Source organism: Cryobacterium zhongshanensis (genome assembly GCF_022760445.1).
Lineage (GTDB): Bacteria > Actinomycetota > Actinomycetes > Actinomycetales > Microbacteriaceae > Cryobacterium > Cryobacterium algoricola.
The window spans coordinates 114488-344469 of sequence record NZ_JALGAR010000004.1; the positions used below are offsets into that span (position 1 = coordinate 114488).

Annotated in this window: 206 protein-coding genes, 3 tRNA genes and 2 pseudogenes (2 of these 211 running past the window's edge); 99 read left to right on the forward strand and 112 right to left on the reverse strand. The window is 68.7% G+C overall.

The features are described 5' to 3' along the window. Together MQH31_RS14705 and MQH31_RS14710 are read right to left on the reverse strand one after the other, a co-directional pair. Positions 1–98, reverse strand: partial view of an LLM class F420-dependent oxidoreductase gene (locus MQH31_RS14705; RefSeq protein WP_243012680.1) — the 5' end (the start) only. Its footprint begins 823 nt before the window's first position; 98 of the gene's 921 nt are visible here — the first part of the coding sequence; the start codon lies at positions 96–98; its stop codon lies off the left edge, out of view. A gap of 36 nt (positions 99–134) precedes the next feature. Further along, complete coding sequence (locus MQH31_RS14710) at positions 135–1091, reverse strand: DNA-methyltransferase (protein WP_243012681.1); 957 nt, start codon at positions 1089–1091, stop codon at positions 135–137. A gap of 34 nt (positions 1092–1125) precedes the next feature. On the opposite strand from MQH31_RS14710, the gene MQH31_RS14715 reads away from it, so the two are divergent. Continuing rightward, positions 1126–1482, forward strand: a complete 357-nt coding sequence (locus MQH31_RS14715; RefSeq protein ID WP_243012682.1) for a GNAT family N-acetyltransferase — start codon at positions 1126–1128, stop codon at positions 1480–1482. Between the two features lie 90 nt (positions 1483–1572). Here the strand turns inward: MQH31_RS14715 and lplAB are convergent, their stop codons facing one another. Together lplAB and MQH31_RS14725 are read right to left on the reverse strand one after the other, a co-directional pair. Next, a complete protein-coding gene (lplAB, locus tag MQH31_RS14720; protein WP_134534593.1) occupies positions 1573–2622 on the reverse strand; it encodes a lipoate-protein ligase LplAB in 1050 nt (349 codons plus the stop codon). 9 nt (positions 2623–2631) lie between these two features. Beyond that, positions 2632–3495: an alpha/beta fold hydrolase gene (locus tag MQH31_RS14725; RefSeq protein WP_243012683.1), complete on the reverse strand. Its 864-nt coding sequence runs from the start codon at positions 3493–3495 to the stop codon at positions 2632–2634. Between the two features lie 71 nt (positions 3496–3566). Here MQH31_RS14725 and MQH31_RS14730 point away from each other — a divergent pair, with 71 nt between their 5' ends. Continuing rightward, complete coding sequence (locus tag MQH31_RS14730) at positions 3567–4043, forward strand: MarR family winged helix-turn-helix transcriptional regulator (RefSeq protein WP_134534595.1); 477 nt, start codon at positions 3567–3569, stop codon at positions 4041–4043. Continuing rightward, positions 4040–5371 (forward strand): MFS transporter, encoded by a 1332-nt coding sequence (locus tag MQH31_RS14735; RefSeq protein ID WP_243012684.1) that lies wholly within the window; start codon positions 4040–4042, stop codon positions 5369–5371. Before MQH31_RS14730 ends, MQH31_RS14735 begins: the two co-directional genes overlap by 4 nt. 346 nt (positions 5372–5717) lie before the next feature. Here the strand turns inward: MQH31_RS14735 and MQH31_RS14740 are convergent, their stop codons facing one another. Continuing rightward, complete coding sequence (locus MQH31_RS14740; protein WP_243012685.1) at positions 5718–7184, reverse strand: peptide MFS transporter; 1467 nt, start codon at positions 7182–7184, stop codon at positions 5718–5720. 127 nt (positions 7185–7311) lie between these two features. Here MQH31_RS14740 and MQH31_RS14745 point away from each other — a divergent pair, with 127 nt between their 5' ends. Beyond that, positions 7312–7707 carry a sortase gene (locus MQH31_RS14745; RefSeq protein WP_243012686.1) on the forward strand — a complete coding sequence of 132 codons (396 nt, stop codon included), beginning with the start codon at positions 7312–7314 and terminating at the stop codon, positions 7705–7707. A gap of 138 nt (positions 7708–7845) precedes the next feature. After that, on the forward strand, positions 7846–8436 hold the full coding sequence (locus MQH31_RS14750; protein ID WP_243012687.1) for a DJ-1/PfpI family protein: 591 nt from the start codon (positions 7846–7848) through the stop codon (positions 8434–8436). Between the two features lie 121 nt (positions 8437–8557). Here MQH31_RS14750 and MQH31_RS14755 read toward each other — a convergent pair whose 3' ends face one another. After that, positions 8558–9331: a dienelactone hydrolase family protein gene (locus tag MQH31_RS14755; protein ID WP_243012688.1), complete on the reverse strand. Its 774-nt coding sequence runs from the start codon at positions 9329–9331 to the stop codon at positions 8558–8560. A gap of 261 nt (positions 9332–9592) precedes the next feature. On the opposite strand from MQH31_RS14755, the gene MQH31_RS14760 reads away from it, so the two are divergent. Together MQH31_RS14760 and MQH31_RS14765 are read left to right on the forward strand one after the other, a co-directional pair. Continuing rightward, the gene (locus MQH31_RS14760; RefSeq protein WP_308196463.1) at positions 9593–10570 is read left to right on the forward strand and encodes a FadR/GntR family transcriptional regulator; all 978 of its coding nucleotides are present in this window, start codon (positions 9593–9595) and stop codon (positions 10568–10570) included. Between the two features lie 130 nt (positions 10571–10700). Beyond that, positions 10701–11963: an alpha-hydroxy acid oxidase gene (locus MQH31_RS14765; RefSeq protein WP_243012689.1), complete on the forward strand. Its 1263-nt coding sequence runs from the start codon at positions 10701–10703 to the stop codon at positions 11961–11963. 128 nt (positions 11964–12091) lie between these two features. Here the strand turns inward: MQH31_RS14765 and MQH31_RS14770 are convergent, their stop codons facing one another. The 4 genes from MQH31_RS14770 to ddaH form a co-directional block, all read right to left on the reverse strand. Next, positions 12092–12484 (reverse strand): type II toxin-antitoxin system death-on-curing family toxin, encoded by a 393-nt coding sequence (locus MQH31_RS14770; protein WP_243012690.1) that lies wholly within the window; start codon positions 12482–12484, stop codon positions 12092–12094. 13 nt (positions 12485–12497) lie between these two features. Further along, the gene (locus MQH31_RS14775; protein WP_243012691.1) at positions 12498–12749 is read right to left on the reverse strand and encodes a CopG family ribbon-helix-helix protein; all 252 of its coding nucleotides are present in this window, start codon (positions 12747–12749) and stop codon (positions 12498–12500) included. Between the two features lie 70 nt (positions 12750–12819). Next, positions 12820–14118 (reverse strand): ornithine--oxo-acid transaminase, encoded by a 1299-nt coding sequence (rocD, locus tag MQH31_RS14780; RefSeq protein WP_243012692.1) that lies wholly within the window; start codon positions 14116–14118, stop codon positions 12820–12822. Beyond that, positions 14115–14972 carry a dimethylargininase gene (ddaH, locus tag MQH31_RS14785; protein WP_243012693.1) on the reverse strand — a complete coding sequence of 286 codons (858 nt, stop codon included), beginning with the start codon at positions 14970–14972 and terminating at the stop codon, positions 14115–14117. The genes rocD and ddaH overlap by 4 nt, the downstream gene beginning before the upstream one ends. Positions 14973–15234: 262 nt before the next feature. Between ddaH and MQH31_RS14790 the strand changes: the two genes are divergently transcribed. Continuing rightward, positions 15235–15672, forward strand: a complete 438-nt coding sequence (locus MQH31_RS14790; RefSeq protein WP_134534606.1) for an Lrp/AsnC family transcriptional regulator — start codon at positions 15235–15237, stop codon at positions 15670–15672. Between the two features lie 141 nt (positions 15673–15813). Here the strand turns inward: MQH31_RS14790 and MQH31_RS14795 are convergent, their stop codons facing one another. Both MQH31_RS14795 and MQH31_RS14800 read right to left on the reverse strand, forming a co-directional pair. After that, positions 15814–16587 (reverse strand): ABC transporter permease, encoded by a 774-nt coding sequence (locus MQH31_RS14795; RefSeq protein ID WP_243012694.1) that lies wholly within the window; start codon positions 16585–16587, stop codon positions 15814–15816. A gap of 152 nt (positions 16588–16739) precedes the next feature. Next, positions 16740–17192: a YdeI/OmpD-associated family protein gene (locus tag MQH31_RS14800; RefSeq protein WP_243012695.1), complete on the reverse strand. Its 453-nt coding sequence runs from the start codon at positions 17190–17192 to the stop codon at positions 16740–16742. Between the two features lie 94 nt (positions 17193–17286). On the opposite strand from MQH31_RS14800, the gene MQH31_RS14805 reads away from it, so the two are divergent. Continuing rightward, positions 17287–17649 carry a GntR family transcriptional regulator gene (locus tag MQH31_RS14805; protein WP_243012696.1) on the forward strand — a complete coding sequence of 121 codons (363 nt, stop codon included), beginning with the start codon at positions 17287–17289 and terminating at the stop codon, positions 17647–17649. Between the two features lie 71 nt (positions 17650–17720). On the opposite strand, the gene MQH31_RS14810 is transcribed toward MQH31_RS14805, so the two are convergent. The 4 genes from MQH31_RS14810 to MQH31_RS14825 all read right to left on the reverse strand — a co-directional run bounded on the left by MQH31_RS14810 (position 17721) and on the right by MQH31_RS14825 (position 26571). Continuing rightward, the gene (locus MQH31_RS14810) at positions 17721–18728 is read right to left on the reverse strand and encodes an NAD-dependent epimerase/dehydratase family protein (protein WP_243012697.1); all 1008 of its coding nucleotides are present in this window, start codon (positions 18726–18728) and stop codon (positions 17721–17723) included. Beyond that, positions 18725–21682, reverse strand: coding sequence for an alpha/beta fold hydrolase (locus tag MQH31_RS14815; protein ID WP_243012854.1), 2958 nt, complete (start codon positions 21680–21682; stop codon positions 18725–18727). The genes MQH31_RS14810 and MQH31_RS14815 overlap by 4 nt, the downstream gene beginning before the upstream one ends. An 11-nt stretch (positions 21683–21693) precedes the next feature. Then, entirely contained in the window at positions 21694–22716 is a 1023-nt protein-coding gene (locus MQH31_RS14820; RefSeq protein ID WP_243012698.1) for a 3-oxoacyl-ACP synthase III, read from the reverse strand. A 219-nt stretch (positions 22717–22935) separates the two neighbouring features. After that, a complete protein-coding gene (locus MQH31_RS14825; RefSeq protein ID WP_243012699.1) occupies positions 22936–26571 on the reverse strand; it encodes a proline dehydrogenase family protein in 3636 nt (1211 codons plus the stop codon). 162 nt (positions 26572–26733) lie between these two features. Here MQH31_RS14825 and MQH31_RS14830 point away from each other — a divergent pair, with 162 nt between their 5' ends. The 5 genes from MQH31_RS14830 (at position 26734) to MQH31_RS14850 (ending at position 31555) form a co-directional block, all read left to right on the forward strand. After that, the gene (locus tag MQH31_RS14830) at positions 26734–27645 is read left to right on the forward strand and encodes a LysR family transcriptional regulator (protein WP_243012700.1); all 912 of its coding nucleotides are present in this window, start codon (positions 26734–26736) and stop codon (positions 27643–27645) included. A gap of 67 nt (positions 27646–27712) precedes the next feature. Then, positions 27713–28105 carry an META domain-containing protein gene (locus MQH31_RS14835; RefSeq protein WP_243012701.1) on the forward strand — a complete coding sequence of 131 codons (393 nt, stop codon included), beginning with the start codon at positions 27713–27715 and terminating at the stop codon, positions 28103–28105. A 140-nt stretch (positions 28106–28245) separates the two neighbouring features. Then, complete coding sequence (locus MQH31_RS14840) at positions 28246–29181, forward strand: aldo/keto reductase (RefSeq protein WP_243012702.1); 936 nt, start codon at positions 28246–28248, stop codon at positions 29179–29181. An 80-nt stretch (positions 29182–29261) separates the two neighbouring features. After that, complete coding sequence (locus tag MQH31_RS14845; protein WP_243012703.1) at positions 29262–30878, forward strand: phytoene desaturase family protein; 1617 nt, start codon at positions 29262–29264, stop codon at positions 30876–30878. A gap of 143 nt (positions 30879–31021) precedes the next feature. Further along, a complete protein-coding gene (locus MQH31_RS14850; protein ID WP_134534616.1) occupies positions 31022–31555 on the forward strand; it encodes an SRPBCC domain-containing protein in 534 nt (177 codons plus the stop codon). A 150-nt stretch (positions 31556–31705) separates the two neighbouring features. On the opposite strand, the gene MQH31_RS14855 is transcribed toward MQH31_RS14850, so the two are convergent. Beyond that, complete coding sequence (locus MQH31_RS14855; RefSeq protein ID WP_243012704.1) at positions 31706–32269, reverse strand: acyl-CoA thioesterase; 564 nt, start codon at positions 32267–32269, stop codon at positions 31706–31708. A gap of 42 nt (positions 32270–32311) precedes the next feature. Here MQH31_RS14855 and MQH31_RS14860 point away from each other — a divergent pair, with 42 nt between their 5' ends. Continuing rightward, positions 32312–32950 carry a LysE family translocator gene (locus MQH31_RS14860; protein ID WP_134534618.1) on the forward strand — a complete coding sequence of 213 codons (639 nt, stop codon included), beginning with the start codon at positions 32312–32314 and terminating at the stop codon, positions 32948–32950. 8 nt (positions 32951–32958) lie between these two features. Here MQH31_RS14860 and MQH31_RS14865 read toward each other — a convergent pair whose 3' ends face one another. Continuing rightward, positions 32959–33939 (reverse strand): alpha/beta hydrolase, encoded by a 981-nt coding sequence (locus MQH31_RS14865; RefSeq protein WP_241976229.1) that lies wholly within the window; start codon positions 33937–33939, stop codon positions 32959–32961. Positions 33940–34033: 94 nt separating this feature from the next. Continuing rightward, complete coding sequence (locus tag MQH31_RS14870; RefSeq protein WP_243012705.1) at positions 34034–34579, reverse strand: YbhB/YbcL family Raf kinase inhibitor-like protein; 546 nt, start codon at positions 34577–34579, stop codon at positions 34034–34036. Between the two features lie 111 nt (positions 34580–34690). Between MQH31_RS14870 and trhO the strand changes: the two are divergent. Continuing rightward, positions 34691–35583 (forward strand): annotated as a pseudogene (trhO, locus tag MQH31_RS14875) (oxygen-dependent tRNA uridine(34) hydroxylase TrhO). On the opposite strand, the gene MQH31_RS14880 reads toward trhO, so the two are convergent. Continuing rightward, positions 35552–37024 (reverse strand): LssY C-terminal domain-containing protein, encoded by a 1473-nt coding sequence (locus tag MQH31_RS14880; RefSeq protein ID WP_372488166.1) that lies wholly within the window; start codon positions 37022–37024, stop codon positions 35552–35554. The pseudogene trhO and the gene MQH31_RS14880 sit on opposite strands and share 32 nt — an antisense overlap. 137 nt (positions 37025–37161) lie before the next feature. On the opposite strand from MQH31_RS14880, the gene MQH31_RS14885 reads away from it, so the two are divergent. Together MQH31_RS14885 and MQH31_RS14890 are read left to right on the forward strand one after the other, a co-directional pair. Further along, a complete protein-coding gene (locus MQH31_RS14885) occupies positions 37162–38175 on the forward strand; it encodes an MDR family oxidoreductase (RefSeq protein ID WP_243012706.1) in 1014 nt (337 codons plus the stop codon). Between the two features lie 370 nt (positions 38176–38545). Further along, positions 38546–41239 carry a helix-turn-helix domain-containing protein gene (locus tag MQH31_RS14890; RefSeq protein ID WP_243012707.1) on the forward strand — a complete coding sequence of 898 codons (2694 nt, stop codon included), beginning with the start codon at positions 38546–38548 and terminating at the stop codon, positions 41237–41239. 57 nt (positions 41240–41296) lie between these two features. On the opposite strand, the gene MQH31_RS14895 is transcribed toward MQH31_RS14890, so the two are convergent. Next, positions 41297–42634 (reverse strand): glycosyltransferase family 2 protein, encoded by a 1338-nt coding sequence (locus tag MQH31_RS14895; protein WP_243012708.1) that lies wholly within the window; start codon positions 42632–42634, stop codon positions 41297–41299. Positions 42635–42912: 278 nt separating this feature from the next. On the opposite strand from MQH31_RS14895, the gene MQH31_RS14900 reads away from it, so the two are divergent. The 4 genes from MQH31_RS14900 to MQH31_RS14915 all read left to right on the forward strand — a co-directional run bounded on the left by MQH31_RS14900 (position 42913) and on the right by MQH31_RS14915 (position 48242). Next, entirely contained in the window at positions 42913–44274 is a 1362-nt protein-coding gene (locus MQH31_RS14900; RefSeq protein WP_243012709.1) for a nucleotide sugar dehydrogenase, read from the forward strand. Positions 44275–44359: 85 nt separating this feature from the next. Beyond that, positions 44360–45418, forward strand: coding sequence for an NAD-dependent epimerase/dehydratase family protein (locus MQH31_RS14905; protein ID WP_243012710.1), 1059 nt, complete (start codon positions 44360–44362; stop codon positions 45416–45418). Continuing rightward, positions 45418–47202 carry a glutamine--fructose-6-phosphate transaminase (isomerizing) gene (gene glmS / locus MQH31_RS14910; RefSeq protein WP_243012711.1) on the forward strand — a complete coding sequence of 595 codons (1785 nt, stop codon included), beginning with the start codon at positions 45418–45420 and terminating at the stop codon, positions 47200–47202. The genes MQH31_RS14905 and glmS overlap by 1 nt, the downstream gene beginning before the upstream one ends. Before the next feature lie 182 nt (positions 47203–47384). Next, the gene (locus MQH31_RS14915) at positions 47385–48242 is read left to right on the forward strand and encodes a hypothetical protein (RefSeq protein WP_243012712.1); all 858 of its coding nucleotides are present in this window, start codon (positions 47385–47387) and stop codon (positions 48240–48242) included. A gap of 45 nt (positions 48243–48287) precedes the next feature. Here the strand turns inward: MQH31_RS14915 and MQH31_RS14920 are convergent, their stop codons facing one another. From MQH31_RS14920 to hemE, 12 genes are all read right to left on the reverse strand, one after another. After that, positions 48288–48632, reverse strand: a complete 345-nt coding sequence (locus tag MQH31_RS14920; RefSeq protein ID WP_134534628.1) for a hypothetical protein — start codon at positions 48630–48632, stop codon at positions 48288–48290. A 78-nt stretch (positions 48633–48710) separates the two neighbouring features. Then, positions 48711–50042, reverse strand: a complete 1332-nt coding sequence (gene hemL, locus MQH31_RS14925; RefSeq protein WP_243012713.1) for a glutamate-1-semialdehyde 2,1-aminomutase — start codon at positions 50040–50042, stop codon at positions 48711–48713. Beyond that, positions 50042–51025 carry a porphobilinogen synthase gene (gene hemB, locus MQH31_RS14930; protein WP_372488173.1) on the reverse strand — a complete coding sequence of 328 codons (984 nt, stop codon included), beginning with the start codon at positions 51023–51025 and terminating at the stop codon, positions 50042–50044. Before hemB ends, hemL begins: the two co-directional genes overlap by 1 nt. A gap of 196 nt (positions 51026–51221) precedes the next feature. Continuing rightward, a complete protein-coding gene (locus MQH31_RS14935; protein WP_134534630.1) occupies positions 51222–52013 on the reverse strand; it encodes a uroporphyrinogen-III synthase in 792 nt (263 codons plus the stop codon). Between the two features lie 3 nt (positions 52014–52016). Further along, positions 52017–52970 (reverse strand): hydroxymethylbilane synthase, encoded by a 954-nt coding sequence (hemC, locus tag MQH31_RS14940; protein WP_243012714.1) that lies wholly within the window; start codon positions 52968–52970, stop codon positions 52017–52019. Continuing rightward, entirely contained in the window at positions 52967–54085 is a 1119-nt protein-coding gene (locus MQH31_RS14945; RefSeq protein WP_243012715.1) for a ferrochelatase, read from the reverse strand. Before MQH31_RS14945 ends, hemC begins: the two co-directional genes overlap by 4 nt. Beyond that, positions 54085–54849, reverse strand: a complete 765-nt coding sequence (hemQ, locus tag MQH31_RS14950; RefSeq protein WP_134534633.1) for a hydrogen peroxide-dependent heme synthase — start codon at positions 54847–54849, stop codon at positions 54085–54087. Before hemQ ends, MQH31_RS14945 begins: the two co-directional genes overlap by 1 nt. A gap of 79 nt (positions 54850–54928) precedes the next feature. Then, entirely contained in the window at positions 54929–55222 is a 294-nt protein-coding gene (locus tag MQH31_RS14955) for a DUF3618 domain-containing protein (RefSeq protein WP_134534634.1), read from the reverse strand. Further along, positions 55212–55670: a phage holin family protein gene (locus MQH31_RS14960; protein ID WP_243012716.1), complete on the reverse strand. Its 459-nt coding sequence runs from the start codon at positions 55668–55670 to the stop codon at positions 55212–55214. The genes MQH31_RS14955 and MQH31_RS14960 overlap by 11 nt, the downstream gene beginning before the upstream one ends. After that, positions 55667–56071 carry a YtxH domain-containing protein gene (locus MQH31_RS14965; protein WP_243012717.1) on the reverse strand — a complete coding sequence of 135 codons (405 nt, stop codon included), beginning with the start codon at positions 56069–56071 and terminating at the stop codon, positions 55667–55669. Before MQH31_RS14965 ends, MQH31_RS14960 begins: the two co-directional genes overlap by 4 nt. Positions 56072–56166: 95 nt before the next feature. Beyond that, a complete protein-coding gene (locus MQH31_RS14970) occupies positions 56167–57786 on the reverse strand; it encodes a protoporphyrinogen/coproporphyrinogen oxidase (RefSeq protein WP_243012718.1) in 1620 nt (539 codons plus the stop codon). An 11-nt stretch (positions 57787–57797) separates the two neighbouring features. Beyond that, positions 57798–58994, reverse strand: coding sequence for a uroporphyrinogen decarboxylase (gene hemE, locus MQH31_RS14975; RefSeq protein WP_243012719.1), 1197 nt, complete (start codon positions 58992–58994; stop codon positions 57798–57800). 83 nt (positions 58995–59077) lie between these two features. Between hemE and MQH31_RS14980 the strand changes: the two genes are divergently transcribed. After that, positions 59078–60451 (forward strand): glutamyl-tRNA reductase, encoded by a 1374-nt coding sequence (locus tag MQH31_RS14980; RefSeq protein ID WP_243012720.1) that lies wholly within the window; start codon positions 59078–59080, stop codon positions 60449–60451. A 207-nt stretch (positions 60452–60658) separates the two neighbouring features. Here the strand turns inward: MQH31_RS14980 and MQH31_RS14985 are convergent, their stop codons facing one another. Further along, on the reverse strand, positions 60659–62044 hold the full coding sequence (locus MQH31_RS14985; protein WP_134534639.1) for a glycine--tRNA ligase: 1386 nt from the start codon (positions 62042–62044) through the stop codon (positions 60659–60661). Between the two features lie 209 nt (positions 62045–62253). Between MQH31_RS14985 and MQH31_RS14990 the strand changes: the two genes are divergently transcribed. The 5 genes from MQH31_RS14990 (at position 62254) to MQH31_RS15010 (ending at position 68024) form a co-directional block, all read left to right on the forward strand. After that, positions 62254–64563: a carbon starvation CstA family protein gene (locus tag MQH31_RS14990; RefSeq protein ID WP_134534640.1), complete on the forward strand. Its 2310-nt coding sequence runs from the start codon at positions 62254–62256 to the stop codon at positions 64561–64563. Between the two features lie 7 nt (positions 64564–64570). After that, the gene (locus MQH31_RS14995) at positions 64571–64852 is read left to right on the forward strand and encodes a CstA-like transporter-associated (seleno)protein (protein ID WP_372488167.1); all 282 of its coding nucleotides are present in this window, start codon (positions 64571–64573) and stop codon (positions 64850–64852) included. Between the two features lie 189 nt (positions 64853–65041). Next, a complete protein-coding gene (locus tag MQH31_RS15000) occupies positions 65042–66052 on the forward strand; it encodes an alpha/beta hydrolase (protein WP_243012721.1) in 1011 nt (336 codons plus the stop codon). Positions 66053–66055: 3 nt separating this feature from the next. Beyond that, on the forward strand, positions 66056–67381 hold the full coding sequence (locus MQH31_RS15005) for an alpha/beta hydrolase (RefSeq protein WP_243012722.1): 1326 nt from the start codon (positions 66056–66058) through the stop codon (positions 67379–67381). 22 nt (positions 67382–67403) lie between these two features. Continuing rightward, positions 67404–68024 carry a YdeI/OmpD-associated family protein gene (locus MQH31_RS15010; RefSeq protein ID WP_243012723.1) on the forward strand — a complete coding sequence of 207 codons (621 nt, stop codon included), beginning with the start codon at positions 67404–67406 and terminating at the stop codon, positions 68022–68024. 13 nt (positions 68025–68037) lie between these two features. On the opposite strand, the gene MQH31_RS15015 is transcribed toward MQH31_RS15010, so the two are convergent. The 3 genes from MQH31_RS15015 to MQH31_RS15025 form a co-directional block, all read right to left on the reverse strand. After that, the gene (locus MQH31_RS15015) at positions 68038–69543 is read right to left on the reverse strand and encodes a purine-cytosine permease family protein (RefSeq protein WP_243012724.1); all 1506 of its coding nucleotides are present in this window, start codon (positions 69541–69543) and stop codon (positions 68038–68040) included. Between the two features lie 105 nt (positions 69544–69648). Beyond that, positions 69649–70476 carry a serine hydrolase gene (locus MQH31_RS15020; protein WP_241976234.1) on the reverse strand — a complete coding sequence of 276 codons (828 nt, stop codon included), beginning with the start codon at positions 70474–70476 and terminating at the stop codon, positions 69649–69651. Between the two features lie 193 nt (positions 70477–70669). Beyond that, complete coding sequence (locus MQH31_RS15025; RefSeq protein ID WP_243012725.1) at positions 70670–72634, reverse strand: M13 family metallopeptidase; 1965 nt, start codon at positions 72632–72634, stop codon at positions 70670–70672. Positions 72635–72652: 18 nt separating this feature from the next. Here MQH31_RS15025 and MQH31_RS15030 point away from each other — a divergent pair, with 18 nt between their 5' ends. Continuing rightward, positions 72653–74041 carry an MATE family efflux transporter gene (locus MQH31_RS15030; protein WP_243012726.1) on the forward strand — a complete coding sequence of 463 codons (1389 nt, stop codon included), beginning with the start codon at positions 72653–72655 and terminating at the stop codon, positions 74039–74041. Here the strand turns inward: MQH31_RS15030 and MQH31_RS15035 are convergent. The 9 genes from MQH31_RS15035 to MQH31_RS15075 form a co-directional block, all read right to left on the reverse strand. After that, on the reverse strand, positions 74038–75579 hold the full coding sequence (locus MQH31_RS15035; protein WP_243012727.1) for an aldehyde dehydrogenase family protein: 1542 nt from the start codon (positions 75577–75579) through the stop codon (positions 74038–74040). The two genes, MQH31_RS15030 and MQH31_RS15035, sit on opposite strands and share 4 nt — an antisense overlap. An 11-nt stretch (positions 75580–75590) precedes the next feature. Further along, positions 75591–76235: an HD domain-containing protein gene (locus MQH31_RS15040; RefSeq protein WP_243012728.1), complete on the reverse strand. Its 645-nt coding sequence runs from the start codon at positions 76233–76235 to the stop codon at positions 75591–75593. Positions 76236–76281: 46 nt separating this feature from the next. After that, positions 76282–77658 (reverse strand): NAD(P)/FAD-dependent oxidoreductase, encoded by a 1377-nt coding sequence (locus MQH31_RS15045; protein WP_243012729.1) that lies wholly within the window; start codon positions 77656–77658, stop codon positions 76282–76284. Positions 77659–77663: 5 nt separating this feature from the next. Next, positions 77664–77984: a 2Fe-2S iron-sulfur cluster-binding protein gene (locus tag MQH31_RS15050; protein ID WP_134534651.1), complete on the reverse strand. Its 321-nt coding sequence runs from the start codon at positions 77982–77984 to the stop codon at positions 77664–77666. 40 nt (positions 77985–78024) lie between these two features. Continuing rightward, positions 78025–78843 (reverse strand): SDR family NAD(P)-dependent oxidoreductase, encoded by an 819-nt coding sequence (locus MQH31_RS15055; RefSeq protein ID WP_243012730.1) that lies wholly within the window; start codon positions 78841–78843, stop codon positions 78025–78027. Beyond that, positions 78836–80758: a PEP-utilizing enzyme gene (locus MQH31_RS15060; protein WP_243012731.1), complete on the reverse strand. Its 1923-nt coding sequence runs from the start codon at positions 80756–80758 to the stop codon at positions 78836–78838. Before MQH31_RS15060 ends, MQH31_RS15055 begins: the two co-directional genes overlap by 8 nt. Before the next feature lie 78 nt (positions 80759–80836). Continuing rightward, a complete protein-coding gene (locus MQH31_RS15065; RefSeq protein WP_243012732.1) occupies positions 80837–81952 on the reverse strand; it encodes a PEP/pyruvate-binding domain-containing protein in 1116 nt (371 codons plus the stop codon). Next, the gene (locus MQH31_RS15070; RefSeq protein WP_243012733.1) at positions 81952–83298 is read right to left on the reverse strand and encodes a cytochrome P450; all 1347 of its coding nucleotides are present in this window, start codon (positions 83296–83298) and stop codon (positions 81952–81954) included. The genes MQH31_RS15065 and MQH31_RS15070 overlap by 1 nt, the downstream gene beginning before the upstream one ends. A 139-nt stretch (positions 83299–83437) precedes the next feature. Continuing rightward, the gene (locus tag MQH31_RS15075; RefSeq protein WP_243012734.1) at positions 83438–84244 is read right to left on the reverse strand and encodes an IclR family transcriptional regulator; all 807 of its coding nucleotides are present in this window, start codon (positions 84242–84244) and stop codon (positions 83438–83440) included. A gap of 109 nt (positions 84245–84353) precedes the next feature. Here MQH31_RS15075 and MQH31_RS15080 point away from each other — a divergent pair, with 109 nt between their 5' ends. From MQH31_RS15080 to MQH31_RS15095, 4 genes are all read left to right on the forward strand, one after another. Then, positions 84354–85622 (forward strand): MFS transporter, encoded by a 1269-nt coding sequence (locus MQH31_RS15080; RefSeq protein ID WP_243012735.1) that lies wholly within the window; start codon positions 84354–84356, stop codon positions 85620–85622. 40 nt (positions 85623–85662) lie between these two features. Beyond that, positions 85663–86358, forward strand: a complete 696-nt coding sequence (nucS, locus tag MQH31_RS15085) for an endonuclease NucS (RefSeq protein ID WP_243012736.1) — start codon at positions 85663–85665, stop codon at positions 86356–86358. A gap of 144 nt (positions 86359–86502) precedes the next feature. Then, the gene (locus tag MQH31_RS15090; RefSeq protein WP_241976240.1) at positions 86503–87171 is read left to right on the forward strand and encodes an HAD hydrolase-like protein; all 669 of its coding nucleotides are present in this window, start codon (positions 86503–86505) and stop codon (positions 87169–87171) included. 130 nt (positions 87172–87301) lie between these two features. Further along, positions 87302–87790, forward strand: a complete 489-nt coding sequence (locus MQH31_RS15095; protein ID WP_243012737.1) for a hypothetical protein — start codon at positions 87302–87304, stop codon at positions 87788–87790. A gap of 66 nt (positions 87791–87856) precedes the next feature. On the opposite strand, the gene MQH31_RS20725 is transcribed toward MQH31_RS15095, so the two are convergent. Both MQH31_RS20725 and MQH31_RS15105 read right to left on the reverse strand, forming a co-directional pair. Continuing rightward, positions 87857–90076, reverse strand: a complete 2220-nt coding sequence (locus MQH31_RS20725; RefSeq protein ID WP_279238932.1) for a glycosyltransferase family 39 protein — start codon at positions 90074–90076, stop codon at positions 87857–87859. Beyond that, positions 90073–91362, reverse strand: coding sequence for a bifunctional glycosyltransferase family 2/GtrA family protein (locus MQH31_RS15105; RefSeq protein ID WP_243012738.1), 1290 nt, complete (start codon positions 91360–91362; stop codon positions 90073–90075). The genes MQH31_RS20725 and MQH31_RS15105 overlap by 4 nt, the downstream gene beginning before the upstream one ends. 159 nt (positions 91363–91521) lie before the next feature. On the opposite strand from MQH31_RS15105, the gene MQH31_RS15110 reads away from it, so the two are divergent. Further along, positions 91522–92358, forward strand: a complete 837-nt coding sequence (locus MQH31_RS15110) for a CPBP family intramembrane glutamic endopeptidase (protein WP_243012739.1) — start codon at positions 91522–91524, stop codon at positions 92356–92358. Further along, positions 92355–92882: a universal stress protein gene (locus tag MQH31_RS15115; protein ID WP_166792610.1), complete on the forward strand. Its 528-nt coding sequence runs from the start codon at positions 92355–92357 to the stop codon at positions 92880–92882. Before MQH31_RS15110 ends, MQH31_RS15115 begins: the two co-directional genes overlap by 4 nt. A 43-nt stretch (positions 92883–92925) precedes the next feature. Here MQH31_RS15115 and MQH31_RS15120 read toward each other — a convergent pair whose 3' ends face one another. From MQH31_RS15120 to MQH31_RS15130, 3 genes are read right to left on the reverse strand one after another with little or no spacing between them, the layout of a single operon-like run. Further along, positions 92926–93528: a hypothetical protein gene (locus MQH31_RS15120; RefSeq protein WP_243012740.1), complete on the reverse strand. Its 603-nt coding sequence runs from the start codon at positions 93526–93528 to the stop codon at positions 92926–92928. Between the two features lie 18 nt (positions 93529–93546). Then, complete coding sequence (locus MQH31_RS15125) at positions 93547–95601, reverse strand: primary-amine oxidase (RefSeq protein ID WP_243012741.1); 2055 nt, start codon at positions 95599–95601, stop codon at positions 93547–93549. Positions 95602–95659: 58 nt separating this feature from the next. Then, complete coding sequence (locus tag MQH31_RS15130; RefSeq protein ID WP_243012742.1) at positions 95660–97144, reverse strand: APC family permease; 1485 nt, start codon at positions 97142–97144, stop codon at positions 95660–95662. A 318-nt stretch (positions 97145–97462) separates the two neighbouring features. Between MQH31_RS15130 and MQH31_RS15135 the strand changes: the two genes are divergently transcribed. Both MQH31_RS15135 and MQH31_RS15140 read left to right on the forward strand, forming a co-directional pair. Continuing rightward, on the forward strand, positions 97463–98986 hold the full coding sequence (locus tag MQH31_RS15135) for an APC family permease (RefSeq protein ID WP_243012743.1): 1524 nt from the start codon (positions 97463–97465) through the stop codon (positions 98984–98986). Beyond that, a complete protein-coding gene (locus MQH31_RS15140) occupies positions 98983–99696 on the forward strand; it encodes an IclR family transcriptional regulator (protein ID WP_134534669.1) in 714 nt (237 codons plus the stop codon). Before MQH31_RS15135 ends, MQH31_RS15140 begins: the two co-directional genes overlap by 4 nt. Before the next feature lie 6 nt (positions 99697–99702). On the opposite strand, the gene MQH31_RS15145 is transcribed toward MQH31_RS15140, so the two are convergent. Further along, positions 99703–99921 (reverse strand): three-helix bundle dimerization domain-containing protein, encoded by a 219-nt coding sequence (locus MQH31_RS15145; RefSeq protein WP_134534670.1) that lies wholly within the window; start codon positions 99919–99921, stop codon positions 99703–99705. Positions 99922–100032: 111 nt separating this feature from the next. On the opposite strand from MQH31_RS15145, the gene MQH31_RS15150 reads away from it, so the two are divergent. Then, positions 100033–100560 carry a heme-degrading domain-containing protein gene (locus MQH31_RS15150; protein WP_243012744.1) on the forward strand — a complete coding sequence of 176 codons (528 nt, stop codon included), beginning with the start codon at positions 100033–100035 and terminating at the stop codon, positions 100558–100560. On the opposite strand, the gene MQH31_RS15155 is transcribed toward MQH31_RS15150, so the two are convergent. From MQH31_RS15155 to MQH31_RS20730, 3 genes are all read right to left on the reverse strand, one after another. Further along, on the reverse strand, positions 100547–103399 hold the full coding sequence (locus MQH31_RS15155) for a putative bifunctional diguanylate cyclase/phosphodiesterase (RefSeq protein ID WP_243012745.1): 2853 nt from the start codon (positions 103397–103399) through the stop codon (positions 100547–100549). The two genes, MQH31_RS15150 and MQH31_RS15155, sit on opposite strands and share 14 nt — an antisense overlap. 120 nt (positions 103400–103519) lie before the next feature. After that, positions 103520–103693: a hypothetical protein gene (locus MQH31_RS15160; RefSeq protein ID WP_243012746.1), complete on the reverse strand. Its 174-nt coding sequence runs from the start codon at positions 103691–103693 to the stop codon at positions 103520–103522. Positions 103694–103698: 5 nt separating this feature from the next. Next, the gene (locus MQH31_RS20730; RefSeq protein WP_255454363.1) at positions 103699–103824 is read right to left on the reverse strand and encodes a hypothetical protein; all 126 of its coding nucleotides are present in this window, start codon (positions 103822–103824) and stop codon (positions 103699–103701) included. Positions 103825–104126: 302 nt separating this feature from the next. On the opposite strand from MQH31_RS20730, the gene MQH31_RS15165 reads away from it, so the two are divergent. Further along, positions 104127–104501, forward strand: coding sequence for a hypothetical protein (locus MQH31_RS15165; protein WP_134534672.1), 375 nt, complete (start codon positions 104127–104129; stop codon positions 104499–104501). A 58-nt stretch (positions 104502–104559) separates the two neighbouring features. Here the strand turns inward: MQH31_RS15165 and MQH31_RS15170 are convergent, their stop codons facing one another. Further along, on the reverse strand, positions 104560–105054 hold the full coding sequence (locus MQH31_RS15170; protein ID WP_243012747.1) for a four-helix bundle copper-binding protein: 495 nt from the start codon (positions 105052–105054) through the stop codon (positions 104560–104562). 90 nt (positions 105055–105144) lie between these two features. On the opposite strand from MQH31_RS15170, the gene MQH31_RS15175 reads away from it, so the two are divergent. After that, positions 105145–106437: an ATP-binding protein gene (locus MQH31_RS15175; protein WP_134534673.1), complete on the forward strand. Its 1293-nt coding sequence runs from the start codon at positions 105145–105147 to the stop codon at positions 106435–106437. A 38-nt stretch (positions 106438–106475) separates the two neighbouring features. Here the strand turns inward: MQH31_RS15175 and MQH31_RS15180 are convergent, their stop codons facing one another. Next, positions 106476–108074 (reverse strand): HNH endonuclease signature motif containing protein, encoded by a 1599-nt coding sequence (locus tag MQH31_RS15180; protein ID WP_243012748.1) that lies wholly within the window; start codon positions 108072–108074, stop codon positions 106476–106478. Between the two features lie 95 nt (positions 108075–108169). Beyond that, positions 108170–108904: a FadR/GntR family transcriptional regulator gene (locus MQH31_RS15185; RefSeq protein WP_134534675.1), complete on the reverse strand. Its 735-nt coding sequence runs from the start codon at positions 108902–108904 to the stop codon at positions 108170–108172. 202 nt (positions 108905–109106) lie between these two features. Between MQH31_RS15185 and MQH31_RS15190 the strand changes: the two genes are divergently transcribed. The 5 genes from MQH31_RS15190 to MQH31_RS15210 all read left to right on the forward strand — a co-directional run bounded on the left by MQH31_RS15190 (position 109107) and on the right by MQH31_RS15210 (position 114393). Beyond that, positions 109107–110537 (forward strand): GntP family permease, encoded by a 1431-nt coding sequence (locus MQH31_RS15190; protein ID WP_134534676.1) that lies wholly within the window; start codon positions 109107–109109, stop codon positions 110535–110537. Between the two features lies 1 nt (position 110538). Next, entirely contained in the window at positions 110539–111156 is a 618-nt protein-coding gene (locus MQH31_RS15195; protein ID WP_134534677.1) for a gluconokinase, read from the forward strand. A gap of 186 nt (positions 111157–111342) precedes the next feature. Continuing rightward, complete coding sequence (locus MQH31_RS15200) at positions 111343–111924, forward strand: hypothetical protein (RefSeq protein ID WP_243012749.1); 582 nt, start codon at positions 111343–111345, stop codon at positions 111922–111924. A gap of 114 nt (positions 111925–112038) precedes the next feature. Then, on the forward strand, positions 112039–113331 hold the full coding sequence (locus tag MQH31_RS15205) for an aminotransferase class V-fold PLP-dependent enzyme (RefSeq protein ID WP_243012750.1): 1293 nt from the start codon (positions 112039–112041) through the stop codon (positions 113329–113331). Next, positions 113332–114393, forward strand: a complete 1062-nt coding sequence (locus tag MQH31_RS15210; protein ID WP_243012751.1) for a DsbA family protein — start codon at positions 113332–113334, stop codon at positions 114391–114393. A gap of 104 nt (positions 114394–114497) precedes the next feature. Here MQH31_RS15210 and MQH31_RS15215 read toward each other — a convergent pair whose 3' ends face one another. From MQH31_RS15215 to MQH31_RS15255, 9 genes are all read right to left on the reverse strand, one after another. Beyond that, a complete protein-coding gene (locus MQH31_RS15215) occupies positions 114498–114938 on the reverse strand; it encodes a DUF2269 family protein (RefSeq protein ID WP_134534681.1) in 441 nt (146 codons plus the stop codon). A 24-nt stretch (positions 114939–114962) separates the two neighbouring features. Continuing rightward, the gene (locus MQH31_RS15220; RefSeq protein WP_243012752.1) at positions 114963–115601 is read right to left on the reverse strand and encodes a hypothetical protein; all 639 of its coding nucleotides are present in this window, start codon (positions 115599–115601) and stop codon (positions 114963–114965) included. After that, on the reverse strand, positions 115598–116524 hold the full coding sequence (locus tag MQH31_RS15225) for an ABC transporter permease (RefSeq protein WP_308196465.1): 927 nt from the start codon (positions 116522–116524) through the stop codon (positions 115598–115600). Before MQH31_RS15225 ends, MQH31_RS15220 begins: the two co-directional genes overlap by 4 nt. 16 nt (positions 116525–116540) lie before the next feature. Further along, a complete protein-coding gene (locus tag MQH31_RS15230; RefSeq protein ID WP_243012753.1) occupies positions 116541–117524 on the reverse strand; it encodes an ABC transporter ATP-binding protein in 984 nt (327 codons plus the stop codon). Beyond that, on the reverse strand, positions 117521–118624 hold the full coding sequence (locus MQH31_RS15235) for a LolA family protein (protein WP_243012754.1): 1104 nt from the start codon (positions 118622–118624) through the stop codon (positions 117521–117523). The genes MQH31_RS15230 and MQH31_RS15235 overlap by 4 nt, the downstream gene beginning before the upstream one ends. Before the next feature lie 120 nt (positions 118625–118744). Further along, on the reverse strand, positions 118745–120331 hold the full coding sequence (locus MQH31_RS15240; protein ID WP_372488174.1) for an AMP-binding protein: 1587 nt from the start codon (positions 120329–120331) through the stop codon (positions 118745–118747). Positions 120332–120443: 112 nt separating this feature from the next. Beyond that, positions 120444–122195 (reverse strand): aldehyde dehydrogenase family protein, encoded by a 1752-nt coding sequence (locus tag MQH31_RS15245; RefSeq protein WP_243012756.1) that lies wholly within the window; start codon positions 122193–122195, stop codon positions 120444–120446. A gap of 765 nt (positions 122196–122960) precedes the next feature. Further along, a complete protein-coding gene (locus MQH31_RS15250) occupies positions 122961–124436 on the reverse strand; it encodes a sensor histidine kinase (protein ID WP_243012757.1) in 1476 nt (491 codons plus the stop codon). Further along, complete coding sequence (locus MQH31_RS15255; protein ID WP_243012758.1) at positions 124433–125158, reverse strand: response regulator transcription factor; 726 nt, start codon at positions 125156–125158, stop codon at positions 124433–124435. Before MQH31_RS15255 ends, MQH31_RS15250 begins: the two co-directional genes overlap by 4 nt. Before the next feature lie 175 nt (positions 125159–125333). On the opposite strand from MQH31_RS15255, the gene MQH31_RS15260 reads away from it, so the two are divergent. Then, complete coding sequence (locus tag MQH31_RS15260) at positions 125334–126170, forward strand: undecaprenyl-diphosphate phosphatase (protein WP_243012759.1); 837 nt, start codon at positions 125334–125336, stop codon at positions 126168–126170. Between the two features lie 135 nt (positions 126171–126305). Here the strand turns inward: MQH31_RS15260 and MQH31_RS15265 are convergent, their stop codons facing one another. From MQH31_RS15265 to MQH31_RS15305, 9 genes are all read right to left on the reverse strand, one after another. Continuing rightward, positions 126306–127775, reverse strand: a complete 1470-nt coding sequence (locus tag MQH31_RS15265; protein WP_243012760.1) for a rhamnulokinase — start codon at positions 127773–127775, stop codon at positions 126306–126308. Positions 127776–127869: 94 nt separating this feature from the next. Then, positions 127870–129909, reverse strand: coding sequence for a bifunctional aldolase/short-chain dehydrogenase (locus tag MQH31_RS15270; protein WP_243012761.1), 2040 nt, complete (start codon positions 129907–129909; stop codon positions 127870–127872). Positions 129910–130117: 208 nt separating this feature from the next. Beyond that, entirely contained in the window at positions 130118–131284 is a 1167-nt protein-coding gene (rhaI, locus tag MQH31_RS15275; RefSeq protein WP_372488169.1) for an L-rhamnose isomerase, read from the reverse strand. After that, positions 131281–131673 (reverse strand): L-rhamnose mutarotase, encoded by a 393-nt coding sequence (locus MQH31_RS15280; protein ID WP_134534693.1) that lies wholly within the window; start codon positions 131671–131673, stop codon positions 131281–131283. Before MQH31_RS15280 ends, rhaI (MQH31_RS15275) begins: the two co-directional genes overlap by 4 nt. Positions 131674–131750: 77 nt before the next feature. Continuing rightward, entirely contained in the window at positions 131751–133205 is a 1455-nt protein-coding gene (locus MQH31_RS15285) for an L-fucose/L-arabinose isomerase family protein (RefSeq protein ID WP_243012762.1), read from the reverse strand. A 124-nt stretch (positions 133206–133329) separates the two neighbouring features. Next, positions 133330–134403, reverse strand: coding sequence for a rhamnose ABC transporter substrate-binding protein (gene rhaS, locus MQH31_RS15290; protein WP_134534695.1), 1074 nt, complete (start codon positions 134401–134403; stop codon positions 133330–133332). A gap of 2 nt (positions 134404–134405) precedes the next feature. Then, positions 134406–135560, reverse strand: a complete 1155-nt coding sequence (locus MQH31_RS15295) for an ABC transporter permease (protein WP_243012763.1) — start codon at positions 135558–135560, stop codon at positions 134406–134408. After that, positions 135553–136599 carry an ABC transporter permease gene (locus MQH31_RS15300; RefSeq protein WP_243012764.1) on the reverse strand — a complete coding sequence of 349 codons (1047 nt, stop codon included), beginning with the start codon at positions 136597–136599 and terminating at the stop codon, positions 135553–135555. The genes MQH31_RS15295 and MQH31_RS15300 overlap by 8 nt, the downstream gene beginning before the upstream one ends. Then, complete coding sequence (locus MQH31_RS15305) at positions 136596–138137, reverse strand: sugar ABC transporter ATP-binding protein (protein ID WP_372488175.1); 1542 nt, start codon at positions 138135–138137, stop codon at positions 136596–136598. The genes MQH31_RS15300 and MQH31_RS15305 overlap by 4 nt, the downstream gene beginning before the upstream one ends. A gap of 227 nt (positions 138138–138364) precedes the next feature. Between MQH31_RS15305 and MQH31_RS15310 the strand changes: the two genes are divergently transcribed. Then, positions 138365–139375 carry a LacI family DNA-binding transcriptional regulator gene (locus tag MQH31_RS15310; RefSeq protein WP_243012765.1) on the forward strand — a complete coding sequence of 337 codons (1011 nt, stop codon included), beginning with the start codon at positions 138365–138367 and terminating at the stop codon, positions 139373–139375. Positions 139376–139441: 66 nt separating this feature from the next. On the opposite strand, the gene MQH31_RS15315 is transcribed toward MQH31_RS15310, so the two are convergent. After that, positions 139442–140776 carry an MFS transporter gene (locus MQH31_RS15315; RefSeq protein ID WP_243012766.1) on the reverse strand — a complete coding sequence of 445 codons (1335 nt, stop codon included), beginning with the start codon at positions 140774–140776 and terminating at the stop codon, positions 139442–139444. Between the two features lie 316 nt (positions 140777–141092). Between MQH31_RS15315 and MQH31_RS15320 the strand changes: the two genes are divergently transcribed. From MQH31_RS15320 to MQH31_RS15330, 3 genes are all read left to right on the forward strand, one after another. Further along, positions 141093–141734: a class II aldolase/adducin family protein gene (locus MQH31_RS15320; RefSeq protein ID WP_243012767.1), complete on the forward strand. Its 642-nt coding sequence runs from the start codon at positions 141093–141095 to the stop codon at positions 141732–141734. Between the two features lie 108 nt (positions 141735–141842). Beyond that, positions 141843–143009: an L-rhamnose isomerase gene (rhaI, locus tag MQH31_RS15325; RefSeq protein WP_243012768.1), complete on the forward strand. Its 1167-nt coding sequence runs from the start codon at positions 141843–141845 to the stop codon at positions 143007–143009. Between the two features lie 136 nt (positions 143010–143145). Then, positions 143146–144606: a rhamnulokinase gene (locus tag MQH31_RS15330; protein ID WP_243012769.1), complete on the forward strand. Its 1461-nt coding sequence runs from the start codon at positions 143146–143148 to the stop codon at positions 144604–144606. A gap of 113 nt (positions 144607–144719) precedes the next feature. On the opposite strand, the gene fucO is transcribed toward MQH31_RS15330, so the two are convergent. Then, positions 144720–145859: a lactaldehyde reductase gene (gene fucO / locus MQH31_RS15335; RefSeq protein WP_243012770.1), complete on the reverse strand. Its 1140-nt coding sequence runs from the start codon at positions 145857–145859 to the stop codon at positions 144720–144722. 250 nt (positions 145860–146109) lie between these two features. On the opposite strand from fucO, the gene MQH31_RS15340 reads away from it, so the two are divergent. Both MQH31_RS15340 and MQH31_RS15345 read left to right on the forward strand, forming a co-directional pair. Beyond that, positions 146110–146919, forward strand: a complete 810-nt coding sequence (locus MQH31_RS15340) for an HAD family hydrolase (protein ID WP_243012771.1) — start codon at positions 146110–146112, stop codon at positions 146917–146919. After that, positions 146916–149435 carry a glycoside hydrolase family 65 protein gene (locus tag MQH31_RS15345; protein ID WP_243012772.1) on the forward strand — a complete coding sequence of 840 codons (2520 nt, stop codon included), beginning with the start codon at positions 146916–146918 and terminating at the stop codon, positions 149433–149435. The genes MQH31_RS15340 and MQH31_RS15345 overlap by 4 nt, the downstream gene beginning before the upstream one ends. Positions 149436–149453: 18 nt before the next feature. On the opposite strand, the gene MQH31_RS15350 is transcribed toward MQH31_RS15345, so the two are convergent. The 3 genes from MQH31_RS15350 to MQH31_RS15360 form a co-directional block, all read right to left on the reverse strand. Then, positions 149454–151013, reverse strand: a complete 1560-nt coding sequence (locus MQH31_RS15350; protein ID WP_243012773.1) for an SLC13 family permease — start codon at positions 151011–151013, stop codon at positions 149454–149456. Positions 151014–151025: 12 nt separating this feature from the next. Then, complete coding sequence (locus MQH31_RS15355) at positions 151026–152681, reverse strand: MFS transporter (protein ID WP_243012774.1); 1656 nt, start codon at positions 152679–152681, stop codon at positions 151026–151028. 98 nt (positions 152682–152779) lie between these two features. Next, positions 152780–153805, reverse strand: coding sequence for an SDR family oxidoreductase (locus tag MQH31_RS15360; RefSeq protein WP_243012775.1), 1026 nt, complete (start codon positions 153803–153805; stop codon positions 152780–152782). 60 nt (positions 153806–153865) lie between these two features. Here MQH31_RS15360 and MQH31_RS15365 point away from each other — a divergent pair, with 60 nt between their 5' ends. After that, positions 153866–154276 carry a nitroreductase/quinone reductase family protein gene (locus MQH31_RS15365; protein WP_243012776.1) on the forward strand — a complete coding sequence of 137 codons (411 nt, stop codon included), beginning with the start codon at positions 153866–153868 and terminating at the stop codon, positions 154274–154276. Positions 154277–154283: 7 nt separating this feature from the next. On the opposite strand, the gene MQH31_RS15370 is transcribed toward MQH31_RS15365, so the two are convergent. The 6 genes from MQH31_RS15370 to MQH31_RS15395 form a co-directional block, all read right to left on the reverse strand. Further along, positions 154284–156695, reverse strand: coding sequence for an ATP-binding cassette domain-containing protein (locus MQH31_RS15370; RefSeq protein WP_243012777.1), 2412 nt, complete (start codon positions 156693–156695; stop codon positions 154284–154286). Between the two features lie 96 nt (positions 156696–156791). Then, positions 156792–157853, reverse strand: a complete 1062-nt coding sequence (locus MQH31_RS15375) for a D-2-hydroxyacid dehydrogenase (protein WP_243012778.1) — start codon at positions 157851–157853, stop codon at positions 156792–156794. Positions 157854–157870: 17 nt separating this feature from the next. After that, complete coding sequence (locus MQH31_RS15380; protein WP_243012779.1) at positions 157871–158848, reverse strand: sugar kinase; 978 nt, start codon at positions 158846–158848, stop codon at positions 157871–157873. Between the two features lie 10 nt (positions 158849–158858). Further along, entirely contained in the window at positions 158859–159635 is a 777-nt protein-coding gene (locus MQH31_RS15385) for a sugar phosphate isomerase/epimerase family protein (protein WP_243012780.1), read from the reverse strand. Further along, positions 159632–160936 carry an MFS transporter gene (locus tag MQH31_RS15390; RefSeq protein WP_243012781.1) on the reverse strand — a complete coding sequence of 435 codons (1305 nt, stop codon included), beginning with the start codon at positions 160934–160936 and terminating at the stop codon, positions 159632–159634. The genes MQH31_RS15385 and MQH31_RS15390 overlap by 4 nt, the downstream gene beginning before the upstream one ends. Positions 160937–161022: 86 nt before the next feature. Beyond that, entirely contained in the window at positions 161023–161976 is a 954-nt protein-coding gene (locus MQH31_RS15395) for a LysR family transcriptional regulator (RefSeq protein WP_243012782.1), read from the reverse strand. A gap of 114 nt (positions 161977–162090) precedes the next feature. On the opposite strand from MQH31_RS15395, the gene MQH31_RS15400 reads away from it, so the two are divergent. The 10 genes from MQH31_RS15400 to MQH31_RS15445 are packed head-to-tail and all read left to right on the forward strand — an operon-like array spanning position 162091 to position 171606. Then, positions 162091–163044, forward strand: coding sequence for an AEC family transporter (locus tag MQH31_RS15400; protein WP_134534717.1), 954 nt, complete (start codon positions 162091–162093; stop codon positions 163042–163044). Between the two features lie 23 nt (positions 163045–163067). Then, positions 163068–164729, forward strand: coding sequence for a malonate decarboxylase subunit alpha (mdcA, locus tag MQH31_RS15405; RefSeq protein WP_243012783.1), 1662 nt, complete (start codon positions 163068–163070; stop codon positions 164727–164729). Next, complete coding sequence (locus MQH31_RS15410; RefSeq protein WP_243012784.1) at positions 164729–165649, forward strand: triphosphoribosyl-dephospho-CoA synthase; 921 nt, start codon at positions 164729–164731, stop codon at positions 165647–165649. The genes mdcA and MQH31_RS15410 overlap by 1 nt, the downstream gene beginning before the upstream one ends. Beyond that, on the forward strand, positions 165649–165987 hold the full coding sequence (mdcC, locus tag MQH31_RS15415) for a malonate decarboxylase acyl carrier protein (protein ID WP_134534719.1): 339 nt from the start codon (positions 165649–165651) through the stop codon (positions 165985–165987). The genes MQH31_RS15410 and mdcC overlap by 1 nt, the downstream gene beginning before the upstream one ends. Then, positions 165984–166829 carry a biotin-independent malonate decarboxylase subunit beta gene (locus MQH31_RS15420; RefSeq protein WP_243012785.1) on the forward strand — a complete coding sequence of 282 codons (846 nt, stop codon included), beginning with the start codon at positions 165984–165986 and terminating at the stop codon, positions 166827–166829. Before mdcC ends, MQH31_RS15420 begins: the two co-directional genes overlap by 4 nt. Continuing rightward, complete coding sequence (mdcE, locus tag MQH31_RS15425) at positions 166826–167656, forward strand: biotin-independent malonate decarboxylase subunit gamma (protein WP_243012786.1); 831 nt, start codon at positions 166826–166828, stop codon at positions 167654–167656. Before MQH31_RS15420 ends, mdcE begins: the two co-directional genes overlap by 4 nt. A gap of 3 nt (positions 167657–167659) precedes the next feature. Next, positions 167660–168328 carry a malonate decarboxylase holo-ACP synthase gene (locus tag MQH31_RS15430; RefSeq protein WP_308196468.1) on the forward strand — a complete coding sequence of 223 codons (669 nt, stop codon included), beginning with the start codon at positions 167660–167662 and terminating at the stop codon, positions 168326–168328. Further along, complete coding sequence (locus tag MQH31_RS15435; RefSeq protein WP_243012788.1) at positions 168325–169230, forward strand: ACP S-malonyltransferase; 906 nt, start codon at positions 168325–168327, stop codon at positions 169228–169230. Before MQH31_RS15430 ends, MQH31_RS15435 begins: the two co-directional genes overlap by 4 nt. 53 nt (positions 169231–169283) lie before the next feature. Continuing rightward, the gene (locus MQH31_RS15440) at positions 169284–169853 is read left to right on the forward strand and encodes a PadR family transcriptional regulator (RefSeq protein WP_243012789.1); all 570 of its coding nucleotides are present in this window, start codon (positions 169284–169286) and stop codon (positions 169851–169853) included. Positions 169854–169908: 55 nt separating this feature from the next. Next, positions 169909–171606 carry an ABC1 kinase family protein gene (locus MQH31_RS15445; RefSeq protein ID WP_243012790.1) on the forward strand — a complete coding sequence of 566 codons (1698 nt, stop codon included), beginning with the start codon at positions 169909–169911 and terminating at the stop codon, positions 171604–171606. Positions 171607–171631: 25 nt separating this feature from the next. Here MQH31_RS15445 and MQH31_RS15450 read toward each other — a convergent pair whose 3' ends face one another. Beyond that, positions 171632–172180 (reverse strand): DUF6611 family protein, encoded by a 549-nt coding sequence (locus tag MQH31_RS15450; RefSeq protein ID WP_243012791.1) that lies wholly within the window; start codon positions 172178–172180, stop codon positions 171632–171634. A 319-nt stretch (positions 172181–172499) separates the two neighbouring features. Here MQH31_RS15450 and MQH31_RS15455 point away from each other — a divergent pair, with 319 nt between their 5' ends. From MQH31_RS15455 to MQH31_RS15465, 3 genes are all read left to right on the forward strand, one after another. Beyond that, positions 172500–172913 (forward strand): hypothetical protein, encoded by a 414-nt coding sequence (locus MQH31_RS15455; RefSeq protein ID WP_243012792.1) that lies wholly within the window; start codon positions 172500–172502, stop codon positions 172911–172913. 193 nt (positions 172914–173106) lie between these two features. Continuing rightward, positions 173107–173325 (forward strand): hypothetical protein, encoded by a 219-nt coding sequence (locus MQH31_RS15460; protein ID WP_243012793.1) that lies wholly within the window; start codon positions 173107–173109, stop codon positions 173323–173325. Continuing rightward, positions 173322–174647, forward strand: a complete 1326-nt coding sequence (locus MQH31_RS15465) for a ferredoxin reductase family protein (protein ID WP_243012794.1) — start codon at positions 173322–173324, stop codon at positions 174645–174647. Before MQH31_RS15460 ends, MQH31_RS15465 begins: the two co-directional genes overlap by 4 nt. A 76-nt stretch (positions 174648–174723) precedes the next feature. On the opposite strand, the gene MQH31_RS15470 is transcribed toward MQH31_RS15465, so the two are convergent. Next, positions 174724–174807: transfer RNA gene (locus tag MQH31_RS15470), tRNA-Leu, on the reverse strand. A 281-nt stretch (positions 174808–175088) separates the two neighbouring features. Between MQH31_RS15470 and MQH31_RS15475 the strand changes: the two genes are divergently transcribed. From MQH31_RS15475 to MQH31_RS15510, 8 genes are all read left to right on the forward strand, one after another. Continuing rightward, positions 175089–175847, forward strand: a complete 759-nt coding sequence (locus MQH31_RS15475) for an FHA domain-containing protein (protein WP_243012795.1) — start codon at positions 175089–175091, stop codon at positions 175845–175847. Continuing rightward, on the forward strand, positions 175844–176461 hold the full coding sequence (locus MQH31_RS15480; RefSeq protein WP_243012796.1) for an FHA domain-containing protein FhaB/FipA: 618 nt from the start codon (positions 175844–175846) through the stop codon (positions 176459–176461). The genes MQH31_RS15475 and MQH31_RS15480 overlap by 4 nt, the downstream gene beginning before the upstream one ends. Positions 176462–176465: 4 nt before the next feature. Then, positions 176466–177695: a PP2C family protein-serine/threonine phosphatase gene (locus tag MQH31_RS15485; RefSeq protein WP_243012797.1), complete on the forward strand. Its 1230-nt coding sequence runs from the start codon at positions 176466–176468 to the stop codon at positions 177693–177695. Next, positions 177688–179088, forward strand: coding sequence for an FtsW/RodA/SpoVE family cell cycle protein (locus MQH31_RS15490; protein WP_243012798.1), 1401 nt, complete (start codon positions 177688–177690; stop codon positions 179086–179088). Before MQH31_RS15485 ends, MQH31_RS15490 begins: the two co-directional genes overlap by 8 nt. Next, positions 179088–180539, forward strand: coding sequence for a peptidoglycan D,D-transpeptidase FtsI family protein (locus MQH31_RS15495; RefSeq protein ID WP_243012799.1), 1452 nt, complete (start codon positions 179088–179090; stop codon positions 180537–180539). The genes MQH31_RS15490 and MQH31_RS15495 overlap by 1 nt, the downstream gene beginning before the upstream one ends. Continuing rightward, positions 180536–182266 (forward strand): serine/threonine-protein kinase, encoded by a 1731-nt coding sequence (locus MQH31_RS15500; RefSeq protein ID WP_243012800.1) that lies wholly within the window; start codon positions 180536–180538, stop codon positions 182264–182266. Before MQH31_RS15495 ends, MQH31_RS15500 begins: the two co-directional genes overlap by 4 nt. Positions 182267–182319: 53 nt before the next feature. Further along, positions 182320–184044 (forward strand): Stk1 family PASTA domain-containing Ser/Thr kinase, encoded by a 1725-nt coding sequence (gene pknB / locus MQH31_RS15505; protein ID WP_134534751.1) that lies wholly within the window; start codon positions 182320–182322, stop codon positions 184042–184044. Positions 184045–184600: 556 nt separating this feature from the next. Next, positions 184601–186319, forward strand: a complete 1719-nt coding sequence (locus MQH31_RS15510) for an HNH endonuclease signature motif containing protein (protein WP_243012801.1) — start codon at positions 184601–184603, stop codon at positions 186317–186319. Between the two features lie 122 nt (positions 186320–186441). Here MQH31_RS15510 and MQH31_RS15515 read toward each other — a convergent pair whose 3' ends face one another. The 3 genes from MQH31_RS15515 to MQH31_RS15525 are packed head-to-tail and all read right to left on the reverse strand — an operon-like array spanning position 186442 to position 188082. Then, the gene (locus MQH31_RS15515; RefSeq protein ID WP_243012802.1) at positions 186442–187080 is read right to left on the reverse strand and encodes an anthranilate synthase component II; all 639 of its coding nucleotides are present in this window, start codon (positions 187078–187080) and stop codon (positions 186442–186444) included. Continuing rightward, complete coding sequence (locus MQH31_RS15520; RefSeq protein ID WP_243012803.1) at positions 187077–187238, reverse strand: hypothetical protein; 162 nt, start codon at positions 187236–187238, stop codon at positions 187077–187079. The genes MQH31_RS15515 and MQH31_RS15520 overlap by 4 nt, the downstream gene beginning before the upstream one ends. Before the next feature lie 10 nt (positions 187239–187248). Continuing rightward, positions 187249–188082 carry a class E sortase gene (locus MQH31_RS15525; protein ID WP_241976250.1) on the reverse strand — a complete coding sequence of 278 codons (834 nt, stop codon included), beginning with the start codon at positions 188080–188082 and terminating at the stop codon, positions 187249–187251. Positions 188083–188162: 80 nt separating this feature from the next. Between MQH31_RS15525 and MQH31_RS15530 the strand changes: the two genes are divergently transcribed. Continuing rightward, the gene (locus tag MQH31_RS15530) at positions 188163–188408 is read left to right on the forward strand and encodes a cell division protein CrgA (RefSeq protein WP_134534754.1); all 246 of its coding nucleotides are present in this window, start codon (positions 188163–188165) and stop codon (positions 188406–188408) included. Between the two features lie 79 nt (positions 188409–188487). On the opposite strand, the gene MQH31_RS15535 is transcribed toward MQH31_RS15530, so the two are convergent. Then, complete coding sequence (locus tag MQH31_RS15535) at positions 188488–189327, reverse strand: rhomboid family intramembrane serine protease (RefSeq protein WP_134534755.1); 840 nt, start codon at positions 189325–189327, stop codon at positions 188488–188490. A gap of 11 nt (positions 189328–189338) precedes the next feature. Continuing rightward, positions 189339–189878 carry a peptidylprolyl isomerase gene (locus MQH31_RS15540; protein WP_134448572.1) on the reverse strand — a complete coding sequence of 180 codons (540 nt, stop codon included), beginning with the start codon at positions 189876–189878 and terminating at the stop codon, positions 189339–189341. Between the two features lie 122 nt (positions 189879–190000). On the opposite strand from MQH31_RS15540, the gene MQH31_RS15545 reads away from it, so the two are divergent. Continuing rightward, positions 190001–190528 carry a hypothetical protein gene (locus tag MQH31_RS15545; protein ID WP_134534756.1) on the forward strand — a complete coding sequence of 176 codons (528 nt, stop codon included), beginning with the start codon at positions 190001–190003 and terminating at the stop codon, positions 190526–190528. 98 nt (positions 190529–190626) lie between these two features. On the opposite strand, the gene MQH31_RS15550 is transcribed toward MQH31_RS15545, so the two are convergent. From MQH31_RS15550 to dnaA, 9 genes are all read right to left on the reverse strand, one after another. Continuing rightward, positions 190627–190699 (reverse strand) — tRNA-Ala (locus tag MQH31_RS15550). A gap of 57 nt (positions 190700–190756) precedes the next feature. After that, a tRNA-Ile gene (locus MQH31_RS15555) sits at positions 190757–190830 on the reverse strand. Positions 190831–190963: 133 nt separating this feature from the next. Then, the gene (locus MQH31_RS15560; protein WP_134534757.1) at positions 190964–191374 is read right to left on the reverse strand and encodes a DUF3566 domain-containing protein; all 411 of its coding nucleotides are present in this window, start codon (positions 191372–191374) and stop codon (positions 190964–190966) included. Continuing rightward, positions 191367–193859: a DNA gyrase subunit A gene (gyrA, locus tag MQH31_RS15565; RefSeq protein WP_255454374.1), complete on the reverse strand. Its 2493-nt coding sequence runs from the start codon at positions 193857–193859 to the stop codon at positions 191367–191369. Before gyrA ends, MQH31_RS15560 begins: the two co-directional genes overlap by 8 nt. A gap of 91 nt (positions 193860–193950) precedes the next feature. Next, the gene (gyrB, locus tag MQH31_RS15570) at positions 193951–195927 is read right to left on the reverse strand and encodes a DNA topoisomerase (ATP-hydrolyzing) subunit B (RefSeq protein ID WP_134534758.1); all 1977 of its coding nucleotides are present in this window, start codon (positions 195925–195927) and stop codon (positions 193951–193953) included. A 122-nt stretch (positions 195928–196049) separates the two neighbouring features. Next, positions 196050–196538, reverse strand: a complete 489-nt coding sequence (locus MQH31_RS15575; protein WP_134534759.1) for a DciA family protein — start codon at positions 196536–196538, stop codon at positions 196050–196052. Next, the gene (gene recF, locus MQH31_RS15580; RefSeq protein WP_243012804.1) at positions 196531–197721 is read right to left on the reverse strand and encodes a DNA replication/repair protein RecF; all 1191 of its coding nucleotides are present in this window, start codon (positions 197719–197721) and stop codon (positions 196531–196533) included. Before recF ends, MQH31_RS15575 begins: the two co-directional genes overlap by 8 nt. Positions 197722–197729: 8 nt before the next feature. Next, positions 197730–198878 (reverse strand): DNA polymerase III subunit beta, encoded by a 1149-nt coding sequence (dnaN, locus tag MQH31_RS15585; protein ID WP_243012805.1) that lies wholly within the window; start codon positions 198876–198878, stop codon positions 197730–197732. A 371-nt stretch (positions 198879–199249) separates the two neighbouring features. Beyond that, complete coding sequence (dnaA, locus tag MQH31_RS15590) at positions 199250–200671, reverse strand: chromosomal replication initiator protein DnaA (RefSeq protein WP_134534762.1); 1422 nt, start codon at positions 200669–200671, stop codon at positions 199250–199252. A 442-nt stretch (positions 200672–201113) separates the two neighbouring features. Between dnaA and rpmH the strand changes: the two genes are divergently transcribed. From rpmH to MQH31_RS15630, 8 genes are all read left to right on the forward strand, one after another. Further along, positions 201114–201251 carry a 50S ribosomal protein L34 gene (gene rpmH, locus MQH31_RS15595; RefSeq protein ID WP_010204566.1) on the forward strand — a complete coding sequence of 46 codons (138 nt, stop codon included), beginning with the start codon at positions 201114–201116 and terminating at the stop codon, positions 201249–201251. An 8-nt stretch (positions 201252–201259) separates the two neighbouring features. Continuing rightward, positions 201260–201652 (forward strand): ribonuclease P protein component, encoded by a 393-nt coding sequence (gene rnpA, locus MQH31_RS15600; protein ID WP_308196470.1) that lies wholly within the window; start codon positions 201260–201262, stop codon positions 201650–201652. Positions 201653–201679: 27 nt separating this feature from the next. Further along, positions 201680–201991: a membrane protein insertion efficiency factor YidD gene (gene yidD / locus MQH31_RS15605; protein WP_243012806.1), complete on the forward strand. Its 312-nt coding sequence runs from the start codon at positions 201680–201682 to the stop codon at positions 201989–201991. Positions 201992–201999: 8 nt separating this feature from the next. Further along, a complete protein-coding gene (yidC, locus tag MQH31_RS15610) occupies positions 202000–202977 on the forward strand; it encodes a membrane protein insertase YidC (RefSeq protein WP_134448555.1) in 978 nt (325 codons plus the stop codon). A 66-nt stretch (positions 202978–203043) separates the two neighbouring features. Further along, positions 203044–203562 (forward strand): Jag family protein, encoded by a 519-nt coding sequence (locus tag MQH31_RS15615; protein WP_134534764.1) that lies wholly within the window; start codon positions 203044–203046, stop codon positions 203560–203562. A gap of 15 nt (positions 203563–203577) precedes the next feature. After that, positions 203578–204207, forward strand: coding sequence for a 16S rRNA (guanine(527)-N(7))-methyltransferase RsmG (gene rsmG / locus MQH31_RS15620; protein WP_243012807.1), 630 nt, complete (start codon positions 203578–203580; stop codon positions 204205–204207). Positions 204208–204258: 51 nt separating this feature from the next. Next, the gene (locus MQH31_RS15625) at positions 204259–205230 is read left to right on the forward strand and encodes a ParA family protein (protein ID WP_372488171.1); all 972 of its coding nucleotides are present in this window, start codon (positions 204259–204261) and stop codon (positions 205228–205230) included. Beyond that, positions 205230–206297: a ParB/RepB/Spo0J family partition protein gene (locus MQH31_RS15630; protein WP_243012808.1), complete on the forward strand. Its 1068-nt coding sequence runs from the start codon at positions 205230–205232 to the stop codon at positions 206295–206297. The genes MQH31_RS15625 and MQH31_RS15630 overlap by 1 nt, the downstream gene beginning before the upstream one ends. Before the next feature lie 487 nt (positions 206298–206784). Here MQH31_RS15630 and MQH31_RS15635 read toward each other — a convergent pair whose 3' ends face one another. From MQH31_RS15635 to MQH31_RS15660, 6 genes are all read right to left on the reverse strand, one after another. After that, a complete protein-coding gene (locus MQH31_RS15635; protein WP_134534768.1) occupies positions 206785–207744 on the reverse strand; it encodes a D-alanine--D-alanine ligase family protein in 960 nt (319 codons plus the stop codon). 42 nt (positions 207745–207786) lie between these two features. Then, entirely contained in the window at positions 207787–209106 is a 1320-nt protein-coding gene (locus MQH31_RS15640; protein WP_243012809.1) for an aminotransferase-like domain-containing protein, read from the reverse strand. 136 nt (positions 209107–209242) lie between these two features. After that, entirely contained in the window at positions 209243–209566 is a 324-nt protein-coding gene (trxA, locus tag MQH31_RS15645; protein ID WP_134534770.1) for a thioredoxin, read from the reverse strand. A gap of 70 nt (positions 209567–209636) precedes the next feature. Continuing rightward, entirely contained in the window at positions 209637–210611 is a 975-nt protein-coding gene (trxB, locus tag MQH31_RS15650; protein WP_243012810.1) for a thioredoxin-disulfide reductase, read from the reverse strand. Between the two features lie 134 nt (positions 210612–210745). Continuing rightward, on the reverse strand, positions 210746–212365 hold the full coding sequence (murJ, locus tag MQH31_RS15655; RefSeq protein WP_243012811.1) for a murein biosynthesis integral membrane protein MurJ: 1620 nt from the start codon (positions 212363–212365) through the stop codon (positions 210746–210748). Further along, the gene (locus MQH31_RS15660) at positions 212358–214763 is read right to left on the reverse strand and encodes a DUF6049 family protein (RefSeq protein ID WP_243012812.1); all 2406 of its coding nucleotides are present in this window, start codon (positions 214761–214763) and stop codon (positions 212358–212360) included. Before MQH31_RS15660 ends, murJ begins: the two co-directional genes overlap by 8 nt. 80 nt (positions 214764–214843) lie before the next feature. Between MQH31_RS15660 and MQH31_RS15665 the strand changes: the two genes are divergently transcribed. The 11 genes and pseudogenes from MQH31_RS15665 to MQH31_RS15715 all read left to right on the forward strand — a co-directional run bounded on the left by MQH31_RS15665 (position 214844) and on the right by MQH31_RS15715 (position 224323). Next, on the forward strand, positions 214844–216277 hold the full coding sequence (locus MQH31_RS15665; RefSeq protein WP_243012813.1) for a CCA tRNA nucleotidyltransferase: 1434 nt from the start codon (positions 214844–214846) through the stop codon (positions 216275–216277). 267 nt (positions 216278–216544) lie between these two features. Then, a pseudogene (gene rpsF, locus MQH31_RS20910) lies at positions 216545–216913 on the forward strand (30S ribosomal protein S6); the annotation flags it as partial. Between the two features lie 219 nt (positions 216914–217132). Continuing rightward, on the forward strand, positions 217133–217636 hold the full coding sequence (locus MQH31_RS15675; RefSeq protein WP_134534775.1) for a single-stranded DNA-binding protein: 504 nt from the start codon (positions 217133–217135) through the stop codon (positions 217634–217636). A 61-nt stretch (positions 217637–217697) separates the two neighbouring features. Next, entirely contained in the window at positions 217698–217961 is a 264-nt protein-coding gene (rpsR, locus tag MQH31_RS15680) for a 30S ribosomal protein S18 (protein WP_035835236.1), read from the forward strand. Positions 217962–217969: 8 nt separating this feature from the next. Further along, a complete protein-coding gene (gene rplI / locus MQH31_RS15685) occupies positions 217970–218419 on the forward strand; it encodes a 50S ribosomal protein L9 (protein WP_134448533.1) in 450 nt (149 codons plus the stop codon). A gap of 436 nt (positions 218420–218855) precedes the next feature. Beyond that, entirely contained in the window at positions 218856–220247 is a 1392-nt protein-coding gene (dnaB, locus tag MQH31_RS15690; protein WP_134534776.1) for a replicative DNA helicase, read from the forward strand. A 119-nt stretch (positions 220248–220366) separates the two neighbouring features. Beyond that, a complete protein-coding gene (locus tag MQH31_RS15695) occupies positions 220367–221530 on the forward strand; it encodes a Re/Si-specific NAD(P)(+) transhydrogenase subunit alpha (RefSeq protein WP_243012814.1) in 1164 nt (387 codons plus the stop codon). Next, complete coding sequence (locus MQH31_RS15700) at positions 221530–221841, forward strand: NAD(P) transhydrogenase subunit alpha part 2 (protein WP_243012815.1); 312 nt, start codon at positions 221530–221532, stop codon at positions 221839–221841. The genes MQH31_RS15695 and MQH31_RS15700 overlap by 1 nt, the downstream gene beginning before the upstream one ends. After that, positions 221838–223211, forward strand: coding sequence for an NAD(P)(+) transhydrogenase (Re/Si-specific) subunit beta (locus MQH31_RS15705; protein WP_243012816.1), 1374 nt, complete (start codon positions 221838–221840; stop codon positions 223209–223211). The genes MQH31_RS15700 and MQH31_RS15705 overlap by 4 nt, the downstream gene beginning before the upstream one ends. A 228-nt stretch (positions 223212–223439) precedes the next feature. Then, positions 223440–224066: an HdeD family acid-resistance protein gene (locus tag MQH31_RS15710; RefSeq protein ID WP_243012817.1), complete on the forward strand. Its 627-nt coding sequence runs from the start codon at positions 223440–223442 to the stop codon at positions 224064–224066. Continuing rightward, a complete protein-coding gene (locus tag MQH31_RS15715; RefSeq protein WP_198415894.1) occupies positions 224063–224323 on the forward strand; it encodes a hypothetical protein in 261 nt (86 codons plus the stop codon). Before MQH31_RS15710 ends, MQH31_RS15715 begins: the two co-directional genes overlap by 4 nt. Positions 224324–224353: 30 nt before the next feature. Here the strand turns inward: MQH31_RS15715 and purB are convergent, their stop codons facing one another. Continuing rightward, positions 224354–225736 (reverse strand): adenylosuccinate lyase, encoded by a 1383-nt coding sequence (gene purB, locus MQH31_RS15720; RefSeq protein WP_243012818.1) that lies wholly within the window; start codon positions 225734–225736, stop codon positions 224354–224356. Then, a complete protein-coding gene (locus MQH31_RS15725; protein WP_134534906.1) occupies positions 225733–226260 on the reverse strand; it encodes a low molecular weight protein-tyrosine-phosphatase in 528 nt (175 codons plus the stop codon). The genes purB and MQH31_RS15725 overlap by 4 nt, the downstream gene beginning before the upstream one ends. A 151-nt stretch (positions 226261–226411) precedes the next feature. On the opposite strand from MQH31_RS15725, the gene MQH31_RS15730 reads away from it, so the two are divergent. Both MQH31_RS15730 and MQH31_RS15735 read left to right on the forward strand, forming a co-directional pair. Further along, positions 226412–226786, forward strand: coding sequence for a hypothetical protein (locus tag MQH31_RS15730; protein ID WP_243012819.1), 375 nt, complete (start codon positions 226412–226414; stop codon positions 226784–226786). Next, complete coding sequence (locus tag MQH31_RS15735; RefSeq protein WP_243012820.1) at positions 226783–228255, forward strand: alpha/beta hydrolase family protein; 1473 nt, start codon at positions 226783–226785, stop codon at positions 228253–228255. The genes MQH31_RS15730 and MQH31_RS15735 overlap by 4 nt, the downstream gene beginning before the upstream one ends. Positions 228256–228324: 69 nt before the next feature. Here MQH31_RS15735 and MQH31_RS15740 read toward each other — a convergent pair whose 3' ends face one another. After that, the gene (locus MQH31_RS15740; RefSeq protein WP_134534783.1) at positions 228325–228717 is read right to left on the reverse strand and encodes a phage holin family protein; all 393 of its coding nucleotides are present in this window, start codon (positions 228715–228717) and stop codon (positions 228325–228327) included. 149 nt (positions 228718–228866) lie between these two features. On the opposite strand from MQH31_RS15740, the gene MQH31_RS15745 reads away from it, so the two are divergent. Both MQH31_RS15745 and pdhA read left to right on the forward strand, forming a co-directional pair. Continuing rightward, on the forward strand, positions 228867–229970 hold the full coding sequence (locus MQH31_RS15745; protein ID WP_243012821.1) for a histidinol-phosphate transaminase: 1104 nt from the start codon (positions 228867–228869) through the stop codon (positions 229968–229970). 4 nt (positions 229971–229974) lie between these two features. Continuing rightward, positions 229975–229982 carry the start of a pyruvate dehydrogenase (acetyl-transferring) E1 component subunit alpha gene (gene pdhA / locus MQH31_RS15750; RefSeq protein ID WP_134534784.1) on the forward strand. 1120 nt of this gene lie beyond the right edge of the window, so the window shows 8 of its 1128 coding nt (coding positions 1–8); the start codon lies at positions 229975–229977; its stop codon lies off the right edge, out of view.

The window sequence follows — 229982 nt, forward strand, 5'->3', positions numbered from 1 at the left end:
AACGCGTCGAACCCGAGCGTCTCCGTTGCCTGCGCGACCGCGAGGATATCGTCGTAGCTGGCGCCCTGCTGGGGTTCGGTGAAGATGCGGAGTGTCATCCCTCCAGTCTTCCAGATCGCCCGGAAGCGCCTTCCCTAGGAAAGGTCGAGGAACTCGACCTCCGGCAGGGCCGCGAACCGGGTGCGCATCACCTGGATGGACTCCGGGTTCTGGTCGACGAGCAGGAAACGGCGGCCCAGGGACTCTGCGACGGCACCGGTCGTGCCGCTGCCGGCGAAGAAGTCGAGCACCCAGTCGCCCTCGCGGCTCGAAGCCTGGATCATCCGCCGCAGGATGCCGACCGGTTTCTGGGTGGGGTATCCGGTCTTCTCCTTGCCCGTCGGCGACACGATCGTGTGCCACCAGACATCCGTGGGCAGCTTGCCCTTGGCGACCTTCTCCGGCGTGACGAGGCCGGGGGCCATGTAGGGCTCGCGGTCGACCGTCGTCGAGTCGAAGTAGTACTGCTGCGGGTTCTTCACGTAGACGAGGATCGTGTCGTGCTTGGTCGGCCAGCGATTCTTGGACTTCGCGCCGTAGTCGTACGCCCAGATCAGCTCGTTGAGGAAGCAGTCGCGGCCGAAGAGCGCGTCGAGGAGCACCTTCGCGTAGTGCGCCTCACGGTAGTCGAGGTGCAGGTAGAGCGTGCCGTCTTCGGCGAGGAGACGCCAGGCCTCGATCAGTCGCGGCTCGAGGAACGCCCAGTAGTCCTCGAACTGGTCGTCGTAGCCGAGCAGGTCGCCCTTGATCCGCTCGTAGAGCTGCCCCTTGAACCCCGTGATGGTGCCGGTCGCCGCCAAACCGCCCGCGCGCGGCGAAGTCCCAGTGACCTCAATCGGGGGGATGGGGACCGCGCCCGTTTCAGAGCTGGATTCGCCCGCCTGGACGACCCTCACGGACGTCGTCGTGCGCCGATTCTGCTTCCGACCGGTGTTAAAGGGCGGGTCGAGGTAGATCAGCGTGAACGCACCGTCGGGAAGGGCCGGCAGGATTTCGAGGTTGTCTGCACGGATGACACGGTTGGGGGATGACGGTGACCACGCGGTTGGCATTCCCTCATTGTGTCAGTCGGCTTACTCTATGGGGATGACTACAGACTCCCCGACGACCGAATCGACGACGACTCCGGCGGATGCGACGACGCAGGATGCCGCGCGGCCCGTCGTCCTGCATGAGCCGGCCCTGTCCCGGTACACCCTGCTGATCGGGGATGCGACGGCGGGTTTCGCCGACTATGAGGTCGACGGCTCGCGCGTGCTGTTCACGCACGTCGAGGTGGACCCGCGGCACCGCGGCGAAGGACTCGCCAGCATCCTCGTCGAGCAGGCGCTTGACGACATGCGCGAGCGCACCGACCTCACGGTCGTCGCGGTCTGCCCCTACGTCGTCGCGTGGATCGACAAGCACGCCGAATACCAGGATCTCCTGACCCGCGGCCAGTAGCCCGCGCGCCGGCCCCGCCCGCGAGCCCCGCTCGTTCCGGCAACCCCCCTCCGCGAGAGTGCACTTTCGCGGGGAGAAGAGGGCGGCAGGCTAGGGGACGCGGGCGATCCACTCGTCGGTGCCGAACTTGCTCTCGACGAGAGCGGCGGCCGCGGCGTATTCCGCTTCGGTGATGTCGCCCTCCACCGCGCCGTACAGGGACGTGAAGGTCTGCTTCATCCGGTCGATGATCTCGGCCCGGCTGAGGCCGGTCTGGCTGCGGAGCGGGTCGACCCGCTTGACGGCGCTCGTGATGCCCTTGTCGCTGAGCTTTTCGCGACCGATGCGCAGCACCTGCACCATCTTCTCGCCGTCCATGTCGTAGCTCATGGTGACGTGGTGCAGCACGGCACCGCTGCCGAGCCGCTTCTGCGCGGCCCCGCCGATCTTGCCGGTCGGGCTCGTGATGTCGTTGAGCGGCTGGTAGTGCGCGTCGATGCCGAGGGAGCGCAGCGCCGTGAGCACCCATTCGTCGAGGAAGGCGTAGGAGTCCGCGAAGGTCATTCCCTGCACGAGCGCCGTGGGCGCGTAGATCGAGTACGTGATCACAGAGCCGGCCTCCATGAACATGGCGCCGCCACCGCTGATCCGGCGGACGACGGTGAACCCGTGGGCCTCCGCCTGCTCTGCGTCGACCTCGTTCCGGAGCGACTGGAAGCTGCCGATGACGACGGCGGGCTCCGTCCACTCCCAGATCCGCAGCGTCGGCTTGCGCCTGCCCTCGCCGACCTCGATCGCGAGCACCTCGTCGAGCGCCATCTGCATCACCGGTGGCACGGCCTTGGAGTGCACGAGCTGCCAGTCGTAGTCACGCCACCCGCTCGCCTGGGCGAGGGACCTGCGGATCGCAACCGCGACGGCCTCGGGGGAGAATCCGAGCAGCGTGGCCTGGGCAGGCAGCGCCGCGCGCACGGCGGCGGCGAGGCCGGCAGCATCCGTGCCAGCGGGAAGGCCGGTCACGGCCGCGTTGATCGCCCCGAGGGCATCGTCGGGTTCGAGGAAGAAGTCCCCCGCGAGCCGGAAATTAACGATCGTGTCATCGACGACGTCCAGGTCGACGACCACGAGCTTGCCACCAGGGACCTTGTATTCACCATGCATGAGGCCAGCCTAACCGTCGATTCCACCGAGCCCCGGGGGTAACTGCCCGTCGAGCCAGCCGATCAGTTCGGCGAAGACCTCGGCACGGTTGGTTTCGTTGAAGACTTCATGCCGGGCACCGGGATATACCACCAGGCGAATGTCTCGCAGGCCTGAGCGACGTGCGTATGCATTCTTGAGCATGGTTGCGCTGCGCTCCCCGCCGACGGTGTCGTCCCCACCGACGAGGATCAGGAGCGGGAGGTCCGGTGGCAGCCCGCGCGCCGGGCGACCGAAGAGCCGTGCGGCCTCGCGCACGCCGAAGAGCTTCGCGAGCGGGGTCACGGTCGTGAGCGGATCGGCGATGAAGGCCTCGGCGACCGCGGGATCGCGGCTGAGCCATTCGACGCCCGTCGTACCCAGATGCTTGTGCCGCGCGTTCAGGTCCCCGCCGTTGAGGTATCCCGGCCAGCGATAGGCCGTGCCGGTCAGGACCACGGCCGCATAGTCATCCGCGTGCTCGTTGACGATCATCTGCGCCATGAACGAGCCCCAGCTGTGCCCGAGCAGGACGAGCGGGAGGTGCGGGTGCTCCGAGCGGATGATGCCGCTCAGCTGATGCACGCCGGCGACCGCGGCCCGCAAACCGCCGGGACCGAGCCGCCCGATCTTGGTCGTGTCACCCGCGTACTGCCGCATCCCGGTTCGTCCGTGGCCGCGATGGTCGTCCGCGTAGACGGTGTAGCCGGCCGCGTTCAACCGGCCCACGAGCTCGGTGTAGCGGTTGGCGTGTTCGCCGACGCCGTGCACTACCTGGACGACCGCCCGCGGGCGCGGAACCGGCCAGACGTAGTACTCGAAGGTGACGCCGTAGTCATCCGTGAAGGTAGGCACGGGGCCAGTCTGTCAGAATGCACGATTTCCGGGGAATACTTAGCCTCGCTAAACGGTTACAGTTATCAGTTATGGAATCCACGATCGCTCCGGCCTCGACCCCGCCGGACGCCCCCGCCGGTCATCGGCCGACGATTGCCGAGCTCAGCCACGACTTCCGCGTGGCCAACGGCCGCCTCGCGCGCCGCCTGCGCCAGGAAAAAGCGGACAACGAACTGAGTGCGAGCCAGTTCTCCGCCCTCGGCTCGCTCTTCTTCAACGGCCCCTTCACCCTGCGCGAACTCAGCGAGCACGAGCGGGTCACCCCGCCCTCGATGAGCCGCACCGTCGGGGTGCTCGTGTCCGCCGGACTCGTCCACCGGGCGGGATCCACGGACGACGGCCGCAAGATCATCCTGACCGTGACCGACTCCGGTCGCACCCTGATGCACGAGACTCGCAACCGGCGGGATGCCTGGCTCGCCCTGCGCATCGCCAAGCTCAGCCCCGCGCAGCGCACCGTGCTCACCGAAGCCATCACCGTCATGAAGGAGCTCACCGACAGTTGAGTGCCATGTTCCGCTCCCTGAGCGTCGCGAACTACCGGATCTGGTTCGCCGGCGCCCTGGTGTCGAACATCGGAACCTGGATGCAGCGCACCGCCCAGGACTGGATCGTCCTGACGATGCTGACCGACCACAACGCAACGGCCGTCGGGATCGTGATGGCCCTGCAGTTCGGGCCGCAACTCGTGCTGATGCCGTGGTCCGGCCTCATCGCCGACCGGTTCAACCGGCGCAAGCTCCTCATCGCGACCCAGAGCCTGATGGGCGTGCTTGCCCTCGGCCTCGGCCTGATCGTGGTGACCGGCGTCGCCCAGCTCTGGCACGTCTACCTCTTCGCACTCGGGCTCGGCATCGTCGCCGCGATCGACTCGCCCGCACGACAGACCTTCGTCTCCGAGCTCGTCCCCGACAGCAACCTGTCCAACGCTGTCGCACTGAATTCGGCCTCGTTCAACGGCGCCCGCCTGATCGGCCCGGCCGTGGCCGGCCTGCTGACGGTCGCCGTCGGCGCCGGCTGGGTCTTCCTGATCAACGCCGTCACCTTCGCCGCCACCGTCTTCGCGATGACCCTGCTGCACACGAACGAGCTGCGCGTCCAGCCGCGGGCACCCCGGAAGCGCGGCCAGCTGCTGGCCGGCTTCCGCTACGTCTCGCATCGGCCGGACATCATCGTCGTCCTGATCGCGGTCTTCCTGATCGGCACCTTCGGGCTCAACTTCGCGATTTTCACCGCGACCATGGCGACAGTCGAGTTCCACATGGGCGCCGGGGAATTCGGGCTGCTGAGCTCCATCATGGCGATCGGCTCGGTCGCGGGAGCGCTGCTCTCGGCCCGCCGCAGCCGCCCCCGGCTGCGCCTCGTCGTCGCCGGCGCCGCGCTCTTCGGCGTATCGTGCGGAATCGCCGCGGTGATGCCGAGCTATCTCAGCTTCGCGGTCTCGCTCATCTTCGTCGGACTGTTCTCGCTCACGCTGATGACGACCGCGAACGCCTATGTGCAGACCACCACTAAGCCCGCGATGCGCGGCCGGGTGATGGCGCTCTACATGGCCATCTTCGCCGGCGGTACCCCGCTCGGCGCCCCGTTCGTGGGCTGGGTGGCCGACCGGTTCGGCCCGCGCTGGGCACTGGGCGTCGCGGCGCTCTCTGGGATCCTCGCGGCAGGGGCCATGCTGTTCTGGCTGATCAGGTACCGCAGCCTGCGCGTGCGGTACCGCCGCGGGGTCGTGCCCCACGTGCAGGTGCACCACGACGGCGACGGACGCGACCGCGACCCGCTCGACAGGGAAACCGCCACCCGCGAGATCGCGATCATCGAGGCGACCCGCTAGGTCGGATCGCGCCGGCGCCGGTTTCGGCAGGCCGCGCCCGTGCCGAGCCGCGCCCGCGCCGGTTTCGGCAGGCCGCGCCCGTGCCGAGCCGCGCCCGCGCCGGTTTAGGCAGGCCGCGCCCGCCGTTGCGGTAGCGGGCCGCCGAAACCGGCGCGACGGTGACCGCGGCGGGGCACCGAGAGCGCAACCGGGGCGAGCGGATGCCGGGGGCCCGGCTACCGGCATCCACTCGCCGGATCGCGCCCGCGCCGGTTTCCGCAGGCCGCGCCCGCCGTTTCGGTAGCGGGCCGCGGGAACAGGTGCGGTGTCGCCGCGACCGGGGGTGCAGTGCGGGGCAGGGACCTCGCTAGCGCACCCCGCCCATGAGGCGGAGCACCGGCCGGGCGAAGACCGCGAGGCCGATGCCGAACAGGATCGCGACGCCGCCGATCACGCTGAAGTAGAGCGTCTCGGGGACCTCGGTGTACCACTGGGCGAGCCAGCCGGACACGGCGGTGCCGAGCGCGATCGACAGGAAGAACAGCGCGACCATCTGGGTGCGGAACGGCGCCGGCGCGAGCTTGGTGGTGAGCGCGAGGCCGACGGGGCCGATCAGGAGCTCGGCGACCGTGAGCACGAAGAGGATGCCGATCATCGCGAGCATCGGCGTGGAGTTGGCCCCGCCGCCCACGAACGGCAGGAAGCCGAGGAACGCGACACCCATGACCGCGGTGCCGAGCGCGAACTTGACCGGTGTCGACGGCTGGCGGCTGCCCCAGCGGGTCCAGAGCGCGGCGAAGACGCCGGAGAGCAGGATGATGAACACCGGGTTGAAGGACTGGATCCAGGACACCGGGATCTCCCAGCCGAACAGGTGCCGGTCGAGGCGCTCGTCCGTGTAGATCGTGACGACCGTGAACTGCTGCTGGGAGAGCGACCAGAAGACGGCACTCGCGAGAAAGAGCGGGATGAAGGCGTAGACCTGCTTGCGCTCGACGATGCTGATCTGGCGGTTGCGCAGGATGACGACGAAGTAGCTGATCGTCGCGACGACCGTCAGGGCGATGACGAGGGTGACGAGGCCGTCCGCCGTGATCACGCCGGCGAGCACGAGCACCACGACGAGCACGACGACGGCGACCGCGCCGACGAGGTACCGGGTCCACCGGGAGCGCGGCAGCGGGCTCGGGACCTGGTGCACGACCTCGGGGAGGCTCTTCCGTCCGAACGAGTACTGGGTGAGCCCGATCGCCATGCCGACGGCCGCGAGGCCGAAGCCGAAGTGGAATCCGGCCGTCGTCTGCAGGAGCCCGGTCAGGATCGGGCCGAAGAACGCGCCAAGGTTGATCCCGAGGTAGAAGAGGGAGAAGCCGGCGTCGAGGCGGGGGTCGTCCCGCGTGTAGAGGGAACCGACGACGCTCGTCGCGTTGGCTTTGAGGCCGCCGCTGCCGACCGCGATCAGGAGGAGGCCTGCGGTCACGCCGGCGACACCGGGAACAAGGGCGAGGGCGATATGCCCGAGCATGATCACGATGGCGCTGTAGAACAGCACCCGCTCGCTGCCGAGCACCCGGTCGGCGATCCACGCCCCCAGGATCGTCGAGAGATAGACCCCTCCGCCGTACGCGCCGACGATGCCGGCGGCCGTCGCCTGCTCGATCCCCAGGCCGCCGTCGGCCGCCGAGTAGTACAGGTATAGGAGCAGGATGCCCTGCATCCCATAGAAGGAGAACCGCTCCCACATCTCGACGCCGAAGATATTGGCGAGAGCCCGCGGTTGCCCGAAGAAGCTGCGGTCTTTGTGGGCGGGGACGGGTTTTTCGACCGTGGTCATCTCTCGACTGTATCGGGTGCCCCCTGGATCGGGGGCATCGGCGCATCTCACGGCGCTGCCGCCGCGGCACGATACGATCGTGGTCGAGCGAAGAACGAGCACCAGGCACTCGGCGCGAGAGGGGCGAATGGACACGCACGACCTCATCGGGCTGATCAGCGAGGTCCTGACCCTCGTCGGGTTCGTCGTCGGCGCCGTCTTGTATGCCCTCGGCCTTGCCATTCGCGGCGTCAAGGGCGGCTGGGTGGCCACGGATGGCGTGATCGCGTGCTCGGGATCGCACACGGTCATCCGCTGGTTCGACCGCTCGGGGGATGTGCACGAGCGGGCCGCGAACACGCACGAGAGTCACCGCCTCGCCCCCGGCGACGACGTGCCGGTCTGGTACCACTCCCGTGACGCCTCCCGCGGGGTGACGCACGCCCCGGAGTCGGAGGGCAAGGCCCTGCGCCTCACCGGGCTGATCCTGCTCGGCACCGGGCTCGTGTCTGCGGTCCTCGGCATCGTGCTGATGTTCGTCTGAGCCGGGCTGCAGCGGTTCTCGGCGGTTCTGCGCCGGACTGCGCCCGCGGCACTTGCCCGGCGCGCCGGTCGGGGGAACACTGAAGGCGTCCGCGCACGACCCGTGCACTGAATTCAGCATCGTTCAGAGAGGAACGTCATGACCAAGATCCTCATTCTCACCGGCGACGCCGCCGAGACCCTCGAGGTGTTCTATCCCTACCAGCGGCTGCTCGAGGAGGGCTTCGAGGTGCATATCGGCGCCCCGGAGAAGAGGAAGCTCCAGTTCGTCGTGCACGACTTCGTGGACGGCTTCGACACGTACACCGAGAAGCTCGGCCACACCTGGGAGGCCGACGTGGCCTTCAAGGACGTCGACCCGGCCGACTACGCCGCGATCGTCGTCCCGGGCGGGCGAGCCCCGGAGTACATCCGCAACGACGAGGACGCGAAGCGGATCGTCCGGCACTTCTTCGAGCGGAACGCCCCCGTCGCCGCGCTCTGCCACGGCCCGATGCTCCTCGCCGCCGCCGGGGTGCTCCACGGCCGCACGAGCTCGGCATACCCCGCACTGCAGATCGACGTCGAGCTCGGCGGTGGCGTGTTCGAGAACGGCGCCGGCGTCGTCGACGGCAACCTCGTCTCCGGCAGGGCCTGGCCGGACCACCCCTCCTGGATGCGCGAATTCATGAAGCTGCTCGCGGCATCCGGTGTCACCCCCACCGAGCCCGCCCTCGCGTCTGCCCACTGAGACCGGCACTCACCGCCGTCGCCGGCGCCCCGAACCACTTCAACGGAGATTCTGTCCGGAAAGCGCTTGAACCGCGCTCTCACGTACTCACAACCCGAAAACTCCGTTGAAGTGGTTCGGGTCAGTCGGCAGGGGCGGGCTCTGCGCGCGGGCCAGGGGCGAGGTGCTCGCCGAAGAAGGCCTCGATGCGGGTCCAGGCGTCGGCGGCGGCCTCCGGGTCGGGGCCGGCACCGAGGATACGCTGCGTGAGGAAACGCACGGCGGCCGGGCCCGTTTCGGCATCGTTGAGGAAGGAGTGTCCGGCGCTTGGGTATTCCTTGACGTCGTGCGGCACGCCGGAACGCACGAGTCCGTCCTCGAGCCGGGCCGCGGCGCCGACGAGCGAGCGGTCACGCCCGCCGTAGCTGCCCACGATCGGGCAGGCGCCCTCGAGCGCGGCGTCGAGATCCTTCGGCAGCCGGCCGTAATTGACGGATGCCGCGGCGAACCCCCGCGTGGCGGCCGCGAGCGCGAAGCCGCCGCCCATGCAGAAGCCGAGCACCCCCACCTCTCCCGTGCAGTCCGGCCGGGCGACGAGCGCCTGGCGCGCATTCTCGATGTCGACGAAGGCACGCCCCTCGCCCGCGGACAGGGCGCGGAAGGTCGCAATGAGGCACTTCCGGGCACCGCCCTCCGTGAAGAGGTCGGGCATCAGGGCGAGGTAGCCCGCCGAAGCCAGCCGCTCGACCTGGCGGCGCATCACGTCGCTAATCCCGAAGGCCTCGTGCACAAGGACAACCCCTGGCCAGGGGCCGGGGCCGGCCGGAACGCCCAGCACCGCCCGGAGTCCCGTGCTTCCGCCGCTCGCGGCCGGGAGTTCGAGGTCGATCAGCTGCGGGGCGGGGTGCGCGGTCATGGGGCCTCCTGGCCTGGGCGTGCTCGGGTTGGAGGAACCATATCGCAATGGCACCCGCCAACGAATCCGCGAGAGTACGAAATCGGCCCCTCCGGACGACGCGAAGGGGCCTTTTTCGTACTCTCGCGGCGGGAGGGGCGGGTTGGGGACGGGGGTGGACCCGGGCGGGCGTCGCCGTGTAGTGTGTGGTCAGACCACAGCGGCGCCGTCTCATGGCTGCCGCCCAACGACCGACACCACCCCACTGCCGAGGAGGAGCCCGTGACCGTTGACGCCGTGCCCGTACCGGGCGCACTCCCGGACGAGCCCCGGGCCTGGGAGCTCGTGCTCGAGTCGATCGAGCGCGATCTGCTCTCGGGTCGGCTGCGGCCCGGGGATCGCCTCGCCCCCGAACGCGCCCTCGCCGCCTCCCTCGGTGTCGGCCGGTCGAGCGTGCGCGAGGCGATCCGGGTGCTCGAGGTGCTCGGGCTCGTGCGCACCGCGACGGGCTCAGGGCCGACCTCGGGGGCGATCATCGTCGCGCTGCCCGGCGGCGGGATGTCGGCGCTGATGCGGCTGCAGGTCGCGGCCCGGGGCTTCCCGGTCGCGGACGTCGTGAAGACCCGGCTCGTGCTCGAGGCGGCCGTCGTGACCGAGCTCGCCGAGGCGCACGGCAGCCCGGCTCGCGCGTCGACGTCGGTGCCCGTGCCGACCTCCGTGCCGACATCGGTGCCCGTGCCGATGTCCGTGCCGGTGCCGGCGGCCGCGGCCGCCGCGGCGGCCACGGATGCCGGGACGACCGTACCAACGCCGGCCGGCGGCCAGACCGGAGTCGGCACCGGGTCCCTGGCCCGCGCGGAACAGCTCCTCGACGCGATGGACGCGCCGGGCCGGACGGAGGCCGAGTTCCTGGCGCTCGATGCGCAGTTCCACCTCGCCCTCGCCGAGGCGTCCGGAAACCAGGTCATCACGGCGACCATGGCCGGACTCCGCAGCGCGATCGAAGCGTACGCCCGCGCGGGCGTGGCCCGACTCGGGTCGTGGGCGGAGACATCCGCTCGCCTCAGGCTCGAACACCGGGAGATCGTCGCGTGCATTCGCGCGGCCGACCCCGCAGCGGCCCGACGGGCGGTGCAGTCGCATATCGCGGGGTACTACGCCGAGACCCGGCTGACGGAGACACCGGGAGATGCGGGCAGTGCCGAAATTCCGCCCGCCGTCCCGACGCGACCCGTGCCGAGCCGACCCGAACCGACATGACCTGAACCGACGCGACCCGACGCGACCCGGACCGACGCGACCCGCCCAGCCGACCGACTCGCCGGAAACACCGACCGTAGCCCCCGACCCCGCCCTGCCAGCCCCCAGCCCCAGAACGGAATTCCAGACCATGGTTCAACGACGCATCCCCAAAATCAAGGACCTCGCCCCGCTCATGCAGTTCAAGGCGCCGGAGCTCAACGCGAAGAAGCGCCGCCTCGAGAGCGCCCTCACCATCTACGACCTGCGCGCGATCGCCAAGCGGCGCACGCCGAAGGCCGCGTTCGACTACACCGAGGGAGCCGCAGAGGCGGAGATCTCACTCGCCCGCGCCCGCCAGGCCTTCGAGGACATCGAGTTCCACCCGGCGATCCTGCGCGACGTCTCGACGGTCTCGACCGGCTGGGACGTGCTCGGGGCGCCCGTCGCCCTCCCGTTCGGGATCGCGCCGACCGGATTCACCCGGATGATGCAGACCGAGGGCGAGATCGCCGGCGCGCACGCGGCCGCGAAGGCCGGCATCCCGTTCTCGCTCTCGACGATGGGCACGACCGCGATCGAGGACGTCAAGGCCGCCAACCCGCACGGGCGCAACTGGTTCCAGCTCTACATGTGGAAGGACCGCGACCGCTCGATGGCCCTCGTCGACCGGGCCGCGAAGGCCGGCTTCGACACCCTGCTCGTGACGGTCGACGTGCCCGTCGCCGGCGCGCGCCTGCGCGACAAGCGCAACGGGTTCTCGATCCCGCCACAGCTCACCCTCGGCACCGTGGTCAACGCACTCCCGCGCCCGGAATGGTGGATCAACTTCCTCACGACGGAACCGCTCGCCTTCGCGTCCCTCGACCGCTGGAGCGGCACCGTCGGGGAACTGCTCGACACCATGTTCGACCCGACCGTCACCTTCGAGGACCTCGCCTGGATCAAGACGCAGTGGCCGGGCAAGGTCGTCGTCAAGGGCGTGCAGAACGTGGCGGATGCCGCCAGGCTCGCCGAAATGGGCGTCGACGCGATCATCCTCTCCAACCACGGGGGCCGCCAGCTCGACCGCGCCCCGATCCCGTTCCACCTGCTGCCCGAGGTCGCTCGCGAAGTGGGCAACGACCTCGAGGTGCACCTCGACACGGGCATCATGAGCGGTGCCGACATCGTCGCCGCCGTCGCCCTCGGCGCTCGGTTCACCCTCGTCGGCCGGGCCTACCTCTATGGGCTGATGGCCGGCGGCGAGGCCGGCGTCGACCGGGCTGTGCAGATCCTCGCGGAGCAGATCACCCGCACCATGCGGCTGCTCGGCGTGACGTCGCTCGAGGAACTCGAGCCGGGGCACGTCACCCAGCTCTCCCGCCTGAGCCGCATCGCCCGTCCGGAGGGCGTGCCCGCGACACGGCCCTAGCGCCGAGATGGCCCGTTTCCGCCGAACCGACCCGCTGCAACGGGTCGACTCGGCGAAAACGGGTCGACTCGACGCCGGACGCCAGTGTGCCGCGCTCCGGCACTCAGGGCGCTGGGACGCTGGGACGCTCAAGGTGCCGGGACGACATGGCGGGCGAGCATCGTTGCGATCCCGTCGAGGTCGAGCTCACTCTGCGCGACCGAGATCACGAAGTGGAACGCGTCATCCGTCGACATGACCACGCGAAAGCCGTTGAGCCGCAGGAACGCGAGGGTGAGGATCCAGGACAGCCGCTTGTTCCCGTCGAACAGTGGGTGGTTCTGGGCCAGTGACGACATGAGCGCGGCGGCCTTCAGCTCGAGCGTCGCATAGGCATCCTCACCGAACATGCCCGCCGATGGCCGGGCGAGCGCGGAGAAGAGCAGTCCCTGGTCGCGAATGTGAAGTCCGAGGTGTGCCACGACAGCCAAGGCCTGCTCCGGCTCGATGTACTCGATGTACTCGATGTACTCGATCACCATCGCACCCGCGGACTCAGGCGTCTTCGAGCCGGGTCAGCAGATCAGCGTATTCCGCAGAGATCTCGTCCACGCTCGTCAGCACGCGCGCTGTCTTTGATTCCTGTCGTGCGAAGCGATCGGCCGCCTCGATGAGCAACGCGTGCTTGGAGGTATGGCGCAGGCGGGCGAGCGACTCCAGCGCGGAGTCGAGCTCTGGGGGGAGTCTGACGGTCATAGCCATGCCGAAATGGTACCACTGTGGTACCACCACGTCGAGAATGCCCATGTCCGCCGAACCGACCCGCTGGGACGGGTCGACTCGGCGAAAACGGCACAGGTCAGCGGCCGGCGGCGAGCTACTCGGTGGCGAACCCGTCGAGCACGGCGGCGAGCTGGGCGACGGCCCAGTCGAGGTCGGCTTCGGAGACGCAGAGCGGCGGGGCGAGCCGGATCGTGGAGCCGTGGGTGTCCTTGGCCAGGACCCCGCGGACCATGAGCGCCTCGCAGACCGCGCGACCGCTTGCGAGATTCGGGTCGATGTCGATTCCGGCCCACAGCCCGGCGCCGCGGACCGCGACGACCCCGTGCCCGATGAGGCCGTTCAGCGCTTCGTGGAGGTGGGCGCCGAGCACGCGGGCGCGCTCCTGGTAGTCGCCCTCGGCCAGTATCCGCACGACGGCGAGGCCGACGGCGGCGGCGAGCGGGTTGCCGCCGAACGTCGAGCCGTGCTCGCCCGGGTGCAGCACGCCGAGCACGTCGCGGTTGCCGACGACCGCGGACACCGGAACGATGCCGCCGCCGAGGGCCTTGCCCAGGAGGTAGAGGTCGGGCACGACGCCGACGAGGTCGCACGCGAACGTGGCGCCGGTGCGGCCGAGGCCGGACTGGATCTCATCCGCGATGAAGAGCACGTTGTGGCGCGTGGTGATCTCGCGCACCGCGGGGAGGTAGTCGGCGGGCGGCACGACGATGCCGGCCTCGCCCTGGATCGGTTCGAGCAGCACGGCGACGGTGTTCTCGTCGATCGCGGCCTCGAGGGCAGCGGCGTCGCCGAACGGCACGGTGCGGAATCCGGGCGTGAACGGGCCGAAGCCCGCGCGGGCGGACTCATCGTCGGAGAAGCTGATGATCGTGGTGGTGCGGCCGTGGAAGTTGCCGCCGGCGACGATGATGTTCGCCCGGTCGGCCGCGACGCCCTTCACGCGGTAGCCCCAGGCGCGGGCGACCTTGATGCCGGACTCGACGGCCTCGGCGCCCGTGTTCATCGGAAGCACCATGTCCTTGTGGGCGAGCTCGGCGAGGGCCGTGACGAACGGGCCGAGCTGGTCGTTGTGGAAGGCGCGGCTCGTGAGGGTGATCCGGCCGAGCTGGGCGCGGGCGGCGTCGAGCAGCACGGGGTTCGAGTGGCCGAAGTTGACCGCGGAGTACGCGGCGAGACAGTCCAGGTAGCGCTTGCCGTCGACATCCGTCACCCAGGCACCGTCACCGGTCGCGACCACGACGGGCAGCGGGTGGTAGTTGTGGGCGGCGTGCTCCTCTTCGAGGGCGATGAAGGCGGCGGGCGTTGCGGATGCCTGCGTCGGGGCGCCGGGGGCGGCATCCGTCGTCTGCTCGGCGCGGTGCGCGCCCGGCCGGGTGTTCGTGGGGGCGCTCATCGGCGCAGCTCCAGGGTGCAGCACTTGACGCCGCCGCCGCCGAGGAGGAGCTCGGAGAGGTCGACGCCGATCGGGTTGTAGCCGCGTTCGCGGAGTTGGCCCTCGAAGTCCTTCGCGCGGGCGGCGATGACGACGTTGTAGCCGTCGGAGTAGGAGTTGAGGCCGAGGATCGCGGCGTCCTCCTCGGTGACGATGATCGCGTCGGGGTAGCGTTCACGCAACACGGCGAGGCTCGGTTCGTCGAAGGCGCTCGGCAGGTACGCGATGTTGGTGTCGTCGAGCACGGCGATCGCGGTGTCGAGGTGGTAGAAGCTCGGGTTGACGAGGTTGAGCGTGATGACCGGACGGCCGTAGATCGCGGAGACCTCCTCGTGGCTGTTCGAGGCGCTGCGGAAGCCGGTGCCGGCGAGGATGACGTCTCCGACGAGCAGGAAATCGCCCTCGCCCTCGTTGATCTCGACGGGCACGCGCACGTCGAAGCCGTTGGCGCGGAACCAGTCCATGTACGCGGGGCCCTCCGGCTGGCGCTCCGGGTACGTGAACGCGGCGCCGTAGGCGATGTTGTCGATGACGAATCCGCCGTTAGCGGCGTAGACCATGTCGGGCAGGCCGTCGATCGGGTCGATCAGGTGCACGTCGAAGCCGAGGCCGACGTAGGTGTCGTAGAGGGTCTGCCACTGGGCGACGGCGAGGCTCGTGTCGGTGGGGATGGCCGGGTCCATCCACGGGTTGATCCGGTACACGACGGTGAAGTAGTCGGGCTTGCACATCAGCACCGTGCGCTTGACGGCCGTGCGCACCGGGGCGAGCGCCGCGGTCGCTGGCGTCGTCGTGGGGTCGAGATCGATGGTCATGAGGTCTCCTTCGTCTGCGCTCCGTCGGCTTCTGCCGGAATCGGAACGCGGGGTGGATGGCGGACCAGGTCACTCATGAGAGCTCTGCGCGGCTGGACGACAGCCCACTGACTGCCGATCGGCACCGCACAGAGACGCCGTGCCCATTCTCACACAGCGTGAATCAACGTTGCACGCCAATATGCGCGCATAATCGGCGTGATTGTCGCCTTGTGCGCAGGATTTCCACGTCGCTGCGCCGAATTCCCCCTAGACTCTCGGAATGGACAACCTCGACCGCGGCATACTCGACCTTCTGCGACAGAATGCACGGGCCGGCTACGGAGACATCGGCTCTGTCGTCGGGCTGTCCGCCTCCGCGGTCAAGCGCCGGGTCGACCGGCTCGTCCTCGACGGGATCATCCGCGGCTTCACGATCCAGGTCGACCCCGCGATCGACGGCATGAGCACCGAGGCATATGTCGAGCTCTTCTGCCGTGGGACCGTCGCTCCCGACGAACTCCTCCGCATCCTCTCCGGGGTGCCGGAGGTCGTCGACGCCGGCACCGTCACGGGAAGCGCGGACGCGATCGTGCACATCCGGGCGCGCGACATCCCCGGGCTCGAGGCGGCACTCGAGAAGGTGCGCCTCGCACCCAACGTCGACCACACCCGCAGCGCGATCGTGCTCTCCCGGCTCATCCACCGCGCGGCCGAGTAGCCGCGCCGCGGCATCCGTCGCCCGTCGCCCGTCCAACCCTCACCGCCGCCCGCGAGAGTACGTTTTTGGCCCTTAAACGAGCAGTTTAAGGGCCAAAAGTGCGCTCTCGCGGGAAGAGCGAGCGGTCTTTGTCGGTCGTGACTAGGTGGGGATCGGGATGGGCTTCATCCGGATCGGCGCGAGGAACTGGATCAGGGTGACGGCCGTGATCGCACCGGCGCAGAGGATGCCGGCGAGCACGACGATCTGGAAACGCCCGGCCTCGAGCGGCGAGGCTCCGCCGAAGATCGCGCCGACGAATGCCCCGGGCAGGGTGACGAGACCCGTGGTCTTGGTCTGGTCGGTCGTCGGGATGATGGCGAAGTAGACCGCGCGGCGCGCCAGGTCGAGCGTCGACTGCCGCGGGGTCGCCCCGAGGGCCATCCAGCCCTCGACCTCGTCCCAGTGCTCGGTGACCGCCTCGCCGAAGCGCCGGCCGGTCAGGGTGGCGATCGACATCGCATTCCCGATGATGATGCCGCCGTAGGAGAGCACATACCGCGGGGAGAATTCGATGGCGCCGACCGAGAAGACCACGGTGAGCGTCGCGAGGATGCCGAGACCCATCGCTGCGGCGATCCAGCCGAAGTGCTGCCGAGTGGCGCCGAGCCGACGGTTGACCGTGCTCACGGCGGCGACGAACATCACGCTGAGGCCGACTCCGACCCAGAGCGGGTCAGAGATGATGCCGCTCAGGATGAGGCTGATCGCCGCGAGCTGGAGCGTGCCCCGGAGGATGGCGAGGGCAGGTGCGTACGGGCGGGGTACGTGGAAGCCGCGGAGCAGGGCGGTGACAACCGCGATCAGCAGCAGAACCCCGACGAGGCTGGGCAGCAGTCCGCCCAGTTCAGCGGGGAGGTCGGCGGGCCAGGTCACCTTCTGAGCCTAGCGAGCGTAGCGAGCTGCCCTGTTCGGGGTCGTTCCGAAACGAAGTCGGTCCCGCTCAGTGAAAAGTCAGTGAGCGACAGGGCCAGTGAACGGGAACGAATCTCGCTGCCGCCGGGATGGACCAGACGGAGATTGAGAGGTCACGGACTCGGCGCGGCCGGCGCAAGTGCGGCACGGGCCGCGTCGATCCGGCGCCGACGGGTCTCCGGCGTTTTCGCACCCTCGATCGCGAGGACGTGGGCGCGCTGGTTGCTGTAGGACAGCGCCCCGAAGGCCGCCCGGGCACCCGGTTGGTCGTCGAGCGCGGCGGCGAAGTCCGCGGGCACCTCGACCACCCGGGGTTCGGTGTCGAGCTCGACGTCGACCTCGATCTCGTCACCCGCCGCGACGCCGGCCTGCTCGCGGTTCTCCGCACTGAGCGCGATCATGTACGCGCCACGGTAGGGCGCGACCGAGCTGCGGTAGGTGTGGCCGGCGATCGTGACCCTGATGGCGTGGCGTTTGCCGGGGCCGAGGCCCGCGACGACCTCCTCCGGAACGCGGATGCCCGTTGCCGACTTTCCGGACAGTTCGAGGACGGTGGTGAATTTCATGGATCCGAGTATGGCGCGGCCGGCGGTTTCGCGCGAGTGCCCCCGCGGACTAGCTTGGTACATAACCGACACAAAGAGAGGCGGTGCGGGCATCATGAAGCTGATCATCGACGAGCACTCCCCGACGCCGCCCTTCGAGCAGCTGCGCCAGCAGGTCGTCGACGCCGTGCGAACCGGGACCGCCGCACCCGGCGACAAGCTGCCGACCGTGCGCAGGCTCGCCGACGAACTCGGGCTCGCGCCGAACACCGTGGCCAGGGCCTACCGCGAGCTCGAGCAGGGCGAGGTGATCGAGACCCGCGGCCGGCTGGGCTCCTTCATCGCGGCGACGGGCGACCCGACCAGGCGACAGGCGCAACGCGCTGCGGCCGAATTCGCCGAGCGGATGCGCGGGCTCGGCCTGGACGCGCAGGACGCGCTCGCGCTTGCGGCAGCCGCGCTCGGCATCCGCCCCTGAGCACACCGAATGCGCCCCGCCCTGCCGCGAAAGCGGGCGAATCGTCGGTGTGAACCCGTCATGCCGACGACTCAGCCGCTTTCGCGGCCGCCGGGTGCGGGGGGCTGGGCGTAGGCGGCGGCGAGGCGGCGGAAGCCCTCGTCGAGGGTCACCCGTGGGGTCCAGTGCAGGTCCGCGCGCGTCCGACGCTGGTCGAACCAGTGGGCGGTGGAGAGCTGTTCGGCGAGGAAGCGGGTCATCGGGGGTTCGTCGACTCCGGGGCGCACCCGCCAGGCGGCCTCGATCGCGGAGCCGCCCGCGCGCGCAAGGGCAGCGGGAACCGACCAGGCCGGTGGCCGCACGCCGGCGGCCCGGCACATGCCGTCGAGCAGCTCGGCGACCGGTCGGGGCTCGCCGTTGGTGATGACGTAGGCGTTGCCGTGCACGTCGGGCACCCGGTCGAGGGCGGCGCTGATCGCCGTCGCCGCGTTGTCCACGTAGGTCGTGTCGATGAGCGCCGCGCCGTGTCCGAGCAACGGGAGGCGGCCCGCCCGGGCCCGGTCGACGATGCGGGCGACGAGCTGGGTGTCCCCCGGGCCCCAGACCAGGTGCGGGCGCACGGCGACGACGCGCATGAGCGGAGAGTCGGCGTCGAGCGCGAGCAGTTCGGCCCTGGCCTTGGTGCGGGCGTAGTCACCGCGGGCGCGGGCCGGATCGGCCGGGCCGGCATCGCTGCCGACGATGGATGCGCCGGCGTGGGCGACCGAGGGAGAGGAGACGAACACGAAGCGCGAGACCCCGGCATCCACTGCCGCACCAAGGAGCGAGCGGGTGCCTTCGACGTTGACCGCCTCGAAGTCGCGCGGGTCACCGGCGAGGGACACCTTCGCGGCGAGGTGCACGACAGCATCCATGCCGATGACGGCATGTTTCAGGTCGACCTCGGCCGTCACGGAACCGAGCAGGTCGCGCGCCCCGGCCACGCCGGACGGCCGCCGCTGGAAGCAGCTCACCTCGTGCCCGGCCGCGACGAGCTCTGCCGCGACCGCACGACCGAGGAAGCCGCTTGCCCCGGTGACGAGCACCCGGAGGGCGGTCACGGCCGCGTCATCCGCCCACCGGAGAGGATGCCGCCCGCCCAGCGGGCGAGCCTGCTGCGGTCGATCTTGGAATTGTGCCGGATGTCTGTCGGCAGGTGCGGGACGACGAGCACGGCCGCGATCGGCGCTGTCGACGCGAGCCGGACCGCGGCGGCGAGCTCGCTGGACGCGAGTCGCACCCGGCGCGCAGCTGGCGTGGTCTCGACGACGGCGACGAGCTGCTGGGTGCCGACCGGCCCGATTCCGACGACGGCGGCCCGCGCCACGCCGGCGTGGCCCTGCGCGGGCCGGCCGCGGGTGTCACCGGTGACCGCAGCCCGGGGTATGGCCCGGATGCGCTCGATGGCTTGTTCGGGGCCGACGGGGGTGACCACTCCGGCGCTCGTCACGATGACGTGCGGCAGCCGGCCCTCGACCCAGAGCCTGCCGTCGACGTCGAGGTGGCCGACGTCGCCGGTGCGGTGCCAGCGTTCGCCCGTGATCGCGCCGCGCCTGGCCGCCCGGTCGGTGAGCCAGAGCCGGTCGTAGTGGTCTTCGACGTGGGGGGCGGAGACGACGATCTCACCGGTCACGCCGGTCTGCTCTGAGAGCTCGCCGGTGGCAGCACCCCGGTCGTCGAGTGCGCTGATCCGGATCCGGGTGGTCCCGGTGGGACAGCCGACGCAGACGCCGCCGGGGGCAGCCGTCGTCTCGACGTCACGGATGGCAGGGCGACCGGGATTGCGGATGCCGTTCGCGGCATCCGTTGTGGCCGGCGACGGGGCGCGCAGGCGGTCGCCCGTCGCGGCCCGGATGCCCTCGAGGGTGATGTCCGTCATCAGGAGTCCCTCGGTCATGCCGTACGGGGTATGGGCTGTCGCGCCCGGCATCAGCCGGGCGGCCGCGGCGAGGAGCGGCTCGGCGACCGGCGCACCGGCGGACAGGAAGCTGCGCACCCCGGCGAGGGATGCCCAGTCGGCGGGGCTGAGGCTCCCTGCGGTCGCGACGACGTTCGTGAGCGCTGCCGGCGACAGGAACACGACGGATGCGTCGATCGCGGCGACGGCGGCGGCCACGGCGGTCGCGGTGAGCGTCTTGGGCGAGGTGACGTCCATGTCGGGGGTGACCGATCGGGCACCGAGGGCGGGGCCGAGGAGGGCGAACGGTGCGAAACCGGCGACGAGGCCCGTGCCGGGGCCGACGCCGTACTGGGCGCGGAGGGCCCGGCTGACCGCGGCGAGCTGGCCGTTCGTATAGACGACGCCCTTGGCGGGCCCCGTCGAACCGGAGGTGAAGAGCACCGCCGCCGTATCGGCCGCGGTGGGCTCCTGCGGCAGTTCCTCCTCCGCGCCGAGCGACTCCAGCTCTGCGAGGGTGAAGGAGACGTCGAGGAGCCGGGCAAGGGGCTTGGCGAGGGTGACCGCGGCGATCTTCTGCCCCGGCCAGCCGAGCGCCCTGGCGGCGAGCAACCCGGGGGTCGCTCCGATGACGTGGTCTGGACGCGCGCCGCGGACGGCCCTGGTCAGGCCACGGAGGCCGAGGCCGGCATCCGCGACCACGACGACGGCGCCGATGCGTACGCAGGCATACAGCACCGCCGTGAGGTCGGCGCCCGGAGGAACGAGGAGCGAAACCCGGTCGCCCTTGCGGACGCCGATCTGATAGAGCCCGGTGGCCAGCTGGCGCACACGGGTGGACAGCTCGCGCCAGGTGACGCTGAGCTGAGCGGCGCCGTGGCCTGGCGCCATGTCGACGAGGGCGATGTCGTCGCTCTCCCGGAATTCATCGAGGTAGTGCCAGAGCGGCTGGTACCCGTCCCCGCCGGACCCGGACCCGGACCCGGGTGCGGTTTCCGCGTCCGAGATGTCCTTTTCCGGTCGAGAGTGACCGATAGAGCGGTCACTCTCGACCGGAACGGGCACGGCGGCGGGGACTGGGGCGCGCTCGGCGGCGGACACCGGGGAGGGCAGGGCGGCGAGCGGGGCGCGGTCGGCGAGCCAGGTCAGCGCGGCCGCGGCGTAGTCGACGTCCTCGGCCACCAGGTGACCGGCGCCTTCGAAGCGGTGCACGTCGGCATCGGTGAGCCGGTCGAGGAGGTCGTCGAGATACCGGTCGCTGAAGATCGGGTCGGTGGGGCCCCAGAGCAGCAGCGCCGGCACGCCGAGTCGGCGGATTCCGGAGGCGATGCGGTCGAGTTCCGGCGTGCTGACGGATCCGGGACCGACCGGGATGTCGGCGACGAACGCTCCGATCCCGCCGCGACGGGCGGCACCGCGGTACGGCGCCCGGTAGGCGCGTTTGACGGCGGCGGACAGGGGCGGATGCGCGAGCGCGAGCGTCGTGTCGAGGAACGCGGGCGTCGTGACGGTCGCGGTGCCGAGCACGCCGCCCTGCAGGGCCAGCCGCAGGGGCGCCGGAATCGCGGCGTCTTCCGGCTGGTGCACGGCGGTGTTGAGCAGCAGAACGCCTGCGAGCAGGTCCGGGTGGTCGACGGCCCAGCCGAGCGAGACGACTCCGCCCCAGTCGTGGCCGAAGGTGACGACCGGGCCGGCCAGGCCGAGTGCATCCGTGAGGTCGCCGAGGTCTGCGACCCGGCGCGCAAGGGGACGGACGGTCCCGGTGCGCTCGGAGAAGCCCATCTCGAGCTGGTCGACGGCGATCACGCGCCAGGCCTCTGCGCCGCGCGTTGCGGCATCCGTCGCCTGCGTCACGAGCGACCGCCACAGGTACGACCAGGTCGGGTTGCCGTGCACGCACAGGATCGTGCCGACCGGGGTGATGCCGCGGGACGCGAGCAGGGGCCCGTTGTCGAGCAGGTGCCAGGTGCGGATGCCGGCGCCCGGTTCCTCGGCCTCGACCAGTCTCGAGAACGCGGGGTCGAGCCCCGGCAGTCCCTCGGGCGGCAGGGCCGCCGGCGCGGGTGTCGCCGCGGCGCGCGGCAGGCGGTACTGGTGCTGTTGCCGGGGGTGGGTCATGGTGCGGCCGGTCACCAGGCCAGTTCCATCATGGCGGTGTTGAGGCCGGAGCCGACCCCCATGAGCAGCACCCGGTCACCGCGGCGCAGGGACTTCGCCTCTTCGGCGAGGGTGATCGGGATCGACGCCGGCCCGACGTTGCCGAACAACGGGTAGGTAAGGGGCACCCGCGCCCGGTCGAGCCCGGTGGCCTTTACGATCGCGTCGGTGTGCACGTCAGAGACCTGGTGCAGGATGTAGCGGTCCATGCTCGACCAGTTCCAGTCGCGCTTGGCTTCCGTCCAGGCCGAGACGACGAGTTCCATGCCGCCCTTGAGCAGCGCCTTGGCGTCGGTGAACATGCCGTCGACGCTTCCGACGCAGAGCCCGTTGAACTGGGTCGCGGCGCGTGTGACGCCGCCGAGTATGCGATGGCCCTCGGGATGCCGGTCGGCACGACCGAGGACGGCCGCCGCCGCCCCTGACCCGAGGGTCAGGCTGGCGAATTCGCTCATGAAGTCCTTGCGGCCGATGTCGGGCCGTCCGAGCCGGTCGATCGTGTTGGCCTGGATCTCGTCGGCGTCTTCGCCGTCGATCACCACGGCGTAGTCGACCTGGCCGGAGTCGATCAGCTGTGCGGCGAGGGTCATCCCGTTCACGAAACCGAGGCATGCGTTGGCGATGTCGAAGTTGGTCGCGGACGAGGGCAGACCGAGGCCGTGGTGGATCCGAACGGCGACGGAGGGCTCGAGGTGCTTGCGGGTGACCGAGGTGTTGATCAGGAGACCGACCTGGCCAGGCTCGACGCCCGCCTCGCTCAGGGCGCGCTTGCCCGCGGACACCGCCGCGTCGTCGAAGGCGAGGTCGCCACCCCAGTTGCGGCGTTCGTGGACACCGGCGACGCGCTGGAGCAGGCCGCTCGGGAGACGCAGGCGTTTCAGGGCCGGCTGCAGGCGACGGTCGATCTCGATCGAGGTCGTGACGATCGGCGCGAGGGTGCTCGCTACCGCCAAGAGCGCGACGTTTTTGTGCGACGTCTTTGCGTTTCCGTCCAAGTGCTGATCCCCTGTCGAGTTATGGCGCCGCTGTCACGCCACGGTCCCCGGTATTATCCCCCACTCAACTGGTCGTTCCTCGTGCACGCGCTGTGTGCTGCGCTCCCCTGACCGCCCGCCCCATCCGCGAGAGCGGAGGTTTGGCCCTTAACGCCGTGGTTTAAGGGCCAAATCTCCGCTCTCGCGGGCGCGGGTGAGCGCGCGGGGCGGGAGGGGCGGTCAGATGATGCCGGCGGAGAGGGTGCTCGGGTTGCCGAAGCGGTGCGCCGTGATCGAGATCGCCTGTTCCCGCAGGAACGGAAGCAACTCGACCCGGCCGGCCTGGGTGACCGGGTGGGCGTAGACGGCGACGTCGGGACTGCCGCGGAGGGCGTGCGCGAGCTGCGCCGCGGCATCCATCGCCCCGGTCAGCGGGTCGCCGCCGATGAGCCGCACGCGGCTCGTCGTGGTGCCGCCCGCCGCGGCGCGGGCGAGCCATTCGGCGTCGCTCTCGACCGTGACCGGGATCTCACGCTCGGCGAGGGCGCCCCGCACGATCGGCGGGATCGGGAGCGCGCTCGAGACGACGAACCGCGACTTCGAGAGGGTCGCTGCGATGAGCACCCGCAGCAGGTTGGACAGAGTGCCGTCCTCGGCGAGGCGCACTGTGACCGGCAGGGCCCGATAGCGGAACAGGTTGCGTTCGACGCCGAGCGCCGAGACGTCCTTGACCGCTCCGAACTCCTCGCGCCAGGCCAGGGCGTCGCTGAGGGCCGAGCGGCGCAGCACGTCGAAGTCGGCATAGTCGAGCACGGGCTGCGAGCCCTCGATGAGTTGCGTGACCCTCGGTTCGAGGCCGCGCAGGTGCAGTGTCGAGCTGTTCCTGCCCGGGTTGGTCACCCAGCTGCCGAGGCCGTAGAGATAGTTCGGTCCGCCGGCCTTCGTGCCGGCTCCCACCGACGAGCGCTTCCAGCCGCCGAACGGCTGGCGCTGCACGATCGCACCCGTGATCCCCCGGTTGACGTACAGGTTGCCGGCCTCGATCGTCTCGAGCCAGGTCGCGAGTTCCTCGGGGTCGAGCGAATGCAGGCCGGAGGTGAGTCCGAAGTCGACCGCGTTCTGAAAGCGGATGGCTTCCTCGAGCGTGCGCGCATGCATGACTCCCAGCACGGGACCGAAGAACTCGGTGAGGTGGAAGTAGGAACCGGGGGCGACGCCGGTGCGGATGCCCGGCGACCACAGCGCGCCGTCCTCGTCCAGCTGTTTCGGTTCGACGAGCCAGCTCTCGCCGACGCCGAGCTCGGTGAGGGCGTGCAGGAGCTTGCCGTTCGCGGGTTCGATGAGCGGGCCCATCTGGGTGACCGGGTCGGAGGGGCGACCGACCCGCAGGCTCGTCGCGGCGTCGACGAGCTGGCCGAGGAACCGCTCGGAGCGCGCGACGGACCCGACGAGGATGACGAGGCTCGCCGCGGAGCACTTCTGACCCGCGTGACCGAAGGCGCTCTTGACGACGTCGGCCGCCGCGAGGTCGAGGTCTGCGGACGGGGTGACGATGATCGCGTTCTTGCCGCTCGTCTCCGCGAGCAGCGGCAGGTCCTCGCGGAAGCTCCGGAACAGCTCCGCCGTCTCGTATGCCCCGGTCAGGATGACCCGGTCGACGGCGGGGTGGCCGATCAGGCGGGTGCCGAGTTCCCGGTCGGCGAGGTCGACGAGCGCGAGCAGCTCGCGGGGCACGCCGGCCTCCCAGAGCGCCTCGACCATGACCGCTCCGGAGCGCTGGGCGAGTTTCGCCGGCTTGACGATGACGCCGGAGCCTGCGGCGAGCGCCGCGAGCACCCCGCCTGCGGAGATCGCGACGGGGAAGTTCCACGGCGGCGTGACGACGGTGAGGCGCGGCGGCACGAAGATGGCGCCCTGGACGGCGTCGAGGTCACGGGCGCGTTCGGCGTAGTAGTGGGCGAAGTCGATGGCCTCGCTCACCTCGGGGTCGCCCTCCGCGATGGTCTTTCCGGTCTCCGCGGCCATCACCTCGATCAGGCGGTCGCGGTTCGCGGCGAGCGCGAGGCCGGCCCGGTGCAGGATCGCGGCCCGCTCCCCGCCGGGGCGCTGGCCCCACTCGTTGCCGCTTGCGGCGACGGTGTCGATGATGGCGTCGAGCTGCTCATCGGTGTCGACTCGGGCGGCGAGGATCGTGTCGATCCCGAGCCGTGAGCCCTCGACCTGGCTGAGGATCCGGCGCCCCCACGCCCGGTTGGCGGGCAGGGAGGGGTCGGTGTCCGGCTCGTTGTGGAACCGGCGGCCGGCGGCCCCGTTCCCCGCGCCGGCTCCGGCCCCCGCGTGCGTCAGAAGCGCGGCGGTGTCGCTGAGCGAGCCGCGGGTGAAGCCGAGCACGGCGTTGGTGAGGCCGAGGTCGTCGTCGGTGTGCTGCGCCGCTTCGGCCGCAGACTCCGTCGCTTCGAGCTGGGCGACCGCCGACCGGTCCTGGCTGCGGTTCGGTGCCGGCACGAAGGCCTCCGGCCCGACCGACGATTCGAGGGCCCCGAGCGAGGCGAGGAAGCGTTCCTTCTCGCGTTCGAAGAGCGGCGGCGAGGTGGTGAGCTCGAACACGGCCGACATGAAGTTGTCCTGGCTCGCGTTCTCCTCGAGGCGGCGGATCAGGTAGCTGATCGCCACGTCGAACTCGGCAGGGTTGACGACGGGCGTGTAGAGCAGCAGCTTGCCGACGTCCCGGCTCACGGCTTCCGCCTGGCTCGTCGCCATGCCCAGCAGCATCTCGAACTCGACCCGGTCGTCGACGCCGCGCCGCTTGGCGAGGAGGTGGGCCCACGCCACGTCGAAGAGGTTGTGCCCGGCGACGCCGATGCGGACGGCATCCGTGTTCTGCGGGGTCAGCGCCCAGTTGAGCACCCGCTTGTAGTTCGTGTCCGCGTCCTGCTTGGTGCCGTAGGTCGCGAGCGGCCAGTCGTGCACGATCGCGTCGACGTGCTCCATGGCGAGGTTGGCGCCCTTGACGACGCGCACCTTGATCGGGGCTCCCCCGGCCGCGCGCCGGCTCTGCGCCCAGTGGGTCAGGCCCTGCAGGGCGCCCAGGGCGTCGGGCAGGTAGGCCTGGAGCACGATCCCGGCCTCGAGGCCGAGCAGTCGGGGCTGGTCCAGGATGCGTTCGAAGACCGCGATCGTGAGGTCGAGGTCGCGGTATTCCTCCATGTCGAGGTTGATGAATTTCGGCACGGCGGATGCCGCAGCGAGCTCGTACAGCGGCGTCAGCCTCTCGACGACCCGCGTCACGGCCTCGTCGAATGACCACATCGAGAGCTGGCTCGCGATCGACGACACCTTGATCGAGACGTAGTCGACGTCGGGGCGGGCGAGCAGCGCCCTGGTGCCCTCGAGCCGGCGCAGGGCTTCCTTCTCGCCGAGCACGGCCTCACCGAGCAGGTTGATGTTGAGCCGGTTGCCGGATTCGCGCAGGCTCGCGATCGCGGGCCCGAGCTTGTCCGGCGTCGCATCGACGACGAGGTGCCCGACCATCTGCCGCAGCACCTTGCGTGCGGCGGGGATGACGACCCACGGCAGCACCGGGCCGAGCACGCCGCCGAGGCCGATGGCGCCGCGCAGGTACCCGGGCAGGAAGCCGGGGGCCTTCTTCGCGACGGCCTGCAGGTTGTAGCCGGCGACCATGAGGTCCTGGGGGCGCATGACGCCGTCGACGAAGCCGACCGTGAAGTCGAGGCCGTTCGGGTCCTTGAGCACGCCCGCGAGGCGTTCGGCCGAGACGTCGGCCGGAATGGCGGTGCTTTCCGCGAGCCACTTCCTGACGAGCGTGACGACCTCCGCGCTCTGGGCCTGGTGCACGACGGACGGTGAGCTGCTCATGGTCACGAGGGTAGTCTTTCGCTCGCGCAACGGCCGGGAGCCGTTCCGGGGGGACGGAATCTGAGTCCAGTGTCGCGGGAACTTCCGATAAGCAAAAGCGAACGTTAGTGCAGGGTATTGGTTAGTATTTGTGTGCATTGGAGCCGAGCGGGAGGTGACGGGATGTTGGACATCCGACGCCTGCGCCTGCTGCGCGAACTGAAGATCCGCGGCACCCTCGCCGGGGTCGCCGAGGCGCTCTCCTACAGCCCGTCCGCGGTGTCCCAGCAACTCGCCCTGCTCGAGAAGGAAACGGGCGTCGAGCTCCTGCACAAGGTCGGCCGCCGCGTACAGCTCACCGCCCAGGCCGAGATCCTCGTCGAGCACACCACCCACCTGCTCGAACGGCTCGAAATCGCGGAGGCCGAGATGATGGCCTCGCTCACGACCGTCTCCGGAACCGTGCGGGTGGCCGTCTTCCAGTCCGCGTCGCACGCCGTGATCCCCCGCGCGCTGACCCTCCTCGCCGCCGAGTTCCCCGAACTGCGCATCGAGGTGACCGAGCGCGAGCCGGAGCGCGGCCTCTTCGAAGTGAGCGCCCGTGACTTCGACCTCGTCCTCGCCGAGCAGTACCCGGGGCACGGGCGGGCGCACCGGGCCGACCTCGACCGGGTGAACCTGACGACGGATGCGCTCAGGCTCGCGCTGCCGCCCGCGAGCGGGGGCGCGAGCGCGGGCGGCGCCGTGGATGCCTCCGCGACTCTCGCCGAGATGGCGCGGCTTTCGTGGGTCATGGAACCGCTCGGGACCGTCTCCCGCTCGTGGGCGACCCAGCTCTGCCGCGACGCCGGGTTCGAACCCGACGTCCGGTTCGAGACCGCCGACCTGATCGCGCACATCCGCCTGATCGAATCGGGGAATGCCGTCGGTATCCTGCCCGACCTGGTCTGGGCGGGCGCCGCCCCCACGGTGCACCTCGTCGACCTGCCCGGCAACCCGCGCCGCACCCTCTTCTCGGCCGCGCGCCGCTCGAGCACGAGGCGGCCGGGCGTCGTCGCCGTGCGCGATGCGCTCGCCCGCTCCGTCGAGCCTTGACGGGGAGCACGGGCGGGCTTTCACTGGGTGAAGCACGCCAGGAGCCGCGTGCGGAATGGGAGCCCCCGTGAGCACTCACCTCGCCCGCCGCATCCTCGTCGCCGTCGCGGCGGCCAGCGTCGCCGTCGCGCTGTCCGGGTGCGGGGCATCCGCCGGAAGCGCCGCGACCGGAGTCTGGGGCGACCCCGGTGCCGCCCGGACGCCGAGCCTCGAGCTCCACGAAGACCGTTCGCTCTCCGGAACCGACGGCTGCAACCGGCTCGTGGGCACCTGGAAGATGAGCGGTGACCGGATCGAGTTCGGTCCCCTCGCCTCGACCCTGATGGCCTGCGAGGGTGTCGACACCTGGCTGGGATCCGCGACGGCCGCGACCATCGACGGGTCGACGATGACTCTCACGGACCAGGGTGGGAAGAAGATCGGCACCCTCGAGCGCCAGCCGACGAGCAGCCCGAGCTGACCGGCACCGCGGCCGACACACCGTGCAGGCGGTGGAGACGGACAAGTGGCCCCACTCGAGCCATTGAGCGCTTGCCCTTCTCAATCGCATCGCTGTCAGTTGTTTTACTTCTGCACGCGCCTCGCCTAGCGTGAACCGACATGAAGACTTTCACCCTGCCCGGCACCGATATCGTCGCCCCGAACGTCATCCTCGGCCTGATGCGCATCCAGGAGAAGAGCGACGACGAGGTCCGCGAACTCGTGCGCACCGCCCGCGACGCCGGGATCGATTTCCTCGACCACGCCGACATCTACGGCTCGGAACTGCACGGTTGCGAGCGCCGCTTCGGCGAGGCGCTGCAGCTCACCCCCGCACAGCGTGACGCCATCACGATCCAGACGAAGACGGGAATCGTCGGGGACGGACCGTACTTCGATTTCTCCTACGAGCACATCGTCGAGTCCGTCGAGGGCTCTCTCGCCGCCCTGCGGACGGACCACATCGACATCCTGCTGCTGCACCGCCCCGACGCCCTCGTCGAACCGGAGGAGGTCGCCCGCGCGTTCGACGAACTCGAGGCGGCAGGCAAGGTGCGGGCGTTCGGCGTCTCGAACCACACCCCGCGCCAGATCGACCTGCTGCAGAAGTACGTGCGCCAGCCGATCGTCGTCAACCAGCTGCAGCTCTCGCTGACCCACGCACCGATCATCGCCCAGGGGGTTGCCGCGAACATGAGCGCCCAGGAGCAGTCCGTCACCCGCGACGGGGGCGGCATCGTCGACTACTGCCGCCTGAACGACATCACCATCCAGGCCTGGTCGCCGTTCCAGGCCGGCTTCTTCACGGGGGTGTTCCTCGGCTCGCCCGAGTACCCCGAACTCAACGCCGTCATCGACCGGCTCTCCGCGCACTACGGCGTCCCGCCGATCGCGATCGCGACCGCCTGGATCCTCCGGCACCCCGCGAGGATGCAGGTCGTGCTCGGCACCACCACCCCCGAGCGCGTCGCCGGCGCGGCCCAGGGCTCCGACGTGTCGCTCACCCGGGCAGAGTGGTACGAACTGTTCCGCGCCGCCGGACACATCGTTCCCTGAACCGCGGCCCCGCTTGCGCGACCGGTCGTGCGACCGGTCGCGCCTGGGCAGGGCCCTGGCGCGGTTGCTAGTCTCGAGGCGTGACGGAACCCACTCATGACGTTGTCATCGTCGGCGGCGGACACAACGGACTGACCGCCGCCGCGTACCTCGCCCTCGCCGGCCGCAGTGTGATCGTGCTCGAGCGTGCGGAGCATGTCGGCGGCGCCGCGGTCTCGGCCGAGGCCTTCGCCGGCGTCGACGCCCGCCTCTCGCGCTATTCCTACCTCGTCAGCCTGCTGCCGCAGCGGATCGTCGAGGAACTCGGTCTCGAGATCGGTCTCGCCCGGCGCCGCTTCTCCTCGTACACGCCGAACCCGGCCGACCCGACCGGCGGCCTCCTCGTCGACAACGGCGATGCCGCGGCCACCCTGGCGAGCTTCGACCGCATCGGCGCCGGCGCAGACGCCCCCGCCTGGGCCGCCTTCTACGCCGACACCGCACGGCTCGCCCGGGCGGTCTTCCCCACGGTCTGCGAACCCCTGCCGACCCGCTCGGAGGCCAGGCTCCTGCTCGGCGACGACGCCCTGTGGGATCGCTTCGTCGAGCATCCGCTCGGCCGCACCATCACCGAGACCTTCACGAACGACCTCGTGCGCGGCGTCGTCGCGACCGACGGCCTGATCGGCACGTTCACGGCGACGGATGCCGCGGACCTCGCCGCGAATCGCTGCTTCCTCTATCACGTGATCGGCAACGGAACCGGGGACTGGGACGTGCCGATCGGCGGGATGGGCGCCGTGACGGGCGAACTCGAGAAGGCCGCCCGGCAGGCAGGCGCCCGGATCGTGACCGACGCCGAGGTGACGAGCGTCGGCCCGGACGGAACCGTGCGCTACCGGCGCGGCGGCAGCATCCGCGAGGTCGCCGGAACGGTCGTGCTCTCCGGTGTCGCGCCCTGGGTGCTCGAGCATCTCCTCGCAGCGGATGCCGGCGGCAGGGACGATCCCGACGGCTCCCACCCGACCCCCGCAGAGCCTGCGCCCAAGCCGGAGGGCGCCCAGGTGAAGGTCAACCTGCTGCTGCGCCGGCTGCCGAGGCTCCGCGACCGGGCGGTCTCCCCCGAGGCCGCGTTCGGCGGAACCTTCCACATCAACGAGGCGTACACCCAGCTCGAGGGCGCGTACGACGAGGCCGTCCGCGGGATCATCCCGGACCGGTTGCCGTGCGAGATCTACTGCCACTCCCTCAGCGACCCGAGCATCCTCTCGCCGGAACTCGCGGCATCCGGCGCCCACACCCTCACCGTCTTCGGGCTGCACGCGCCGAACCGCTGGCTGAGCGATGAGAACAACGACGCGACGCGGGAGCGGCTGCAGGAGGCCGTGCTCGCCTCGCTCAACTCGGTGCTCGCCGAGCCGATCGAGGACCTGCTGCTGACGGATGCCGCCGGCCGGCCCTGCATCGAGACCAAGACGACCCTCGACCTCGAGCACGCCCTCAACATGCCGGGCGGCAACATCTTCCACGGTCCGCTCGAGTGGCCGTTCCTCGAGGACGACGCCCCGAGAGGCACCCCTGCCGAGCGCTGGGGCGTCGCGACCCGGCATCCCCGCATCCTGGTCTGCGGCGCCGGAGCCCGGCGCGGCGGCGGGGTCAGCGGCATCGGCGGGCACAACGCCGCGATGGCGGTGCTCGAGGCGGAGCTCGACGCCTGAGTCCGCCGCGCTGAACCCGGCGACCGAATGCGGCGCGCCGGGGCACGCGGACCGGGCCGGCACACACGGCACTGTGGCACGGGGATGCCCAACGGGTTTAGCCTGAAGACACGGCTCGTGTTTCACTCACCGCGGAGGTTCCCATGTCAGCCAAGCCCACCGGTCGCCTCGCCCATCGCGAGGACGGGCTGTACCTTATGCTCGATCGTCTCTTCACCGCACCCATCGACGACGTCTGGGCGAGCGTCAGCCGTCCCGGCGGCCTCGCCGGGTGGATCGGCACCTACACCGGTGCGCCGGAGACCGGCGCCGTGCGCTTCAAGCTCTCCGAAGCGGATGCCGAGTGGACGTACGTGACGATCCTCAAGTGCATCCCGCCGAAGCGGTTCACCCTCAACATCGGGGAGGGCGAGGCGGCCAGGCACGTGATCCTGCACCTCGTCGAGGGCGCGGGCATGACGACCCTCACCCTGGGACAGCGCCTGCACTCCGCCGCGGACGCCGCACGGGTCGGGCCGTTCTGGGACTACTACCTCGACCGCCTCGTCGCAGCGCGGACCGGCCAGCCGCTGCCTGCGCACGAGCACTATGCCGGTGCGCACGAGCTCTACTACTCCGAGCTCATCGTCCCGGCCAAGCCCCCGGTCACCCCCGTCCCGGCGCCGCCGCGCGCCTAGTCCTCGCGGGGGCCACCCCGAACGCCAGCGCTTCCGCGCGCGTGCGCGCGTGCGCGTCTTCGCGTCTTCGCGTCTGCGCGTCTGCGCGTCTGCGCGTCTGCGCGTCTGCGCGTCCACTCGGGCCGCCGCGCGCCTGGTCCTGCCGGGCGACTACTCCCAGTGGCTCGGTGCGGCCGCGCGGGTCGCGGGCAGGGCGACGTCCGCGCTCCACTCGAGCAGCCAGGCCGGAACGGTGATCCCGGCGGGCACCGGTCCGACGGCGGAGAGCAGTTCCTCGATGCCGACGACGCCCCCGCTGCGTTTGAGGAAGCGACCCCGGATGAAGCCGAGCGCGAGGATCTCGGGGTTCCCGTCGACATCCGGTCGCACGAAGCGCTGCTCGACGTAGACGGCCTTCTCGTCGAAGCCGAGGATGCGCGACTCGACGGTGAACCGCTGGCCGACGGTGAGCGACTTGCGGAAGCTGATGGTCTCGCTCACGACGACGGGGTACCAGCCCCGTGCGGTGAAGATCGGCCAGATGCCGGTGCGGTGCAGGAGGTCGAGCCTGGCGATGTCCATGATCGACAGGTAGACCCCGTTGTTCATGTGCCGCAGGATGTCCTGGTCGGTCGGCAGCGTCACGAACCGGGTCCTGACGACGTCGTACGGCCCGACCCGCGGGCCGCGCTTCGACAGCCAGCCATGGAATAGGGTGCGGATCAGCATATGCATTCTGCGATGCTAACGCGTCCTGCGATTGGGTAGCATTCCGATATGGTCCCGATCGATCACCTGCTCACGTTCGCGCTCGCCTCCGTCGCCCTCATCGCGCTGCCGGGGCCGACCGTGCTCTTCGTGATCGGCCGCTCCCTCGCGCTCGGGCGTCTCGGCGGCTTCCTGAGCGTGCTCGGCAACGCCCTCGGGATGCTGCCCCTCATCGCGGCCGTCGCGCTCGGCCTCGGCGCGATCGTGACCCAGTCTGTCGTGGTCTTCACGATCGTCAAGTTCGTCGGCGCCGCATACATCGTCTACCTCGGCATCCACGCGATCCGGCACCGCGGCGCGGTCACCCCGGCCCGCGGCGCGAGTCTCGTCGCCCGGCCGTGGTGGCGGCTGCTCGCCGAGGGGTCCGTCGTCGGCGCCACGAACCCCAAATCGATCGTGTTCTTCGTGGCCGTGCTTCCCCAGTTCGTCGACTATCACGCGGGAGCCGTTCCGCTGCAACTCCTCACGCTCGGCACGCTCTTCGTCGTGCTCGCCCTCGCGGGCGACAGCGTCTGGGCCATCGCCGCCGGGTCGGCACGGACGTGGTTCGCGAAGTCGCCGAAGCGGCTCGAGAAGCTCTCCGCGGGCGGCGGGGTCATGATGATCGGCCTCGGCGGCGTCCTCGCGGCGACCGGCGCCCAGAGCTGACCCCCGCCCTAGGCGACGACGGGGACGGCGACGGGCAGGGCCGCGACGCGGCGGACGAACGCCCCGAGGCGGCGGTAGACCTCCTGGGATTCCGGATGCCGGGCATCCTGCTGCCAGGTGTGGTGGGTGTTCGCCTGCCGCCGGTCGTAGATCAGGCTGTCCACCTGGATCGACCTGCGCTTGAGCGCCGCGATGAAGTTCAGGTTCGCCCGGTAGAAGTAGTCCCGCTCGCTCGTCGTGACGAAGACGGGCGGGAATCCGCTGTCGAGCCACTCGATCGGGTTCATGAACCGCGCCGCGGCCCGCAGCACGACTCCGCGGCCCCGCTCGGGCAGCAGCATCCGCAGGAAGTTGAGGCTCAGCACGAAGCCGCGCTCGAACATCACCGAGAGGTCGGCGATGCTGCAGTGCTGCACGAGCCCGCGGAGATTGCCCGGCTCGATGTGGGGTTCGATGCCGTAGTGGGCCGCGAGCTCCGGCTCGAAGGCGGATGCCGCGAGGAGCGCCGCAATGTGGCCGCCCGCCGAATCCCCACCGAGCACGATCCGGGTGGGGTCCCCGCCGAAGTCGGCGACGTTGCGCGCCACCCAGTCGAGCACCGCGTTGCCGTCCTCGAGCATGTGCCTGAGCTGGAACCGGGTGGCCATCCGATAGTTGGCGTTGACGACGATCATGCCGTCTGCGGCCTGGCTGGCACAGTACTTGGTGAGCGGCGCCTTGTCGCCGGAGGTCCAGCCGCCGCCGTGGAAGTACACGTAGACCGGGAGCGGTCCGGCCGCGCCGTGCGGCACCATCACGTCGAGCCGATGGTCGCGGCTCTCGTCCCCGACGTAGTCGATGTCGATGTGGTAGTCCACCGTCGAGATCGGCTGGAGGTTGAACCTGTGCAGTTCGCCGGGGGAGAGCCGGATCATCAGGGCCCGCCAGACCCAGACGGGAACACGGCGGAGGCTGGTTTCGCGGGTTTTCAGGGTGGTGCCGGCGGTCATGCGAGGGTGCTGCGGATCTGGTTCACAGCACGAACCTAGGGCCCGCGCGTGTGAGCAACCTGAGAGGACCTCATGTTTTCGCTATGGGCGGGTGTCAGGGGTGCAGCGCCGCCCCGCCGAAGGCGCCGGTCGCCTCGATGACCGCGCGGCCGAGGGTGTGGAACCGCAGGGTGAAACCGAGCACCGCGGGAGTCGACGCCGGGTCGAGGTCGAGAGCCGCGACATCCACCGCGTGCACGATGAACTGGTACCGGTGGGTGCCGGTTCCGGGCGGCGGGCTGGCGCCGATGAAAGAGGTGAGCCGCAGCTCGTTGGGCAGGGTGACCGCGCCGGCGGGCAGCAGCGCGCCGCCGGGGGCGCCGGCTCCGGCGGGCAGCGACGTCACGGAGGCCGGGATGTTGAAGACGGCCCAGTGCCAGAAGCCCGAGCCGGTCGGGGCATCCGGGTCGTAGAGAGTGACCGCGAAGCTCTTCGTCCCGGCCGGGAACCCGGCCCAGGACAGCTGCGGCGACCGCTCGAGGCCGCCGGCTCCCGCAGCGAACTGGGCGGCCGACAGCGGCGACCCGTCGGTCACGTCCGTGCTCGAGAGCGTGAAGAGCGGCACCTCGCCGTAGACGGCGAGCGGATCTGTGGCGGTCATGGGTCCTCCTGGCGACGGGGGTTCTTGTGCGGGGTGCCCCCAGTCTAAGTCCGCGCTACCCAGGAGCCGCGAAAGCAGAAACGGGCAGGAGCCGGCCGGTAAAATGGCGCGGTGGCCATTCCGAAGATCCTGCTGTACTACGTCTTCACGCCGCTCGCCGACCCCGAGGCGGTGCGCCTCTGGCAGCGTGACCTGTGCGAAGCGCTCGGCCTGCGCGGCCGCATCCTGGTCTCGAAGGACGGCCTGAACGGCACGATCGGCGGCGACCTCCCCGCCGTGAAACGCTACGTGCGGAAGACGCGCGAGTACCCGGCCTTCCGCGACATCGACTTCAAGTGGAGCGAAGGCACCGGGCTCGACGAGTCCGGCCTGAGCCTGGACTTCCCCCGCCTGGTGGTGAAGGTGCGCGAGGAGATCGGAGCTTCGGCGCCCCCGGCGAGCTCACGGTCACCGCGGCCGGCGTACAGGGCGGCGGCACCCGACTCTCCCCCGCCGCGCTGCACGAGCTCGCCGCCGAGCGCGGAGACGACCTGGTCTTCTTCGACGGCCGCAACTCCTTCGAAGCGGAGATCGGACGTTTCCGCGGCGCCGTCGTTCCCGACGTCGCGACGACCCGCGACTTCGCCGCCGAGCTCGACAGCGGCCGGTACGACCACCTCAAGGGCCGGCCGGTCGTGACGTACTGCACCGGCGGCATCCGCTGCGAGGTGCTCAGCTCGCTGATGAAGGACCGGGGTTTCGGCGAGGTCTACCAGCTCGACGGCGGCATCGTGCGGTACGGCGAGGCCTACGGAAACTCCGGCCTCTGGGACGGTTCGCTCTACGTCTTCGACAAGCGGATGTCCGTCGATTTCGCCGGGGACCCCGCGGTCCTCGGCCACTGCGCCTGCTGCGCGGCAGCGACGAACCAGATGCAGAACTGCCGCGAGCCGTCCTGCCGTGTGCAGCTCGTCGTCTGCCCGGGCTGCGCCGCTACGGCGCCCGCCTGCCCCGCGCACGCCTGACCGGCCGCGCGCGGGCGAACTCCCTGGCATCCCTGGCCGAGAGGGCGAGCAGAATCAGGATGTCGAAGGTCACGCTCACGAGCGAGGTCCGCAGTGTGATCGCGGCACCATTGACGGCGTAGTCGACGAAGCTCGCGACGATGCTCACCGTCGCGAATGACATCGCGACGATGCGCGCCCAGTTCCGGCCGAAGAACACGAATGCTGCGAAGCCGACATTGAGGGCGAGGACGACCCCGTACCCGGTCAGCAGGATCCCGAGAGCGACCCCGGCCGTCGCGGGGTCGACGGTGCCCGGCGGCTTCCCGTCGATCGCAACGGCCGAAACGAACTCGGGCCAGTCGAGTGCAGCGAGGACGATGACACCGAGACCCGACAGGACTCGCGCGGTGAGCATCAGGGCTCCGACGGTGATCGAGGCCGGCCGCCGCCGGGCAGCGGGCGCGGTCGGCGCGGCACTCCCCATCGGAGCCGCGCTCGATCCCGGTGACGGCGACGCCGCGCTCGTCGACGCGTCAGACGGCGCCGTCGGTACTGCGCTCGATCCCGGTGACGGCGACGCCGCAGAAACCGCCCGTGCGGCCGCGCTGCCGGGCACCGCGATGCCGGACACATCGACGACGGGCAGGTCCCCGTCCGTCTGGATAGTGTCGCCGCCGCCGTTGCGCGAGTGGTACCCGCTCGAGAAATCCCGGATCACGTGCATCCGTGCCCCTGAGCCGGCCTGCAGCAGCGAGTCGACGATGTGGTCCCGCTCGATGTCGGTGTCCTCGTCGATCTTGTGCGTGATCTGCAGGGTGAACAGCGAGAAGCCGACGGCGCGATCGAAGGTCCCCGCCGCGAGCCAGTCGACCCTGGTCCCGCCGGGGAGCAGCCAGCCGTCCGGGCAGCGCCAGAACCGCACGTGGTGCCGCTTGGCCGGGTTCTCGGCGACCTCCTGCTGGTAGGCGAAGTCCTGCATTCTGTCAAACAGGAACAGCGGGCTGACCGGCGCCTCGTCGTAACTGCGCCTGGCGAGCGTCGCCGAGATCATCCTCCAGGTCGTGCCCGGCGTGATGTCGTCCGCCCTCGTCCAGCCCGCCGCGGCGAGCGCGTGCTGAAGTTGCTCCGCCGAGCCGGTGATCGCGAGGTTGACCGGGTCGCCGAGGAGGCCGTCGCTCGTGCGGGTCCGGCCGATGAAGTAGTTGGGGACGTACAGCTGGGTCAGGATGCGGTGCAGCCTCGGCAGCACGAGGTAGGCGAGCAGCACCCAGAAGAGCACCGCGAACCAGAGCGCACCCCAGCCGAGCAGGAAGCTCTCGTTCACGAGCAGGACGGCGAGCCAGACCGCCGCGAGCCCCGCGAAGACGAAGAAGAACGCGTCGATGCCGGCGCTCAGCGAGAGCCGGCGCGGCACGACCCGCACCTTCTCTGGCACGGCGGCGGCGGTCATAGCGCTCATGCTACCGATTCGACCACCGGCTGGCGAGGGTCCGCGAGAGCACACTTGTGGCCCTTAAACCGCCGGGATATGGGCCGAAAGTGCGCTCTCGCGGAGGGGTTGGCCGGCGGGCGAGGGGCGGGAAGTAGGCTCGGAGCATGACTAGTGAGACTCGGTTCCACGCCATCGTCGTCGAACGGACCAGTGCGGAGGACGGCACGAAGACGCAGCACGCTGCGCTCACGCTCGTCGACGAGACCTTCCTGATGCCGGGCGACGTGACCATCGCCGTCGAATACTCGAGCCTCAACTACAAGGACGGACTCGCGCTCGCCGGCCGTCCCGGGGTCGTCCGCGTCTGGCCCCTCATCGCCGGGATCGACCTCGTCGGCACCGTCGAGTCGAGCGAGGACCCGCGCTGGGTGCCCGGAGACCGCGTCATCCTGAACGGCTCCGGCCTGGGCGAGAGCCACCACGGCGGCCTCGCCGAGCGTGCCAGGGTCTCCGGAGCCTCCCTGGTGCGACTGCCCGCCGGGATCAGCGCCCGACGGGCGGCCGCGATCGGCACCGCCGGCTTCACCGCCATGCTCGCCGTGCTCGCGCTCGAACGCGCTGGGATCACGCCGGACTCCGGTCCCGTGCTCGTGACCGGTGCCGCCGGCGGCGTCGGTTCGATCGCGGTCGCCCTGCTCTCGGCCGGAGGCTACCGGGTGACCGCCTCGACCGGCCGCGTCGGCGAGCTCGGCGGATACCTCCGCGGCCTCGGCGCCGAGACCATCCTGGACCGGAGCACCCTCTCCGAGCCCGGGAAGCCGCTTCAGGCCCAGCGCTGGGCCGCTGCCGTCGACTCCGTCGGAAGCGCCACCCTCGCCAATGTGCTCGCCCAGGCGAACTACGGCGCCGTGATCACCGCCTGCGGCCTCGCCCAGGGCGCCGACCTGCCGACGACGGTGATGCCCTTCATCCTGCGCGGGGTGAGCCTCGTGGGCATCAATTCCGTCGAGGCCCCCATCGCCCTGCGGGAGCAGGCCTGGTCTCGGCTCGAATCCGACCTCGACCTGACGCTCCTCGACGGCCTGACGTCGAACATCACGCTCGAGGAAGCCCTCACGGCGGCCGATGACATCCTCGCGGGTCGACTGCACGGGCGCACGGTCGTCTCGATCCACTGATAACGCGGTCAGACGCGATTTATTCGCGATCGAACCGCCCGGCGGCACTACCACAGCGGAGGCCCCTCACCAGATCCCCAGACTTTCGGCGCGCCGTAATCCCCCACTAGTGGGGGATACCTTGGAAAGAAATGAGCGTACCTTGCATAGCAGGAGCCCCCGTCCACCGGGGGTGACCGGCTCCAGACCACCCATTCTGGAACCGCACACAGGTAGTAATGCAGAGCACCGACTCATCCCCGAGGCGGCTGCTGTACTCCCCGAATAGAGTGATCCGCACGCACTCGTTACCCGAAACGAAGCGCCGTCTCATGAATGATCTCTTTTACCGACCCCCGGAACGGGCTGGACAGCTCCCCGGAGCCGTCGCATGAAGTCCAGCATCCACCGCGACACGCTGGGCGCGATCCTCGACCTCGCAACCGCCCCTCACGAGTCGGCCCTGCTGGTCGTCGGCGAGCCCGGGTCCGGTAAATCGCGCCTGCTCGCCTCCGTCGAACCGATCGCAGGGGTCGAGATCTTCCGGGTCAGGATCAATCCCGCGGAAGCCGGCTTCCCGCTCTCCGGTCTCTCGGCCTTCGTCGCCTCCTTCCAGAACCCGGCAGCGGCCGCGCTCTCCAGCGAGCTCCTCATCCCCGGTGAAGCGGATGCCCAGCTCGCCGCCCGCGCCGCGGAACTCCTCACCCTGATCCGTGACTTCACCCCCGCGACAACGCTGCTCCTGATCGACGACCTCGACCTGATGGACCTGGCGAGCCAAACCGTCTTCGCGATGGTCGCGGCGCGCCTCGGCGGCACGGGAATGCGCCTCGTGGGCACCGTGTGCGCGGAGCCGCCCGTCGGTCCGCTCGCCTCGCTCCCGCGCATCACCCTCGACCGCCTCAGCTTCGCCGAATCGATGATCCTCGCGACGGAGCTTCTCGGCCCCCAGTCCGATGAGGCGCTCCGCCGGATGCTCGCATCCTCCTCGTCGGGGAGCCCGTCCGAGCTCGCCAGGAACGCCCGGCTCCTGACCGGCAGGCACCTCGGGAACGCTGCTCCGGTCGCGCTGCCGTTCCGCGCATCGCGCGCCCCCTCGACCCGGACCTCGGAAGAACCAGACGACCAGCACCTCCTGCTGGCGATGCTGTCCTGCTCCTACCTGAGCAGCCAGGATCCGATCCGGCAGAGCGGCGACCCGCTCCGCGGCGCCCTCGAGGAGCTCCTGTCGGCGGGAACCGTCATCCGCGACGGCCGGTACCTCCGGATTTCGGACTCCGCGTTGCGGTCCCACCTCTACTGGTCCATCGACGCAGGCACCCGCGCCGAATTCCACGCCCGCGCCGCCCGCAGCGAGGCGGCGCCCGGCGGGGACCCCGGCCTCGCGGCGTGGCACCGCAGCTGGGCGGATGCCGGCAGCCTGTCCTCGGACGAACTGCTCGCCTCAGCGGCCGAATTCGCTCGGAGAGGCCTGATCTGGCAGGCCGTCGAACTCGCCGAACGCGCCCTGGCCCTCGCACTCGACGCGACGGGAAGCCCGGACGCCCTGCTCGAGGTCGCGGAGGCGCTGTACCGGCAGGGCGAACTCTCCTATGCTGCCCGCTACGCCAGGCTCGGCCAGCGCCGGCCCGGCTCGATCGCCACGGGCACACAGCTGGCCATCCTCCGCACCGGAATCGAATTCATGTCGACCCACCAGCTGCTCACGACGGACCTCGACGACTGGGTCGGGCCACGAGACGCGGGCAGCAGGGCGGAAGACCTCGTCCGCATGCTCGGCATGAGCGCCCTCAGCCATGCCGAACGCTGGGAGGTCGAGGCCGCGCGGGAAGCCCTCGCCAGGGGCCGCCATCTTCTCGAGAGCGCAACCCCGGAGGCGCGCGAACTCCACGAACTGTCCGCCCTGCTCCTCGGTGCTCTCGAGGGTGACCCAGGACCAGCGACCCGGATGTTCGAGAGGCTCTCCCGTCATGGCTGGACCGAGGAGACGAGCGCCCGCGCCCTGTCCGTCCTCGGCCGCAGCCTCACGTTCATCGACCGCTACGGCGACGCGAGGCGCGTGCTGCGCACCGTCGTCGGCCTCGAACCTCCGCCGGAGCCCCTCGTCCTGCAGACGGCGCGGTACTACCTCGCGGAGAACGAAATCCTCGCCGGCAACCAGTTCGAGGCCATGGCCATCATCGAATCGCTCACGGGCTCCGGCACGGAACAGGTGCACCGTCGCCCGCTCCAGCTCCTCACTGCCTGGTACTGGCAGGCTCGCGGAGACCGCGCGCGCGCGGACGCGGCGATCGAGCTCTGCAACCGCAGCTTCGCGACGAGCGACCATCCGGCACTCGCCGCCCGGCTCGTGGCCGACCAGGGCCGGTTCGCGCTCATGGAGGGCCGTTTCGACGATGCGATCGCGTTCCTGAGCCGGGCCGGCACCATCGGGTCCGCGTTCCGCAACCCCTCGCTGCTCCGGAGCCAGGTCGACCTGATCGAGGCATACGTCCTCTCCGGCCGCCTCCGGGAGGCCGTGATCCAGTTCCGTGAGTTCCGGGCGAGGGCCCGGCCCTTCCACAGCCGGTGGACGGTGCTCGCCTCTGCACGCGCCGAGGCCCTGCTGACACCCGGCGAGGCATCCGTCGCCGTCTTCGAACAGGCCGTGGGTCTCTGGCAGCCGGGCGATTCGCAGTTCGAGCAGGGCCGCACCCTCCTGAGCTATGCCGACCGGCTCGTGAGCCTCGGGCACGGCAGGGAGGGCGCGGACCAGTACCTGGCCGCGCGGATGATCTTCACCCAGCTCGGCGCCATCCCGTGGGCCAGAAAAGCGGATGCCGTCCGTCTCGGCACCCACGCCCCGAGCGTCAATCCCCTCCTCGCGGCCCTCGCCCCCGACGAACGGCTCGTCGCCGAACTCGTGCAGCAGGGCAAGCGGAACAAGGAGATCGCCGCGGAGCTGTTCGTTTCCCTGCGCACGGTCGAGGTGCGACTCACGCGCACGTACAACAAACTCGGCGCCAAGTCCCGGTCGCACCTGATCGCACTGCTGTCCGGTTCCGGCGCGATGCTCGCGGACGGCGCGGCGAGCGGGATGATCTGATCAGCGACCCCGCACGGGCGCCCCGCCCGCGTGGCCGGGCGCCCGGCCGGGGTCGTGCTATCCCGGAAGGGCGTCGCCGACCGCGATCCCGGAGCCGACCGCCGTGTTGCTCCGTCGTTCCGGGCTCTTCCAGGTGCCGCTCGACCGGCCGAAGAACGCCTGCGGGATGGTCCGCAGGCAGATGAAGGCGTCGACGATGCGCACGAGCGGGAAGCCGATCCCGAGCACGAGGTAGTGCACCCGCCCGGTCACGATCACGACCAGGATCGTGAGCAGGTAGTCCGGCACCAGCACCCCGATGACGATGGAGGCCGGGGGAACCGCCTGTGCGACCGCGATCGACACCGGGTCGGCCGAGACCTCTCCCCAGGCCGCCGCAGCCAGCGACACGAGGAGCAACGGAAGGAAGATCAGCATCATGATGCTGCTCGTCACGAGTTCGAAAACGTAGAGGGCGAGGGCCCCCCAGAAGGTCCCGAACCGGAAGCCGTGCCGGCGGACCGTCTGCCAGAAGCCGAGCGTCCAGCGGCGCAGCTGTTTCGTGTAGTCCCGGAAGGTGTCGGGATCCTGGGTGTACGCGATCGCCGCGAGGGGGTGGAACGCGATGCGGCCGAGCCGCTTGGCATGCACCTCGAATGTCATGTTGAAGTCCTCGATCGCGAGCCCGGGGGCGGAGATGTCGATATCGGCGAGGATCCGGCTGCGGTACATGCTCGCGAAGCCCGGGACGATCGACACCACGTTCGCGAAGCGGGCGGCCTGACCGTACTTGAGGAGGAACTGCACGACCACGTAGAACCGTTCGCGATACGCCACGAGAAAACGTCCGAGCCGGGTCGGCGACGGCGGGTCCGTGACCGTCGCGGCACGGCCGGCGACGGCGACGACCCCCGGATCGTCGAAGTAGGGCAGGCCCGTCTCCATGTAGTCGTCCGCGAGCTGCGTGTCCGCGTCGAGCAGCATCACGATCTCGAAGCGTTCGGCGAGCCGGAAGTGCGCGATCGCGGCGACGAGTGCACCGGCCTTGCCGCGATTGGGCAGGAGCTCGACGACGTTCGCCCCGCTCTCCTCCGCGATCACGGCCGTCGCGTCCTTCGACGCGTCAGACGCGATGAAGATATTGCCGGCGGGCACGAGCCTGGCCGCCGAGCGGATCGTGTTCCGGATCACGAGTTCTTCGTTGTGCGCCGCGATCAGCACGGCAACGTCGTTCGGGGTGAGGCGGCGGGCCGCTCCCACGCCGGCCGTGCCTGCCGTCGACTGCGCGAGCCGGTGGCGCGCGCTCCGCGGCCGGTTCCGGAACGCCTGCGCAACGACCCGGCCCAGACCGACCGTGCCCCACAGCGCCGTGTTCACCCCGACCACGAGGACGAGCACCACGATCAGGCTCAGCATGTGACTCTCCGTCGGCCGGCCGGCGGAGGGGTCGCGCCGGTGGTCCGACCGTACACGCGGGACAGGGCGCCCGCGACGGCGGACAACTGCGGTTAACCACATCCGGATGCGGGATGCCCACACGAACCCGCAGAGTCCGATCCATGGGTTGCCCGGATCGCAACATCTGCAGAGACTGGCCGCGGGAACACCACCTGCCGCGCCCCGCCGAGTCCCGAAACTCCTCGCGGCGCCAGCGGCGCATCCGCGAACCGACTTACCCAAACAAAGGACCTGGAATGTCAATCGAAATCGTCGACGACTCTTCCCTGCCGCTCACCCACCAGAGTCGCCAGCGCACGACCGCGGACGCCCTGCTCATCCCGGTCATCCCCCGCACCCAGTTCGACTTCGACGTCGCGATCGTGGGCCTGGGTTACGTCGGGCTGCCGACGGCGCTGTCCCTGCACGCCGCCGGCCTCCGGGTGCTCGGCGTCGACGTGAGCGAACGCCGGCTCGCCGTGATCCGCAGCGGCGAAGCCGACCTGCTCGAGTCTGACCGTGACCGCCTCGAGACGGCGATGGCGGGCGACGGCTTCCAGATCACGGGCGACACCTACCGGCTCGGCGACGCGGCAGCGGTCATCATCTGCGTCCCCACCCCGATCGACGAACACCTCACGCCCGACCTCGAGATCCTCGCGAGCGCGTGCACGATGGTCGTCGATGCCGCCGTGCCCGGCCAGCTCCTGATGCTCACATCCACGACGTACCCCGGCTGCACGAGGGACCTCCTCGTCACCCCGCTGCTCGTGCGCGGCCTGACCGCAGGCAAGGACATCTTCGTATCCTTCAGCCCGGAACGCATCGACCCCGGCAACGACCGCTACGCCCACGAGGACGTGCCGCGGGTGGTCGGAGGAGCAACCCCGGCCTGCCAGGCCGCGGGAGCCGCCCTCCTCGGCCGCTACGCGCGCAACATCCACGGCGTCAGCTCCCTCGAGGTCGCCGAGATGAGCAAGCTCCTCGAGAACACCTTCCGGGCGGTGAACATCGCCCTGGCGAACGAATTCGCCGAGGCGTGCCTCGCGCTCGGGCTGTCGGTCATCGAGGTCATCAATGCCGCTGCGACGAAGCCGTACGGCTTCATGCCCTTCTTCCCCGGCGCCGGCGTCGGCGGGCACTGCATCCCGTGCGATCCGCACTACCTGCTCTGGCAGCTCCGCAAGGCCCACGTCGACGCGCCGGTCATCGAACACGCGATGAGCGAGATCGCCGGCCGCCCGCGCCGGGTACTCGAACGGGTGCGCGAAACCCTCGCAGACCAGGGCAAGCCGCTCCGCGGCTCACGCGTGCTCGTGGTCGGGATCTCGTACAAGCCCAACGTCGCCGACCTCCGCGAGTCGCCGGCCCTGGAGATCCTCAGCATGCTGGCGGACCAGGGCGCGGACGTCGGATTCCACGACCCGTTCTTCGGCGCCGTGCGGCTCAGGAACGGGAGTGAGCTCACCGCGACGGTCGACCCGGACGCATTCGGCGCCGACCTCGTTGTCCTGCACACCGACCACGACAACGTCGACTGGGAGTGGCTGTCCCCCGAGGTCCTCGTGCTCGACACGACCTACCGTCGCACCGACCTGCCCCGCCGCGTGCAGCTCTGACCTCTTGATTCCCGGGCGGATGTCGGGGGCACGTCCTGCCCCCGGCATCCGTTGCCCTGCCCACCCTTTCGATCGGAGAACCACCGTGAAATCATTGATCACCGGCGGCGCCGGCTTCATCGGCAGCCACCTCACCGAATACCTGTTGCAGCAGGGCGACGACGTCATCGTGCTCGACGACCTCTCCACGGGCTCGCTCCGCAACCTCGCGAGGGTCAGCGACAACCCCCGGTTGCGGTTCGTCCAGGGCAGCATCCTCGACAAGGCGCTCGTCACCGGCCTCGTGAACGGACGCGACCGGGTGTTCCACCTCGCTGCGGCCGTCGGCGTCAAGCTCATCGTCGAGGAGCCCCTGACGAGCCTGCGCACCAATATCCACGGCACCGAGAACGTCCTCGACGCCTGCGTCGCGGCCGGGGCGACCCTGCTGCTCGCGTCCACAAGCGAGGTCTACGGGAAGAACACCGCTGACAGCCTCGACGAGGAGTCCGACCGCATCCTCGGGTCCGCTCTCAAGTCCCGGTGGACGTACGCGGCCGCGAAAGGCATCGACGAAGCCTTCGCTCACGCGTACTGGCGCGAATACGGCCTCCCGGTCGCCATCGTGCGCCTGTTCAACACCGTCGGACCCCGCCAGACCGGCCGGTACGGCATGGTCTTCCCCAACCTCGTCGGCCAGGCGCAGCGCGGGGAACCGCTGACGGTCTTCGGCGACGGACGCCAGACCCGGTGCTTCTCCTACGTCGGCGACATCGTGCCTGCGCTGGTCCGGCTCGCCGAGACGCCCGCCGCGTACGGCCGCGCCGTCAACATGGGCGGCGCCCAGGAGATCTCGATCCTCGGCCTCGCCGAGCGCGTGATCGACGTGCTCGGCTCGACGAGCAGCATCAGCCTGATCCCCTACGAGCAGGCGTACGCCCCCGGCTACGAGGACATGCGTCGTCGGGTCCCCAACAACGGCCTCGCGCGGAAGCTCGTGGACTTCGAACCGAGGACCCCGCTCGACGACGTGATCCGGAACGTGGCCGGCGCTGCGGTGGCCGGCGGGAACGGCAACGAGGCGATGGCCCTCGCGGGTTCGCCGCTGCATCCCCACGACCCCGGCCTCGTCGCCGTCGGCGGCCAGACGCCCGAGGCGCGCTGATGTGCGGGATCATCGCCTGTCGCGCCATCGAACCGGCGCCCGGCTACCTGATCGCGGGGCTGAAGCGGCTCGAATACCGCGGCTACGACTCGGCGGGCATCGCCGTGACCGCGGCGGACGGCACGACGGCCGTCTTCCGCACGACCTCCCGGGTCGATTCCCTGACCGGGCTCGTCGACGGGTGGGCCGGCCCCCTGCTCGCGGGCACCGGCATCGGCCACACCCGCTGGGCGACCCACGGCGGGGTGAGCGAGCAGAACGCTCACCCCCACCAGGACTGCGAGGGCCGGGTGAGCGTCGTGCACAACGGCATCCTCGACAACGCGGACCGGCTGCGTGCCGAGCTCGTGCACGCCGGGCACCGGTTCTCCTCCGAGGTCGACAGCGAAGTCATCTGCCACCTCGTCGAAGACCGGCTCCTCGTCTCCGACGACCTGCTCGACGCCGTGAGCGGCGCGGTCGCCCAGCTGACCGGATCGTGGGCCCTCGTCGTCCTCGATGCCCGGACGGGGCGGATGGTCGCCGCCGCGCACCGCTCGCCGTTGCTCGCCGCCCGCTCCACGGCCGGCGTCTTCCTCGCGAGCGACATCTCGGCGATCGGCGACTGGGTCGAGGAGTTCCACATCCTCGCGGACGGCGACGTCATCGAGGTGACGAACGACCTGGTCTGGACGCATGCGGGTACCCCCGTCGCCGTACCGACGGCCATTCCTCGGCCGCCGCGGCCGACCTTCTCGCTCACCCTCGAGGCCGACGACCACATGGCGGCGGAGATCCTCGAACAGCCGGAGGCGGCGACCCGCCTGCTCGAGGAGGTCGGCGGACGAATCGCGACCGGTGCGCTCTGGAACGACCTCGGCCTTCCGCGGTTCGACCGGATGCGCGTTGTCGCGTGCGGCACCTCCCTGAATGCCGGCGAAGTGATCGGTTCGGCACTGAGCCGTCTGGGCGGGCTCGCGCATTCCTCCGTCGTCGCGAGCGAGGCGGCCGGTTCGGTCGTCGAGCCGGGCACCCTGACGGTGATGATGAGCCAGTCAGGCGAGACCGCGGACGTGCTCCGCGCCCTCGACGAGAGTCCGGAGGGGTTCCCCGTGCTCGCCCTCGTCAACAACGTCCACTCGACGCTCGGCCGCAAGGTCGACGCTGTGCTGAGTTGCTCGGCGGGGCCGGAGATCGGGGTCGCGGCGACCAAGACCTTCGTCTGCCAGATCCTCGTCGGCACGGGGCTGGTGATCTCGTCGCTCGTCGCGAGCGGCCGGATGGACACCGCACAGGCCCGCCGGCTCGTCAACGACCTCTACCTCGTTCCCGAACAGCTCGCGGAGGCCGCCGCCGCGGCGCGGGCGCTGCTCCCTCCCCTCGTCGACGAGGTGCGCGGCGCGAAGGGCTTCCTCTTCCTGGGCCGTGGAGCCGGCGTCGCCTACGCGGCGGAGGGCGCCCTCAAGCTCAAGGAGATCACCTATCGCTGGGCGGAGGCGTACCCGGCCGGCGAGCTCAAGCACGGTCCGCTCGCCCTCGTCGAACAGGGCACGCCCGTCGTCGTGGTGGACGACGGTGACCCCCGGCTCGCCGGGAACATCGCGGAGGTGCGGGCGCGCGGCGGCCGCATCATCACGATCGGCCGGGCCGGCAGCAGCATCGAGGTCCCGTTGTCCCTCGCAGCGCCGTGCGGACCGCTCGCGGCCGTCGTCCCGCTGCAGATGCTCGCACTCGGCCTCGCCGTCGAGCTCGGCTTCGACGCGGACAAGCCCCGCAACCTCGCCAAGTCGGTCACCGTCGACTGAGCGGGGTCACCGGACGGGTGGCCGGCCCGAGCCTGCTACCGGTCCGCTGGGAAGGTGGTGAAGATCAGCCGTGAGCGGGCGCGTGGCCGGATAGCATCTCAACGCCGTCGGCTGCCGACCCGGTTGGGGGCGTCCTGAGTGCTGGAGGAGGGTGAATGCCGCAAGACGATGAGACAGGGGGTGTGACCCCCCGTCGGCGCACGCTCCTGATCAGCCTCCTCGCGATCGGCCTGACGATCCTGGCCGTGCTCACGATCGTGCTGTCGACCGCTCCCCGCCCCGGCCAGAGCACGGCGACCCCCTCGGCCACCCGGCCGCCCGGAACCCCGACACCCGGCGGGAGCCCCACACCGCCGGTGAGCGCAAGCCCGACGGCACCCGCCGCCGGCGCATACCCCTGGCACACCGGGATCGTTTCGACCACCTTCTGGGTCGGTGAGATCTTCGACCCGAACGCCGCGGACGGCAGCCAGGTCTATTCGACCTACGACTCGGGGTGGATGGAGAGCTACGGCGGCTGCGACGGCGTCCGGACCGCCGATGACTGCCAGACCGAGGTGCGCACGGCGGCCAACGACTACTTCCCGACCCAGCTGGCACCAAAGGAGAACCCGTTCTACCTCGACCTGCCGTTCGACGACCTCAACGACGCCCAGGCGTTCGCGACCCGCGAGCGGGTGGTGCCGTGGGCCGTCCAGTCCGCGTACGCGGGTTCGGCGGGCGATGACACCGTCAGCCTGATGAAGAACCGGTGGGTGCGCATCCGCTCGAACGGGCAGACGTGCTACGGCCAGATCGAGGACGCCGGGCCCGGCCAGTACCACGACGCCGCCTATGTGTTCGGTGCCGACGATGCCCGACCGGCCAACAAGAAGTTCAATGGCGCGGGCATGGACGTCTCCCCCGCGTTGAACGGCTGCCTGCGCTTCAGCGACATCAACGGTGAGAACGACACGGTCGACTGGCAGTTCGTCGAGGCGGCGGACGTGCCGCCGGGGCCCTGGACGAAGATCGTCACCACGAGCGGCGTGCGCCCGTAGCCCCGGAACTGCGAACTGCGACCTGGGACCTGCGACCTGCCGGAGCTACAGCTTGAGCGAGGCGATCAGGTCGGGGGCGTGGTTCGTCGTGAGGATGACGCGCGAGAAGTCTTCGTCGACGAGGTCGATGACGACGGCCTGGCGGCGGCGCTTGATCGCGAGGAAGTCCTTGCCGCCGTGGAACTTCCAGGTGCCGACCGCGAGCACGAGCGGAACCTCGAGGCCGGGGGCGCGGATCCCGCGGATCCAGATCCACGGGTCGTCCGTGATCGTCACCGAGCGGATGTTGTCCCGCGCGACGACGATGTCCTCGCGGCGGAAGGCCAGCGTCTTTTCGGCCTTCGTCAGGTGTACCTCGAGCCGATCAGGATGAACGCGCAAGGAAGCCATAGGCCTAGTCTGCCCCGTTCGGCCGGTAAAACGGCTGCCGAAACCTCACAATGCAGTAACGCGGCACTGTGCGCTCCGTCAGTCGGGGGCCACGGCGGCCGCCGCGGCCTTCGCCGCGGCGGGCAGGGCGTCGAGAATCCACTCGATCGCCTGGTCGTCGTGGGCCGCCGAGACGAACCAGGCCTCGAACACCGAGGGCGGCAGGGACACCCCGGCGTCGAGCATCGCGTGGAAGAACGGGCCGTACCGGAAGGACTCCTGGCGCTGCACGGCCGCGTAGTCCCGCGGGGGGTGCGCAGCGGCATCCGCCCCGAAGGCGAAGCTGAACAGGTTGCCCGCCCGCTGCACGCTGTGCGCGACGCCTTCTGCGGACAAGGCGGCCGAGACGGCGTTCGAGAGCAGCAGCGCCGTCGCATCGAGCCGCGGGTAGACGGAGTCGTCGAGGGCGCGCAGGGTGGCGATGCCCGCCGCGACGGCGACCGGGTTCCCGGACAGGGTGCCGGCCTGGTAGACCGGGCCTGCGGGGGCGAGGTAGTCCATGACCTCGGCGCGCCCGCCGAGGGCCGCAACGGGCAGGCCGCCGCCGATGACCTTGCCGAACGTGAAGAGGTCGGGAGTGTACGGCTTCGCGGGAGTCTCTCCCGCGTTGTCGAGGCCCCAGTAGCCGGCCGGACCGACCCGGAACCCGGTGAGCACCTCGTCGATGATGAGCAGCGCCCCGTAGGAGTGCGCGAGCTCGGTGAGTGCTGCGTTGAAGCCGGGGTCCGGCGCGACGACGCCCATGTTCGCGGCGGCGGCCTCGGTGATGACGGCGGCGATCCGCCCCGGGTGGGCCTCGAACGCGGCGCGTACGGCCTCGAGGTCGTTGTACGGGAGCACGAGTGTCTGCGCGGCCGTCGCAGCGGTCACGCCTGCGGAACCGGGCAGGGCGAGGGTCGCGAGCCCGGAGCCGGCCTGGGCGAGGAGACCGTCGGAGTGGCCGTGGTAGTGGCCGGCGAACTTGATCAGGAGCTCACGGCCGGTGAAGCCGCGGGCGAGGCGGATGGCGGTCATGGTCGCCTCCGTGCCCGTCGACACGAGGCGCAGCTTCTCGACGGCCGAGACGCGGCCCTCGATCAGCTCGGCGAGTTCGGTCTCGCCCGGAGTGGATGCGCCGAAGGACAGGCCGAGTGCCGCAGCGGCCTGGACGGCGTGGACGACCTCCGGGTGCGCGTGGCCGAGGATCGCCGGCCCCCAGGAGCTGACGAGGTCGACGTACTCGCGGCCGTCGGAGTCGGTGACATAGGCGCCGGAGGCCTTCACGAGGAACAAAGGCGTGCCGCCGACCGAGCGGAAGGCCCGGACCGGCGAGTTCACTCCGCCGGGGATGGCGCGCTGGGCGCGGGCGAACAACTCGTCGTTACGGGTCATCACTTCTGGTTTCCTTCGGTGAGCCACGCGGCGAGCTCGACGGCCCAGTAGGTGAGCACGGCGTCTGCGCCGGCCCGGCGGATGCTGAGCACCGATTCCTCGATCGAACGGCGGCGGTCGATCCAGCCCTGGGCCGCTGCCGCCTCGATCATCGCGTATTCGCCGGACACCTGGTATGCCCAGACCGGGACGTCGCTCACGGCGGCGACCTCCGCGAGCACATCGAGGTAGCTGCCGGCCGGCTTGACCATCACGACATCCGCGCCCTGTTCGATGTCGAGGAGGGCTTCGCGCACGCCCTCCCTGCGGTTGGCCGGGTCGAGCTGGTAGCTGCGCCGGTCTCCGGTGAGCGTCGACTGTACGGCCTCGCGGAACGGGCCGTAGAACGCGGAGGCGTACTTCGCCGAATAGGCGAGCACGGCGGTGTCCTGGAAGCCGGAACCGTCGAGGGCCGCACGCACGGAGGCGACCTGGCCGTCCATCATCCCGCTGAGCCCGAGCAGCCGGGAACCGGAGGCGGCCTGGATGAGCGCCATCTCGTTGTACCGCTCGAGGGTCGCATCGTTGTCGACGCTGCCGTCGAGGGCGAGCACGCCGCAGTGGCCGTGGTCGGTGAATTCGTCGAGGCACAGGTCGGTCTGCACGACGAGGGCGTCGCCGACCTCGTCGGCAATGGCCCGGGTGGCGACGTTGAGGATTCCCCGCGGGTCGGTCGCGCCGGAGCCGACGGCGTCGCGCACGTCCGGCACTCCGAAGAGCATCACACCACCGATGCCTGCGGCGGCGGCCTCGGCCGCGGCACGGCGGGCGCCGTCGATCGAGTGCTGCACCACGCCGGGCATGGAGGTGATGTCCACCGACTCCCGCCCTTCGCGGACGAACATCGGCAACACGAGTTCGGCGGGGTGCAGACGGGTCTCACTGGCGAGCCGGCGGAGCGAGGCACTCGAACGCATCCGTCGAGGCCGAATAACTGGAGTAATCACCCATCCACCCTACCCACGCCGTCTCCACGTTCCCCGCAGTCCCGCGAGAGTACGATTTTGGCCCCTAAGACCGCGGTTTAAGGGCCAAAATTACGCTCTCGCGGGAGGCGGGAGGCGGGAGGCGGGAGGCGGTGGGCGCGAACGGGCGGAGCTCGGCGGAGCCGCGCGAGGCGTGGCGGAGGGGGAACCGGAGCTAGCGGAGTTCGGCGAAGTGCGCGAGCGCCTCGATGAGGGCCTCTGCGCTGGGGGCCTCTGCGACGAGGTCGACGCGGAGGCCGAGCGCCGCGGCGTCCTTGGCGGTGCGCGGACCGATGCAGGCGACGAGGGTCGTCTCGGGAACCGGCCCGAACTGCGCCTGCACCTGTTCTGCGACACTGCCCGAGGTGACCAGGAGCGCCTGCACCTTGCCAGCCGCGACATCCGCGACGACCCGCGGGTCGACGGGCACCCCGATGGTGCGATAGGCGACGACCGACTCGACCTCGTGGCCGATCCGGCGCAGACCCTCGGTCAGCAGGGGCTTGGCGATCTCGGAACGCAGGGTGAGGATGCGCAGGGGGACGACACCCTGGGTGGCGGCCTCCCACTCGGCGAGCAGGCCCCTGGCGGAGTTGTCTTCAGCGGGAACGAGGTCGACGCGGTAGCCCGCGGCGATGAGCGCGGCCGCGGTGGTCTCGCCGACCGCGGCGATCCGGGTGCCGGGAGCCACAACGGCGCGGTGCGAGGAGAGGACGTCGACAGTGGTCGCACTCGTGATCGTCATCCAGTCGAAGTCCCCGTCCGCGAGGCGGGCGAGTGCGGCGTCGAGGGCCGGGGCATTGTCCGTCGCGGCGAAGTTGATCATCGGGGCCACGATCGGCTGCGCGCCGCGCGAGCGGAGGTCTGCGGCGACATGGTCGCCCCACGGGCCGCCGCGCGGAACGAGGACCCGCCAGCCGGCCAGCGGCTTGGTGGGATTGGAGAGGGTCTTGTAGCGCCAGGTCATTTCTTAAGAAGTCACCTTCATGGGGGCAAAATCGGCAGCCCCGCCTTGGATCAGATCACGGGCCACACGCTCGGAGACGTCCTGGGCGGCCTCGACCAGGTGGGTGACGGAATGTGAATCGGGCGTCGCGGCGTGCGAACTCACGATACTTCGGGCACCATCAGGACTGTACACCGTCGCCGTCAGGAACAACAGGCCGTCGTCGATCGCCGCCATCGCCCCGATCGGGGCGGCACAGCCGGCCTCCAGCCGCTCGAGCACGAGCCGTTCCGCGGTCGTGGTGGCCTGGCTCGTCGCGTGGTTGATCGCGGCGAGGGCGGTGCCGAGCGGGCGATCGAGCCTGCCCTCCCTGACCTCGATCGCGAGGGAACCCTGACCTGCCGCGGTCGGCCAGTCGGAGAGCTCGAGGTACTCGCCCTCGACCGCGCTCAGGAGGCCGAGCCTGCTGAGACCGGCCGCTGCGAGCACGACGGCGTCGAGGTCGCCCGCGGTGACCCGGGCGAGCCGGGTGTCTACGTTGCCGCGGATGTCGACGACGGTCAGGTCCGGGCGGGCTTTCAGGAGCTGGGCCACCCGGCGGGGAGACCCGGTGCCGACGCTGGCACCCTCGGGGAGGGTCTCGAGGGTCAGTCCGTCGCGTGCGCAGAGCACGTCGCGGGCGTCCGCGCGGCGCGGCGTGGCGCCGACGACGAGCCCGGGATACCGGGCGGTCGGGAGGTCCTTGAAGGAGTGCACGACCGCGTCGCAGTCACCGTTCAGCAGGGCCTCGCGGAGGGCGCTCGCGAACACACCTGTCCCGCCGAGGCCGGACAGGGGCTCCGTCGAGGTGTCGCCGTGGGTCGTGATCACGACGAGCTCGACCTCGGTGCCCGCTGCCGCCGCGATCCGGTTGGCGACCGCCTGGGTCTGGGCGAGCGCGAGGGCGCTCCCCCGGGTGCCGATCCTGATCGCGCTCACGGTGCGATCCCGGCGAGGGCGGGCTTGAAGCCGAGGCGCACGTTCTCGCAGCAGCCCGGCCGGCACACGTCGTACCAGGGTCCGAGCGGGGTCATCGCCGGTCGATCGGCCGCCGGCGTGTCGTCGAGGCGCTCGACCACGAGGTCGATCAGTCCACTCACGTAGGCCGGGTCGACGCCGGGCGTCGGCACGCGCACCGAGAACAGTCCCTGTTCCTGCGCCGTCTCCGTCGCCTCGTTGTCGAGGTCCCACATGACCTCCATGTGGTCGCTCACGAAGCCGAGCGGCACGATGACGACGGCACGGATGCCCCTGGCCGGGAGCAGCCGGATGGCGTCGTTGATGTCCGGCTCGAGCCAGGGCATGCTCGGCGGCCCGCTCCGGGACTGGAAGACGAGCTGCCACGGGGTCTCGCTCGCCGCGGCATCCGCTGCGGCGACGGCGGTCATCACCGTGTGCGCGACGGCGAGGTGCTGGGCCTCGTAGGCGCCGCCCTCACCGAAGCCGCGCTCCGCGGGTCCGCTCTTCGCCGCATCGGTCGACGGGATCGAATGGGTCGAGAACAGGACCTCCACCTCGGTGGCGAGGTCGATGCCGGGGATCCGGGCTGCGACATCCGCAAGGCCCGTGCTGACGCCGGTGATGAACGGGGTCACGAAGCCGGGGTGATCGAAGAACTGACGGACCTTGTCGATGTGCACGACGCCGGTGAGGCCCGTGGTCTCGAGCGCGGCCGCGAGATCTTCACGGTACTGGCGGCAGCCGGAATACGAGCTGTACGCGCTCGTGACGATCGCAAGCAGGCGGTCCTGGCCGTTGGTGTGGGCCTCGGCGATGACATCGCGGAGGTAGGGGTCCCAGTTGCGGTTGCCCCAGAGCACGGGGATGTCGATGCCGCGGCGGTCGAGTTCGGCCTCGAGCGCGGCCCGGAGGACGCGGTTCTGGGCGTTGATCGGGCTGATGCCGCCGAAGTGGCGGTAGTGCGTCGCGACCTCTTCGAGGCGCTCCTCCGGGATGCCGCGGCCGCCCGTGACGTTGCGGAGGAAGGGGATCACGTCGTCCTGGCCCTCCGGGCCGCCGAAGCCGGCCAGCAGAATGGCGTCGTATGTTGTCACTACTGGAGCACCTCGACGAGTTCCGCGGTGGAGATGCGGCGGCCGGTGTAGAACGGGACCTCTTCGCGCACGTGGCGGCGGGCCTCGGTGTTGCGGAGCTCCCGCATCAGGTCGACGAGCTCGGTGAGCTCGTCGCTCTCGATCGGGAGGAGCCACTCGTAGTCGCCGAGGGCGAACGCGGAGACGGTGTTCGCGATCGCACCGCGGAAGGCCGCGCCCTTGCGGCCGTGGTCGGCGAGCATGGCGCTGCGCTCCGCCTCCGGGAGCAGGTACCACTCGTAGCTCCGGACGAACGGGTAGACGGTCAGCCAGGCCTTGGGCTCGACACCGCGCAGGAAGCCGGGCACGTGGCTCTTGTTGAACTCGGCGTCGCGGTGCACGCCCATCGCGTTCCAGGTCGGGAGCAGGCTCTTGAGGAGGCGGCTGCGGCGCAGCTCCCGGTTGGCCCACTGCAGGGTCTCGGCCTCTGCCGCGTGGGTCCAGATCATCAGGTCCGCGTCGGCGCGGAGGCCGGAGACGTCGTAGAAACCGCGGACGGTGACGCCCTCCGCCTCGACGAGTTCGACGATGTCGTCGAGCTCGAGCACAGCGTGCGGGACGTCGCGGCCGTCGAGGTCGTCCGGGTTCGTCGGGTCCTTGCGAAGCACTGCGAACAGGGTGAAGCCCTGGGGCGATGCCGCGCTCGTTGCGCCACCCGTGAGGGTGTCGGCGTCGGGGGCGGGGTGGGAAGAGGTTACTGCCTCTCCGGCAGCCGGCTGAGTCATGAGTACAGTCTCTACTTTTTTGTGACCAGAGCCAAAAGACTCAGCCGGCGCCCGGCCGGGCACGCCCGTCCGGGCGGTCTCAGTCGTCGAGGACGGCCCTGAGCGCGAACCAGACGGCGGCGCCGACCGCGAGGGCGCTGCCGAGAGCGACCCCGAGCAGTGCCGTGGGGTTCTCCTCGCCGAGCTTGTGCAGGCGGCGCCTGGCGAGGCGCTCCTTGTCACGCAACCGCTTCGGGACGTTGAGCTTGTACTCGATCGCGTCGAGGGTCAGCGCGAGCTGGGCGCGCGCGGCGGTCGCCTCTGCGCGCAACTCGTGCGTCGACTTCGACGGAGTCGCCGCTGCACCGGTCGTCTTGCCCTGGTCAGTGCTCATAGTCTCCGACTCCCTTGATCGCATCTGCGTCCCGGCGGATGCTTGCCGCGAGGCCGTCCGGGTCCGCGCGCGTTCCGGCCTTCACCCGGTTGACCCCGATCAGCACGAGGATCCCGGCGACGAGGAGCAGGGCCACCGCGACGATGAGCGTCGCGAGCCAGAGCGGCAGCACGAGCGCGAGGGCGATCACGGCGAGCGCGACGAAGACGATGACCGCGAGGAATGCGAATACCCCGGCCACGACGAAGAGCCCGATGCCGAGACCGATGTTCTTCGCCTTGCCCGCCACCTCGGACTTGAAGGCCTCGATCTCCGCGTGGATGAGCGCGGCGATCTGCCCCGGCAGCTCGGAGACGAGGGTGATCAGGGTCTTGCGCGGCCGCGGGCCGAACCCGCCCGCGCGGACGCCCTCTGTCGGTGCTCCGGTGTCCGACGGCGATCCGGTCACAGTGAGGATGCTTCCGATGTGGGCGCACCCGGGTCGGGGGTGCCGTGGGCGGGGGTCGCCGACGAGGCGGCAGACGGCGCGGACGGCGCGGACGGCGCCGGGCGTTTCGTGGACCAGGACGTGCCGTACTTCGGGCCCGAGCCGGCGGCATCCGTTGCCTTCGCGGTCTTGTCCGCGAGAGTGCCGACGAGTTTCTTGCCGGCGTTGATGAGAGCGGCCGGCACGTCGCCGACCCGCTCGAGTGCGAAGTCGCGGACCTCGGTCACGCGGCGCTGCACGGGGTCGGCGTTCCAGAGGCTCTCTGCGGAGGCCACGATCTGGTCGTAACGCTTACGCCCGGCACGTGCGCCCAGGACGTAGCCGACGAGTCCACCGGTGATAAAAAGAAGCTTTCCCCGCATGTGTCACTCCATTCTTCGTCGTTCACGTACGTCTCAGAGTATCCCGCCTGCGGAAACGGTGAAGGGCGAACTGCCGGACCACTGGGCAGAACGGCTCAGTGAACCAGCGCGTCGCGGCGGGTGCGGCCGGCGGTCGCGAGGGCGTCGGGGATGACGGAGGCGAGCCCGGTTCCGGAGAGCCAGGCGCCGGTGACCTCGAGCCCTTCGAGTGCCGCGACGGCCCGGCGCACCTGGTCGACGCGGTCGCGGGCGCCGACGGTCGCCGGAGAGAGCGCGTCGCCCCACCGGGTGCGGTCGAAGCCGAGCAGCTGCCCGGCCGAGAGCGGCGTGCCGAGGATGGCCGAGGCATCCGCGAGGGCGAGGGCGAGGAATTCGTCGTCGGTGAGGAGGGCGCCCGGATTCTTCTTCCCCGCGCGGCCGTAGGACAACCGGAGCACGTGCACGCCGGGACCCGCTTCCGCGGCGACCCAGTCCCATTTCGCAGTGACGTGCGTCAGCGCCTTGGCGGTCACACCGGGCGCGCCCGCTGCGACGAGGACCCCGGTGCCGCGGGGGTGCGTGTCGAGCTCGGGGGCGGCGAGCACGAGGGTGGCGAGTTCGATCGGGGTCGGCTTCGGCCAGTGCAGGGCGCCGAGCGCCTTCTGCTGCGGGCCGAGGGGCGCGATGAGGGCGAGGGCCTGGGCACCGGGTGTCGCCAGGATGACGAACCGCGCCGAGAGCGTCTCCGGCAGGTCCCCGGCTTCGAGGTCGCCCGGCCCGGCCGTCGCGGCCTGCGGCACGGGGGCATGCGGCGCTTGCACCGGGTGCTGCGTTTCCGCCGGGTGCTGCGCTTCCGCGGCGTCGGGTGTTCCGGAGGTGCCGGGCTCTTCGGGGGCTTCCGGGCGGGGCGCGATCGTGACCTGCCAGGGTTCGGCCGGGGTGGGGCGGATGCGGGTGACGACGGCCTCCGTGACGACCTCGACGTCGAAGCGGTCGAGTTCGGAGCGGAGCGCGGCCACGAGGCCGGCCATGCCGCCGCGAAGCCCGGCCACGGCGGAGCCGGCGGGTGCGGCGCTGCGCAGGGACAGCACGGCTCCGGACAGCGATCCGGTCACGGTGAGGGCGGCGTTGAGGCCGGGAGCCACGACGTCGACCTCGAGGTCGTCGGCCGACGAGGTGTAGACGCCGGCGGTGACCGGCTCGACGAGGCGTTCGAGGACGCGGCGGCCCATCCGTTTGCGGACGAGTTCGCCGAGGCTGTGCTCCCTGCCGATCGTGAGCACGGGCATCAGCCGGTCGAGCCAGGCCCGCATCGCTCCCGACCAGCCGATCACACGGCGGACATCTTCGGCGAGCGGGGAGCCGGGGATGCCGAGCACGCCGGCCCGGGGCATCGGCGCGCTCACCGGGGCGCCGCCCGGACGCTCAGACGGCAGGTAGAGCCACGCGCCGGCGGGGTTCGGCTGCACGACCCGGTCGGAGAGACCGAGTCCTTCGATGAATTCGGCGACGGCGTTGCGGCGCACCGCGAAGCTCTCCGCCCCGCTGTCCAGGGTGAGCCCGGCGACCTCGTGGCTCGCGAGCGCCCCGCCGAGGTCGGTGCCCGCCTCGAGCACGGTGACGCTCAGCCCGACGCGGGCGCACTCGCGGGCAGCCACGAGGCCGGCCACCCCGCCGCCGATGACGACGACGTCACGCACGCCGCTCATCCGCTCGCCCCGCAGTGCTTCGCTCATCGCGCGCCGGCTCAGGACACGGTCGGCGTGGTCGCCGGCTCGCTGGGTACGGCGGCGGATGCCGCGGGTGCTCCGGTCTCCACGGGAGCGCCGGCCGTGACCTCGTGCACGAAGGCGACGAGACGGGTGAGCACGGTCGGGTCGGTCAGCGGCGGGACGCCGTGGCCGAGGTTGAGCACGTGGGACGGAGCGGTGCGTCCCCGCTCGAGGACGTCGAGGACGTGCGCCTCGAGAACGGGCCACGGCGCCGCGAGCAGGGCGGGGTCGAGGTTGCCCTGCAGGGGCACGTTGCCGCCGAGGCGCCGGTTGGCCTCGTCGAGCGGCACCCGGTAGTCGACCCCGACGACGTCGGCGCCGACGGAGTGCATCTCCTGGAGCAGTTCGCCGGTGCCGACGCCGAAGTGCACGACGGGAACGTTGCGGCGGATCGGCGCGTCAGCGGCGGGCATCGTCTCCGGATAAGTGAGGTCGCGCACGTGGGCGATCGCCGCAGCGGATGCCGGGGCGACGAACCTGCTGTAGTCGGCGAGGGAGAGCGCACCGGCCCAGGAATCGAAGAGCTGTGCGGCGCTCGCGCCTGCGAGCACCTGGGCGCGCAGGAAGCGGCCGGTCACCTCCGCGGTCCAGTCCATCAGGGAGGCCCAGGCCGCCGGATCGGCGTGCATCAGGGTGCGCGCGTGGATGTGGTCCTTGGACGGACCGCCCTCGACGAGGTAGGCCGCGAGGGTGAACGGCGCCCCGGCGAACCCGATCAGCGGGGTGCCGCCGAGCTGGGCGACCGTTCGGGCGACGGCCTTCCGGATCGGGTCGAGGGTGGTCTCGAGCACGGCGGGGTCGAGCGCGACGAGTTCCTCCACGTCGCGGGCGGTGCGGACGGCCTTGCCGAGCACCGGCCCCATCCCGGCGACGATCTCGACGTCGACGCCGACGAGCTTGAGCGGGATCACGATGTCGCTGAAGAGGATTCCCGCGTCCACCTGGTGCCGGTGCACAGGCTGGAGGGTGATCTCACTGGCCATCTCCGGGTCGAGGCACGCGTCGAGCATCCGGGTGCCGACCCGCAGCGACCGGTACTCGGGAAGGGAACGCCCGGCCTGGCGCATGAACCACACCGGCGTGACCTCCGGGCGGGTGCCCTGGTATGCGCGGATGAGGCGGGAATCGGCGGTGAGTCCGGAGGCGAGGGGGTGTTGCGCGTCGAGGTTCATTTGTGTCAATTCTGTCAAACTTTCAGGACTCCGATGCCGTGCGGATCTGATCCGCTCCCAGATGGACAACGTAGACTCACCGAGTGCTGATCTGCCTGTCCGCGAACCACAAGAACTCGAGTTTCGATGTACTCGAGAAGCTGTCCGTCGGCGCGCCCGGCACGGCAGGCGGCATCATCGAGCGGTACCCGACCCTGTCGGGAGCGGTCATCGTCGCGACCTGCAACCGCTTCGAGGCCTACCTCGACCTCGACGAGCCGGACGGCGCCTCCCCTCTCGAGGCCGTACAGGCCGCGATCGCCGGCGTCAGCGCCGGAACGGGCGTCACCGCAGACGTCCTCCGCGAGACCCTCGACTTCGTGCACGGCAACGGCGTCGCCGAGCACCTGTTCGCCGTGACGAGCGGACTCGAATCCGTCGTCGTCGGCGAGGGCGAGATCGCCGGCCAGGTGCGCCGCTCCCTCGAGGAGGCCCGCGAGCGCGGCACGACCACCCCCGAACTCGAGCGCCTGTTCCAGCGCGCGTCGCAGACCTCCCGCGGCGTCAAGAACCGCACCGGCATCGGCGCCGCCGGACGCTCACTCGTGCGCCTCGCCCTTCAGCTCGCCGAGACGCGGATCGTCGACTGGGCGACTGCCCGCGTCCTGCTCGTCGGCACCGGCCGCTACGCCGGCGCCAGCCTCGCGGCCCTCCGCGACCTCGGCGTCACGGACGTGCGGGTCTACTCGCCAACGGGCCGCGCCGCCAAGTTCGCGGGTTCGCACGGCATCACGCCCGTCTCCGAGCGGGCGTTCGCCCTCGAGGCCGACCGTGCAGACCTGATCCTGACCTGCACGACCGTCGAGCACCACGTCGTCACGGCCGCACTGCTCCGCGCGGGCGCCGCAGCGAACGAGGATGCCGGCACCGGCGCAGAGCCGGAAGCTCCTGCTGCCAGGCGACTCATCATCGACCTCGGCCTGCCGCGCAACGTCGCCCCCGACGTCACCGAGATCCCGGGCGTCGAGCTGCTCGACCTCGAGACCATCCGCATCCACGCCCCGCTCGAAGAGCTCAATGCGACGAGCGAGGCCCGCCTGCTCGTCGGCCGCGCCGCGCGCAAGTTCTCGGCGGTCGCAGAAGAGCAGAGCCTCGCACCGGCGGTCGTCGCGTTGCGCAGCCACGTCTTCGACCTTCTCGATTCCGAGATCGAACGGGCGCGCGCGCACGGCGACGACACCGAACAGACCGAGCGGGCGCTGCGCCACCTCGCGAGCGTTCTGCTGCACACTCCGATGGTCCGCTCGCGCGAACTCGCGCGGGCCGGCGAGCAGGCCGCATTCACCGGCGGCCTCGACGCCCTGTTCGGCATCCGGGTCGAGTCCGGTTCCGGTGCGGGCGGCCAGGCCGCGGCTGCGGGACCGACCGCGCCCGGCATCCGGTCTGTGCGCGCCGACGACGCCGCCTCGATCGCCTAGCACGCGCCTCACGAGGCTGGCGCAGCTCACGCGACGCGTTGGTCAGGGTCGCAAAGTCGGAGTTTTTCGCGACACACCGTCGCCGCGGGCGGCGGATGCCGCGTGCCGCGAATTTCTCCGACATTACGCGGCGCGTGCGGGCAGAGCCCGCAAACGGCGCCGCTCCCCCGTGAGGGAACGGCGCCGGGCCGGCACTGACGGGCTGGGTCAGGCTCCGCGGAGGCGCTCGGCGAGGTAGGCGTCGAGCTTGTCGAGGGGCACCCGTTCCTGCTGCATCGTGTCGCGGTCGCGCACGGTGACGGCCTGGTCCTCGAGCGAGTCGAAGTCGACCGTGATGCAGTACGGGGTGCCGATCTCGTCCTGGCGGCGGTAGCGGCGCCCGATCGCGCCGGCGTCGTCGAAGTCGACGTTCCACGACTCGCGCAGGCGGGCGGCGAGCGAGCGGGCCATCGGCGAGAGCGCCTCGTTGCGGGAGAGCGGCAGCACGGCGGCCTTGATCGGCGCGAGGCGCGGGTCGAGCTTCAGCACGGTGCGCTTGTCGACGCCGCCCTTCGCGTTCGGCACTTCCTCCTCGTGGTACGCGTCGACGAGGAATGCCATCAGCGAGCGGGTCAGGCCGGCTGCCGGCTCGATCACGTAGGGCACCCAGCGCTCGTTCTTGGTCTGGTCGAAGTACGACAGGTCCTTGCCGGATGCCGCCGCGTGCGTCTTGAGGTCGAAATCCGTGCGGTTCGCCACGCCCTCGAGTTCGCCGAACTCGCTCCCGCTGAACCCGAAGCGGTACTCGATGTCGACGGTGCGCTTGGAGTAGTGCGAGAGCTTCTCGGCGGGGTGCTCGAAGAAGCGCAGGTTCTCCGGCTCGATGCCGAGGCCGGTGTACCAGCTCATCCGCTGCTCGAGCCAGTACTCGTGCCAGGTCTCGTCCGTTCCCGGTTCGACGAAGAATTCCATCTCCATCTGCTCGAACTCGCGGGTGCGGAAGATGAAGTTTCCGGGTGTGATCTCGTTGCGGAAGCTCTTGCCGATCTGGCCGATGCCGAACGGGGGCTTCATCCTGGCCGCCTGGAGCACGTTGGCGAAGTTCACGAAGATGCCCTGCGCGGTCTCCGGGCGCAGATAGTGCATGCCCGCCTCGTCGTCGACGGGGCCGAGGTAGGTCTTGAGCAGGCCGGAGAAGGCGCGCGGCTCGGTCCAGGTGTGCCGGTTGCCGCAGTTCGGGCAGGGGATGCCGTCGAGGCCGCCCTCTGCGGGACGCCCCTTCTTCTCCTCGAACTCCTCCTCGAGGTGGTCGGCGCGGAAACGCTTGTGGCAGCTCGTGCACTCGACGAGCGGGTCGCTGAAGACCTCGACGTGACCGGATGCCTCCCACACCTTCCTGGGCAGGATCACCGAGGAGTCGAGGCCGACCACGTCATCGCGGCTCGTGACCATGAAGCGCCACCACTGCTTCTTGATGTTCTCCTTGAGCTCGACGCCGAGGGGCCCGTAGTCCCACGCGGACCGGGATCCGCCGTAGATTTCACCCGCCTGGAAGACGAACCCGCGGTGGCGGGCGAGGGCGATGACGGAATCGAGGCGGGAGGGTGCGGCCACGGTGGCTCCAATGGTCGAGGGTGGATGTGGGGCGGCGCTTCCGGAAATTCCCGGTCAGGCGTACCCATTTTAGGCTCTCGTCCCGGTGCGACCCTCAGGCTGTTAGCATTGCTAAGGAATCATCACGAATTCAGCTCACACTCAGCTTGGATTCGGCACGAACGCGAGCCGCACCTCAGCACCATCTGCACCACCTCAAAGGAGAGATCATGGGCACCAGGCCCCGCACGCCGAACGACGCTTTCACGGGGGCTGATCCGCTCGATCGCGATCCGGCCCTGCTCCCCGTCGCCCTCGACCAGACAGAACACGACGCGCAGGAGCGGCGCTGGACCCCGGCCAAGATCGCACTCTGGGCCGGCATCTCCCTCCTCGGCGGACTGAGCTGGGTCATGCTCGCGGTCGTCCGCGGTGAGACCGTCAACGCCATCTGGTTCGTCTTCGCCGCGGTATGCACCTACCTGATCGGTTACCGCTTCTACTCCAACTACATCCAGAAGCACCTGCTGAAGCCGGACGACCGCAGGGCGACCCCCGCGGAGTACAAGGCGGACGGCAAGGACTTCGCGGCGACAGACCGCCGGGTGCTCTTCGGCCACCACTTCGCCGCGATCGCCGGGGCGGGACCGCTCGTCGGTCCTGTGCTCGCCGCGCAGATGGGCTACCTGCCCGGCACGATCTGGATCATCGTCGGCGTCGTTCTCGCCGGGGCGGTGCAGGACTACATCGTGCTGTTCTACTCGATGCGTCGCGGCGGCCGTTCTCTCGGCCAGATGGCCCGCGACGAGCTCGGCAAGATCGGCGGCACCGCCGCCCTGATCGCCACGATGGCGATCATGGTCATCATCGTCGCCATCCTCGCCCTCGTCGTGGTCAACGCCCTCGCGGCGAGCCCCTGGGGCGTCTTCTCGGTCGGGATGACCATCCCGATCGCGCTGTTCATGGGCTGCTACCTGCGCTTCTTCCGGCCGGGCAAGGTCAGTGAGGTCTCGATCATCGGGTTCGTGCTGCTCCTGGCCGCGATCATCGGCGGCGGCGCCATCTCGAACACGGCGTGGGGAGCGGCGTTCTTCCATGTCGACCCGGTGCCGCTCGCGATCGGCATCATCATCTACGGCTTCGTCGCCGCGATCCTCCCGGTCTGGCTGCTGCTCGCCCCGCGCGACTACCTCTCGACCTTCATGAAGATCGGCACGATCGGGATGCTCGCGATCGCGATCATCATCGTGCGCCCGGAGATCACCGTCCCCGCCTTCAGCGAGTTCGTCGCCAACGGCGGACCGGTCGTGAGCGGGTCGCTCTTCCCGTTCCTCTTCGTCACGATCGCCTGCGGCGCCCTGTCCGGTTTCCACGCCCTGATCGCCTCGGGCACGACTCCGAAGCTCATCGAGAAGGAACGCCAGACCCGCTTCATCGGCTACGGCGGCATGCTCATGGAGAGCTTCGTCGCGATCATGGCCCTCGTCGCCGCCGTCTCGATCGACCGCGGCATCTACTTCGCGATGAACTCCTCGGCAGCCCTCACCGGGGGCACCGTCGAAGGCGCCGTCGCGTTCGTCAACAGCCTCGGGCTCACCGGGGTCAACCTCACCCCCGAGATGCTCACCCAGACCGCGAAGGACGTCGGCGAGGCCACGATCGTCTCCCGCTCCGGCGGCGCGCCGACGCTCTCCGTCGGGCTCGCGCACATCATGCAACAGGTCGCAGGCGGCTCGGGCATGATGGCGTTCTGGTACCACTTCGCGATCATGTTCGAAGCCCTGTTCATCCTCACCGCCGTCGATGCGGGCACCCGCGTCGCGCGCTTCATGCTCCAGGACAGCCTCGGCAACTTCTTCCCGAAGTTCAAGAACACCTCGTGGCGCACGGGGGCGTGGCTCACCACGGGCATCATGGTGCTCCTCTGGGGCGCGGTGCTGATCATGGGCGTCACGGACCCGCTCGGCGGGATCAACACCCTGTTCCCGCTCTTCGGCATCGCGAACCAGCTGCTCGCCGCCATCGCGCTCGCGGTGTGCATGGCGATCGTCGCGAAGCAGGGCAAGTTCAAGTACATCTGGATCGTCGCCGTTCCCCTCGCGTTCGCCGCGATCATCACGATCTACGCCTCGATGCTGAAGATCTTCTCAACCATCCCGGCCGTCGGGTACTTCGCGCAGAACAAGGCGTTCTCCGACGCCCTCGCCGCCGGGAAGACCTCCTTCGGCACGGCGCCGAGCGTTGCGGCCATGGAGGCCGTCGTGCGCAACACGATGGTGCAGGGACTCCTGTCGATCCTCTTCGTCACCCTCGCGATCATCGTGATCGTCTCCTCGGTCGTGGCGACCTGGAAGTCCTGGAAGAGCCGCGACTTCGGCACCAACGAGGACCCCGCGCTCCCGTCGCAGATGTTCGCGCCGTCCGGCTTCCTGCCGACCCCGGCCGAAAAGGAACTGCAGGGTCGCTGGGACGCCCAGGCCGCCGCAGAGAAGAGCGCCAGGAGGGCCCAGGACACCGGCGCCGGCGCCCCCGGCCGGTGACGGTCCGGTGACGGAATCCGGGGCGGGCCGGGGGCAGCGGATGCCCGCGGCCGGCGTGACACCCTTCGCTGCGGTTCGCAGCGGCATCCGCCGGGCAGCGCGGGGTCTGGCCTGGTACGTCAAGGGGGTGCTGGGAGAGGACGCCTGGGACAAGTACCGGGCGCATCACGAAGCGGCGCACGGGGCAGCCGACCCCGCCCATCCCGGGGAGCGGATGATGACCGAACGCGAGTTCTGGCGGGACCAGACCGACCGCCAGGACGCCAACCCGCAGGGCCGCTGCTGCTGACGCTCTGAGGCTCGCGAAAGCGGGTGAATCGTCGCTTTGACTGGGGCAAACAGACGGCTCACCCGCTTTCGCGCATCCGGACGGGGAATTCCGGCCGGCGCCGCTCGCACCGAATGTCCAGCTTGCTTTCCTAACGTCGGAAACAACAGAGTCGCAGGGCTCGCGTTGGCTTCGGGAGAGGGCGGTCGGATGGGCACTCGTTCCGCCGCGGGGCGTCTCGGGATCGCCGCGGGAGCAGCAGGCGTCGTGGTGCTCGTCGCCACCGTCGTCGTCGCGCTCAGCGTCACGACGGGACTCGTGCAGCCGGACGAGGCCGTCCCCCCGATGTCCCTCCCCCTCCTCTCCGCACCAATGGCGGCGGGGGCCGCGGATGCCGCATCCCCCCTCCCCGAGACCTGGCGGCCCCCGGCCGACCTGCCGTCCACGGGCAGCTTCGGCAGCGTGCGGATCCCGGCGACCGTATCCGGCTTCAGCGCGCGCGACGCGGAGGTCTACCTCCCGCCCGCCGCCCTCGTCCCCGACGCCCCGGCCCTGCCGTTCGTGCTGATGATGATGGGACAGCCGGGAGACCCGGACGCCGGACCGATCGCATCCGTGCTCGACGCCTTCGCCGCAGCCCACAACGGCCTCGCCCCGATCGTGCTCGTGGCCGACCAGCTGGGGGATCCCGACGTCGACTCGCTGTGCCTGAACACGGCGGAATACGGCCAGGTCGAGACGTACCTCGAGCGGGACGTTCTCGACTGGGCGCGCGGCAACCTGAACATCCAGACCGGCCGCGACTCGTGGACCGTCGCCGGGTTCTCGAACGGCGGCCAGTGCGCCCTGTCGCTCGCGCTCCGGTACCCGGAGGTCTGGGGCAGCCTCATCGACGCCTCCGGCACCGCGTATGCCGGCCTCGAAACGGAGCCCGACGTGCTCGCTGACGTGTTCGGGGGGGACCAGGCGGCCTATGACGCCACGAAACCGGCCACACTGCTCGGCGAGAGACGCTACCCTGACACCACGGCTGTGTTCACGGTCGGCTCGGAGGACTCGGAGATGGAACCGGGACTCAAGGATCTGAGCGGAACGGCCAAGGCTGCGGGGGTAGCGGTGACGTACTACGAGGTGCCCGGCGAGGGCCATTCCCTCGAGGCGCTGGACGGCGGGCTCACCCGGGCCTTCGGCGTGCTCGCGAGCAGACTCGGGCTCGGCTAGGGCGTGGACGTCCTCGGGGGGCTGCTGAGACTCGACATCGTTCACCCGCCGGTGACGCTCGTGGCGTGGGCGCTCTCCGCCGCCGCAGTCGTCTTCCTGCTCGCCAGGCCGCCGCGCGGGCGCTGGCTCCTGACCGTCGGAATCGGGATCGGGTCCGGCCTCCTCGCCGCCGTGCTGACCTGGTTCCTCACGGTTCGCGTGTTCAACCTGTTCGGGGTGGGTCTCGGCGCCGTGACCTACCTCTGGCTGGCGGCGGCGTGCGGGGCCATCGGGCTCGCCCTGGCCAACCTCTGGAAGACGCGTCCCCTGCGCCGGAGCATCGCGGCGGTTTCGGTGCTGCTGTTCGCGGCGACCGGCGCGCTCGGCATCAATGCCGGCTACGGCCTCGATCGCACGCTCGGTGCCCTCCTCGGGATCAACGTCCTTCCGCCCATCGCCCTCACGGCGCCGACATTGCGCCCCGGCGTGGGCGACGAGCGTCCCGGGCACGCCAGCCGGCCGCTCTGGCAGACCTGGACACCCCCGGCCGGACTCCCCGCGACGGGAAGCATCGGAAGCCAGGCCATCCCGAACCCGCACTCCGGTTTCGTGGCCCGCCCGGCCGGCGTCTACCTGCCGCCGGCGGCCCTGGTGCCGAATGCCCCCGCACTGCCGCTCGTGATCCTCCTGATGGGGCAACCGGGCAACCCGGACCCCGAGCAGGCAGCGGAGAGCCTCGACCGTGCGGCCGCCCGGCACGGCGGGCTGGCCCCGATCGTCGTGGTGGCCGACCAGCTGGGGAACCCGGCCGCCGATCCGCTCTGCCTCGACACCGCAAGATTCGGCAAGGTCGAGACGTACCTGACCCGGGATGTCGTCGGTTGGGCATCCGCCAACCTCAACGTGATCCAGGACCACCGGTACTGGACGATCGCCGGGTACTCGAACGGCGGCCAGTGCGCCATCTCGCTCGCGGCCAAGCACCCGGACATCTGGTCCAACGTGCTCGACATCTCCGGCGAGGTCTCACCGGGATCCGAGGTACCGACGAGGACTCTCAACGACGTCTTCGGCGGCGACCAGGCGGCATACGACGCCCAGAAGCCGGTCAACCTGCTCGCCGCCCACCGGCTCCCCGGGGACTTCGCGGTCTTCACCGTCGGAGCCCTGGACACCCAATTCTCCGGCGGCCAACGGATCCTCGCCGCCGCCGCGCAGGATGCCGGGATCACCACGGTCTACCGGGAGGTTCCCGGCGCCGACCATGGAGGGTCCGCCCTGACCGGCGGCCTCGACCTGGGCTTCGACGCCCTCTTCCCGCGCCTCGGTCTCGCCCCTCCCCCCTCCTGAACTCGCGGGTAGTGTCGCTCGCATGAGGACAGGCGACGCGAGCGGGGACGGGGTGCCGCGCATCCACCCGGAGTCGGTGGAGGAGTGGCGGGCCTGGCTCGGGGAGAACCACCAGGCGGCGACGGCCGTGTGGCTCGTGTTCTGGCGGAAGTCGTCCGGCCGCCCCATCCTCGCCTACGAGGACGCCGTGCTCGAGGCGCTCACGGTCGGCTGGATCGACAGCAAGCCGGCCCGGCTGGACGAGCACCGGACCATGCTCTACTTCTCGCCGCGGAAACGCGGCAGCGCCTGGGCCCGGCCGAACAAACTGCGCATCGAGGTGCTCAGGAGCGAGGGGCGGATGCTGCCCGCCGGTGAGGCCGTCGTCGCGGCCGCAGAGGCGGACGGCTCCTGGACCCGGCTCGACGAGGTCGAGAACCTCACGGTTCCCGCAGACCTCGGCTCCGCGCTTGACGCGATCGAGGGTGCGCGGGCGCAGTGGGACGCGTTCCCGCCCTCGGCTCGCCGCGGCATCCTCGAATGGATCGTGCAGGCGAAGACGCCGGCGACCCGGGCGAAACGCGTCGACGAGACGGCCCGGCTCGCCGGCCGTGGCGAGCGGGCGAACCAGTGGAAGCCGAAACCTCCGCCCGCGGCCGACTGAGCGCGTGGACGGGTCAGCGCGGGAGGGGCTGCTGCTCCTGGGCGCGCACCGCGCCGTGGCCGATGAGGAGCGTGCCGCAGAAGCCGATCGCGAGGGCGACGAGCACGCCGAGGTTCGCGAATGCCCAGTCGCCGGTCCGGCCGCCGAGGCCGAGGGGGCCGAGCAGGTACCCCTGCCAGGCGAGCCAGTCCGCGAAGCCGTTGGTGACGAGGCCCCAGCCCACGACGGAGCCGAGCCCGAGGAGTGCGAGTGCGCCGACCCGCACGCTCCCGTAGCGACCGCGCGGGTCGAGGAGGGCCCCGGCGTCGTAGTCGGAGCGGCGGAGCGCGAAGTCGGCGAGGAAGATGCCGCACCAGGCCGCGACGGGGACGCCGAGGGTGATCAGGAAACCCTGGAACGGACCGAGGAAGCTCCCGGCGAAGAACACGACGTAGATCGCGCCGAGCACCATGATCACCCCGTCGATCCCGGCCGCGACGAAGCGCGGCACCCGCAGCCCGGTGGTGAGGAGCGCCAGTCCGGAGGAGTAGATGTCGAGCACGGCGCCCCCGATCAGGCCGAGCACCGCGACGAGGGCGAACGGCACGAGGAACCACACCGGGAGGATCGTCGTGAGCGCCCCGATCGGATCGACGGCGATGGCGGCGCTGAGGTCGGTCGAGGATCCCGCGAGCAGGAGCCCGAAGAGGAGCAGCACGACGGGGGCGAGCGAGGCGCCCAGGGCCGTCCAGCCGACGACGCCGCGGCTGGAGGCCGAGCGGGGCAGGTACCGGGAGTAGTCCGCGGCGGCCTGCACCCAGCCGAGGCCGAAGCCCGTCATCATGAAGACGAGCGCGCCGATCACGTGCGGAACGTCTCCGCCGGGGATCGCCGCGATGGCTCCGAAGTCGATGTGGTCGACGACGAGGAACACATAGACGACCGTGAGCAGGCCCGTGACGATCGTGATCCACTTCTGCAGGCGCATGATCAGGTCGAACCCGAAGACGCCGCCCGCCACGATCAGGCCGGCCACGACGACGAGGGCCACCACCTGGGTGAGCACCCCGCCGTCCCAGCCGAGCTCGGTGAACACGGTCGCCGTCGCGAGCACCGCGAGCGAGGCGAGCACGGTCTCCCAGCCGACCGTGAGCAGCCACGACAGCGCCGACGGCACCCGGTTGCCGTCGACGCCGAACGCCGCCCGGCTCAGGGTCATCGTCGGTGCGTGGCCGCGCTTGCCCGCGAGCGCCACAAAACCGCAGAGCGCGAAGGAGAGCACGATCCCGACGAGGCCGACGATCGTGGCCTGCCAGAACGAAATGCCGAACCCGAGCAGGAACGAACCGTAGCTGATGCCGAGAACAGAGACGTTCGCCGCGAACCACGGCCAGAACAGCTCGCGCGGGCGGCCGCGATGCTCAGCGCGGTCGATCGCGTTGATGCCATTGAGCTCGACCTCGAAGACCGGGCGGATGCCGGGGCTCGCTCCCGGCAGTCCGGCGTCCGTCTGCGCGTGCGTCCGGTCGTTCGCGGACATCCGCTGCCCCTCTCCTCGGCGGGTCTCGGTCAGGTGTTCGGTGTTCGGGTGTTCAGGTGTTCAGGCGTTCGGGACTCAGGTCTTCAGGTACTCAGGAACTCGGTTTCAGTGCACGTACTCGAGCAGGTCGAGGCCGACGGCGCGCATCCCGTCGAGGACCGCGAGGCGCAGCGGGAGGCGGGTGTCGGCGAAGGACATCGAGACGGCATAGGCGACGCCGGCCCGCGGGCCGCGGAGCACTCCGGCCTCGCTCCGGACGCCGGGCGCCGTTCCGGTCTTGTTGACGAGCAGCAACCCATGGTCGCCGCCACGGTGCGCGAACGGATCGAGCCCGAACGCGCTCGCGACGAGGGAGAGATCCGCGCCGAGGGACAGCCAGCCGATCACGCGTTCGCTCGTCGCGGCATCCACGACCTCACCGCGGGCAAGGGACGTGAAGAGACCCGTGAGCTCCTGGGCGCTGCCGACGGAGAGCTGGGGCGCGTGGTCGGGGCCGCGTTCGTCGCGGACGAGGTCGAGCAGCGCGGTGTGGGAGATGCCGAGCTGTTCGGTGCGGGCCTGGACCGCCGCGAGGCCGACCGCGCGCAGGAGCACGTTCGCGGCGAGGTTGTCGCCGACACCGCCGACGAGGGCGGCTAGGTCTGCGACGGGCAGCGACGGGGCCTGCAGGTGCTGCCAGACGCCGGAACCCCCGACGGAGTCCGCCGGGGTGCGGTCGAGGATGGTGAGGGCGCCGAATTCGGCGTTCGGGAGCCGGGCGGCGACCTCGACCAGGAGGAGGACGGTTCCGATCCCTGCCGTCGGCATCACGACGTGGTCGTCGACGGAGAAGAGGACCTTGCCCGTCGCGAGGTCGGTGGCGCGGGCCGAGACCTGGACGCCCTCGACGGCGAGGTTGCCGAGCGCCTGGAACCCGCGGCCGAAATTCGCCATCGGCTCCGAGACGCCGTGACGTCCCCTGCTCGGGGCACCACGACGCGACCGTCGCTCCGATTCCCGCGCTGGCGTGGACACTTTTTCGGGTCCCTCCGTGTTCCGGCTCCTTGTTCCCCTCAGCACCATAGCCCAGACGCCCGACCTGCGCCGGAGCGGGACGCCCCTGGGCGCCCCGGCACGTCCCGCTCGGCTACCAGATGGTGACGCGCTTGTCCGGGTCGAGCCAGAGCTCATCGCCGGGCGCGACGCCGAAGGCCGCGTAGAACTCGTCGATGTTCCGCACGATCTGATTGCAGCGGAACTCGTTCGGCGAGTGCGGGTCGATCGAGATGAGGCGGATGGCCTCCTCGTCGCGCATCTTCAGCTGCCAGGCCTGGGCCCAGGAGAGGAAGAAGCGCTGGGCTCCGGTGAAACCGTCGATCACGGGCGGCTCTGCGCCGTCGAGGGAGATCAGGTAGGCCTTCCAGGCAATCGACAGGCCGCCGAGGTCGCCGATGTTCTCGCCGATCGTGAGCGCGCCGTTGACGTGGTGCTCGGGGATCTGCTTGGGGGCGAGGGCATTGAACTGCTCGATGAGCGAGCTCGTGCGCTCTTCGAAGGCCGCACGGTCTTCCGCGGTCCACCAGTCGGTCAGGAGCCCGTCGCCGTCGTACTTCGAGCCCTGGTCGTCGAAGCCGTGCCCGATCTCGTGCCCGATGACGGCGCCGATGGCACCGTAGTTCGCCGCGGCATCCCGCTCATCGGAGAAAAACGGGACCTGCAGGATGGCCGCGGGGAAGACGATCTCGTTGAAGCCGGGGTTGTAATAGGCGTTGATGGTCTGCGGCGTCATGAACCACTCGTCGCGGTCGAGGGGCTTGCCGATCTTGCCGAGTTCGCGCTGGAACTCGAATTCGTTCGCGGCGCGCACGTTCTTGATCAGGTCGCCTGCGTCCATCGACAGGCTGGAGTAGTCGCGCCACTTGTCGGGGTAGCCGATCTTGGGGGTGAACTTCTCGAGCTTGTCCTGTGCACGCGCCCGGGTCTCCGGGGTCATCCAGTCCAGTTCGGCGACGCTCTGCCGGTAGGCCTCGACGAGGTGGCCGACGAGCACGTCCATGCTCGCCTTCGCGCTCGGCCGGAAGTGCCGTTCGACGTAGATCCGGCCGACGGCCTCGCCGAGCGATCCCTCGACGAGGGAGACGCCGCGCTTCCACCGGTCGCGCAGCTGCGGGGTGCCGGTGAGGGTGCGGCCGTAGAAGTCGAAGCTCGCCTCGACGAAGTCGTCGGAGAGGTACGAGGCGCTCGAGCGGATGATCTGCCAGCGCAGCCAGTCCTTCCACCCGTCGATCCCGTCCTCTGTCAGCATCTCGGCCAGTCCGGTCACGAAGCTCGGCTGGCGGACGACGATCTCGTCGAGCGCACCGGCGGGGGCGTCGAGTCCCGCGAGCCAGAGGTGCAGGTCCGCCCCGGCCGCGAGCGCCGTGACCTGGCCCCAGGTCTTGAGGTTGTAGGTCTTCTCGCTGTCGCGGGAGCGCACGTTGTCCCAGTGGTGTCCGGCGAGTGCGGTTTCGAGTTCGAAGACCCGGTTGGCGCGCACCGCGGCGTTGTCGATGCCGGCGAGGCCGAACATCCGCTCGAGGAAGGAACGGTAGGCGTCGCGGACGGCCGCGAACTTCTCCTCGCGATAGTAGGACTCGTCCGGCAGGCCGAGTCCGCCCTGCTCCATGAAGACGAGGTAACGCTCCGGGTTGCCCGGGTCGTTGTCGACGTAGAGCTGGAAGGCGCCGGCGACGCCGGCGCGCTCGAGGCGGCCGAGGGTGCCGAGCAGGGAGGCGACCCCGTCGATCGCGTCGACGGCCAGGAGGTCGGCGACGAGCGGCGTTGCGCCGAGCGCGTTCACCCGCTGCTCGTCCATGAAGCTCGAGTAGAGGTCGCCGAACTTGCGGGCTTCCGTTCCCGGCTCGGCGGTCTGCGCCTCGAGGATGATCTCGCGCACGGCCTTCTCCGATTCCTCGGCGAGAAGGTAGAACGATCCCCAGCGGGCCTTGTCCGCCGGGATCTCGGTGCGGTCGATCCATTTCCCGTTCACGTGGCGGAAGAGATCGTCCTGCGGGCGGATGCCCGTGTCGAGTTCGTCGCGGTCGATTCCGGATGCGGTCCCCAGGTCAGTCATGCGTCCATGCTATTCGCTGTGCCCGGGAATTCGAGCCGAGAACCCCTGTCGGAGGGCGCCGCTAGAGTCGGGAGCATCGCCATCTTCCGCACGCAGCCCATCGACCGCGAGATCCTGCGCCTCGCCCTTCCGGCCTTCGGCGCCCTCGTCGCCGAACCGTTGTTCCTGCTCGCCGATTCCGCGATGGTCGGGCACCTCGGTGCGGTCGACCTGGCCGGGCTCGGACTCGCGAGCGCGGTGCTGCAGACCATCGTCGGGCTGATGGTGTTCCTCGCATACAGCACGACCCCCGCCGTCGCCCGCTGGCTCGGCGCGGGTGACCGCGGCAGGGCCGTGTCCGTCGGCATCGACGGGCTCTGGCTGGCGCTCGGCCTCGGGCTGGTGCTCGCGCTGCTCGGCGCGGCACTGAGCCCGCAGCTCGTGGGAGCGTTCGGCGCTGAGCCTGCCGTCGCCGCGGCATCCGCCCGGTACCTCACCGTGTCGATGCTCGGCCTCCCGGCGATGCTGCTCGTGTTCGCGGCGACGGGGCTGCTCCGCGGACTGCAGGACACCCGCACGCCGCTCTGGGTGGCCGGCCTCGGCTTCGCGGCCAACATCGTGCTCAACCTCTGGTTCATCTACGGCCTCGGGCTCGGGCTGGTCGGGTCTGCGTTCGGCACCGTCATCGCGCAGTGGGCGATGGTCGCGGTCTACCTCGTCGTGGTCGTGCGGCACGCCCGGCGCGAGGGCGCCCGGCTGCGTCCGCACCGCAGCGGGATGCTGCGGGGAGCGTCGAGCGGCGGCTGGCTGTTCCTGCGCACGGCGAGCCTGCGTGCGGCGATGCTGCTCGCGGTGTTCGTGGCGACGAGCCTCGGCTCGCCCCAGCTCGCGGCGTTCCAGATCGCGATGACCGTCTTCGCGGCGATGGCGTTCGCCCTCGACGCGCTCGCGATCGCCGCCCAGGCCCTCGTCGGGCGCGGCCTCGGGGCCGGCGACCTCCCCGAAGTGCGGGCGGTGCTGCGGCGGTGCCTCGAGTGGGGCCTGCTCGGGGGTGCGGCGATCGGCGCGCTGCTCGTCGTGACGAGCCCCCTGCTCGGCGGCCTGTTCACGACGGCGGCAGAGGTGAGCTCGCTCCTCCCCCTGACGCTCGTGATCCTCGGCCTGTCCGGACCGCTCTGCGGACTCGTCTTCGTGCTCGACGGCGTGCTGATCGGCGCGGGTGACGCCCGCTACCTCGCCGTGACCGGAATGGTCAATCTGCTGGTCTTCGTGCCGCTGGCCTGGGCTGTGCTCTCCTGGGCTCCGCAGGGCGCCGTCGGGCTCGCCTGGCTGATGGCGGCGTTCGCGTTCGGCTATCTCGGCGCACGCGGCGTCACCCTCGGCCTGCGCGCCCGCGCCGCGCGCTGGATGGTCGTCGGCGCCCGCTAGCGGATGCGGCGGTGCACGGACTGCGGCTTCAGGTACGCGTGCAGTCCCTCGCGTCCGAACTCGGCGCCGAGTCCGGAGTCGTGGCGGCCGGCGAAGGGAGCGTTGTGGTTCGAGGCGAAGAAACCGAGTCCGACGGAACCGGTGTCCATCCGGGTGGCCGCATCGAACGCTGCGTCGGCATCCGCTGAGAACACCGTGCCGCCGAGGCCGAACGCGGTGTTGTTCGCGATGCCGATCGCCTCGTCGAGGGTGTCGTAGCGCAGGATCGACAGCACGGGCCCGAAGATCTCCTCGCGCGCGATCCGCATCCCCGGCGTCACGCCGGTGAACACGGTCGGCGGCACGAAGTAGCCGCGGTCGAAGCCGCTCGGCACATCCCCGCCGGTGGTCGCGCTGGCGCCCTCTGCGATGCCGGAGCGGATGTACGCACGCACCGTGTCGCGCTGGGCGCGTGTCGCTGCGGGCCCGAAGACGGTGTCCGGGTCCATCGGGTCGCCCTGTCGCGCGGCCTGGACCGTGGCCGTGACCATGTCGACGAGTTCGTCGTAGCGCCCGGCCGGCGCGAGGATGCGCGTGGAGATGTAACAGGTCTGCCCGGTGTTGCGCAGGCAGCTGCGGATCAGCACCTGCTGCATCGCCGAGAGGTCGACGTCCGGCAGCACGAGTGCGGAGGACTTGCCGCCGAGCTCGAGGGTGACCGGCCGCAGCAGCTCGCCGCACGCCCCGGCGATGCGCCGCCCGACCGGGGTCGAGCCGGTGAAGGCGACCTTGTCGACACCAGGGTGCCGCACGAGGGCGTCGCCGACGGCGCTGTTCCCGGTGACGATGTTCACGACACCGGCGGGGATGCCCGCCGCTGCGACCGCATCCGCGATGAAGCGGATCGAGAGCGGCGTCGGCGACGCCGGCTTGATCACGACGGTGCACCCGGCCATCAAGGCCGGCGCGAGCTTCGCCACGACGAGGTTGATCGGGAAGTTCCACGGCGCGATCAGCGCGCAGACGCCGACAGGGTCCTGCCGCACGACGGTTTCGGCGGAGCCGTCGGGGAACGTGCGCACGTCCACGGCCTCCAGGTAGCCGGCCAGGCCGGCGAAGTAGCGGAAGATCGCGGCCGCGTTGGAGGCCGCGCGCCCGGTCTCTGCGACCGGCGAGCCGTTCTCCGCGGTGTTGGTGTGCGAGATCGCCACCGACCGCTTCTCGATCTCCCCGGCCAGGCGTTCCAGGTAGCCGGCGCGCACAGTGGGGGCCAGCCCGCGCCAGCCGTCGGCGCCTGCGCCCGCACGCGCGAACGCGCGACGGGCGGCCGAGACGGCGAGGTCAACGTCGGCAGTGGATGCCACCGGCACGCTGCCCCACGCCGCTTCCGTCGCCGGGTTGGTCACCGTGGTCCGCCCGGTTCCGCTCGCCGCACGCCAGGCGCCGTCGATGAAGAGGTCGTCGACGTGCCCGTATGGCAGGGTGGCCGGGAAACTCGCGGGTTGCGCCGCAGTTCCGGCCGTGGCGCCGGCTGCCGGCGCCGCTGCCTCGTCTGTCATCCGGCCCGTCATCAGAGCACCGCGATCTTCAGCAGCGCCTCTGCCCTGTCGAGTTCGATCGTCGCCATCTCGAGGCCGGCGGCGGTGATGAGCTCCGGCAGGATCTCGGTGCGCAGGCGCCTGCAGTAGAACGACGGCGTCTGGCCGAACCAGCTCGAGGCGAGGGCGATGCCTGCCGGGGTGAATCGCCAGAGCCGGTCCGCGTCGCGCACGAGCGAGTCCTCGATGGAGTACGACTCGACGCGGGTGTCGTGGCCGTCGATGATGTCGGTGACCCGGGTGACGAAGGCATCGTCGTAGCCGAGGCCCGGCAGCACCTCCCTCGCGATGATGCAGCCCTTGAGTTCGTGCTCGTAGCGGATCTGGGCCTGGCGCCAGTTCGCGCCGAAGCCCTCGGAGATGATCTTGGTCTCGTCGACCCTGGCCCAGCCGCTGTCGTGCAGCAGGATGGCCACCCGCACGACGAGGGAGTCCGCCTCCGGGTATGCCTCGCAGAGCCGCTCGGCGAATGCGAAGGAGATCGGCACGTGGATGTCGTTGCTGCGCGTGCGCATCTCGGTCTCGACGGCGCGCCAGAGCGGGTCGAGGTCGCCAGGGCCATCCGCCGCGACGGCGATGGGCGAGGTGTCGATGGACTGGTCGGTCTGCAGGGTCATAGCGTTCTCACTTCGAGGTCGGGGCGCGGGAGCGCGGAGGCTGGGGCTAAGCGGCCGGACTGCCGGCGGGAATGGGAACGGGGACGGCGGGGAGCACGACGGGAACCGGACTCGGCGCAGCACGCCCGGCATCCGCCGCTTCGACGGCCGCGAAGAGTTTCTTGAGCGGGACGGTGGTGTCGCTTACGACATCCGCCGCCACCGAGAGGCCCTTGTGCAGGGCGTTCTTCACGGCCATGAAGTCGAGCGGGCTGTTGATGCAGTCGGCGGCGATGAGCCGCCCGTCCCGGTAGTAGAGCACCGAGAACTTCTCGGTGTCGGGGTCGCCGCGCAGCACGACCCGGTCGTGCCCGCCGCTCAGGCCGGCGATCTGCAGCTTGAGGTCGGCCTGGTCCGACCAGAACCACGGCACCGTGCGGTGCTCTGCGGGGAGCCCGAGCAGGGTGGCCGCGGCCACCTTGGCCTGCTCGACGGCGTTCTGCACGCTTTCGAGGCGGATGCGGCCGGCACCGAAGTCCCCGATCGACGGGTTCGGCATGTTGGCGCAGTCCCCGGCGGCGACGGTGAGTCCGTCGGAGGCGAGTGCACGGGAGTCGACGACGATGCCGTTCTCGACCTCGAGTCCGAGCTGCACGGCGAGCTCGGTGCGCGGCGCGACGCCGACGCCGATCAGCACGACGTCCGCCGCCACGATCTCGCCGGGGCCTTCGTCGTCGCGCGAACCGAGCTCGACGCCGGTGACCCGGTCGTGCTCGCCGACGAACCGCACGACCTGCGCGTTCAGCACCACCCGGATGCCGCGGCGCCGGTGCGCCTGCAGGTAGAACTCGCTGGTCTGCTCGGAGACCGCCCTCCCGACGAGGCGGGGAGCCGCCTCGAGCACGGTGACGTTCTTGCCGGCGGACCGCGCCCCCGCCGCGACCTCGAGGCCGATGAAGCCGCCGCCGACAACAACGACGTTCCGCGCCTCACGCAGTTGCTGCTCGAGCACGGTCGCCTCCGTCGCGGTGCGCAGGTAGCTGACACCCTCGAGCTCGGAGCCCTCGAACGGGATGGTGCGCGGCACGGCTCCGGTGGTGAGCGCGAGCCGTGCGAAGGCGAAGGTACGGCCGGACTCCGCCGTCGCGACGCCGCCGTCCGCGTTCCGGATGATGCGGAAGATCCGCTCCCGCGGCACGAGCTCGATGGAATGCTCGCGGTAGAAATCGTGGGTGCGGAAGGCCAGGGAGTCTGCGGTCGCCTCGCCCTTGAGGAACGCCTTGGACAGCGGCGGCCGCTGGTACGGGGCGTGCGGCTCCTCTCCGACGAGCGTGATCGGGTCGGTGTCGCCGAGTTCGCGCAGTGTCGAGGCGAGTTGCACCCCGGCCTGGCAGTTGCCGATGATGAGGGTGCCCAGCCGGGGAGCTTCGGTCGTGTCGCCCATGCCGGTCACACCTGCGTTTCGGGGGTCTGCACGTGCACGGACACGTCGTCGGAGAGTTTCAGCTGGCAGGAGAGCCGGGAATTGTCCTCCCGGTCGACGGCCGTACCGTCGAGCATGTCGTCCTCGAGATCGAGCTTCGGCGGGAACAGCCCCGCGCTGTCCGCGCAGAGGAAGACATGGCAGGTGGCGCAGGACAGGCTGCCGCCGCACTCGGCGACGATCCCGGGAACGCCGTTGCGCACCGCGGTCTCCATCACGGAATCGCCCGCGAATCCGGTGACGATGGTCTCTGTGCCGTCGAAGGCGACGTAGCTCACGGTTGGCATTTCTCGGTCTCCTGGTTCGGTTCTCGGGGTGACGGGTGGGTCAGAGGAACTGCCGGCCGCCGTCGACCACGAGGGTCTGGCCGGTGATGTAGTCGCTGCCGGGTGCGGCGAGGAACAGGGCTGCGCCGACGATGTCCTCCGGTTCGCAGGCCCGCTTGAGCGAGCCGCGGTCGACGCCGTAGTTCTCGGCGCCCGCGATGAGCCCGTAGCTGGCCTCGGTCAGGGTGAAGCCCGGGGCGATCGCGTTGACGGTCACGTTGCGGTCGCCGAGTTCCTTGGCGAGCACCCGGGTCAGCGCGATCACGCCGCCCTTCGAGGCCACGTAGTGGGCCCAGTGCGCCGAACCGCTCATCACCGTGGCGGAGGAGAGGTTGATCACCTTTCCGCCGTCCGGCAGGTAGGGCGTGCAGGCCCGGGTGACGAGCCACGGCCCCTTGAGGTTCACGGCCATCACCCGGTCCCACTCGTCCGGGTCGAGCTCGGTGAAGGGGGCTCGGGTCACGGTCGCGTAGATCGCGGCGTTGTTGATGACGACGTCGATCACGCCGGCGTGGGCCGGGGGCGCCTGACCGGGGGCGGATGCGCCGGGCCGGGCCTCGGGGGCCCAGCCGGCGGCATCCGCTGCCAGCCGGGTGACCGAGGCGAGGTCGGTGACGTCAACCGGGAGGGCGATGGCGGTGCCGCCGGCCGCCTCGACGAGCGCGACGGTCTCCCGTGCGCCCTCGAGGTTGACGTCGGCGACGACCACCCGGTCGCCCTGGGCCGCGAAGCCCAGGGCGAAGGCACGGCCCAGGCCGCCGGCGGCGCCGGTGATCAGCACCGTCCGCCGCAAGGCCCCGGCCGTGCCGCGCTCAGGCATGGCTGCTCTCGGCGAGGACGGCGTCGAGCTGGGCTGCCGCGGCCGGGGCCAGGGCGAGGTCGTGCTCGTGGGCCAGGCCGGCAACGTCCTGGCCTGCGCCGTGGTCGTCGACGATCGTCACGGTTCCGTTGTTCCCGTCGACCCGCAGCCACTGTCCCGTCCTGATCTGGGCGGATGCGGTTCCGGTTCCGGTGACCGCCGGCATCCCGTACTCGCGGCAGACGATGGCCGCGTGGCTCATCATGCCGCCGATGTCGGTGACGGTCGCGCGGATCTTCCCGAAGATCGGGCCCCACGACGGCGCGGTGACGGGAGCGACGAGGATGTCGCCCTCCTGCACCTCGGAGAGCTGGTCGGAGCTGCTGATGACCCGGGCAGGGCCCTCGGCGACGCCGCTCGAGGCGGCCATGCCGCGGAACTCGCCCTCCGGCGCGTCGGAGTCACCGAGCCAGTTCTTGATCTGGTCGCTCGTGATGCCCCAGAGCATCAGGGTGAAGGGTTCGGTGATCACGGCGGGCGGGGTGTTCAGCGCCGGCTGCGGGCGCTCCTCGGAGAGCGCGTCGACGATGACCCTGCGCCGGGCGACCTCGGCAGGCCAGTAGTCCGGGCCGATCGCGGGAGCGCCGACGGCCCAGCCGGTGACGTAGTCGAAGAGCGTCTCGCGCACCTCATCGCGGCGGAGGTAGAACATGTCGTTCGCCTCCGGCCAGAACCCGGCCTCTGAGAGCATCTTCGAGAGCTGGCGGGCCTTCCGCCAGAAGACGCCCATGGTCCAGTGCTCGATGTAGAAGTTGTGGTTCTCCACGTAGGGGTAGACCTGCCGCGCAAGGCCGAGCTTGCCCTGGAACGCGGCGAGCTGTTCGGGGCTGAGAAGTTCGGAGTACTCCTCGGTGATGCGGTCCCGTTCCGCGATGAGCTCTGCGACGGGGCGGTCGATGCCGACACCGTTCTGCACGCGCACGATGTAGTCGGCGATGTAGCCGAGCGGCAGCTCGAGGTGGTCCAGCCAGTACTTGTCGTGGGCGTAGAAGCCGTTGCCGACGGTGAAGTTGAACCAGGGGTCCTTCGCCTCGGTCCAGGCCGCGAGCCACTCCGCCCCGCCTGCGGCCGCGCCGATCGCGGCGAGGGTCGCCTCCGGGTCCTCGGTGTTGCCGAAGTGACCGTCGACGCCGAGTTCGACGGCGAGCTTCGCGAGCCTCTTGAGCTCGTCATCCGGTCGGAAGAGTTCCATGTCGACGCCCTGCACCATCTTCGCGACGGCCTGGTCCGGGATGCCGGGGAAGACCTCCTTGCAGAAGCTGAAGAAGTCGAGATAGGCGACGTAGCCGAGGTTGAGGAACTCGAAGTGGTACTGCCAGGCGCGGTAGGTCAGCGAGATGAGCTTGTCGAAGTTGCCGAGGAGCTCGTCGTTCGGGCCGAGACCCTTTCCGCTCGTGACGTCCTCGAGAGGTACAGCGTCCGGCAGCGCCTCGAAGGACAGTGCGCCCAGCTCGTCGATCGTTCCGCGGATCTTGTCCTGCCACTTCGCGAGCAGTCCGTCCCAGTTCTGGAAGTAGTGTCCGGCGCGGGCCATGAACTCGGGGACCCGGGCGGCGATCTCCGTCTCGGGGACGCCGACGGGCGACATGAACACGTAGCCGTTGTGGATGCGGAATTCGATGCCGTTGGCCGGCGGGATGAGCAGGTGGCGGGAGTTGTACTGGCCGAGGCAGGAGACGGCGAACTCGAAGCCGATGGTCTCGAAGGGCTTGGTCACCGTCGGCCAGTGCTGGCTGTCGCAGAACCAGAATTTGGCCTCCTCGACCTCACGCCGGTTCTCCTGGAAGACCAGGTTGTAGGCGTAGAGGTCCTTCCAGCCTTCTGCGGCGGCCGCGGGCTTCTGGCCGTACGGGCTGGGGAATGACTTCTCTGTCATGGGTCAACCGTTCTGTGTGGGTAAACGCGGGTGGAGGGGACGAATGGGAAAGCTGAGGCGCAGCGGATGCGCGGGAGGTCAGGCCTTGCCGGCCTGCGTCATCAGCGAGCGGGTGATGCTCTCGATGCCGAACCCGGCGGACTGCGTCGGGATCGAACCCGACGCCGTCGACGAGAACACCGTCTCGGGGCGCGACTGCAGGAGGAGCAGGTTCTCCCCGTCCGGCAGGTCCCGGTCGAGGGCCCATTCGATGTCCTGGGGGCACCGGAAGTGCTTCTCTGCCCGCTTGGCGATCGCGGCGATCGCGGTGATCTCGGTGTCGCTGATGCAGAGCCGCCCCCGGCGCTCTGCAGGGACCTCGCGTTCGACGAGGGACCTGCTCGCGGGGTCCGGCACGAGTTCGGCGTGCTTGTCGCCGATCGAGTGCTTCACGACCATGAGCATGACCTTGTCGACGGTGATGTTGTCCGGCGTTACCTGCCCGGAGACGACGAGCTCGCCGAGTCCGTATGAGGCCTCCATCACGATCTTGGAGCGGTCGCCGTTGGTCGGGTCCATGGTGATCGCGACGCCGGCGGCCCGGGCGTTCACCATCTTCTGTACCGCGACGGCCATCGACAGGCCCTCGTTCGGGATCTTGTTCTTCAGCCGGTAGATGATGGCCCGGGAGGTGTAGAGCGAGGCCCAGCACGCGCGGATGTGCTCGGTGACGTCTTTCACGCCGAGGAGCCAGAGGTAGGTGTCCTGCTGGCCGGCGAAGCTCGCATCCGGCAGGTCCTCCGCCGTCGCGGAGGACCGCACGGCGACGGGGACAGGGGACTCGAAGCGCGACTGAAGCGCCTCGTACGCCTCGATGGTCGTGGCGTGCAGCTCGGCGGGCACCGGCCGTGAGGTGATCTCGAGGCGCAGCTGTGCCGAGACCCGGTCGACGGCGGCCACATCGTCGGGGTCGAGCTTCGCGAGCATCTCGTGGATGTCCTTCTCGATGCCGGCCTCGCGGATGAACGCGTCGTACGCGGCCGTCGTGATGGCGAAGCCGGGGGGAACGGGCATCCCGGCCGCGGTGAGCGCGACGAGGGAGGCGCACTTGCCGCCGAGCTGCTCGTGCAGCGGGGGAAGCCCGCCGTCGAAGAACTGGATGTATGCGGCGTGGGATGCGGGTGTTGCGGTGACGGCGGGGGTTGTGGTTTCCATCAGGCGTTGGCCTTCCAGGTGACGGGAACCGACGTCGGCGCCCTGAACGACAGGTTGTCTCCGAAGACGATCGCTTCGGGATCGACGATCCGCAGGCCGGGGACGGCCCGGATGGTCTCTTCGACGACGATCTTGTCCTGCAGCTTGGCGAGCATGTTGCCGAGGCAGTAGTGGATGCCGAAGCCGAAGGAGAGGTGGGTGCGGGCGTTGGCCCGATCGATGTCGAAGACCTCCGGATCCTCGAAGACGCTCGGGTCCCGGTTGGCCGCTCCCATCAGGAGCAGGATGTTCGAGCCCTTCGGGATCGGGGTGCCGGCGATCTCGGTGTCGACGAGCGCCTTGCGCCGCCAGCCGACGATCGAGGGGCTGTAGCGCAGCGTCTCGTCGATGGCCCCGGCGATGCGCTTCGGGTCGTCGACGAGCTTCTGCCACTCGTCGGGGTGGCTGAGCAGCATCCTGATCGTGTTGGAGATGAGCGTCGTCGTGGTCTCGTGGCCGGCGAAGAGCAGGCTGTAGCAGACCGACGCGATCTCGTGGTCGGAGATCTCGCCGCCGGCCAGCTGGGCGCGCACGAGGTCGGCGACGAGGTCGGTGCCCGCCGTTCCGGCGTCGATGGCCTCGTGGGCGGCGGAGACCAGGCGACGGCACTCCGTCCAGTAGTCGACGAGGTTGTGCGCGTGCGGGATCTGCTCCTCGTCGTCCAGGTCGCCCCAGGTCATCGCGGCCCGCGAGTCCGACCATTTCTTGTAGGTCGGGACCATCTCCGGCCCGACGCCGAGCAGGCCGAGGATCGTGATGGTGGGGATGTCGACGGCGACGTCCTTCAGGAAGTCGCCCCGGGCATCCGGATGCGCGAGCATCTGGGCGAGCAGCCGGGCGGTGTTCTCGCGGATGGTGGGCTCGAGGGCCTTGTACCGGCGTGGGCTGAACTCCTGCTGCACGATCGTGCGCATCCGGGTGTGCTCGGGGGGAACGCGGGCGGAGAGGCCGGAGTATGCGGTGAAACCGCCGTCCGCCATGATCTTCGTCGCGGCGGCGCCGCGCGGCCGCACGGGGGCCTGGGCGTTCTCGCTGCTGAAGACGACCCAGTTGTCGAAGACGGCCTTGATGTCCGCGTACCGGGAGACGACGTAGTAGCCGATGCGCTCATCGAACATGACCGGCTCCTCCTCGCGAAGCTCGGCGTATGCCGGGAACGGGTCGTTCATGTCGAACGGGGAATAGCCGTGGTGGCCGGCGGGGCTTGATGCTGCGGTGGCCGCGGCGAGCGCGCGGTGGTCGACCGGGCACTGCCCTGCGGCGGGCTGGGCTGCGACGGGCTGTGCCGTCACGGGCTGAGCGTTCACGAGTGCTCCTTCTGTCCACGTCTGCGGGGACTGTCCACTTCTGCGGGGATCTGGCTCCATCTAATGCTCCCGGAGCGGGGAAGCGCAGGGCTTGTCCCACTGGGCGGAAGTGGGGTTGGGCGGGCCCGTTCTGGCCGGTTCAGGGCTGCTGCGGTTTGCGGGCACGAGCGGCCGGTTGCAGTGCGGCTTTCGGCAGGTGCGCGATCCCCGCCTGGATGCGCTCGGCCGAGCCGAGCAGGATGGGCAGGTTGCGCTCGAGCTGGTGCGCCCGCGAGGTCGGCAGCACGATCCCGAGGCCGCCGAAGATGCGCCCGTCGGCCTGGAACACCGGGACGGCGAGCGAGCACGATCCGAGCCGCACTTCCTCGGAGGCGACGGCGAAGCCCTGGCCGCGTACCTTGTCGAGTTCCCGGCGGAGCTGCTCCGGGTCGGCCTTCGTGAACGGGGTGCGCTGCACGAGTACCGCACCGAGCACGGCGTCACGCACCCAGCCCTCCTCGAAGGCGAGGATCGCCCGGCCGACCGCGGTCGCGTGCATCGGAAGGCGCCCGCCCACACGGGAGGCCTGCGGGACTCTCCTGCTCCCGTAGACCCGGTCGATGTAGAGCACGTCCGCGCCGTCGCGGATAGCGAAGTGGGCGGTCTCCTGGGTGAGGCCGAACAGGTCCTGCAGGTACGGCCGCACGACGTCGCGTAGCTGCCGTCCGGCATGCTGGCCGAGTTCCCAGAGCCGGAGGCCGATCTGGTACCGGCCGCGGGCATCCCGCTGCACGGCGCCCCACTCCTCCAGCTCGCCGAGCAGGCGGTGCACGGTGCTCTGCGGAAGGCCGCTCTCGGCGCAGATCTCGGAGAGGGTCCGTGCGGAGGGGCTGGACTCGAAGACGGCGAGGATGCTCAGCACGCGCGAGGTGACCGTCTGCCCCGGTGAGGTGGTGCGTCCTGCCACGATTCCCCCCTCGCGCCCCGATGCGCTCCTGACGAGCCCATCGTACGTCGCCGAAGATCGACTAGCGTTGACGGGACCCACCCCTGTTCGAGTCCGAGAAGGAATTGCCATGACCGCGCCCTCCGAATCCACGGCCGCGGCCGGCGCTCGGCCGGGCGCGACCGAGCGCGCGGGAGCCCTCGCCGCGCGGAACGCGGTCTTCGCGGTCTTCTTCGTCAGCGGGCTCGGGCTCGCGAGCTGGGTCGCCCGGATCCCCGCGGTCCGCGACAGCCTCCGGCTGGACACCGCTCTCGTCGGCGTCCTGATCTTCGGTCTCTCCGCCGGCTCGGTGCTCGGCCTCGGCGCAGCTGTGCGTCTTCTGGACCGTTTCGGCGCCCCTCGGGCGATGACGATCAGCATCAGCACCTCCGCGATCGGCCTCGTGCTCGTCGGCTTCGGCGCGACCCTGCTCCTCTCGGCCCCGCTGGTGTTCGCCGGGCTGGCCCTGGTCGGGCTCGGGATGGGCTCGCTCGACGTCATGATGAACGTCGAGGGCGCCGCGGTCGAACGCACCATCGGCAGGACCCTGATGCCGCTCATGCACGCGTGCTTCAGCCTCGGCACCGTGGTCGGCGCGCTCATCGGTGCCGCGGCATCCGCCCTGTCGGTGTCGGTCTTCTGGCACCTGCTCGTGATCGCACTTCTCGCGGTCGCGACGGTGGTCGTCGCCGTTCGCTCCCTTCCCGAGGCCCAAGTCACGCCTGCAGCGGGGCCTGCCAACGCTTCCGGCGGCCAGGGTGCCCCGCGCTCGACCTGGCGGACCCGCCTGGCGGCGTCCCTCTCGGTCTGGACCGACGGCAAGATCCTGCTGATCGGTGCGATCGTGCTCGGAATGACGTTCGCGGAGGGCTCGGCGAACGACTGGATCGCCCTCGCCTCGGTCGACGGCCACGGCCTCAGCAACACCGGTGGCGCGATCGTCTTCGGCGTCTTCGTCGCAGCGATGACCGTGGGCCGGGTGCTCGGCGGACCCGTCATCGACCGGTTCGGCAGGGTACCCGTGCTGCGCGCGTGCGCGGTCGTCGGCGTGCTGGGCCTGCTGCTGTTCGTCCTCGCGACGGGCCCGTGGATGCTCTACGGAGGCGCCGTGCTCTGGGGCATCGGAGCCTCCCTCGGGTTCCCGGTCGGGATGTCCGCGGCGGCGGACGACACCGAGAACGCCGCTGCCCGGGTGAGTGCCGTCGCCATGATCGGCTACTTCGCGTTCCTCGTCGGGCCGCCGGTCCTCGGCATCCTCGGCCAGGCCTGGGGCATCCTCAACGCCCTGTACTTGATCCTCGGGCTGATGGCCCTGGCCGGCCTCGCCGCGCCGGCCGCCCGCGAGCGCCACCGGAGCTGACGGCACACGCGGGGCTCACCTCAACTACTACTCTGAGTAGGTGAGACTTGTTATCGCCCGCTGCTCAGTGGACTACGCCGGACGCCTGAACGCTCACTTGCCACTGGCCACCAGGCTCCTGATGCTCAAGGCCGACGGCTCAGTGCTCGTTCACAGCGATGCCCTCTCGTACAAACCCTTGAACTGGATGAGCCCGCCGTGCTCCCTCGTCGAGCAGGTCCCCGACGACGAACAGACGGATGCCGGCATCACGCAGGTCTGGACCGTCACCCACGCGAAGACGGAAGACCAGCTCGTCGTCAGCATCCACGAGGTGCTGCACGACTCCGCCCACGATCTCGGCATCGACCCCGGTCTGATCAAGGATGGCGTCGAAGCGCACCTGCAGAAACTCCTCGCCGAGCACATCCACCTGCTTGGGGACGGCCACACCCTCGTCCGCCGCGAGTACATGACGGCGATCGGCCCCGTCGACATCCTCGCGAGGGACGCCGCCGGACACTCCGTCGCGGTCGAGCTCAAGCGCCGCGGCGACATCGACGGGGTCGAGCAGCTCACCCGGTACCTCGAGTTGATGAACCGCGACCCGCACCTGGCGCCGGTGGCCGGGGTCTTCGCCGCACAGGTCATCAAGCCGCAGGCCCGGATGCTCGCGGAGGACCGTGGCATCCGGTGCCTCGTGCTCGACTATGACGCGATGCGCGGCCTCGACGACACGCAGTCCCGCCTGTTCTGAGCCGCCCGGGAGGGCCCTGATGAGTGTTTTCTTTCGAGGGAGCGCTCTCACGACGGCAGGGGTAGCAGCCCCTGGGATTCAGGCATAAAGTAGAAAATTACCCATTTCGTGGGAAATCGGGGCTCTGGCCTCTAGGATTAGCGAGTGAATTCGACATTGACTCGCACCTGGAGTGCAATACTTTTTGACCTCGACGGAACCATCACCGATTCCGCCCCGGCCATCACCAACTCCCTCGCCCGGACCTTCGCCCTTCTCGGCCGACCGGTTCCGACCGACGCCGAGTTGCTCGCCTACGTCGGCCCGCCCCTCTTCGCCGCCTTCCGTGAGTACGCCGGCATGACGGAAGAGGAGGCAACGGAGGCCGTCGCGGTCTACCGCGCCGACTATCACGGCGAAGCCATGCTCGACACGGCCGTCTACCCGGGCGTCGCCGGTCTGCTCCAGCGTGTGCACGAGGCCGGGATCCCCCTCGCCCTCGCCACGAGCAAGCCGGAGCATGCCGCGATCACCATCCTCGAGCACTTCGACCTGGCCCGGTTCTTCACCGTCATCGTCGGGGCGAGTGATGCGGAGACCCGCAGCGCCAAGGCCGACATCGTCGAAGAGGCGCTGAACCGCCTCGCCGCCGTCGGCACGAGCCTCAGCACCCCCGTCATGGTCGGCGACCGCAGCTACGACGCGGAGGGCGCCGCAGCCCACGGCGTGCCGACGATCCTCGTCGAGTGGGGCTACGGCTCTCCCGCGGAGGCGGCAGCCGCGACCGCGACCGTCTACTCCGTCGACCAGCTCGCCAAGCTCCTCCTCGGCTGACCCGCTCCGCTGCCCCGAAGGCGGATGTCGCGCGCTCCAGGCGCGCCGCCTCCGCGTTCGGGAACCCGTGCATCAGCGAGCTGATCGTGCACCGCGACCGAATGTCGGTGGTCCCTGCGACCCTGTCGCCATGAATACGACTCAGCCCCACATCGACGAAATCCTCCGGGCATTCTTCGAGCGTGAGCTCGAGGGGAGCCGGGGTCCCATCACGCGCCAGCGCATCACGCGTGTGTACCAGCGCCTCCTGGTGTGCCTGGAAACCGACGCCGAGAGCATCCTGGTCGGAGACGACCGCGTGTTGCTCGCCGCTGAACGGGAACTCGAGCCCGATGGCGCGTTTGTCCGGACCATGCACGCCGACGACCTGCTCTTCGGTCTCGAGTCGTTCCTGCGAGAGCCCTGGCTCGATCCGATGAAGCAGGAACGCCAGGACCAGCGGGTCCAGCTGCGGCTGACGTCCGGGCTGATCCGGATGCTCCTCCTGGCCCGGCTCATCGACCGCTACCGCTACGCGTGTCCCCTGGCGGAGCTGCAGGCGCGCATCGCCACGCTCTCTCGCCCGCTGTATCCACGGCGGATGCAGCAGATCATCCCCGGGGTGGAGCCGTGGCGCTGACGGGACCGACCTGCCAGCGAGGGTCCCGTCAGCACCGGCGGCTGGACGGCTCGGTACAGCTAGCCGTCATGAGGAGGCCGAGGCCGCCGCCGCGGCATCCGCCGACAGGTCGTAGAGCGTGACGCTGTCGACGGTCTGCGCGGTGAAGTTCTCGGCGACCCAGGCCGCGATCTCACTCGAGGCACTCGATCCGCCGTTGGCCTGGCCGGTCCGTCCACCGATGAAGTAGTGGATCTTCCCTGCGTCCACATCGGCCTGGAACTCGGCGAGGGTCGGGGCGGGGTCACTCCCGTTGAAGCCGCCGATCGCCATCACCGGCAGCTGGGTCGCGAGCTGGTAGCCGGCGGCAGAGTCCGACCCGACGGCCGCGGCGATCCAGGTGTAGCCACCGGAATCCACCGAGAGCAGCGCGGCGAGACTGGCACTCACGCTCGCTGAGCCCATGAGCCCAGCGGGCCCGCCGGTGCCCCCACCCGGTCGCCCACCGGTCCGCAGCGTCCCGGTGGTGCCGTTCGGGACAGTGCCATTCGGGACGACGCCGTTCGGAACAGTGCCATTCGGGACGACGCCGTTCGGAACAGTGCCATTCGGGACTGTGCCATTCGGGACGGTGCCGTTTCCGCCGGTCCCGCCGGCCGGCGGAGTGCCGCCGCCGGCGAATCCGCCGGCGTTGCCGCCCGGGAAGCCGGCCCGTCCGCCGGGCATTCCACCGCCGCCCATTCCGCCCATACCGCCGGACACGGTCGGTCCGGCCGTGACGATCGAACCGGTGTGAGCGGTCGACACGGTGTCGATCGTGTAGGCAACCGGCGCGAGCAGTGCGCCGGTGAGGGCGATCGCGACCGTCGTCCGGCGCCCCCACTTCCCCGACAGTCGCCCGGGCCAGGCCGCGCGCGGCGGCACCATCAGCAGTGCTGCCGCGACGAGGCCGAACGCGACGACGACGAACTTCAACCACGGCAGCCAGTCGGCGGCGCGGTCGAGCAGCACCCACGCCCAGGCGCTCGTCGCAAGCATCGCGACGGCCGCCGTGATCCGGGCCCAGAGCGCCGCGCGTTTCATCCAGACGAGGCTCGCGCCGATCGCGACGGTTCCGGCGAGCGCGGGCGCGAGAGCAACGGTGTAATAGGCGTGGAAGATCCCGGCCATGAAACTGAAGGCCAGCGCGGTCAGGATCAGGTAGCCGGCGAAGAGGAGCAGGGTGGCCCTCCGGAGCGAGATCCGCGGGGCGCGACGGAGCACGACGAGGGCAGCGACGACGAGCAGCAGTGCGGCGGGCAGCAGCCAGGTGATCTGGCCGCCGAACTCGCCGAGGAAGAGCCGGAAGATCCCGGTCTCGCCCCACATGCCGCCGGTCGCCGCAGCCCCCGCGCCGCCCGCCCCTCCCGTGACGCTCCCGGTCTCGCTCCCGGTGAGTCGGCCGAATCCGTTGTAGCCGAAGGTCAGTTCCAGGAAGCTGTTCGTCTGCGAGCCTCCGATGTACGGGCGCCAGCTCGTCGGGACGAGTTCGACGATGGCGACCCACCAGCCGGCGGAGGCGATCACGGCGCCGAGGGCCGCGAACGAGTGCCAGAGCCGGGTGCGAAACCGGTGCGGGGCCGCGTACAGGTACACGCCCGCGAGCGGCGGCAGGATCAGGAACGCCTGCAGCTGCTTCGTCAGGAAACCGAAGCCGACCATCGCGCCGGCCCAAAGGACCCACTTCAGCCGACCGGTCTCGATGCCGCGCAGCGTGAAGTACGTGGCGAGGCTGAGGAGCAGGACCAGCAGGGCATCCGGATTGTTGAACCGGAACATCAGCGCGGTGACCGGGGTCACCGCAAGCGAGGCGCCGGCGAGCAGCGCGGTGCCTGCCGAGAAGCGGCGGCGCACGGTCGCGACGAGCACGCCGACCGAGGCGACGCCCATCAGGGCCTCCGGCACGAGGATGCTCCACGAGCTGAGTCCGAACAGGCGCACCGAGAGGGCCATCAGCCACAGGCTCGCCGGCGGCTTGTCGACGGTGATCGCGTTCGCGGCGTCGGAGGATCCGTAGAAGAACGCGGTCCAGTCGACCGATCCTGCCTGCACGGCGGCGGAGTAGAACGAGTTCGCCCACCCGCTCGCGCCGAGGTCCCAGAGATAGAGCACCGCCGTCGCGAGCAGGAGGCCCAGCAGGGCGGGGCGTTCCCAGCGCGCGGAGCCGGCCCTGCCGCGCACGAGGGTGCGCGGCAGGGCGGTGAGACGGGCCACGAAGCGGGCGCCGAGCAGGGAGGGGGCGGGGCGCGGGGAGACCTGGGTCGTCATGAACTGGTTACTTCCTGTCTGGTGGGAGCGTCAGTGCGGGATTCTGCATCGCGCAAGGTCACTTCGTCGCGGGAGGTGCGGGGCTCGATCCGGGTCGGGGCCGGCGTCCGCTGGCTCCGGAAGACCCAGAGCCGCAGCAGCACGAACCGCATCACGGTCGCGAGGAGGTTTGCGGCCGTGAGCACGATGATCTCGGCCTGAGGCCCGGCATCCGCCCGCACCAGATGCAGCACGAGGAGGGAACCGCTCGTCACGAGCCAGGCCAGGCCGAAGATCACGAGCCCCTGCGCCTGGTGCTTGACCGCGCCTCTCCGCCCGCGCACGCCGAAGGTGAGACGCCGGTTGGCCCAGGTGTTCGCGATCGCGGTGATGAGCAGGGAGAGGAAGTTGGCCAGCTGGGCCGGCATCACGTACTGGAGCACGAGGTAGAGCAACGCGAACGCGACGGTCGAGAGCACCCCGATCACGCCGAAGCGCAGCACCTGGCCGAGGAACGTCGGCGGGTTCGGCGGCTCATAGGGCGGCCGGCCGAGTTCGGCGTAGATCTCGTCGACGGGGATCCTGCCGGTCACGAGTGAGTGCGCCACCCGCACGAGCCCCTTGAGATCATCGGCGGCCGTGCCGACCACGTCGACGCGACTGTCGGGGTCGTCGATCCAGTCGACGGGCACCTCGTGGATCCGGAGCCCGGCACGCTCGGCGATGATGAGCATCTCAGTGTCGAAGAACCAGCCGTTGTCCTCCACCAGTGGGAGCACGCGCTGGGCGACGTCGCGGCGCATCGCCTTGAAGCCGCACTGGGCGTCGCTGAATTCGACGCCCATCGTCGTGCGGACGAGGGCGTTGTAGCTGCGGGAGATGAACTCGCGCTTGCCGCCGCGGGTGACGCGGGAGCCGCGCGACAGCCGGCTGCCGATGGCGACATCGGAGTGTCCGGAGAGCAGCGGGGCGACGAGCGGAGGGAGGGCGCGGAGGTCGGTCGAGAGGTCCACGTCGACGTAGGCGACGACCGCGGCCGGCGAGGCGAGCCAGACCCGCTTGAGCGCCCGGCCCCTGCCCTTCTCGACGAGGTGCACGGCGTGGACGCCGGGGAGCTCGGCCGTGAGCGCATCGGCGATCGCGGCGGTGTTGTCCGTGCTCGCGTTGTTCGCGATGGTGATCCGCCAGGGCTCGTCGAACTGGTCGGTCAGGTACGCGTGCAGCACACGGATGCTGCGCGCGAGCGTCTGCTGTTCGTTGTACACAGGCACGACGACGTCGAGGGCGAGAGCTGCTGATCGGGTCATGGTGGCCACTCTCCGCCGCGGGCCTATGCCAGAGCACTGTCCCGGTTATGAGTGCGGCAAGGAGAAACTGTGAAGCGCCTGTGACGTCCTTCCGGACTAGGGTGGGGCCATCCACGGAGATCAGCCGGCGAGAGCGTGCGCGGAGAGGCAGGCCAGATCATGACACCGGAACCGGCCCGCACGTGGGTGCGCCGGCATCCGCTCGCGGTGTTCTTCGGCCTCGCCTACCTGTTCTCCTGGTCCTGCTGGATCCCGATTCTCGTGTCCGGCGGTACCGTGCGACCGGGAGTCGGCTGGCCGACCGACCTGCCGGGACTCGCCGGTCCCCTGCTCGCCGCGGTCGTCACGACCGCGGTGGTCGACGGCCGGCCCGGCCTCGCGGCGTTCTGGCGTGGCGTCTTCCGCTGGCGGATCGGCTGGTGGTGGCTCACGGTCCCGGTCGTGCTCGCCGCGGGTGCGATCGGGATGCTGGCGACGGGCGCCCCCGTTTCGGCGGCCGGGCTGAGCGAGTACCCCGGAGTGCCGGCGGACCTCGGCCCCGTGCTCACGGTGGTCGTGGTCTTCGTGTTCAACGGCCTCGGCGAAGAGGCCGGCTGGCGGGGTTTCGCCGCCCAGCGGATGCTGCGCGACCGGTCGCTGACGGAGACCGCGCTCCTGATCGCCCTGGCCTGGATCCCGTGGCACCTCCCGCTGTTCTTCATCATGTCGACCTTCCGGGGTTTCAGTCCCGGCGCGCTGGTCGGCTGGTCGCTGGGCCTGGTCTCCGGGTCGATCGTGCTGGCCTGGCTGTTCCGGGGATCGCGGGGAAGCGTGCTGCTCGTGGCGGCCTGGCACACTGCGTACAACTTCACCTCGGCGACTCCGGCCGCTTCCGGGGTGCCCGCGGCGGTCACGTCGACGCTCGTCATGGTCGCCGCAGCCGTCATCCTCATTCGCGAGTGGAGCATCCGCCGTCGCGTCGTACCTGCAGCACTTCGCCGAGGGAGCCCATCGTGACCACCGGACAACCGAATGACCGCCAGCACCGCGCGCGGATCGTGGTCGGGGTCGACACCGGCCAGCCGGATGCCGTCGTGCAGCAGGCCGCCGTCTTCGCGGAGCACTTCGGCGCTGAGCTCGTCTGCGCCTGGGTCGACACCGGGCGCTACGTGATCGAGGAACACCCGGACGGTACCGTGAGCTCGCTCTCGTTCGATCCCGATGTCGTCGACCTCGCCGACGAGTCGCTTCCGCCACGGCTACTCGCGCGACTCGCGGTGGCGCTCGACGGCAGCCCTGTCGTCTGGAGCACCCGGGCATTGGCCGGGGACCCCGCACTGGCGATCGGCCGGCTCGCCGACACCCTCGGGGCCGCCATGATCGTCGTCGGCACCCGGGAGTCGAGTGTCCGGGCGGGCCTGCAGGCATTCTTCAGCGGGTCGATCGCCGTGCGCCTCGCGCATCGCCAGCACCGGCCGGTCGTGATGATCCCGCTCGCGCCGGTGCCCTTCGAGGAACGCCTCCCCTGGGAGCCCGCCTGACGCCCAGCCCTGCCCGGCGTTGGTCGGGCGAACCCGGCGTCGGTCAGGCGAAGGGCATCACGGCCATCGCCGCCGTCATCGCCGACATGCCGAGCAGGTTCCCGCGTTCGAGCCGGGTTCGGCTCTCGGTCACGAGCAGCACGAGGGACCAGACCACGAACGCAGCACCGGCCACGCAGACCAGCGGCAGCAGGAGCGAATCCGAGTGCGTGTGCCCCGCCCCGCCCGCACCGGATCCCGGAGACATCACCGTGTGCGCCATCAGCTGGCCCGCCGTGACCACGAGACCGAGCGGGTGGTGCAGCAGCATGGTCTGCCGGCCCCGGTGCGCCGCGGCCCGTACCGCCCCGCCCTGAGGTGTCGCGAATCGAGGTTCCCGGGCCTCGTGAACGTCGATTCGCGCCCCCTCAGCGAAGACGGCATCGCGGCGGAGCAGCGCCGAACAGGTCAGCCCCCAGGCGATCAGGATCGCCGCCCAGGGCAAGGGCCCGAGGCCGAAGACGCCGAACGCGGAGTCCGTCATCGCCGCGAGCATCACGAGGGTGGAGACGACCGCGAGGCCAGACCGGGAGCGCCGGCTGCCGAGCACGCAGCAGAGGTTGAGTGACGCGCCGCCGATCATGATTCCGTGCAGTGCCCAGGTCACCAGCGCTCTCCTCTCGCCCTAGTGGTGCGTGTGCTCGTGGGCCGCGCCGTCGTGCCCGTGCGAGCAGTGCGACACCGGTTCGTTGGCCGGCACGTTCATCGCGGGGTTCGCTCCGAAGAAGCCGTAGGGCTTGAGCGTGAACTTCGCGTAGTCGACCGGCATCACCGGCCAGTCCTCGATCCGCGGGAAGTGGGTCGGGCCGAAGGTGTGCCAGAGCACGATGTCCTCTCCGTCGATCGGCCGGTCGCCCGCGATGTACTTCGTGATGCCGTCTCCGCCCGGGTTCTGGTGCACGAAGTCGCCGGCCGCGAACTGCTCTGCCGGGTCGTACTGGGTGACGAAGAGGTGCTTCGTGGCGAATTCGGCGCGCTTCGCGATCGACGATCCCGGGTCGGCCATCAGCGTCGGAGACTGTTCCGGCTGCAGCACGTACCCGGTCGGGCGTCCGAGCCGGTTGGTCTTCTCTGTGTTGACGATGTGCCAGGCCCTCGCGACGGATGCGTCGGCGAGCCGCCCGGAGGATGCCTCTCCGGTCAGCCGGGTCGTCTTCTTGGTGAAGGCGTTGCCGTGCGGGTTGCCAGGGCCCATCGGCAGCCGCACCCCGTCGATCTCGTCGACGGCGTTGGACAGCCCGTCGACCATCATGTCGAGCCGCGCGCTGAAGAGGTGCTGGTGGTACGGGGCGCCGAGCCCGGGAGCGACCTCGCTGGCATACGCGTAGTCTCCCTCGATCGCGGTCTCTCCGATAGGCTCCCCGATCCCCGGGTATGCCGAGGTGAAGAGGATGCCAGTGAGCTTGGCCTCGCACTCGATGGTGCCGTCGAGGGAGAGGTACCAGTAGAAGCCGTAGTCGTAGTTGCCGACCGTGGTGAAGAAGCTGATCACGAGGCGGCGCTGCCGGCGCACCTCGTTGGAGCCGGTGAACATGTCGCCGTGCTTCCAGAGCGTTCCGACGTCCTCCTCGTGCATGCAGATGCCGTTCTTGATCGTGAACGGGTTGCCGAGCTCGTCGGCGAGGACGGCGTCGAAATACTTGATCTCGCCGACGCAGTCGCAGCCGAGCGCCAGGGAGTTGGTGAACCGGCCGAACAGGTATTCTCCGGTGTCGAAGTAGTTCTGCCAGAACCGCACCGGCGAGGGGTCGCCGTACGGCACGAGCATCTCGTTGATCGAGGCCCGGTAGATGATCGGGCGCTCTTCACCCGCATCGGTGAACGACAGCTGGCGCAGCACGAGGCCCTCGCGGGTGTCGAAGCCGACCTGGAACTTCCAGTTCGCCCAGCTGACCCACTCGCCGTCGACCGTGAAGCTCGGTCCCTCCGGCTGCGAGATCACGATCGGCTTGAGGGTCGTGAGCGGGGCGCCCTGCACGGCCGGGTCGTCGAAGTTGCCGCCCTCGGCCGGGATGTCCAGGGTGCCGACGTCGATGAGCCGGGTGATGGTGCGGGACGCCGTGTCGACATAGGCGGAGAGCCCGTCGACCGGGTGCGCCCAGGGGTGGTCCTCCGGGTAGTCCTGGCGGAAGGCGAGCACCCGTACGATCCGGCGGCCGACCTCTTCCGGGTAGTCGTAGTGCCCGGCCGAGAGCGGCACCACCACGACCTCGTCGATCGTGGTGCCCCGCGCGGCGAGCGCGGCCACCCAGCGCGGGTCCTCGGCGACGATCCCGGCGATCGCATCGAACTCGGCGAGCAGCACCGGCAGCTGGCCGGCCGAGCCGTCGAGCACGCTCGTCGTGAGCACCGTGCGGCCGGTGATGGAGACGATGTTGTCCGTCGACCGGCCGGTTTCCATGTCGAGCAGCATCACCCGGGCCTGCCGGTCCGGAAGCGGCCCGGTGCCGTCCTGCCAGGCGAGGACCTCACGCTTGTGCGGTTCCCACAGCCCGACATAGGCGAAGCGGGTGGTCGCGTTCCAGTCTGCGCCCGCCGTGACGACGTCGCGCACGGTCGCGAACTCTGCGGCGGTGAGGCTGCCCACCGGGTGGCTCTGTGCCGCCTCCGCGTCCTTGCCGTGCTGAGGGTCGCCGTGTTCGTGGTGGCCGTGCGGGGTGTCGAGATCGGTGATGGTCATGATTCTCCAGTCGAAGGGTCGTGAGAGGTGAGCGGATGCTGCGGGCGGGGTTCGCGGGTCACCCGCCGATGGCATCCGTGATCTGGTCGTATGCGACCCGGTTGGTGCGCTTGAGGATGAGCGCCTGCACGAGGCCGCCGAGGGGGAAGATCACGACCAGTCCGAGCAGGACGGCGCTCACGACGCCGAAGACGGGCGCGCCGTCCGCGTCGACGTCGCCGACGAGGAAGGGGAAGTTCGTGGCGATGAGCACCGCGGCGCCGAGCAGGCCGAGCAGCCCGAGCACCGGTGCGATCACGGTGTTCCAGAGCCGCCTGTCCTGCTTGGTGCGGGCGAAGTAGACGACGACTGCGATACTCGTGACGGCCATCAGGATGGCGATCGAGAGGGTCGCGACGCCGGAGAGCCAGGTGAAGACCTGAAGCACCGGGTCGAGGCCGAGCACGGCGAAGACGACGATGAGGATTCCGGCGGTCCCCGTCTGCACGATCGAGGACAGGTGCGGTGCGGAGTGCTTCGTGTGCACCCGGCCGAGGAAGTCGGGCAGGACCCGGGCGTTGGACATCGAGTGCTGGTAGCGGGTGATCACGTTGTGGAACGACAGCACGCACGCGAACATGCTCGTGATGAGGAGCACGTTCATCACGACCTGACCGATCGGACCGAGGTAGGCGAGGGTCGTGATCAGGATCATCGCGCCGGGGTTCTCCGCGGCCTGGGCGACGACGCCGCTCGGGCCCCACGCCATCACGAGCGCCCAGGAGGCGAGCGTGTAGAAGACACCGATGCCGATCACGGCGACGTAGGTGGCCCGCGGGATGGTTCGGCCGGGGTCCTTCGCCTCGTCGCGGAAGATCGCCGTCGACTCGAAGCCGATGAACGCGGCGATCGCGAACATCAGGCCGATCGCCGGGGAGCCGGTGAGCACGTTGTTCGGTTCGAAGGGCGCCATCGAGAGGCCCTCTGGGCCGCCGTTGACGACCACGGCGACGACGAGCGCGAGCACGACGCCGACCTCGCCGAGGAGCAACACCCCGAGCACCTTCGAGCTCAGGTCGATGTGCCGGTAGCCGAGGAAGCCGACGAGGGCGACGGCCGCGAGCGCGTAGAGGTACCACGGCAGATCCGGCGCGCCGAGGCCGGTGAGGGTGACGCTCAGGATGTATCCGACGTACCCGTAGACCGCGACCTGGATGGTCGTGTACGTGAGCAGGGCGAGGAACGCCGTGGCGAGTCCGGCCGGTTTGCCGAGCCCGTAGTTGACGAAGGTGAAGAACGCGCCGGGCTTGGGCACGTGCCGGGTCATCGCGGCGAGGCCGACAGCGAAGAACAGCAGGACGATCGCCGCGACGACGAACATCGACGGGAAGCCGACTCCGTTGCCGAGCAGGATGCCGAGCGGAGCGGAGCCGCCGATCACCGTGAGCGGCGCCGCAGCGGCGACGACCATCAGCACGATCGACGTGACGCCGAGGGAACCGGTCAGGGACCGTTCGGCGGGGGCGGTGCCCACGGATGCCGTGGGCTCTTTGGTTACGGTCATGTCATCTCCAGCTCGGGCGGGTTCGTCAGGGGAAGTCGGGGGAAACGGGGGAAAGCGGATCGGGAGGTCTGCGGCCAGCCTGTCCGACCGCTGTTGCCGACCGGTCTCGCCGGGGTAAACGTCCGGGCGGCCCGAATGAGACGCGCGCCGCCCGTCGTCTCACTCGGCGGTCACGCGACCGAAACACGCCCGAAGCGCGGTCGCAACGCCGGCTGGTTAGCCTGAGGCTCCGCACCGCCGCCGACCGTGAGACCGCCGCCGGCCATGAGACCGCCGCCGACCGTGAGCATGTGAACGAGAGAGAACGAGGCCGGACCGATGACCGCACTGGCCAGGGCCATCAACGATCCGCAGCCGGTCGACGGCATCGGAACCCGCTCGCCCGTCGATGGCCTCGACCGGCGCAGCGTCGGATTCCTCGACGTGCTCGCGCAGTCCGTGTCCGCGGTCGCCCCCTCGGCGGCCGCCACCACGATCCCGCTCCTCGTCGCCGTCGTAGCGGGCGGCGCGACCGTGTGGTCGCTCGCGACGGCGATGCTCCTCGCGTTCCTCGTCGCGACGACGATCAACCAGTTCACCAGGCGCATCGCGGCGGCCGGGTCGATCTATACCTTCGTCTCTCGTGGGCTCGGCACCGCTGCGTCGTTCGTCGCCGGTGTCGGCCTGCTCGTCGGCTACGGCTTCATCTCGATGTTCGCCCTCGGCGGCGCCGGGTACTACCTCACGATCGTGGTAGCCCGGTTCTGGCCGGCGCTCACCGGGTCCGTCCTCGTCGCGGGCCTGCTCATCATCGTCATGGCGGCCCTGTGCCTGCTCGTGCTGGCCCGCGGCATCCGCCTCTCGACCAGGATCACCCTGCTCGTCGAGGCAGTTTCGGTGCTCATCATCGTCGTGCTCGTCGTCGCGCTGCTCGTGCGGCTCTGGCCGGTGCTCGACTGGTCCCAGCTCGCGCCCGGCGGCATCGACCCCGCCAACTTCGCGGTCGGGTCCGCCCTCGCCCTCACGGCCTTCGTCGGTTTCGAGAGCGCATCGACCCTCGGTGTCGAGGCGAAGCGCCCGTACGCGAGCATCCCGCGCGCGATCGTGTTCACCGTGCTCGGGTCGGGGATGCTCTACCTGCTCGCCTCGTTCAGCCAGCTCGTCGGCTTCTCGGCCCTCGGCGGCACGATCGCGGCGAGCGCATCCCCGGTCAACGATCTCGCCGCCGCATACGGGATCGACGCGATCGGCCTGCTCCTCGACGTCAGCATCGCGACGTCGTTCCTGGCCTGCGCGATCGCCTCGACGACCGCCCTCGTGCGGGTGCTCTTCACCATGGGCAGGGAGGGCCTGCTGCCCAGCAGGTTCGGGCGCACCCACCCGCGGTATCGCACGCCCTTCGGCGCGGCGCTCGTCGCGATGACCGTGATCACGGTCGTGCTGCTCACGACGATCGCGTTGTCCGGCAGCGTCTGGCAGACCATGGAGGTGCTCATCGTCGGGGCCGCGGGCGGCTACATGATCGCCTACCTGCTCGTCTGCGTCGCAGCGCCCGTCTTCCTCAGGCGGATCGGCGAGTCCACCTTCTGGCCGGTGCTGTTCGCGGTGCTCGCCGCCGTGCTGCTCGGGGCCGTGCTCATCACCTACCTCGTCGTCGAGAGCGGCTCGGCCAGGGCGCTCGGGGTCTGGGTCTTTCTCGGCGTGATGGCTCTCGGCCTCGCCTGGTGCGGCCTGCGACTGCGCGGGCGGCCCTGGCTGCGGGACACGATCGGGGTGTACGACGTGCCCGTGACGGGCGACGTTCTCGGCGGGCCGGCCCCGGCGGATGCCGCGGCGCGGGAATCGGACCGGGCCGGCCCGTGACGGGCGCCGCGCACCTCGGTGCCCGCCAGCCGAAGGCGATCCAGAGTGCCCTGACGGTGCTCGAGGAGGTCGCCCGCTGCGGGTCGGGGGTCACCGCGCGGGAAATCTCGGACAGCCTCGGACTCCCGAAGGCGACGGCGTACCGGCTCCTCAACCTCCTGGTCCAGGACGAGTATCTCGTGCGGATGCCGGACCTGCGCGGGTTCGCCCTCGGGCGCAAGGTCGTCGAACTCGCCCGCCTGGTCGCGCCCGCCCAGCCGCCGGAGGCGGTGCGTGAGGTCGTCGACCGGCTGCGGTCCCGCATCCGTGGGGGCATTCACCTCGTCCGCTACGACAGTGAGGGCGTCCGCGTGATCGATCCGGACCCCGACTACCCGCCGAGCGTGTCCGTCAGGAGCGCCCGGGCGCTCGAGACGAGTGCGATGGGTCGGCTGCTGCTCGCCGAGCGCGGTGCGGCCGACTCGGTGGTGCTCGGCGAGGACCCGGAACTGGCCGGGCAGCTCGCCACGATCCGGTCCGACGGCTACGCGCATTTCCTGAGGCCGGGGGCGCCGGGGACCGGCTGTCTCGCGATCCCGATCCGGAACCGGGAGGGATTGCTCGTCGCAGGGCTGTGCCTGTCGGCCCCGGCAGCACGGATCGACGAGCCCGCCGAATTCCTCGCCCTACTCAGGATGGGCGCGCGGGAACTCGCGCCCCTGCTCGCCTGAGGGTGCTCAGGCCGCGGTCGGGAGGTGCAGTGCGGCCCGGCGCAACCGTTCCTTGACCGCGTGCTCGATCAGCACGGGGATGTAGTCCCGCAATGGATTCCGCGCAAGCGCGAGCTGCTGCTCGCGCACGGTCTTCTCAATACTCGTCGGTGGTTCGTTGGGAAACTTCTCTTCCAGTCGGACAATGATCTGCTCGACCGCGCGGTCTTCCTCTTTTCGATTCACTCCTTCAGTCTCTGCCTGCTGCGGCGCTGGGTCAAACGCGGGCACCGGCCCTGGCCGACGACTCGGCAGTGGACAGACGGCTCGGCAGTGGAAGACTGTCCGAGGCGGCGCATGCCGCACTTCCTGGAAGGGCTCGAGATGACCGACGCACCGACACTGTCCGCAGAGGAACAGAAGCTGGAGATTCTCCTCGAGCAGGAGCGCAGCATCCAGTTCGATTCCTTCGGCTTCGCGGATGCCTGGGCGGTGGGTACCCTGCTCGTGGAGCTCGGACTCGAGCGGGACCACCCGATCGCGATCGCGATCATGTTCGGGGACCAGCGGGTCTTCCACGCGTCCCTGCCGGGGGCGAGCGCGGACAATGACGGCTGGCTCGAGAACAAGTTCCGCGTCGTCCGCCGGTTTGCGAGCTCCTCGCTCGCCGTCGGCACCCGCTTCCGCGCAGCGGGCCGCGACTTCGACACCTCCTCCCGGCTCGACCCACGAACGCACGCCGCGCACGGCGGCGCCTTTCCACTGCGGGTGCGCGGGGCGCTGATGGGTGTCGTCGGTGTCTCCGGTCTCGCCCAGCAGCTCGATCACGACCTCGTCGTCGAAGCACTCACGGCGCACCGGGCCCAGCAGCTCACGCGCGGCTGAGCGTCGCCTGCGCGACGGACGCGAATCCGGGCGTCGGCCGGCCGAGCAGGTACCCCTGGGCGAAGGCGCAGCCGGCTTCCCGGAGCGCGGCGAACTGCTCCTCGGTCTCCACTCCTTCGGCGACCACGTCGATGTCGAGCTTCTGCGCGAGCGCGATGATCCCCTCGACCAGGGCGACGGATGCGGGCTCCGGCAGGTTCGCGGTGAAGGTCCTGTCGATCTTGATCTGGTCGACGGGCAGGGTGTTGAGCCAGGCCAGGGTCGAGAACCCGGTCCCGAAGTCGTCGAGCGAGATGCTCACACCGAGCCGCCGGAGTTCCGTGAGCCGTTCCACGACGCCGGGGAGATCGATGAGCGCCCTGCTCTCGACGATCTCGAGCACCAGCCGATCCGGACGGAGCCGGTTGCGGTTGAGGGCTGCGCGCACGGTCGGTATCAGCCGCGGGTCGACCAGGGTGGCACTCGCGAGGTTCACCGCCACGTGCAGGGGCGCCTCCCCGACCGCGGCGAGGTCGGCGGCGGCGCCGAGGGCCGCGAGGTCGGCGAGGGCCTCCCCGAGCACCCAGAGGTCGAGGTCGGCGACGAGGCCGGTCTCCTCTGCGAGCGGGAGGAAGGCTGCGGGGGCCAGCAGGCCCAGGCGGGGATGATCCCAGCGGATCAGGGCTTCGGCACCCACGACCCGGTCAGGTGAGGACAGCGCGACGATGGGCTGGTAGTGCAGTCGCATCTCGGACCGCTTGAGCGCCTCGGCAAGCTCGCTGTGAAGTGAGGTCGCCGGGTCGGTCCGGTTGCTGTCGTCCGCGAAGGCGACCTGGTTCCGGCCGGTCCGTTTCGCGTCATACATCGCGGTGTCCGCGGCGGCGAGCAGGCGTTCTCCACCGTCCCCCGGGCCGTTGTGCACCGCGACCCCGACACTGGCGGTGATGCGCAGGTCGTGGCCGGAGACGTGGAACGGCCGATTGAGGCTGTCAACGACCCGGTGGGCGAGGTGGACGGCCTCCTCGTGGCCCGGAAGCTCACGAGCCAGGACCGCGAATTCGTCGCCGCCGAGACGTCCGATGGTGGCCTCGGCACCCAGGCACCCGCGAAGCCGAACGGCGATCTGGCGGAGGAGTTCGTCGCCGGCGCCGTGGCCGAGCACGTCATTGACCTGTTTGAAGTTGTCCAGGTCGCAGAACATCACGGCGGTGCACGAGCCCTCCGCACAGGTCGACACGGCGGAATCGAGCTCACTCGCGAACAGCATCCGGTTGGCGAGGCCGGTCAGCGGGTCGTGCAGGGACTGGTGACGGACCGTGGCGAGGAGCCGGGCGTTCTGCAAGGCGATGGCGCCCTGGTGGCTGACGCCCTCGATGCGGGCGAGTGTGCTCGGGGAGATGCCCGACTCGGGTGCGGAACGCCACCCGCCCGCCACGACGCCCATCAGCACGTCGCCGGCGAGCAGCGGCACGATGATCGCCGCGGCCATCCCGCATTCCGCGAGGAGGCCGGCGAGTTGCGGGCTCGCGGTCAGCGTCGAAAGCGGGACCGGCCGCTGGTGGGCGAGGAGCTCGACGAGTTCGGGCGTCTGCGCGGCGAGAATCGGCGACGCGAGCATCCGCTCCCTTCGGGGCGCATCGAGGCCGGCGGTCGCGACCGCCTGCATCACGCCGGGTCCGGCGTCCCAGAGCAGCACCGCGGCGGCATCGCAGCCGGCGATCGCCGGCACCGCGAGGGCGACCGCGTCGGCGACGGCCTCGCTGCCGTTGCTCGTTGCGAGCTCATGGGCGAGCACCAGCATGGCGGCCGCCCTGCTCTCTTCCCGCCTGCTGTCGTCGAGGGCCGTGAACAGGTCGAGCGCCGCGGCGGCATGACCGGCGTAGGCCTCGAGCAGGGTCCTGTCACCGTCCATCGAGGTGTGGCCGAGGGAATACAGCGCGGCGAGGTGCCCGTAGGTGCGCCGGCTCGAGGCCACGTCCACGATCACCGCCCGGTCGCCGAGGGCGTCGCCGTGAAGGATTCGCGCGGCGATCCTGGCCGCCTTGGGGGCATCGAGCCCCTGGAAGCGAAGCACGGGCTCGCCGTGGTCGGACGTCATGATGAGCAGGTACGCCGGCGCAAGCACCGCAGACGACGCACGGGCGACGATGCGGGCGAGAACGTCGTCGACATCGTCGCTTCCGACGAGGTCTGCTGCGGCGAGCTGGACCTCCTTGACCTTCTCGCGCAGGAGCACAAGGGACCGGTTGGTGGGATGGGTCCATGACCGCAACGACCACCAGCGGCGCCGGGTCGACCAGGTCACTTCGTAGATGCAGCACTCGTATCCGTCGCACTGGCACTCCGGGTGGACCACGATCGCGGCATTGAGCCCGAACATCGACGGCAGCGCGGCGAACAGGCCCTGGGCGTACTGGCAGTCGAGGCGCGACGGGCGATAGCCCTCGTGCAGCCGGTAGCGGAGGGTTGCCGACGTCCGCCGCACGGAAACGGATTCCATTGTCGACGTGGTCGTGAACTTGGGAATCAATCGTGGCAACTGGCGGTAGACCGCCGCGGGCGACGCGAAGGCGCTCAGGAGCTGCACGAGCACCGGATGCAGCCCGTCGGTGACGACCGTCGAGCCCACCGTGTACATCGTGCGCGGGTCGTCGAGCACGATCGTCGCGGCCTCGAAAAGCCGGATCCTGGTGTCGTAGCTCACCCAGGTGGCCGTGTCCTCGAGCCAGTCGACCGACTCAGTCACTCCGGCCCTGGCGAGGACCTCGGCGACGGCAGCGTCCCCGCCGTGTGCGCGCACATGGCCGAGGAGAAGGGAAATCGTCGTACTCGACGTCTCCCGCAGCTCCAGTGTCATCATCGCCCCCTGGTTGCATACTATCGACTGCACCCACCGGTGAGGGGGGCTGGAACGGGCGGCTCAGCGGACGACGGCCGAGCATCCGGTCATCCGGCGACCGGTCGATCAGCGAGCACCGGTTCAGCGGACGGTGTCGTCCGGGCTCTTCGCCGCATCCGCAGCGGGAGCGGAGTACCGCATCAGCGACTTGTGCCGCAGGTTGTACTCGCGCTTGAGTTCATTCCAGCGCGGCAGCGAGACCTGGTTGGCCGGCGACGCCGGGTTCGGTTCGCCTGACGACGATGCCTGGGACACGGTCGTCAGTCCTGGTCGTCGTCGTGCGTCGTCGAGACCGGGCCGCGACGCGCAGCGAATTCACGCTTGAGCGCCGACCAGCGCACAGCGGACACGTAGTGGATGGTGGAATTCTTCGTCACGTCGGCCATGGGTTCTCTCAGTCTCAAACGGTTGATGAACGGCGCGCCGCTGAGCCTGGTTCAATGTGTGAGCGATCGAGATTGACACGGTTTCGCATCCGTGGATGGAAACCCGACCCATCACTATCGGTGGACGGGATCGCACTTTCATGGTACATCCGCCGCTCGGAATCCGGTCATCGAGCCAGTCCCGCGCGGCGGCGCGCCATTGTTTCCTTGCGTGACGGATGCCGGGACATCCGCCGGTCACCGACCTAGGCTTGCTCTCAACACCGACCGCCGCACCGCGACACGAAGGGACCGAGACCGCGATGACCCAGCAGCACCCCACTCTCCGGAAGGCCCCTCGTCCCGAGTGCTCGCAGGGTCACACCTGCTCCGGCAGCGCCCCGGGTCATGCCCTTCCCTTGATCCAGCAGCGCGTGTCCGCGGCGACGCCGAGCAAGTGGCGGGACGCGATCGTGACCGCGGTCACCCACACGGGCTGGGTCGCCATCACGACCCTCGACGACCATGCCACGGTGTGGGTGTGGAATCATGCGGATCTCGGCTCGTCGGCCTCTGTCGGCGACCCGGTCGCACTGCACGGCGTCTATCACGTGCTCGCGATCGGCGCCGAGCGCGTGAACGTGCTGCTGGCCCCGGCCGAGCTGTCGGGTTTCTCCGGCCTCGCGGACCTGTTCTAGGCGACCTGTCCTCGGCCGTGTCTCCTCGGCCGTGTGTCTGTCCTACGCCATCGGCGTTCTATGCCATCGGCATCATGGACTTCATGGCGGACATCATCCGCTCGCACGCGGCCGCGCACTGACGGCAGGCCTCAGCGCACATTTTGCACTCTTCGCTCATGTCGGCGTGCATCATGCACTCGTCGGCGCAGGCCAAGCACATCTTCATGCAGGCGTCCATCTGGGCCATCATGACTGTCATGTCGTAACCGGAGGGGCGCAGCATCATGCGCATCATGGTGTGGGTCATGTCCGCGCAGTCGAGGCACATACTCATGCACTTCGACATGCCGGTCATGCCCATGGCCATCATGTCGTCCGCGCAGACCGTACAGGCCTGCTCGCACGCGCTGCAACATTCGATCAGGTCCTGCATCGCCGCCCTGTCGAGGCCACTCATGCTCTTCATCGCCATCGAGGAGTCCATCATCTGCGCCGTCATGCTCATCATTTCAGTCATCCCACTCCGGAAGCCCGGCGTCGGTCTCTGCCGGCTGATGACCGTGGCGTCCACGTTACGAAATGTTACGCCGCACGCCCGACTCGTCGAAAGGGCCGGTGCCCTAGATTGTGGGGACAGGTTTCCCACGTGCGAAGGAGCACCATGACCGGCTGGCGGATCCGCGACTTCCACGCTGACGACCTCGATGGGATCCTCCGGCTCTGGCAGGAGGTCACCGCGACCAAGACCGAACCGGTCTACGGCCTGTCCGAGGTGCTCGCCTCCTGCCAGAAGGATCACGCCGTCGTCGCCATGCACGGCGACGACGTCATCGGGGCCGCGGTCGGCCGTGCTGCGCATGCCCAGGGCTGGATCGTGTTCCTCGCGACCGCGCAGTCCTGGCAAAGCCAGGGCATCGGCACGGCCATGCTCGCGGCACTCGAATCGAAGATGGCCCCGCACGGCCTGACCAAGCTTTCCGCGCTGATGCCGGAGACCGAGAGCCGCGTCGACGCCTTCCTCAACCGCGGCTTCGTCGTCAAGAAGCAGCTGAGTTACTTCGAGCGCGAGATCCCGGTGCAGCGCGAGGGACTGAAGGCGCTCGGCGAGCTCGGCGGGCGGGTCTTGCCACGCGACCTCTGGGCGGGCGTCGGCGGCATGCGCGCCGAGAAGGAGCTCCTCGAGCGTCGGCTCGTGATGCCGCTCGCCGAACCGGATCTCGCCGAGCAGTTTGGAGTCGTTCCCCCCAAGGCCGTCGTGCTCTTCGGCCCTCCCGGAACGGGCAAGACCACCTTCGCCAAGGCGATCGCCTCCCGGCTCGAGTGGCCGTTCGTCGAGGTATTCCCCTCCCGCCTGGCCGGAGATCCGAAGGGTCTCGCCGGAGCGCTGCGGGAGACATTCCTGAAAATCTCAGAGCTCGAGCACGCCGTGGTCTTCATCGACGAGGTCGAGGAGATCGCGGCCCAGCGCGGCGGCGAACCGCCATCCCCACTGCAGGGTGTGACCAATGAGCTGCTCAAGATCATCCCGGCGTTCCGCGAGCGGCCGGGGCGCCTCCTGGTCTGCGCGACCAACTTCATCCGCGCCCTCGACTCCGCGCTGCTCCGGCACGGCCGGTTCGACTACGTCATCCCGATCGGGCTTCCGGATGCCGCGGCGCGCGCCGCTATCTGGGCCGGTTACGTGCCTGCGCCCGTGGCCGGCACGGTCGACTTCGGTGAACTCGTCGCCGCGAGCGAGGGGTTCTCGCCCGCCGATATCGAGTACGCGGCCCGTCGCGCGTCGCAGGAGGCACTCGAACGGGCACTCTTCAACGCGGACACGGTCCACGTGGATGCGCCGAGCGGCCCCCGGACCGAGGACTACCTCGAGGCGATCCGCGCCACCCGCACCACGGTCTCGCCGCAGGTCGCAGCGGAGTTCCTCGAGGACATCGAGCGGCTGGCCCGCCTCTGACCGGTACCGGCAATCGGTCCGGATACCGCCCGACCTCGTCAGGCGTCGCGGAGGATCGGGTTCTTGCTGGTGAGGAGAATGGGTCGCTGTTCGGGGTCGAGTCCGGGTGGCGGGGTGAGCCAGTATCGGCTGGCGTCGTCCCGGGTAATGCGCCAATGCTCGTTGTGGAGCCGCAGGTGGTCGGACCGGCAGAGCAGGATCCCCTCGTCGAGGTTGGTCTCGCCGGTGTCGTCTTTCCAGTGCTCGATGTGATGGGCTTCGGTCCAGGAAGGTGGTCGGTCGCAGCCTGGCCACATGCACCCGCCGTCACGGATGGCGAGGGCGGCCCGTTGGTCGGGACTGAAGGTGCGTTGCTCCCGTCCGAGGTCGAGGCCGTGGCCGTGGTCGTCGAAGGTGACGTCGAGGAGACCGCTGTCGCACAGGTTTCGCTCCATGGTTTCGGCCGAGACCGTGACCGCAGTCCCCTCGATCACGCCCGCTTGGAGCTGGGGCGCCTCCATACCGGGGCCCGACTCGGTGTCGGCGGTGGGAATCGGGGCCTCGGGGGCTGCAGTCCCGGGTGCACCGCCAGCGGGTGAGGTGCTGGTGGGGCGGATGGTGACCATGCGGACGGCGGGGTTGCGGCCGCCGGCGATGCGTTTCGGGTCGGCTTTCACGCCGAGTTTGGTCAGGGCGAGGAATGCGTCCGCGGTGAGCTGCTCGGTCGTGCGCGGGTCGTCCTGCACCCGCTTGGCCCACGCTGCCTGCTCCTTGTCCACGAACCTGACCCCGCCGCGGCGGGGGCTTGTGATGGCGTCGTAGGTACTCATCAGGTACTCGCCGTCTTCGGGGGCGAAGAGGCCGACCATGCGCACCTGGCCCGTGTGGAGGCGGTAGAACCGCAAGGACCGGTCGTCGTAGGCAGCCTTCTCGCGGGCGGCAATGCCGGCCTCATCGAGCACGTCCCGCACCCTCCGGGCCCGCTTGAACATTTGGTCGGCGTTCAGGGTCCGCGCCTCCGCCAGGAGCCGGGCGAGGGCTGTGGCGAGTTTCTCCGGGGTGATCGCCCGGTCCAGGTCGCCCAGGCCCTTGCGGAGCGCATCGGCCTTCTCCACGCTGAGCCAGCCCTCGCCGAGGGCCCGGCCGATCGGGGCGTGCCACGGCGGCACCGCGGCCGGAGGAATCGGCGGTTGCACCGGCGGCAGGTCTGGAGCAGCCCCGTCGAGGGGCGGAGTCTCGTCGAGCAGCTTCTGCGCTTCCGCGGCTTCCCGGGCGGCCTTTTCGGCGGCGTCGGTCTCGGCCACCAGCCGGCCCACTCCGAGGAGCTTGACTGCGTCGCCCTTGCTTGACCCGGAGATGCTCTGCAGCAGGTCCTCCGGGCTGCGGAACCCCTTCCGGGCCGCGAGGCCCTTCCCGCCGAGTTCGGGACGAGACCGGCGGGCCAGGGTTGCGGCGAACCACGCCGCCTGGGTATCCAACGCCCGCCGCGCTCCCGCGATCAACGCGTGACCTTCGAGCACCGCTTGGTCGCTGAGCGTGTCGACGGCGGCGGACGACCCGCCCAGCCGCGTGACGACATCCGCCAACGAGCGCAACCCGCCGAGCACGTCGCCGAGCGGCTGATGGGGTGGAATATGCGACTCCGAGAGGTTGGTCATGCCCCCACGTTACGACCGACCACCGACATTCTTCGAGGATGGCTCAGCTCTGTGGAAACAACCTCTGATCAGGTACCTGGCGACGAGCCACTACATCAGACCTGACGGGGCGTCTCTGCCATGAACTCGGCGAGGGTCGCTTCGATGGTGGCAAACGACCATCGATAGGCGGCCTCCCCGTCGCGCACGGCGAGCGCATGCGCGAGCTCGTGGTGGCGGTGCGCCGACGGCGGCGTATACGCGGTGATCGTGAACCGTTTTTCCTCTTCGCGGGTGCGGAGCAACGCGGCAACGGTGCTCGCGAAGTGCCCCATCACGGCATTCCCGGAGCCGCGCAGGATCAGGGTGTGGAAGTCGATGTCGGCCTCGAGGAAGCCACGACCGTCCCCGGCCTGGTCTGCGACGACCATCGCGTCCGCGGCCGCCGAAACGGCAGCGAGCTGCTCCGGTGTCATCGCCTGTGCGCTCAATCGGGCCGCGACCGGCTCGATTCCGAGGCGCATTTCGAGCATCTCCCGCATCTGGGTGAAGTATTCGGGTCCGCGGCCACGCCAGACGATGATCTGCGGGTTCATCAGCTCCCAGGAGGTACGGGGCAGAACCTGCGTTCCGACCCGCTGCCGGGGCTCGATCATTCCCAGTGACTGCAGCACGCGCATCGCCTCGCGCAGCACCGACCGGGAGACCGCGAAGCTCACACTGAGCTCGTCGAGGTTCAGGATGTCACCGGCTGCGTAGTGCCCGTCGACGATCGACTGGCCGACGGCGTTCACGACCCGGGCGTGCAGGCCACCCACGCGCAAGGAATCCGTGACGGTGCCGCTCTGCATCTGCACTTCTTTCCTTAGGCGGTGCTGGGCGGCCTCGGGCGGACCCCCCACCGAGATCGTACCCACCCAATCGGTACGGCCGCGATTCGGGGGGTGGCGCGCGCGCACATCCTGTGCAACACTCAATTATCTGATTTATCAGACTATTGCTAATTTTTTGACGATGGGGTCGCAGGGACGCGGCCTCAGAATGGAATCTGAGATGAATCTCGCCCTTGCGGTTCAGGCGGCCACACAGTCGACGGTCCAGTTGGTCGTACACGCGGCCGACCCGATCAAACCGGCCAGCAGTGACGCCCAGTTGATCATCGCGGCCGTCGTCGGCATCGCGGTCATCATCACCCTCATCACCTGGTTGCGCGTGCACCCGTTCCTCGCCCTCGCGATCGGCGCCGTCGGCGTCGGCGTCGGCGCGGGACTCGCGCCGAGTGCCGCCGTGACGAGCTTCAGCACCGGCTTCGGTGCGACCATGGCGAGCGTCGGCATCCTCGTCGGCTTCGGCGCCATGTTCGGCAAGCTGCTCGCCGACTCCGGTGGAGCCGACCGCATCGTCGACTCCCTCGTGAGCCGTTCGACGACCCGCACCCTGCCCTGGGTGATGGCGCTCATCGGTGGACTGATCGGTCTGCCGATGTTCTTCGAGGTAGGCCTCGTGCTGCTGATCCCGGTCATCATCCTCGTCGCCCGCCGCAGCGGACTCTCGCTGATCCGCATCGCGATCCCGGCCCTCGCCGGACTGTCCGTCATGCACGGCCTGGTGCCGCCGCACCCCGGACCCCTCGTCGCGGTGACGACCCTGGGCGCCAACCTCGGCCTGACCCTCGCGATCGGCGTGCTCATCGCCATCCCGACCGTCATCATCGCCGGCCCGGTCTTCAGCAAGTTCGCGGCCCGCTGGGTCGACGTGCCCGTACCGGCACTGTTCCTCACCACCGCCGACACCGGCGAAGTGACCCACACCAAGCGCCCGAGCTTCTTCGTGACCCTGTGCGGCATCCTGCTGCCCGTCGTTCTGATGCTCGCCCGCTCGATCGCAGACGCCCTCGCCCCCGGCTCCACCGCACCGCTGAACGCCGCACTCGACTTCCTCGGCACCCCGATGATCGCCCTCGGCCTCGCCGTGATCTACGCGATGATCTTCTTCGCCCGTGGCGGTGGCATGACCCGTGCCGCCGTCTCCACGTCACTCTCCGCTTCCCTCCCCCCGATCGCCGGCATCCTGCTCATCGTCGGCGCGGGTGGTGGCTTCAAGCAGGTACTCATCGACACCGGGATCGGAACCGTCATCGCGAACGCCGTCGCGGGCAGCAGCGTCTCGATCCTGCTCCTGGCCTGGTTCGTCGCCGCACTCATCCGCGTCGCAACGGGTTCGGCCACGGTCGCGACAGTGACCGCAGCCGGTATCCTCGCCCCGGTCGCCGCGACGCTCGGCGCAACGGATGTCTCGCTCATGGTTCTCGCCATCGGCGCCGGTTCGCTGTTCCTCTCTCACGTCAACGACGCCGGGTTCTGGCTCGTGAAGGAATACCTCGGCACCACCGTCGGGCAGACCCTGAAGACCTGGACCATCATGGAGTGCCTCATCTCCGTGACCGGCCTCGCCGGCGTGCTCCTGCTGAACATCGTGATCTAGCATGAGCGACACCGAACAGCTCTTCGAGAACCAGCAGCCCGTACTCGTCATCATGGGCGTCTCCGGCTCCGGCAAGTCCACCGTCGCCGGCCTCCTCGCCGGCCAGCTCGGCTGGGACCTGGAGGAGGGCGACGACCTGCACCCGCAGGAGAACATCGACAAGATGTCGGCCGGGCATCCGCTCGACGACGACGACCGTGCGCCCTGGCTCGAGACGATCTCCTCCTGGATCATCGAGCACACCATGGCCGGCGTGCCGGGGATCATCACCTGTTCGGCGCTCAAGCGCAAGTATCGCGACGTGCTCCGCGAGCACAACGTGATCTTCGTGCACCTGACCCTGTCGACGGACCTGATCCTGCGCCGCCTCGCCACCCGGCAGGACCACTACATGCCGGTCTCGCTGCTCGACTCCCAGGTCGCGACCCTCGAGGCGCCCGGCGCCGACGAACGCGCCATCACAATCGACGCGGGGCGTGCTCCGGCCGCCGAGGCCGCGGAAATCGTGCGGCGCCTCGGCCTGACCCCGCGTCCAGGTTCGTCGAGCCTCGGGGCTCCCGCTCCCGGGCAGTCGTCCGTGCACCCGGTTGCGGCGGCAGCCCAGGCGGCGAAGCCCTAACCGGCTCGCACCGACCGCACGGCCTTCTCCACGCGAACGACCCCCGCTCACCCGGGGGTCGTTTGTGCGTATGGGCGACGTTTGTCAGGTTATTCGCCCCGGCATCCGGTACGGTATGCGTGTATCGATACGGACGTAGCGATTCAGCGCATCCGCTTCGACCGGATGCCGACACCGGGAGGCGAGATGAGGCTGGCAGGCTTCTCCGCCGCGTCGCACCCACACCCTGCGCTCCGCACCGCTGGTCTCCGTACCGCCCTCCTCGCGACCCTCGCACTCATCGCGGTCCTCGCGTGCGTTCTCTTCGCCCACGCCGGCGCCGACGGCCAGGACGTGAATGTGCCTGCTGCGGTCAGCCCGATGACGATGTCCGCGACCGGCTCAGCATCGGCGTCCGCCACCACCGCCCTCTCCGGAGCAGTCCACTCCGGCGCCGCCCTCTCCGGCACCGTCGCGCAGGCCGTGGCACTCTCCGCCTCCGTCGCCGTGTCCGCAGCGGCGGCGGCGACCGGGATGGCCCGCACGATCGCGGCATCCGTCGGCCAGCGGGTGCTGTGCTTCGAGGGCAACTCCCTCGGCGGCGGCGCCATGGCCGCGATGTCGTGCTCCATCCTCCTCGTCCTCGGCAGCCTCCTGCTGATCGCGGGTGGCCCGTCGGCCCTCGGCCTTCTGTTCGTCGCCGGCGGCTTCGTGGTCGGCACCTTCCGCGCCATCGCCCCGCACCTGCACCGCCCGAACCTCACCCAGCTTTCCGTCAGCCGCATTTAGGCCGAAACCCGCTCCCGCGCCCTCCCGGCCCTCCCGCCGAACGGATGCGCCCCCTGCCGTTTCTACCGGCACCCGCGGTTTTCGACCCAGTGACCTGAATGGACTACTGAACATGTGCACATCTTCCTGCCCGACGCTCCCGGACCGGACGGGGTCGGCGTCGTGAAACGCGCCGGACTCTTCGGCAGGGGCGCGGCCCGTGAGGCGTCGGCTCCCGTCGACGCCGCGAGCCGACTCGCCGACTTCGGCTACCTCGAACCACGCGAGGTCTACCTCGACGCCGCCTGCCAGAGCCTGCGCCCGCAGCCGGTGATCGACGCCGTGGACGAGTACTACACGAGCTACAACGCCTGCGGCGGCCGCGTGAAATACGCCTGGGGCAAGCGGGTCGACGAGGAGGTCGCGGCGACGCGGTCCGCCGTCCTCGACCGGCTCGGCCTGTCCGCGCGCAGCCACGCGGTCTCGTTCACCCTCAATACGACCTATGGGATCAACCTGCTGCTCCAGCAACTCCCCCAGGGCCGCTTCGGCCGGATCGTCACGAGCCACGCCGAACACAACTCCGTCTTCCTCCCGACGATGACCGCCGCGAAACGTCTCGGTCTGCCGAGGCTCGTGCTCGACCGGGCCCCCGACGGCGCTCTCATCTTCGATCCCGCGCAGCTCGAACGCGCCGTCGTCGTCGTGAACGCCGCCTCGAACATCGACGGCAGCACCCTGACGAACCTCGCGGGCCTCGTCAGAGAGACCCACGCCCGCGGCGGCATCGTCATCCTCGACGCCGCCCAGGCCATGGCCCACGAGCACGCGCTGCTGCGAGGAACCGACGCCGACGCCATCTGCTTCTCGGCGCACAAGACCTACGGAGCGAGCCTCGGGGTCATCGTCACCCGGCTCGAGCTGCTGCGCTCCCTCGAGATCGGTTTCGTCGGCGGCGGCATGGTGACGGATGTCCGCGAAGACTCCTTCGACCTCGTCACGGACGACCCTGGCGCACTCCTCGAACCGGGCCTGCAGGCCTGGGGCGAGATCATCGCGCTCGGCCGCGCGCTCGACTGGCTCGGGCATGTCCGCCCCGGCGGCCTGTCCCCGCGCGACCACATCGAGAGCCTCTCCGGCCGCCTCTTCGAGGGTCTCAGCGCCATCCCCGGTCTCGTCGTGCTCAATCACGGCGCGAGCCCGGTGATCAGCGTCTACGCCCCGAAGCAGGATTCGCACCGCCTCGCGGTCTTCCTCTCCCAGCAGCAGATCATGGTGCGCAGCGGCTACTTCTGCGCCCACCACGAACTCAAGGAACGGCTGGGACTTCCCCCGCTCCTGCGGTTCTCTCTCGGACTCCACTCCACTTCGGCGGACATCGATCGCGCTCACGACGCCCTCGCCCGCCTCTTGAAAGGTCTTTCCTAAGTGTTCTGCATCGCAGCATTCATCGTCCTCCTGTTCATGGCGGCCATCTCGGCCCGATATCGCAAGTACCTCGCCAAGGCGTGGAACTGCACGTTCCGCCGGATCACCTTCCGCCCCTGCGACACCACCTTCAAACAGGACATGAAGGACCACATGCTCGCCCCGCTCGCCGCGCGCAGGCCCGGCCTGGTCAAGCCCGCGAGCATCGGCCTCGAGGTCGTCGCCGTCCTGATCATCCTGACGACCATCTGGAGCGGGTACGAGGTCGTCAAGAGCGGCGTCAACCTCTACGTCTACGGGACCTGCAACAAGCAGGACTCGGCGTCGTGCAGCCTCGGCGCCGAAGCCTGCTCCATCCCGGACCAGACCCCGGGCTTCGGCGATTCCCTCGCGGCGTGGGACGTGGTCGGCGCCTTTGGCAACGAGTTCGCGAGCCTCGGCGAGACCTTCTCCGCCATCCCGAGCCGGATGCAGAACTGGGATGCCACGGCCTACCTGCCCGCGGACGCGACCTACCTGAACCCGTACGACGCGAGCAAGAAGACCGCACTCGAGGTCGTCGACCCCGGCTGCACCTACTGCTCGCAGCTCTTCCAGAACATCGAGGAAGCCGGGTTCGGTGACACGCAGAACCTGAGCTACATCGCGTATCCGATCCAATCGGCCACGGGGTACAAGTTCCCCAATTCGCTGATGATCACCGAGCAGCTCGAGGCCCTGCGCCTCAACCGGCTCGAGGGGGCTACCACGCCCGTCGACTGGCAGATCCTCAAGCGCATCTACGCCGACAAGAACGACGCGGGAGTGGCGTGGCAGGCCGCGATCAACGGCATGAAGCCGGCCGACGCCAGCGCGCTGATCCAAGGCTGGGAGCTCGAGTTCGGGCTGACCCAGGCCCAGGTCGACCACGTGGCCGAGGTCGCGGCATCCGACCAGGTCACCCAGGTCATCGCAGCCAACAAGAAGACGGTCGAGGAGAGCATCCACACCGTGAAGATCCCGACGATCATCTTCGACGGCCGTCGCCACGACGGCCTCGTCTCGGTCGGCGACCTCGGCTAGCCCGGGCGGACCCGAACCGGTCAATCCATTCAGTTACGGAAAGAGCACCCTCCCGCGCGCGGTGAGGGTGCTCTTTCCGTGATTCAGACTGCGGATGCCGCGGGTCAGGGCTTCCAGACCATCAGCACGACCACCGCGACGAGCAGCAGGCTCGAGACACCGGAGCCCGCGGCGATCCGCGGGTAGCCGGCGGCCTTGGCGCCGGCGGCGTCCGTCGCGAGGGACTCCGCGGCGGCCTTGAGCGCGGGCACGACGAGGAAGAGGTTGATCGCAAGGGCGACGACGTAGAGCACGAGGGACAGCCATACCCAGGTGGACCCGAAGGTCCAGGCGTCGTCGGCCTCCTTGAGCCCGAGCGCCCCGAAACCGAAGAACGCCACCACGATCGAGAGCAGCGTGAAGATGTTCACCGACTTCGCGAGGGTCGCGACGGGACCAGCCTGCCCCGCGCGAATGGAGCGCATGGCGGTCATCGGGAGGATGGCCATCGGCCCGACGATGAAGACGGCGGCGACGATGTGCAGGATGTTGATCAGAATATGCATGCCTACAGGGTAGAGCGGTTCAGGTCAGGCCGGTTGCACGACACCGGGGTGGTCCGCGGGCAGGCCGTGGCGCTTGCCGGCGTGCAGCATCCGCAGGTTCTTCGTCTGCCAGTCCTGCACGGCCTGGTGCTGCGACTCGAGCGCGCGCAGCTCGGCGCAGGCGGTAACCTGGCGGCCGCAGGAGCAGAGCCGCGGCGTCGTCTCATCCGCGTGGTGCAGCGTGCCGAGGCGCCAGAGCACGGCCATCGCCCAGTCGATCTGGTGCTGGGCGAGCTCGGCCCTCCGCTCGGCGCGCTTGACGAGGTCGGTCTCGAGGATGCCGCGGAGTTCCGTGCCCGGCGCGTGCTCGAAGTCACGCGCCGCGATCCGGCGGAGGTCGTCGACCTGGCCGGTCAGCCGGGCGATGTCGGCGTCCTTCTCCGTGTCGCTCGCCCGCGCCTTCTCGGCGAAGCGCCGGTGCTTCTCCTGCTGCTCGGCGAACTGGCCGAGCCAGAGCTCGACGTGCTCGGCGTCGCGTCGCTCGGCCTTCTCCGCACCGAGGTGGTGCAGGCACAGCGCGCAGACCACCTGGTCGCTCGCCGAACCGAAGGTGAACGGCTGCAGCGACCGGCAGCAGAAGCACTGGGCGAGCACGGGCACGTACAGGGGATACGAGTGGGTCACGAGAGGATGTCCTTGGTCACGAATCGGCCGTAGGCGAGTGCCCCGAACACGAGGATGTAGCCGCCCTGCAGCAGCGCATTGGCCCCGAACGACGTCCAGTCGATCGGCTGCCGCAACAGGTCGGCGAAGTCGAGCCAGTAGTGGCTGAAGAGCCACGGATGCAGCCAGTCCAGTTGCGGGAGCGCGTCGAGCACCTGGGCGGTCACCGAGAGCACGATGGTCGCCGCCATCGCGCCGACGGGCACCTCGGTCACGGTCGAGATGAACAGGCCGATCGCTGAGAGGCCGAGCAGCGATACCGTGACGTACGCCGCGATCAGCAGTGAGCGCAGCACGGACTCGCCGACCCCGATGGTGTCGCCGGAGAGCAGGGTGACCGGGCCGATCGGGAACAGGGCCGCGCCGATGAGGGCGCCGGAGACCGCGACGGTCAGGGTCGCGGCGACGCAGAAGGCCGCGGCGCCCGCGTACTTGACCAGCAGCAACCGCACCCGTCCGGCCGGGGCGACGAGCAGGTAGCGCAGGGTGCCGAGGTTCGCCTCGCCCGCGACGGTGTCGCCGGCGACGACCCCGACGGTCAGCGGCAGGAACAGCGGGATCGACACGATCAGGGCGGTGATCGCGACGAAGAGGCCGTTCTGGGTGATCCGGTCGAGGAAGGCCGGGCCGCGCCCCGGCGTGACCGGGCTGGACGTGAGCCGGACGGCGATGGCGATGAGCACCGGGATCGCGGCGAGCGCCGCGAGCATCGCCCAGGTACGGCGGCGGCGGAAGAGCACGGTGAGTTCGGAGCCGAGGAGCGCGGCAGCGGATGCCCCGCGCGGCCTGCCAACGGCGGTCGCGGTTGCCGCGGGCCCGCTCGGGTCTGGGCCGGTCACGGCAGGCCCGGTCACTGCAGGCCCGGTCGCTGCCGGTCCGGTCACGGCCGGTACCCTGGGGTCACTGGGCGACATCGAAACCCTCTCCGGTGAGTGCGACGAAGCGTTCTTCGAGGCTCGCACCCACGACAGTGAAGCCGCGCACGCGGACTCCGGCGGTGACGAGGGCCGCGACGATGTCTTCCGGCGCGGGTGCGGCTGCGGTCAGGGCGGCGCTCAGGACCGCGCTGAGGTGGCCGGGCGCACCCGCCGCCGCTCCGGCGGTCACGGGAGTGAGCCCCAGCCGTTCGAGTACCTGCGTGGCCGCAGCGGGGTCCGGCGTGTCGAGGCGCGCGTGGGCCTCACCCGCGCCGCGCAGCTCGTCGAGGGTGCCCTGGGCGACGAGGGTGCCGGCGCGCATCACGGCGACGTGGCTGCACATCTGCTCGACCTCGGCGAGCAGATGGCTCGACACGAACACGGTCGTGCCCTCGGCGGCGAGCGAGCGCACGAGGCTGCGCACCTCGCGGGTGCCCTGGGGGTCGAGACCGTTGGTGGGCTCGTCGAGCACGAGCAGTTCGCGCGGCATCAGGAGCGCGTTGGCGATGCCGAGCCGTTGCTTCATTCCGAGCGAGTACGCGTGCACCTTCTTGCCTGCCGCATGGGTCAGGCCGACGCGCTCGAGGGCCTGTTGCACCCGCGCGCCGCGGGTCGCCGAGAGAGCGCCGGGGTCCGCGGTATCGAGCCGACGCAGGTTGGCGGTGCCGGACAGGAACGGGTAGAACGCGGGCCCCTCGACGAGGGCGCCCACGCGCGGGAGCACCGCGCGGAACGACCCGGGCATCGCTCGGCCGAGCAGGCTGATCTCCCCGCTCGTCGCGCTCGCGAGACCGAGCATCATGCGGATGGTCGTCGTCTTCCCCGAGCCGTTCGGCCCGAGGAAACCGAAGACGGATCCGGTGGGCACGGCAAGATCGATGCCGGCGACGGCAATCTGGCGGCCGAACTGTTTGGTGAGACCGTGGGTTTCGATGGCCAGTTCGACGGAGGCGATGGCGGGGCTCACCCTCCCACGGCGGCGGCCTGGAGCCGCTCACCCGGAACGGCGCCGGCGAAGACCCGCCCGTCGTCGGTGAGCAGCACGCTCACGAGGGCGGTCGAGATCACGCGTCCGCCGGTGACGGCGGTCGTGAGCTGGCCGAGCAGCGGCGAGGAGGACAGGTCGGCAGGGACGGAACCGGCCGGGAGCTCGACGACGGCATCCCAGCCGGTCCCGGAGATCGTGACGCCGGCGAGGAACTTCTCCGCCTCGGCCTTCTGTGTCGCGTGGTCTGCGGGGTCCTTCTGGGCGAGTGCCGCGGCATCCGGAAGGGCCTGCTCGGTCACGCTCGCACCGGCGGGCGGGGAGAACGTGAAGAGGGAGGCATCCGGTGCGCCCAGGCTGATCTCGGTGAAGGCGAGCCGGAACGCCGGCTTCTCCTGCCCGCGGGCGGTGACCTCGACGGCGAGCGGCAGCCCGGTCTGGGAGTCGACCGAGATCGACACCGCCCCGACCAGGGTGCCGGTGGTCTTCGGGGTGAGCACGAGGTCGTAGACGCTGCGCCCGGCGACGCTGCCGTCGGTGCCGACGGAAACCGTCGTGCTCGGGTCGACGGCGGAGAGGAACTTCGCGGCGAGCTGCTCCGGCGTGGCCATGCCGCCCTCGGTGGTCGCGTCCGTACCCGCGGCGTCCTTAGCCGGCAGGGTCACGTGCGCTGCGGAGTTGTCCTTCGAGTTGTAGAGCCAGACGTCGCTGCCGTTGCGCACGAGGTCGCGTTCGGCGAGGTTGTCGAGCACCTGAAGGCGGATGTTGTCCGGCCCGTTCAGGTAGACCCGCCCGGTGTGCGACCCGGTCAGGAGTTCGAGAGCGGAGGCGGCGCCGGTGTTCGCGCTCGCGCTCGGCCCCGTCGTCGGGAGCTCAGGCAGGCCGAGCTCCGAGGTCTGTTCGATGGTTCCGGAGAGCGCGTCGACGGTGCTGGTGCCGACGAGGGCGAGCACCTGCTCGGGCGTCTTGTCGGGTAGGTCGACGGCCGCCCCTGCTGTCAGGGGGACGGCAAGCGCGCCGACGGCGATGACGGCGGGGATGACGATGGCGGGAAGCCACTTCGTGAAGGTTCGGGGAGTCATGAGAACGACCCCTGAGTGTCGCGATTCATAGTGAGATCCTACGTCCGACCGGGTGCTCGCGCACGGTCGCCTGCGGGCAATCCCGGCGTGCTGGGCGAACTCCCAGCACGCCGGACCCGCTCACGGTGTGGGGGCGAGGGCGCGCAGGTCTTTCCGCAGGATCTTGCCGGAGGTGGACTTGGGAATGACGTCGATGAACGCCACCTGCCGCACCTTCTTGTGCGGCGCCACCCGCTCGGCGACGAAGGCCATCACATCCCCGGGCAGGAGCACGTGGCCGGGAAGCACGACGACGAAGGCCTTCGGCACCTCCTGGCCATCGGCATCCGGTGCTCCGACGACCGCGGCGTCGGCGATCGCCGGGTGGCTGAGCAACAGGGCCTCGAGTTCGGCCGGCGCGACCTGGTAGCCCTTGTACTTGATCAGTTCCTTGAGGCGGTCGATGATCGTCACGTATCCCTCAGCACTGACGGTCGCGATGTCGCCGGTGTGCAGGAAGCCGTCCGCCTCGAGGATCTCCCGGGTCGCCTGCTCGTTGCCGAGGTAGCCGAGCATCACGTTCGGACCGCGCACGAGCAGTTCGCCCGGTTCGCTCACCCCGACATCGGGAATGACGATGTCGCGCCCGGTCTCGGGGTCGACGAGCTTGCACTCGATGTTCGGGAGGGCGAGGCCGACGACGCCGTGCGGGATGTCGTCGCGGCCGCGCGGCATCGCGTGTGAGATCGGGCTCAGCTCGCTCATGCCATAGCCCTGGCGCACCTGGCAGCCGAGCCGGTCGGCCACGGCGTGGGCGAGCACGGCGTCGAGGGGCGCCGCACCGGAGAACAGGGTGCGCAGGCTCGAGAGGTCGTAGGCGTCCACGAGCGGATGCTTCGCGAGGGCCACGGCGATCGGCGGCGCGATGAACACATAGGTGGCCCGGTAGTCCTGGATCAGCCGGAGGAATTCCGGCAGGTCGAAGCGGGCCATCGTGATCACCGTTGCCCGCACCGCGAGGGCGATGTTGAGCAGCACCGTCATCCCGTAGATGTGGAAGAACGGCAGCACGGCGAGAACCCGGTCGTCGGCGGTTCCCTCGAGCACCGGAATCGCCTGGGCGACGTTGGCCACGAGGTTGCGGTGCGTGAGGATCACGCCCTTGGGCCTGCCGGTGGTTCCGGAGGAATAGGGCAGCACGGCGACGTGGGTGGCCGGGTCGAAGGCGACCACCGGTGCGGGACGACCCTCGAGGATGAGGTCGGCGAGGGACAGGCGCGAGCCGTCGTCGTCGAGCAGGGCGACGGCATCCGCCGCCAGGCCGGCGAGCGCGGCTGCCTCGCTCGCCTGCGGCAGGAACGGCGCGACCGTGAAGAGCAGCCTCGCCTCCGAGTCGCGCAGCTGGGAGGCGATCTCGGCGGCGCCGTAGAGCGAGTTGATCGTCGTCGCGGTCGCACCGGAACGGAGGATGCCGTGGAACGCGATCGCGAAGGCGGTCGAGTTGGGGGCGTGCACCGCGACGACGTCTCCGACGCCGATCCCCCGGGCGGACAGGGCTCCGGCCACGGCGTCGATGCCGGCGACCAGTTCACGGTAGCTCGTCGAGGTACCGGTCTCGGCGTCGATCAGTGCCGTGTGTGAGAGGGCCTCCTCGGTGATCGAACCGAACAGGAAGTCATAGACGCTCAGGTCGGGAATGTCGACGTCGGGGTGCTGGCTGGCGATGATCATCGGTATCTCCTTCGATACGGTGTGCGAGCGGGGCAGGGTGCTGGATGGGTCGGTATCGGGGCCGGCGGGGAGCAACTCAGGTCGATCGACGTGCGGGCGGAGAACCGAGTCACGCCCGGAAGGCGGAGAGGAAGATCGCCGGCGCCTTCCACCACGACGGGTGGCTGACGAATTCGGTCATGAGCCGGGTGGTCTTCGCGGCGCTCCGCGCGCTGACGAACCACGGCGGCTTGGGGAAGAGCGCGAATTCGCCGTGCCAGACCGACCGGGGAAAGGGTCGGAACGGCCCGCGGACGATGGTGCGTTCGGTGTCGGCGAGGAGGAACGCGTTGTGCACGACGCCGATGCCGCTCTGGACATCGGCCATGGAGTGGCCGGGGAACGCGCCCCACGGCGCTGCTGCGGTGAGGAAGCCCATGGCCGTCCAGGCGTTGACGGCGATCGTGCCGTAACGGAGGCGCTCGAGAGCCGCGGCGAAGCCCGGGCCGAGCCGGCGGATCGTGGCCGGGGTGCCGAGGATGTTCGCGCCGAGGGTGCCGAGGAAGTCCTCGTTCGCCGCCGTGACCGCGGCGTCGAGGAAGGCCTGCCCGGTCCCGGGGAGTTCGATGACGCCCAGCACGGGAGCGAACGCCTCGACGCCGATGAGCGCGGCGGGGTCTGCCGTGCCGGCTTCGATCAGGAGACGACCGCCGTCCGGGCCGAGCCGGGTGGCCCCGGGGTAGGCGGCGAGCGCGTCGCGCACCCGGGCGTCGCTGCCCGGGTACCACGGCGGCCGGGCGGGTGCCGCGGCCAGGGCCACCCGCAGCGCTGCCAGGAAGGCCGCCTTCTGCGGCCAGTCGCGGCTGAGCACCACGACCTGCCCGGCGATGCAGTTGTAGCCGCCGTTGTGCAGGCGCTGGGTGGCCACGTGCTCGGCCTGGAAGGTCAGGTCACGGCTGGTCCATTTCCCGGGGAGCACGATGATCGGCGCGACTCCGCCGAGCTCGCTCGTGATGGGCTTCCGCAGCAGCGGAGTGCCTGCTGCGCGGCGGGCGCGACCCTCGGCGCCCGGTCCGAAGACGACGACGTCGTGGGTCGCCGCACTTCCGGTGATGTGCACGTGGCTGACGCCCTCGTGGTGCGCGAGGTACCCGCCGACCGCCGCGCCGCCGGACACGATGGCGAGCAGGCCCGCCTCGATCAGGGGGGCGAAGGCATCCGTGTAGACCGGAGCGAGGGCGTCGAGCACGGGATTGAGCTTGAGCACCGAGACCCGGTTGTGTGCGATGAGCTCGTAGAGCACGTCGAGCGGCGGGATCGCACTGATGTTGCCCGCTCCCAGCACGAGACCAACTCCCCCGGTGCGCGACGGATGCCGCTGGCCGAGCCCGGCGCGCGACCGCGCCTCCTCCTCGGTGACGCCCGGCTCGAGCCAGGCCTCGGCCGAGAACCCGTGCAGCAGGAGCGCCTCGAACGGAGTGCCGGGGAGCACGGGGACCGTGACCCGGCCGCCGGGGGCGCGCCCGAACCGGGTGTTCCGGAGCGGGCTCTCCCCGCGGTCGATGGCCGCGATCGAGCCCCGCAGGGTGGCGAGGTTGGTCAGTACGACGTAGGGACCGGAGAGCCATTCCTCGCCGACGAGCGGGGAATCCCGGTCGAGCCCCTTCGCGAGGGCGGCGACCTGCACCCAGCGCTCGGCCTGGGCCGCGACCGTGACGGCGACGGCCCCGAGGAGTGCGGAGCGCGCGGTGAGACTCAGGGTCGCCCAGTGGGTCTCACCCGCGGCGAGGTCGGAGACGACCGTGTCGAGGGCCGCGCGTTCGGTCGCGGACAGCGCGTCGGCGGGACGTTCGTTGACGGCGGTCGGTTCGGTCGAGGTCATCAATCTCCCTTGATTGCTGCCGATGGCTCTGCCAGCAGGAACCGGACCGCGGCTGCGGCCTGCGCGTGCTGCTCAGCAGAGTACCGCACGCCCCTCGACGGGTCCCCACCCCAGTGCGCGGCACGGCCGCGAGCGAGCGGATGCCGGCGGCGAGTGTCGCTCCCTGTGCCGGGAATCGCCGGTCCGCCGGGCGATCTCGGCGCAGACGGCGACAGTCGACGGATGTGCGGCGGGCAGGGCACAGGAGGAGACCGCGGGTTCGGACCACCGAGCTTTCGGGACGATCAGTGATCCGGACCACGGAGGGCATCGAACCCTGGCGGCCTCGGGCGGCCACTGACCGGTTCGTTTCTGGTTCTGATCAGCGCCTGCGTCGGACGGGGCAGCACGTTGATCTCCTGAAAACGTATGACCTACGCCCCGGGATCGCAACCGGTGCCCGGCACGGCGCCCGAGACGGGTGCACGCCTCGGGAGAGACGACGCCCGGGAGGGAGTCCGTCGGCAGAAACAGGTCTCGATCAGGTATTTATTGTGAATGAATGCCTGCGGCACTCGGCAACCTCGTGCACGCATTGCATGCAGGATGTGGTCAGGATGCGCTGATCCGGCGCAAATCCGAGGGAAAAACGAGGGAAATCCGTGGGAAGTCCGTGGGGTTCGCGGATCGATCAGGCGGGAGGACGAACCGTGCGGGCGAGCACCGTCGTCCTCGGGCGACGACGGTGCTCCCCTGGGTGCGACCCGTCCGAGCGCCCCGCCCGCGTCAGCAGACGGCGCCGGTGTCCGCGCCGGCCGGCGGGATACCCGGAAGCGTCAGCACGAATCGTCCATGGCCGGTATCCGCGTCAGACCCGGAGCCTGCGCCGCCTGCGCGTGCGCCGACGGAACCCCCCGCTGCGAGGGCGACCCGACGGGCCAGGGCCAGGCCGAGGCCCGCTCCCGGGCTGTCCGGCGTGCGGAATCCCGGCGTGAAGAGCAGCTCCGGGTCGGTGCCGCCGAAGCCGGGTCCGTCGTCGATGACGACGATGTCGACGGCTCCTCCACGCGCATCCGCCCGGACGGTGACCCGGGTGCTCGCGTACCGCACCGCGTTCTCCAGCAGCGGGGCGAGAGCGCGGAGGGCGACGGCCTGCGGGACGCCGAGTTCGAGGCCGGGGGCCGGAACCACGACGATCTCGATCGCACCGCCGTTCGCGCCGTCGGCCGTTGCGGCGGCCAGTGCCGCCGCCGACGCGGTCTGCAGCAGCGCGGTCACAGACGCCCGCTCGTCCCGGTTCACCTGGCCCCGCGACACGGCGAGCAGCGTACCGATCACCTCGGTGAGCTCGTCGACGGATGTCGTGATCCGGCCGAGCCGCTCGGCCTGCGCCGGCGAGAGCGCAGGATCGAGCCCCGCGAGCTCGGCTTCGGCCCGGATCACCGTCAGGGGCGTGCGCAGTTCGTGGGCGAGTTCCGCCGTCAGTCGCTGCTCCGCGAGGATCGTGCGGGACACCCGGGCGAGGAGTCCGTCGAGTACCTGGCCGAGGCGGGTGAGCTCGTCGTGGGGCTCGCCGAGGTCGAACCGACGGTCGAGGTCGGCCGCGCTCCACTCCGAGGCGCGACGCGCCATCACCTCGACCGGCCGCAGCGCACGGCGCACGGTCCAGGCCGCCAGTCCGCTGACGCCGAGGACGACGAGCGCCGCGAGGCCGATCCCGGCGAGCAGGGTGCGGGTCTCCGTGCGCTGATAGGGAGCGAGCGGGACGCCGACGACGGCGACGCCGACCTGCTCGGTCTCGCCGGGCAGCACCACGGGAACCGCCCGGAGCCGCCAGTCGCCGGTCTCCCGCTCGGTCGGCTCGCTGACAGAGCTCAACGCGGCGAGCTGAGCCTCGAGTTCGGGGGCTCCCGCGACCGCGCCAGCGCCGGCGGTCCCTGCGACGAGCGTCCCTGAGGCGGCGTAGATCCAGGTCACCTCGCCGAGGTTCCCCGCGGCAGTCGTCGCGACTCCGATCCCGTCGCCCTCCCGCACGACCGACGACGCAGCGGATGCCGCCCGCTGGGTCAGGAGGGCGTCGATGTCCTCGCTCACGACGTGGGTGAGCACGGCGACGGTCAGGGAGAGGAGTGCCGCCATTCCGAGGGTCGTGAGCAGCGCCGTCGCAAGCACCAGGCGCCGCCGGAGCGAGCGCACCCGCGGGAGGGCGGGCCGGCGAAGCCGCCGCGCCGTGCCGACAGGGGAGGTCGGGGTCCCGGTCATCGGAGGGCGTACCCGACGCCGCGCACCGTCTCGATCCGGAGGCCGGACGGGGTCTCGCGGACGGCATCCGCCCCCGGCATGGCGGCGTCGACCGCGTCCGCATCACCGTCAAGGCGTTCGAGTTTGCGACGGAGCCTGCGTACGTAGGAGTCGACGGTGTTCTCGGCGACGATCGCCCCGTGCGGCCACGCGGCCGCGACGAGGTCGCGCCGGCGGACGACTTCGCCGGGTCGCGCGAGCAGGGCGGCGAGCATCCGGAATTCGGTCGGCGTGACGGCGATCTCGAGGTCGCCGCGGGCCACCGTGAATCGCTGCGGGTCGAGGCGGAGGCCGGCCGGCTGCCGGAAGGGTTCCGGCCTGCCCCGGCGGGCCAGGGCGCCGACCCGCACGAGCACCTCGGCGAGCGCGAACGGCTTGCCGAGGTAGTCGTCCCCGCCGGCGTGGAAGCCCGTGACGATGTCCTGTACTCCCGTCCGAGCGGTGAGGAAGAGCACGGGTGCGAGCTGCCCGGCGGCCCGGAGGGCCTGGCAGACGTCTCGACCGTCGGAGTCGGGCAGGCCGATATCGAGCACGATCACGTCGACGGACTGGCCGGGGCCGAACAACGCGACCGCCTCGGCGCCGGTGTGCGCGAGCAGGAGGGTGTAGCCGGCGCCGCCGAGGGCCTCGGCGAGCACCCGGCGGATCTGGGGGTCGTCTTCGCAGACTCCGACCGTGGGCATGGGGTAATCGTACGCAGCCCGGCACAGCGGATGCGTGGTTCGTCGCCGCAGACCGCGCGCCGGTCAGGCGGTGGGCAGGTTCGGCGGCATACCCTGCTGCTGCACGAGGTCTTCGGCACGGCCAGCGCCGCACGGCGCCGATTTCCTGTTCGCCCTTCCATCCAAAGGCACCAGCATGAACCTGATCCAAGCGCTGATCCTCGGCATCGTCGAGGGAATCACCGAATTCCTCCCGGTCTCGAGCACGGGACACCTCACCCTCACCGAGAAGCTCCTCGGGCTGAAGCTCGACGACCCGGGGGTGACCGCGTTCACCGCGATCATCCAGTTCGGCGCGATCGTCGCGGTAATCCTGTATTTCCGGGCCGACATCATCCGCCTGGCCGTGGCCTGGTGGCGGGGCCTCTTCCACCGCGAGGCCCGGCTCGCGCACGACTACCGCTTCGCCTGGTATGTCATCGCCGGGTCGGTGCCGATCGGCATCGTCGGCTTCCTCGGCAAGGGCCTGATCGGCGGGCCGCTGCGCAACCTGTGGGTGGTCGTGGCCGGGTTGATCGGCTGGAGTGTCGTGATGTTCATCGCCGAGCGCGTCGGCAAGCGCAACCGCCCGGAGGAGTCGACGACCCTGAAGGACGCGCTCGTCATCGGAGTCATGCAGTGCGTCGCGCTCATCCCCGGGGTGTCCCGGTCCGGTGCGACCATCAGTGCCGGTCTCTTCCGCAATCTCGACCGGGTCGCCGCGACCCGGCTGTCGTTCTTCCTCGCCATCCCCGCGCTCACCGCGGCCGGGGCATACGAAGGCCTCACCTCGGCGAGCGACATCTCGGCCTCGGTCGGCTGGGTGCCCACGATCGTCGCCACCGTGGTCAGTTTCCTCGTCGCCTATGCGACGATCGCGTGGCTGCTGCGACTCGTCGCGAAGCACAGCATCGCCGTGTTCATCGGGTACCGGGTCGCCCTCGGCGTCGTGATCGCCGGCCTCCTCGTCACCGGGGTCGTCGCCGCCACCTGACCCGCCCCTCCCGCACCCTGCGCTCTCTCCGCGAGAGTACGAATTTGGCCCTTAAACCACTCGCTTAAGGGCAAAATTCGTACTCTCGCGGCAGGGGCGAGCGAGGTCTACGGGATGGGGAAGGGCGGAAAGCGGTCAGGCGTGGGGCTCGTAGTGCCGGGGCGAGTAGGCCTGGGCGACGAGCATCCGGAGGGCCTCGAGGCTGCCGTGGGCGAGGCCCTGGGCACGGGCCTGGATCAGCACGTTCCCGATCGCGGTCGCCTCGACGGGCCCCGCGAGCACGGGCAGACCGGTGAGGTTCGCGGTCAGCTGGCAGAGCAGCTCGTTCTGCGAGCCGCCACCGACGATGTGCACCGTGCGAATGCTCGTGCCCGACAGTTCGCCCGCCGCGCGCAGCGTGCTGGCGTACTTCGTTGCGAGGCTCTCGATGATGCTGCGCACGAGGTCGACCGGGGTCGCGGGCACCGCGAGCCCGTGTCCGGCACAGTGCTCGCGGATCCGCTCCGGCATATCCCCCGGCGCGAGGAAGGCCGGGTCGTCGACGTCGAAGACCGTCACCGGCCCGGTCACCTGCGCGGCCTGCGCGAGCAGGAACGGCAGCTCGAACGCGACACCCTCGAGGTCCCAGCTGCGCATCGACTCGCTCAGCAGCCAGAGCCCCATCACGTTGCGCAGGTAGCGCACCCGCCCGTCGACGCCGCCTTCGTTGGTGAAGTTCGCGGCCCGGCTCTCCTCGGTGAGCACGGGAGAATTCAGCTCGACGCCGACGAGCGACCAGGTCCCCGACGAGATGTATGCGGCGTTCTCGTCCCGCATCGGCACGGCGACGACAGCGGATGCCGTGTCGTGCGACCCGACGGCGACGAGGTCCAGTCGAGAGACGGCCCCGATCTCGTGAGCAACGCCGGGCAGCAGGCACCCGATCCGGGATCCCGGATCGACCAGCCGCGGGAAGATCGAACGCGGCAGGCCGAGCCGGGCGATGAGCGCGTCGTCCCACTCCCCGTGCCCCGCCCCGTGTCCGCGCCCGGTCCCGTGCCCGGTCCCGGCCGACACGGTCAGCAGCCCGGTCGTCGACGCGTTCGTGCGCTCGGCGACCCGCTCGCCGGTCAGCCAGAAGCCGAGCAGGTCGGGGATCAGCATCATCGTGTCCGCGCCGTCGAGGCCGCCGGCCAGCCGCTCGGCGGCAAGCTGGTACAGCGTGTTGAAGGGCAGGAACTGCAGCCCGTTTCCGGCGTAGAGCTCGGCGTGCGGCACCAGGGCGTGGGTCGCGTCGACGCCCGCCGCGGTGCGCTCGTCCCGGTAGTGGAACGGGTTCCCGAGCATCCGCTGCCCGGAGAGGAGCGCGTAGTCGACCGCCCAGGAGTCGACGGCGGCACTCCGCAGCCCCGGCTCCTCCCGCACGGCCGAGTGCAGCCCGGCGAGCACGTTGCGGTACAGGTCGAGGATGTCCCAGTGCAACCCGTCGATCGTGCGCACCGGCAGGTTGGGGAACCGGGCGACCGGGCGGAGCCGCAACTCGTTGTGGCCGACGTGCCCGAGCATGACCCGCCCGCTCGACGCGCCGAGGTCGATCGCCGCGACCGTCCCCGCGCTCCTCACCATGACGCCACCCCCACGAGAGTCACCGACCGGATGACGGCGTCCGCTCGCCCGGGCGAAGCCGGGAGCCCTGCCGTGCGCAAGCGGATGCCGCAGCTCATCGCAGGAAGGCGGCCGCGACGCCGGCGTCGACCGGGATGTGCAGCCCGGTGGTGTGGCTGAGGTCGCTCGTGCACAGCACGAAGACCGCGTTGGCGACGTTCTCGGGGAGCACCTCGCGCTTGAGCAGGGTGCGCTGGGCGTAGTACTTGCCGAGCTCCTCTTCCGGCACCCCGTAGACGGCGGCGCGCTTGGCGCCCCAACCGCCGGCGAAGATGCCGGATCCGCGCACGACGCCGTCGGGGTTGATGCCGTTGACCTTCACGCCGTACTCGCCGAGCTCAGCGGCGAGCAGGCGCACCTGGTGGGCCTGGTCGGCCTTCGTCGCCGAGTAGGCGATGTTGTTCGGACCGGCGAAGACGGAGTTCTTGCTCGAGATGTAGATGATGTCGCCGCCGAGCTTCTGGTCGATCAGCACCCGGGCCGCGGCGCGGGAGACGAGGAAGGAGCCCTTCGCCATCACGTTGTGCTGCAGGTCCCAGTCGGCGACCGTGGTCTCGAGAAGGGACTTGGAGAGCGACAGCCCGGCGTTGTTCACGACGAGGTCGAGGCCGCCGAACGCGAGCACGGCGGCGTCGACGCCCGCCTGCACCTGCGTCTCATCGGTGACGTTCGCCTGCACGCCGATCGCGACGTCCGTGCCGCCGATCACCGCAGCGGCCTCCTGCGCCGTGGCCAGATCGAGGTCCGCGATCACGACGCAGGCTCCCTCGGCGGCGAGCCGGGTCGCGATCGCCTTGCCGATGCCGCTGGCGGCACCCGTCACGAGCGCGATGCGCCCGGCGAGCGGCTTGGGCTTCGGCATCCGCTGCAGCTTGGCCTCTTCGAGGGCCCAGTACTCGATGTTGAACTTCTCGGCCTCGTCGATCGGGGCGTAGCTCGAGAGTCCCTCTGCTCCCCGCATCACGTGGATGGCGTTGATGTAGAACTCACCGGCGACGCGCGCGGTCTGCTTGTTCGCGCCGTAGCTGAACATACCGACGCCCGGGATCAGCACGATCAGCGGGTCCGCGCCGCGGATGGCGGGCGACTCGGGCGTGGCGTGCCGGTCGTAGTAGGCCTGATAGTCGAGGCGGTACTGCTCGTGGAGTTCGTGGAGACGGGCGAGGGACTCCTCGACCGAGGCATCCGCCGGCAGGTCGAGGAGCAGCGGCGTGACCTTGGTGCGCAGGAAGTGGTCGGGGCAGCTCGTGCCGAGGGCGGCGAGGCGCGGGTGCTCGGCGCTGGCGAGGAAGTCGAGCACCTCGGGCGCGTCGGTGAAGTGGCCGACCTTGGCGCTGTCGGTGGAGACGAGACCGCGGAGGGTCGGCGCGAGAGCGGCGGCCTTGGCGCGGCGTTCGGCCGCCGACAGCGGGCCGAAACCCTCGAGCGGGGCGCCGAAGGGTTCGGGCCTGGAGTGCTCCTCGATGTAGGCGGTGGCGGTCTCGATGATCCAGAGCGAGTTCGTCTCGGCTTCCTCGCTCGTGTCGCCCCAGGCGGTGATGCCGTGGCCGCCGAGGATGGCGCCGATCGCGCCGGGGTGGGCCTCCTTGATCGCGGCGATGTCGAGGCCGAGCTGGAAGCCGGGCCGGCGCCACGGCACCCAGATCACCTTGTGGCCGAAGATCGAGTCGGTGAGTTCTTCACCGTCGACGGCCGTCGCGATCGCGATGCCGGCATCCGGGTGCAGGTGGTCGACGTGGGCGGCGTCGACGAGGCCGTGCATCGCGGTGTCGATCGAGGGAACGGCGCCGCCACGCCCGTGCAGGGCGAAGTCGAGGGCGCCGACCATCTCGTCCTCGCGGGCAAGGCCGGGGTAGACATCCACCATCTCGCGCAGCCGGTCGAGGCGCAGCACGGCGAGGCCGGACTCGGTGAGGGTGCCGAGGTCGCCGCCGGAGCCCTTCACCCAGAGCAGTTCGACGGTCCTGCCGGTGACCGGGTCGATCTCGGTGCCCTTGGCAGAGGTGTTGCCGCCGGCGTAGTTCGTGTTCTTGGGGTTCGCGCCGAGGCGGTTGGAGCGGGCGATGAGCGCCGCGGCCGTGGGATTGGTGGTCATGATCTGCTTTCCAGGGGCTGGGAGAGGAGCTAGAGGGCACAGGACGAGCGGAGGGCAAGCACGGGCGGTGCGGGCACATATTCGGGCGGGTGTTCGGTTGCGAATTCGGTCGGGTGTTCGGTCGAATGTCACCGTTTGTGCCGACATCGCCCGGCGCAACAGGTGATCTCGGCGCCAACGGCGACTCTCGGCGGTGTTGCCCGGGGGTCTAGGCGCCCCAGCCGGCCTGGGTGCCGCCGACGCGGTCTGCGGCGATCTTCGCCTGGTAACCGGATGCCGCGAATGCCTTCATCGGGTCGGCCGGAAGTCCGCGGGACTCGCGCCACGCGGCGAGGTCCGTGCGGACGTCGCTGTAGAAGGCATCCATCATGATGCCGTTGGCGCCGAGGACGTCGCCGGCCTCCTGCGCCGCCGTCAGGGCGGTCCGGTCGACACTGAGGGCGCGGGCGGTCATTTCCTGCACGTTGAGCACGGAACGGATCTGGCCCGGGATCTTCTCCTCGACGTTGTGGCACTGGTCGAGCATGAACGCGACGGTCGAGTCGGGTCCGTAGCCGCCGCCGCGGATGACCTCGTAGAGGATCCGGAACAGCTGGAACGGGTCCGCCGCTCCGACGATGAGGTCGTCATCGGCGTAGAAGCGGGAGTTGAAGTCGAAGGAACCGAGCTTGCCGAGGCGGAGCAGCTGGGCGACGATGAACTCGATGTTCGTGCCCGGGGCGTGGTGCCCGGTGTCGAGGCAGACCATCGCCTTGTCGCCGAGCGCGGCGACCTGGGCGTAGCTGGTTCCCCAGTCGGGCACATCGGTGTGATAGAACGCCGGCTCGAAGAACTTGTACTCGAGCACGAGGCGCTGGTTCTCGCCGAGACGGGCGTAGATCGCGGCGAGCGACTCCGCGAGGCGGTCCTGCCGGCCGCGGATGTCGCCCTGGCCGGGATAGTTGGTGCCGTCGGCGAGCCAGATCTTCAGGTCGGCGGAACCGGTGGCGTGCATGATGTCGATGCAGTCGAAGTGGTGATCGATCGCCATCTGACGCACCTTCGGATCGAGGTGGGTCAGGCTGCCGAACTTGTAGGCATCATCCTGGAAGGTGTTCGAATTGACGGTGCCGAGCGCGAGGCCCTTGTCGCCCGCGAACTCGCGCAGCGCGGAGTAGTCCTCGACCTTGTCCCACGGGATGTGCAGGGCCACCTTCGGCGACAGGCCCGTGACCTGGTGCACTTGGGCGGCGTCGGAGATCTTCTCCTGGATGGTGCGCGGCGTCCCGGGGGTGCCGAACACCTTGAACCGGGTGCCGGAATTGCCGAACGCCCAGGAGGGCAGTTCGATGACCTGCCCCTCGAGCTGGGCCAGGACGGAGGGGCTGATGCTCACGATGTGCTTCTTTCGGTCGGGGCAGCGGCTGCCGCGGCGAGGGAGTCGAGTTGGTCTTCCAGGTTGAAGATCTCGGTCAGTTGAAGGAATCCGGTGTCCGGAGCGCCGTCGAGGGCGACGAAGAAGTCGCCCATCTCGGCCTGCCAGCGGGCGTTGACCTCGGTCGCGGCCATGCCGGCCTGCGCCGCCGCGAGACTCGCGGTTTCGAAGTAGCCGATCAGGAGGCCGTCGTCGCGCAAAAAAATGGAGTAGTTGTTCCAGCCGGTGCTCTTGAGGGCCAGCAGCATGTCCGGCCAGACGGCGGCGTGGCGACGTCGATATTCGGGGATCAGCTCCGGCTTGACCTGGAGCTGGAAGCACACGCGGTGCTGGGTGTCGCTGCTCGACATTGAGGTTCCTTGCTGGTTGGGAATTCGTAAATGAATCGATTCAATGTATCCGATTCGGGCCGACCGACACAAGACGATCAGGACAACGTCACGTGTCGATGTTCGATGCCGAGCAGATTCGCGGCGGCCTTGATATCGGCCGCCCGGTGTCCGACACACAGCGCCCAGTGATGACCGATCCCGGTCTGGGACCACTCGTCGACCCACAGGCCGGGGTCCCCGCCGAAGTCCACGCGGGACGTCGTGTTCCCGATGGCGAGGAGCGGGCCGGGCTTCACCTCCCCCTCACTCGTGATGAAGACGAAGCTCCCGTCCGGGTCCTGGCCGAGGCCGAAGGTCGTGACCGGGCCGGCCTTCACATCGAATTCCACGGACACGCCCCAGCCGCGCTTGCCGTGGTACACGCCCAGCCCGCGCAAGAGCGGCACGGCCGAGCTCACCGCGAGGTGCGCCGGACCGTCGTGCCCCATTTCCACGACATTGTCGAAGAAGTTGAGCGCCTGGATCTCGGTGAACGAGCCTCCGGCTCCGATCGCGTGAGCGGCCAGTTGCGCGATCGACGTGCGGAGTTCGTACTCTCCCGCCATCGGGATGCCCCGCGCCGTCAGGATCGAGGAGCCCAGGATCATGCCCGCGCCGAGCCGCTCGTGCAGTTCACCGGCCAGGCCGCGGTGATAGTAGGCGATGGTGTCGAGGTCGAAGTCGTCCACGAGCCGATCCAGCCCGACGGACACCCGGGCACCCCACGCGAAGTCCTCGTCCTGCACGGACTCGTCGATGTCGAAAAGCTTCCTGGCCAGGTCCATCCGGTCGGCGACCTGGGTGTCGGTCACCTGGTTCACGCGCTCGCGCAGGTCATCGAACTCGAGCACCTCGACGTGGGACCCGAACGTGGTCGATACCCGGGTCAGGTCGGTCGATACGTCCAGCATCCCCGGATACAAGTGCCCCATCAGGCCGTGCCGGGCGTTCCGCAGCAGGGAGCGCACTCCGGCGGCGTGCACCCATTGGTCGATCCGCGCCCAGGCCGATTCCTGGGTGAGATAACCGGAGACAGACCGGAACGGTATGCCCGCCCGACGGAAGACGTTGGCGACCTCCGGCACCGGACACTGCCCGCAATACGCGAGCCATTTCCCGGTGTCGAACGTGGCATGGTCCATCGCTTCGGTCGGTTGCAGGTCGATCACGAGCACGGGTGTTTTGGCCTTCTGCGCGATCGGCAACACCATCGACGACGTCAGGTAGGTCGCGAGGAAGACCACGATCAGGTCGCAATCCGCCAGGCGCAGCTTCTCCGCCGCGATGCCGGCTTCCTGTGCATCGGACACGAATCCGGCATCGATGACTTCGGCATCGAGCCGGTTGAACCGCTCGGTCACGTACCGGGCGGATGCCTGCAATTGCGGGAGCAGATCGGGGAACTGGGGCCAGTATGCGCCCAGGCCACCCGACACCAGACCGATACGCGTCGGCTTGCGCTGCTTCGGCTCGAGCAGCGCGGCGGCCGAGGGACCGAGATTCTGAATCATGGGCAAAGACTCCTGCGTCTGGCCGGGCCTGGCCGAAGGGTGGGGTGGGGCGGATGCCGGGCATCCGCCCCACGTTTGCATTGCTTGTCTTGCTGGTACTGCTGGTACTGCTGGTACTGCTGGCCTAGAAGTCGTACTCGTCGATGTTGTCCTTGGTGAAGGTGGTCGGGGGGCCGACGACAACGAGGCCGTCTGCACCGACCGTCTTCTCACCCAGTGCGCCGGCGGTGAACTTGTCGCCTTCCTTGCCGGTGATCGTGCCGTCGACGAGCGCCTTTCCGGCGAACGCCGCGACGTAGCCCAGCTGCGCCGGGTCCCAGAGCGCGAACGCGGTGACGGTGCCGTCCTTGACGAACGGGCGCATTTCATTCGGCAGGCCGAGTCCGGTCAGCGCGACCTTGCCCTTGTACTCCGACGTGGAGAGATAGCGGGCCGTGGCGGCTATGCCGACCGTCGTGGGCGAGATGATGCCCTTCAGGTTCGGGTGCGCCTGGAGCAGGCCCTGGGCTTCCTGGAACGACTTGGTGTCATCGTCATCGCCGTAAACCTTGGCGACGAGCTTGATGTCCTTGTATGCGGGGTTGGAGGCGAGTTCTTCTTCCATGAACTTGATCCAACCGTTCTGGTTGGTCGCGTTCGCGGTCGCGGAGAGGATCGCGATCTCACCCGAGCCGCCGATCTGGTCGGAGATCAGCTTGGTCTGGATGAGTGCGACGTCCTTGGCCACGACCTGGCTGATGAACACGTCGCGATACTTGGGGTTCGTGTCGGAGTCGAATGCCACGATCTTCGCACCACCGGCGCGAGCCTCGGTGAGCGCCGGGCCGACGGCATCCGGGTCGTTCGCCGCGATGACGATGACCTTCGTGCCGGCCTGGGTCTCCGCGTTGATGAACGAGACCTGGCTGGACGCGCTGGCCTCGAGCGGGCCGACGACCTGGGTGGCCCCGAATCCCGCTTCCGTCGCTCCCTTCTTGCCTCCGCCGAGCACGACGTCGGTGTACGGGTTGTTGAGCTGCTTGGGGATGAACGTGATGCTGAGATCGCCGGCGGCCGCGCCGTCGGTGCCCGTGCTGGTCGAGCTGCTACCGGAGGCGCAGCCCGTCGCGAGGAGTGCGACAGTCGCGGCAACTGCCGCGACCGAGACGAGGCGACGGGCCGCTATGCCTTTTCTCCCGTGATTGCGAATGAACTCCATTGTCATTTCCTTTCCGGAACGCCGGATGCTGTGGCGTTGGTTGCTCCCGAGGCGGGTACCTGGGGAAGTGTGTTGTGCAGCCGTCTCGACTGCCGCCAGGCCTTGATGGCCGCGTAGACATTCGGTGTGACGACGGATGCGATGAGCAGCGTTCCCGTGACGATGATCAGGACCACGTCCGAGATCCGCTCGAGGCGCAGGGAGAAGTTGATGGTGCCGATGAGGAGCACGCCGGCGATCACGCCCGGTATCGAGCCCTTGCCGCCGAAGATCGACACTCCGCCGAGCAGCACGGCCGCGATCACCGTGAGCTCGAGGCCGGTCGCGTTGTCGCTGCGGGCGCTCGAGTAGCGGAGCGTCCAGAAGATCCCGGCGAGCGCGGAGACCGTTCCGGTTCCAACGTAGAGCCAGAACTTGGCCCTGGCCACCCGGATGCCGACGAACGTCGCAGCCTCCGTGCTGAAGCCGAGGGCGTACAGTCCGCGGCCGAAGGGAGTCAGGTGCAGGAGCACCCCGAAGAACAGGGCGACCACGGCGACGGGGATCATCATGGTGGGGATGCCCGTGCCGCCGAGCTTCGAGGTGAAGAACGCCGTGAGTTCCGGTGGGAAGTTCGCAATGGCGTTGTCGCCGATCACGACGAGTGCGAGGCCGCGGTAGAGCGCCAGTGTGCCGATCGTCACCGCGAGCGAGGGCAGTCCGACCACCGCGATCAGGAAACCGTTGAACGCACCCGCGACCACGCCGGCGAGCACACAGATGACCAGGACCGCCTCGATCGGAAGGCCGGCAGCCCAGAGCACGCCCATCAGCGCGCTCGTCAGGCCCGCGATGCTCGCGACGGAGAGGTCGATCTCGCCGGTGATGATGACGAGGGTCATCGGCATCGCGATCAGGAGCACCGGGATCACGTCGAGCAGCAGGAAGCCGACCGTGACCGGTGTCGCGAAGCGCGGAATGGCGATGCTCGCGTAGAGCACGAAGACGATGAGCGCGTAGATCATGATCGCGTCGCGGCCCAGGAGCACCCGGGCGGCACCGGTTCGCCCCTTCGGAACGGACGCCAGGGTCTTGTCCGTCGAGATCAGCCGGGTGTCGAGGGCGGTGATCCGGTCGGGGCCGGCCGGTGCCGGGGACTGCTTGGTGTGGTTAGACATCGCGGGCCTCACTGATTCGGAGCTTTCGGGCCGTCCGCACGCTGGCGATCCGGTCGATGATGACGGCACTGAGGATGAGCATGCCGACGATGGCCTGCTGCCAGAACTTGTCGACCCGCACGGCCGTGAGCGCGCTCGTGATCGTCGTGAGGAGCAGGGCGCCGATTGCCGCCCCGACCACTGATCCGCTACCGCCCGAGATCGCGACCCCGCCGACGACCGCGGCCGCGACGACCGAAAGCTCGAGGCCGGTTCCCGTCGTCGCACCGACCGAGTTGAAGCGGCTCGCATAGAGCACTCCGGCAAGACCGGCCAGAATGCCGTTGAAGAGGAAGGCCAGCAACACGCGCCGGCTCACCGGGATGCCGAAGAGGAGCGCTGCGTCCGGGTCTGAGCCGATTGCGTAGAGGTCGCGGCCCGCGCGGACCCCGTTCAGGTAGATCGCGACGATGGCAATGACGACGACCGCGATGAGGGTGATCAGGGGAAAGCCGAAGACGGTGTCCACGGAGAGCGATCCGAAGGCTTCCGGACGGTCGCCGGCGAAGTACTGGGTGCCGCCGGCCCAGGAGTTGTTGATGCCCCGGTAGATATAGAGGGTGCCGAGCGTGATCACGAGCGCAGGCACTTTGGCCACCGTGACCAGGATGCCGTTGATCGCCCCGAGGAAGGCGCCGAGGAGCATGCCCACGACGAAGACCACGACAATGGGGATCCCTGGAACGTTCGCGAACAGGGTTCCGGTCCCGAAGGCGACGAGGCCGAGGATGGAACCGACCGAGAGATCGACGTTTCGGGTGATGATGACGAGGGCCTGGCCGACCGCGAGGATCATCACGATGGTGGCGTTCAGGAGCAGGTCCTTCATACCCTGGGGGCTGAGGAACAAGGGGTTCGCGATCGTCGTGATGACGACGAGGGCGATCAGGGCGAGTGTGACGGGCAGTTCACGCAGGCGGAGGAGGGCGCCGAGGCGGCCGGACCTCGCGCCGTCGGTGCGCTCGCTCTGGCCGGGGGGCACGGTCGGGGCAATGGTCATTGTGTGCGCTCCAGTGACGCGGTGGCCGCGTGCATGATCGATTCGGGGGTGGCTTCCGCTCGGCTCAACTCGGCCGTGATCCGGCCCTCGTGCATGACGAGAACACGGTCGGCCATACCGAGCACCTCGGGCAGTTCGCTCGAGATCATCAGGATCGCGATGCCGCGACCGGCGAGGTCGGAGATGAGCCGATGGACCTCGCTCTTGGTGCCCACGTCGATGCCGCGGGTCGGCTCGTCGACGATCAGGAACTTCGGGTCGGTGGCGAGCCACTTGGCGAGCACGACCTTCTGCTGGTTTCCGCCGGAGAGGGTGGAAACCGCATATTCCTGGGAGGTCGTCTTCACGTGCAGGCGCGCACTCCACTCGGCGGCGGCCGTGCGTTCGGCCCGGACATCGATGATTCCGAACCGGGCGAGCCGGTCACGCAGGGTGAGCGCCGTGTTGCGAGCGACCGAGAGGTCCATCACGAGCCCCTGCTTGCGTCGGTCCTCCGGGACGAACCCCATGCCGGCGTCGATCGAGGCCTTGGGGTTGTGCGGCTTGAGGCGTGTCCCCAGGAACTCGACGGAGCCGCGGTCGTACGGATCGATCCCGAAGACCGCCCGCGCCACCTCGGTGCGGCCGGCGCCGACGAGGCCGGCGAGGCCGACGACTTCGCCGGCCTTCACCTCGAAGCTGATGTCCGAGAAGACTCCCGCGCGCCCGAGTCCCCGGACGGTCAGTACGGTATCGCCGACCGGGGCGACCTCCTTGGGAAAGAGAGCGCCCACGTCGCGGCCGACCATTTCGCGCACGATGGCGTCCACCGTGACGTCCGTGGTGACGTGGGTGGCGATGTACCGGCCGTCGCGCATCACGGTGATCCGGTCGCAGAGGTCGAAGACCTCGTCGAAGCGGTGCGAGATGAACAGGATGCCCGCGCCATTGGCTCGCAGGTTTCGGGCGACCTGGAACAGCCGCTCGACCTCGACACCGGACAGCGCCGCAGTCGGCTCGTCCATGATGAGGATCTTGGCGTCCAGGGAGATGGCCTTGGCGATCTCGATGATCTGCTGGTCGGCGATCGAGAGCCCCTCTGCGACCCGGTCGGGGTCGATCCGGACACCGAGCTGGTCGAAGAGCCTGCGCGCGGCCGACCGCATCGCGGCCCGGCTGATCAGCCCGAGGCGGCCTTTCGGCTGTCGCCCGATAAAGATGTTCTCGGCGACCGTGATGTCGGGGAAAAGGGTGGGCTCCTGGTAGATGACGGAGATGCCGACCGCCTTGCTGTCTGCGACATTCCTGAACACGACCGGCCGACCATCGACCCGGAACTCGCCGGCATCGAGGTGGTACAGCCCCGCGAGAATCTTCACGAGGGTGGACTTGCCAGCCCCGTTTTCGCCGACTAACGCGTGGATCTCGCCGGGAAGGATCTCGATCGTGCCTTCGGCCAGGGCGACGACCGGGCCGAAGGCCTTGACCGCGCCGCGCAGGGCGAGTCTCGGTTCAGGCGCCTCGCCGGAGGGTGTGCTGGTTTCACTTGGGCTGGCGATGTTCGTGCCTCCACATTGAGGGTGAATCGTTTCAGGACCGTGCAGAGTTGAATATAGAACGAGTTCCGAGCATCCGTCAATGTCCAAAATGCAGCGGTACCGGAACGTGATTGAAACGAGACACTCCCACTCGTCGCCCCGATGAGTCGTTTCAAACCCTCGCGCCCGGTGTCCTAGACTGCTGTCAAGCGCAATGGTGCGCAACATATTTGAGCGAAAGAGTGCACGTGGCAGCGATCAGCGTACGAGACGTGGCCGCCACCGCCGGCGTATCCGTCGGCACGGTGTCGAACGTGCTCAATCGCCCGGACAAGGTCTCGGCAAGCACCGTCGAGCGCGTCCAGGCGGCGATCACCCAGCTCGGATTCGTGCGCAACGACGCCGCCCGTCAGCTCCGCGCCGGTCGCAGCCGGAGCATCGGCCTCATCGTCCTCGACGTCGCCAACCCGTTCTTCACGGATGTCGCACGCGGCGCAGAGGACCGCGCGGCCGAAGAGGGCCTCACGGTCCTCCTGGGAAACAGCGACGAGAACCCGGGACGCCAGAGCGCCTACCTCGACCTCTTCGAGGAACAACGGGTGCACGGCGTGCTGATCTCGCCCCTCGGAGACGTCGGCGACCGGCTCTCCCGGCTCCGCGCCCGGGGGACCCCGACCGTGCTCGTGGACCGCGAGATCGCCGATCGGAGCTTCTCGTCCGTCGCCGTCGACGACGTGGCCGGCGGATATCTCGCGGTGAGCCACCTCGCCGCCATCGGACGCACCCGGATCGCCTTCGTCGGCGGACCCCACAGCATCCGCCAGGTCGTCGACCGGCTCGAGGGCGCCCGCAAGGCCGTCGCCGAGCACCCGGGAGTCGTCCTCGAGACGATCGACACGGACTCGCTCTCGGTGCTGCAGGGACGTACTGTCGGCGAGCAACTGCTCACCCGGCCAGCGGCCGAACGCCCGGACGCCGTGTTCGCGGCGAACGACCTGCTCGCGATCGGCGTGCTCCAGGCACTGAATATGCTCGGAGACGTACGTGTCCCTCGCGATATTGCCCTGATCGGATACGACGACATCGCCTTCGCGGCCGCCGCCGTCGTTCCGCTCTCCTCGATCCGGCAGCCGAGCGCCCTGATCGGCTACACGGCCGTCGACCTGCTCCTGCGCGAGGCGGAGGGCGGCGAGGACTTCGAGCACGAGCAGATCCAGTTCCAGCCCGAGCTCATCGTCCGCGAGTCGACCGCGGGCTGAGCCTGCCCCGCGCCGGCTTCCGCAGGCCGCGCCCCTTTTCGACGGCCGCCGGGGCGCTCAAGCCGGCTAGAAGTGCATCTTCATGGCGACCGGCTCCTCGACGTCACGCGCCTCGAGACCAGAAGCGTCGAGGCCAGACGCGTCGAGGACGGGCTCCCCGGCGACGACGTCTTCCGGGTAGCGTTCGGCTTCGATCTGCTGGAGGGTCTTGCCCTGGGTGTGCGGCGCCCAGACGGCCCCGACGACGAGCGAGACGGCGAGGAAGCCGATCAGGATGAGTCCGAGCCAGGACAGGCCGATCGAGGTCAGCAGGATCGGGAAGACCATGCTCAGCAGGCCGACCATGATCCGGGCAACGAAGAAGAGGATGCCCTGGGCGCTCGCCCGGTACTCGGTCGCGAAGAGCTCACTGGCCCAGAGGCCGTAGAACGCCTGTGCACCGATGCCCGCTGCGACGCCCCAGAGCACGGCGAAGGAGAGCAGCGCCGGCATGGTGGGTTCGGCGAAGACGAGGACGGCCCAGGCCGCGATGCCGAGCAGCGAACCGACGATGTAGAGGATGCGGCGGTTGAACCTGTCGGCGAGACGCATGAAGCCGAAGTAGGTCGTGGCAACGGTGAGGCCCCAGACGAGCGCCTGCAGTAGGTACTGCTCGGTCGCGCTCTCGACGCCCGCGGCCGCGTACACCCGGGGCATGAAGATTCCGGCCTGTCCCGCGACTATATTCCAGAACGAGTACACACCGATCAGGAAGAAGATCGCGGTGATGTTCGCCTTCTTGCTGAAGAGCGCCCTGACGCCGTGGAAGACATTGGTCGATGTGGCCTTCGCGTTGGATTCCTTCCAGATGGCCGTCTCCGGCAGTCCTTGCCGCATGTACCAGGTGAGGAAGGCAACGACGAAGAGCTCGGCGAAGATGAGCCGGCTGCCGAGAAGGCCGAGGGGCTCGACCGCGACCGCGAGCAGGAAGCCGATCAGCGGGCCGCAGGACCAGGCGAGCTGGGCGGCGCCGACGTGCTTGGCGCGCTGTCCCGCCGGCGCCTGCTCGGAGAGGTAGGTCCAGGAGGCCGGAACGCCGGCGCCGACGGCGATACCGGTGATGATGAAGGCGAGCAGCAGCATCCCGTAGCTCATCGCGAAGACCGCGAGTGCGACGCCGATCATGTACACGATGAGGTCGTAGGTATAGATGAACTTGCGACCGTACTTGTCGCACAGCGGACCGCCGATGAGTGCACCGGCCGCAGCGCCGAACGCGTTCGCGCTCAGGGCCGCGAGTAATCCGACAGCGAAGTCGTCGATCCCGAATTCCTTCTGCCAGAGCGACAGGCTGGTTGCGATCGCGATGATCGATCCCGCTTCGATGTAATTCGACATCGCCACCGAAATGGTGGCCTTCATTCCCGTAGTGCTTTTGTTTCCAATTCGGACCACGAATGGTCCTCCTTTGCTCTCGTCATTGATGCAGAGGCTCGTGGCCTCGACTTCGAGGACGCGATGCTGTGGCGCCGGTGGCGCCGTGCCCGTCGTTGAATGAAACGATTCAACGTGGCACGTCAGCAGACTACGGCACAATCGTGTGCCTGCCTAACCTTTTCGGGTGCGCCTCGGACGGGGTCGGAATCCGGGGGATCCGGTGAGTTGACGCGCCGCGGTTTCCGGAGTTATAGTCGTGATAGTTGAAACGATTCAATACCCACGAAGACGAGGACACCCCATGAGCTTTGCCCGTCGCGAACTCCGCGAAGAAATCCTGTACTGGTGCAAGGAGTCGGTGCGCACCGGACTCAACTTCAACACCCAGGGCAACATTTCCATTCGCCTTCCCGAGCATGATGCGATCGTCATTACGCCGTCCGGCATCCGCTACGACGTCCTGACGATCGACGAGATGGTCGTCGTCGGTTATGACGGCGTCGTCATCGAGGGGGACCTGTTCCCCTCGACAGAGACGGATGTCCACCTCGCCCATTACCGTCGCCGCCCCGACATCAACGCGATCGTGCACACCGAGTCGCCGTACGCGAACATGTTCGGTGCCGTCGGCAAGACCATCGACCCCGTACTGCTGAACATGGTGCTCTACGCCAAGGGTGCCGTGCGCATCATGCCGTTCGAGTTCTCCACCAACAAGGACTTCGGCGAACTCAGCGCCGCGCTCATGGGCGACGACACGAACGCCGTCGTCTGGGGCAACCACGGGATGATCTCGGTCGGCGAAGACGTCGCCGGGGCATTCAAGGTCGCCGTCGCGGTCGAGGCCAACGCGCAGGTGCTCTACGGCGCCCTCCAGCTCGGTACCCCGAACATCCTCGAGCTCGACAAGATCGTCATCCCCGAGGGTGCGCGCCTCCCCTAAGCGGCATCCGGCCACCCCGTGCGGCGGCCCGAGCGGGCCGCCGCCGAGCACAACCTCAGCAGCATCCAGAGACATCCCCACAGACACGCCCCACAGAGAAGTGACCCCATGACGGTATCCACCGAAACCCTTCGCCTCCTGGAAAGCCAGGCCATCGAGCTCCCGTCGTGGGCGTTCGGCAACTCGGGCACCCGGTTCAAGGTCTTCTCGACCCCCGGCACCCCGCGCACCCCCGAGGAGAAGATCGCCGATGCCGCGCAGGTCAACAAGTTCACCGCGCTTTCCCCGAGCGTCGCGATCCACATCCCGTGGGACAAGGTCGACGACTATGCCGCGCTCGGCAGGTACGCCGAAGACCTCGGCGTCACGCTCGGCACGGTCAACTCGAACACGTTCCAGGACGACGCCTACAAGTTCGGCAGCCTGACCCACGTTGATCCGAAGGTGCGCCAGATGGCGATCGACCACCACTTCGAGTGCATCGACGTGATGAACCAGACCGGGTCGGAAGACCTCAAGGTCTGGCTCGCGGACGGCACCAACTATCCCGGCCAGGGCGACATCCGTGGCCGGCAGGACCGTCTCGCGGACTCCCTCGCGAAGATCTACGCCCGTCTCGGCGAGAACCAGCGCCTCGTGCTCGAGTACAAGTTCTTCGAGCCGGCGTTCTATCACACCGATGTGCCCGACTGGGGAACCAGCTACGCCCAGGTGTCCGCGCTCGGCGACCGCGCCATGGTCTGCCTCGACACCGGGCACCACGCCCCGGGCACGAACATCGAGTTCATCGTCGCGCAGCTGCTCCGCCTCGGCAAGCTCGGTTCCTTCGACTTCAACTCCCGCTTCTACGCCGACGACGACCTGATCGTCGGAGCGGCTGACCCGTTCCAGCTGTTCCGGATCCTCTACGAGGTCATCCGCGGCGGCGGCTACGGACCCGACTCGACCGTCGCGTTCATGCTCGACCAGTGCCACAACGTCGAGGAGAAGATCCCCGGGCAGATCCGGTCCGTGCTCAACGTGCAGGAGATGACCGCCCGCGCCCTCAGTGTCGACACCGTCGCCCTCGCGGCGGCGCAGGAAGCCGGCGACGTCCTCGGCGCCAACGGCATCATGATGGACGCCTTCTACAGCGACGTCCGCACCGACCTCGCCGCGTGGCGCGAGTCCCGCGGACTTCCGGCCGACCCGATGAAGGCGTTCGCGGCATCCGGTTACCAGGCGAAGATCGCCGCAGACCGCGTCGGCGGCACCCAGGCCGGCTGGGGCGCCTAGACCCCGCCCACCCACTGCGCAACACCTCCGAGAGTCGCCGTTCCCGCCCAGATCACCCGTTACACCGGGCGATCTCGGCGACAACGGCGACTCTCGCTGCACCACCCCCCACACGTCGACTACAGAGAGTACGAAGATGACCACCACAACGGATGCCGCAGTCGTCGCGGCCGTCGACCTCGGCGCCACGAGCGGCCGGGTCATGCTCGGCCACGTCGGACGCGCGGGCATCAGCCTCCGCCCCGTGGCCCGGTTCCCGAACGGGCCGATCCGCCTCAACGAGGACGGACATCCGTCGCTGCACTGGAACATCGTCGAGCTCTACCGCAGCGTGCTCGCCGGCCTCACCGTCGCCGCCGCCGAAGAACCCGGACTCGCGAGCATCGGCGTCGATTCCTGGGCGGTCGACTACGCACTGCTGCGCCAGGGGCGGATGCTGCAGCTCCCGTACCACTACCGCGACGCGCGCACCCTGCCCGCCGTCGACCTCACCCACGGCGTCGCCGGCCCCGCCGAACTGTATGCCGCCAACGGACTCCAGTTCCTGCCGTTCAACACGCTCTACCAGCTCACCGCTGACCTCACGGCCGGTTCGCTCGACCAGGCCGACCGGATGCTGCTGGTTCCGGACCTCCTCAACTACTGGCTCACCGGCGTGGCCGTCGCCGAACGCACCAACGCATCGACCACCGGCCTCCTCAACGTGCGCACCCGCGAGTGGGACGAACCACTCATCGACCGGCTCGGCTTCGACCGCCGGATCTTCCCGCCTCTCATCGACGCAGGCACCCGGATCGGCTCCCTGCTGCCTGGCGTCACTGACGAGATCGGGGCCCGCGCGCCGATCGACGTGACGGCCATCGGATCGCACGACACGGCATCCGCCGTCGTGGCCGTGCCGGCCCTGACCGAAGACTTCGCCTACATCTCCTGCGGCACCTGGGGGCTCGTCGGCGTCGAGCTCGAGGGCCCCGTGCTGAGTGAGGCCGGCCGCGCGGCCAACTTCACGAACGAGGGCGGCGTCGACGGCCGGGTGCGCTACCTGCACAACGTGATGGGCCTCTGGCTGCTCAGCGAGTCGATCCGCACCTGGGAGCACGCCGGCGAGACGATCGTCCTCGCCGACCTGCTGCGTGCGGCCGGCGAGGTCACCGCGCCCGTCGCCGTGTTCGACGCCGACGACGAGCGCTTCCTCGCCCCCGGGGACCTACCCGCGCGCATCCGCGACTACTGTCGCGAGCACGACCTGCGCATTCCGCGCTCGAACGCCGAACTGGTGCGCTCGATCCTCGAGAGCCTCGCGGATGCCTTCGCGCGCGGCGTCGAACAGGCCAGCATGCTCTCGGGCAAGAACGTCGGTGTCGTGCACCTCGTCGGCGGCGGCTCGCAGAACCGACTGCTCTGCCAGCTCACGGCCGACCGGCTCGGCCTGCCCGTTCTCGCCGGCCCCGTCGAGGCGACCGCGATCGGCAACGTGCTCGTGCAGGCGCGGGCCCAGGGCCTCGTCACTGGCTCACTCGAGGAGTTGCGCGCCCTCGTCGCCCGCAGCTTCGTCCCCGAGCGGCACACGCCGGCCCGGACTCTCGTCAACCGGTAGCCGGCCCGGGGAAGAGGGAAAACCGAGAGCCCGGCCGATGCACCTGAGGTGCACCTTTCCGGTCGAGAGTGCCCGGTATACGGGTCACTCTCGACCGGAAAGGTATGGGTCGGCTAGTAGATCGAGGTGTACAGCGCGAGGATCTGTTCGACGGACACGTCGCGCGGGTTGCCGCCGGTGCAGACATCGTCGAAGGCGGCCTGGGCGAGGGCGGGGAGGTCCTCTTCCTTCGCGCCGATCTCGCGCAGCGTCGTCGGGTTTCCGAGGGCACGGGCAAGGTCGGTGACGGCGGCGACGGCCGCGTCCCGCGCATCCTCGAGGGAGAGCTCCGCGGCGCCGGGAACCTTGAAGGCCACGGCGATGTCGCGGAAGCGCTCACCGGTCGAGTCCGCGTTGAACGCCATCACGGGGGCGAGCAGGATGCCGTTCGCGACGCCGTGCGGGGCGTTGTAGAACGCTCCGAGGGGGTGGGCCATGCCGTGCACGAGGCCGAGGCCCACGTTGGAGTAGCCCATGCCCGCGATGTACTGGGCGAGGGCCATCCGGTCCGCGGCGACCGGGTCGCCGTCCGCGGCCGCGGTGAGCGATTCGGCGATCATCGTGATCGCCTTGAGGTGGAACAGGTCGGACAGTTCCCAGGCGCCCTTGGTCGTGTAGCCCTCGATGGCGTGGGTGAGCGCGTCGAGCCCCGTGGCGACCTTGAGAGAGCGCGGGGCCGAGGACATCATTTCGGAGTCGACGACCGCGACGACCGGAATCGCGTGCGGGTCGACGCAGACGAACTTTCGTTCACGTTCGACGTCGGTGATCACGTAGTTGATCGTGGTTTCGGATGCCGTGCCGGCGGTCGTCGGAACGGCGATCATCGGAACCGCAGGGCGCTTGGTCGCCGCCACGCCCTCGAGGGAGCGCACGTCGGCGAACTCCGGGTTGTTCGTGATGATGCCGATGGCCTTGCAGGTGTCCTGCGGCGAGCCGCCGCCGATGCCGATCAGCACATCGGCGCCGGAAGCAGCGAAGGCCGCGACGCCGCGCTTGACCGCGTCGATCGGCGGGTTCGGGGTGACGTCCGAATAAACCTCATACGGGATTCCGGCATCGTCGAGGAGTGACGTGACCTTGCCGGTGACGCCGGTCGCGACGAGCACCTTGTCCGAGACCACAAAGGCCTTGGTGAAGCCGCGGGAGGTGAGTTCACCGGGAATGACGCTGATGGCCCCTGCGCCGAAATGTGCCGTTTGGTTCCAGATCATGCGAGTGATCATTGTCTGACTTCTCTCTGTGTGCGTTCAACGTTGAATCGTTTCACTTATAGAAAGCTTACTCGCCGGAGGGCATAGGGTTGTTGTGTACTCAGGCGCAGGCCCACCCCGGACCCGGTGGACACGCGTCGCTCGCGATCCTCGTCACCGCCGCCGAGATGTCGACACCCGGGCGAATACATCCCCCCACCATTCCCCGGCGCCTCCATTTTCAGGCATCTATCGAGAAGAGCTCCCGTCTATGACTTCTCCGACCATTCCCCTTTCGCCCGCCCAGGCCCGCGACCGACTCCTCGGCCTGCGCGGCGTGCTCTTCGACCTCGACGGCGTGCTGACTCCCACCGCCGACGTGCACATGGTCGCGTGGTCCCGGCTCTTCACCCCGTTCCTCGAGGACCAGGGCGTGAGTCCCTCCTATAGTGACGCCGACTACTTCAAGTACATCGACGGCAAGCCCCGCTATGACGGCGTGCGCAGTCTCCTCGCCTCGCGCGGCATCACCCTGCCAGACGGCGACCCCACGGATGCCCCCACGCAGGACACCGTGTGCGGCCTCGGCAACCGCAAGAACGCGGCTTTCAACGAAACCCTTGCGGAAGAGGGAGTGACGCCGTACCCGGGCTCGATCGCGTTCCTCGACTACGTGGTCGCCGCGGGGCTGCAGGTCGCCGTGGTCACGAGCTCGCGCAACGGCGAGCTCACCCTCGCGGCAGCGGGCATCCGTGGACGCTTCGAGACCCTGGTCGACGGCAACCTCGCCGCTGAACGCGGACTCGCCGGGAAGCCCGCACCGGACACCTACCGGCTCGGCGCCGAGCTCCTCGGCCTCACTGCCGCGGAGTGCGTTGTGGTCGAGGACGCCGAGTCCGGCGTGCAGGCCGGCCGCGCCGGTGATTTCGGACTCGTCCTCGGTGTCGACCGCGGCGTCGGTGCGCATATCCTCCTGGACGCCGGAGCCGATATTGTCGTCTCAGACCTCGATGAGCTGGTGCCTCAGCCTCCCGAGCTCAGCACGTCACCCGAAACCGCACCGCAGGAGGCCACCGCATGAACCTGACTGACGAGGCCATCCTGGACCCTCTCGACCGCAATCGTTTCCCGGTCGACGAGTGGGCACTCGTCGAGACGGCGTTCACGGGGGCCGACATCGGTCGCACCGAGACGCTCTTCGCGGTCGGCAACGGCTACCTCGGCCTGCGCGGCAACGTCGACGAAGGCCGGGACGGCCACGTTCAGGGCACCTATATCAACGGTTTCCACGAGACCTGGCCGATCCGGCACGCGGAGGAGGCGTTCGGTTTCGCCCGCGTCGGCCAGACGATCGTCAACGCTCCCGACGCCAAGATGATCCGCGTCTACGTCGACGACGAACCGCTCGTGCTGACCCTCGCCGAGTTGCTCAGCTACGAGCGTCGGCTCGACTTCACCACCGGCATCCTCTCGCGCTCGCTGGTCTGGCGCACGCCATCGGGCAAGCGCGTCCTGATCCGGTCGCGCCGGATGGTGTCGTTCACCGACCGGCACCTCGCGATCATCGACTACGAGGTCACCATGCTCGACGCGGACGCCTCCGTCGTGATCTCGAGCCAGATCCTGAACCGCCAGGACGGCATCAGCGAATACGACCGGCCCAAGGCCTCGATGACGACCGACTGGGATCCGCGCAAGGCGGAATCCTTCACCGACCGGGTCCTCCAGCCGCGTTTCAAGCGCGCCTCCAATGGTCGCTACATCCTCGGCTTCCGCTGCACGAACTCCGCCATGACGATCGCCTGCGCCGCCGACCACGAGATCGAGACCGCCAACGAGTACGTCGAGTCCTCGGCGATCGGCGACGACCTCGCCAAGCACGTGTACACGATCAAAGCCAAGCAGGGCAATTCGATCCACATCACGAAGACGCTCAGCTATCACACCTCCGCCGGTGTGCCCACACACGAGCTCGCCGACCGTTGCGACCGCACTCTCGACCGGGCGCGGGACGAGGGCGTCGAATCGTTCATCGCCCGCCAGCAGGAATGGCTCTCCGACTTCTGGGCGCGCACCGACGTGCAGCTGCCCGGCCAGCCCGTGCTGCAGCAGGCCGTGCGCTGGAACCTGTTCCAGCTCGCCCAGGCCTCGATGCGCGCCGACGGCCAGGGCGTCTCCGCGAAGGGCGTGTCCGGGTCCGGCTACGGCGGCCACTACTTCTGGGACACGGAAGTGTACGTACTGCCGTTCCTGACATACACGTCGCCGAATGCCGCCCGGAATGCGCTGCGCTTCCGGCACGGGATGCTCGACCAGGCCAGGGACCGCGCGACGGAGCTCAACCAGCTCGGCGCCCTGTTCCCGTGGCGCACGATCAACGGCCTCGAGTCATCCGCCTATTACGCGGCGGGCACGGCGCAGTACCACATCGACGCCGACATCGCCTATGCGCTGAGCCAGTACGTCGCCGCGACCGGCGACGAGGACTTCCTCGCCCGCGAGGCCATCGACATCCTCGTCGAGACGAGCCGGATGTGGGCGGACCTGGGTTTCTGGCGCGGCAACGGGCACGGCAACGACGTGTTCCACATCCACGGCGTCACCGGTCCGGACGAGTACACGACCGTCGTCAACGACAACCTGTACACGAACATCATGGCGCGCTCGAACCTGCGGAACGCCGTGACCGCGGTCCGCCGGCTGCGCTACATCGACCGCGACGCCTACGATGCCATGGTCGCCCGGCTGAACCTCCTCGACACCGAGGTCGCCGAGTGGGCCTTCGCCGCCGAGGCGATGCACATTCCCTACGACAAGGGCCTCGCGATCCACCCGCAGGACGCCCAGTTCCTCGAGAAGGAGCGCTGGGACCTGTCGCAGACGCCGCCGCAGAACCGGCCGCTGCTGCTGCACTACCACCCGCTCGTGATCTACCGCTTCCAGGTGCTCAAGCAGGCGGATGTCGTCCTCGCGCTGCTCCTGCAGGGGGACCAGTTCACGCCGGAGGAGAAGCTCGCCGACTTCGACTACTACGACCCGCTCACGACCGGCGACTCGACCCTGTCCGACGTCGTCCAGTCGATCATCGCGGCCGAGGTCGGGTACCACGAGCTCGCGCTCCGGTACTTCACCTCCGGACTGTTCGTCGACCTCGCGGACCTGCACCACAACGCGGCGGACGGCGTTCACGTCGCATCCGCCGGCGGAGTCTGGAGCGCCCTCGTCTACGGATTCGGCGGCCTGCGCGACCACAACGGCCGGGTCACCCTCGACCCGCGGCTGCCGGAAGGCTGGGAAGGGCTCACCTTCCGGATCACGCTCAAGGGCACCCGGCTCCGGATCGACCTCAGGCAGGGCGAGGTCGAGGTGACCGTCGAGGCCGGCGTCGAAGCGAAGCTCGCCGTGCGCGGTGCGCCGGCGTTCACCGTCCGGCTCGGCCAGCCCGTCATCGTCCCGCTCGAGCACCAGGGTGCCCGCACGCCAGGGGCACCGTCGCCGGCCGCGATCGAGGGCGGGCGTCGCGACGACGGCACCGTGATCACCTCGTCGATCCCGACGATCGCCCACCTGACCGACTTCATGGACCAGGTCGACTGACCCGAACTGGCGGATAGGTCAGTGGAAGGGCCAGAAGACGGGCACGAGCAGTGTCGCTACGAGCAGGAAGAGCACGACGAGCGGCAGCCCGAGCTTCCAGTAGTCGCCGAACCGGTACGCCCCCGGCCCCAGCACCATCGTGTTGGCCGGGGTCGCCACCGGCGTCAGGAATGACGCGGCCGCCGCCACGGCGACGGCCATCAGGAGCGGCAGCGGGGAGATGCCGGTCTCCCCGGCGATCGCGATCGCAATCGGCGCGATGATCAGAGCCGTGGCCATGTTGCTGATCAGCTGGCCCAGCACGACCGTCACACCCGCGATGCCGAGCACGAGCAGGTACGGGCTCGCACCGCCGACGGCGGACACCAGGCCGCCCGCGATGAGGTCGGCCGCGCCGCTGACCTGGATCGCCGTCGACAGCGGAATCATCCCGCCGACGAGGATGAGCGTCGTCCAGGAGATCGATCGGTGCGCCTGCCCGATCGTCAGCACCCGGAACAGCACCATCGCGGCCGCCGCGGCCAGGGCGGCGAGCGCGGCGGGCACGATGCCGGTCGCGAGCAGGATCACCATCCCGAGCAGCACGACGAGCGCCGTCCGTGCCCGCGGGCCCATCGGGACTGCCTGCCGGCGCACGCTCTGCGGGGAGTCGACGACGACGACGCCGGGGTCGGCGGAGTTCTTGTCGAGGGCGTCCCAGGTGCCGCGGAGCAGCATCACGTCGCCGGCGACGAGGGTCGCCTCGGTGAGGTCTTCGCCGGCTCGCTGGATGGCGATGACGACGAGCTGTCCGCTCGAGGTCACCATGCCGGTGAACACCGTCGCCCCAACGAACGACGACCGCGGCGGGACGACGATCTCCGTGACGCCCTTCTCCCGGCTGAACAGCGACTCGGGATCGTCGAGCGAGTACTGGGCGGCCAGGGTGTGCGCGTGTTCGCTGAGGTCCCGCGGTGCGAGCGTCGCGGCTCGTTTCGGCAGGAGCTTCGGTCCGAGCAGCACCGTCACCAGGATGGTCCCGACGACGAGGGGGACGCCGACGAGGCCGAATTCGAAGAACCCGATCGGGCGCTGGCCCGCAGAGACCGCGAGTTCGGCGATCAGCACGTTCACCGGGGTCCCGGTCAGCACGAGGAGCGATCCGGCATGCGCGCCGAAGGCGAGCGGCATCAGCAACTGCGAGGGCGGCTCGCCGATCCGCATCGCGAGCACGACGACCATCGGCAGCAGGGCAGCGACGGCCCCGTTGACGCTGATCAGGGCCGTCACGAGGGCGACGAGCACCATCACGAGTGTCACGATCCGCCAGCGCCGGGTGCCCGCCCGCCGCACGAGCTGTTGGCCGGCCCAGGTCGTCACTCCGGTCGCATCGAGGGCCTCGCTCACGACGAACAGCGCCGCGATGAACACGATCACGGGGTCGCCGAAACCGGCGAGGGTCTGCTCGGCGGAAAGCACGCCGGTGACGACGAGGGCGAGGGCAACGCCGATCGCGACGAGTTCGACCGGCAGCCGGTTCCAGACGAACAGCACGACCGCGGCGAGCAGAACGACGAGGGTGACGACAATGGGATCCACGGGTACCCGCGCTCAGCTCGCCGGCTCGGTTTCCGTCCCGCTCGAGAGCACCGGCGGGATGTCCCCGGGAACGTAGTCGGGCATCCGCCCCGCTGGGATGATCGCGAGGAGTGCGATTCCGGCGAGCCCGAGCAGCGACACCTGCAGGGCGCGCAACCGGGCGTCCTCGTTGATCGCGATACCCTCCGCGATCTGGTCCGGGGTGGCGGATGTCTGGCCGAGGACCGCCTCGAGCTGGTCGTTTGTGACGAAGTTGACGCTGTCGAGGGGCACCTGCGCGATCAGTTCCGGCGGCAGGTTCTGGCTGCTCGCGACGCTGGACGCGACGATCGTGCTGAGGATGCCGACGGCGAAGACACTCGCGACGGCGATGCCCACGCTCCCGGAGATGTTGTGGACGAGGCCGCGCCAGGCGCCCACGTCGCCGGCGAGGCGTTTCGGGGCCGCGGAGAGCAGGGTGTTGAACACGAGGGCGACGATCGCCCCCTGGCCGAGTCCGAGGACGATCAGCCCGATCACAACCGCGAACTGCTCCCATTCGTTCCGGATCGTGAAGGCGAGCAGGGTGAGCCCTGCCGCGACGACGACGAAGCCCACCCGGCCGATCTGATGCGGCGGATACCGCTTGTACAGGGTGGCCACGACGGAGCTGGCGATGAAGATCGAGAGGGTGTACGGGATGATCGAGATCGAGGTCTGGAAACTGGACCGACCCTGCACGATCTGGATGTACAGCGGGATCAGGAAGTTCGCCGCGGTCCCCACGAAGAGCATCGCGGCCATCGCGAAAGTCGTCGCCTTCTCGGACCCGGATTTCAGTACCTCGAGGTCGAAGATCTGCGGCAGGTGCGCGGCCTTGCGTCGGCGCAACCACACGAAGAAGGCCTGGCCGCCGATCGCACCGAGCAGGATCAGGATCGGTGCGGGCGAGACCCCGAGGACGGTGAACGGCGCGCTCGGCGTGGCCAGGATCACACCCCAGGAGTTCAGGCCGCTGAACCCGAAGCTGAGCAGGATGATGGAGCCTGCGGCGAGGACGGCCCCGACCCAGTCGATGGCGACAGCGGGCTGGGGCGGCACGACCTTCAACCGGAAACTCAGCAGCAGGTTCACGGCGGCGAGCACCACGATCAGGGCGAAGGAATACCGCCAGCCGATCGTGGACGCGAAGGTTCCCGCGATGAGGAGCGCGAGCACACCGGCCGCGGGAATGGCCGCCGCGAGGAACCCGATCGAGCGCGCCTGCTGCTCACCGGAATAGTTGGCCGCGATGAACACCACGAGTGCCGGCGCGATCAGTGCGATCACCGCACCGGACGCGGCCTGCGCGATGAACAGCATCGCAGGGCTCACGCTCAACGCCACGGCCGCCATCGCGAGACCGTGGATCACGACCGCGATCTGGAACACCCGGCGGGAGCCGAACTTCGCGCCCAGCTTCGCGCCGAGCAGGATGAACGCCGCCATCGCGAACGTGCCCGCGGTGATCGCCGTCCCCACGCTCGTCGCCGGAGTACTCAGATCCGTCGTGATGCCCTGCATCGACACCGTCAGCGCATTCACCGCGAACGACGCCTGGATCTGGGTGAGCACCACTACGACCAACGGCAACCACGACGCTGCGAGCGCCGGCGGGGCGGCGGCTTCCGGTTCGATTCCTGCGGACATCGTGAAGGCTCCTCGCTTCTCCGTCTGCGTTCGACAACACATTAGGGGGTGTCGTGCGCGGGCGAAAGGGCCAGGTGATGCCCGTCAGTACGATCCGCTCAGAGGAGCCGAAGTGCGAGGAGACTCTCCGCGGTGGCGAGGACGGCCTCCTCGTTGGATCGAGGCTCCCAGCCGAGCATCCGCCTGGCCCTGTCATTCGAGGCGTTCCGTGTCATGCCGAGTTGCGGGGCGACCTGACGGAGCGGGGCGCTGAACGGGGCGAGCACCCGGACGAGCCAGGACGGCAGCACCCGGCGGGGCACCCGCCGCGCGACATCGCCGAGGTTCGACCTCAGCAGCGCGGCGATCTCGGGAAAGGTCATCGGGGGTCCGGCGACGGCGAGGAACCGTTCGCCGGGTGCGAGCGGGCTCGTCATAGCGAGCACGTGCAGGTCGGCGACGTCGCGCACGTCGACGACGTTGGTCTGGATCCGGGGCACCGCAGGCACCGCGCCCGTCAAGAGCCCGCGGAGGAGTTCGACGGAGCTGGAGAGGTCCGTGCCGAGCACGGGCCCGAAGATCCCGACAGGGTTGATCACCGTGAGTTCGAGCGCGCCACCCTCCCTCGCGACGAAATCCCAGGCCGCACGTTCGGCGATGGTCTTGGACTTGACGTATGCGCTCACTGCACCGGTCGGGTCCGTCCAGTCGTCTTCGGTGAACGGGCGGTCCGGATGCTGGGCGCCATAACCGACGGCGGCGAACGAGGAAGTCAGCACGACCCGCCGCACGCCGGCATCCCGTGCGGCCCGGAGCACCCGGAGCGCTCCGTCCCTGGCGGGGACGATGAGCTCGTCCTCGTCCGCCGGCTCACGCGCGGGGAAGGGCGAGGCGACGTGTAGGACGAAGGCGCAGCCGCTCACGGCCTCCGCCCACCCGGCGTCGGAGAGCAGGTCCGCGACGGTGAAGGAGAGGGCGCTGCCGGCATCCGCCCCGCCGTCAGCGACCATGGCGCGCACCTCCGGCTCGCGGCCGAGGGAGCGCACCGTCGTGCGCACCCGGTAGCCCGCGTCGAGGAGCCGCACGATGCAGTGCGCGCCGACGAAGCCAGACCCTCCGGTCACCAGAACCAGTTCGCCCGTCATAAGTTCCTCTTCCCGTTGTACTATCCCTGCACCGGCGGCGCGTCGACGAGAGGCATTCTAGTGAGCGACTTCAATGAACAGATCATCTCGGAGTTCCGGGAGAACAACGGCCACGTCACGACGGCCGGGTTCGGGTCGAATCTCGTGCTCCTCCATACGACGGGAGCACGCACGGGCGTCGAGCACGTCAGTCCGGTGATGTCCATCCGAGACGGGGACGCCTGGCTCGTGGTCGCCTCCGCTGGCGGCCGGCCCCGGCACCCGGCCTGGTATTTCAACCTGCTCCGGCAGCCGGAGACCTCTATCGAGACCCCGGAAGGAACGGTCGCGGTCACCGCGACCGATTTGGACGGCGAGGAACACGCCAGAGCCTGGGGGAAGATCATCGCCCGCGCGCCGGGCTTCGCCGGGTACCAGGAGCGCGCCGTCGAACGGCGGATTCCGGTGCTCCGGCTGGTCCGAAACGCCTGAGCTACGCCTATTCCTGCAGTCGCCGTGCGAGATAGGGGGCCGTCCGGCTGCCGTCGTGGGCTGCGACGACCTCAGGCGGACCGGCCACGAGGATGCGCCCGCCCGCGTCCCCTCCGGACGGGCCGAGGTCGATGACCCAGTCCGCGGCCGCGATGACGTCGAGGTTGTGTTCGACCACGATGACGGTGTTGCCCGCGTCGACCAGGCGGTTCAACTGGGCGAGCAGGAGCTGGACATCCGCTGGGTGCAGGCCCGTTGTGGGCTCGTCGAGCAGGTACAGCGTGTGGCCGCGGCGGGCGCGCTGGAGTTCGGATGCGAGTTTGATGCGCTGGGCCTCGCCACCGGAGAGCTCCGTGGCGGGCTGGCCGAGGCGGAGGTAGCCGAGTCCGACCTCGCGGAGGGTCTCGAGGCTGCGGGCGGCGGCAGGCACGTCCGCGAGGAACCCGGCGGCGTCGTCGACGCTGAGGCCGAGGACGTCGGCGATGGTCTTGCCGCGGTAGTGGATCTCGAGGGTCTCCGGGTTGTACCGGGAACCGTGGCAGGCCGGGCACAGGGCGTAGCTGCCGGGGAGGAAGAGGAGTTCGACCGTGACGGAGCCCTCGCCGAGGCAGGTCTCGCAGCGGCCGCCGGCGACGTTGAAGGAAAAGCGCCCGGCCCCGAAACCGCGGCTGCGGGCTGCGGGGGTGGCTGCGAAAGCCGTGCGGACCGCGTCGAACAGGCCGGTGTAGGTGGCGAGGTTCGAGCGGGGGGTGCGGCCGATCGGCTTCTGGTCGACGGTGACGAGGCGGTCGACGGGGCCGTCGGCGACGATCTGACTGATCAGAGTCGATTTTCCGGACCCCGATACTCCGGTGATCGCGGTGAGCAGCCCGAGCGGAAACTCGGCGTTGAGCTTCTGCAGGTTGTGCACGCTGACCCCGTGCAGGCCGAGCCAGGCCTGCGGTTCCCTCCGCGCCGGCACCGGGCGTACGGCATCCGCCGGGTCTTCCGGATCTGCACCGGGGAAGAGGAAGCGCCGGGTCACCGACTCCGGGACCCCGGCGAGCCCGGCGATGGGGCCGCTGTAGAGCACGTCACCGCCACCGGTCCCGGCGTGGGGCCCGACGTCGACGACCCAGTCGGCGGCGCGCACGACATCCATGTTGTGTTCGACGACGAAGACCGAGTTGCCGGAGGCCTTCAGCTGCTCGAGCACGACCAGGAGAGGTTCGGCGTCGGCGGGGTGGAGACCCGCGGAGGGCTCGTCGAGCACGTAGACCACGCCGAAGAGTCCCGACCGCAACTGGGTCGCGATCCGAAGACGCTGCATCTCGCCGGGCGAAAGCGTCGGGGTGGGGCGTGAGAGGCTGAGGTAGCCGAGTCCGAGGCCGACCAGGACCTCGATGCGCGCGAGCAGGTCGCGGCTGATCGTGGCTTCGACCCCCGCGGATGCCTCGCGCCGTTCGGCGGAAGCGGCCTGCGTGAGCGGGCGCAGGGTCTCGGCAACGTCGGTGAGCGGCAGCCCGGCCAACCGGGCGATGGAGAGCCCGGCCACCGTCACGGCAAGCGCGGCGGGCGTGAGTCCGGTCCCGTCGCAGACCGGACACGGCCCGGACTCCACGAACCGGAGCGCGCGCTCCCGCTGGCTCTGGCTCTGCGAGTCGGCGAGGGTGTGCAGAATGTAGCTCCGGGCGCTCCAGAACCGGCCCTGGTACGGCTTGGCGATCCGGTCGCGCTGCGGCGTGATCTCCACGACGGGCTGCTCTTCCGTGAAGAGGATCCAGTCCCTCGCCTCGGCCGGCAGGTCGTTCCACGGCACGTCGACGTCGTAGCCGAGGGTGATCAGGATGTCGCGGAGATTCTTGCCCTGCCAGGCCCCCGGCCAGGCCGCGACGGCGCCCTCGCGGATGCTGAGGGTCCCGTCCGGCACGAGGCTCGCGCTGGTCGGAATGTGCGCGATTCCGAGCCCGTGGCAGCGCGGGCAGGCCCCGGCCACGGTATTGGGCGAGAAGGAGTCGGATTCGAGTCTGGGCGCATCCGCCGGGTATGTGCCCGCACGGGAATACATCATGCGCACGGAATTCGACAGAGTGGTCAGGGTCCCGACCGTCGACCGCGAACTCGGGGTGCCGCGCCGTTGCTGCAGCGCGACGGCGGGTGGCAGGCCGGTGATCTCGTCCACCTGCGGGGTGTGGCCCTGCTGGATCAGCCGGCGGGCGTACGGGGCCACCGATTCGAGGAACCGGCGCTGGGCCTCCGCGAAGATCGTGCCGAAGGCGAGAGAGGACTTGCCTGAGCCGGAGACGCCCGTGAAGGCCACGATCGCGTCGCGGGGAACGTCGACGTCAACATCCCTCAGGTTGTTCTCCCTGGCGCCCCGCACCCTCACGAAGCCGGAGGCTGGAGAGACGGACGGGAGTGAAGGGGTCGCAGTACGCATTCGTCCGACCCTAGTCGCCGCACCTGACTGCTCGCCGGGTCGGGCGACTTGTCGGGCAACCCGTCGGGCAGCAGGTCGGGCAGGTGACCAGTCGGCTCAGTAGAACTCGACGGTGTTCACGACATTGCGGAGGGGGAGGCCGTCGAGGAAGCGGGTCGCGTTGTCGGCGAAGAGTTCGGCGATCCGGCGTTCCTCGCCGGCGTCGAGCGCTGCGGTGTGCGGGCTGATCACGACGTTCGGGAAGTCCCAGAGCGGGCTGGCCGGGTCGAGGGGTTCCTTCGCGAACACGTCGAGGGCCGCGAACCCGATCCGGCCGGACTCGAGGGCGCGGATGAGGGCATCCTCGTCCACGACCGTCCCGCGGCCGATGTTGACGAGGGTCGTTCCCGGTCGGACGGCGGCGAAGACGTTGTCGCCGACGAGTTTCAGGGTCGCGGCCGTTCCCGGCAGGGCGACGACGATCGCGTCGGCACGGGCGGCGGCGGCCGCGAGGTCGTCGGTGTGGACCAGTTCGTCGACGAAGGGAACGGGAAGGTCGTCCCTGCTGGTTCCGATGGTGCGCATCCCGAGCGCCTTCGCGAGCCGGGCGACCTCGCGGCCCACTCCGCCGAGCCCGACGACGAGCACGGTCTGGGCGCGCACCTGGCCGAGGGCCCTGCGCTCGGGCCACAAGTGCGCGCGCTGATCGCGCTGGAGCACGGGCAGTTGCTTGGCTCCGGCCATGATGCCGAAGATCGCGAATTCGGCGAGCGGGCCACCGTGCACCCCCGCGGAGGTCGTGAAGACGACCCGGTCGAGATCGGCCTGGCCGAGGCCGGCGGCCTTGACCTGCGAGCCGCCGCCGGCCGCCATCACCTGCACCCAGCGGAGTCCCGGATTCGCCTCCACGGTTCGATGGAGTGCGGCCGGGTTCACGTCGGGGATGCCGAAGAGCACGTCCGCCGAGTCGAGCATCCGCTCGAAGTCGGCCTGCTGTTCGGCCGTGCGCCGGAAGGCCGGGTCGCCGCGGTAGTCGGCAGGGCGCCGCATCGGCGGCAGCAGCGTCTGGTCGCGCACGAGCTCGACGCGCGGCTCAGTCCGCTCGATCAGCAGGCAGAGTTCCTCGCTGAGCGGTGTCGCGACGACGACGCGGAGGAGTGCGGGTGTTGTGGTGGTCATTCTGTCAGTCTCCCTGATCACACGGATGTCGGCGCATGCGCCTCGAGGAATGTAGCGAGTCCTGCCCGATCGGGCAGGCCCTCCTGGTCACCGCGCGACGTCGTGGCGAGCGCACCGACCGCGCCGGCGCGGTAGACCCACTCGGCGGGCGGGAGCCCGTCGAGTGCCGCGCTGAGCAGCCCGGCGGAGAAGCCGTCGCCGGCGCCGACCGTGTCGACGACCGAGACCGCGAAGGGCGGGCAGCTCGCGTGCGTCCCGTCGGCGGCGAAGAGTTCGGCGCCGCGGGACCCGGCCTTGACCGCGACGACCGTGACGCCGCGATCGAGGTACCAGCGGGCGATTCCCGCCGGGGTGGTCTCTCCGGTGAGGATGCGCCCCTCGCTCATGCCGGGCAGCACCCAGTCCGCCTGCACGGCGATCGTGTTGATCGTACGCACCATGTCGTCGGAGTCGGCCCAGAGGCTGGGACGCAGGTTCGGGTCGAAGCTCACGGTCGCGCCGGTTTCACGTGCAACATCGACAGCCTGGGCCGCCAGGTCACGTGGTCCGGCGCCGAGAGCGAGCGGGATCCCGGTCAGGTGCACGTGCCCGGCGCGGCGCACGTAGGCGGCCGTCGCGTCCGTCGGCGCGAGCGTGCGCGCCGCGGAGTGCGACCGGAAGTAGACGACGAGCGGATCCTCGTCTTCGCCCGGCCGGTTCTTCAACTGGAACCCGGTCGGTTCGATCGCGTGCAGGTCGACCTCGCCGACATCGATGCCGTTCGCCTCGAGCTGCTGCAGGGCGAATTCGCCGAATGGGTCGGTGCCGAGCCGGGTGACGAACCCGACGCTGTGGTCGAGCCGCCGCAATCCGACGGCGACGTTGAATTCCGCGCCCGCGAGCCTCCGGACGAAGTGGTCGACCCGCGAGAGCGGCCCTGATTCCTCGGCGACGAACATCGCCATGATCTCGCCGAAGGTGACGACGTCGAAGTCCCGCTGGACAGTGGTGGACATGGGGTTCCGTTCAGTCGTGTGTCAGTTCGGCGAGGACCCGGCGGACCTTCGCCAGTTCGCTCACTGCGGTGGCCCGATCGGGGATCGGGTATTCGAGAACGACGGGAACGTGGCTTCCGATCTCGCCGAGCACGGTGCGCCAGTCGACCTCGCCCTCGTCGAGCAGCACGGAGTGCAGACCGTCGCGGCTGTCGATGTCCTTCAGGTGGAAGACCGTCGCGTATCGGCCGAGCTCCCGGGCGGCGGCGACGGGATCCACGCCGGCCCAGAGCCAGTTCCCGGCATCGAACGTGTACCCGATCGGCACGTTCCGGGTCTGCAGGTCGAGCAGGAGCGCCGACACCACATCCAAGCGTCCGTTCCGTTCGGTCTGGTCGTTCTCGATCGTGACCCGGGCGGATGCTGCGCGCAGGACCTCGGCGAGGCTCGCGGTGTCCTGCAACTCGTCTCCGGGCTCTCCGATGTTCAGCTTGACGCTGAGGGCACCGAGCGCCTCCGCTTCGGCGAGGTACCCGTCCAGCAGGGACGACGCCTCCCCGTCGACGAAGAGCGATTCGGGGACGGAGTAGTAGACCTCGAGTCCGGCCGCTGCCGCCAGACCGGCGATCGAGAGCAGTTCCTCGTGCCTGGCAGACGGCTCGGACGCGAGGTACTCGCGACGGATCTCGATTCCGGTGGCCCCGAGGTCCCGCACCTCGGCGACGAGGTCGGCCTGGACAATGCCGGCCGCGTCCAGCGCGTCCTTGTAGACCATGGTGTTGACGAACACCCGCCGTGAGCCGGTCATTGGAGGGCCGGTGCGCTGGGCGAGGCGGCAGGGATCGTGCCCTGCGGCGTGAAGTCCGGCGTCCTGACGGCCTTCACCAGGATCGTGAGCACGACCGCGATGATCAGTGACAGGGCCATGAAGATGTACGACGCATCGTTCGACCCGGTGACGTTGTTGAGGAAGCCGACGAAGTAGGCGCCCGCGAACGATCCGAGTGCGCCGAAGCTGTTGACGAGCGCCATCGCACCGCCCGCGACGTTCTTCGGCAGGATCTCGGGGACGATCGCGAAGAACGGCCCGTACGGGGCGTACATCGCACCGCCGGCGATCACGAGCAGGATGAACGACAGCCAGAAGTTGGACGTTCCGACGAGGTAGGAGGCATAGAAGGCGACCGCCGCCACCAGGAGGAACGGCCAGATGAAGAGCTTCCGCTTCAGGAGGCGGTCGGAGAAGAACGAGGCGACGACCATCAGCACGGTCGCGAGCAGGTACGGGATCGCCGTGAGCCAGCCGATGACCACGATGTCGAAGGACGAGGCGGTCTTGATGATCGAGGGGAGCCACATTACGAAGCCGTAGACGCCGATGCTCCAGAAGAAGTACTGGATGCAGAGCTGGATGACGGCCTTCTGCTTGAATGCCTCACGGTAGTTGGGCACCGCGTGCAGTCCGACCTGTTCCCTGGCGAATTCGTCGTTGATGTCCTTCTTCTGGCCTGCGGACAGCCATTTTGCGTCGTTCGGGGAGTTGTCGATCATCCGCAGCCAGACAAACGCCCAGATGATCGAGGGGAGACCCTCAATGATGAACATCCAGCGCCACCCGACGCTGTTGACGAGGTAGGCCGAGACGACGGACATCCACAAGACGGTGACCGGGTTGCCGAGGATCAGGAAGGTGTTGGCCTTGGAGCGTTCACTGCTGGTGAACCAGTTGCTGAGCAGGATGAGCATCGCGGGCATGATGGCCGCCTCGACGATACCGATCGCGAACCGGATGACGAACAGCACCCAGATGTTCGTGACGATGCCGATGCAGCTGGCCAGGATGCCCCACAGGATCAGCGCGTAGAAGATGAGTTTCTTGGCGCTCCGTCGCTGGGCGTAACTCGCGCTCGGCACCTGGAAGAAGAAGTAGCCGAGGAAGAACAGCGCCGCCAGGAAGGCCGAAGCGCTGGCCGTGATGTTGAGGTCTTTCGCCATTCCCGCTGCGGCGCCCAGGCTGTAGTTCGACCGGTCCAGGTACGCGAGGCTGTACGTGATGAAGATGACCGGCATGAGCCGTGACCATCGGGATGATGCGAGTTTCTCGCCCATGACTGAATCTCTTCCTTGAGAAGTACCGCAGGGCACACGTTCCGCTGGATGGAACATTATTTACTCTGACGGAATTCAGCCTACGCTCAGGAATCGAGCAGGTCGGCCACACCGGGATATCGGGCCACGAGTTCCTCGGCGTTGTCGCGGAAGGATGCGCCGACGGGGCCGAGCCTGCGATGCAGGTCCCAGGCGATGCCGATCTCCCGCGAGGCGTTCGGAGACGCGATCGGCACGTTCACCACCCGCGGGTTGACCGAGGTGTCCGTGGGCAGGATCGCGATGCCCAGGCCGCCGGCGACGTAGTCCCGCACCGTGCGTGCGTCGTCTGCCTCGAGCAGGATCCGGGGAACGAATCCGGCCTCGTGACAGAGCGCGTCCGCCTGCTGCCTGGTCGAGTAGCGGGAGTCGAGCGACAGGAAGCTCTCCTCGGCCGCATCGGCCAGATCCACCGCGTCGAGCCCCGCCAGCCGGTGATGCGCAGGCACGACCAGGCTGAGGGTCTGCCGCCCCAGCCGAAGCCAGCCATACCGGGCGGCGGGGCGTGGCCCCACGACCACGATATCGAGCCGGCCGGCTTCGAGGTCGTCGAGGAGTTCCGAGCTCGCGCCTTCCCGGTGACCGACCAGGACTCCGGGCGCCTGGGCGTGGAAGGAGGACACCAGCTCCCCGACGATGGTGGGACCCAACGACCGCAGGAATCCGAGAGCGAGCGACTGCGGACGCGCCTCGCTTCTCAGGTCTTCGAGGGCGGATTCCAGGAACGTCGCCGCTCGCGTTGCCGCTGTGGCCAGCGCTACCCCGTCCGGCGTGAGGCTGATCTCGCGACCGACCCGGCTGAAGAGAACGATGCCCAGGTCGCGCTCCCAGCGCGCCATCGTCCGGCTCAGGGTGGGCTGGCTGACCCCGCTGGCGGCGGCGGCACGCGTGACATTGGTGTCGGCAAGCAGGGCGGCGAGCTGGGCGAGGGCGGGAGCCAAGCGTGCGACCGGCCCCGGCGGGACATCCGCTGGGGACGAGGCCTCACGATTCTCATTCATTTCTGCATGAATGCTAACACCCGCGCATTGGATCGGCCGCTACGGGTCGGAGGAGTGTTGCACCAGTCAGTTTCATGAGAGCTGTCGAAGCATGTTTCTCGAAAGGTACTTCCTATGGCCCTCACCATTGCCGGCGCGCTGCTGCCGGTCTTCTTCGTCATGGCCCTCGGCTATTTCGCCGGCAAGCGCCGCATCGTCGACAACAGCAACGTCACCAGCATCAATCACCTGGTGATGCTCTTCGCCCTTCCGATCTCCCTGTTCACTTCCATCGCGTCGACCAAGCGCGAGGTGATCCTGGACAACTGGTGGCTCGCCCTCGTGCTGCTGGTCGTGATGGTCATCACATACGCCATCGTCTACTGGCTCCAGATCAGGTTCTACAAGGTCAGCCCGAGCACCGCCGCCGTGCAGTCCCTCACCACCGCCTTCCCGAACTACGCCTCGATCGGGCTCCCGCTCACCGCCGTTGTCTTCGGCCCCTCGGCAGCCCTCGCCGTTGCCGTCGCCATCGCCGTCGGTTCGGTGACGATCTCGCCGTTCACCCTGGCCCTCCTCGAGAATGCCCGCGCGACCGCCTCAGGCGAGACCGGATCGACGGGACGCCGGTTCCTCAAGGCCCTCGGAACGTCCGTGCGCAAGCCCATCTTCGTCGGACCGGTGCTCGGCCTGATCTGGGCGCTGATTGCACTCCCGATGCCGGACCTCTTCTCGACCACGCTCCGTGAGATCGGTGGGGTCGCCGCCGGCGTCGCCCTCTTCCTCACCGGCCTCATCCTGTCCGCACAGGCCATCCGCGTCACGGGCAACGCCGTCGTGTCCACCCTCATCAAGAACGTGGCCCAGCCCCTGATCGGCCTGGGCGTCGTGCTGCTGCTGCACGTCCCCGAGCCGTTCGCCTCGCAGGCCCTGTTGCTCCTCGCCATCCCGAGCGGGTTCTTCGGAATCCTGTTCGGCATCGGCTACAAGGAGCGCCCGGCGGTCTCGGGCTCAACACTCGTGCTCAGCAGCCTGCTGTCCATCGTCACCCTGTCCATCGCCATCCTGTTGCTCGCGCCCGGCGCGTAGCAGCCAGAACCTAAGGAGAAATCGTGAATTCCACCAACGATATGCGCTGGCAGAAGCGCCGCGCGCGCAAGCTCGAACGGCTGGCTTCTGTCGGCTCCCTCGCGAACGGCCGCGTCGTCGAGACCGGCAACCTCGTCGCGTTCCTCGAAGCGGTCCTCCGCCCCGGCGATACCGTCGCCCTCGAGGGCAACAACCAGAAGCAGGCCGACTTCCTGTCCAGGGGGCTTGCCGAGGTCGACCCCGGCCGCATCAACGACCTGCACATGCTGATCTCGTCGATCTCGCGCCCGGAGCACCTCGACCTCTTCGAAAAGGGCATCGCGTCCCTCGTCGACTTCTCCTATGCCGGAGCCCAGTCGACCCGGGTCGCCACCCTCCTCGCCGACGGAACGATGAAGGTCGGCGCGATCCACACCTATCTGGAGCTCTACGCCCGGCTCTTCGTCGACCTGATCCCCGACATCGCCCTCGTCGCGGCGGACAAGGCCGACCGGAACGGCAACCTGTACACCGGACCGAACACTGAGGACACCCCGACCATCGTCGAGGCCGCCGCCTTCCGCAGCGGAATCGTGATCGCCCAGGTCAACGAACTCGTCGACGGCGTCGACGACCTGCCCCGCGTCGACATTCCCGGGTCCTGGGTCGACTTCGTCATCCCGGCCGACCGGCCCTTCCAGATCGAGCCGCTCTTCACCCGCGACCCGAGGAAGATCACCGACGTGCACGTGCTTCTCGCGATGCTCTCCATCCGCGGAATCTACGAACGCCACCAGGTCACCACGCTCAACCACGGGATCGGCTTCGACACCGCCGCGATCGAGCTCCTGCTGCCGACCTATGGCGAGAAGCTCGGGCTGCGCGGAAAGATCGCCCGCAACTGGGCGCTCAACCCGCACCCGACCCTGATCCCCGCCATCGAATCCGGCTGGGTCGACAGCATCACCTCCTTCGGCGGCGAGGTCGGCATGGAGCGCTACACCGCGGCCCGGTCCGACATCTTCGCGACCGGCCACGACGGCTCCCTGCGATCGAACCGGATGATCTCGCAAGTGGCCGGCCTGTACGCCACGGACATGTTCATCGGGTCCACCCTTCAGCTCGACCCGCTCGCCAACTCGTCCACCGTGACCCGCGGGCGCCTCTCGGGCTTCGGGGGCGCCCCGAACCTCGGCAGCGACCCGCACGGACGCCGGCACTCCTCTCCCGCCTGGCTGAGCCTGAGCGAGGGCGAAGGTCAGCTCGGCGTGAAACGCGGCCAGAAGCTCGTCGTGCAGATCGCCGAAACCTACGGCGCCGGAGCCACTCCGCGCTTCGTCGAGCATCTCGATGCCGTCGAAGTCGGCACCGCGGCCGGAATGCCGATCGCCCCCGTGATGATCTACGGAGACGACGTCACCCACGTGGTCAGCGAAGAGGGTGTCGCCTACCTCTACAAGGCCCGCGATCTCGAGGAGCGCCGCCAGGCCGTGACCGCCCTGGCCGGAGCCGGTCCGGTCGGGTCAGAGTCCACGCCGGAACAGCGCGCCCAGTTGCGCCGCGACGGCATCCTCGCCCTGCCGGAAGACCTCGGCGTTCGTCGCTCCGATGCGAGCCGCTCACTCCTGGCCGCCAAGAGCATCGAAGACCTCGTCACCTGGTCAGGCGGCCTCTACGATCCCCCCGCAAAGTTCCGGAGCTGGTGATGTCCGGGTTCCTCCAGGCACCGGTCCTCACCGCTCCGGGAACGACCGGCACCGTCGACCCGGTCGGCCCGGTACATCTGGCCGACTTGGCTGACCTGGCCGTCGACGCGCTCGTCGCGGAGGCCACGCTGACCCCCAAGCCAGGTCTCGTCGACCTGCGCGGCGGCGGCGCCCACCACGACATGGACGTGGGCACCATGGTCCGCTCGGCGGAAGCCCTGCGCGACACCTTCGCAGCGATGGCCGGCGCCGGGCGTGACGGTGTGTTCGACCAGCCGCTGCGTGAACGCCTCGCCGCGCTCGGTCGTGAGGGTGAGCAGCGGATGCTCGATGCCACCAACGGCGTCAACACCCATCGCGGCGCCATCTGGGCTCTCGGCCTCGTCAGTGCGGCCGCCGCCGCAGACCCGGCCGCGGGCAGCGCGCGGATCCTCGACCGTGCGGCGACCATCGCCCGGTTCGCGGACCGCTTCGCCCCCGACCCGAGTACGCCCGGTTCTCGGGTGCGCAGTCACTACCGCGTGCCCGGCGCCATCGGTGAAGCGAGGGCGGCATTTCCGCACGCAGCCCTCGCGCTCTCGACGCTGCGCGCGGGTCAGGCCGTCGGTGCGAGCGAGCCGACGACACGACTGGATGCCCTCAGCACGATCATCGCTCGGCTCGACGACACCTGCCTCCTGCACCGGGGCGGCCTCGCCGGGCTGCGGACCGCCCAAGCCGGCGCTGCGGCCGTTCTCCGAGCGGGCGGAGTCGCCACCACCGCCGGATCGCACGCGCTCAGACTCCTCGACGACCGGCTCCGCAGGGATCACCTCTCGCCCGGCGGCAGCGCCGACCTCCTCGCCCTCGCACTCTTCCTCGAGGCCATCGAGGACGCCTCCCCATCCACTCATCCCACCCATTCCCGGAAGGAATCCTGATGCAAACCATCAGCATCGATTACCCGGCCGCTGAGAAGCTCTCACGTCCGGTCCATGTGGGCGCCGTCTCATCCGGCGACCTCGAGATCATCATGATCCCCCTGCCCGGCGGCAGCACCGCCACCGTCGCACTGCGCACGAGCGTCGACGGCTTCGACACAATCTGGCGCCGCGTCCTCGACCGCTTCTTCGCCGAGTCCGCGCTCGTCGCACACTACGAAATCAACGACTTCGGGGCAACGCCCGGGATGGTCTCCCTCCGCCTGGCCCAGGCCCTGGAGATCGCCCGCGAGGACCCGGACGCCGGCCAGACCACGACCACCGGAGGTGCACGATGACCCGCCCCGTAGCCCAGCCCTTCACCGAATTCCGCGCCCGCGACCGGGTGCGTGCACTGCTGGATCCCGGAACGTTCCGGGAGATCCTCGACCCGTTCGCCCGGGTGGAGTCCCCGCACCTCGCCCTGCAGGGCATCGTCCCGCAGGGTGATGACGGGGCCGTCATCGGCCGCGGAACCATCGACGGCGTCTCCGCCGTCGTGGTCGCCCTCGACGGAGCCTTCCAGGGCGGCGGCATCGGCGAGGTTTCGGGCGCCAAGCTCGCCTCGTCCCTCGAACAGGCCGTCAATGACAACCGCAACGGCACGCCCACCCGCGCCGTCATCCTGCTGGAGACCGGCGGCATCCGCCTGCAGGAGGCCAACCTCGGCCTCCTCGCCATCTCCGAGATCCATTCGGCGATCGTGGAACTGCGTTCCTTCGGACCGGTCGTCGGAGTCGTCGTCGGCACCGTCGGCTGCTTCGGCGGCATGGGTATCGCAGCAGGGCTCACCAGCCACCTGATCATGACCCGCGGAGGGCGTCTCAGCCTCAACGGACCGGAGGTCATCGAGACCGAAGCTGGAATCGAGGAACTCGATTCTTCCGACCGGGCCGGAATCTGGGCCATGATCGGCGGCGCCCAGCGCGTCGCCATCGGCCAGGCCGAAACCCTCGTGGACGATGACGCCGATGCGGTCGCCGCCGCGGTTCGCGACGTCTACCGCACGGCACCGGGGACGACCGTTCCCGCGCGCTCGACCCGGATCGCCGCCGGACGCACCCTCCTCGCCGCGGTCGACCCCACCGGTCGACCAACACCCACCGACATCCGAAACCTCAGCACGGGAGGCTCCCTGTGAGCACCGCATCAGCATCTCCGTTCGGCACCGCCTGGTTCGGCGCCCTCGCCAGCTCGTTGACCGCCGTTCCCGGGCTCCCCGGGTCGCTCCGGGTCGGCGCGATCGCACTCGACGGCGGGGAGTCGGCCGTCCTCCTCGCGGTCGTCCCCGACGCGGATGCCCGTTTCCCGCGGGCGCGTTCCGGTGAAGTCGGTCTCGAAGAGGGTTACGCCCTCGCCGAGGTGGTCACTGGAATCGTCGCCGCCGATGCGGGGACGGACTCGCGTCGCCCCATCGTCACGGTCATCGACGTGCCGGGACAGGCATACGGCTACGTGGAGGAGCTCGTCGGAATCCACCAGTCGCTCGCCGCATCGACGAACGCCTTCGCAACGGCGCGCCTCGCCGGCCACCCGATCGTGAGCCTCATGGTCGGCAACGCGATCTCGGGGGCCTTCCTCGCGACCGGGCTGCAGGCCAACCGCCTCGTGGCGCTCGACCACGACGGCATCGCCGTGCAGGTCATGAGCAAGCAGTCCTCGGCGCGCATCACCCGCCGGTCCGTCGCCGAGCTCGACGCGGTCGCGGAGAAGTTCCCGGCCACCGCATACGACGGCGCCTCCTTCGCCAAGCTCGGAGCGCTGCACGACCTGGTGCACGTCGAGTCGCCCGCCGCTCCCACCTCGGCGGACGTGGCACTCGTCACGACCTCGGTCTCGCTCGCCGTCGCATCCGTGCGTGCAGGCTCGAGCGATCTGCGGTCGCGTCTCTCGTCACCGGAGGCCCGAACGGTTCGGGCCTCCTCGGTTCTCGTGCGCCAGCGCGTCGCCGAGGCCTGGGACATCTGACCCGTGCCGCTTCTCCGCCTCGCGTCGTCGCCGCGCGCACATGATCTTGTGCGCGTGGCGACGACGGCCGCGCTCACGAGCTGCCCGGCGGATGCGCCCAGGCCCGGCTGGGTCGACGCTGCGCTCGGCGGTCCCGGCGGCGGGTGGGCGGTCGTTCGCCGAAGCCCGGCCGACGCGGGCCTCGTTTCCGTCGGCGTCCGCGGCGACACCCGCGACAAACGCTGGCCCGCCCTCGTCGCGAGCTCCGACATCGTGGAGCTGGTGCGCCCGCAGGGCGTCCCGCGGTCGCCCCGCCCTGGTCGCGCGGGGCTCCGGCCGTTCCTCGGCCTGAAGCGCGCGGGCGCGATTCTCGACGAGTTGTTTCCCGACGCCTGGGGCGTGACGGGAAGCCTCGCCTTCGAGCTGGTCACCGGCGCCGAAACGGCACGCAACGACAGCGATATCGACATCACCATCCTGGCGCCGCAGCCCCTCGACCGGCGTGCCGCCGCGGACGCCGCGGCCAGAGTGCTGTCTGCCGCCGCTGTCCCCGTCGATCTGCAGGTGGAGACGCCGCTGGGCGCCGTCGCCCTCGACGAGTGGATTCGCGAGGCCGGGTTGCACCCGGTCGCCCTCAGAACCATCGACGGGCCCCGGCTCGTCCTCAATCCCTGGAGCCTCTCATGCCGATGACCGCCGTCATTTTTCCCGGGCAAGGTGAACAGATCCCCGGGATGCTGCATTCGCTGCCTGCGACCGGCGTCGAGGTGCTCGACTGCGCTCGGGGAGCGCTCCCCGAGGACCCCCTGGACCTGGACGGCGCCGAGAGGCTCGACGATACCCGCGCCACCCAGCTGTGTCTGCTGCTGGCCGGTACAGCCTGGTACCGCGCCGCGGTCGACGTCGGACTGAAGGCCGACTATCTGGCCGGCCACTCGATCGGCCTCTGGGCCGCGACCGTGGCGGCCGGCAGCCTCGATCTCACGGATGCCGTCCGGCTGGTCGACCTGCGCGCCACAGCAATGCGAGCCGCAAGCCCGCCGCACTCCGGCATGATCGTGGTGCAGGGACTGGCCGAACAAGCCGTCGAGAATGCCGCGGAGCAGGCCCGCGCCGAGGGCCTCGACGTCTGGAGCAGCAATGTCAACTCCGCCACCCAGATCGCCGCCTCGGGGACGAATCCCGGGCTCGACCGGGTTGCCGAGCTCGTGCGCGCCGCAGGTGCGCAGCGCGTCGTGCGCCTCAACGTGCTGGTCCCCGCTCATTCCAGCCTGATGACTCCTGCAGCCGATGCCGTCCGCGAGGCCCTGGCCGATACCGAGGTTGACCGGCCGCGGATTCCGCTCGCCGGCAACGTGACGGGGCAGACCCTCTTCACCGCCGCCGCGGTGCGCCGCGAACTGTGGCTCGGGATCGACCACCCGGTCCGCTGGCGCGATGCCACGAGCATCCTGTCCGAGCGCGGTGTGACGCGGTGGCTGCAGGTGCCCCCTGGGCATGCCCTCGCGCGACTCGCGGCGGGCCTGCCCGATTCGCGCGCCCTCGCCATGGACGAGGTCGGGCTCGCCGAATCCGTCCAACGAATTCAGCGCTGAACGTTATATCGTTAGGTATCGTCGAGCTCTGGTACGGCGCTGAGGAGGTCATCATGAGTGGTTCATTTATGGGAGACGGATTTCCGGGACGCAAGGGCGGACCCGGCAAAGGCTGGGCCGGCAACGCCATCTGGGAAGCGATGGAGCAGTTGCGCGGCCAGTTCGAGCAGAAGGTCGGCACGAGGGTCGGGCGCGGCGACGTCCGTGCCGCGGTGCTCGCACTCCTCCTGGAGCAGCCGATGCACGGCTACCAGATCATCCACGAGATCGAGGAACGCAGCAATGGCGCCTGGAAGCCGAGCCCCGGCTCGGTCTATCCGGCGCTTCAGCTGCTCGCCGACGAGGGCTTCATCACGGCTGAGGAGGCCAACGGTCGCAAGACCTACGCGCTCACCGACGAGGGTCGCGCGGTAGCGGATGCCGCCGCAGAGACCTCCGCCCCCTGGGAGGCCCCGGGTGCCCGCGACAGCGGCCGGGCAACGGCACTGCCCAAGGCCGGCATCGGCCTGGCCCAGGCGGCCGCGCAGGTCGGGCGCTCCGGCAGTCCGGAACAGGTGGACAAGGCCGTGGCCGTGCTCGACGAAGCGCGTCGCCAGTTGTACTCCATCCTCGCCCAGGACTGAACGGGTGCCCGAAGAACGCCGACGTCCAGGAGCTCAGATCACCGACGATCGGGTCATGCGCGCCCGCTACCGCAGGATCCTGCGTTTCGCCGCGCGCTACCTGGTGCAGACCTGGTGGTACGAGCTGTTCCTGCCCCGGATCGGCCTCGCCCGGCTCTCGGCGCGCAATCGTTCGGCGCGGCTCCAGCGCATCGCGCAGCGCTTCCACGTGCTCGCGGTCGACCTGGGCGGCCTGATGATCAAGGTCGGCCAGTTCATGTCGTCCCGGCTCGATGTGCTGCCGCCGGAGATCACCAAGGAACTCGAGGGCCTGCAGGACGAGGTCCCCGCCGTGCCCTTCCCGGCCATCCGGGCCCTCGCCGAAGCCGAACTGGGTGTGACACTCGAGCGGGCATACTCGTTCGTCGATCCGATCCCGCTCGCCGCGGCATCCCTCGGTCAGGTCCACCGGGCGCGGCTCTCGGCGCTCGATGCTGAAGAGACCGGCCTGCTCGACGTCGTCGTGAAGATTCAGCGGCCGGGCATCGGCGCGATCGTCGACGTCGACCTCCGGGCACTGCGCCGCGTCGCCGGCTGGCTCAGCCACATTCGCCTCGTCTCGGACCGGGTCGACATGCCTGTCCTCGTCGAGGAGTTCGCGGTGACGAGCCTCGAGGAGATCGACTACCTTCACGAGGCCGCGAGCGCCGAACGCTTCGCGGGGAACTTTGCGGACGACGCCCGCGTCAGCGTTCCCGAACTCGTGTGGGAGCGCACCACCCGGCGGGTACTGACCCTGCAGGACGTCACCGCCATCAAGATCAACGACGTCGACGGGCTCAGGGCTGCGGGCATCGACCCGGCCGAAGTCGCCACCGAGTTCGCGGCCGTCATGTTCGACCAGCTCTTCGTCAACGGCTACTTCCACGCCGACCCGCACCCGGGCAACATCTTCGTCACCCCGCTCGCATCCGCGGATGTCGCCACAACAGCGGATGCCCCCGGCCGGGCCTGGAAATTCACGTTCATCGACTTCGGGATGATGGGCGAAGTGCCCGATGCCCTGCGTCGGGGACTCCGGAACCTGCTCATCGCCGCCGCGTCCCGCAATGGCAAGGGCATGGTGGACGGCATTCGCGAGGTGGGTGTGCTCCTGCCCTCCGCGGACACCGCGGAGCTCGAACGGGCCCTGACGGCACTGTTCGCCCGGTTCGGCGGGATGGGTTTCGCCGAGCTTCAGGACGTCGATCCGCGTGAGTTCCGTGCTTTCGCGAACGAGTTCGGTGATGTCGTGCGCACCCTGCCGGTCCAGCTCCCGGAGAACTTCCTTCTCATCGTGCGCGCCATGTCGCTGACCAGCGGGATGTGCAGTTCCCTCGACCCGGCCTTCAACATCTGGAACGCCGTCGAGCCGTACTCCGCCCAGCTGATCCGGGCAGAGGGCGGAAACCTCGTGCAAGACATCGCGAAGCGCACGGCGTCGGCCGCCGGCATCATCGCCCGGCTGCCTGGACGCCTCGACGCCCTGATCACGCGGGTCGAAGAGGGTAATCTCACGGTGCAGACGCCGCGGATCGAGCGTCGGCTCGGCAGTCTCGAGCGAACGGGGCGACGGATCATCTCTGCGGTCCTCTTCACCGCCTTACTGATCGGCGGCATCCTGCTCCGTGCCGACGATGTCGTCTTCGGCACGGTGCTCATGGGTGTGTCCGTGCTACCACTGCTGCACGCCATGCTCGCCGGCGCCGTCGCCCGCCGAGGCCCCCTGCCCTAAGAAGCTGTCGACGTCCCGGCCGCTATCAGCGCCCGGCGCCGAGGTGGTGCTGGGCGTCGGCATACGCGGATGACCACACCAGTTCGTGATCCGCGGGAGACGACGCTCCGCAGGCGAGTGACTCTTCGGCCATCAGCAGTGTCGAGGCGAGCCCCGCCAGATAACGGGATTCGGCGGAGAGCCCCGTGTCGGGGGTGAGGCTGGAGCTCACGACCGTCAGCTCGAGAACGCACCGACGAATCGATCCGGCCGCGCGGGCGACGGCGATCGTGCTCGCGCCGTAAAACCCGATGCAGGCTGTGATCACGAGGAGTCTCGGTGCACCCGCCTCAACGAGCGCTGCGAACACGCCGAACGTGGCCACCAGGCCGAGCACCAGCCAGCCCCGCCACACACGAACGCGTCGGCGCTGCCGTGCGGAGATCCCCGCTGGATACAACACGAGCCGCTGACTCGTGCTGCCGTAGCGACCCGCCGAAACCGTGTAGCTGCCCCATCGGCAACGCCCGTCGAGGAGCGGCGAGAGCCACCGACTGAGCGTGAGTTCCGAGAGGTCCATTCGAGCGCTGTTCACCCATCCAGCGTCATCCCGGAGCTATACGGCCGCCGCTGTCCTTACGGAATCCATGCGCAGAAACGCGCCTTACCTACGAATTCACTACGCCGGGAGTACTCCCATGTGGGTAAGCAGCCGGTACGAGGCAAGGGCGAGCCTGATGGCGGTGAACCCGTAGACGGCAAGTGGGACACTCGATCTAAGTTGCTGGTCGAACGGACAATATCGGCCGCTGACATGCTAGATTTCCCACGAAGACGTACAGCGTGGTTCAAGCGGGCGGGGGCTAGCCGTGATTCATGTCAGAGCGACCAGAAGGGTATGGATCGCGGCAGCAATGGTCTCTGCGTCGTGCCTCGGCCTGACAAGCTGTGTGGCCAATGACTCCACAACGGAGATCCGTCTGTTCCTGGCCCAGAAGCCCGGTCCCGAAGACGTGCTCCCTTCGGTGCTCAAGGCCGCGAGTACCGGGATCGACGCTGCATCCGGTCGGTTCGTCGGCAGCAACAGGGATGTGGACTACTTCGTCTCCAAGTACACGGATCCGCAACGAGGCACCCCGGGCTTCTGCTTGATGGTCGTCAAGCTACCGGACGGTCCTTCGAATTCTTCCTGCGGTTCCGCGGACGGGATGTGGACGTCAGGAAGCGGAACCGGCGGCGCACGGGTCATCGAGAGCAACGACGACGTTCCCGAGGGGTGGACCCGCTTGAGCGACTTCCTCATCGTCAACCCGGACGCTACACCGTAGAAATCATCTGAGTTGAGCAATCCTCACGAACCTGTGGATCTCGTGTGGATCTCCCCGGTGACTGCCGGAATTTCGGGTTGCGGACCACAATTGAACCCAGTTTTGTCACAAGACGCATCGCACCACCGTCATCACCTTCGGTCGCACGATGAGGAAACTTCCGCTCGTCTACTCACACCCTGGAGGAAGGACCATGACCTCAGTTCCGGCCCACCGGCGCACCCGCGGACCGGCTGCACCCCACCACCGAGTGACCGCCTCCCGCGTTTCCCGTAGCGCGTGGACCGCGATGAACTGGCTCACGTCCGTGGCCGTCGTTGTCGTGATGACCGCTTCAGCGGCGGCAATGGTGGCGGCAGCTCCGGAGGTTTCCCCGGCCGCTCCTGCGATCGTGCCGGACAGCCATCCGTGACGGGTCATCGACAATCGCAGCGGCCGCTCGGCGCGGCCGCGCTCATCAAAACACTGATCGTGATCGGTGCCGGCCTCGCGGCGGCACTCGCCTTCGTCGACCTACGCCCGCCCGTCCAGTTCGGCTCGGCCATCGTCGCTCACACCACGGGATTCCTGGCCGGATATGTCGTCACGGTGATGGTGGTCCTGATGTCGCGCGCACCGTTTCTCGAACGCTCGATCGGCGCCGACCGGCTCGCTCGCTGGCACGCCGTGGGCGGTCGCGTCTTCATCGTCCTCCTGTTGGTTCATGCGGTCGCAGCCGTGCATTCCTGGATGCTCAGCCACTGGGAGGATGCCTTCACGGCGACCCTTGCCGTCCTGGGCATGCCCGGACTGGTGGCGGCCACCGTCGGAACGGTCCTGTTCGGCGTGATCGCGGTCATGTCGGTCCGAGCAGCCCGGCGCTCGGTCTCCTACGAGACGTGGCACGGCATCCACCTGCTCAGCTATCTCGCCCTGGCGCTTTCGTTTGCGCATGAACTGGCCGGTCCCGACCTCGCGGGCAGGCCCGGGTTCCAGATCGCCTGGACGCTACTGTTCGTGTTCGCCCTGGGGCTTGTGCTTCGCTACCGCGTTCTCAAGCCGCTCGAGCACGCCTGGCGGCACCGGCTGCGGATCGAACGTCTGGTTCCCGAGGCGAGCGGCGTCGTGAGTGTCATTTTGCGCGGGCGGCACATCGACGAGCTGCGCGTCGAAGCCGGCCAGTTCTTCCGCTGGCGTTTTCTAGCGCCGGGGGTCTGGCGCTCCGCTCACCCCTTCTCCCTGTCTGCGCCTCCCGGCAATGACCTGCTTCGGATCACTGTGAAGGCGCTCGGGAACGGCAGCCACTCGCTTCACTCCCTCCGTCCGGGCACGCGCGTGCTTGCCGAGGGGCCCTACGGGGCCATGACGCAGCGCAAACGCACGCGTGAATCCGTTCTGCTCATCGCCGGCGGCGTGGGAATCACTCCCATGCGCGCCCTCTTCGAAGAGCTCGAGGTCGGTGACGGCTCGCTGGGCCTTCTCTACCGGGCTTCCCACGAAGACGATGTGATCTTCCGCGACGAGCTCGAGGAAATCGCCCGGATGCGCGGTGCCTCGATCGTGTGGATGATCGGGCCGTCCGCCGATCCCGAAAACAAGATGACCGCCGCGAACCTGACGCGGCTCGTGCCCGATGTTGCCGCCCGAGACGTCTACGTGTGTGCGTCGCGCGGCCTGTCCAGGTCGGTCCGGGCGGCGCTGAAGGACGCCGGACATCCGCCCGCGCGCCTGCACGAGGAAGTCTTCGCCTTCTGAAATGACGAAAGGCCCCCGATTCCTCGGGGGCCTTTCTTGTCCGACCGGGATGTGCATTACTGCAATCAACCCACTGTGCGCGAGGGGGGACTTGAACCCCCACGTCCTTTCGAACACTGGCACCTGAAGCCAGCGCGTCTGCCAATTCCGCCACTCGCGCGAACTTAGAGAGGCTAGCACTATTCAGGGTGCGAACGCCATTCGTCCGGCCGCCGGGCGAGGCGGAAAGAGGCGTGCGGCATCCACTCGGTTTGCCGTCTCGTGACCCTCGGGGGCTCGCGGCGTGCGAGACTGCCTTCAGGCTGGACCGAAATCCGGCCGAACCTGTACCCGTAGCTGCCTCCCGTAGGATGACAATTCCCGCTCCATGTGCCCGGCGGGCGAGTTCACACGCGAGGCAAGTAACATGCTGATAGCCGAAAGGATCGGATCGGGAGACCTGTGGGCATTCTGGATAACTTTGAAAAGGGTCTTGAGCGCGCCGTAAACGGCGCATTCGCCAAGACCTTCAAGTCGGGACTTCAGCCGGTGGAAATCACCTCCGCGCTGCGTCGCGAACTCGACACCAAGGCAGCTGTGGTGTCCCGCGACCGCATCCTCGCGCCCAATCGCTTCACTGTCCGCATGAGCCACACCGACTTCCAGCGCATGACCAACCTCGGACCGGCGCTCATCGACGAGCTCACCGACCTGGTCCAGCAGCACGGCAACGAGCAGCGGTACCAGTTCGCCGGCGGCATTTCGATCAGCCTCTCCGACGACCGTGGCCTCAGCGAGGGCATGGTCCAGATCGACTCGTCCACCGTCAAGGGCAGCGTCACCTGGACGCCCGTCGTCGATGTCGGTGGTAAGCGATATCCGCTGCGCAAGTCGACCACGGTGATCGGCCGCGGCACGGATGCCGACATCACCATCGACGACACCGGCACCTCCCGCCGCCACGTCGAGATCACCTGGGACGGCGCCCGTGCGCAGGTGCGCGACCTCGGCTCCACGAACGGTTCCCAGCTCAACGGAGTCCCCGTCAAACAGGCGATCCTCGAACCGGATTCGGTCATCACCATCGGCCGCACCCGCATCGTGTTCCGGGTACTCGCCCAGGCCCACGCGGATGCCCCCGCTGCCGACCAGCGTTCCGACCTGCCGGCCGCACCGCACGAACGCCACGACATGGGCGGATTCTGGGGGCCCTCCGCATGAATGTCAGCGAGCTGACCCTGCTCGTCCTGAGGCTCGGTTTCCTGCTAGTGCTCTGGCTCTTCATCTTCGGCATCGTCTACGCCCTCCGCAGCGACCTCTTCGGCCAGCGGGTCCGCAAACAGCCGAAGGATGGCGCCCCCGCCGTCGCGTCCGCGGGGCTCGCCGCCGCGTTCCCGTCTGCGATGCCCGCCCCGGCCCCGGTGATGCAGCCCGCCCCCGCCTTCGTCCAGCCTCCGCCGGCATCCGCTGCAGCCCCGACGGAACAGTTGTCGGCGCAGGCCGCGAAGAACGACCTCGGCCCCGGCGACAAGGCCACCGCCCAGAACGCGACCCGGCTCGTGATCACGTCCGGTCCGAAGGCCGGCACCGAATTCCCCTTGACCGTCGAATCGGTCACCATCGGGCGCTCCGCCGATTCGAGTCTTGTCATTCGCGACGACTACACGTCGACCCACCACGCCCGGCTGATGCTGTGGAACGACAAGTGGATGATTCAGGATCTCGATTCGACGAACGGCACTTTCCTCGCGGGCATACGCCTCGCGGTTCCGACTCCTGTCCCCTTGAACACCACCGTCAAGATCGGCGCGACCAGCTTCGAGCTTCGGCGGTAGGTCCATGGCGACAGTCAGTCACAGCGCGGCCGCGTCCCACGTTGGCAGGATCCGGTCCAACAACCAGGACTCCGGCTACTCCGGCCAGCACCTGTTCCTCGTCGCCGATGGCATGGGCGGGCACGCGGGCGGCGACGTCGCCTCCGCGATCGCCACCAAGCGCATCATCGAGGCCGACCGGGACTACCAGAGCCCGCAGGACGCCGAATTCGCGCTCCAGGCCGCGCTCATCGCGGCGAACTCGCTCCTCGCCGAGACGGTCTACGAACACACCGAGCTGACCGGGATGGGCACGACCGTCAGCGCCCTCGTCGTCCTCAACGACGAGGTTGCGATCGCCCACATCGGCGACTCGCGGATTTACCTTCTGCGTGAGGGCGAGCTCTCCCAGATCACGATCGACCACACCTTCGTGCAGCGTCTCGTCGACAGCGGCCGCATCACCGAGCAGGAGGCGATGGTGCACCCGCGCCGCTCGGTCCTGATGCGCGTGCTCGGCGACGTCGAGGCCGCCCCTGAGATCGATACCTCGATCCTCGCGACCTTCGCAGGAGACCGCTGGCTGATCTGTTCCGACGGCCTGAGCGGCGTCGTCTCCAACGCGAGCATCGCGGCCGCACTCTCGAGCGGGCTCGACCCGCAGGGCGTCGCCGATCGCCTCGTGAAGGAGAGCCTCGACGGCGGAGCCCCCGACAACGTCACGATCGTCGTCGTCGACATCGGTGCGCCGGACGAACGCGTCGACACCCCCGTCGTCGTCGGGTCGGCATCCGCCCCGCTGGCCTTCGGCGAAGAACCCGGACGCAGCCGGGCCCTGCGGATGTCGAGTCTGCGCCTGCACCCCGTTCGCGAGACCCACTTCGAGCCCGACTCCCAGGACTACCTCACCGAACTCATCGAGGAGGACGCCCGCCGCGCCCGCCGCCGCAAGGCCACCTGGCTCGCCGGCGTCATCCTGCTCATCGTCGCCCTCGTCGGGGGCGGAGTCCTCGGGTATCAGTGGACTCAGACCCGCTATTACGTCGGCGTCGAGGGCAGCACGGTCGCGATCTTCCGCGGCGTCCAACAGGACCTCGGGCCGATCTCCCTCCACTCCGTCTACGAGGAGACTCCGCTCCAGGTCACCGACCTGCGGGTCTACGACCGGCAGCAGGTCGAGCAGACCATCAGCGCCTCCTCCCTCGACGAGGCCCGCCTCGTGATCGAACGCCTGACCAAGGCTAAAAATGAGTAATTCACGGGCAGCGGATACCCCCGCGCGCGCTCCGAAGTCCAAGCCGGGGAGTACCCGGAGACTGCATCTGCCGCAGAAGATGCGAAACGTCGAGCTCTTCCTGCTACTCGTCGCCTGCGGGATCAACGCCGCAGCCGTCGTGCTTGTCCAGCTCGGCGCGCTCGGGCACATCGACACGACCCTCGTCGTGCTGGGCGCGGGCCTGTCCGGCCTCGTGCTCTGCCTGCACATCGTGCTGCGCTTCGTGGCGCGGGACGCCGACCCGTTCATCCTGCCGATCGCGACGCTCCTGAACGGCATCGGAATCGCGATGATCTACCGCATCGATATCGCAAACGGCGACGCCGGCTGGGACAGTGCGGCAGTGCGCCAGACCGTGTGGAGCGGCCTCGCGATCGCCTGTGCCATCACGGTCATGCTCGTCATCCGCAACCACCGGGTGCTCTTCCGCTATACGTACGTGTCCGGGTTCGTCGCGGTCATCCTGCTGCTCCTCCCGCTCGTCCCCGGACTCGGCCGCGAGGTCAGCGGCGCCAGGGTCTGGATCGGCATCGGCTCGTTCGCCACCTTCCAGCCCGGTGAGATCGCGAAGATCGCCCTCGCGATCTTCTTCGCCGGCTATCTGGTCCGCAACCGGGACAGCCTCTCCATGGTCGGCCGCAAGGTGCTGTGGATGAAGTTCCCGCGACTGCGCGACCTCGGGCCGATCCTGGTGCTCTGGGCCCTCTCGATGTCGGTCATCATCTTCCAGCGCGACCTCGGAACGGCCCTGCTCTACTTCGGGCTCTTCCTCGTCATGCTCTACATCGCGACCGGCCGACTCAGCTGGGTCCTGCTCGGCATGACCCTCTTCATCGGCGGCGCGATCATCGCCAGCCAGACCCTCGACTATGTGCACGGCCGGTTCCAGAACTGGCTCGATGCGCTCAACCCCGACGTGTACGGCGCGGACGGCGGCAGCTACCAGCTCGTCCAGGGCCTGTTCGGGCTCGCCAAGGGCGGACTTCTCGGCACCGGCCTCGGCCAGGGGCGTCCCGAGATCACCCCGGTCCCGCAGAGCGACTACATCATCGCGAGCCTCGGCGAGGAGCTCGGGCTCGCCGGGCTGTTCGCGATCCTGGCCCTGTACCTGCTCTTCGTCGCCCGCGGCTTCCGCATCGGCTTCGCCGGGCACGACGACTTCGGCAAGCTCCTCGGTGTCGGGCTCTCCTTCGTGGTCGCCCTGCAGTGCTTCATCGTCATCGGCGGTGTCACCAGGGTCATTCCACTCACGGGGCTCACGACACCCTTCCTCGCGGCCGGCGGATCCTCGCTCGTCGCCAACTGGATCATCGTCGCGCTCCTGCTGCGCCTGTCCGACACCGTCCGCAACCAACCCCGGCTGGTGGTCTGATGAATCGCGAACTCAAGCGCGTGAGCATCGTCGTGATGCTGATGTTCGTCGCCCTGCTGACCTCGACGACGGTCATCCAGGTCTTCCAGGCCGAGAGCCTGTCCGCGGACTCCCGCAATACCCGCACGCTCTACGACAGCTACATGGTCGAGCGCGGCGCCATCCTCGTTGCCGGTACCCCGATCGCCCAGTCGGTCCCGACCGAGGACAACTACAAGTACCTGCGCACGTACAGCAACGCCGCCCTCTACGCCCCTGTCACGGGCTTCCTGCCCGTCAACGGCGCGGCGACCGGGCTCGAGCGCGCGCTCAACGGCGAACTCAGCGGCACCTCGGATTCTCAGTTCTTCGACCAGATGAACTCCCTCGTCACCGGGCAGGCGTCCAAGGGCGCGTCCGTCGAGGTCACGATCGACCCCGTCGCCCAGCAGGCCGCCTGGGATGCCCTGGGGAACCTCACCGGTTCCGTCGTCGTCACCGAGCCGAAGACCGGCCGGATCCTGGCCATGGTGTCCAAGCCGAGTTATGACCCGAACCTGCTCGCCGTGCACGACGACCAGGCCGTCACCGACACCTACCAGGGCCTCGTGAACGACCCGGGCAACCCCCTGATCAACCGTTCGATCGATGCGCTCAACCCTCCCGGGTCCGTCTTCAAGCTCGTCGTCGCATCCGCTGCCATCGAATCGGGCAAGTTCACCCCGGACAGTGCCTTCCCGAACCTGCCGACCTTCACTCTGCCCGGCAGCTCCTCCGTCGTGATCAACTCCGGCGGCGGCACCTGCGGCAGCGGCGACACGGTCACGATCGCCACGGCGCTGCGCCTGTCGTGCAACATTCCCATGGCCGAGCTCGGGCTGCAGCTCGGTGCGACAGCCATCCGTGAGATGGCCGAGAAGTACGGGTTCAACACGAGCTACTCGGTTCCCCTCGATGTCGCGACGAGCGTGTACCCCACGGTCCTCGATGACGCACAGACCGCACTGTCGGCGTTCGGGCAGTACGAGGTGCGCGCAACGCCCATGCAGATGGCGATGGTGTCGGCGACGATCGCGAACGGCGGGGTGCAGATGGCGCCGAACCTCGTGGAGGAAATCATCGCCCCCAATCTCAGCCCGCTCGAAAGCTTCACGCCGAAGACGGTGAAACAGGTGATCAGCGCTGCAACCGCGGCCACGATGACCCAGATGATGGTCAATGACGTCGCGGATGGCGCGGCAAGCAATGCAAGAATAGACGGGGTCAACGTGGCGGGAAAAACGGGTACGGCCGAGAACGCAACTAACGAGCCATACACACTCTGGTTCACCGGTTTTGCTCCCGCAGAAGATCCAAAATACGCGATCACCGTCCTCGTTGAGGATGGCGGAGGTCTTGGCCAGAAGGGGTACGGCAATTTGCTCGCCGCACCCATTGCAAAGCAGGTACTAGAGGCGGTGCTGAACAAATGAGACCCACAGCAGGGCTCACCTTCGGGGGACGCTACGAACTGAAGTCCCGGATCGCCATCGGCGGGATGGGCGAGGTCTGGCAGTCCGTCGACCTCGTGATCGGTCGTACCGTCGCCATCAAGATCTTGAAGGACGAGTATCTCGGTGACCCGGGCTTCCTCGAGCGCTTCCGCGCCGAGGCCCGTCACGCCGCTCTCGTCAACCACGAAGGCATCGCCAATGTCTTCGACTACGGCGAAGAAGACGGCAGCGCCTTCCTCGTCATGGAACTCGTTCCCGGCGAAGCCCTGTCGACGATCCTCGAGCGCGAGCACGTCCTGCCGACCGACAAGGTCCTCGACATCGTCGCGCAGACGGCATCCGCCCTGCACGCCGCGCACGCCGCTGGACTCGTACACCGGGACATCAAGCCGGGGAACCTGCTGATCACCCCCGATGGCCGGGTCAAGATCACCGACTTCGGCATCGCCCGTATCGCCGACCAGGTTCCGCTCACCGCGACCGGTCAGGTGATGGGCACCGTGCAGTACCTCTCGCCCGAGCAGGCGAGCGGTCGCTCGGCGTCACCGACGACCGACATCTACTCACTCGGCATCGTCGCATACGAGTGCCTCGCCGGACGCCGCCCGTTCACGGGAGAGTCTCAGGTGGCCATCGCGATGGCGCAGATCAACGAGATCGCTCCTGACCTGCCCGACACGATTTCCGAGCCGGTCCGCAACCTCGTCATCTCCTGCCTCGCCAAGAACCCGGCGGATCGCCCGGCGTCGGCGGCCCACCTCGCCAGGGCCGCAACCGCCCTGCGCCGCGGTGATGTCGCACTCGCGGCCGCTTCGGTTCCCGCCGTCATGAACGGGGTCACCCCCACCATGGCGACGATGCTGATGCCCGGTGCCGGCGCGAACGCGCAGGCCACCACGCTGCTTCCTTCCGGCCTGCCGCCCGTCACTCGCGCGTCTACGGCAGCGGCCGAGGCCGCGGAAGCCAAGAAGAAGAAGAAGCCCAGCCCGTGGACCTGGCCGCTCATCGCCCTGATCGCACTGCTGGCTCTGGTTCTCATCGGCGGCATCATCGCGTTCGTTTCCCAGCAGAACAGCGGAAGCACCCCGGTCACGACGTCGAGCACGTCGAGCACTCCCTCCTCGACGCCGTCCAAGACTCCATCGCCGAGTGCGACGCCGAGTCCGACGCCGAGTGCGACCCCGACGCCCACAACGGCGGAGGTGACCGAGTCCGAGTTCATCGGCAAGACGAGCGGGGAAGCCCGCACCATGCTCCAGGGTCTGGGCTTCGTCGCCGACGTCGTCACGGGTAACGCCTCGGTCGACCCGGCCACTCAGGTCGTCGACACGGTCTACAAGGTCAACCCGACGGGCCCGGTCAAGAAGGGCGAGAAGATCACCGTCACGGTCTACGCGCCGGCCCTCGTTCCGGACACCCCGACCGCGGCTCCGACGGCGGACAAGAAGACTGTTGCCCCCGGTGGCACGGTCACCTACACCTGGACGGCCCAGTCCTGCCCCGCCGGGCAGACTCTGGCCGGGTACAAGCTCGAGGCGACCGGCGGCGCCGTAGCCTCAGCCAACCCGACCGCAGCCGGCGTCACGACGGCAGCGGTCACCGCGGGAGCAGCGCCCGGGCCCGTGACAGTCAAGTTCCTGTACTACTGCGGCCAGGTCGCCTCCGGCTGGTCGCCCTCCTCGACAGATGTCGTGGTCGCCCCGTAAGGAAGGCCGGACACTTCAGGTAAAATAGCCAAGATCTGGGTGACCAGGGGACGATGGTCGACAAGAGTGGGAGTGAGTCTGTGAGTGATGAAGGCCGCCTGCTCGCAGGTCGCTATCGAGTGGGGGCACTCATTGGTCGCGGCGGCATGTCCGACGTGCACATCGGCACCGACGCGCGGCTCGGCCGCACGGTGGCGATCAAACTCCTGAAATCCTCCCTCGCGGCCGACCCCGCCTTCCGCACCCGCTTCCGCCAGGAGGCGCAGGCCGCGGCGCGGATGGCGCACCCCACGATCGTGCGCGTCTTCGACGCAGGCGAGGAGACCGTCGGAGAACCCGGCGGCCTCGAGTCGCAGATTCCATTCATCGTGATGGAATTCGTCGACGGACGCCTGCTCAAGGACATCATCCGCGAAGGTCCCGTCCAGCCCACCGAAGCCGTGCGAATCATCGACGGCGTCCTGACGGCGCTCGAGTACTCGCACCGCGCGGGCGTCGTGCACCGCGATATCAAGCCCGGCAACATCATGATCACCAAGACCGGCCAGGTCAAGGTGATGGACTTCGGCATCGCGAGAGCCATCTCGGATTCCTCGACAACGGTCGCCCAGACCACCGCGATCCTCGGCACCGCGTCGTACTTCTCCCCGGAACAGGCCAAGGGCGAATCCGTCGACGCACGCACCGACCTGTACTCCACCGGTGTCGTCCTCTTCGAGATGCTCACCGGCCGCACCCCTTTCCGCGGCGACACCCCGGTCGCCGTCGCTTACCAGCACGTCAGCGAGACACCGGTCACCCCGAGCTCGATCAACCCCAAGATTTCTCCGGCCCTCGACGTCGTCGTGATGCGAGCCCTGGAAAAGGACCGCTTCGCCCGCTACCAGAGCGCCGTCGAATTCCGAACGGATGTCGAGATCGCCGGCTCCGGCGTGATCCCGCTGCACCGCCCCGTCGATGAAGCCTCCGCAAGCCTTTTCGGTACGCCGCCGACGGCAACCTCCGGATCGGAGCTCGCCCTCAAGCAGCTCGCCGAGGACGCCACGATGGTGCGCACCCAGCGACGCCCTCCGGTCATCTGGATCTGGGCCGGCATCCTCAGCGTCATCGTGATCGTGCTCTCCGTGATGATCTGGGCCTTCAGCCTTACCCCGAGCAGCGATCTCCCGGACAATTCCCGGAAGGTGCCCTCACTGGTCGGTGAGAGCTACGAGGCCGCCCAGAATACCCTCATCGAGTCCGACCTCGCCGCCACGATGGCCCAGGAGGCCAGCGCGACGGTCCCCAAGGACAAGGTCACGCGAACGGACCCGCCGGCCGGAACGATCGCCCAGCCGACCGATGTGATCAAGGTCTACGTGTCAACGGGTCCGCAGCCCGTGACCGTCCCGGACGTCACGAACCTGCCGATCGCCGATGCCCAGGCCGCGATCAGTGCTCTCGGGCTCGTGCCAGGTTCGATCACCAAGGAGAACTCGGCGACGATCGCACCCAACCTTGTGCTGCGTACCGACCCGGCGCTTCAGGCCAGCGCCCAGACCGGTGACACCATCAATCTCTTCATCTCCAGCGGCCTCGTCAGCCTGCCGAACCTCGTCGGCCAGTCGCTGACGGCGGCGAGTGAGCTCCTGCAGAGCCCGAGCGTGCAGCTCGTTCCGATGCCGACCCCGGACACCACCTGTGCGAGCCAGCCGGGCTCACCCGTCACCAAGCAATCCCAGGCCCCCGGCGACGTGCAACAGAAGTCCGAAGTCTCACTCACCTACTGCGCCAAGTAGCTCCCCGCCTTACCCTCCCCGGCCCGGCCCGGCCCGCGACAGCGGGTGACCGGCTGGCCTGAGCGGAGTGACCGACGCCGCACCGCTTTCGCGACGCTAGGGCGCCCACGGCGAGTCAGGCCAGCACGTTCGCGATGCAGGAGTGCACAAAGCGCCCGAGAGCATGCGTCCGGCAGGCCGCCGCAGGCGCCGCCGTGGCTAGCTCAGGAGATCCGTGCAGCCCGGCGTAGCTCGGCCGCACTGGTCCGAGGGCCGGTAATGCCTGCCCGGGCCAATCTCCTGAGTTAGCCACAGGAGCGCATGCACACACTCCCGAGAGCGTGCAACCCGCCTGGCTTACGCGACCGTCGCCGTGCCGAATTCAGGAGATGCCTGCGTCCGGGTGGGATCGGCCGCACTTGGTCCGCGGGCCCGTGGCGCTCGCCCGGGCGCATCTCCTGAATTCGGCACCTCGAGCGCCGGCACACTCGCGTGCAGGTGTGAAACTCGGAGCACCGAGGCGATAATTAAGTGAGCTAATCTCGCATTCGTGTTCGATTCGGGGTAGAATCGGGGTATGGCAGGAGCTTCGGATCCACAGTCACACACCCCGCAGACACCCGGTTCCGGGGCTGCGGGGGATCAGCCCACCACGGTGGGCCTCGTCTCCACCGAGTCGTCGGCTGAGTCGTCGGTCGCATCCGCGGAGTCGTCGGTCGAGGCGGCTCATCCGGTTGCGATTGCTGAGGGTTTCGAGGGTGTTGAGGGCCTGGCCGGCTCGGTTGCGTCGGTGCATGCGGATGCTGTCGCCCGGCTCCTCGAGGCCCAGACGGCCCTCGCGGAGGCCTTGGCGGCGATCCCGGTCGGACTGCTCAGCGATACGGAAGCCGTGACGGCGCTCAGCATGGTCGAGGCGATCGGGCGGACGGTGGATGCGGCCCGGGTGAACACCGCCACCGATGTGGATCGGCGGGCCCGAGTGCTCGACCGGGACGGGCTGGCATGGCGAATGGGCTGCAAAGGTCCGTTGGATGTGCTGACCCGGGTGACGCGGGTGTCGGCCAGGGAAGTGAAGCGACGCACCAAGCTCGGCGATGCGGTGTTGCCGCGGCCGTGCGGCGGGAGCGGCTGGTTGCCGCCGTTGTTCCCGACGGTCGGGGCCGCCCTGACCGCGGGGGAGATCGGGGTGGAGACCGCGGAGTTGATCGTGGCGGGGCTTCAGACGATCAGTCACCGGGTGGCGCCGGATGACCTGCTGACGGCGGAACGTGCTCTGGTCGCCTCGGCGGCCGGTCTGATCACCCCGGAAACCGAGAACCTCGCCGGCGCGGGGGTCCCGGCGGCTGCGGATCTGATCCGGGGCATGGTGTTGCAGTGGCAGGCGGCCCTGGACCCGGACGGCGTCCTGCCGCAGGAGGACGTGTTCGAGGCGAAGTCGAACATCGGCTTCGGCCAACTCAAGAACGGCTTGTATCCGGTGAAGGGCGGGGTCACGCCGGAACTGTTCGGGATGATGAACACCCTCTTCGACGCCTTCCTCAGCTTCCACGCGCGGCCCGCGTTCCCCACCGAGGAAGAACAGGCGCTGATGGATTCGGGGCAGATGATCCCCGGCGCCGAAACCGAAGGCACCGGAGCCGACACCGGCCCGGAGCTGGACGTGATCGAAGCCGAGCTTCGGGAACGCCGCCAGGACACCCGCACCAGCGGGGAGAAACGCGCCGACATCCTCCGCGCGTTGATCGAACATGCCGCTCGCGACCAGGACACGCCGTCGATGGGTGGGTCGGCGCCGACGGTGATGGTGCACGTGAACGCCGTCGACCTCGACTCCGGGGTCGGGGTCGGGTGGATCGACGGGGTCGAAGCACCGGTGTCGCTGAAGACGGTGCACCAACGGATCTGCGACGGCGGCTTCCAGGGGGTGTTGTTCGGGGCCAACAACCAGGTGCTGAAACTGGGCCCGGAACGGCGGTATTTCAACCGGGCGCAGCGGCGGGCGATCACCGCCCGGGACGGCGGGTGCATCATCCCCGGGTGCAAGGCCCCCGCCCACTGGGCCGAAGTGCACCATGTGAAGCCGTGGGCGAAGGACGGCCCGACGAATGTCGACAACGGGGTCCTCCTCTGCTGGTTCCATCACCACACCATCGACACGTCGGGGTGGGAGATCCGGATGGTGAAGGGCTCACCACAAGTGCGGGCCCCGGGGCTGATCGACCCGCAACGACTCTGGCGGCCACCGAACCGGCACCGCGCCCACCAGGTCCTGACCGGACCACCCAACCGCGACTGAACATCGAACCAAGGCGGACTCGACTGACCAAGGCACTTGCTGGCTCAGCGTCGCACCCGGCATCCACCACACTCGTGCGACCGCAGCGCGGCACGGCAGAGCACAGCCGCGCGGAGGTGACGTTAGGACAGCTTGAGGATGGGGTGGAGGCCCCGTGCGGTCTCCTGGGCCTCAGGGAGGCCGGTGAGGGCCAGCCAGTTGGCCAGCATGAGGTAGCCACCCTCCGTGAGGACCGATTCCGGGTGGAACTGCACACCGAGAATCGGAGCGGATGCGTGCCGGAGTCCCATGATCACGCCTCCGGCCGTGCGCGAGGTCACGACGAGGTCACTCGGGACCGTGGAATCGACGACGGCGAGCGAGTGGTATCTCGTCGCAGTGAAGGGCTGGGGAACGCCGGCGTAGAACGCGCTGTCGTCGTGCGTGACCTGACTCGTCTTGCCGTGCATGAGCTCCTCGGCGTTCGTCACCGTGGCCCCGAAGGCCTCCGCGATCGCCTGATGACCCAGGCATACGCCGAAGAGCGGCGAGCCGGCCTCGAACGCGGCCCGGACGACGGCAATGGACACTCCCGCGTCGGCGGGCTTCCCCGGCCCCGGCGAGAGCAGCACACCGTCGAACTCAGCGATGCGCGCAGCGGCTTCCTCCGGTGGGAATGCGTCATTCCGCACGACCTCTGTCTCTGCCCCCAGTTCCATCAGGTACCCGTTGAGGGTGTAGACGAAGCTGTCGTAATTGTCGATGACGAGTATGCGGGTCATGGCGTGCCGACCGTCGATTCCTGGCTGTTGACGATGGTGTCCACCCACGGGAACACCCACGTGGCGAGGACGAAGAGGACAAGAGCGACGAGCACCAGCACCTGGAGGATGCGGAGCCAGAGGGGGCCGGGAAGGACCCGCCACAGTGCTGCGTACATGATGAGCCTCCTAGCCCGCGGCCTGGGCCGCGATGATGGCGGCAAGTTCCGCTGGCGGGCCGGCCGAGATGGGTTGCCAAGAGTCGAAGACACCGTAGGCGATGATGCGTTCCGCAGTGGAGTAGAGCGGGTTGCAGCTCGTGAGGGTGATGATGCGGTCGGTCGCGGTCGCCCCCGGCGCGTGCGGGACGGCAGCGAGGACGCCGACGTCGGTCGGTTGCACGTATTCCAGGTCACGGAACCGGTACGTGTAGTACCCGTCGGCCGTCTGCACGAAAATGGGATCGCCGAGCTGCAGCTCGTTGATCAGGTGCATGCCGCCGCCATTGGCACTGCGGTGCGCCGCCACCACGAAGTTCCCGACCTCGCCCGGCATCTGGGTGCCCGGGTAATGCCCGATACCCAGCCGCGGGCTGTTGAGCACATTGAGGCCGACGCCCTCCGCGATGGTGCGCGAATACGCGGCGCCGTAGCGCGGCACGTAGAGCACGGCGAACGGCTGTGCCTCGGCAGGGGCAACGGCAACCACGGGAGTTCCGAAGCCCGACGGCTGGGCAGGAGCTGCAGTCGGCGTATTCGTCGGCGTGGGTGTCGGCGTCGAGCTGGCCGCCTGCGCGTCGTCGATCCATTGCTGGCTGATCTGGTTGGCCGCGCTGGACTGCTCACCGGCGACGACGAGGTCGTTCCACCACAGCTGCCAGGCAATGAAGAGGAAGACGAGCACGCCTCCCGTGATGAGCACTTCACCGAAGACACCGATCACGCTCACCGGCTTGCGGCGCCGGAGTGCTCGTCGCGCGCGACGACTCTCCGCTGGCGCGGCGGGCGGGGTGGCGTCGGACATGGTTCCGATTCTAATCGGCAGAGGCGCCCGGCGAGCCCTGGCGAGGTCGCCCGAGGGGCAATGGCGCTAGAATCGCAGGCATGGCTCGAACGAATCCCCGCACTAAGCCCGCCCGCACCGAGGTCGTTCGCTCTGGCGAGGACGCCCCGAACGCCGTCTGGTTCAAACCAGTCATGTTCGGCTTCATGCTCATCGGACTGGCGTGGATCATTGTCTTCTACGTGAGCCAGGGAACGCTGCCGATCGGCAGCCTCGGCTCCTGGAACATCCTCGTCGGATTCGGGATCGCCTTCATCGGCTTCCTGATGACCACCCGCTGGCGTTAACCTCTCGGTTACCCCCTGTTCGGGGACCAATTACACCGGTGTAATTATCCCCAGTTGTGGACAGACCTGTGGATAACTTTCAGCCCAGGAACTTGACGAAACTCAGGGCGACGAGAACGAGCGCGAAACCTGCGACAAGCCAGTTCTGCAATGACTGGTGCTTGCTGCGCCGCGTCTGCACGTAGATCAGACCGAGGATCGCTCCGCCGATGAGGCCGCCGACGTGCGCCTGCCAGGCGACATTGAGGCCCGGCACGAAGCCGATCACGAGGTTGATTCCGACGAGGATCAGCAATTGTGTCGAATTGCCTCCCAGTCGTCTCTGGATGACCAGGAATGCGCCCATCAGTCCGAAGATGGCACCGGATGCCCCGACGACGGCTGTGAGCGGACCGGCCAGGAACAACACCCCGAGGGAACCCGCGAGCCCGCTGAGCAGGTACAGGGCGAGGAAGCGGCCACGGCCGAGCATGCCCTCGAGGATCTGGCCGAAGATCCACAGTGTGTACATGTTGAGAAGCACGTGGAAGATGAAGCCGGTCGAGTGGACGAACACGCTCGTGAGCATCCGCCACGGCTCGAAACTGCCGGGGTACGAGTAGATGCCGGCGTAGAGCAATGCGCTCGTGACGTCGAATCCGGGAAGGAGCTGCAGCAGGAACACTGCGAAGGTGACACCGATGATGCCGTAGGTGACGACCGGCCCACGGCTCGACGAGATCCGGGACAGGAGGGCCGGGCGAGTGCGCGGGGCGTTCTGCCGCTGTTCCTTCATGCACTCGGGGCAGATCACACCGACGGCGGCCTGGGTCTGGCACTCCGGGCAGATGGTGCGCCCACAGCGCTGACAGAGGATGAAACTTTGCCTGCCCGGATGCCGATAGCAGAAATTGGCTGCGGATCCGGGCAGGTCAGTCATTCGAAGTGGGCCTAGACCTGCTCGACGGTGACGGACTCGATGACGACCTCCGTGAGGGGACGGTCACGGCCATCGGTCGGCACGGTGGCGAGCTTCGCGACGATCGCGCGGGAGGCTTCGTCCTCGACGGCGCCGAAGATGGTGTGCTTGCCCTGCAGCCACGTGGTCGGGACGACGGTGATGAAGAACTGCGAGCCGTTGGTGCCGCGGCCGCCCTGGATGCCGGCGTTGGCCATCGCGAAGACGTACGGCTGGGTGAAGTCGAGGTCGGGGCTGATCTCGTCGTCGAACTGGAAGCCGGGGCCGCCGGTGCCCTGGCCGAGCGGGTCGCCGGCCTGGATCATGAAGTCCTTGATGATGCGGTGGAAGACGGTGCCGTCATAGAGGGGAGTCTTCGAGACCTTGCCGGTGCCGGGGTGCTTCCATTCGATCTCGCCGGTGGCGAGGCCCACGAAGTTCTTGACCGTCTTCGGCGCGTGGTTGCCGAAGAGGTTGACCTTGATCGGTCCGAGCGATGTATTGAGCGTTGCGACGGCGGTGTGCTTTGACATGGGGTCAATTCTTGCACAGGCGCGCAGGCTGATTCTGACCGTCCGCGGCATCCGAAGCCCTCTTACGGTATTGCGTGGCAAGATGGATGGTGTTCGCCACATGACATCGATGGAGGGTCCAGATGAGCCTGTCACGCAAGCGCCGCAAGGAACTTACGAAGCTGCGCAAGAGCGCAGACGAGTTGTGGAACCACCAGCAGGAGGTTCTCGACCGGGCAAACGTGCTTGCACGTGAAGCCGCACACCAGGCGGGGGTACTCACCCGCGAGGAAGTCGTTCCCCGGGTCCGCGAGAGCTACGACCAGGTCGTTCGCCCCAAGGTCCAGGCCACCCAGGATCTGGCCGACGGTGTACGCAACCAGGTCGTCACCAAGGTGCTTCCCGGTATCGGCAGCGCGATCGGCACCGTCATGAGCGTCGGAGACGTCGCCAGGGACGCCCGCGTTCGCGCCGCTCTCAGCCGCCTGCACTTCCAGCAGCCCGTTGTGATCGAGAAGAAGGGCCCGGGTGCCGGCGCATACATCGCGCTCGGTGTCGCCCTGGCCGCCGCCGCAGGCGTCGCATACGCCGTCTGGCAGACGTTCCGTGCCGACGACGAGCTCTGGGTCGCCGACGACGAGCCCAAGACCGCCACGTCCGTCGAGTCGTAACCGACTCAGGTCGTAAGAGACACAGACAGATACACAGAAGGCCCGCATCCACTGGATGCGGGCCTTCTGTCGTTCTGCTGCGAGATTGCTGCGGATTGTGGAGCCACGGGGAATCGAACCCCGGACCTCCTGCTTGCAAAGCAGGCGCTCTACCAATTGAGCTATGGCCCCGCACATTCACGGGCGTGATGGCCGGAACGGCCAGGACTACATAAAACTGCTACTGCGTGGGGATACCGGGATTTGAACCTGGGACCTCTTCATTATCAGTGAAGCGCTCTAACCAACTGAGCTATATCCCCCTTATTGGGCAGATTTGAGACTACCGGAAACCTCCGGTTTCTCCCAATCGAGCAGCCGATCAGATCGGAGCCTGCCCGATTGGGAGCGGCGGTGAAACGGGTGAATCGGGTGACGCGGGTGAAACGGGTGGTGCTAGTTGTTCGTGAAGCCGACGAGCAGTCCGCCGGTGATCTTCACGCTCAGGTTGTACAGCACGGCGTAGACGGCGCCCAGGGCCGTGATGACGACCGTGTTCAGCACCGCCACGACGACGGCGAAGCCCATGACATTACCGATGGAGAGAATGCTGGCCAGATCGGAGGACGAACCGGCGATATCGGCGTACAGGGTGTCGATCTTCCCGAAGATCCCGGTGCCGTTGAGCACCGTGAAGATCAGGAAGGTCGCGACGATGGTCACGATACCGAGGCACAGGGCGATCAGGAAGGACAACTTCACCGCCGACCAGAAGTCGATGTAGACCAACTTGAGCCGCACCTGCTTTGTTGTCGCAGTGGGTCTCCGGCCGGACTTCTTGGCAAGTTTTTCAGCAACACTACTCATCTAACGGTTCTTCCTCTCCCGAATCGCTCTCCGGCTCGTCCGCAGTATCCTCGGCGATCAGGTTACGTTCGGAGTTTTTCGCAATCGCGATGATCCGGTCTTCTTCCGCAAACTTAGCGAAGACGACGCCCATCGTGTCCCGTCCCTTGGCAGGGACTTCTGCGACGTCAGAGCGTACCACCTTGCCACTGGCAAGGACCACGAGTACTTCGTCCTCGTCCTCCACGATAAGGGACCCGACGAGGTCCCCGCGATCATCGTTGAGTTTTGCGACCTTGATGCCGAGTCCGCCACGGTTCTGCAGGCGGTACTGGTCGGCCGCTGTGCGCTTGGCATAGCCGCCCTCCGTCACGACGAACACGTAGCCGTCGTCCGAGACAACGGATGCGTCGAGCAGGCGGTCATCGCCGCGGAAGTGCATCCCGATCACGCCGGAGGTGCTCCGGCCCATCGGTCGCAGGGCCTCGTCGCTCGCGGTGAACCGGATCGACATGCCCTTCCGGGACACGAGCAGCAGGTCGGAGTCTTCCTCGACGAGGAGCGCGGAGACGAGCTCGTCGCCCTCGCGCAGCTTGATCGCGATAATGCCGCCGGTGCGGTTCGTGTCGTACTCGCTCAGCGCCGTCTTTTTGATCAGGCCGTCGCGCGTGGCGAGCGTGAGGTACTGGGCCGCCCCGTAGTCGCGGATGTCGAGGATCTGCGCGATCTCCTCACCCGGCTGCAGTGCGAGCAGGTTGGCGACGTGCTGGCCCTTGGCGTCCCGGCCGGATTCCTGTGCTTCGTACGCCTTGGCGCGGTATACCCGCCCGGTGTTCGTGAAGAACAGCAGCCAGTGGTGCGTCGTCGTGACGAAGAAGTGCTCCACGACGTCGTCCGCGCGCAGCTGGGCGCCCTTGACGCCCTTGCCGCCGCGGTGCTGGTTGCGGTAGTTGTCGCTGCGGGTGCGCTTGATGTAGCCGCCGCGGGTGACCGTGACCACCATCTCCTCTTCGGGGATGAGGTCCTCGACCGACATGTCGCCGTCGAAGCCGAACATGATCTCGGTGCGGCGGTCGTCGCCGAACTTCGTGGTGATCTCGGTGAGCTCGTCGCTGATGATCGTGCGCTGGCGTTCCGGGCTCGCGAGGATCGACTGGAACTCGACGATCTGCAGCTCGAGCTCGGCGGCCTGGTCGATGATCTTCTGGCGCTCGAGGGCCGCGAGGCGGCGCAGCTGCATCGTCAGGATGGCGTCGGCCTGGAGCTTGTCGACGTCCAGGAGCTCCATCAGGCCGGTGCGGGCGTCCTCGACGGTCGGAGACCGGCGGATGAGCGCGATCACCTCGTCGAGGGCGTCGAGCGCCTTGAGGTAGCCGCGCAGGATGTGCGCGTCAGCCTCGGCCTTGTTCAGCCGGAACTGGGTGCGCCGCACGATGACGTCGACCTGGTGGTCGACCCAGGCGGAGACGAAGCCGTCGAGGGGCAGCGTGCGCGGCACTCCGTCGACGATCGCGAGCATGTTCGCGCCGAAGTTCTCCTGCAGCGGGGTGTGCTTGTACAGGTTGTTCAGGACGACCTTCGCGACGGCGTCGCGCTTGAGCACGATCACGAGGCGCTGGCCGGTGCGGCCGGAGGTTTCGTCGCGGATGTCGGCGATCCCGCCGATCTTGCCGTCCTTGACGAGGTCGGCGATCTTGATCGCGAGGTTGTCCGGGTTGACCTGGTACGGCAGCTCGGTGATCACAAGGCAGGTGCGGCCCTGGAGCTCTTCGATGCTGACGACGGCGCGCATCGTGATGGAGCCGCGACCGGTGCGGTAGGCATCCTGGATGCCCTTGATCCCGAGGATCTGCGCGCCGGTGGGGAAGTCGGGTCCCTTGATCCGCTGGATGAGTGCTTCGAGGAGCTCCTCGCGCGTCGCATCGGGGTTCTGCAGGTACCACAGGGCGCCGGCGGAGACCTCGCGCAGGTTGTGCGGCGGGATGTTGGTGGCCATGCCGACCGCGATGCCGACGGAACCGTTGACGAGCAGGTTCGGGAAGCGCGAGGGGAGCACTGTCGGTTCGAGGGTGCGACCGTCGTAGTTGTCCTGGAAATCGACGGTGTCCTCGTCGATGTCGCGCACCATTTCGAGGGCGAGCGGGGCCATCTTCGTTTCGGTGTACCGCGGGGCGGCTGCGCCGTCGTTTCCGGGAGAGCCGAAGTTGCCCTGGCCGAGCGCGAGCGGATAGCGCAGGCTCCAGGGCTGGACCAGCCGGACGAGGGCATCGTAAATGGACGAGTCACCGTGGGGGTGGAACTGGCCCATCACGTCACCGACGACGCGCGCGCACTTACTGAACGCCTTGTCCGGGCGGTACCCGCCGTCGAACATGGCGTAGATCACGCGACGGTGCACCGGCTTCATGCCGTCACGCACGTCGGGAAGCGCACGCCCGACGATGACGCTCATGGCGTAGTCGAGGTAGGAGCGCTGCATCTCGAGCTGCAGGTCGACCTGGTCGATCTTGCCGTGCTGCTCGAGATGAGCCGCCTTCGCGGCGGCTTCCGCTGCGAGCTCCTCGTTGGTGGTGTTGCCGGTGGTGTTGTTGGTGTCGTCAGATGTCAAGGAAACGCACGTCCTTCGCGTTCTTCTGGATGAAGTTGCGGCGGGACTCGACGTCCTCGCCCATCAGTGTGGAGAAAATCTCGTCCGCCGCCGCTGCGTCGTCGAGCGTGACCTGGAGCAGCGTTCGGGTCTCAGGCGCCATCGTGGTTTCCCACAGCTCCTTGTAGTCCATCTCGCCGAGCCCCTTGTACCGCTGGATGCCGTTGTCCTTGGGGATCCGCTTGCCCGCTGCCGCGCCATCGGCGAGGAGCGCGTCGCGTTCCTTGTCGGAGTAGACGTATTCGTGCGGGGAGTTCGTCCATTTGAGCCGGTACAGCGGCGGCTGCGCGAGGTACACGTAGCCGAGGTCGATGAGCGGCCGCATGTAGCGGAACAACAGGGTCAGCAGGAGGGTCGTGATGTGCTGGCCGTCGACATCCGCATCGGCCATCAGGACGATCTTGTGATACCGGACCTTGTCGGGATTGAATTCCTCGCCCATGCCGGCGCCGAATGCCGTGATCATGGCCTGGACCTCGGCGTTTCCGAGGGCACGGTCGAGCCGCGCCTTCTCCACGTTCAGGATCTTGCCGCGAAGCGGGAGAATCGCCTGATACTCCGGGTTCCGGCCCTGGACCGCGGAGCCGCCGGCCGAGTCACCCTCGACGATGAAGATCTCGGAGAGGGACGGGTCCTTGCTCTGGCAGTCCTTGAGCTTGCCCGGCATGCCGCCACCCTCGAGGAGGCCCTTGCGCCTGGCTGTTTCGCGCGCCTTGCGCGCCGCCATCCGGGCGTTCGACGCCTGGAGCGCCTTGCGAATGATCTCCTTGGCCGAGATCGGGTTGCGGTTGAACCAGTCGGACAGCTGGTCGTTGGCGACCTTCTGCACGAAGGACTTCGCCTCGGTGTTTCCGAGCTTCGTCTTGGTCTGGCCCTCGAACTGCGGTTCGGCGAGCTTGATCGACACAACGGCGGTCAGGCCTTCGCGCACATCGTCACCGGTGAGGTTGTCATCCTTTTCCTTGAGGATGCCCTTTTCCCTGGCGTACTTGTTGACGAGGGTCGTGAGCGCCGCGCGGAAACCCTCTTCGTGGGTGCCGCCCTCGTGGGTGTTGATCGTGTTCGCGTAGGTGTGGACGCTCTCCGTGTACGCGGTGGTCCACTGCATGGCCACTTCGAGGGCCATCTTGCGTTCGTGGTCCTCGAATTCGAAGGAGATGATCTCTTCGTTGACGAGTTCGGCCTTCTTGGCACGGTTGAGGTACTCGACGTAGTCGACGAGTCCCTTCTCGTACATGAAGGTCTTGTGCATCGGGGCGCCCTCGGCGTCGAGGTGCTCCGGTCGTTCGTCGGTGAGCGTGATAGTGAGTCCCTTATTAAGGAACGCCATCTGCTGGAAGCGCGCCCGCAGGGTCTCGAAGTCGAAGTCCGTGGTCTCGAAGGTTTCGGCGCTCGGCCAGAACGTGATCGTCGTTCCGGTCTCTTCGGAGGCTTCGTCCTGGCTCAGCGGGGCGAAGGGGACACCGTCGTGGAAGCTCTGCCGCCACACGTGGCCCTGGCGGCGGACCGCAACGTCGAGCCGGGAGGACAGCGCGTTGACCACGGAGCTGCCGACGCCGTGGAGGCCACCGGAAACCGAATAACCGCCGCCACCGAATTTACCGCCGGCGTGGAGCACGGTCAGGACGACCTCGACCGTCGAACGGCCCTCCGCCTTGTGGATGTCGACGGGGATGCCGCGACCGTTGTCTGCGACGCGAACGGCGCCGTCGGCGAGGATCTCAATGCCGATGGTGTCGCAGTATCCCGCGAGGGCCTCGTCCACCGAGTTGTCCACAATCTCGTAGACCAGGTGGTGCAGACCTCGGGGACCGGTCGACCCGATATACATACCGGGGCGCTTCCGAACGGCTTCAAGTCCTTCGAGGACCTGGATATCGTCGGCGCCGTATCCATGCTCCGGCTCGATCAATGGTTCGACTGACATCTGTTATGGAGCTCCTGACCGTCGCGCGGGCGACCCTTGAGTCTACCAAACAGGGCATGGCCTCCCGGCCATAAACGGGGATCTGACGCGTTTTGCCTAGTCGGTTGACCTGTTTTGGCTCCCTAGCCGTAGGTATCGCGTGGACCGCGCCCTGGAATTGATCTGGGACCCTTTTTCCAGGAGGGAGCGTTGGGTCCCTGAAAACGGATTGACACGATGCCCGCGTCCGGATAGCGGACGGAGATGTGCGTCATGATTTCGACGCGCATCATCCGGAGCTGGGTCGCCCACGCCGTCGACTCGCAGTGCACGGTCAGCACGCCCTCGTCGATGCCGGCGGGAGTGGAGTGTTTCGATGTTTCCTCACCGGCGAGTTCGATCCAGGATGCGAGCAGTTCCGACTGCGCGAGGGGTGAGTTCCACCCGAGCTGCATGGTCAGGGAGTCGATCGTGTCGCCGAGGCCACGTGGATCGCGGCCGATGCCGAACGGAACACTCGAACCGGTGTCGTCCCGTACCCGGCGCCTGGCCTTCACGCGCTTCGCGTTCGGGTCGCCGAACACGTCCTTGAACCGCAGGTAGACCCGTGCGGCCTCGCTCTGCTCAGCCATCGACGACCTCCCCTGCGTTGATATGAATGGTGTGCGCCGCCAGTTGTTTGGGGACATCCTCGAACACGGCCGCAGTGATGAGCACCTGATCGAATCCCAGCACCGCAGCCGCGAGGCGGCTGCGGCGGGACTGGTCGAGTTCAGCGAAGACGTCGTCGAGGATGAGGACGGGATCCCCGCTCGCGGAATCCCTGCGCAGGAGTTCGGCGGCCGCGAGCTTGAGCGCGAGGGCGAATGACCAGGATTCGCCGTGGCTCGCATATCCCCGCGCCGGCAGGGCGTTGAGCATGAAGACGACATCGTCGCGATGCGGGCCGACCAGGGTCATCCCGCGGTCGAGTTCTTTCCGGCGAACGCCGGAAAGGGCCGCCCGGAACAGCTCGGCAGTCGCCCCGGCCTCCTTCGCGATCCCTGCGGTGCCGGCCGATCCACCGGAGGATGTACCGACATCAGTGCCTTCGTCGCTGCCGAGCGTGTCGTCCGAACCGAGGATGCTGAGGGCGCCGAGCAGCGCCGGGCCGTGATCGGCGTCGACGACGGCCTCATACGCAGAGCGAAGGGGACCGCCGAGTTCATCGGTGAGCTTCGCCCTCTCGTCGATGATCTCCGAACCGAATTCCACGAGACGGTCGTCCCAGACCTCGAGCGTTCCGAGCTGGGTTGTGCGCAATCCGGACGCCCTGGCGGATTTCAACAGGGAGTTGCGCTGCCGCAGCACCCGGTCGTAATCGGCAAGCACCCCGGTGAGACGAGGGGACCGGAGTACCAGAAGCTGGTCGAGGAACCGGCGTCGCCCCGACGGGTCGCCGCGCACGAGCGCGAGGTCTTCCGGAGCGAACAAGACACTCGAGAAATACCGCGGCAGCTCCCGCGTCTTGATCACCGAGCGGTTGACTTGCGCCCGGTTCAGTCCGGACCGGTTGATCTGCACTTCGGCGAGGAGATCCCTGCCGTTGTATTCGAGCTTCGCCCGGATGATGGCGGCGTCCTCGCCGGACCGGATCATCGCGGCCGTCGTGGACACCCGGTGCGAACCCAGTGTGCTCAGAAAGCCGAGAGCCTCGACCAGGTTGGTTTTGCCCTGGCCGTTGCTCCCGACGATGAGGTTGGGTCCGGGATTGAACGGAACCTCGACCTGCGCATAGTTGCGGAAGTCGGTCAGGGACAGGTGAGTTACCCGCACCGCAGTTCTTAGCGCAACAGCAGGTTCGGCTGGAGCAGGTACTTGTAGCTGTCCGCACCCGGCTGGTCACGCGAACTCTGGCTCGTGATCAGGACAGGTCCCGGCTTGTTGGGGTTTTCCGTCTTCGTGAATGAGATCCGCACGAATTCGGAGTGCACGGCCGTGAGGCCGTCCAGCAGGAACTGCGGTTTGAGGGAGACGACGGTTTCAACGCCGGACAGTATCGCATCGACGGATTCCTTCGCCTGCGCCTGCTCCGACCCGACTGCTTCGAGAGTGAGTCCGTCGGTCGTGAAGCTGAAACGTAGCGCGGCTTCACGCTCGAGCACGAGAGCGACGCGACGGGTGGCCTCGATCAATTCCGCGGTGTTCATCACGGCGTAATTGTCGACCTGGTCAGGGAAAAGCCTGCGAACGGGCGGGTAGTTCCCCTTGATCAGGAGGCTCGTGACAGTCTTCTTGTCCGCGGTGAATGCGATCAGTTCGCGATCGTCGGTGTTGGTGATCGCCACGGAAATCGTGCCGCTGTGGCCGAAGGTCTTGCCGAGTTCCTGCAGGGTGCGGGCGGGTACGAGCGCGGTGATGGTGTCTGTGGCGACCATCGTGCCCGGATCCCAGTCGATTTCCCGGACGGCGACGCGGTAGCGGTCGGTCGCAACGAGGCTCAGGCTGTTCTCCGAGATCTGCAGCTGAACGCCCGTGATCACCGGAGTCACGTCGTCACGCGATGCGGCGACGGCGACCTGGGCGACTGCTGCGGCGAAATCCTCGGCCGGAACAAGGCCGGCTTGTCCGCTCACGACGGGGATGCTCGGATATTCCTCGACAGGCATGGACAGGAGCGTGAAGCTCGCGCTTCCACAGCTGACGGTGATGCGGGAATCCTTGGTCACGAAGCTGACGGGAGCATTCGGCATCCGGCTGGCGATCTCCGCGAGGAGACGACCGGAGACGAGAACCCGACCGGTCTCTTCGACCTCGGCTGCGATTTCCGTTTGTGCGGAGACCTCGTAGTCGAATGACGAGAGGATCAAGCCGGTCGCTGTTGCCTCGATCAGCACACCACTCAAAATGGGCAGCGTGGTGCGCTGGGGAAGGAGTTTGACAGCAAATGAAACGGCTTCGCTGAAAACGTCCCGGTTGGCCTGAAATCTCACGAAGTCACTCCTGTCGGTCGGAGACCTGTTTGGGCTCAATGGTAGTCGTTCTCACAACGGCTTCTGCGTCGTTCGATTTCCTCCGGCTTCGGAGGAAAGGTTGTCGGCCAGAGAGAAGTTTAAGTTTTTGTTAATCTTCTTAACCGTTGTGGAAACTGTGGATAACTCTGTGGATGCGGCTCATTCACTGGGAACTACAAACATGTAACTTGTGGGCAGCCTGTGAGCGTTAATCGGCTTCCGGTTCAGGACGAGCCTGTCGGCGAGCGGAGTTTGCACAAGCCCTTCCGGAGTTTCCACAAATTCGCACGAGTTGTCCGACGAGTTTCCACAGGGTTATCCACAGCTGTGAAAACTGAGGGATTTTGCACTTATTTGTAGCGGTGGTCCTGTTTGATGCGGTTGGTGAGTTCCGTGACCTGGTTGTAGATCGACCGGCGTTCCTTCATGAGCTCGCTGATCTTCTTGTTCGCATACATCACCGTCGTGTGGTCCCGGTTGCCGAACAACTGGCCGATTTTCGGGAGCGACAGATTGGTGAGTTCCCGGCAGAGGTACATCGCGATCTGACGGGCCGTGGCAACCGCCTGGGAGCGGGAAGAGCCGTAGAGGTCGTCGACCGTGAGCTTGAAATAGTCGGCGGTGTTGGTGATGATGTCGACCGGCGCGATGACATTGTCCTCGTCGAGGGTGATCAGGTCCTTGAGCACCGTCTGGACGAGGTCCATGTCGACCGGAGTCCGGTTGAGGCTGGCGAAGGCGGTGACCCTGATCAGGGTGCCTTCGAGTTCACGGATGTTGGACGAGACCTTCGACGCCATGAATTCGAGGATGTCGTGGGGGACCTGGAGCTTCTCGCTCTGGGCCTTCTTGCGCAGGATCGCGATGCGGGTCTCGAGGTCGGGTGCCTGGACATCCGTGATGAGGCCCCACTCGAACCGGGAGCGCATGCGGTCTTCGAAGCCGGTCAGTGCCTTCGGCGGCAGGTCACTCGTGATGACGACCTGCTTGTTGTGATCGTGCAGGGTGTTGAAGGTGTGGAAGAACGCCTCCTGTGTCTCCGCCTTGCCCTGCAGGAACTGGATGTCGTCGATCATCAGGATGTCGATATTGCGATACCGGGACTGGAATGCCGAGCCGCGGTTGTTCGCGATCGAATTGATGAAGTCGTTGGTGAATTCCTCGGAACTGACATAACGCACGCGGATGCCCGGGTACAGGCTCATGGCGTAGTGGCCGATGGCGTGGAGCAGGTGCGTCTTGCCGAGTCCGGACGAACCGTAGACGAAGAGCGGGTTGTATGCCTTGGCCGGCGCCTCGGCGACGGCGACGGCAGCCGCGTGTGCGAAGCGGTTCGACTGCCCGATCACGAAATTGTCGAAGCTGTACTTCGAATTGAGCCGGGTGTCGTGCGGGCTTTCCACGGGCGGCGCGCTCTCGAAAACCGATTGGGGCGTTGCCGGGGTCTCGACATCCCGCGGCAGTGCGGTCTCCTGGACCGGTCGGAGCGACTCCTGCTCGAGTTCCGGGTTGACGACCACATAGAACGTGGACACAGCGGTCGCATCGGACAACTTGCCCATCGCGGCGAGCAGGGGAACCCGCATCCGCTGGTTGAGCATGCTCGCGGTGAACTCGTTCGGCACCTCGAGGTAGAAGGTGCCGGCGGCGATGCCCTTGGGTTCGACCAGGTTGAGGAAGCCGTAGAGCATGGGAGTGATGGTGTCATCCGATTCGAGGCTGGTGAGCACTGCCCGCCAGGTGTCCGCGATCGGTTGTTCTTCGGCTGCCATTGTTCCCTCTGTCGATACTGTCTGTCGGTACTGTCTGTCGGTCTTGTTGAAAACTTGTTGAATGCACCCGGCATCGCCGGAAGAGTCGACACCAGTGTGAGCCGAATCGACGGCCTCAGCAAAAGCATCCACAAGGTTATCCACCGCCTGTGTGCAATTCGGGCTGTGTTTTACAGGCAATGGGGGCTGCCTGTGGATAACTTGTCCTCACGGTAGTCAATGACGGCCGCGGCGGCCAACTCTGTTGTGGATTCGGTACGTGTCGTTCACCGGAAACCGCGAAAAGATGTGCAGAATCTTCCGTTTGCCGCCGTCGGGTTTGACCAGCACCGATTGAGGCCGTAGTTTTAATCAGTTGACCCCAGCCCGCGGGCTACCTCACTCTTTCCCGGCCGCTCTACATTTTTTGGCCTGCGGAGATTCAATACGTGGAGACCACACAATGAGCAAGAGAACTTTCCAGCCGAACAACCGTCGTCGCGCCAAGGTGCACGGCTTCCGTCTTCGCATGCGCACCCGCGCCGGCCGTGCAATCCTCGGTGCCCGCCGTCGTAAGGGTCGCACCGAGCTTTCCGCCTAAGCACTCCCGTGCTCGCGGGGACCAATCGCATCACGAGCGGCAGCGACTACAAGATGGTCGTTCGCCGTGGCGTGCGTGTTGTTGGTCCGCATTTCGTGACGTACCTGCGTGACAACACCGAGGGGCTTCCCCCTCGGTTCGGTTTCATCGTCGCCAAGAACGTGGGGAACGCCGTCCGGCGCAACCGAATGCGCCGTCGCCTGAAGGCGGCGTGCTTCGGTCTGCTCCCCTCGGTGCACCCCGGCACGGATGTCGTCATCCGGGCACTTCCGGCGGCGCACGAATTGGACTGGCCCGTTCTTCAGGCCGAAGTCGGCCAGGCGCTCCAGAGTTTCGAGCGCCGAAAAGCGGCAGGCACCACCGGATCCGGGCATCGCCGGCCGGAACGACTGCCCTCGTGATGCGGCGTCTGCGATGAGGTCAGCCTCATGAAGTCGGTCCTCGTGTGGATCCTTCTGATCCCACGCAATCTCGGAGTTGTGCTGCTGCGCGTCTACCGCGCGGTGGTCTCACCGCTGTATGGCGACGTTTGCAGGTACTATCCCTCTTGTTCGGCGTACGCACTCGGTGCCGTTCAGGAACATGGCCTGGTTATCGGGTCCGGTCTGGCGGCTCGCCGTCTTGCCCGGTGTCATCCGTGGGCCGAAGGCGGAGTCGATGACGTTCCGCTGAAGCGCAAGCGTCGCTACGCCGTGACGTCGTTTGGATTTGTAGTCCCAGTGAGCCACGGAAAGGGCTGACCCAAAGTATGGACCTCCTAGGTACGATTCTCTGGCCTTTGAAATGGGCTGTCGAGCTCCTGCTCGTCGCCTTCCACTGGTTGTTCACGACCGTCGGACTCGGCTACAACGACGGCATCACCTGGGTCCTTGCGATCGTCGGGCTCGTGCTCGTCGTGCGCGCCGCGCTCATCCCCATCTTTGTACGGCAGATTCGCAGCCAGCGCAAGATGCTCGAGGTAGCCCCGCAGCTCAAGAAGATCCAGGACAAGTACAAGGGCAAGAAGGACCAGTTCTCCCGCGAGGCGATGTCCCGCGAGACCATGGAACTCTACAAGCGCACGGGTACGAACCCGCTGAGCTCCTGCCTCCCGCTCCTGCTGCAGATGCCGATCTTCTTCGCGCTGTTCTCGGTGCTCAATGACGCCCAGCACGCGAAGGCCGGCGTCGGGCCGCTCAACTCCCAGCTCGCCGAGAGCTTCGGCAGCGCCACCCTGTTCGGGGTCGCCCCGCTGCACGAATCGTTCTCCACCCAGTGGGCCCTGCTCGTTGCCGGCAGCCCGTACAACCTCGCCGTGATGCTCATCGCGGCCACCATGGTCGTGCTGATGACCGCCTCGCAGTTCATCACGCAACTGCAGATCGTCTCCAAGAACATGTCGCCGGAAACCAAGGCGAGCCCGATGTTCAAGCAGCAGCGGATGATGTTGTACCTACTCCCGCTCGTCTTCGCCTTCTCCGGTATCGCGTTCCCGCTCGGCGTCATGTTCTACTGGCTCACCTCGAACATCTGGACCATGGCCCAGCAGTTCCTGGTCATCCGCAACATGCCGACACCGGGCAGCGAAGCAGCGAAGGCCCGCGAGGAGCGTCTCGCCCGCAAGGGAAAGCTCATCGCCAAGGACGGCGACATCATCGTGGTCGAGGAACCGAAGAAGCAGCAGCCACAGCGCCAGCAGCCCGTCGGCAAGTCCCGGGCCAAGAAGCAGACCGGCCCGAAGAAATAGACTGAGCCGCACGGCCGGAACGGCCGCACGGAACGACTGAACAGAACCACGGAAGAGACGGACATCGTGACTGAGAACACCGACGTGATCGCCGCGGCCTCCCCCGCGGAAGACGACTCCCCCACCCTCGATCAGCTCGAGAAGGAGGGGGACGTTGCCGCGGATTACATCGAGGAATTCCTCGACATCTGCGACCTCGACGGGGACATCGACATCGACGCCCGCAACGGGCGCGCCTACGTGTCGGTCAATTCGACGGATGCCGGAAGCCTGCGCCTCCTCTCGCGTCCGGACACCGTGAACGCCCTCCAGGAACTGACCCGCCTCGCGGTACAGAACAAGACCGGGTCGTTCTCTCGGTTGATCCTCGACATCGGCGGTTCCCGCGAGGCCCGCCAGGCGGAGCTGGGCGTCCTGGTGACCCGTGCGATCGAGCGCATCGTCGCAGGCGCGACGGAAGCGTCCCTGCCGCCCATGTCCTCCTACGAGCGCAAACTCGTGCACGATCTCGTCTCCGAGCACGGATACGTGTCGGAATCGACGGGTGAGGGCCGCGACCGCCACACGGTCATCACCGCGGCGTAGTTTCACGTGGAACACGTGAACGACACGCTCGAGATCGAACCCGTCGTCACCGCGGGACTCTTCGGGGTACGCATCGACGTGGCGCGGGCCTTCGCGGCCAACCTGGCGAGCCAAGGTGAGGAGCGTGGCCTGATCGGCCCGCTCGAATTGCCCAGGCTCTGGAGCCGGCACATCCTGAACTGTGCGATCATGGCACCCCTGCTCCGCCCGGGACTGGTCGGTGACGTCGGGTCCGGTGCCGGGTTGCCTGGGCTTGTGCTCGCGATCATGCGGCCCGACGTTGAATTCGTGTTGATCGAACCGATGGAGCGGCGCGTCGCCTGGCTGACCGAGCAGGTTGCCGAGCTCGGTCTGGCCAATACGAGCGTGATCCGCGCCAGAGCTGAGGATGTGCACCTCCCGCAGGCACTCGATCAGGTCACTGCGCGAGCAGTAAGCGCTTTCCGGACTCTGATTCCCCTGACGGCGCCGCTCGTCAAGGCAGGGGGCGAGCTCGTGCTGATGAAGGGTGCCGGGGCCCCGGGAGAGATCTCGGCGGCGACCAAGGAGATCCGACGGTTCCACCTCAGCAATGTCGAGGTCATCACGCTCGGCGAGGGCGTGCTGCAGGACGTCACGCGGGTCATAAGGGCTACAGTTGATTAGTCCCCGATTGGTGTTTCGCAGCTGCGAACATGGATCGTGCAGCACCCTCGGATGGCTCTTCAACCGTCGAACGTAAGGTTTCACGTGAAACAACCCGGCCAGGATCAGCACGACACCGCGTCCGCACCCGGTTTTGACACCAGCACTCCCCTCGCGAGGGAAATCAGCGAGCTGACGCGCCGACGTCAGGTGATCGCGGCGGAGCAGCTACCGAAGCCCGAACGGACGCGGATCATCACGGTGTCGAACCAGAAGGGCGGCGTGGGCAAGACCACGACCGCCGTGAACCTGGCTGCGGCATTGGCGCGTCAGGGTGCCCGGGTGCTCGTGATCGACCTCGACCCGCAGGGAAACGCGTCGACCGCCCTCGGCGTCGAACACCGCGCGGACACCCCGAGCGTGTATGACGTGATCATCAATGACATGGACCTCGCGTCCGTCGTGCAGAGCAGCCCGGAGTTCGGTTCCCTCTTCTGCGTGCCGGCCACGATCCACCTCGCCGGAGCCGAGATCGAGCTCGTCTCTCTCGTGGCCCGCGAACAGCGGCTAAGCCGGGCCCTGAGCGTGCACTTGAAGACGATGACGGATCCGTACGACTACGTATTCATCGATTGTCCCCCGTCACTCGGACTTCTCACGATCAACGCCTTCGTGGCCGCGAAAGAGGTCCTCATCCCGATTCAGTGCGAGTATTACGCGCTCGAGGGCCTGAGTCAGCTTCTGAAGAACATCGAGCTGATCGAGAAACACCTCAACCCGGAACTCACCGTGTCGACGATCCTGCTGACGATGTACGACAGCCGCACCAATCTGGCCAACCAGGTGGCACAGGACGTGCGCGATCACTTCCCGAATCAAGTACTGAGCACCCTTATTCCGCGCTCCGTACGGGTTTCTGAAGCGCCGAGCTATGGCCAGAGCGTGATCAGTTACGACTTGAACTCGGCAGGATCGCTCTCCTACCTTGAAGCAGCAGCGGAAATCGCCAGGCGCGGTGCCCCCCAGACAGGAGAACGACAGTAATGGCGAAGAGAACAGGCCTCGGCCGCGGCATTGGCGCCCTGATTCCGATTCAGGACGACCCGACCCTCGCTCGTCCCGTGGATGTCTTCTTCCCCTACTCCCCCGCGGCCAAGGCCAGTGCTGCTGCGGCACTGGCCGCCGCCAACGAGGCGGCGGGGATCGGTACGGTCGAGCTCGCAGTCGTGCCGGACGCGGATGTCCCAGCTGTTCCCACCGCGCCGGAAGAGCCGGAAACGGAGGCCACCCTCCTGGTACCGGTTCCCGGTGCCCGGCTCGCTCACCTCAACCCGTTTGACATCGTCCCGAATGCGCAGCAACCCCGCAGCGTCTTCGACGAGTCCGATCTCGCCGAACTGGTGCACAGCATCCGAGAGGTCGGGGTGCTGCAGCCGATCGTGGTGCGCCCGCTCCCGGACCAGCCCGGCAAGTACGAGCTCGTCATGGGCGAGCGGCGGCTGCGCGCGACCAAGGAAGCCGGGCTCGATTCCATTCCCGCCGTCGTCCGTGAGACCGCGGACGTCGATATGCTGCGTGACGCGCTGCTCGAGAACCTGCATCGCGCGCAGCTGAACCCGCTCGAAGAGGCGTCCGCATACCAGCAGCTCCTCGCGGACTTCGGCATCACCCAGGACGAGCTGGCACAGCGAATTGGCCGGTCAAGGCCGCAAATCACGAATACCATCCGGCTCCTGAAGCTTCCTGAGGCCGTGCAACTGCGCGTAGCGGCCGGGGTCTTGTCCGCCGGGCATGCCCGCGCGATCCTCTCCGTCGGAGACCCAGAAGGGATGCTTCGGCTCGCGGACAAGATCGTCAACGAGGACCTGTCTGTCCGTGCAGCGGAGGCCGCGGCGACCGCGGTGCCGAAGGTGCAGGCGCCGCGCCCGTCCGCGGGCAAACGTCAGGGTCACCTCGACGAGATCGCCCTTCACCTCGGCGATCGTCTGGACACCCGGGTGAAGATCAACCTGGGCGCGCGCAAGGGGCAGATCAACATTGATTTCGCCACGATCGGCGACCTGAACCGGATCCTGGCGGTTCTGGGCGAGCCCGGTTTCGGCTCCAACTAGTCCCTGCACCACGCGGGAGTACATTCGTGCGGTGTTTCACGTGAAACATCCGGCGCAGGAGCCGTGCGGTTCCGGTTCCGGAATCTGTCGCGTTGATGTGATGCTCTGTGCATGTTTCACGTGAAACCATGGCGCGAGTTACAAAATGTGTGCATGTTTCACGTGAAACACGGCGGTCGAACTACAGACCGCAGCATTGCGCCGCTGGATGGAGTCACACCGAGCCTCTGACGTGTCGGGTGAATCAATAGGGTGCCGTGGATGTTTCACGTGAAACACCCTTTTTACCGGTTCACTGTCGCGCGCCGGGTCTGGTGTGAATGTTTCACGTGAAACGGCGTCACAAATGACCAGGAGTGGCGTGAAATTCGAGTGATTTCAGGTCGCCAGAACGCATCCTAAGCCGACTTCGGAGTTTCCGGAATTCTCGGATCGGGGCCAAATTGGGTCGAATTCGGTGGAAATTTGGCGATCCGGGCGGTTCGGGTCAGTCGATGGTCGCGACCGCGGCACGTGCGAGAGACTCGTAGACGTCACCGAGCGTCGCACCCGAGGCTTCGATGGACTGGGGGACCAGTGAGGTTTCCGTGAGTCCGGGAAGCACGTTCGCCTCGAGGAACCAAACCAACCCGTCATCGTCGACGATCAGGTCGATCCGGGAAATGTGCCGGAGTCCGAGCAAGGCGTGGATTCCGACCGCGGTCTCGGAGACAAGGGACGCTGTCTCTGGGGTGATGCGGGCGGGAGCATAGAAGAGGGTCTCGCCGGCGTTGTACCGGGCTTCAAAGCTGTACACGCCGTTGACCGGGACGATTTCGACCGCGGGAAGGGCGCGGGGGCCGTCCCCTGAGTCAATGACCGTCACGGCGAGCTCGGTGCCGCGTACCTTCTCCTCGACGAGGGCAACGGAATTGTAGGTGTACGCCTCGACCATGGCTCGGGGGAGTTCGGCCGCCGTTTCGACGATCGTCACTCCCTGGGCGGATCCGCCCTGGGAGGGCTTCACGACGAGGGGAGTGGGGAGCGCCGTCAGGAGGTGCTCGAGCACGCTCGCGGCACCGAGGTCACGGAAGGTCTCCTTGGAGAGGGCGATCCAGTTCGGAGTCGCGAATCCGGCTCGCCGGACGAGTTCCTTGGCGGTGGGCTTCGTCCAGGCGAGGCTTGCCGGGCCGCCGCGCGAGCCGACGTGGGGGATTCCCGTCGTCTCGAGGAGCGCCAGAAGGGCACCGTCCTCGCCGGTTGCGCCGTGCACGACCGGAAAGATGACGTCCGGCGCCCGGGTGGTGAGGTCGAGCAGGAGCCCGGCCTGGGGGTCGAGGAGGGTGACCTTGTGCCCGAGAACGGTGAGGGCATCCGCTACCCGGCGGCCCGATCGGAGTGAGATATCGCGTTCATGCGAGATTCCACCGGCTAGGACGACGATCGCCAGGGGAGAAATATCGGTCATGATCAGGGATTCCTTGCTAATCGCTTGGGAATGGTGCTGGGGTTAGGAGATATCGGTCGGTAGCGGGTTGAAGCGACCGGGGGTGCGGACCGGATCGAGCGAGCCGGTGCCGGCAAATGTTTCCAGGAGGTCGAGCTCGTCGCGGACGACGGTCGCCAGGCGGCGAACGCCGACGCGGATCTCAGCGGGTGTGGGATAGCAGAACGACAGCCGGATGTTCTGCTGCCCGTCGCCATTGGCGAAGAATGCCGTGCCCGGCGTGTACGCGACGAGCTCCTTGACGGCACGAGGGAGCATGGCCTTGGAATTCAGCAACGGGGGCAGGGTGACCCAGACGTAGAACCCGCCGTTGGGATTCGTCCAGGTGAGCTCGGGCAGGTACTCGTCGAGGGCGTTCAGCAGTGCGTTCTTGCGCTCGTGGTACACCCCGCGGAAGGTATTGATCTGGGCCTTCCAGTTCGCCGTCGCGAGGTACTCCGAGATCACGAGTTGGCTGAATGAGCTCGGCGACAACACGGCCGCTTCGTTGGCGAGCACGAGCTTTTCCCTGATCGCGTGCGGCGCGAGGGCCCAACCGACCCGGAAACCCGGAGCGAGAGTCTTGGAGAAGGTGCCGAGGTAGACCACGCCGTCCTGTTCGAGGGAGCGCATCGCGGCCGGCGCCGGCCGATCGAAGTAGAGGAGCCCGTAGGGGTTGTCCTCGAGGACGAGGATATTGTTCGCCCGGCAGATCTCGAGGATCTCGATGCGGCGTTCCCAGCTCAGTGTGACCCCGGCAGGATTGTGGAAGTTCGGGATCGTGTACAGGAACTTGATGGTCTTGCCGGTGGCGCGGAGCTGCGCGATGTGTTCACGCAGGGCCTCGGGAATGAGTCCGTGTTCATCCATGGGAACGTGGTCGACCTCGGCCTGGTACGACTTGAAGATGACCATGGCTGTGACGTAGCTCGGGCCCTCGGAGATGACGACGTCACCGGGGTCGAGGAAGAGCTTGCTGACGAGCTCGAGCGCGTGCTGCGAACCCGTCGTGACGACGACGTCGTCGGCGTGGGCGCGGATGCCCTCAAGCGCCATGACGTCGAGGATCTGCTCCCGGAGTGCCGGTACGCCCTGGCCGGAGCCGTATTGCAGGGCGACGGGCCCCTGTTCCCGCATGACGCGTTCCATGGCGTTGACCACGAGGTCAGGCGGCAGGGCGGCCACGAACGGCATTCCCCCGGCCAGGGAGACGACCTCGGGCCGTGAGGCGACGGCGAAGAGGGCACGCACTTCAGAGGCGCGGAGACCTGCGGCTCGCTCGGCGTAGTGGTGGTACCACGGGTCGAGGTTGTTACCGGCCTGGGAAGAGCCCTGTGCAGTCACGTCACATCCGTTCTGGTGAGGCTTCAATCGTAGGCCCACCCGGATATGACGAGGCCCGCCCGGCAGGAGCCGGGCGGGCCTCGTTGATCTCTACGTGCGGTGTTTCACGTGAAACCGTGTCCAGTGGACGGAACGATCAGGCCAGGTAGGCGGCCAGGTCGGAAACGAGGACGACCTTCGGCTTGGCGCCGATGACCGTCTTCACGACCTCGCCCTTCTGGAACACCTTCATCGCGGGGATGGAGGTGATCTGGTACTTCGCGGCCAGGGCGGGGAAGTCGTCGACGTTGAGCTTGACGATGTCGAGCTTGTCGGAGTGCTCTGCGGCGATCTGGTCGAGAATCGGGCTGACGGCGCGGCAGGGGCCGCACCATTCTGCCCAGAAGTCCACGAGGACTGTCTTCTCGTTGTTGATGACTTCCTGGTCGAAAGTCGCGTCTGTAACGGCACGTGCGGACATGTGTGCTCCTTAGCTAAAGCCTGTTGGGAAACTGGCTGTTGGGAAACCGGGTGTTTGGGAAACTATCTGTTTAGTTGGTGGCTGTCTCGAATACGGCGTCGTCGGTGCCGGTCAACAACTCCGTGGCAAGAGCGGCGAGGAAATTCTCCGCGTCGAGCGCCGCGACGGTGCCGGATGCGGCAGCGGTCACGGCCTGACGGTAGTGCGGGTCGATGACGTCGCCGGCCGCGAAGACACCCGCCTGGCTGGTCCTGGAGGAGCGCCCGTCGACCGCGATGGTGCCATCGGTCGTGAGGTCGAGCTGCTGGTGCACAAGATGCGTCCGCGGGTCATTGCCGATGGCGATGAAGACGCCGCCCACCGGAAGCACGTTCTCGGCCCCGGTAACCGTGTCGCGCAGAACCAGGCCGTCGACGGCATCCGTGCCCGTGATGCCCGTGACCGTCGAGTTCCAGATGAATTCGATCTTCGGGTTGGCGAAGGCGCGTTCCTGCATGATCTTGGAGGCGCGCAGGGTGTCCTTGCGGTGCACGACATAAACCTTGCTCGCGAACCGGGTCAGGAAGGTCGCTTCTTCCATGGCTGAGTCGCCGCCGCCGATCACGGCAATCGTCTTCTCCTTGAAGAAGAAGCCGTCGCAGGTGGCACACCAGGAGACCCCGCGGCCGGAGAGGCGTTCTTCGTCTTCGAGTCCGAGCTTGCGGTACGCGGAACCGGTCGCGAAGATCACGGTCAGGGCCTCGTGGGTTTCACCGGAGCCGAGCGTGACGGTCTTGACGGAACCCGTCAGGTCGAGTTCGGTGACGTCGTCATAGACGACCTCAGTGCCGAAACGTTCGGCCTGCTCCTGCATCTTCTGCATCAGGTCGGGACCCTGGACACCCTCGGGGAAGCCGGGGTAGTTCTCGACCTCTGTCGTGTTCATGAGTTCGCCGCCGGCCTCCACCGAACTCGCGATGAGGAGCGGTGCGAGGTTGGCACGTGCGGCGTAGATGGCAGCCGTGAATCCGGCCGGGCCGGAGCCGATGATGATGATCTGACGCACGCGTAGACTCCTTCGCAGTGGGGGCAGGGCAGGTGCTCTCGCCTCGCTGCCGGGTACAACACATCCTAATCGGATGCTATTCCGCGTCTCCCGGCCAGGACCCCGCGTTCACGGTCGGTTGCCAGTGTGCCGGGCTAGTTCGTTCCGCGCGGGCGGAACCGGTTGATCAGGGGTACCAGGAAGACCCGGAGTTCCTCGCTGCGCATGAGCAGCAGCATGCCGAAGTAGGCGAGCGCCATCACAGCCCCGATGATGGCCATCGACACGATCGCTTCCAGGCGGCCGGAGACGGCGAAACCGCCCTCGTGTGTACCGCCCAGGAGGAACAGAAGGCCCAGGCCCAGGATGAGGGAAGGGAGTGCGGCGACCAGGTAGCGGATCAGGCTCCGCAGGATGCGGCGGCCGTCGATCCCGCCCAGGCGGCGACGCAACAGGTGGCCGGCCAGGACCGTCTGCAGGATTCCGGACACCGTCACGACGAGCGCGATGCCGACCGCGATCCAGGCCGGGGGCAGCAGGGAGCACCCGAGCACTCCGCCCACGACCAGGATGACCTGGAACAGCGTGAAGAAGAACGGCGTACGGGTGTCGCCGAGCGCATAGAAGGTGCGCTGCAGGACGAACAGCACGCAGAATGCGACGAGGCCGAGGATATAGGCGATGATCACGTTCCCGGTGCCCTGTACCTGCTCGAACTTCCCCTGGGTGAACACTGCGGCGAACGGATAGGCGCAGACGAGGATGACCGTCGACGCGAGCACGATCAGGAGCGATGTCCCTCGGATAGCCGACGAGGCATCCGTTCTGAGCTTCACGACGTCACCGCGGGAGGCATGCTCGCTCATGCCGGTGAAGTAGGCCGTGGCGACCGAAACGGTGATGACCGAGTGCGGGAGCATGAAGATGAGCCAGGCTGTCGCAAGCACGGCGACGGATGCCTTACCCGTGGCCTGGGTGACGACCTGGGTTTCGACAATCCCTGCGGCCGTGGTCAGCAGGAGCATGCCGAAGGTCCAGCTCGCGGTCTTCCCTGCAGCGCCGAGACCGACACCGCGGAACTGGAAATCGGGGCGGAAGCGCAGTCCGATTCGACGCCAGAAGTAGAAGAGCACGACGGCCTGGGCGACGACGCCGAGGGTGGCCGTGCCGCCCAGCAGAGCGATCATGCCCGGCGTGAATTCGCCTGCCGTGCGATCGCCGTTCGGGTCGGTACCGGCGACGAGGGCGAAGACCAGGATTCCCGCGAGGGCGACGACGTTGTTGAGGACCGGGACCCAGGTGAAGGGTCCGAACGACTTGCGCGCGTTCAGGACCTCACCCAGAACCGTGTACAGGCCGTAGAAGAAGATCTGGGGCATGCACCAATAGGCGAAGGCGATGGCGAGGTCCAACTGCGCTGGAGGCAGGTGCAGGCCGATGAAGGGTGTGATGACCGGGACCAGGAGTGTCGCGGCGAGGGTGGTGACCGCGAGGATGGAGAGGGCGAGGGTCAGCAGCTTGTTGATGTACGCGGTGCCGCCGTCGAGGTGCAGGCCGGCCCTGACGATCTGGGGGACGAGAACCGCGGTGAGGACTCCGCCGGCGACGATCGTATAGACGGTATTCGGCAGTTGATTGGCCAGCGCGAACGCGTCGGCGCTCGTGCCGTAGAGGCCGATCACGGCGGCGAGGACGATGACCTTCACGAAGCCCAGGATGCGGGAGACGATCGTGCCGGAGGCGAGGAACGCGCTCGCGCGCCCGATGCTAGCCACGCGGCACGACCGGAGGCTCGGCGGGGATGTCGGTGGGTTCATCGGTGGGGTCATCAGTGGGGCCATCGGCGGGGCCATCGGCGGGGCCATCGGCGGTCGGAAGGATCGCAGTGCGTTCCCGGCGGCGGCGCTGCACGTTTCGCCAGATCCCGAATCCGAAGAAGAGGACGAGCAGTGTCGCGAAGATCAGCGAACCGAGGCCTTCCCAGTCCGCGCGCACGTTGATCGGGATGTGAGCGGGCTGGCCGACAATGGAACCGTCCGGCGTGAACAGGGTGATCCGCAGGGTGACCGCGCCGTTTCCGACGGCGGCGGTCACGGGGACCTTGACGGTCCTGGCGGAGGACGCCTCGATCGTGGCCTCGATGACGTCGCCGCTCACGATGAGCCGGCCGTTGGACGGGACGACCTGGACCTTCACCGTGACGGCCTGCGCCAGGGCATTGTCGAGGGTGATCGGGATGTCGACCTGGCTGCCGACGACGTTGATCGGACCCTTTGTCGACACGCTGATCGAGGAGAGCAGTGCTGTCGAGTCCACGAGACTCGCATCGACGGCCTCGCTCCAGGCTTCCGTGTCCCGCGCCCAGCTCGTCGACAGCAGTGCGAGCGTCGTCAGCCGTTGGGCGGCCGTGATGGCGAGCGGGGTGGACAGCGCCGTTGAGAACGACGTGACCTCCCGCTCGCGCTCGAGCAGGCTGCGCGCCTTCTCGATGCGGATGCCGGAAACCGCCTGGGACTGGAAGCTGACGTCCGTGGCAGGCGATGCCGCGCGTGCGGTGGCCAGGCTCGCCGGTGCCCGCCAGCCCAGGCTTGCCAGGGCTGCGAGGGTTTCACTCAGCCGGGCGCCGCCCGGCACGGTGTCGCGGTCGAAGGTCGCGAGGAGGGTGCGCGCCGTCGCCGGGCGTTCGGCGGAGACGACCGCGATGTGGGAACTCAGTTCGGCCATGGCGACCTGCCAGTCGGTGTCCGTCGTCGCGGTGGCCGCTGCCCTGAGTGCTGCGGAGATCGGCTCGTCGGTGACAAGAGCGTTTCCGTGGCCGCCGGCCAGGACCACGTTCGCGTTGGGGGTTTCGGTGAGGTCCGACTGGGCGGTGTTCGCCCCGCCGAGGATGAGGCTCGAAAGGCCGGCCGCCGTGAAGGTGTCGAGGTCAGCGGCCGCGACCGTGCCCGTCGCCGGCCAGCCGACGTCGGTGGCCGTGTAGTTCCAGGCCAGGAGTTGCTCGCTCGTGGGGGGCGTACCCGGAGCGGTCGTCGGTGTCGGAGTGGGAGTGGGAGTGGGCGTCTCCGGGGTGGCCGCGGGGGTGGCCGCGGTGTTGACCAGGCCGGCGGGGGCGCTGCCGGTCGTCGTCGGAGTCGGCGTCGGTGCCGGTATCGATGCCGGCGGTGTGGGTGTCGGGGACGCGAAATCCGAGGCGTTGATGGACTGGTCGAACGAGATCGGAGCCAGGAGCTTTCCCGACGCGGCCTGGGACTGGAGCGTGAGGTCGGCATCCGCATAGCCGAGCGGGAATATATCGTTTCTGGCCTCGCTCAGGCGCTTGAGCCAGGCGAGGGAACTCGGAGGCGCCGCGTTGCCCAGGATGCGGATCGACGCGATGATCATCGGGTCGATCGCGAGCGTGACGTCGCGGTTGATCACGCCGTCGAGCTGACGGGTGAGCCTGCCACCGGGAGCGGTATAGGTTTCGAGCGATTTCGCCGGGATGAGTCCGGTGTTCTGCTCCGGCACCGTGATCGGCATCACGACGGAGAGACCGACCGGGGTGACGACCTCGTTGGAATACCAGACGAAGGTGCCGCGACCCTGGGCGAGCACGGACCCGTCCTCGGTGATGGTGGCTGAGATGCCGCGGGCCCCCCAGGCATTGCCCGAGGTCAGGCCGACGTCGGAGGCGGGCACCGTGATGGCGACGCTTGCGGTCCCAGAGGGCGGAATGGCGGCCGGAAGCTCTGAACGCAGCATCAGGTCGCCCGGCTTCCCGACCTTGGTGGGATGCAGCCAGGCGGTGAGCGCGCTGCGGCTGGTCAGGGCGCGTTCGGCGAGGTAGACCTCGATCGTGCCGGGCGTGATGGTGTCCGAACTGTCATTGGTGATCCGAACGGTGACCGCGAGGTCCTCCCCGGACCGGAGGGGCGCAAGGGAGACGGGGGCGACCGTGACCGTGACGGGCTCCGCGGCCGTGGCATCCGCTGTCGGCGCGGGCGTGGGAGTCGCCGTGGCCGCGACCGCCGTGGCGATCGGCGCGCCGGGGACGAAACCCGACGAAGCCAGGGGAAGCAGTCCGGCGAGGATGCCGATCAGGAGCGCGGAGACAGGGACCCTGAGGTGCGACCAGCGGCTGCTCGCCGCTGACGGGAGCGCGGGCCGACGCGCAGTACTTGACTCGGCCACCATATAGGGGATTCTACGGCGTGCGCCCTGGGTAACCGGTCTGCGACAGCAGCACGAGGCGACCAGGAACTAACATGGGGGGCATGCAGAGCGTCGCGACAGCCCTCACGCGGCTGGGCGACCTGGCTGCCACTCCTCCCGTATCCCGTCTGGCCCTGGCCTTCGAGGCCGCGGGCCATGAGCTTGCCCTCGTCGGCGGTCCGGTGCGCGACGCGTTCCTGGGCCGAACGCTTCACGACCTCGATTTCACGACGGACGCGACGCCGGAGCAGATCCTCGAGATCGTGACCCCGATCTCCGAGGCGCAGTGGGACATCGGGCGGGCCTTCGGCACCATCGGGGCCAAGGTCGCCGGTGAGACCGTGGAGATCACGACGTACCGGGCGGACAGCTACGACGGGGTGACCCGCAAGCCGGAGGTCGTGTTCGGCCTGAGCCTGGAGGACGACCTGCTCCGCCGGGACTTCACCGTCAACGCGATGGCGCTGCGCCTCCCCGGACTGACCCTCGTCGACCCGGCGAATGGGATCGGCGACCTCATGGCCGGGGTGTTGCGGACCCCGATCTCGCCGGAGATCTCCTTCGGCGACGACCCGCTGCGCATGATGCGTGCCGCGAGGTTCACCGCCCAGCTCGGTTTCACCCTCGATCTCGACACGGCGATCGCGATGGACGCGATGGCGTCGAGCATCCGCAACATCTCGGCGGAACGGGTGTGTGAGGAGCTCTGCAAGCTCCTCCTCTCCGACAACCCGCACGGCGGCCTCGAGCTGCTCGTGGACTCCGGCCTGCTCGACATCGTGCTGCCGGAGATACCGGCCCTGCGCCTCGAGGTCGACGAACACCACCACCACAAGGACGTCTACCAGCACACCCTCACCGTGCTCGACCAGGCCATCGGGTACGAGAAGTCCCGGGAGAGCTTCCCGGGCGGCCCTGACCTGATCGTGCGGCTTGCCGCCCTGTTCCACGACATCGGGAAGCCGGCGACCCGGAAGCTCGAGCCCGGCGGAATCGTGAGTTTCTACCACCACGACGTGGTGGGCGCCAAGCTCGCGAAGAAGCGCCTGCGGGCGCTGCGCTTCGACAATGACACGATCGCGGCCGTGTCCCGGCTCATCGAGCTGCACCTGCGCTTCTTCGGATACACCGAGGGTGCCTGGACGGATTCGGCCGTCAGGCGCTACGTGCGCGACGCCGGCGACCAGCTCGAACGGCTGCACATCCTCACCAGGGCCGACGTGACGACCCGCAACCGGCGCAAGGCCGACCGGCTGGGCTTCGCGTACGACGACCTCGAGCAGCGCATTCGTGAGCTCGCCGAGCAGGAGGAGATGGCCGCAGTGCGGCCAGACCTCGACGGAGAGCAGATCATGGCGATCCTCGGCGTGAAGCCGGGCAGGGAGGTCGGCGAGGCCTACCGTTTCCTGCTCGAACAGCGCCTCGACGACGGGCCACTCGGTGTCGAGGAGGCAACACGTCGCCTGCAGGCGTGGTGGGCCGGCCACGGCCAGTAGCCACTCCTCACCAGGGGCGGATGCGCGCAGTTCTGCACAGGTGCGGCATCCGGCCGCTGGGCGCACGCGCGTCGCGGCATGCTCGGGCTGAGAACGCAGGTGCGGCGCGGAGGGCGCCGCGCCGCTGTGGTGGCTTTTGGCCGCCTCATCGAGTAGTCTGGGCAGGTTGTCTGCGTGCCGGATTCCCGGCCTCCGCTCTCAGCACATGCACAACCCTCCTGTTGCAGAGATTCTGCAGCCGTTTAGTCCGAAGGAGGTGGGTTAGTCATGCATCAGTACGAGTTGATGGTTATCCTCGATCCCGAGATCGATGAGCGCACCGTAGCTCCCAGCCTTGACAAGTTCCTCAACGTTGTTCGCAACGATGGTGGAACGATTGACAAGGTTGACGTTTGGGGTCGCCGCCGTCTCGCATACGAGATCAACAAGAAGTCCGAAGGCATCTACGCCGTCGTCGACTTCACCGCGAACGCTTCTGCCACGGCCGAGCTCGACCGCCAGCTGAAGCTGTCGGAAGCCGTCATGCGCACCAAGGTTCTCCGCGCAGAAGAAGGCATCGCCCAGGTTGCCGTCGCGAGCAAGCTCGCCGCCGAGAAGGCCGCCCGCAAGGCAGCCAACCCGAAGGTCATTGCCGCGAAGGCCGAAGCCGCAGCCGCCCCGACCGCCAAGGTCGCCGCGTCTGTCAAGCCCGCATCGGCTCCCGCCGCCGCAGCCGTCAAGGCCGCAGCACCGGCAGCTCCTGCAGCCCCGGCAGCAGTCGTCACCCCGGCAGCAGTCGCCAAGCCCGCAGCGGTCGCCACACCGGCACCCGCAGCAGCCGCCGACACCGCCGACAAGGCAAGCGACAAGTAGCCCATGGCCGGCGAGACCGTAATCACCGTGGTGGGCAACCTGACCAGCGACCCGGAACTGCGTTATACGCAGGGCGGGTTGGCGGTTGCCAACTTCACCATCGCATCCACTCCGCGCAATTTCGATCGCGCGGCCAACGAGTGGAAAGATGGCGACGCATTGTTCCTGCGCGCGAGCGTTTGGCGTGAATTCGCCGAGCACGTCGCCGGTTCACTGACCAAGGGTTCTCGTGTCGTCGCTACTGGGCGGCTCAAGCAGCGTTCCTATGAAACGAAGGAAGGCGAGAAGCGCACAAGCTTCGAGCTGGAAATCGACGATATCGGTCCTTCGCTCAAGTACGCCACTGCTTCGCTCACTCGCGCTGCATCGTCGTCTTCCCCCCGCGGCGGTAACACCGCAGCGGCCGGGAACGACGAGCCCTGGGCAGCCACTCCGCCCGCCGCCGTCAACAGCGGTGGCGACGTGTGGAACACCCCGGGCAACTTCAGCGACGAGACACCCTTCTAGCCACTCGCGGCGCCCCGGCGCTGCCTGGCTGAAACGCACTTCTTAAGAAAGTAAGGAAATCATGGCTGGAAAGTCGAGCGGCGACCGCCGCAAGCCGCTCCGCGGAGCTAAGGGTGGCAAGAACGCCGCTCCCGCGAAGTCGATCCGGGTTGGTGTCATCGATTACAAAGATGTCCCCACCCTGCGCAAGTTCATCTCCGAGCGTGGAAAGATCCGCGCCCGTCGTATCACCGGTGTCTCCGTCCAGGAACAGCGCCTCATCGCCCGTGCCGTCAAGAACGCCCGCGAAATGGCGTTGTTGCCCTACGCCGGCTCAGGCAGGTAGGTAGCCAAATGTCGAAAATCATTCTGACGCACGAGGTCTCCGGCCTCGGCGCACCCGGCGACATCGTCGAGGTCAAGAACGGGTTCGCCCGTAACTACCTCTTCCCGCAGGGTTGGGCCGTTTCCTGGACCCGCGGAGGCGAGAAGCAGATCGAACAGATCAAGGCTGCTCGTGTCGCCCGTGAGCACGCCACGCTCGAAGAGGCCCAGGCCCTGAAGGCAACCATCGAGAACACCAAGGTCCGTCTGGTCGTCAAGGCCGGAACGGGCGGACGCCTCTTCGGCTCCGTCAAGACCACGGATGTTGCCGAAGCCGTCGCCGCTGCAGGCCTCGGCGCCATCGACAAGCGCAAGATCGAGCTCAGCCCGATCAAGTCTGTCGGAGAGCACCAGGCAACGGTTCGTCTTCGCGACGAGCTGAGCGCCACCATCACCCTCGTGGTGGTAGCAGCCAAGTAAGCAGTCACACTGCCGGCCTAGCGGCGGACTCCTCACGGAGTCCGCCGCTAGGCTCGTTTAAGGCTTTAACCACCCCTTTCGAGGGTGTTTTCAGTTGGTGAATCCCCGGATTTGTACACAGGATTTATTCTGAGCACAAACATTCAAGGTGTACTTGAACCTGCTTTTTACCCACAGGTGTGAATAGAATTAATGCCTGATCAGACCGCATTAACTTTTCAAAGAAGAATAGTTCTCCACAGCCGAGTCCACAGGTTGTGCACACGACTTGCGGCGTTTCGCCCCTCTTGTGCACAGTGTTATCCACAGGGGTATTTGTCGCCTGGGGAAACCGGTCCGTATCGTGGGCACGCGGCCGGATATCGAGGTGTGCCGGAATCGTCCGATGGTGTCGGCGGTCCCTGATAGAACATCACCACGGATAAAGGAGGCACCGTTGTCGATCGCTCACCTGGGTCTTGCGGACAAACGCGGTACTGATCCGCGCAGCGGAACCGAGACCCGATACACCGAGCGAACGCTCCCGCACGACCTCCTCGCCGAACAGAGCGCCCTCGGCGGCATGATGCTCAGCAAGGACGCCGTCGCAGACGTCGTCGAGACCGTTCGCGCCGCGGACTTCTACATCCCCAAGCACGAGCTGATCTTCGACGCGATCCTGTCGCTCTACGCGCAGGGCGAGCCGACGGACGTCATCGCCGTCACCGACGAACTCACGAAGCTCGGCGAACTCTCCCGAGCCGGCGGCGCAGACTACCTGCACACCCTCACGAGCCTCGTCCCGACCGCGGCCAACGCCGGATTCTATTCGTCCATCGTCGCCGAGAGGGCGCTGCTGCGCCGCCTGGTCGAGGCCGGAACGCGCATCGCCCAGATGGGCTACTCGGGCGAAGGCGAGGTGCTCGACCTCGTCAACAACGCCCAGGCCGAGATCTACGCCGTCACCGGCAGCACCGAGACCGAAGACTACGTGCCCCTCACCGAGGCCGTGACGGCGGCCATCGACGAGATCGAGGCCGCCAAGGGCAAAGACGGCCAGATGACCGGCGTGCCGACCGGATTCGCGGACATGGACGAGCTCACCAACGGTTTCCACCCCGGCCAGCTCATCATCGTCGCGGCACGTCCTGCGCTCGGAAAGTCGACCCTGGCGCTCGACTTCGCGCGCTCGGCATCGATCAAGCACGACATGCCGAGCATCTTCTTCTCCCTGGAAATGGGACGCAGTGAAATCGCGATGCGCCTGCTCTCCGCCGAGGCATCCGTGCCCCTGCAGAGCATGCGCAAGGGCACCGTCGACGCCAGGGACTGGACCACGATCGCCGCAACGCGCGGCCGGATCAACGACGCACCGCTCTACATCGACGACAGCCCCAACATGACGCTCGTCGAGATCCGCGCGAAGTGCCGCCGCCTCAAGCAGCGCGTCGGCCTCAAGATGGTCATCATCGACTACCTGCAGCTGATGACCTCCGGCAAGAAGGTCGAGTCCCGCCAGCAGGAAGTCAGCGAGTTCTCCCGGGCGCTCAAGCTCATGGCCAAGGAACTGCAGGTTCCCGTGATCGCCCTCTCCCAGCTCAACCGTGGACCGGAACAGCGTGCGGACAAGATGCCGGCCATCTCCGACCTGCGCGAGTCCGGTTCACTCGAGCAGGACGCTGACATGGTCATCCTGCTGCACCGCGAGAGTGCATACGAGAAGGACAACCCGCGGGCAGGCGAGGCCGACCTGATCGTGGCCAAGCACCGCAACGGACCCACGCGCACCGTGACCGTCGCCTTCCACGGACACTATTCGCGCTTCGCCGACCTCGCGCCCGGTTCGTAGATTCCGCGTTAAAACGCCCCCCGCATCCCCGGTACGCTAGCGGTAGGGCGGTAAAACCGCGCAAGCTTTCGGGTTGTCCGGATTTGCTCGTGGCTGGCCGCCGCGAAGGAGATACCCGCGTGAAGGTTGGCATTGGGCGAGAGCGCATCGAGGGAGAGCGTCGTGTCGCCGCGACACCGGAGACCGTGCAGCAACTACGAGGCCTCGGTGTCGAGGTCCTGATGGAGGCCGGCGCGGGCATCGCGGCGGGCTTCTCCGATCGCTCGTACGCGGATGCCGGTGCCACCGTCGTCCCGCAGCTCGCGCTCGACGAACTCGACGTCTACTGCCACGTGCGCCCGCTCACCCCCGAGCTGGCCGCCCGGCTCCATTCCGGCCTCGTCACGGTCGGACTCGCGGCCCCCGCCAACGAACTGCCGACCGTCACGGCACTCGCCGCCGCCGGCGTCACGGCCTTCGCCCTCGAACTCGTGCCGCGCATCAGCCGCGCGCAGTCGATGGACGCCCTGACCTCGCAGGCCCTCGTCGCCGGCTACCGGGTCGTCCTCGAGGCGGCCATCCGCTTCCCGCGGTTCTTCCCGATGTACATGACCGCCGCCGGAACAATCCCGCCGGCCCGTGTCCTCGTCCTCGGCGCCGGCGTCGCGGGCCTCCAGGCGATCGCGACGGCCAAGCGCCTCGGCGCCCGCGTCTCCGCGTACGACGTGCGCCCGGCATCCGCCACCGAGGTCACCTCGATGGGCGGAACCTTCGTGACGCTCGACCTCGATGCCGTCGAGGGCGCAGGCGGGTACGCCCGCGAGCTCAGCGAGGACCGCGCGGTGCGCCAGCGCGAGCTCCTCGCCCCCCACGTCGCCGCGGCGGATGTCCTCATCACCACGGCCGCGATCCCCGGCCGCCCGGCACCCCTGCTCGTGACGCACGACATGGTCACCGGCATGCGGCCGGGCTCGGTCATCGTCGACCTCGCCGCTGAGACCGGCGGAAACGTCGAAGGCGTCGTGGCCGGCGTCGACACCCTCGTGCCGGTCGCGAGCGGAGATGGAAGCGTCACCCTCGTCGGGATGAAGGACGCGGCATCCACGATGCCGGCGGACGCATCACGCCTGTACGCCAAGAACGTCGCGAACCTGCTCGCGCTCATGACGAGCGAGGGCACGGTCGCCCCCGATTTCACCGACGAGGTCATCGCCGGCGCCTGCCTCACCCACTCGGGCGAAGTTACGCACGAACCGACCAAGGCAGCCCTCGCGGCCCTGGCCGCGCTGCAAGGAGAAGACTGATGGATTCGATCACCCTGTTGACCGTGGTGGTGCTGGCGGTCTTCGTCGGCTTTGAAGTGGTCTCGAAGGTTTCGAGCACCCTGCACACCCCGCTGATGAGCGGCGCGAACGCCATTCACGGCATCATCCTGATCGGAGCGATCACCGTCGCCGGCCAGACCACCAATATCTGGCTGCTGATCGTGGCCCTGCTCGCCGTGCTCCTCGCGACGGCGAACCTCGTGGGCGGCTTCGTCGTCACCGACCGGATGCTCAAAATGTTCGCCCCCCGCAAACCGGCCGGCACCGACGCGAAGGACACCGCCAAATGAGCCTGCTCAGCCCCGAGTGGACCGGGCTTCTCTACCTGGTCTCCGCCGTCTGCTTCATCCTCGCCCTCCGCGGCCTGTCCTCGCCCAAGACCGCCAGGCGCGGCAACCTGATCGGCGCCGCCGGAGCGCTCCTCGCCGTCATCACGGTGTTCTTCTCGGTCCGGATGGACAACATCCCCGCCATCATCGTGGCCATCGCCGTCGGCTCGGCCATCGCCGCCCCGATCTCGCGCCGCGTGCAGATGACGCAGATGCCCCAACTCGTCGCCCTCTTCAACGGCGTCGGCGGCGGCGCGGCCGCGCTCGTGGCCATGCTCGAGCTCGGTGAAAGCGCCAATGGCTGGACCAGGGTCGCGGTCGTCTTCACGATGCTCGTCGGAGCGGTGTCCTTCGCAGGCTCCGCCGTCACCGTCGGCAAGCTCCAGGGCCTGATCAGCTCCCGCCCGCTCGTGTTCCCCGGGCTCGCCTGGGTGATGGGCGGAATCGTCCTCCTGGCCCTCGCCACCGGCGGCTTCGTCGTCGGCACCGGCGCAGCAGGCTGGGCGGTCGTGCTGCTCGTTCTGGGCCTCGTCGTCGGCGCCCTGCTCGTGCTGCCGGTCGGCGGCGCGGACGTGCCCATCGTCATCTCCCTGCTGAACGCGTTCACCGGGCTCGCCGTCGCGGCCTCCGGCATCGTGATCGGCAACCTCCTCCTCGTCGTCGCAGGCACCCTCGTCGGTGCGAGCGGTACGATCCTGACCCGCGCGATGGCCGCCGCCATGGGCCGCGGAGTCAGCGGAATCATGTTCGGCGCCTTCAAGGGCGGCTCGACCGCGGGCTCGACCACGCAGAGCGACCGCCCGGTACGCTCCTCGAGCCCCGAAGACGTCGCCGTGCTGCTCAACTACGCCCAGCGGGTCGTCATCGTGCCCGGCTACGGACTCGCCGTCGCCCAGGGCCAGCACACGATCGCCGAACTCGCCACGACCCTGCAGGCCAGGGGCGTCGAGGTCGTCTTCGCGATCCACCCGGTCGCCGGGCGGATGCCCGGGCACATGAACGTGCTCCTGGCCGAGGCCAACGTGCCGTACGAGTCGCTCAAGGAAATGGCCGAGGTCAACCCCGAGTTCAAGAACACCGACGTCGCCCTCGTCGTCGGCGCGAACGACGTGGTCAACCCCGCGGCCAAGACCTCGCCCGGCTCGCCGATCTACGGCATGCCGATCCTCGACGTCGGCGGCGCCCGCCAGGTCGTCTTCCTCAAGCGCTCGATGCGCCCCGGCTTCGCTGGCATCGAGAACGAGCTGCTCTACGACCCGAAGACGACGCTGCTGTTCGGCGACGCCAAGGACTCCCTCACCAAGATCCTCGGCGCGGTCAACGCGCTCTAGGAGGTCAGCGGCGACTCCCGGCTCCGGCCGGGAATCGCCGCTCGCGCCGAGTGTCGCCGTTGGACCGGCGACACTCGGCGTTTTTTGCGTCACTCGGCGACTCTCGGCGGCTGGTCGGTTCCGCGGGCTTCGACGGCGAGCGGATGCTCCGGGCGGGCCCGCGTAGACTTGGCCAGTCTCGAACCGAAGACAATGAGCATCCGCCGCAGGCAGGAAAGGGGTCTCCGTATGGCCGAAGCACCCGACACAGCCGGCACGGATCACCGCACCGCCGGCTACTGGACCGTGCCCCTCGTGCGCGCGGGCGTCGCCGTCGTTCCGGCCGTCCTGATCACGTTCACCGCGAACCACTCCCCGGAATTCGGGCTCCTGGTCTTCGGCGCCTTCGCGCTCGCGAGCGGGGTCGTCATCGCCGTGCTGAGCCGCCGCACGCTCGCAGACTCACGGGAACGCGGCGCCTTCCTCGTGCAGGGCATCGCCGGTGTCGTCGCCGGGGCGCTCGCGCTCGTTTTCCACGGCGGCGGGCTCGGCTTCTTCCTCTACCTCGTCACGGTGTGGGGCATCGTGACCGGCTTCCTGGAGTTGTCGAGCGGCATCCGTGCCCGGCGCAGGGACCCGGCAGACCACGACTGGCTCGTGATGGGCGCGGCGACCGCGCTCTTCGCGATCGTCGTGCTCGTGCTGCCGCCGAACGTCGTCGTCTCGGTCGGGCTGTTCGGCGCCTACCTCGTGATGCTCGCGGTCTACCTCGGCATCGCCGCGTTCTCGCTCAAGTGGGCCGTTGCGGCGGGCGCCGCCGCGGCATCCGTCGACTCGATCCACCCCGCAGCACCCAACGATTCGGACACCCAGTGACCCAGAACACGCCGCGCAAGCCCAGCCGCTCCGAAGTACTGAAGCCGCTCGAACTGGTCGGCCTCGCCGGCGTGATGGCCGTCTTCCTCGGCCTCGTCGTGCTGATGAGTACCAGGGAGCCGCTGCTCGCCCTGATCGGGTTCGGCATCACGTTCATCGTCGTGCTCGTCGTGATCGCGATGCTCGTGCTCAACATCAAGCCCAACGACGCCGAGAAGACCGACATCGACGAGCAGGACAAGGGCCAGAAGCCCTAAGCTCCCAGCCCGTGCCCGTGCCCTGAGGCGTCAGCCGAGGTAGTCGACGAGGCTGTCGGCGAGGCCGACGTAGGCCGCGGGAGTCAGCGCGAGCAGGCGGGCCCGGGCTTCTTCCCCGATCTCGAGTCCGGAGACGAACGCGACGAGGTCGGCCTGGTTGATCCGCTTGCCGCGGGTGAGCTCCTTGAGCAGCGCGTACGGGTCTGCGATCGTCGACCGGCCGGCCGAGACCTCCGCCCGGATCACGGTCTGGATGGCCTCGCCGAGGATCTCCCAGTTGACGTCGAGGTCGTGCGCGAGCAGGACCCTGTCGATGTCGATCTCGCCGAGGCCGCGCACGATGTTGTCGAGCGCGAGCAGGGAGTGACCGAAGCCGACGCCGATGTTGCGCTGGGTCGTCGAGTCCGTCAGGTCCCGTTGCAGGCGCGACGTGACGAGGGTCGCGGCGAGCGAGTCGAGGATCGCCGAGGACAGTTCGAGGTTCGCCTCCGCGTTCTCGAATCGGATCGGGTTGATCTTGTGCGGCATCGTCGAGGACCCGGTGGCGCCGGCCTGCGGGATCTGCCGGAAGTACCCGAGGGAGATGTACGTCCAGACGTCCGTCGCGAGGTTGTGCAGCACCCGGTTGACGTGGGACACCTTCGAGTAGAGCTCGGCCTGCCAGTCGTGCGACTCGATCTGGGTCGTCAGGGGGTTCCAGGTGAGCCCGAGCCCCTCGACGAACGCGCGGGACACTGCCGGCCAGTCGGTCGTGGGATCCGCCGCGACGTGCGCCGCGAACGTTCCGGTTGCGCCGCTGAACTTGCCGAGGTAGTCGTTGGTCTCGATCTGCGCGGCCAGGCGTTCGAGCCGGTACACGAAGACCGCGATCTCCTTGCCGACCGTCGTCGGAGTTGCCGGCTGGCCGTGGGTGCGGGCGAGCATCGCATCCGCACGGTACTCGAGGGCGCGCAGCCGGAGCAGGCCGATGGTCGCGCGGAGCTTGGGCAGCCAGACCTCGCGCACGGCTGCGCTCACGGTGAGGGCATACGCGAGGTTGTTGATGTCTTCGCTCGTCGCGGCGAAGTGGGTGAGCTCGCTGATCCGGTCGAGGCCGAGCGTGGTGAGGCGCCGGCGCACGAGGTATTCGACGGCCTTGACGTCGTGGCGCGTGGTGGCCTCGAGAACGGCGAGTTCGTCGATCTCGGCCTGGCCGAAGTCGGTGACGAGGGCGCGCAGCGATGCCTTGTGCTCGGCGTCGAGCGGCGTCGAGCCGAACAGGCGGCGATCGGTGAGGGTGATCAGCCACTCGACCTCGACGTGCACCCGCGCGCGGTTGAGTCCGGCCTCCGACAGGTACTCCCCGAGTTCGGTGACGGCGGCACGGTAACGGCCGTCTAGTGGGCTGAGGACCTGGGGGGGTAGTGGACTCATCGGACTCCCTGTCGAATTGCGGGCTCTAGTTGCGCGAAGAGCGCGAGGTTTGCCTTCTCAATCATGCCCAATACCGAGTCAAACAACGCATCGTCGGAATAGTACGGGTCCGGCACGTCGTGCAGGGACGCCTGTTCCTGATCGAAGCTCAGCAGCAGGCGTACCTTGCTCCTGTCCCGGTCGCTCACCGCCCAGTTCCGCAGGATGCGCTCCTGGGTGCGGTCGAGCACGACGACGAGGTCGTAGTCGGCGAACCAGACGGGGTCGAACTGGCGCGCGCGGTGGTGGCTGCCGTCGTACCCCTGCCGTTTGAGGGCGGCGACCGTGCGGGCATCCGCCTGCTCGCCGACGTGCCAGTCTCCGGTGCCCGCCGAACTCGTGAAGATCAGCCGGCCCAGCCCCGACCGGGTGACCAGGTCGCGGAGGGTGATCTCCGCCATCGGCGAGCGGCAGATGTTACCCGTGCACACGAAGATGATCCGAAAGGGCGTCGCCTCGTCGGGGCGGATCGCCGAGAAGGTCATGGGTCCATTGTCCGTCACTTTCGCCTCCTCCACACCTGGTCGGGGGACTTCGCTTTCCCCAGGTTCCCGCCGGCCGCGGCTCAGGCGGGCACGGGCGCACAGGATCGGTCTGTCGGGGCCCGCCGGGGCGGCCTCGCGGAAGGGCAGGCCGATGCCGTGGTGGCAGTATCCGCCGGAGACCGACGGGTTGACCGAATTGCGGCACCAGCGGATGCTGCTGCGCACCCTGGCCGACGACATCGCCCTCGCGGGGCGCCGGCTTCTCCCCGCCGGAGCCCCGGCCGAGTGGCGCTCCGAGGCGCAGCGCGTCTATCTCGAACGACGCTGGGAACTCGCAGCGCTCCTCGCCGGTGCGGAGCGGAGCGTCGAGGAGGCGCTCACCGCGGTGCTCGCGCGAATCGAGGTGGTGAAGGCGCGGCTCGCGGCCGAAGCGGCCGACGCTGCGGCGGCGGTCACGACGGCTTCCGTGCCCCAGGCGCCGGCGCAGACCCCGGCCCGGGCGACGCCGGGAGGATGGTCGGAGTGAGCGGGCCGGGGTCCGGAGAGGGGCTGATGGTCTCCGGCGGAGGCGGAACCCTCGTTGCGACGGACGCCGTTCTCGCCGAGGCGGCCGTGCTCCGAGCGCTCCAGACGGAATCCGAGTCCTGGCGTGCCCGCCTGGCCCGGATCCGGGCGCTCGACTCAGCGCCGACGCCCGCGGTGACCTGGACGGACGCCGATCCGGGTCTCGTGCTCCTGCGTGCGGACACCGTGATCGCGGACATCGTCGAGCGGAGCAGGACGCTCGCCGACGGGCTCGTGACGGCCGCCGAGGAATACGGGCGCGTCGAGCGGGCGGTCGAGCGCGCGAGCGGCGTCGCGGGAGGGTGGCTCGGCTACCTCGTGGGGCGCGCGGCCCCGCTGATGATTCTCGGCGCGCTGCCGGACCTCGCGGCCATCGCGCTCGGCGCGCTGGTGGGCAGGGCGGTTTTCGGCGGCGCTTGGGCCGGCGGGAGCCTGGCAGAGGTCGCCGCGTGGTTCCAGGCGAACCCGGGACTGGTGAGCGACCCGGCCGTCGTCGCCGCGGTGCGCGTACTCGTATCCTCCGCAGACGACGCGGCCGTCGGCGCGCTCGGGTTGCCGTTTCCCGCAGCACTCGAACTCGGTGACGAGGGGCTCGGCGTGCTCGGCGTCTCGTCCGTCGCCTCCGCTGCGCTGCTGCTGGTCAGCCCCGTCGGCCTCCTCAGGGAAACGCCCGTGAGCGTGCACCGGGTCGCCGAGGACGGCAGCCCGCTGCATCCGGCCGTGCTCGCGGCCCTGCCCCCCGACGGGTTCGGGGAGCTCGCCCGGCGAATCCCCGAGGCGCGGGCGGACGGCCCGCAGATCCGGATCGAGCGCTATGCGGGCGCCACGGGATCCCCGCCGTCCTGGATCGTCTACATCGGCGGCACAGCGGAGTGGGACCCCACGGGGACCGGGCAGCCGTTCGACCTGACCAGCGACGTCTCAGGGGCCGCGGCCCCGCTCGGTCCCTCCGGCTCGTATCGCGCCGTCGTCGAGGCGATGCGCGCGGCCGGTGTGCAGCCGCAGGACCCGGTGCTCCCGGTCGGGCACTCCCTCGGCGGCCAGGTCGCGGTCCAGCTCGCCGGGTCCGGTGAGTTCAATACCGTCGGGGTCGCCTCATTCGGCGGGCCGACGGCGGAGCTCTCCACTCCGGCCGGGGTGGAGGCCGTCACCGTCGAGCACACCGACGACATCGTTCCGGCGTTCGGCGGCCTGCCGCAGGAGACCGACGACCGGGTCCTCGTGCGCAGCAGGGCATTCGCCGCCGGTGAGACGCCGGCAGGGCAGGCGCTGCCCGCCCATTCCCTCACGAGCTACCAGGCCACCGCCCGCCTGATGGACGGGTCGGCGGAGCCGAACCTGGTGCGCTTCAGGGGCGCCCTGGCCGGGCTCGTCGGAACGGGACCGGCCGAGGTCACCCGGTGGCGCGGCATCCGCGTGAACGGGCCGTGAACCCGGGCCGTGAACCCAGTGCCGTGAACCCAGGGCCGTGAACCCCGTGAACCCGGTACGCGGAACCGGCTACTGGCGGCCGGTGGCGGGACGCGCGAGCACGCCGAGCAGCCAGCTGATGATGCCGAGCACGAGCGCCCCGAGCACCCCGGTCCAGAAGCCGTCGACCTGCAGGCCGAAGCCGAGGCCGTCGGAGATCAGGGCCACGAGCATGAGGAGCAGGCCGTTGACGATGAGCGCAAGGAGGCCGAGGGTCAGCACGTAGAGCGGGAAGGCGATGACGCGGACAAAACCGCCGATCACGCCGTTGACGAGACCGAAGATGAGGGCGATCAGGAGATAGGTCACGACGATGGCGCCGGTGTCCGGCGCATAGGGTTCGACGCTCACTCCCGGCACGAGGAGGGTGGTGAGCCACAGGGCGACGGCATTGAGGATCAGCTTGATCAGGAATCGGGCCATGCGACCACTATGGCACCTGACCGGGCGTTGCGCACTTGTGGCATGGCGTTGCGCGACCGGTGGCGCGACCGGTGGCACGACCGGTGGCGCGACCGGTCTCCGCGTGGCTCATGCGGCCGCGCGAATACGCCCCGGCGTAGAATCGCCGAGTGAGCCCCACAGACCAGTCAGCGGTGCGACTCCGCCCCGAAATCATCGCACTCCCGGCCTACCGGCAGGGTAAGGCGGCAGCCGCGAGTGCCTTCAAGCTCTCGAGCAACGAGAACCCGTTCGGGCCGCTGCCCGGCGTGATCGCCGCCGTCGGCGCGGAGACGGCGTACAACCGTTATCCGGATGCCTCCGCGTCCGTTCTGCGGGAACGCCTCGCCGCCCGCTACGGGTGTTCTCCGGACGAGGTGCACGTGGGCAGCGGCTCCGTCGCCCTGCTCTCCCAGCTCATCCTCGCCGCGGCGGGCCCGGGCGACGAAGTCGTCTACTCCTGGCGTTCCTTCGAGGCGTACCCGAGCCTCGTCACCGTTGCAGGCGCGACGAGCGTGCAAGTGCCCAATCGACCGGACCACGGCCACGACCTCGCCGCCATGGCCGCCGCGATCACAGACAGAACCCGCGTGGTGATCGTCTGCAGCCCGAACAACCCCACCGGCACGATCGTGCGCGCCGCGGAGTTCGAGGCCTTCATGGCGAGCGTCCCCTCCACGCTGCTCGTCATCCTCGACGAGGCGTACGCCGAGTTCGTGACCGACCCCGACGCGGTCAGCGGCATCTCCCTGCTGGGCCGCTACCCCAATCTCGTCGTGCTGCGCACGTTCTCCAAGGCCTACGGCCTCGCCGGGCTCCGGGTCGGCTACGGCCTCGGCCCGGTCGCGATCCTCGACGCGGCCCGTGCGACGGCGATTCCGTTGTCGGTCACGGGGGTCGCCAGCGCTGCCGCGATCGCATCGCTCGATGTCGACGACGAGCTCATGGAACGGGTGCGCACCATCGGCATCCGTCGTGACACGATCTGGCGTGCGCTCACCGAGCAGGGCTGGAACACTCCAGCACCCCAGGGCAACTTCATCTGGCTGCCGACCGGCGCGGAGACCGCCGCCGCGGCCGAGGCGCTCGGCGCCGCCGGACTCGTCGTGCGGCCCTTCCCCGAGGGCATTCGGATCTCGATCGGCGAGGAAGAATCTGTGGACGAACTACTGCGAACCTGCCAAGACCTTGTCCGAAATCTACCAATGGGGCATTCGGCCCGGCGGCTAGGTTAGTACGATGGCAGC

Bases quoted from the DNA above. Each gene is read 5' to 3' on its own strand.
- MQH31_RS14710 (WP_243012681.1), bottom strand. From the start codon at position 1,091: ATGCCAACCGCGTGGTCACCGTCATCCCCCAACCGTGTCATCCGTGCA.
- MQH31_RS14715 (WP_243012682.1), top strand. From the start codon at position 1,126: ATGACTACAGACTCCCCGACGACCGAATCGACGACGACTCCGGCGGAT.
- lplAB (WP_134534593.1), bottom strand. From the start codon at position 2,622: ATGCATGGTGAATACAAGGTCCCTGGTGGCAAGCTCGTGGTCGTCGAC.
- MQH31_RS14730 (WP_134534595.1), top strand. From the start codon at position 3,567: ATGGAATCCACGATCGCTCCGGCCTCGACCCCGCCGGACGCCCCCGCC.
- MQH31_RS14740 (WP_243012685.1), bottom strand. From the start codon at position 7,184: ATGACCACGGTCGAAAAACCCGTCCCCGCCCACAAAGACCGCAGCTTC.
- MQH31_RS14745 (WP_243012686.1), top strand. From the start codon at position 7,312: ATGGACACGCACGACCTCATCGGGCTGATCAGCGAGGTCCTGACCCTC.
- MQH31_RS14750 (WP_243012687.1), top strand. From the start codon at position 7,846: ATGACCAAGATCCTCATTCTCACCGGCGACGCCGCCGAGACCCTCGAG.
- MQH31_RS14755 (WP_243012688.1), bottom strand. From the start codon at position 9,331: ATGACCGCGCACCCCGCCCCGCAGCTGATCGACCTCGAACTCCCGGCC.
- MQH31_RS14765 (WP_243012689.1), top strand. From the start codon at position 10,701: ATGGTTCAACGACGCATCCCCAAAATCAAGGACCTCGCCCCGCTCATG.
- MQH31_RS14770 (WP_243012690.1), bottom strand. From the start codon at position 12,484: ATGGTGATCGAGTACATCGAGTACATCGAGTACATCGAGCCGGAGCAG.
- MQH31_RS14775 (WP_243012691.1), bottom strand. From the start codon at position 12,749: ATGGGCATTCTCGACGTGGTGGTACCACAGTGGTACCATTTCGGCATG.
- rocD (WP_243012692.1), bottom strand. From the start codon at position 14,118: ATGAGCGCCCCCACGAACACCCGGCCGGGCGCGCACCGCGCCGAGCAG.
- ddaH (WP_243012693.1), bottom strand. From the start codon at position 14,972: ATGACCATCGATCTCGACCCCACGACGACGCCAGCGACCGCGGCGCTC.
- MQH31_RS14790 (WP_134534606.1), top strand. From the start codon at position 15,235: ATGGACAACCTCGACCGCGGCATACTCGACCTTCTGCGACAGAATGCA.
- MQH31_RS14800 (WP_243012695.1), bottom strand. From the start codon at position 17,192: ATGAAATTCACCACCGTCCTCGAACTGTCCGGAAAGTCGGCAACGGGC.
- MQH31_RS14805 (WP_243012696.1), top strand. From the start codon at position 17,287: ATGAAGCTGATCATCGACGAGCACTCCCCGACGCCGCCCTTCGAGCAG.
- MQH31_RS14815 (WP_243012854.1), bottom strand. From the start codon at position 21,682: ATGACCCACCCCCGGCAACAGCACCAGTACCGCCTGCCGCGCGCCGCG.
- MQH31_RS14825 (WP_243012699.1), bottom strand. From the start codon at position 26,571: ATGAGCAGCTCACCGTCCGTCGTGCACCAGGCCCAGAGCGCGGAGGTC.
- MQH31_RS14830 (WP_243012700.1), top strand. From the start codon at position 26,734: ATGTTGGACATCCGACGCCTGCGCCTGCTGCGCGAACTGAAGATCCGC.
- MQH31_RS14840 (WP_243012702.1), top strand. From the start codon at position 28,246: ATGAAGACTTTCACCCTGCCCGGCACCGATATCGTCGCCCCGAACGTC.
- MQH31_RS14850 (WP_134534616.1), top strand. From the start codon at position 31,022: ATGTCAGCCAAGCCCACCGGTCGCCTCGCCCATCGCGAGGACGGGCTG.
- MQH31_RS14855 (WP_243012704.1), bottom strand. From the start codon at position 32,269: ATGCATATGCTGATCCGCACCCTATTCCATGGCTGGCTGTCGAAGCGC.
- MQH31_RS14860 (WP_134534618.1), top strand. From the start codon at position 32,312: ATGGTCCCGATCGATCACCTGCTCACGTTCGCGCTCGCCTCCGTCGCC.
- MQH31_RS14865 (WP_241976229.1), bottom strand. From the start codon at position 33,939: ATGACCGCCGGCACCACCCTGAAAACCCGCGAAACCAGCCTCCGCCGT.
- MQH31_RS14870 (WP_243012705.1), bottom strand. From the start codon at position 34,579: ATGACCGCCACAGATCCGCTCGCCGTCTACGGCGAGGTGCCGCTCTTC.
- MQH31_RS14880 (WP_372488166.1), bottom strand. From the start codon at position 37,024: ATGAGCGCTATGACCGCCGCCGCCGTGCCAGAGAAGGTGCGGGTCGTG.
- MQH31_RS14885 (WP_243012706.1), top strand. From the start codon at position 37,162: ATGACTAGTGAGACTCGGTTCCACGCCATCGTCGTCGAACGGACCAGT.
- MQH31_RS14890 (WP_243012707.1), top strand. From the start codon at position 38,546: ATGAAGTCCAGCATCCACCGCGACACGCTGGGCGCGATCCTCGACCTC.
- MQH31_RS14895 (WP_243012708.1), bottom strand. From the start codon at position 42,634: ATGCTGAGCCTGATCGTGGTGCTCGTCCTCGTGGTCGGGGTGAACACG.
- MQH31_RS14900 (WP_243012709.1), top strand. From the start codon at position 42,913: ATGTCAATCGAAATCGTCGACGACTCTTCCCTGCCGCTCACCCACCAG.
- glmS (WP_243012711.1), top strand. From the start codon at position 45,418: ATGTGCGGGATCATCGCCTGTCGCGCCATCGAACCGGCGCCCGGCTAC.
- MQH31_RS14920 (WP_134534628.1), bottom strand. From the start codon at position 48,632: ATGGCTTCCTTGCGCGTTCATCCTGATCGGCTCGAGGTACACCTGACG.
- hemL (WP_243012713.1), bottom strand. From the start codon at position 50,042: ATGACCCGTAACGACGAGTTGTTCGCCCGCGCCCAGCGCGCCATCCCC.
- MQH31_RS14935 (WP_134534630.1), bottom strand. From the start codon at position 52,013: ATGACCTGGCGCTACAAGACCCTCTCCAATCCCACCAAGCCGCTGGCC.
- hemQ (WP_134534633.1), bottom strand. From the start codon at position 54,849: ATGACTCAGCCGGCTGCCGGAGAGGCAGTAACCTCTTCCCACCCCGCC.
- MQH31_RS14955 (WP_134534634.1), bottom strand. From the start codon at position 55,222: ATGAGCACTGACCAGGGCAAGACGACCGGTGCAGCGGCGACTCCGTCG.
- MQH31_RS14965 (WP_243012717.1), bottom strand. From the start codon at position 56,071: ATGCGGGGAAAGCTTCTTTTTATCACCGGTGGACTCGTCGGCTACGTC.
- MQH31_RS14970 (WP_243012718.1), bottom strand. From the start codon at position 57,786: ATGAGCGAAGCACTGCGGGGCGAGCGGATGAGCGGCGTGCGTGACGTC.
- hemE (WP_243012719.1), bottom strand. From the start codon at position 58,994: ATGAACCTCGACGCGCAACACCCCCTCGCCTCCGGACTCACCGCCGAT.
- MQH31_RS14990 (WP_134534640.1), top strand. From the start codon at position 62,254: ATGGGCACCAGGCCCCGCACGCCGAACGACGCTTTCACGGGGGCTGAT.
- MQH31_RS15000 (WP_243012721.1), top strand. From the start codon at position 65,042: ATGGGCACTCGTTCCGCCGCGGGGCGTCTCGGGATCGCCGCGGGAGCA.
- MQH31_RS15010 (WP_243012723.1), top strand. From the start codon at position 67,404: ATGAGGACAGGCGACGCGAGCGGGGACGGGGTGCCGCGCATCCACCCG.
- MQH31_RS15015 (WP_243012724.1), bottom strand. From the start codon at position 69,543: ATGTCCGCGAACGACCGGACGCACGCGCAGACGGACGCCGGACTGCCG.
- MQH31_RS15020 (WP_241976234.1), bottom strand. From the start codon at position 70,476: ATGGCGAATTTCGGCCGCGGGTTCCAGGCGCTCGGCAACCTCGCCGTC.
- MQH31_RS15025 (WP_243012725.1), bottom strand. From the start codon at position 72,634: ATGACTGACCTGGGGACCGCATCCGGAATCGACCGCGACGAACTCGAC.
- MQH31_RS15035 (WP_243012727.1), bottom strand. From the start codon at position 75,579: ATGACAGACGAGGCAGCGGCGCCGGCAGCCGGCGCCACGGCCGGAACT.
- MQH31_RS15040 (WP_243012728.1), bottom strand. From the start codon at position 76,235: ATGACCCTGCAGACCGACCAGTCCATCGACACCTCGCCCATCGCCGTC.
- MQH31_RS15045 (WP_243012729.1), bottom strand. From the start codon at position 77,658: ATGGGCGACACGACCGAAGCTCCCCGGCTGGGCACCCTCATCATCGGC.
- MQH31_RS15050 (WP_134534651.1), bottom strand. From the start codon at position 77,984: ATGCCAACCGTGAGCTACGTCGCCTTCGACGGCACAGAGACCATCGTC.
- MQH31_RS15055 (WP_243012730.1), bottom strand. From the start codon at position 78,843: ATGCCTGAGCGCGGCACGGCCGGGGCCTTGCGGCGGACGGTGCTGATC.
- MQH31_RS15060 (WP_243012731.1), bottom strand. From the start codon at position 80,758: ATGACAGAGAAGTCATTCCCCAGCCCGTACGGCCAGAAGCCCGCGGCC.
- MQH31_RS15065 (WP_243012732.1), bottom strand. From the start codon at position 81,952: ATGGAAACCACAACCCCCGCCGTCACCGCAACACCCGCATCCCACGCC.
- MQH31_RS15080 (WP_243012735.1), top strand. From the start codon at position 84,354: ATGACCGCGCCCTCCGAATCCACGGCCGCGGCCGGCGCTCGGCCGGGC.
- MQH31_RS15095 (WP_243012737.1), top strand. From the start codon at position 87,302: ATGAATACGACTCAGCCCCACATCGACGAAATCCTCCGGGCATTCTTC.
- MQH31_RS20725 (WP_279238932.1), bottom strand. From the start codon at position 90,076: ATGACGACCCAGGTCTCCCCGCGCCCCGCCCCCTCCCTGCTCGGCGCC.
- MQH31_RS15105 (WP_243012738.1), bottom strand. From the start codon at position 91,362: ATGACCCGATCAGCAGCTCTCGCCCTCGACGTCGTCGTGCCTGTGTAC.
- MQH31_RS15110 (WP_243012739.1), top strand. From the start codon at position 91,522: ATGACACCGGAACCGGCCCGCACGTGGGTGCGCCGGCATCCGCTCGCG.
- MQH31_RS15125 (WP_243012741.1), bottom strand. From the start codon at position 95,601: ATGACCATCACCGATCTCGACACCCCGCACGGCCACCACGAACACGGC.
- MQH31_RS15130 (WP_243012742.1), bottom strand. From the start codon at position 97,144: ATGACCGTAACCAAAGAGCCCACGGCATCCGTGGGCACCGCCCCCGCC.
- MQH31_RS15135 (WP_243012743.1), top strand. From the start codon at position 97,463: ATGACCGCACTGGCCAGGGCCATCAACGATCCGCAGCCGGTCGACGGC.
- MQH31_RS15150 (WP_243012744.1), top strand. From the start codon at position 100,033: ATGCCGCACTTCCTGGAAGGGCTCGAGATGACCGACGCACCGACACTG.
- MQH31_RS15155 (WP_243012745.1), bottom strand. From the start codon at position 103,399: ATGATGACACTGGAGCTGCGGGAGACGTCGAGTACGACGATTTCCCTT.
- MQH31_RS20730 (WP_255454363.1), bottom strand. From the start codon at position 103,824: ATGGCCGACGTGACGAAGAATTCCACCATCCACTACGTGTCCGCTGTG.
- MQH31_RS15165 (WP_134534672.1), top strand. From the start codon at position 104,127: ATGACCCAGCAGCACCCCACTCTCCGGAAGGCCCCTCGTCCCGAGTGC.
- MQH31_RS15175 (WP_134534673.1), top strand. From the start codon at position 105,145: ATGACCGGCTGGCGGATCCGCGACTTCCACGCTGACGACCTCGATGGG.
- MQH31_RS15180 (WP_243012748.1), bottom strand. From the start codon at position 108,074: ATGACCAACCTCTCGGAGTCGCATATTCCACCCCATCAGCCGCTCGGC.
- MQH31_RS15185 (WP_134534675.1), bottom strand. From the start codon at position 108,904: ATGCAGAGCGGCACCGTCACGGATTCCTTGCGCGTGGGTGGCCTGCAC.
- MQH31_RS15190 (WP_134534676.1), top strand. From the start codon at position 109,107: ATGAATCTCGCCCTTGCGGTTCAGGCGGCCACACAGTCGACGGTCCAG.
- MQH31_RS15195 (WP_134534677.1), top strand. From the start codon at position 110,539: ATGAGCGACACCGAACAGCTCTTCGAGAACCAGCAGCCCGTACTCGTC.
- MQH31_RS15200 (WP_243012749.1), top strand. From the start codon at position 111,343: ATGAGGCTGGCAGGCTTCTCCGCCGCGTCGCACCCACACCCTGCGCTC.
- MQH31_RS15215 (WP_134534681.1), bottom strand. From the start codon at position 114,938: ATGCATATTCTGATCAACATCCTGCACATCGTCGCCGCCGTCTTCATC.
- MQH31_RS15235 (WP_243012754.1), bottom strand. From the start codon at position 118,624: ATGACTCCCCGAACCTTCACGAAGTGGCTTCCCGCCATCGTCATCCCC.
- MQH31_RS15245 (WP_243012756.1), bottom strand. From the start codon at position 122,195: ATGACCTCGACCGAACCGACCGCCGTCAACGAACGTCCCGCCGACGCG.
- MQH31_RS15250 (WP_243012757.1), bottom strand. From the start codon at position 124,436: ATGACCGGGACCCCGACCTCCCCTGTCGGCACGGCGCGGCGGCTTCGC.
- MQH31_RS15255 (WP_243012758.1), bottom strand. From the start codon at position 125,158: ATGCCCACGGTCGGAGTCTGCGAAGACGACCCCCAGATCCGCCGGGTG.
- MQH31_RS15260 (WP_243012759.1), top strand. From the start codon at position 125,334: ATGAACCTGATCCAAGCGCTGATCCTCGGCATCGTCGAGGGAATCACC.
- MQH31_RS15265 (WP_243012760.1), bottom strand. From the start codon at position 127,775: ATGGTGAGGAGCGCGGGGACGGTCGCGGCGATCGACCTCGGCGCGTCG.
- MQH31_RS15270 (WP_243012761.1), bottom strand. From the start codon at position 129,909: ATGACCACCAATCCCACGGCCGCGGCGCTCATCGCCCGCTCCAACCGC.
- MQH31_RS15280 (WP_134534693.1), bottom strand. From the start codon at position 131,673: ATGTCGAGCAGCGACACCCAGCACCGCGTGTGCTTCCAGCTCCAGGTC.
- MQH31_RS15285 (WP_243012762.1), bottom strand. From the start codon at position 133,205: ATGATTCAGAATCTCGGTCCCTCGGCCGCCGCGCTGCTCGAGCCGAAG.
- rhaS (WP_134534695.1), bottom strand. From the start codon at position 134,403: ATGGAGTTCATTCGCAATCACGGGAGAAAAGGCATAGCGGCCCGTCGC.
- MQH31_RS15295 (WP_243012763.1), bottom strand. From the start codon at position 135,560: ATGTCTAACCACACCAAGCAGTCCCCGGCACCGGCCGGCCCCGACCGG.
- MQH31_RS15300 (WP_243012764.1), bottom strand. From the start codon at position 136,599: ATGACCATTGCCCCGACCGTGCCCCCCGGCCAGAGCGAGCGCACCGAC.
- MQH31_RS15315 (WP_243012766.1), bottom strand. From the start codon at position 140,776: ATGAAGGCCACCATTTCGGTGGCGATGTCGAATTACATCGAAGCGGGA.
- MQH31_RS15320 (WP_243012767.1), top strand. From the start codon at position 141,093: ATGAGCTTTGCCCGTCGCGAACTCCGCGAAGAAATCCTGTACTGGTGC.
- rhaI (WP_243012768.1), top strand. From the start codon at position 141,843: ATGACGGTATCCACCGAAACCCTTCGCCTCCTGGAAAGCCAGGCCATC.
- MQH31_RS15330 (WP_243012769.1), top strand. From the start codon at position 143,146: ATGACCACCACAACGGATGCCGCAGTCGTCGCGGCCGTCGACCTCGGC.
- fucO (WP_243012770.1), bottom strand. From the start codon at position 145,859: ATGATCTGGAACCAAACGGCACATTTCGGCGCAGGGGCCATCAGCGTC.
- MQH31_RS15340 (WP_243012771.1), top strand. From the start codon at position 146,110: ATGACTTCTCCGACCATTCCCCTTTCGCCCGCCCAGGCCCGCGACCGA.
- MQH31_RS15345 (WP_243012772.1), top strand. From the start codon at position 146,916: ATGAACCTGACTGACGAGGCCATCCTGGACCCTCTCGACCGCAATCGT.
- MQH31_RS15355 (WP_243012774.1), bottom strand. From the start codon at position 152,681: ATGTCCGCAGGAATCGAACCGGAAGCCGCCGCCCCGCCGGCGCTCGCA.
- MQH31_RS15360 (WP_243012775.1), bottom strand. From the start codon at position 153,805: ATGACGGGCGAACTGGTTCTGGTGACCGGAGGGTCTGGCTTCGTCGGC.
- MQH31_RS15370 (WP_243012777.1), bottom strand. From the start codon at position 156,695: ATGCGTACTGCGACCCCTTCACTCCCGTCCGTCTCTCCAGCCTCCGGC.
- MQH31_RS15375 (WP_243012778.1), bottom strand. From the start codon at position 157,853: ATGACCACCACAACACCCGCACTCCTCCGCGTCGTCGTCGCGACACCG.
- MQH31_RS15380 (WP_243012779.1), bottom strand. From the start codon at position 158,848: ATGTCCACCACTGTCCAGCGGGACTTCGACGTCGTCACCTTCGGCGAG.
- MQH31_RS15385 (WP_243012780.1), bottom strand. From the start codon at position 159,635: ATGACCGGCTCACGGCGGGTGTTCGTCAACACCATGGTCTACAAGGAC.
- MQH31_RS15390 (WP_243012781.1), bottom strand. From the start codon at position 160,936: ATGGGCGAGAAACTCGCATCATCCCGATGGTCACGGCTCATGCCGGTC.
- MQH31_RS15395 (WP_243012782.1), bottom strand. From the start codon at position 161,976: ATGAATGAGAATCGTGAGGCCTCGTCCCCAGCGGATGTCCCGCCGGGG.
- MQH31_RS15400 (WP_134534717.1), top strand. From the start codon at position 162,091: ATGGCCCTCACCATTGCCGGCGCGCTGCTGCCGGTCTTCTTCGTCATG.
- MQH31_RS15410 (WP_243012784.1), top strand. From the start codon at position 164,729: ATGTCCGGGTTCCTCCAGGCACCGGTCCTCACCGCTCCGGGAACGACC.
- mdcC (WP_134534719.1), top strand. From the start codon at position 165,649: ATGCAAACCATCAGCATCGATTACCCGGCCGCTGAGAAGCTCTCACGT.
- MQH31_RS15420 (WP_243012785.1), top strand. From the start codon at position 165,984: ATGACCCGCCCCGTAGCCCAGCCCTTCACCGAATTCCGCGCCCGCGAC.
- MQH31_RS15435 (WP_243012788.1), top strand. From the start codon at position 168,325: ATGACCGCCGTCATTTTTCCCGGGCAAGGTGAACAGATCCCCGGGATG.
- MQH31_RS15440 (WP_243012789.1), top strand. From the start codon at position 169,284: ATGAGTGGTTCATTTATGGGAGACGGATTTCCGGGACGCAAGGGCGGA.
- MQH31_RS15445 (WP_243012790.1), top strand. From the start codon at position 169,909: ATGCGCGCCCGCTACCGCAGGATCCTGCGTTTCGCCGCGCGCTACCTG.
- MQH31_RS15455 (WP_243012792.1), top strand. From the start codon at position 172,500: ATGGTCTCTGCGTCGTGCCTCGGCCTGACAAGCTGTGTGGCCAATGAC.
- MQH31_RS15460 (WP_243012793.1), top strand. From the start codon at position 173,107: ATGACCTCAGTTCCGGCCCACCGGCGCACCCGCGGACCGGCTGCACCC.
- MQH31_RS15480 (WP_243012796.1), top strand. From the start codon at position 175,844: ATGAATGTCAGCGAGCTGACCCTGCTCGTCCTGAGGCTCGGTTTCCTG.
- MQH31_RS15485 (WP_243012797.1), top strand. From the start codon at position 176,466: ATGGCGACAGTCAGTCACAGCGCGGCCGCGTCCCACGTTGGCAGGATC.
- MQH31_RS15490 (WP_243012798.1), top strand. From the start codon at position 177,688: ATGAGTAATTCACGGGCAGCGGATACCCCCGCGCGCGCTCCGAAGTCC.
- MQH31_RS15495 (WP_243012799.1), top strand. From the start codon at position 179,088: ATGAATCGCGAACTCAAGCGCGTGAGCATCGTCGTGATGCTGATGTTC.
- MQH31_RS15500 (WP_243012800.1), top strand. From the start codon at position 180,536: ATGAGACCCACAGCAGGGCTCACCTTCGGGGGACGCTACGAACTGAAG.
- pknB (WP_134534751.1), top strand. From the start codon at position 182,320: ATGGTCGACAAGAGTGGGAGTGAGTCTGTGAGTGATGAAGGCCGCCTG.
- MQH31_RS15510 (WP_243012801.1), top strand. From the start codon at position 184,601: ATGGCAGGAGCTTCGGATCCACAGTCACACACCCCGCAGACACCCGGT.
- MQH31_RS15515 (WP_243012802.1), bottom strand. From the start codon at position 187,080: ATGACCCGCATACTCGTCATCGACAATTACGACAGCTTCGTCTACACC.
- MQH31_RS15520 (WP_243012803.1), bottom strand. From the start codon at position 187,238: ATGTACGCAGCACTGTGGCGGGTCCTTCCCGGCCCCCTCTGGCTCCGC.
- MQH31_RS15525 (WP_241976250.1), bottom strand. From the start codon at position 188,082: ATGTCCGACGCCACCCCGCCCGCCGCGCCAGCGGAGAGTCGTCGCGCG.
- MQH31_RS15530 (WP_134534754.1), top strand. From the start codon at position 188,163: ATGGCTCGAACGAATCCCCGCACTAAGCCCGCCCGCACCGAGGTCGTT.
- MQH31_RS15535 (WP_134534755.1), bottom strand. From the start codon at position 189,327: ATGACTGACCTGCCCGGATCCGCAGCCAATTTCTGCTATCGGCATCCG.
- MQH31_RS15540 (WP_134448572.1), bottom strand. From the start codon at position 189,878: ATGTCAAAGCACACCGCCGTCGCAACGCTCAATACATCGCTCGGACCG.
- MQH31_RS15545 (WP_134534756.1), top strand. From the start codon at position 190,001: ATGAGCCTGTCACGCAAGCGCCGCAAGGAACTTACGAAGCTGCGCAAG.
- MQH31_RS15560 (WP_134534757.1), bottom strand. From the start codon at position 191,374: ATGAGTAGTGTTGCTGAAAAACTTGCCAAGAAGTCCGGCCGGAGACCC.
- gyrB (WP_134534758.1), bottom strand. From the start codon at position 195,927: ATGTCAGTCGAACCATTGATCGAGCCGGAGCATGGATACGGCGCCGAC.
- MQH31_RS15575 (WP_134534759.1), bottom strand. From the start codon at position 196,538: ATGGCTGAGCAGAGCGAGGCCGCACGGGTCTACCTGCGGTTCAAGGAC.
- dnaA (WP_134534762.1), bottom strand. From the start codon at position 200,671: ATGGCAGCCGAAGAACAACCGATCGCGGACACCTGGCGGGCAGTGCTC.
- rpmH (WP_010204566.1), top strand. From the start codon at position 201,114: ATGAGCAAGAGAACTTTCCAGCCGAACAACCGTCGTCGCGCCAAGGTG.
- yidD (WP_243012806.1), top strand. From the start codon at position 201,680: ATGAAGTCGGTCCTCGTGTGGATCCTTCTGATCCCACGCAATCTCGGA.
- yidC (WP_134448555.1), top strand. From the start codon at position 202,000: ATGGACCTCCTAGGTACGATTCTCTGGCCTTTGAAATGGGCTGTCGAG.
- MQH31_RS15625 (WP_372488171.1), top strand. From the start codon at position 204,259: ATGGCTCTTCAACCGTCGAACGTAAGGTTTCACGTGAAACAACCCGGC.
- MQH31_RS15630 (WP_243012808.1), top strand. From the start codon at position 205,230: ATGGCGAAGAGAACAGGCCTCGGCCGCGGCATTGGCGCCCTGATTCCG.
- MQH31_RS15635 (WP_134534768.1), bottom strand. From the start codon at position 207,744: ATGACCGATATTTCTCCCCTGGCGATCGTCGTCCTAGCCGGTGGAATC.
- trxA (WP_134534770.1), bottom strand. From the start codon at position 209,566: ATGTCCGCACGTGCCGTTACAGACGCGACTTTCGACCAGGAAGTCATC.
- MQH31_RS15660 (WP_243012812.1), bottom strand. From the start codon at position 214,763: ATGGTGGCCGAGTCAAGTACTGCGCGTCGGCCCGCGCTCCCGTCAGCG.
- MQH31_RS15665 (WP_243012813.1), top strand. From the start codon at position 214,844: ATGCAGAGCGTCGCGACAGCCCTCACGCGGCTGGGCGACCTGGCTGCC.
- MQH31_RS15675 (WP_134534775.1), top strand. From the start codon at position 217,133: ATGGCCGGCGAGACCGTAATCACCGTGGTGGGCAACCTGACCAGCGAC.
- rpsR (WP_035835236.1), top strand. From the start codon at position 217,698: ATGGCTGGAAAGTCGAGCGGCGACCGCCGCAAGCCGCTCCGCGGAGCT.
- rplI (WP_134448533.1), top strand. From the start codon at position 217,970: ATGTCGAAAATCATTCTGACGCACGAGGTCTCCGGCCTCGGCGCACCC.
- MQH31_RS15700 (WP_243012815.1), top strand. From the start codon at position 221,530: ATGGATTCGATCACCCTGTTGACCGTGGTGGTGCTGGCGGTCTTCGTC.
- MQH31_RS15705 (WP_243012816.1), top strand. From the start codon at position 221,838: ATGAGCCTGCTCAGCCCCGAGTGGACCGGGCTTCTCTACCTGGTCTCC.
- MQH31_RS15710 (WP_243012817.1), top strand. From the start codon at position 223,440: ATGGCCGAAGCACCCGACACAGCCGGCACGGATCACCGCACCGCCGGC.
- purB (WP_243012818.1), bottom strand. From the start codon at position 225,736: ATGAGTCCACTACCCCCCCAGGTCCTCAGCCCACTAGACGGCCGTTAC.
- MQH31_RS15725 (WP_134534906.1), bottom strand. From the start codon at position 226,260: ATGACCTTCTCGGCGATCCGCCCCGACGAGGCGACGCCCTTTCGGATC.
- MQH31_RS15730 (WP_243012819.1), top strand. From the start codon at position 226,412: ATGCCGTGGTGGCAGTATCCGCCGGAGACCGACGGGTTGACCGAATTG.
- MQH31_RS15740 (WP_134534783.1), bottom strand. From the start codon at position 228,717: ATGGCCCGATTCCTGATCAAGCTGATCCTCAATGCCGTCGCCCTGTGG.